Origin of the sequence: Sulfuricurvum sp. (genome assembly GCF_031427015.1) — a bacterium.
GTDB lineage: Bacteria > Campylobacterota > Campylobacteria > Campylobacterales > Sulfurimonadaceae > Sulfuricurvum.
In genome coordinates, this window is sequence record NZ_JASJOW010000004.1 from 1 (window position 1) to 230,686 (window position 230,686).

Consider the following 230,686-nt stretch of genomic DNA (forward strand, 5'->3'; position numbering starts at 1 on the left):
CCCGCGACCTCCTGCGTGACAGGCAGGCATTCTAACCAACTGAACTACCGCTGCAGCCAAAAATTATGGTGGGAATTACAGGACTCGAACCTGTGACATCTACCTTGTAAGGGTAGCGCTCTACCAACTGAGCTAAACTCCCAAGAGTTTAAAAAATAATTTGAACAAGTGGCGACCCCTAAAGGATTTGAACCTCTGTTCCTACCATGAAGTGATAGTGTCCTTGGCCACTAGACGAAAGGGTCACTGAACCGTACATGGTGTCTCGTGATGGATTCGAACCATCGGCCCCCTCATTAAAAGTGAGATGCTCTACCGGCTGAGCTAACGAGACCTCTGCAATCTTCCAAATAAGGACGATTGTGAGGGCGAAATTATAGGGGAAAGATGTCGTTTTGTCAAGCTAATTTTACTTACGCGGCAAAAAATAGATCTCGATCGATGTTGAGGAGCATTTTCACCGCCATAAGGACGCTTTGCTCTTGGATATAGTTACGATCTCCCTCAAAATGAAAACGCTCGGTATGGACGGAGGTTTTGGAACGTGCGCTGATATAAACGGTTCCGACCGGTTTTGCATCGCTCCCTCCTGTGGGTCCCGCAACGCCGCTAATCGCCAATGCATAATCCGCAAAACTGACATTCATAGCCCCATCAGACATCTCTAATACAACTTCGGCGCTTACGGCACCATAGTGTTCCAGCGCTTCATCATCGACTGCAAGCCAATTGGCTTTTAGGGTATTGGAATAAGTGATTAAGGAGCCTTCAAAAATGTTTGAAGCACCGCTTTGAGAGGTAAAAAAATGGGCCAGTGAACCACCGCTGCAACTTTCGGCAAAAGAGAGTTTTTTATGGTGGTGAGATAGTTTCTCAATGATAAATGCTGCTATATTGGTAGCTGCAATCACTTTATGGTGCATTAAACCGCGTGCTGAAGCTATAAATTGCGAGAGATTTCCGTGTCGACGGGTATGAATTCGGATTTTAAGCCATCCCTCTACCAATTCACTGAATTCAAGTTTGACATCAAAATTTTGAGCTAACGGTTCGAGGAGGGTTTGGGCACTTAAAAGTTCCTCGTTAAAAAGATGGATGGTGGCAAACCGTGACTCATCATCGATAAGAATAGGGGGAAGTAGTTTACCCTCTGTTGCAAGAATAACATTGATTTCAGAACTGTTATGGGTAAGCAAATAACTGCCGTTTTCTAGGACACTGGCACGGGAGGGGATAAGCATCTGTTCTTTTAAAATTTGATTATCGGCCGTAACGGTACTGAGGAGTTTTCCGACAATTGTGAATGTATTTTTTGTAGTAATAATGATGAGCTTGGATTCATTTTTTAGAAGCCCTTCGAGATGGAGAAAAAGTCCTTTGTCGGATTCTTCAAAATAACTGATCGAATCGATCAAAGCAAGGCGATTTTTGATACTACGGAGGATATAGCGCTCATACGCTTCGTTCAAAATTAGCCGATTGCCTACGAAAATAACATCACGTCTCATGGTTTTCCCGTGTATAAATTTGGGATAGTATAGCACAGCGACAGCAAAATTTAATCACCTAAGAGATATAATGCACCACTTTTTCTATAAGGTAACAGATGGATTATAAAGAGACCCTCCTTCTACCTCAAACCGAGTTTCCGATGCGCGGAAATTTGGTTCAAAACGAGCCTATGCGTTATGCCGCATGGATTGCTAACGATGTCTATGGCAAGATGAAAGCTAATCGTAAAGGCTCAGAGAGTTTTACACTGCACGATGGACCTCCGTATGCCAACGGACACACCCATATCGGTCATGCGCTTAATAAAATACTTAAAGATATTATTGTCAAATACCATTATTTTAACGGCAAATCGGTACGTTTTACCCCCGGCTGGGATTGTCACGGATTGCCGATTGAGCAACAGGTTGAGAAAAAACTGGGCGGAAAACAGAAAAAAGAGGCTTTAAGCACCGCAGAAGTGCGCCAAATGTGCCGCGATCACGCGAGTGAATTTGTCGATATTCAACGCGAAGAGTTCAAAAAATTGGGTGTTATCGCCGATTGGGATAATCCGTATTTGACGATGGATTCCAAGTTTGAAGCGAATATTTATCGCACCCTTTGCGCCGTGGCGAAAAAAGGGTTGTTGATCGAGCGTTCCAAACCGGTTTACTGGAGCTGGGCGGAGCGTACCGCGCTTGCCGAAGCCGAAGTGGAGTATGAAGACAAAGAGGATTACTCCATTTATGTTGCGTTTGAACTCAGCGATGAGGCAAAAGTACGCGCAGGGATCGAGGGGAACGCCGCAATCGTCATCTGGACGACGACACCGTGGACATTGCCTGCCAATACGGGGATCTCTCTCAACCCTGATGAGATCTATGTTCGTACGTCAGACGGTTATATCGTGGCTGAAAAACGGTACAACGCATTGATCGAAGAGGGTGTTTTCAGCGGAACGGTCGTTCAAAAAATCGAAGCGAAAAAGTTCGAAAACCTCTATGCGATCAATCCTCTTAACGGCCGCGGTTCACACTTGGTTTTGGGTGAGCACGTTTTGATGGAGAACGGTTCAGGATGTGTTCATACTGCTCCGGGTCATGGGGAAGATGACTACCGTATCGGTCTTCGTTACAACCTCGAAGTGGTAATGCCGGTCGATGAGACGGGTTGTTATGATAACACCGTCGTCCGTGAAAAACTTCTTCCGAACCCTGAAGAGTTCGTCGGAACCCATATTTTCAAAGCGAACGAGCCGATTATCGCCCTTTTGGGTGACAAAGCGCTTAAAGTCTCTAAGTTTCGCCACTCTTATCCGCATTGTTGGAGAAGCCATACGCCGTTGATCTACCGTGCGACAAAGCAGTGGTTTATCAGTGTCGACGGAACCCCTGAAGGTGAAACAAAAACACTGCGTGAAATCGCTCAGTCCGAAGTAGCTAAAACGGCATTTTACCCCGAATCGGGACGTAACCGTTTAGGTTCGATGGTTGAAAACCGCCCCGACTGGTGTATCTCTCGTCAGCGTGACTGGGGAGTCCCTATCGCATTTTTCCGTGTCAAAGCGACGGGGGAAGTGATTTTGGATGAGAAAGTCCTCAACTTTATTGCGATGATTTTTGAGATGCACAGCACCGACGCATGGTACTCGATGAGTATCCAAGAACTCCTCTATCCGGGATCTGGGTACAAAGCGGACGAACTCGAAAAAGTTTCCGACATTCTCGACGTTTGGTTCGATAGCGGCTCAACCTGGAATGCGGTACTCAAATCGCGTAACTACGATGCGGGGGAATTTCCTGCCGATTTGTACATCGAAGGATCTGATCAGCATCGCGGATGGTTCCAAAGTTCACTCTTTTTGAGTACGGCAGTGGAACATATCGCTCCGTACAAAGCGCTTCTTACCCACGGTTTCACCGTCGATGAGAAGGGTGAGAAGATGTCAAAATCCAAAGGGAACGTCGTCGCCCCTGAATCGGTGCTCAAAGAGTACGGCTCGGAGATTTTGCGTCTGTGGGTAGCGATGAGCGATTATCAGGGAGATCTGAAAATCTCCGGCAATATCCTCAAACAAACAGCGGATCAATACCGTAAACTGCGCAATACCTTCCGTATTATACTCGCTAATCTTGATGGGCTCGAGACAATCGTCCCGTATAGCGAAATGGGCGAGATCGATAAATGGATTGTTGCTAAAGCCAAAGAGGTGTTTGATGAAACCCATCGTCTTTTCGGGGAGTACAACTTCGTTCACGGGATGAGCGGATTGAACTATTTCATCGTGAATGAACTCAGCGGGGTCTATATCGATATCACGAAAGACCGTATGTATTGTGACGGTGCCAATTCGGCCGAGCGTCGTTCAACGCAGAGTGCGATGGCGATTATCGCTAAATCGATGCTTGGGTTGATCGCTCCGATTTTGACCTATACCGCCGATGAGATTTTCGAAAATGCCCCCTCTATTTTAAAGGGTGATGCTAACGATATTTTCGATGTGACCTATGCCTCTATCGAAGCGGTTGAGAGTGGTTGGGATGACGCAACGATGAAAGTGATCCGTGAGAAATTTAATGAGATCGTGGACGGATTGAAAAAAGAGAAAGTGATCAAAAATACCCTTGAACTCGTTATCTCTACGACATCAACGGTTGCAAAATCGATGAAAAAAGCGGACATTGAAGAGTATTTGGTCATCTCTAAATGGTGTGCGTGTGAACTCAAAGATATTTTAGGGACATTTGAGATCGAGGGGGATACATTCAATATTGCCCTCGCATCCAAAGCGAAATGCCCGCGTTGTTGGAAATATCATAGTGAAGACGAAGAGGCACTCTGTCCGCGTTGTGCACAGGTAGTTGCAGAATGATCGATGTCACACAACCGGTTCCTATGGGTTTCATTATTGAAACTATCGGGGTTATTTTTACCGTAATCGCCGTAGGCATTATGATGGTAAGACAAGCAAAACGTAGAAAGGAAAGAGTATGATAACACTCAAAGAGGCGTTAAAGCTCTCGAAAGAAGAACTTAGTTCACTTAAAGAAGAACTCAAAGCCAAGATTGCCGCCAATCCTGAACTCAATGCCTATATCGATGTTCTCAACGTCGGTGAGGGGATTCCGATCGCTATTAAAGACAACATCCAAGTAACCGGATGGTCGGTGACGTCGGGGTCAAATATCCTCAAAGGGTACATTGCTCCCTACAATGCGACCGTTATTGAAAAATTGTTGGCCGCCAATATGTCACCGTTTGGACGTACTAACATGGATGAATTTGCGATGGGTTCAACGACCGAGAGCAGCTGCTACGGTAAAACCCTCAACCCACGCAATCATAATTGTGTTCCGGGAGGAAGTTCAGGCGGTTCGGCTGCGGCAGTGGCGGCAGGTTTAGCGGTTGCGGCTTTGGGAAGCGATACGGGCGGATCGATCCGTCAACCGGCAGCATTTTGCGGTATCGTCGGGATGAAACCGACCTATGGGCGTGTCAGTCGTTACGGATTGGGTGCCTATGCGAGTTCACTCGATCAGATCGGGCCGATGACCCAAAATGTTGAAGATGCGGCTATTTTGTACGACATTATCCAAGGTCATGATCCGAAAGATTCAACCTCTGCAGAGCGTAATGACGGAACGGTTAGCGATAAATTGAATGCTAATGTAAAACTAAAAATTGCTATCGTCCCTGAGTATGTCAAAGATGCTTCCGAAGATGTCCGAAAAGCGTATGCAAAAGCGGTCGAAGCGCTTAAAAACGGAGGACACACCATCGTCGAGAAAAGTCTGATGGATCCGAAATACGATATTTCAGCCTACTACATCACGGCAACGGCTGAAGCGACGACTAATCTCGCCCGTTATGACGGTATCCGCTATGGAAATCGTGTTGAGGGTGAGAATCTTAAAGACACTTTTCTTCAAACCCGTTCGCAAGGCTTCGGAGCCGAAGTACAACGCCGCATTATGCTCGGAAACTTTGTCCTCTCCTCAGGCTATTATGATGCCTATTATGTCAAAGCCCAAAAAGTGCGCTCGTTGATTCAAGAGGAGTATAATAAGATTTTCGAAGAGGTTGATCTTATATTAACCCCTGTGGCGCCTCGTACTGCGTATGAATTCGGTAGTTTAAGTGATCCGCTCGAAATGTATTTGAGTGATATTTATACTATTTCGGTTAATCTCGCAGGTCTTCCGGCGATATCGATTCCGGTGGATACGAGCGATAGCGGTATGCCGGTAGGTCTCCAACTCATAGCTGCTCCGTACGCGGAACAAACCCTTTTCAACGGGGCTCTTAGCCTCGAAACTCAACTACAAGGATAACCTCATGAATATTCGTAAACGCGCCCTCACTTTTGAAGATGTATTACTCATCCCGAAATACTCTGAAGTTCTCCCGAAAGAGGTGAGTTTGAAAACGATGTTGACTCGTAATATCCCCCTCAATATCCCGATGGTCTCTGCGGCGATGGACACGGTTACCGAATACCGTGCGGCGATTGCCATGGCACATTTGGGCGGTATCGGGATTATCCATAAAAATATGGATATTGAAACCCAAGTCAAACAGATTAAAAAAGTAAAAAAATCAGAAAGCGGTATCATTATCGATCCGATTTTTGTCCATCCCGATGCTACGCTTGAAGATGCAGAAGCATTGATGAACGAGTTTAAAATTTCCGGTGTTCCCGTCGTAGATACTCATAATAAATTACTAGGGATTTTGACCAACCGCGATATGCGCTTTGAAAAAGATTTGTCTAAATTAGCTATTGATGCGATGACTCCTATGCCGCTTATTACGGCTAAAGCAGGGATTACATTGGCAGACGCTGAACAAATGATGCATGTCAATAAAATCGAAAAACTCCCGATTATCGATGATGACGGGTGTCTTAAAGGTCTTGTGACGATCAAAGATATCAAAAAACGGATCGAATACCCTCACGCGAATAAAGATGATTTCGGTCGTCTTCGCGTCGGTGCGGCAATCGGTGTCGGACAATTGGATCGCGCACGCGCACTTGTGGATGCGGGTGTAGATGTATTGGTACTCGATTCGGCTCACGGCCACTCCAAAGGGATTTTGGACACCGTAAAAGCGATCAAAAAAGAGATGGTGGTCGATATTATTGCCGGAAACGTTGCGACGGGTGAAGCGACATTGGCACTCATCGAAGCGGGAGCTGACGGTGTCAAAGTGGGCATCGGACCGGGATCGATCTGTACAACTCGTATCGTAGCAGGTGTGGGTGTTCCTCAAATCTCAGCGATCGATGAGTGTGCGGCAGTGGGACGTAAACACGGAGTACCGATCATCGCCGATGGTGGTATCCGTTATTCAGGTGACATCGCGAAAGCTCTTGCCGTAGGTGCAAGCGTTATTATGGCGGGATCACTCCTCGCAGGAACCGAAGAATCACCGGGTGACACCATTATGTATCAAGGGCGTCAATACAAATCATACCGCGGTATGGGCTCCATCGGTGCTATGACCAAAGGCTCAACCGATCGTTATTTCCAAGAGGGGACAGCGGCGGATAAACTTGTCCCTGAGGGGATCGAGGGACGCGTTCCGTTTCGTGGAAGTATCGCTGCGGTCGTCCATCAAATGATGGGGGGACTACGCTCTTCTATGGGATATTGCGGTTCTGAGAGCATCGAAGCGTTCTGGGATAAGGCAGAGTTTGTTGAGATCACCAGTGCAGGGCTTAAAGAGTCTCATGTCCATGATGTTATCATTACTCAAGAAGCACCGAATTACCACGTATAAATAATCCTTATCAAACTAATGGCCATTAAGCCGTTAGGGAAACATGGGAAATATTGTGGGATGGCGATACAATTGCATCAAACAATTACAAAGGATGAAAATGCAACTTCAAACCGAAGCGTTACACGCGGGATACGATAAAGACTCCCAAAGTACGATGGCAGTTCCTATTTATCAAACGACGGCATACGAATTTCGTGATGTTGAACATGCGGCAAATTTGTTTGCTCTCAAGGAATTGGGAAATATCTATACACGTTTGAATAATCCGACAACGGATGTATTTGAAAAACGTTTTGCAACACTCGAAGGGGGCGCAGCAGGTCTAGCGACTTCGAGCGGAATGGCGGCAATTTTCTACGCCATTGCCAATGCAGCCGAAGCGGGAGATAATATCATTTGCGCTCGTCAACTCTACGGCGGAACCTTGACTCAAGCGTCGTATACGTTAAAACGTTTCGGTATTAGTGCTCGCTATTTTGATGTTCAAAATCCGAGCGAAATTGAAGCATTGATCGATGATAAAACCAAAGCGATCTTTTTTGAGACGTTGACCAATCCGAGTATCGATGTGGCCGATATTAGTGCCATTACGGCTATTGCAAAAAAATACGGTATTCTCACGATAGTTGATAATACGGTTGCCACTCCGGTGTTGTGCCGTCCGCTAGAGTACGGTGTTGATGTGGTTGTTCACAGTGCAAGTAAGTATACGACGGGGCAAGGTCTTGCTATCGGCGGGATTATGGTAGAACGTAATGGTTTGGTTGATTTTATCAAAGGAAATGCTCGTTATCCTCAGTTTAACGAAGCGGATGAGAGTTATCACGGTTTGGTCTATGTTGATGTTCCGTTACCGCTTTTTTGTCTTCGTGCTCGCTTATCGCTTTTACGTGATTTGGGTGCGGTCGTATCACCGTTTAACTCGTGGCTCTTTATTCAGGGGATCGAAACTCTCTCACTCCGTATGAGAGAACACTCTCGTAACGCTCAAGCGGTTGCGGAGTTTTTAGAGTCTCATCCGATGGTTAAAAAAGTGAACTATCCGGGACTAAAAAGCAATAGTAACTATGCGAATGCGCAAGCGTACTTCCAAAACGGTATGTCGAGCGGACTCCTTAGTTTTGAAGTAGAAAGTTTCGAGAAAGCGAAGCAGATTGTGGATGCGACAAAACTTTTTTCTCTTGTTGTCAATATCGGGGACTCTAAGTCGATTATTACCCATCCGGCGTCGACGACTCATCAACAGTTATCACAAGAAGAACTGGTTGCGTGCGGAGTACCGTCAGGACTTATTCGTCTAAGTATCGGTCTTGAAGCTGTAGAAGATTTGATAAACGACTTAAAACAGGCATTTGGCGCGTAAAGGGTTCCATGTTAAATCTGAAAATTCACAGTGAACATTTTACGAATCCGCTCTATTTGGAGAGCGGGCGTATCTTGGAGCCTTATGATATCATTTATGAGACGTACGGTGAACTCAATGAAGCGCGGGATAATGTAATCGTCATTTGTCATGCTCTTACGGGTTCTCATCATGCGGCTGGAACCTATGAGGGTGATAATAAGAGCGGATGGTGGGACGGATTGATAGGTCAGGGAAAAGCGGTCGATACCGACAAATTTTTCGTGATCTGTACCAATGTTTTGGGGAGTTGTTTCGGCTCTTCCGGACCGATGTCTCTACGCTATCCTTACAATGAACCCTATCGTTATAAGTTTCCCGTTATCACGATTTTAGATATGGTGAAAGCACAGCGAATTTTATTTGACCGTTTGGGGATACATCAAGTTCATGCTGTAATCGGCGGATCGATGGGGGGGATGCAGGCGCTTGCATTTGGAGTCTTTTTCCCTAATTTTGCCAAAAAGATCATCGCTATGGCAACAACGGCGGCGACACAGCCGTGGGCGATCGCGTTTAACAAAGTAGCCCAAGAAGCGATACTCAAAGACCCTGAGTTCAAAAACGGCTATTATGATCCCGAAGTGATTGCCCAAAACGGCCTTAGCGGGATGGCAATCGGACGCATGGCAGGGCATATTAGTTTCTTATCACATCAATCGATGGAGCGAAAATTCGGTCGAGAATATAAACGAACGGACGGTTTATACGAACTGTTCGGTAAATTTCAGGTTGAATCGTATCTGGAGTATAACGGTTATAATTTTACAAAATGGTTTGATCCGCTCTCTTATTTGTATATCACAAAAGCGATCAATATTTATGATCTTTCACGTGGATTTGATTCGATAGAAGAGGCTTTAGCTAAAATCAATGCGGAACTTTATCTGGTTGGATTTGAAAAAGACATTCTTTTTCTCCCTTCAGAGATGGAGGCTATCCATACCGCGATGAAAGCCATTGGAAAAACGAATAGTGATTATCTCGAAGTTAAGAGTGATTATGGTCATGATGCTTTTTTAGTAGAAATAGATAAAATAGAGAATTATGTTCGGGAGGCACTATGAAGAGCGATGAGAGTTTTGAGACAAAGATTACTAATGCCAAAGCAATTTTAGAGAAATTAATGGATCCCGCATTGCCGATGAATGAGAGTGTCAAAGCATATGAAGAGGGGATGAAAGAGCTTAAAGTTGCCGAAACCATGCTCCAAAATGCTCAACTACAGATTCAAATTATCAAAAATCAGGAGCAGTAATGCGTATTGCCATACTTCAACTCCCCTCAATCGGTATGGGGAGTAAAATCCTAGAAAATTATGCCCGTGTAGCAAGCCAAAAAGGGGTAAAACTTGTTTTAATGGGAGAGTATCTCCTCAACCCTTTTTTTAAAGAGTTGGTCCAAACTCCTGTAAGTATGATAGCTGAACAAAGTGCTCATCAGATTGAAACGCTTAAGGGATTGGCTCTCAAATACGATCTTACTTTTGTTGCTTCGATTGTTACCGTAAAGAAAAAAGAGTGTACGAAGATGATTGCAAAAATCAATGCCCGTAGCGTCACTTATTATCCGCAGCAGTTTCTGATCAATTATCCCCATTGGAATGAAGAGAAGTTTTTTAACAATCCTGTTGAAGCGGTAAAACCTCCGATGATTTTTGCCCTTGATGGGTTTAAATTTGCCGTTATGGGTGGTTTTGAGACCCATTTTGATCCTCTTTGGGAATCGGTGAGCACTAAAGCGGTTGATGTCGTTTTGGTTCCGAGTGCTTCAACATTTGAGTCACATAACCGTTGGCGTGAGCTTATTAAAACAAGAGCATTTACCCATAACTGTTATATTCTTCGTGCTAATCGTGTCGGTGAGTATTTTGATGAGAAACATGCATGGAAATTTTACGGTGATTCGATGGTTGTCTCTCCCGATGGAGAGATTGAAGCGGATCTCGGAAATACGGAAGAACTCTTAATTGTTGATTTAGATAGAAAAAGTCTCACGGAATCACGAAAAGGGTGGGGATTTAAAGAGGCATTGCGAAAGCGTAGATAAGGTGAAAAATTCATTTTTTTTCCTTATTCTTTTTTCACTAACGCTTCAAGCCTCTCTTTTAACCATACAAAATGAGGTTGTAAACCCGGTCGAGGGGTCAATATCGTATTGTGAAGATGTTAACGGAGATCTTAACTTCGAGCAACTCGAATCTGAGAAATTTACCCCTTATACTCAAGAACGCAGCGTCAATTTTGGATTTACAAAGTCAGTCTACTGGTTTAAAATCGATCTGCACAATCTCTCTTTTTTAGAGGATACTCATTGGTGGATGAAAATTGATTATCCCCTTTTAGAATCGATCGATATTTATCTCCTTAAACCAGATGGAACGCTCATTAAATATCAGCGTCTAGGGACGTCTCAGCCGTTTAGAGATCGGGATATCGGTTCACACTATTTTATCTCAGAGCTTCCTCTTAAGGGGGTTGTCGACTCAACGTTGTTACTGCGGGTAAAAACACAAAGTTCGATGCAACTTCCTATCTCCATTTTCTCTTCGGAAACATTACTGGAAGATTTGGAACAAAACAACTTTTTAGTCGGGATATATTACGGAATTTTCTTTATCGTTTTTCTTTATAACGCAGTATTATTTATTTATACACGAGATCTCAATTATCTTCGATACATTCTTTTTCTTGTCTCTTTTATTTTATGGCAACTCTCCTTTGACGGGTTGGGTATTAAATATTTTTGGGGTGATATACCGTGGTTGATTGAACACGGATCGTGTACCTTTATAGCCTTTACCGCATTTAGTGCCCTCTATTTTAGTCGCCACTTTTTAAATACCCCTTTATATACCCCAAAAGTAGATAATATTATTGTTGTCATGATGTTTATTACTCTTGTGATGACGGGGGTCTCTTCGATCCTTCCTTATGGTGAAGTGATCCCGATTAACGCCTCTTTGGCATCTATCATGCCTGTTGTTCTCTTGATAGCAGGTTTGTCGGTAATGCGCCATGAATACAGAGCCGCCCGTTTTTATGTGGCGGGATGGAGTTCTTTTTTAATTGCTACGATTGTGTTTGCTTTTAATAAATTTGATCTGATTCCAAGTTTTTACGGAATTAATAATGTACAGCAGATCGGATCGGCGATTGAGATGATTTTTCTCTCACTTGCATTGGCCGACAGAGTTTATCTTTTACAGCGTGAATACATTGAGAAACTCAATCACCTCAATGATACCCTGAGAGATAAAGTCAAAGGGGCGCTTAATGAAGCACGGATGAAGGATCGCCTTTTTGTTCAACAATCCAGACTTGCGGCAATGGGAGAGATGATTGAGCAAATTGCCCATCAATGGCGACAGCCGCTCAATACCCTTGCACTCATTAATCAAGATATGTACGTAAAGCATAAACTTGGAAAATGCGATGAAGCCTGTTTTGATAAGGGGCATGAGAGTATCGATGAACATCTCCAATATCTTTCCAAAACGATTGATGATTTTCGAAATTTTTACAAAAGTGATAAATCTAAAGCACCGGAAGATGTAGGGGATTTAGCGGTAGAAGCACTTAAGCTTAGCGATGTATTTCTAAAGTATGCAAAAATAAAAACACACCTCAATGTCGCAACCACGAAAAAAGTCAATATTGCTAAAAATGAGATGATTCAAGTACTGATGAATTTAATCAAAAATGCGCATGATGCAATTCTCGAAAAGAGAATGAGTGAAGGGGAAATTTCTATCCGTATTGAAGATTATGAGGAAAGCATTCGAATTAGTGTTGAAGATAATGCCGGAGGTATAGACCCGAATATCTTAGGGAAAGTATTTGATATTTACTTTACGACCAAAGATCCTGAGCATGGAAGCGGATTAGGGCTGCATATGTCAAAATACATTATTGAAGAGAGTTTTGGAGGGAAAATTTGGGTAGAGAATGTGAACGGAGGTGCCCGTTTTATAATTGAACTACCCTATGATAAAAGAAAAACCCTAGTGTCTGAGTCGGAATAAGGGTAATTTTTATCCAAACGATGATAAGCTAAAACAAATTTCCATAGGAGAAAGAGAAGATGATGCATTATTTCCATCGTCAAGTACAGTTATGGGGGGAAGAGACGCAACAAGCCCTGCAATCAAAGAAGATCGCTATTATCGGAAGTGGAGGGCTTGGAAGCTCATTAGCGTTCGCTCTGGGCGCATCAGGTATCGGTGAGATTCATATGATTGATTTCGATACGGTCAGCTTACATAATATACATCGTCAAATTGCTTTTAAAATGGGAGACGAGGGGAAGTTTAAAGCAGAAGTCGCGGCCGTGTTAATCGAAGAGCGGTGTCCGTATGTAAAAGCATATCCGCATGTCTGTCGATTTTCAGAATTTACTGAAAAAAATATTGATGTTGATTTGATTATTGATGCAACCGATAATTTACCTTCACGGGGAGAGATCAATACGTATGTAAAATCTAAAAATCTACCATGGATTTACGGATCGGTAGAGGCTTTTAACGGACAAGTCTGCTTTTTTGAAGAAGCCTCTTTTAACGAGCTTTTTAAAATCACCCAAAAAACGCCCGCCGGTATTGCCGCACCGATCGTAATGCACATAGCATCGTTGCAGGCGAATCTTGCTCTTCGCTATTTAGCGGGGCTGAGTGTCAAAAAAGATTATCTTTATTATCTGTTTTTCAGTGAAGAGGGAGAGTTGGTAACGCAAAAATTCGCGCTACCTAAGAGTGAGGGTTAAAGGGTAGAGATATATTTGGCGAGTGCATCGATTTGAGCGTCGCTAAGCCCTTTCGCTTGTCCTTGCATTAACCCCTTCATCTCTTTGCCGTATGTGCCGGCTTGATACCCTTTAAGGGCATCTTTAATTTGGGTATCTTTCCATCCGGCGATTATTTGAGATTTAGTAAGGGCAGACTTTTCAGCTTTACTGCCATGGCATGAAGCACACTTCTGTGCGAATAGAGCTGTTGCGTCTACGGTTGTTTCCGTTACCATAGCGGTAGCTTCTGCTGCAACGGTTGTAGGTGAAGCAGCTGTTTTATTTTCTTCTGAAACGGCGTTCTTCGTCTCTACTTCATTTGCGATTACAGTGTTTGATTCATTAGATTGGGGGGTTGACTCACTGCATCCGATTAAAAAAAGGGAACAGATAACAGAAAGAATGATTTTCATCAAGAATACTCCTAATTTAGATTAGGACAGTTTACGATAAGTTAGTTTGATTTTTGTTTTAAAAAAGAAGAAAAAGAGGAAAAAAGTTTCGCACCGGAGTGCGAAACACTCAAGCTAAGTAAAAACTTATTTAGCAGGAGTAGCTTCAGCAGCAGGAGCAGCTTCAGCAGCAGCAGCGTCAGCAGCAGGTGCAGCTTCTTCAGTAGTAACAGCAGCTTCTTCAGCAACAGGTGCAGCAGCTTCTTCAGCTACAGGTGCAACTTCTTCAGTAGCAGCAGGTGCTTCAGTTGTTGCAGACTCGCTGCATCCGATAAACATTGCAGCCAAAAGCAACGCAGAAATGATTTTCATCATGGTAAGGCTCCTTAAAAAAATATGGCGGAAGTATACCACTACTCCCCCTATACTTGTCAAGCTTTTTTAATGAATTTTGCAAATATTTTTTAGAATCCCACAAAATAGGGATTTGCAGAAGATCACAACTTTATCAAATTAGCTCTATTTTGGGGTAAATCAGTGACATGAGGGAAAGATTTTTTTTGTTTTTTCCCCTTTTTTACTCTTTGTTTACTAATGATTGTCTTTTTAGGGGCATTTAGGAGGGGAGAATTTATCTACTATTTGTAGCGTACAAATAGCAGATGGGAATAAAGTCCGATAAAAATTATCGTCCTGAGGGGAGAAGATCAGGAAGCGGCGGCGTCTGTTCATCTGACCATCCGCCCCCTAATGCTTTATAAAGAGATACGGTAGCAATCAGAGCATTTTGTTTGGCAATCAGGAATTGCTGAGATGCTTGCAACCATTGTTGTTGTACTAAAAGCATATCGCTGTAGGTAATGGTTCCTACCTGATAGCGTAGTTTACTTTGTGATAATGCTTTGTGAATAGCATCTGTACGGGCACGCTGATAGGTGATTTGCTCTTTCGCTTTAGTTGTTTGTCCAATGGCGTTATCCGTGTCGTTAAAAGCACTTACAATGGTTTTTTTATAAGTAGCAAGGCTCTGGTTCCGATCGGCCTCAGCTGTTTTGATTTCACCGGCTATTCGTCCGGCTGAAAAGATCGGTACACTGATTGAGGGGCCTATTTCCCAAATACGTGCCGGGTTTGAGACAAAGTCATTGAGTTCAAGACTTTGTACCCCTAACATCCCTGTTAGTTTTATACTGGGGAAATATGCGGCACGTGCAACACCGATCATGGCATTCGCCGCTATGAGATTTTGCTCTGCCGATGCGATATCGGGGCGTTTATTTAAGATGCTTGATGGGAGTGCCGCAGGTACTTCGGGAAGTGTAATTGCATTTAAAGATGCGGTACTAACCGGTGAGGGGTTACGGCCTAGGAGAAGGTTAAACGTTGCCTCTTCAGCAATCTTGGTCGCTTCAAGCTGGGATAGGGTTGCTTTAGCACTCTCAACTTCTGATAACGATTGCAGTAAAGTCGTCTCAGCGATAACACCGTGTTTGTACTTCATCTCATTCAATTGTACGATTTCATGGTTGAGTGCAACGTTCTCTTTTGCCAAATCGATTTGCCCCTGCAAAGAGGCGAGCTTAATGTACGATGCGGCAACACTTGAAGCCGTAGTAATTTTGAGGGTTTGCGAAGCATATTCGCTTGATAAAAGGGCTGCGCGGGCAGATTCGTTGGCACGACGTACCTTCCCGAATAAATCGATCTCATAACTTGCTAACGAGAGTGATCCCGCATAGGTAGAGGTTACCCCTTCGCGTAATTGATTCCCTCCGCTTGAAGCATTGTCAACCCCTTTGCGATCTAACGAAGCGTTAGCATTGATTTGAGGGTAGAGATACGATTTTGCCTGATCAAATTTGCCCAAAAGAGCATCGACGGAGGCACGCGATGCCAAAAGATCATAATTAGATACTAAAGCCTCTTCAACCGCACGATTAAGAGATTCATCATTGAAGTTTTTCCACCATTGCGTATCGATAGTCCCTTTTGCCGTTTGATTAACATCTTGATGTAGAAAATTTTGCGGTGAAGCCATCTCAGGCCGAACGTAATCTGGCCCGATGGCACATCCGCTTAGAATGAGCGCAGAGAGAAGCGCGAGGCTTAGAGTGGTGTTATGCATGATCGACTCCTTTGCGCGAACTGTATTTTTCCTGAGCCGTAGCGACCCAGTAGTAGAGGAACGGAATAAAGTAACGTTCGATAAATGTTGCCGCCAGCATCCCTCCGAACATAGCTACCCCAATCGAGAAGCGTCCCATTGCCCCCGCTCCTGAACTAAAGATAAGGGGGAGCATACCGGCGAGGAATGCGAATGAGGTCATCATCATCGGACGGTAACGCAGTCGTGCCGCTTCCATGGTAGCGTCATAGATATTTTTCCCCATTTGACGTTGCTCTTCGGCGAATTCGACGACTAAGATCGCATTTTTTGCCGAGAGGGCGATAAGGGTAAGCAATCCGATCTGGAAAAAGACGTTGTTGTTCAAAAACGGAATGACCCATACAATGGCGTAGGCTCCCATAATCCCATACGGAACGGCGAGCATAATCGATATCGGCAATGTCCATCGCTCATACAGTGCCGCTAAAATGAGGTATACCATTACAAGGGCAAACGCAATAATAAAGAGAGCTTTGGAACCGACCAATTTTTCTTGGAGATACAATCCGTCCCAATCGTAGTTCGCCGTAGCGGGTAAAGTATTGTCTCCCACTCTCTCAATAGTTTTAATAATATCCCCCGAACTGTATCCCGGAGCAGGGGAACCCATGATCGTCGTGCTCAAAACACCGTTAAAGTGTTCGATAGAGGAAGGGGCGCTTCCCATTTTAACCGTGACGACGCTTGAGAGCGGTACGAGCTGACCAGCAGATGAGCGAACCCATGCGCGTCCGATATCTTCGGGAGTAGAGCGGAACGGGGCATCCGATTGCATCTGTACCCAGTAAGTTTTACCGTTTTTGTCAAACTGGTTGACATACATCGTTCCGATGGTTGCCTGAAGGGTTTGATACACATCACTGATGGCGAGCCCCATCATTTTAGCTTTTTCCCGATCCACTTCGACTGTTAGGGTTGGATTGTTGATGTTCATGGTGCTGAACGGATTTTTAATACCCGGTTCATTTTTTAACTCGCCGATAAACGCATTGGTTGTTTGTGCGTGCTGTATATAGTTATTATCTCCCGGCTGTAAGAGTTTAAGGCTGAACATATCGGATGCGCCCATACCCCGGATTGGAGGAGGAGGCATCGCAAATACTTTTGCCTCTTTAATACTGCCGAGTTTTGGCCCTAAGGATTCGAGAATTCCGAATACTTTAAGCTCTTTCGTTGTTCGCTCATCCCATGATTTGAGACGGGTAAAGACGACGGCAGAGTTCGGTTCTTGGGAAAACGTTAGGACGTTAAGCCCTGTAATTGCCGTATATTTTGCAACCCCTTCTTGGGTACTTAATATTTTTTCAACTTCTTTTACCACTTCGAGGGTGCGGTTGGCCGTAGAGCCTTCGGGAAGGTTAATACTGGTAATAAAATATCCCTGATCTTCCATCGGCAAGAAAGCACTCGGGAGTGTTTTATGGAAAAAAGCGATAAATCCGTACGTCGTAAGATATATAATTAAGAAGATAAGCGAACGGCGGATCATATAGGCTGAACGACGGACGTATCCCTCGGTCATTTTTCCAAACATACGGTTGAACCAGCGGAAGAATGCGGCAGGCGCTTCGGTATGTTTTTTAAGGATCAACGCACCGATGGCCGGAGCAAACGTGAGAGCCATAAAACCGGAAAAAACAACCGAAATAGCAATGGTAGCGGCGAACTGTTTATACAGCTGCCCCGTCATCCCCCCCATAAAGGTTGCGGGGATAAAAACGGCACACATGACAAGGACGATGGCCACAACGGGACCGGAGATTTGAGTCATAGCTTTGATCGCCGCCTCACGCGGTGATAGATCTTCATTTTGAAGTATCCTCTCCATATTTTCAACGACGACAATCGCATCATCGACGACGATACCGATGGCAAGGACGAGACCGAAGAGGGTAAGGGTATTGATCGAATAGCCGAGCAAATACATCCCGATAAAAGCACCTGTCAAAGAGATCGGAATCGAGAGGATCGGAATCATCGCGGCACGGGTACTTTGCAAAAAGAGATAGATAACCAAACTGACGAGAATGATCGCCTCTATAAGGGTTGAAACAACCTCTTCGATAGAGATTTTAACGAAATCGGTCGTATCGTAAGGGATATCGTATTTAAGTCCTTGCGGAAATTTATGCGAGAGCTTTTCCATTTTTTCAGCAACGGCGACAGAGGTGTCCAAAGCATTGGCGTTGGTATCGGCAAAAATACCGATCATGGCCGCAGGTTTACCGTTCACCCGTCCAAAAAATTCGTAGTTTTGGCTTCCGAGTTCAACACGCGCAACATCTTTTAAACGGATCATGGAACCATCAGGCTTAGCTCGAACAATGATGTTTTGGAACTCTTCGGCGGTTGAAAAACGCCCTTTAGAGGTGAGCTGCATAGTCCACATCTGTGCATCGTCGGTAGGAGCTTGTCCTAAACGACCCGGAGAGACTTGTAGATTTTGATCTTTGATAGCCGCAGCAACTTCTGTTGAACTTACCCCGAGTGAAGCCATCTTATCAGGGTTGAGCCAGACACGCATCGCATAATCACGCTGACCGAAAATCTGCGCTCGTCCCGCACCCGGAATTTTTTTCACTTCATCGAGGAGGTTTGAGGAGATGTAGTTGCTGATTTGTGTCGCATCATAGCTCCCATCGGGGGAGGTGATCGCAACGATGAGAAGGATATCGGAAGTTTTTTTCTCGACCGTTACCCCAAGATCGCGCGTTGTCTGAGGAAGCTGAGCCAAAACGGAGTTGATACGATTTTGTACTTCGACGGCCGCCATATCCTGATTGACACCGATATTAAAGGTACATGTAATCGAACCGCTTCCCGGTAGGGCAGCAGCTTTAGAAGACATATACATCAATCCATCCGCCCCTGCAATCTGCGATTCGAGAGGGGTAAGGATATTGTTGGCAATTGTTTCGGCATCGGCACCCGGATATTTGGCGGTAACGACAACCGTCGGAGGGGTGAGGTTAGGGAGCTGTGAAATCGGGAGAGATTTAATCGCCGCAAACCCCAACAGCATGATAATAATACCGATAACGGCGGAGAGAACCGGACGGTTGATAAAAAATTTGCTAAACATTATTTTGTACCGTTTGGAATTACTTCAGAGCCGGGTCTGAGTTTCGGAAGAGAGTCGGCAGCAATTTTATCATTTGTGGTGATACCGCTTTCGATGAGGATATTTTCATCTACCCATTCTCCGGTAATGACTGGGCGAGGAGAGACGGTGTTGTTGGCTTCAACGACGTAAACGAATTTCCCTTTGTCTCCGGTCATAACTGTTTTTTGAGGGACATACAGAGCGTTACTCCACTCCATCCCTTTTACTTTTACCCGTACAAACTGCCCCGGAAGGAGTTTATGATCGCTGTTATCGACAAGTGCACGATAGGTAATGTTACCCGTGGTTGAATCGATAAAAGGTGCGATGAAATCGATTGAACCTTTGCGTAAGAGGGTTGAATTATCACTCAAGATCAGTTCAATCGTATATTTACCGTCTTTCGGTGCGATGAGTTTTCCTGAAGCAATGGCATTTTGGCGGGCAAGTTTTTGATTTTCGCTAAAAGTGAAGTTGACATAAATCGGATCGCTTTGATACATGGTCGTGAGTAATCCGGAAGCTCCTGCTACAACATACGTACCCACATCTACTTTTGAACGGTCGACAAACCCGCTGATCGGTGCTTTGATCGTTGTATAACTAAGGTTAAGTTTGGCTTGTTCCAAAGAAGCTTTAGCTCCGGCTACCGCTGCAGCGGTGTTACGTTCATTGGCCGTTGCAGTGTCGAGATCTTGCGCACTTGCGGCGTTAGCGCTTGCGAGCGGTTTGATTCGGTTGAGGGCTGCTTTGGCATTGGTGTGATTTGCTATTGCCAAATCATATGCCGCTTGGGCGTTTAAGAGAGAGTTTTTAAGATCACTCGGGTCAATGCTAAAGAGGGTAGAACCTTTCTCTACACGGCTTCCCTCCGTATAGGCGCGCTTTTGCAAATAGCCGCTGACACGTGCGTAGATTTGTACCGTGTTATAGGCTTGTGTTTGTCCTGTTGCTTCTAACACGGCAGGAAAATTACCGAGTTTTACTTGGGTTGTCGTAATGGGAACGGGCCCTTCAGGCGGTTTTTCCATCCCTGCGGCTTTGGGACGTTCGCATCCGCTGAGGGCAATGATTAGGGCACTTGATAAGGCAATAGTAGTGAGGCGATTCATTCGGAATCCTTTGCAGTATAGTTTAGAGTAAGGCACATTTGTTTTAAAACGCGTAGCGTGATGGCAAGTTCATCCGGGTCAATGCCCTCATGAAGACAGCGGGTCGCTTTTTCTAAAACGTCCATTGTCGGTTTTTCAAGAGCGATTCCCTGAGGGGTAAGGGTGACATGATTACATCGTTTATCTTCACACGCGGTTGAACGTTGGATGAGGGAACGTTTTTCCAACCCTGCGATTAGACGGGTAACAGAGGTTTTATCTTTACCGACGAAATCGGCAATGTTTTGTTGGGTAGAATTTCCCTCTTTCCATAATACGACCATCACTTTAAACTGCTCTATCGTCATATCAATCCCGTTTAGGGCGAGTTGACGCGTGAGATAGTTCCGTGCCGCCATGGCGGAGAGATTGGTAAGACACCCCAACGACTCTTGTGTCGGGCATTCACATCGATTCATAAAAGCTCCTAAATAGTTGACTATGCAACTAATTGAACGAATTCTATTTTAAATGGTCTTGGAAAGTCAAGGGTAAATTGTTAATAATGTTAATACTTAAGGAGATGATATGCGCTATAATCCGCGAATTTTTATTACAGAAGGGTTTTAGTGCATATGTTTCGATTGGTTTTAATGGTTGCGGTTTTGATGGGTTCGTTGTGGGCTACGGCAGTTGAAAAAAAAGTCCCTATTTTGTGTTATCACCGTTTCGGTACCGAGGTAGCCGATTCGATGACGATCAAAACCTCTGCGTTTGCGGAGCAGATGGAGTGGCTTAAAACAAACGGTTATACGGTTATACCTTTGGATACCGCTGCCAAATATCTTCGAGGCGAAGTGAAATCGATCCCTGCTAAATCAGTAGTGATAACCGTCGATGACGGACACAAAAGCGTTTACAGCGATATGGCACCGTTGGTCAAAAAATATAAAGTTCCAGTCACCCTTTTTATCTATCCGAGTGCGATTTCCAATGCTGCGTATGCTATGAATTGGGAACAACTTCGTGAGCTTGAGTCGACAAAACTATTTCGTGTAGAGTCGCATACGTATTGGCATCCGAATTTCAAAAAAGAGAAGAAAAAACTCTCATCCGAGGAATATGCGAAATTTGTCGATAAACAGCTCGGCGGTGCGAAGAAAAAACTCGAAGAGAGAATGGGACACGAGATTAAATATCTGGCATGGGTATTTGGAATTTATGATGATGGATTGCTTGTGGATGCTAAAAAATCGGGGTATGCGGCGGCGTTTACGATCGATCGACAACATGCCTCTTCCGGTGATAATGCGATGGCGTTAGGACGTTATATGGTGGTGAGCAAGCACGACATCAAAGCGTTTGAGGGGATGGTAAACGGGAGAGAAGATCGCCTCCCTCCCTCTAAAAAAGAGGTCGTGAAATATTGATTCAAATATAAAGCGGTAACAACCGATATTAATATTATAATTTTTTATAAAAGTTAGGATATTTACTATGAAAAACGACTCATTATATCAGGGCAGCGAACGAAAAAAAAGTAAGAGAAACAGTTCTTTGACGTGTGAGCGCCGCCGTGTGAGTTATATCAAACCGTTTATCTATTATTTTTTGCAAATTATTCTGCTTGTACCGATCTTCGGGATTCTTGAAATGGATTTAAACCCTTTGCAATGGTCGTCATTCAGCTATGCCGTAAGTGTGGTGTGGATGTTTTACATCACGGCCAAGCTGTTTCGGATTCTAGAGAGACAGAAGGATCCTTTGAGGGTATAAAACTTCAAAGGCAGCCATAATATGATCCGCTCCATTACTAATATACAGTTCCAAAACGCTATAATATAACAACACATTCCATTACAAAGACCGTCCTTTGCATTTTGAACCGTACCCATTTGAAAAACTCACTTCTCTTTTAGAGGGGATTATCCCTAACCGTGAGTATTCTCCGATTGCCCTGACCATCGGGGAACCGCAGTTTGAGACCCCTGCTTTTATCCAAAAATCGCTTGCCAAGCACTCCGAAGAGCTTCGCCGTTATCCGAAAACGGCAGGGGAAGCGTATCTAAACGACTCGATGCGCGGGTTTGTCGAGAGCCGTTTCGGGGTAAAACTCAAACCCAATGAGCTGGTGAGTTCGTTCGGGACCAGAGAAGTGCTCTTTAATTTTCCCCAATATTATCTGTTCGATAAAAAAGAGGCTGTGATGGCCTACACTAACCCGTTTTATCAGATTTATGAGGGTGCGGCAATAGCATCCCGCGCACGGGTGATCCATCTCAACCTCACCGAGCAAAACAACTTCAAACCGATCATCGATGAAGGGGAACTGTCCGTTTGCGATCTGGTCATCTTGAACTTCCCGAATAACCCGACGGCATCGGTACTCAGTCTCGAAGAGTTGGGTGCTTGGGTGAAACTTGCCCTCAAACACGATTTCTGCCTCATTAACGATGAGTGCTATAGCGAGATTTATACAGCCGAAAAAGTCCCCTCGCTCCTCGAAGCGTCACTCTATGTCGGCAATACGTCGTTTAAAAATGTCCTTGTCATCAATTCGATCTCCAAACGCTCTTCCGCACCGGGTCTGCGGAGCGGATTTATCGCGGGGGATGCGGAGATTTTAAAAGGGTATGCGCAGTATCGCACCTATGTCGGATGTGCTTCTCCTCTTCCTCTGCAAGCGGCGGCGGCAATGGCGTGGGCGGATGAGTATCATGTGGCAAAAGCGCGCGCGGTATATGCAGAGAATTTCAAAGCGGCGCAGGAAATTTTAGGGATTAAAACGTCCGATGCGACCTTTTATGTTTGGCTAAAAGTAGACAATGCACTTGAATTCACACAGCGTTTGTACCGCGACTACAATGTCAAGGTATTACCGGGAGAATTTTTAGCACGAGAGGATGCTCAGGGGGAAAATCCCGGCATCGGCTATATCCGTATCGCCCTCGTCGAAGAGACAACGCGAACGATTCAAGCACTTAATCGCCTAAAGGAGGCATTATCATGAACGAGTTAAAAGATAAAATTTTCCAAGCACAGAGCGAGGGGGATATCGCTTCTCTCTACGTCTTGGAATCTCAGGCACATGAAACATTCGATGAAGATACGTTGATGGCCTACTATGCCAATATCCTCGATCTCGCACTGGAGCGTCTCACCAATGCGTTAGAGAATCTCGAAAAACTTGATATGAATGAAGTGCAGGATTTCGCAACGCTCCGAGCTTTGTACGAATATGCGATAGAGCATTACAGTGCAGGATCAGCTACCGATGCGAGTGCCCTGTTTGAAGTGCTCGGCGGGATCAGTAACGATGAGGAATTCAGCATCGCGATGAGCGTTCACCGTGCAGGGTGTGACGCGAAAATTCCGTTTGATGATTTTATCGATGAGTATGTCGATATGGTGGCAACCCAAGAGGGCGGGAAATTTTATATCAGTACTTTCAAAAAGGAGATTGCGCAATGAAAATCCACTTTATCGGGATCGGCGGAATCGGCATTTCAGGACTCGCCAAATATATGCGTTTCAGCGGCCATGAGGTGAGCGGTTCGGATATGAAAGCGACCCATATTACCCAGCGTTTAATTGATCGCGGAATTACCGTTCATATCGGGCATGATGCGGCCAATATCCCGCAGGGGTGTGATCTCGTTATCCATTCGGCAATTATCCGTCCGACCAACTCTGAAATCGTAGAAGCCCACCGTCGCGGGATTGAAGTGCTTCATCGTCGCGATGCCTTGCTACGAATATTGAGTGAGAAAAAAGTTTATGCGGTGTGCGGAGCACACGGTAAAAGTACGACGACGGCGATTTTGGCGGCAATCATGGATGGCAGTGCGATCATCGGCGCAGAGTCCAAAGGATTCGGTTCCAACGTCCGCTATGACGGAAGTACGGATGTAATGCTTTTTGAAGCCGATGAGTCTGATGGAAGCTTTCTCAACTCTAACCCGTATTGCTCGATCGTCACCAATGCCGAACCGGAACATATGGAGTATTACAACTACAATATCGACGAGTTTCACAACGCGTATCTCCGTTTTATCGAAATGGCTCCGGTGCGGGTTATCAATGCCGAAGATCCGTTTATGGCAACACTCGAATGCGATGCATTGCGTCTCTATCCGAGTCAGGATATCACCAATATCACTTATACCCTCCTCGATGATGAACCCTATACACGCTTTCACCTCAAAGGATTCGGAGAGTTTGAGGTATGGGGATTCGGCGAACATATCGCCATGGATGCTTCATTGGCGATCATGGCGGCGGCACAGACGATGAGCATCGCTTCTATCCGTGTCCATCTCCTTAATTTCCGAGGAATCAAAAAACGGTTTGATGTGATTTTCAAAGGCTCGGATCGTGTCATTATCGATGATTACGCCCACCATCCGACCGAGATCAAAGCGACGATGCAGTCGCTCAAAACTTATGCGGAGCTCAAAGGGTTCAAGCGTATCATCGCGATCTGGCAGCCGCACAAATATTCCCGAACCATTGATAATCTCGATGCGTTTGTTGAGTGTTTCGAAGGGTGTGCCGAACTCGTTATTCTCCCTGTATGGGCGGCGAGCGAAGAACCTCGTGATATCGATTTTGAGGGGCGTTTTGAGCGTTATAATCTCACGATGAGCGACAAACTTCACCGTGCGGGTGATACCATCGAATCGATTATCGGTGATGCCGTCGTTCAAACTTACGATCACGATCTCATCGTCGGATTCGGGGCAGGGGATTTGACCTATCAGCTTAGAGGGACAAAATAGGTTATGGCGTATCTTCTTTGGTTCGGCATTGTCGCTCTTGGGTTTGCATTGATGCACTATTTTACGGAGCTAAGCGGAAAACAAAAAGGGATTATTTCCCTTATTCTGACATTGAGTGTCGCGGGAGCGATAGCGTACAATATCCAAAGTGACCGTGAACGCGATCATGTGAATGCCATTGTTCAAGACTATTATCAAGGAAAAAGTGTAATGTGTCAGGGAATAGAGGTGAACAGCTCGACGTTCGGCTACAGTGAAGGGACACAAAGTTTTATCGGCAATAAGGGAACTTCGCACTATCAGCAAATCATTAATGCCCGTGAGTGTCAATGAGTTCACTCTCTTCTACCCTCGCCGAGCTTTTCGGCAAGCTCGATCTTCTCCCTCATATTGCCTCATTAGAGCAGTTTTTCTCTCGTGAACAAAACATCGCGATGCAAGGGGATCAAGAGCGCCACTACCGCTATATCCAAGCCCTCGATGCGTTGGAGTTTAAAGCCCCGCCGAAAAGTGTAGCTTTTGAAAGCATTATTAACCACCTCAAAAAGCAGGGGGTTTTGCGCTTCGAAGAGATCCATGAACTCCTCAAAGTGGTTCGCTATTTTCGTCTTATGCGTAACCACAATTTCGCAGGCCTCATCGGTGAATGGATGGAGACGATTATCATCCCCGAACCGTTCTCTGAGATTGAGGAGTATTTCGATCATGAAGGGAACTTCATCGAGTCGCGTGATGAGGAACTCCATCGCATCGCGCAGCGGATCAAAGCGATCAAAACGGAGATCAACGAGTCGATAAAGCGGCTATTCCATACCCAAAAACTGACCCCCTATCTCGTCGATACCCAAATCCACTATATCAATGATGAAGAGACTCTTTTGGTACGCGGCGGGTTCAACCATGTCCTCAAAGGCTCCGTCGTTGGACGGACGGGGGCGGGATTTTTCTACGTTGCCCCCGATTCGGTGCTTCGCTCCAAAGAGCAGTTGCGCTATGTATTGCAAGAGCGTGAAACGAAACTCTACGAGTACGCCAAACGCTTTAGTGCCAAACTCTCGAACCTCGTCCCGTTTATTGGATTTATTGACCGCGAGTTCGACCGATACGATCATTACCAAGCGCGGGTGTTGTTCGCCCGAGCGCGAGATTTCGCGATCCTCAAACCCCAAAACAACACCGATATCGTCCTCGAAGAGTTCTCCCATCCCGCCATCCACAAACCCAAACCGATCAGTGTCGATTTCCGCTCCAACCTCTTGATGATTACGGGGGTGAATGCGGGGGGTAAAACGATGCTTCTAAAATCGCTCCTCTCGGCGAGTCTGATGGCGAAATATCTCATCCCGATGAAGATCAATCCCCACAAATCGCGGATCGGAAGTTTCAAACGGATCGAAGCGGTGATCGACGATCCCCAAAGCGTGAGCAACGATATCTCTACCTTTGCGGGGCGGATGGTGCAGTTTAGCCATCTCTTCGAGCATAAAAGTGCCCTCGTCGGGGTGGATGAGATCGAACTGGGAACCGACAGCGACGAAGCGGCGGCACTCTTTGCCATCGTCCTCGATGAGCTGATCAAACGGGAGCAGAAGATCATCGTCACCACCCATCACAAACGGCTCGCCGCATTGATGGCGGATCGTGACGATGTGGAGCTGATGGCGGCACTCTATGATGAAGAGCGCCGTCTCCCGACCTATGAGTTTTTGCAAGGGGTGATCGGCAAGAGCTACGCGTTTGAAACCGCCGCCCGATACGGGATCAACCCCGCCATCATCACCCGTGCCAAATCGCTCTACGGGGAAAACCACGAAAAACTGAGCGTCCTGATCGAGCGGGGGAGTGAACTGGAGCGTGAGCTAAAACGGAAAAACCGCGAAGTAGACGAACGACTCGAAACCCTCAAATCCCAAGAGCGTGATCTCAAAGAGGCGCGGGAGTATCTCAGAACCGAGTTGGAAGCCGAAAAAGCGAAACTTCGTACAGGCTATGACCTCGCTATCGCAGAGGCGAAAGAGGCGGCACGTGGTATGGATATGGCCTCTATCCACCGTCAGTTGAACAAGGCGCAGGCCAAACTTCCGAAACCTGAGCCGATCAAGATTGCCGAACCCGAACCGATCACCTACGTAGTGGGGCAGAGTGTGAAATACCGCACTCAGCGTGGAACCGTCGTGAGCGTCGGAGCCAAAGATGCGATGATCGAGGTTGAGGGGATGCGTTTACGGGTCAAACTCACCGATCTTAAACCCAGCGGCAACCTCCCGAAAAAGCCAAAAGTAACGGTAACGTCACAGATCGATCAAAAAAGCGGTCTCAAACTTGATCTTCACGGACTTCGAGGGGAAGAGGCGTGCGAGCGGATGGATAAATTTCTCTCTGATGCACTCTTGCAGGGGTTTGATGAGGTGATTATCTATCACGGGATCGGAACGGGGAAACTTTCGTATGCTGTCAAAGAGTTTTTAAAAGGCCATCCGAGTGTCAAAAGCTTTAGCGATGCTCCTCAGCATTTGGGGGGATTTGGGGCGAAGATCGTGAGACTCTAAGAAACTTAGGTAAAATATACGAATGTTACAAATTATATTAATATTCTTCATTTTTTTCGGCTCTGTTGTAAATGCTACTGATGTTTCTTCACCTCCTGAAGGATATACATGGATGCATATTGATGAGATTAATGCTAACTTCTTATTACCTAATGATTGGTATTATTTAAAGGAAAAACAAGGAAAAACACTAGCTATATTCTTATCAAAAGAGAAAATTTCTGAAGGAAATATCTTTGATACTGGTGTATCTATTAATGTTTTTAGAGGAAATCCATCTGCTCCAAGACAACTAAAAGAAATGATTGATGGATTGGCTCAAAAATTTGGAGCCACTGTGCTAGAAACATTTATTGACCCATTTATTCAGCTTAATACGCAATATGAGTCTGTCAGAAAAGAAGATGGCGTGCAAATGCGTATAGTGAATATTGTTCTAGTGAATATAAAAACAAAAACAAGTTACCTTATCATATATGAAAGTCCAGTGTCACTATGGGAGAAACACTGGCCTATTGGTAAAACTATAATCAATACTGTAGATATTAAATCGGATATTTGAGAAATAGCGAAATACGAAATAGGGGTCAGGTGATAACTATAACTAAATAGGTTACTTTTTAGTAGTAAAATAGACAACTATTCTAAAACTTTCTAAAAAACCTGTATAATATTCCGTAAGATTAAACGGGAGATTACGATGGTAGCCTACAAACCAAACGAACTGATGAGTTCGACCGATGTCGCCAAAAACTTCGGAGCGGTACTCTCGAAACTAGCCAACCACGAAGTCGATAAAATCGGCGTTCTCAAAAACAATAAACTCGATTTTGTCCTGATGCGTAACGATGAACTCGAAATCATGATCGAACAAGAGATTCAACAAAGACAGTTTGAAGCTGATAAGCGAATGGTAGCACGACAAGTTGAAGCACTACGGAGCGGAAAAGTTAAATGCTACTCTATAGATGAAGCAGAAAAAATGTTAGACGAAGCACTTGCACGTTATGAAGATTGAATTTGATCCCGAATTTATGGTTACTTTGATCAAACAGATCGAAACAATAGCGGAAGATAAACCGAGTGCGGCACGCGAATTTAAACAAATGTTGATAGCTCAATGCAAATCATTGGTCGATATGCCGTATCGTTGTCGAAAATCGATCTACTATGACGATGATAATGTTCGCGATTTAATCTTTAAAGGGTACGTGATTGTATATGTTATCCAAGACGATATGATCACTATCACCTCTTTAATCAATCAACAAAATTTTAAACCAAAAAGTATCTAATTATGACCCAAACCGAATACCAAAGTGCCGTACAACAACTTCAAAAATTCTCCTATCATTACTACGTCCTCGATGATCCGATCACGACCGATGAGGAGTACGATATTCTCTATCACCTCGTGGTAGCGTATGAGGCAGAACATCCCAATGAAATAATCCCCGATTCTCCGACACAGCGGGTAGGGGATGTCCCTCAGGATAAGTTTGACAAGGCACACCATCTCAGCCGTATGTGGAGCCTCGAAGACCTTTTCAACCGCGAGGAGTTGGAGACGTGGGTCAACCGTATCACGAAAGGATACGGGGATGTCCGTTTTTACTGCGAACCCAAATTTGACGGGGCGAGTCTCAATCTCATCTATGATAACGGTGCGTTAGTGCAAGCGATCACGCGCGGAGACGGTGTCGAGGGGGAGGATGTGACCCAAAATGCCAAAACGATCCAAAGTATTCCTCTGAGCATCGAGTACACGGGGCGGATCGAGATTCGCGGAGAAGTGGTAATCTTCAAAGAGGATTTCGAGAAAATCAACGAAGAGCGTTTACGCAACGGTGAATCGCTGTTTGCCAACCCGCGCAATGCGGCGGCGGGGAGCCTCCGTCAGCTCGACACCCGTATCACCGCGTCACGCCGCCTCGTCTTTATGCCCTATGGTATCGGAGCCAATACGCTGGAGATCAAAAATCTGAGCGAGCGGATGGAGTGGGTCTATGCTCTGGGGTTCCGAAATCCCCATATGACCCACTTGTGCGAGAGCGCGGATCAGATCGAAAATTTTTACCACGAAATGCGCGTTGAGCGGGATAATTTCGCGATGCTCCTCGATGGGATGGTAATCAAAGTGGATGCGATAGCCGTGCAGGATGAACTAGGCTACACGGTAAAAAATCCTCGATGGGCGGCGGCGTATAAATTTCCCGCTATCGAGAAACTGACAACACTGAAAGAGGTTATTCTTCAAGTCGGGCGGAGCGGCGTCGTCACTCCCGTCGCCATCGTTGAGCCTGTAGATATTGAGGGGGTGACGGTCGAGAGGTCGACGCTCCATAATTTCGATGAGATTGAGCGTAAAGATATCCGCATTGGGGATAAAGTGATAATACTCCGAAGCGGTGACGTTATCCCGAAAATCGTCAAGGTGATCGCGAGCGAGAGGGATGGGAGCGAGGAGATCATCCATCGACCGAAGCATTGTCCCGTCTGTCATTCGGAACTTCTCGATGAGGGGGCGTTGATCAAATGCCAGAATCTCTCGTGCGAAGCGCGGGTGGTGAACTCGATCATCTATTTTGCCTCGAAACAATGCCTCAATATCGATGGGTTAGGGGATAAAATCGTCGAAGCACTCCATAGCGCGGGGATGGTGCGCGAACTCTCTGATCTCTTCGCTCTCACGATGGAACAGCTCTTATCACTGGAAGGGTTCAAAGAGAAAAAGAGCCGTAATCTGATCGACGCCATTGCGGCGGTCAAGGGGTGCGATTGCTGGCGTTTTATCAATGCGCTGGGGATTGAGCATATCGGCGAAGTAGCCTCTAAAACATTGTGCGGTGCGTTCGGAACGGCGTTTGACAGTGCAAGCCGTGAAGCAATTTTGGCACTGGAGGGATTCGGGGGTGAGATGGTCGAATCGATCCTCGAATTTTCCCGTGTTAACAGCGAAAAAATCGAAAAACTCCGCACCCTTTTAAATCCCGTAGCCCCTATCAAAGTGGAAGCTCACGAGAACCCGTTTAAAGGGAAAAGCGTCGTGATCACGGGATCGATGTCGGTGCCGCGCGATAGTATCAAGGCGATATTGGAAGCATTAGGGGCGAAAGTTGCCTCGTCGGTGTCGAAAAAGACCGATTACGTCGTGTATGGCGAAGATGCGGGGAGCAAATATGATAAAGCGGTCGAACTGGGTGTAACGCTCCTCACTGAGAGCGAGTTTCGCTCCCTAACGTCGCTTTCCGATAGCGCTTCGGCGACGGAGGGGAGCGGTGTACATCCAAAAAATAGCCTTTTTGATTAAATAGGCGAGATACCCTTTCACCTTGATCCCTCCGGGGAGCAAGCCTGCTCCGTATTCCCCTCCAAGGGCGATCATCACCCCTTGGTTTTTAAATCGAAACGGACGTTTGGATTTCCCTTTGAGCGAACGGAGGATATTGGCGGCGACGTGCTCACCTCCTCGTTCAGCAAGTTGGGCTGTCGGAGGGATAAATCTATCGTTTTCATCGAGTGCTTGTGTGATATCGCCGATAGCATAAATGTTCGGATGATTGGGGATGTTGAGATGTTCATCGACGATCAAATGCCCCTTAGTATTCGTTTCAAACCCAATGTATTGGGTGAGGGTCGATGCGGCGATTCCCCCCGTAAAAATCATAAATTCAAAATCAAGTATTTTACCGTTGTCGAGAAGAATCTCATTTTTTCGTACTTCACTGATTCGGTTGTTATGCCACACGTGAACCCCGAGTTTCGTGAGCCGCTCATAGGCACTCTCTATTAAAAACGGATCCATACCGAACAATATTGTCTCATACGCATCGATAAGGTAAACATCGACTCCGCGACATCCGAAGTTGCCGTTTTGGTAAAAATGGTTGGCATACGCCGCCATCTCTGCGGCGATCTCTACCCCTGAGAGACCCGCTCCGCCGATAACGATGTTAAAAGGTTCGACGTCGCATCCGCGAGTTTGTGCTTCGATGCGGTTGAGAAGGGAGCGTTCAAACTGTTGTTTGAAATCGAGCGCGGCGGGGATACTTTTGACACCGTGAGTATTTTCACGAAGCCCTTTGATAAAGTCAGGGAAATAGGTGCGGCTTCCGGTGGCGATAATGAGGTGATCGTATTTGATATTTTGGGTAGCTGTTGAGACCGTAGTGGCGAGAGTATCGATACCGTTCACTTCCTCACAGATAAATTCGACCAATCCGAAACTTTTCGTGAGTGAGGGGAGGTCGATCATTATCTGTGACATATCGACTTTGTTGGCAATGAAATCATAGACTTCGGCTTGCATATAGTGATAAGGGTTTTTATCGATGAGGGTGATAGAAATATGGCTGTTATGTGCCAAATGTTCAATCGCGCGAATGCCTCCGTACCCCCCGCCGATGACGACCACATGAACTGATTGCATTTGAACCCTTGAGCTAAAACTGATCCGCAATGGTATCCTAAACAAAGTTATGCCACCATAACGAATTATAAAATAATGGATAAATATGAGACTTGATAGTTATTTGGTAGAGAATGGATTGGTTGAGAGCCGAAATAAAGCACAGCAACTGATAAAAGAGCACAGTGTAAGCGTAGAGGGTAAAATTGTCGATAAGGTTTCCTATGACGTTACGGAGGGGATGGTTGTCGAAGTCGCCGATACGGAACTCTACGTTAGCCGTGCCGCGATCAAACTCAAAGGATTTCTCCCCTATACCGAGTGGGATCTCAAAGGTCTTAACGCTTTAGATATCGGATCTTCTACGGGGGGGTTTACGCAGGTTCTTTTGGAAAACAGTGTTGCGAGTGTCACCTGTGTCGATGTCGGGAGCGATCAGCTTCACCCCTCATTGCGGGAAGATTCGCGCATCAGTGTTCATGAAAATACCGATATTCGCAATTTCACCTCAGAGCAACCATTTGATATTGTAACATGCGATGTCGCTTTTATTCCGTTGGAACTGATACTCGAATCGATTGATCGCCTCGCATCCAAATACATCGTTCTCCTCTTTAAACCGCAGTTTCAGGTGGGGCGTGAAGTGAAACGGGATAAAAACGGCGTCGTAAAAGACGATAAAGCGATAGGAAAAGCGATGATCCGTCTCGAAGATGCGTGTGCGTTGATCGGATGGAAACTCATCGCGAAAGAGGTTGCCCATATCGCAGGGAAAGAGGGAAATCAGGAGACATGTTATGGCTTTATCAAATAATTATAGAGAATAAATTTGTAGAGGATAAAATACAATGCAATCAAATTATATAGCTTATGATTATATAAAAAGTATGTCACGTATAGACACTATTTTAAATCAGCAAGATACCTCTTTTGAAGAAGTTAAAAGTTTCCCCTCTATTGACAAACTCACCTTTAGAAATGGTTTTTATGTATATGCCACAGCATTGTTTGTGGATATTCGAGATTCTTCAAAGCTTATTAATGCCCATAATAGACCTGCTTTAGCAAAAATATATCGTAGTTTTATTTCTGAAGTTATTGCCATTATGAACGGAAATCAAAATTGTAAATTTATCAATATTGATGGTGATTGCGTGAGTGGAGTCTATGAGACACCTCTAAAATCTGATGTAGATTCAGTATTTAATGATGTTTCTAAAATTAGTTCTTTGATTGATATTTTAAACTGTAAGTTAAAAAAGAAAAGAATTACCGAAATAAAAATAGGTATGGGACTTGATTATGGGCGGTTATTATTGATAAAAGCGGGGTTTTCGGGAAGTGGACTTAATGAAGTGGCGTGGATGGGGGATGCACTCAACACAGCAGCAAGGCTTTGCAAGAAAGCTAATAAAGAATATTCATATGAAATTTTAGTTTCCTCGTTAATTCACCAAAATTTAAACAACCATAATAAAAGTCTTTTACACAAAATTGAATCTCAAAATTATTATGGTGGCAACACAATAAATACAAAAATGAATGAATGGGTAAAGGAAAACTACATATGACAATACAAGAGAAACTCAAAAAATTTGGCTGGATAACTATTTTTAGCAGTGTTATTTTTATCGTAATTTATTTGTATTGTTCTGGGTATCCAAATGAACCAATAGGTTTACTGAAATTAACAGGAGCATTAAGTATATTTTCAACTATAGTATTTTATTTGGTTAATAATCATTTATGGAAGATGAAGTGGATTACTCCTTTTTTTGGTTCTATCCCAGATGTTAATGGAAAATGGTCAGCAGTTATCATCAATAAAGCAGATGGTAAAGAACAAAAAGCAGATATAAAAATTACGCAAACTTGGCTAAATATTCATGTTGTAACAAAAGTAGAAAGAGGAAATTCATCAACTGTATCTTCTGAAATTGTTAAGATAAATGAAACTTGGAGATTGTATTTCGTATGGAATGCTTCTTTTGATGGAGTAGTATTTGATGGAACAACAATAGTTTCAATTTTTGATGATGAATTAGATGGTCATTATTTTACAAACAGTAATATTGACTGTAAGAATTGTACTTCTGGGAGTTTTAAAGCAACTAAGATAGAGGCAATAATTAATGAGCAATAAAATTAATGCGATTGCCATCGGCGGATTCGACGGAATGCATGTTGGACACCAACAACTTTTTGATGCGTTAGGGAAAAACGGAGCGATTGTCGTTATCGAGACGGGGTACGCTAACCTCACCCCAGGAAGCGAGCGTGAGCACTACACCCATTATCCTATACTCTATTACTCACTTGAAGATATTCGTCATCTTGAGGGGGAAGCATTTGTAGCAATGCTACGAAAACGATTTCCTTATCTGAAAAAAATTGTAGTGGGGTACGATTTCCATTTTGGGAAAAACCGCCGCTATTCTCATGCCAATCTAGGGGAACTGTTTGAAGGTGAGATTCAAGTAATCGATCAAGTGTGTATCGATGGGGATTCAGTTCATTCGCATAAAATCCGTACCAAAATCCAAATCGGGGATCTCAGCGGAGCCAACCGCTTTTTGGGTCACAACTATACTATTAAAGGGAATGTGATCAAAGGGCAGGGGATCGGTAAAACCGATCTCGTTCCGACGATCAATCTTGAATGCCCAGGGTATCTGCTCCCCTATGAGGGGGTATATGCCGCATTAACCCGTTTAGATAATGAAGAGCATTTTCACCCCTCCGTCGTTTTTGTCGGGCACCGTGTCACAACAGACGGCACTTATGCGGTTGAGAGCCATATTTTAGGTGAGAGTATCGGAAGTTGTGAAAAAGCGACCCTCAGCTTTGTCAAATTTTTACGCAAGAATCAGAAGTTTGAATCACTTGAGAGCCTTAAAAAAGCGATTGGTGATGATATTTTAAACGCACGGCGTGAACTGGTTCACCTCAGTTTATAGGAATTTAATCTGCTTTAGGGTAAAATCCCGATAATTTTTCATGTAAAGGAACGCTACTTATGGGTGAGTTGTTTACCTTCTTCGGCCTTATCAGCCACGATCATTCGTTCATTTTCCTCACGCACATGTTGCTTACAGCGGCTATTGTTATCGTGATTGCGAAAATGGCAACCTCTAATCTCCGTCTTGTTCCAAGCGGAGCGCAAAACGTTATGGAAGCGTATCTTAGCGGCGTACTCGCAATGGGTGCAGACGTTATGGGTAAAGCGGAAGCGCGTCGTTACCTTCCTCTTGTCGCGACGATCGGTCTTTTCGTCGGTATCGCAAACGTTATCGGTGTTATTCCCGGTTTTGAAGCACCGAGTGCATTTTTGGATTTCACCCTTGCTTTAGCATTGGTTGTTTTCGTTTACTATAACTTCGAAGGTATTCGCCGTAACGGTATCATCAGCTACTTGAAACACTTTATGGGTCCTGTATGGTGGTTGGCGTGGTTGATGTTCCCGATCGAGATCGTTTCTCATATCTCTCGTATTATCTCTTTGAGCTTCCGATTATTCGGTAACGTCAAAGGGGATGACATGTTCTTGATGGTTATCTTGATGTTGGCTCCGTGGTTGCTTCCGATGATCCCTTTTGCATTGCTTACCTTTATGGCTTTCTTGCAAGCGTTCATTTTCATGATGCTCACCTACGTTTACCTCGGCGGTGCAGTTCTTCTTCACGACGACCACTAAGACCTTTTGATGAAGCGAAGTACGTTTGACGCGCTTTTAAGCTTCCTCGGAGGCGTCTCTTGGGCTTTCGTTATCGTCGGAGCCTGGGTCACTTTCCAATCTTTCGTTTTCCTCGGTATTGTCCCCGCGTTGATGTTTACGTTCCTCTTTATCTTTTTGGCGGTATTTTTGCTGTTGGTATTAGAGACGATGTCTATGGCGCGTGATCGTAACGATATTCTTGCAAAACAAAATGAACTCCTCGAAGAGATTCGAGATACAGTCAAAGCACCTTCCGAAAACTCTTCCCAAGAATAAATTTTAACGTATCTGCTACCGCATTTGTTTCGGTAGTCAAACTCTGATATAATTGCTCTATGGCTACTTTTGAATTTGAATACGACCCTAACAAAAGCAAAAGTAATAAAGATAAGCACGGCATTGGTTTCGAAGAGGCAAAAACTCTTTGGAACGATGAAAATGCTTTGGTCACATTGGCACATGTTGTCGATAGTGAAACACGTTATGCAATTATTTCCAAAATTCTTGGGAAATGTTACGTAGCAATTTTTAGTATCAGAGAAAATAAATATAGAATTATCAGTGTCAGACGATGCAGAAAAAACGAGGAGGATGGGTATGAAAGCTTTGACAGCGGAACAATTTGACGAAAAGTTCGATAACGGCGAAGATATTAGCATGTACCTCGATTTGACAAAAGCCGTCAGACTAAAAGATATCGATCAACTCTCAACCAAAACAAAAAAAGTAAATGTTGAGTTTCCTGAATGGTTGTTAGATACCTTGGATAGAGAAGCACATAAAATCGGTGTTTCGCGCCAATCGGTTATTAAATTGTGGGTAGCAGAACGACTTAAAGCGATTTGAAGGGAGGAAGAAAATGCAAACATTAATGCTTGAAGTCAACGAAACTTTTCTATCAAAATTTTTAACGATGTTAGATTCCCTTCCAAAAGATCAAGTTCGTGTTAAAGACGATAAACTATCAATAGAGATTAAGGATAGAATTTCCGCAATCGATGATGGCAAAGAGGCACTTATACCTCATAATCAGTTTTGGGAAACATTTGAAGATCGGGTAAAGCATTTTAAAAATGCGCATTGAGTATTCGCCCCGTTTTAATGATGAACTTTTTGCTATTTACCTCTTTATTGCAGAGGATATCATAACCCAAGCTGACCTATTTATCTCCAAACTCAAAACTTCTATCGAAAAAATCCCTTCCATGCCGTATCGTCACAGACAATCATTAAAGTCAGATGATAAAGAGGTTCGAGATTTGATTTATGAGGGGTATATAATTGTATATCGTATTGTTAAAAGCGATAAGCGGATAGATATCTTAGGTATTTTTGGCGAGAATGAGTGGGATTTATAGGAGTTAAAATGATTTTTTACCGAATGATAGCCATATTATCAATTCTATTTTTTACGGTATATGCAGATGAAAATTTAAGTGAAATTGATGCCAAAATTCAAGAATGTAAAAATGATAAGAATGGAAAATCTTGTTATGAGTTAGGGCAATATTATTCGAAAAATAATGAAGAAAATAGTTCAAATCAAACGTTGTACTATTATGGACAAGGATGTAAATATAACAATCAAGAAAGTTGTGTTGAAGAAGTTGATTATGGGATAAAGAAACATATTTTTTCAAAGCATTTTATACAAAAAATTGTGTCTGTAGGTGATTTGTATTTTAAAAATAATGAATATAAAAAAGCTTTTGAATATTACAATAACGCTGCACACTACAATGACAGTGAATCTCTTTATAAACAATCACTTATATCCATAAAATTTGATACTAAAATGAGTAATGCTGAAAGGTATTATTTACAGTATATTCGAAGTGTGATATCACATATTAATTTTTATTCAGAACATAAAATACTTAAACGGCTCAGAAAAACAGGTACTATAGAATTAAAATTTGTACTTTTACAAGATGGTTCAATTAGTGAATTAATGATTACGAAACCTTCACAGGATGTTGACTTAAATAAATGCGTATATGCTTCGATACAAAAACTACCAAAGTTTTATCCTATCCCCTTTGAATTTCAAAAAGAAAAAATAATCATTTTTGTACCTATTGTTTTAAGTTTGAGTTAATGAAACACTACCTCATCACAGACCCTTCATTTTATGGCAGTAGTGCCGATTCGCTCGAATCGTCTTTGGAGGCGGTATTCTCCAAAAATATTCCCGATTTTATCCTTTATCGAGATAAATCCACGTCTGAATATCCACAGCTTGCATCTGCTTTTGTCAAGATATGTCGTCGATACACGATCGCAAACGTACTCTTACACGGAGACTATCCTCTCGCAAAGTCTTTAGGAGCCGATGGGGTTCATCTCACCTCCATGCAGTTTAATGCGATCACAGAGGCAAAAAAACTGGGGTTATATGTTGTTATCAGCACCCATACTTATGATGAAGCACTCAAAGCGCAGGAATTAGGTGCCGATGCGATCACCTATAGCCCGATTTTTTTCTCCCCTGCCAAAGGTGAACCCAAGGGTTTAGAGGATTTAAAAGAAATAGTGGATAAAATAAGAGTACCTATTTTTGCGTTGGGCGGGATTACGACCCAAGAGCAGATAAAAGCGGTTGAAGAGTGCGGTACCTATGGTTTTGCCTCTATCCGCTATTTTATATAAATCAAGGATTTTCTCAAATGTTTGAAACCATTATCGGTTTGGAAGTTCACGTCCAGCTCAATACCCAATCAAAACTTTTTTGCTCATGCCCTACCAGCTTTAACCATACCCAAAACACCAATACGTGTCCGACGTGTTTAGCCCTTCCGGGTGCATTGCCTGTACTCAACAAAGAGGCGGTTCGTAAAGCGGGGATGTTCGGTACGGCGGTAGGGGCGACGATCAACCGTACTTCATTCTTTGACCGTAAAAGCTATTTTTATCCCGATAGCCCGAGTGCGTACCAAATTACTCAGCTCTATACCCCAATCGTCGAACACGGGAAACTAACTATCGATTTCGAAGACGGGAGCCATAAGACGATCCGTATAAACCGTGCCCATATCGAAGCCGATGCAGGGAAAAATATCCATGACGGCGCTATCTCAAAAGTGGATTTGAACCGTGCAGGGACACCGCTACTTGAGATCGTATCCGAACCCGATATGCGCTCTGCCGAAGATGCGATTTTGTATCTCAAAAAACTCCACTCGATCGTCCGTTACATCGATATCTCTGATGCCAACATGCAAGAGGGATCGTTCCGCGTTGACGTTAACGTCTCTATCCGACCTCGCGGTGATGAGAAACTCTATACCCGTGTCGAGATCAAAAACATCAACAGCTTCCGCTTTATTCAACGTGCGATTGAACTTGAAGTAGCGCGTCAACGTGAGGCATGGGAAGACGGCACCTATGAGAGCGAGATCGTTCAAGAGACCCGTTTGTTTGACCAAGTGAAACAAGAGACCCGCTCAATGCGCGGTAAAGAGGAAGCGGCGGATTATCGTTATTTCCCTGAACCCGATTTGCTCAAAGTGATCGTGGATGATGCGATGTATGCCGATGTTTGCAATATCCCAGAACTCCCCGATGCGAAAAAAGAGCGTTTCGTCAAAGAGTTTGGAATCAACGACTATAACGCGGCGGTTATTACGGCAGAACTCGAAACCGCGCACTATTTTGAAGCGATGTTAGAGCAGGGGATTAGTGCGAAAAATGCGGTAACGTGGCTTACGGTCGAACTCCAAGGGCGTTTAAGCGGCGGTATGAGCCCCTCAACCTCGCCGATCAGTGCGGTAATGCTCGGAACTCTGGTTAAACGGATCGAAGAGAGTGTTATCAGCGGTAAAGCGGCGAAAGAGGTTCTCGATTACCTTCTTGAGAACGGTGGGGATATCGATACGGTTATCGAAAAGCTTGGGCTCAAACAAGTGAGTGACACGGGTGCTCTTGAAGCATTGATCGATGAAATCTTAGCCGCTAATACCGATAAAGTTGCCGAGTATAAATCAGGGAAAGACAAACTTTTCGGATTCTTTGTCGGTCAAGCGATGAAAGCGTCCAAAGGATCAGCTAACCCGAATACGCTGAACGATATTCTCCAAGCAAAATTAGCGCAGTAAGAGCCATTTATGATTGGCCGATGGATTGTAGGGATCGCTTTTTTTCTTCACGCCTCCCCGCGCTATCGCCATAGCAAAAAGTTTTTTCATAATCTTCTCGAAAACCCTTCATATCCGTATAAAAAGTTTTTTGATTACACGATGATGGTGTTGATCGCCATGAGTGTCTATATCCTGATTCTCCATGTCAAACATGACGTGAATCCGCAATGGCTTTTTTTTAATAATTATGTCGTCTCTCTTATCTTTTTGGTTGAGTACCTTTTACGATTGTGGGTTTACAGCGATACGTCAAAGGTTATTATAGAAGAGTACGAACATGATCTGTTTTTGCAAAGGCCGTTTCGTTGGGTGAGTACGTTACGCCTCATCGGTGTAAAGAAACTGGAGTACGTCGTATCTCCATCCGCCATTATCGATATACTGGCGATTATGCCGTTTTTCCATGAAATGAGGTTGTTACGGGTATTTATCCTCTTTCGGGTCTTTAAGCTGTTTCGGTATGCAAAAAGTTTGACCCAGTTTCTCTCGATCCTCTCATCGAAAAAGTTTGAGCTTTTTACCCTTGCTGTTTTTGCGACGGTCATTATCATCGTCTCTTCGGTTTTGATCTATGTGATGGAAGCGAACAATCCCGCTTCGCCGATCAACACCCTTTTTGATGCACTTTATTGGTCGGTCGTAACGATTTTTACGGTCGGATACGGCGATTTGGTACCGGTCACGACGGAGGGGAGAACGGTTGCGATGGCGATTATCGTAGCGGGGATCGCCGTTATTTCATTTGCAACCTCGATAGTCGTTTCAGCATTTACCGAAAAACTCGATGAGATCAAAGAGGATAAACTCATCGAAGATGTCTCAAAAATAGATCGTTTTTATTTGATCTGCGGGTATACTCCTCTGGCGTATCAGATTGCATCTCGATTTAAAAAAAGCGGCAAGAAAGCGGTTATTTTAGAAAAAGATTCTGAAAAAGTGGCGCAGGCACAAAAAGAGGGTTTTTTAGCGCTGGCGTTTGATTCGGGATCGCTTCACTCTTATCATGCGTTACGAATCGATTTTGAAAAGCAGGTTATTTCGGTTATTTTATTGCAAGAGAGCGACGTTTATAATATTTATACGGCACTCACCATCCGAGAACTCTCTAAAAACGTATCGCTGCTGTCAATACTGGTGCACAACGAAAATCGCCGTAAACTCTCACTTGCCGGAATCGATGAGATTGTTTATACTCAGGAGCTCATCGGACTGATCAGTAAAGAGGTGAGCGGAAGACCCGTGGCTTTTGAAGTGATTCATGCCCTTCGTTCTGAAAATAACGGTGTTTTTATGGATGAAATCGGATTAGACTCGGTAATGGCAAAGCGATTTTTCGATACCTGTCGTTTGCCTCTCTTTCACAAACGACTGATTGTGCTAGGGGTGTATAAAACGAAAGAAAAAATGTTCTTCTTTAATCCTCCCGAAAATATTGTGATTCATGAACGAGATGTGGCAATTGTCATCGGTACAAGAGCGCTCATCGATGAATTTAAAACATTGTTACACAAAAAAGGAAGACGATGAAGTATCGCAGTGCTATTGTGTTTGGTTTTAACGAATATGCCAAACAAATTGCTTTACAAATTGTTCACGAATACGATTCTTTTGTTGTTTTTGCAATGAATGAAAATGAACGTCAAGCGGCTGAGACAGCAGGGTTTGAGACGGAGCATTTTGATTTAGGGGAAGATTGGAAAAGTATTGAAGAGCGTTTCAATACAAATGATTTAATTGTATTTTGCGCACTGGATAATGATGCAGAGAATGTGTTTTTGACCATATCATTGCGCTCCACTTTTGAAGAACTCCCGATTATTGCCCTTGCGGGGGATCAGGAGAGTGCGGCTAAGATGAAAAGTGCGGGAGCCAATAAAGTGATGTCGATTCTTCAAATTACGGCGAATGTCATTACTGAAATGTTAGAAAAACCGACCGTCACCGAAGTGCTTCACGATATTTTGTACGAAAATTCATCCTTGAAAATTGCGCAGATAACGGTTCCTAGGGGATCTTTCTTGGTCGGGAAACATCTCTATGATATCGATTGGGCAGGGGAGTATGATGTATTAGTATTAGCGATCGTTGATCATGAGCTTTCCGCTACGTTCAGCTTTACGGCACGCGGGCATAATCACCACATTGATCCTGAGGATATTCTTGTGGTTGTCGGGTATGAAGATAAAATTGCGGCACTTACGATGCTGATGGGGGTCGAAAATGTCTAAAATAGGGGTGATCGGAGCGGGAAAATGGGGTGAAGCCCTCGCGTTTGCAATGTCTGAGAAAAATGAGGTGATTATCACCTCACGCACTCCGCGAGATTGGGATAATTTTAAATCGCTCGAAGAGGTACTGCGATGTGAGTATCTTATTATCACTCTCCCTGCACAGCAGATTGCACTATGGCTGAGCGAGAATTTTGTTTATAGCGGACAAAAAGTGCTTGTTGCGGCAAAAGGGATCGAAGCTTCAAGCGGCCGTTTTTTGAATGAAATCTATGGCGAATATGTGCCCGAAGAAAATATCGCCTTTTTATCGGGTCCTTCGTTTGCGAGTGAAGTAATGCGCTCTCTTCCTACGGCACTTGTGGTAAATTCCGTATCTGTAGAGACGGCGAGTGCGTTCGCTAATCTTTTCCCATCATTCATTCGTACTTATACGAGTAAAGATGTTATCGGGGCCGAGATTACGGGAGCCTATAAAAATGTGATCGCTATTGCAGCGGGGATTTGCGAAGGGCTCTCGTTAGGGCATAATGCCGCAGCAAGTTTGATCGCACGCGGTCTTGTCGAGATGGAGCGCTTCGGCAGGGCTTACGGTGCAACACAAGAGAGCTTTTTAGGGCTTAGCGGTGCGGGAGACCTTTTTTTGACGGCCAGCTCTTCTATGTCACGTAACTATCGGGTAGGACTTGGGTTAGCGAGCGGAAAATCCAAAGAAGCGGTATGTCAAGAGATCGGTGAAGTGAGCGAGGGGATAGGAACGGCGTATGCTCTGCATGAAATAGCCGTTGCACATGGTATCTATTTACCGATTGCGGCAGAAGTGTATGCTATTTTAGAGGGGAAATCGCCGCGTCAAAGTTTAAAAGATTTAATCGAAAGGTAAAGTATTAACATGTTAGTTCATATCGTTATGTTTGAATTTAAAGAAGAGAATAAAGAGGCCAATATGGCACAGGTAAAAATGATGTTGGAATCACTTCCTGCGAAGATAGAGACACTTCGTTCTATGGAAGTAGGGATCGATATCAGTCGTAGTGAGCGATCATTCGATATGGTACTTATTTCGACATTTGATGATCAAGCAGGATTGGAGGCGTATGCTCCCCATCCCAAGCATCAAGAGGTTGTCAATGTGATTAAAGAGGTGACGACCCTCTCAAAAGTCGTTGATTACATACAATAAGGGAAAGCGTGAACGAAGAATTACCAGTAGAAGAAAATACAAATGAGCCGTTTTATAAAAAATATAAAATTCACCTCTCCGTTGCGGCAGCTATACTCGTTGTCGGAGTAACCGCGTTAACCCATTATAAAAATGAACAAGTTAAAGAAGAGTTGGTAAAAGCAATCAACGAGTATCAAGAAGGTTTGGTTCTTATCGGCGGAGAGATGAGCTATAAAAGTATCGATTGCGGCGGAATTATTACCACCGATTGTGAGATTGAAACGATTAAATTTTCGATCATGGGGCAAGAACAACTTAGCATCGGGTCTCTTCGTTTGGGGAATATAGAAGAACTATCGGAATTCAAAGCCTTTGGAAAAGGGGGAGCGGTGAAAGCTTCAGTCGATATTGAAGCTGATGAAGTGGCTCTTCCGAAAGCGATGATCGCACAGCTGATCGCCCAAAATGTGAGTAATGCGTTTCAGCAAAATACACTCGGCAAACTTAGCTCGATCAATCTTGCGCTTAAAGGGGAGGTTGAGGGAAATGCTATGAATATCAAGCATCTTGAAGTTGACTCTTTTCGTATTGACAATGCCATTATGCCGCTTGAATTTTCGATGAGTGCACGGGATGTTTCGAGTCAAGCACCCGATTCGATGATTTTGGAAGAGTTTAGTCTTACTTTGGAAAACCGTGCCATATCGGATGTCACGTATGAGTCGGTCAAAAGCTTTACCGATACCCTCCAAAAGGAGGATAAAGCTATTTTCTTAAAAGAATTTGCCCTTACTCCTGCGGATATGAATGACAGAAAAAAAGCATCGTCCGCTATTAATGCAGCGATTGCCAAACGATTTGAATCGGATTTGCCGAATACTCCGGGAGTCGTTGAAAAAGATTTGATTCGCGCTATGATCCAAATGCTCAAAGGGGAGATCGAAGAGATTACTCTCGAAGGTAAGAATAAAAATAATTTAACTATGGTTCAAATCCAAAATGCATTGCAGCAATCCTCTGCGATGAAGGATATCGAAGCGCGAAAATTTATGGAAGATAAGTTTAAAATTGAGGTTGAGGCGGATTAACCGACTATTGTTTTTAGCGTCTTCTTTTCATATGTTAACTCTTTTGTAACACTATTGACTTATAATAGTTCAAATCGAAAAAGGAGTATGACATGAAAGTATTACTAAATGTGTTGTCGGCTACGGCTTTACTCTCGAGTGTTGTATGTGCAGAAATGCCGTCTGTGAACCAAGAACGTGTGGAAACCCAAAGTGAAATCCAAAACCGTTTTAAAGCTATGAAAACGGATGAACTCCTCGAAAGACGGGGTACGATGAGTACTCAGCAAGAGAAAGAACAACTTCACAATGAGCTTATGAATCGTCAGCAAACGATGACGAAAGAGCAAAAAGAGAAGTTTATGAATAAGCCGGAGAACCGTACTCCGAAAATGCAAAACAAAGGCTCAGGCAAAGGAATGATGCAAGGAAACGGTATGGGTTCAGGTATGGGTGGAGGCAAAGGGGGGCGTTAAGCCTCCTTTTTAAGCGCTTCAATCTCTTCCGCTTTCTCTTCGATAGTTAGTAATTCATCCACTTTTTCTTCATAAAGTACTTTTGTTTTCTCCAACTCTTCTGCCAAAACGCTAATCCCTATTTTTTCGTATTTTTTCGGATCGGCGAGAGAAGCGTTTAGTTCATCGATCTTGGCTTCCAGTACCTCAATCTCGGCGGGTAGTTTTTCAAGAGCACGTTGTTCGTTGAAGGTGAGTTTGAATACTTTCGGTTTTTCGCTTTGTACTACTGCCATGCTGGTCGCAGATTTGGCAAATTCAGCTTCCATAGCGTCCATTTCATGGAGTTCTTTTTCATCTTCGAGATATTCGCTGTAAGGTTTATAGCTCTCGTCGATGGTACCGTCCCCTTTGAAAATAAAGAGTTTTTTAGCGATCTTATCGACGAAATATCTATCATGACTTACGAGGATCACGGCACCCGGAAAGTTTTGGAGTTTCTCTTCGAGAATGTTGATGGTAGGGATATCGAGATCGTTGGTCGGCTCATCCAGAATCAGACAATCGACTTTTTTCGTAAACAGCAGGGCGAGGGCGACACGGTTTTTCTCTCCGCCGCTGAGAACGCCCACTTTTTTATCGAGAAACTCTCGAGGGAAAAGGAAATTTTTGAGATAGCCGTAGACGTGATAGTCTTGCCCCTGTGCATCGACTCGATCTCCGCCGTGAGGACAGAAGGTTTCGATGAGGTTGAGATTATCATCCAGCATCTCGCGGTGCTGATCGAAATAGCCGATAGTGAGTTCACCCATCTTGATAATGCCGTTTGTCGGTTTAAGACGTCCTAGAAGGGCTTTAAGGAGGGTTGATTTACCGCTTCCGTTAGGCCCGACAACAGCGATGACGTCTTTTTGCAAAATTCGGGTTGAAAAATCTTTGATAAGTGTTTTATCTCCGAGTTTAAGCCCCAAATGCTCGATCTCAAAAAGCATCTTTTGACGGTTTACCCCTTCGCCTCGGTTGAAGTGTTTTGCTTCACGTTCCAATTCGAGTTTCATTTTACGAATTTTTGCCGGGTTGTGTTTGGCATCTTCACGCAGTTGCAATACCCGCTGCTTACGTCCTTCATTTCGTTTTAGCCGTGCTTTTACTCCTCGTCGGAGCCATTCATTTTCACTTTTTAAGAGTTTGAGGAGATTGTCGTGTTGTTGCGCCATGGTGCGAAGCAGTTCCTGCTTTTGTTCGAGGTAGTTACTGTAGCCGCCGTTGAACTCCCTCAGCGAGCAATCTTCGACCTCAATGGTTTTGGTGGCGATTTGGTCAATAAAATAACGGTCATGCGAGATAAAGAGCAACGTAAATCGCTCTTTGAGGATCAGCTCTTCGAGAAACTCGACCATGTAGACATCGAGATGGTTGGTCGGCTCATCCAGGAGGAGGATATCGGGTTTTAGGAGGAGTAACGAAGCCAGCGCGACACGGCGCTGTTCCCCGCCGCTGAGAAGATTTACCTTTTTATCCTCATACTCTTTGAGCATGAAATGGTGCATTACCCGCTCGATTTTATCATCGAGATTCCATGCGTTATGATGATCGAGAAAAGTGGTGAGACGGGATTGCTCATGTAAGAGTGTTTCATTGTCAAATTCTCTAGCGAGGAGGGTAGAAATCTCATCAAATCGTATTTTTGCCGTCCGTAGCTCCCCAAGACCCGCTTCGATCGCTTCGCGGACGTTATGGCTAGGATCAAACGCGGGGACTTGGGAGAGCATTTTGATCTCGATACCTTGACGGTTGATCCGCTCCCCTTCATCGGCATCCAGTGAACCGTGGACAATTTTCATCAGAGTCGATTTACCGCTTCCGTTTTTTCCGACGATAACAACGCGTTCACCCTCATCGATGTGGAAGTTGATGTTCTCTAAAATTTTTTGGGCTTCATAGTGTTTAGAGACATTGAGAAGATCGACGAGTGCCATATAAGTTATTCCTTAGGAAGTGTAAAACACGTTGTTCGTGATAAAAACCACGTTGCGATAGCATAATCGGTATAGGGAGTTTCACGTTGTGCGGGAGGGATGGAGCTGTTACGGAGTTTACTTCGGATTATTCCGAAGACAATAAATCCTAATAACATCGTTCCCAGTGCAATAAACCAATCACTTTGCCACCATATGAGTAGCGCGATCAGATAGTTTCCATAACTAAGCGCGTATCCTATCATCCGTGCTAAAAGTCGACACTTCCGTGTGGGTAATGTCGGGGTAGGGTTGATATGAAAGGGTTTCGGCTCATTATTCATGTCGGCAATTATAGCGGATGGGAACTTGTAGAGGTTTAAGGGTGAGGAGATTATACTACCCAGAAACGATCGGGATAGGATTTTTAGATGAAGAAAATTTTTATTGGCTTGGGGATAACAGCATCTTTTCTTTTTGGTGCTGAAACAATCAAAGCTGTTTTTGATTGTGCCGCCAAGGATCCGAGATTCATTGCGTCACGTATGTTTTTGATCGAAGAGAGTGCCAAAGAGTTAAAGGCTAAAAACATCCCGTATACTTTTGTCCTGACAATTCATTCGGGGTGTACACCAATCATCACCGAAGAGATTGGCGATGATGAGGTGAAAAAAGGAATTTCACAGCGGCTGAAAATTTTGCATCATCAATACGGTGTTAAGATTCAAGCCTGTGAAATTGCGATGGAACGATTTGGAATCGAAAAATCAGATTTACCCGAATATGTCGGAAGTGTTCATAATTCGATCACACGAGTTATTGAATTACAAAACAGCGGATATGCATTTATCCCGTATCATTAAGGAGTACAACATGAATGTATTATTACAAATCGATTTTCCTTATGAGGGACCGTTTGGAGAAGAGATGACAGAGGCGTTCGCACCGCTTGCCGAGTCAATTAGGCAAGAACCGGGGCTGATTTGGAAGATATGGACAGAGAACCGTGAGACGAAAGAGTCAGGGGGAATTTATCTGTTCGAGGATACGGCATCGGCTGAAGCTTATTTGACAATGCATATAGCACGATTGGAAAGTTTCGGTATTCGAGGAATACGGTCTAAACTTTTTGCAGTGAATACGCCACTCTCTCGTTTAACCGGGGCAATGGTTTAACAAGCGAAAATCAATACTCGACAAATGTGAGAGAGAGGACGTCATTTTTATAGTTATCTTGAGTTTTATACTCTCGATAACCGTTTGAGAGAGCAATTCCTACAAGGTATTTTTTATCCTCAAAAACACTAAAGCAGTGAGTTGACTCTTGTCCGTTAAAGCGTAAAATCTCATTTTCAAGCGGAAGTTGTTGTAACAATTGCATGTTTGGATGCGTCGTTGCTATAACTACCCCTTTACGATCGATGAAGCAGGAAAAACCGTTTTTAGAACTTGAAAAACTATCTTCAAGCATAGCGTTAAATTGTGGAAACGCATCAAAAACAATCCCGATACCCCCTAATGTTTTACCGTTATAGCGAATAGTCGCACTGTATATATAGGTCGGCGTATCATTATAAAACGAACTTTTTTCAAAAGGGCTGACAAAATAATTTTGGGTATTTTGATTGGAAAGAGTTTTTGAAACGTACTCTCCGAAAACTTTTTTTCCGATGATACTCTGATCGGATGAAGCGGCGATAATCGTTGAGTCGGTATTGAAGATAAAGATATTGGTGTACACCGTATAGAGGCTGTTGATGTATTGCAGTACATCGGTGATACGTTTAATATCAGGAGTCTCTTGAGAGAGTTCCTCTTCAAATGTAGGGGTCATAGCCCACCATCGGCAATCGTTGGCACGTTCATACAAGTTTCGATCCATGATGTTAATAGCCAGCTTTGCAGAAGCTTGAACATCAAAAACCAACCCTTCCATAATTGTATTTTCAAGATTGGTAACGGACTCTTTAATGGTTTGTAAAATTGAGGCACTAATATCGCGTAGATTATCCAAAACAGGGGTTAATACATAAACCCTCTCTTTTGCCGCAATAAGCTCTCCGTTGATAATGACATCGCTAAGATCCTCGATAACATCATCCGCTTTCATAATAATGGATCGAATATTATCATTCAAGGTACATTTAATGGTGGTTGATGTGGTTGTTGGGAGGTTTTGGGAATGGCTTAGTCTGTTATTGTAAGCGATGCTATTCCATTGTGCGCCGTGGTATCCTTCGTACCCTTTTGTCTTAGCCGAAACAAAAAGAGAACCATTTTTATAAACATAAGGTTCATTAGGATCTATTCGAATTATCTCATGTGCCGAAGTGAGTTTATGATCGGATGTGGCTATAACCTCTTTACCGTTTGTAAAGAGGATATGTTCGTTTGGATTGAGTAAAGAGGAGAAGATATGAGACATTTCATCATCAAAACGAAAACACAAGATCAATACGCCCAATGTTTGAGTATTTTCTACAATTCTTTGGGCAAATAAAAGTGTTTTCTCTTGAGAGACAAACAAATCGGTAGGTGCATATCGTTCAATATAACCATCACATTGAAGTGCTTCAGCGATAATAGGATCATTGGAATGGGTAAGAGGATTTTGTTCGTTGATATTGAGATGAATTTCCCCTTTTGCATCGGTGATAATAATCTCATTATAGACACTGTACTTCATTGTATATTCGATAAGACGTTGACGGAGTTGCTCAGGATTTTCATGGCATTTTAGATAGGTAATAATAGACTCGTCCGTTGCTAAAAATCCCACATCGGCCGTACGTTCAAACAGATTACGGATTAGAATATCGATACTGACTTGCGCTTTTGAACGTAATTCTTCGGTATGCTTTTTTAAGTTTTCATCAATAAGAAGCGGGATAAGCTCTTCTTGGAGATTGCTAAAGGTTTCAATCGTTTTTTCGGTAAAGGAGAAGAGGTTTGCCGCTTTTTCAATAGCACATATCTTTCCCGTAAGGATGATTTTTTTTAAAAATCGATTTTGTCCGTCAAACAATTGCACACTTTTTTGTATAAAGGGAAAAAGTTGTGAAATACTAGACGGTTGCATATTTTTGTAAACCTGTTTCAATGTTAAGATATGTTTTTATGTATGTAATCATATCTGAGTTTAACGGAGAATATTAAAATTAGAACACCCAATAATTGTTTAAAAAATATACAGTAGTCATCGTTTGATTGATTATAAAATAAAATTATCCATTGCTAAGGAGAGAAAATAGACAAAAAGCCTTTGTTTCTGCTCTTTCGTGAGAGATTAAAAGAGCAGTATGAAGCAGTTATTGAAGTGTGTGCTAAGTTGTAAACGATAGAATGGCTCAACAATTAAAAGGGCAAAAGTGGAAAAAATTATAATCAATAAAAAATATTTCGGCTCCATCGATTTGCCTTCTACCGATGCGGCACGCCGTGTTTTTGTTAGTGTTACAAAAGCCTATGCCGCTCGAAAACCGATGAATATCCATCTCCTTTTTTCTCCCGGAAAATTAAAGGCTCTTCAGTATTATCAAGTGGGCGGAGCATGGCAGGAACTTTTGGATTTGGAGCTTTACATTGAACTTGGTAAGGTATTACGTTTTGACACCGTAGATGCCGAAAAACTAAAAAATTCGATTGAGCTCACCAATGATATTGCTCACAACCATTTTAATATTACCAAACGGCTGACATTGTGCAATAAAAAAGTTAAATCAATTTCCAAGGCCGTTTATATTTTTTGGGATATTGAGAATTTTTCCAATATCGGTTCGGTATTTACCGATTTAATCGAAAAATATGAAGTTCCCGATCATCATATTTATATGGCGGCTAACCCTGATTCTCTTTATTTGTTTAAAGATGAATGGGAAGCTAATTTGTACGATTACGGCAAGTCTCTTAAATCGTTTCAATTTACGAAATGCGATCACGGTAAAAACGTTGCCGATACGGTATTGTTAGAAAATTTTTTAGCGTTGGCCCCCTCTCATGCCGATATTTATTTGATGACATTTGATCGGGAGTTGAAAGAGCGTTTCGAAAGTGCATGTGATCCGAGCAATAATCTTTATATTCTTGAAAAATAAAGCCGACAGTTCGAAAGTAATCCTACCGAGAGTGTGAATGCTGGAAGGCTTCAAATTCTGCTGAGGGAATCGGTTGACTAAAATAGTATCCTTGAACTTCGTCACAACCGTTTTGACGGAGAAATTCTAATTGTTCAAGGGTCTCGACCCCTTCGGCAATCGTTTGCATGTTGAGGTTATGAGCCATGTTGATGATAGTATTAACAATGGTTTTATCATCAGAATTCTCACTTATATCACGAATAAACGATTGATCTATTTTGAGTTTATAAACCTTGAATTTTTTTAGATAATTGAGCGAAGAATAGCCGGTTCCGAAATCATCGATCGACATCCGTATGCCGTGTTTATGGAGGGCATTCATAATTTCAATGGCTTCGAGAGGGTTTTCCATCGCGATACTTTCAGTCAGTTCGAGTTCGAGGAATTCCGGGCTGATTTGAATCTCTTCGAGGATATTTAAAACGAGCGCAATGAATTTAGGGTCGCGAAACTGGATGGCTGAGAGGTTGACTGCCATAATAAAAGGTTCCATGCCGCTCTCTATCCACTCTTTGAGCTGTTGTAGGGCACGGCGCAGTACCCATTCTCCGATAGCAATAATTTGACCGCTATTTTCTGCAACGGGGATAAATTCCACGGGAGAGATTGCCCCTAACGTAGGGTGTTTCCAACGCAACAAAGCTTCGGCACCGATGAGCCGTTCGGGATGAATGGCGATTTGAGGTTGATAATAGAGCTCTAGTTCATTTCTCTCCAGCGCATGACGAAGACCGTTTTCCAGTTCAAAATTTCGTGAAAAACGGGTTTGAATTTCAGAGGTAAAAAAACGATAGCAGTTTCGACCGTCGTATTTGGCACGGTACATTGCCGCATCAGCTGATTGGAATAACCCCTGAACATCTCTTCCGTCAATCGGATAGAGTGCAATGCCGATCGATGCGGTGATGATAAGTTCATGCTGATCTTTACGGAACGTTTGTGAGATGGCAGTGAGTAGTTTTTCAGCGATATGGGCTGCCCCTTCGGCATCTGTGCCCGGCAAAAGAATAACAAATTCATCTCCGCCTTGTCGTGAAAGTGTGTCTCCTTCCCGCATTACCGAGTGTATCCGAGATGCAATTTCAATGAGAAAAGCGTCACCGATATTGTGTCCGAGCGTGTCATTTATATTTTTAAAATGGTCTAAATCCAAAAATATCAAGGCAAGAGGGACATTTGTTCGTGCCGCAATATTGATGGCATTTTGAACCCTGTCATTGAGTAAGGTACGATTCGGTAACCCTGTGAGTATATCAAAATGAGCAAGCCAATGGGCTTTCTCTTCGGCTGATTTACGTTTGATCTCACGATCATAATTTTCAATTCCATAGCTTACGTCCATAATCATTTCGATCAGTAATGCTTGAATCGAAGCATCGAAAGCGTTGAGGATATCAGAATAGATCGTTAGGACGCCGATAACATTTCCGTATTGCAGAATAGGGAGTGCCGCTGAGGCTTTCCATCCTACTGCGGCTCCTCGTTCATGCCATGGAGCGGTTAAGGGGTCATTCATGAAGTCTTGACACCAAAAAGGGCGATTTTCACGCATAGCGATTGCTGTAGGGCCTTTTCCGTAAGGGTCGTTTTCATTGACAGAGATTATGATCCCCTCAAGATAATTGACCCCTGCACCGTAGAATGCGGTAGGGGTGACGATGCCGGTGTCTGGATTCACCAGCCCGATCCACGCCATTTCCATTCCTCCTACGGAGACGATACTTTTACATATTTCGATAAACAGTTCATTGGCGGTAGATGAGTGGACAATAGCATGATTGGCTTGACTGAGAGCGGCATGGATTTGAGAGAGCCGCTTGATATGAAGCTCATCATTATGCCGCTGGGTGATGTCTCGCGAAATCCCTAATACACCCACTAGTGTGTGATTTTCGTCATACATCGGAGTTTTTATGGTTTCTAAAAGAGCTTTATGTCCATCCTCGGCAAACGTTACCCACTCCTCATTGACGGTCGGTTTATCCGCATACATGGATAAATGGTCATGTTCACGGAAAAAGTCGGCAAGTTCGGCATCCACAAAATCATAATCGGTTTTTCCGACGATTTCTTCCTCTTTTGAACCGAAAAAACGTTCAAACATCGGATTACAAAGAAGGTATACCCCCTCTTTATTTTTAAGCCATATTAGATCAGGAATTGTATCAAGGAGGGCATGAAGCTGATTTTTTGTTTTTAAAATTTCAGAGGTTCTCTCTTCGACATGCCTTTCGAGAAGAGAACGGTGATGGCGAAGTTCGACGTATTGTTTGGCAATGTAGCCCATCAAAAGACTGACTAAAAACCCAAGGGCAGATTGCAAAGCTAAAAACCAGTGATCATGCCATCCATTAGTCGGTGCAATACTCAGTGTCCAATTGGCATTTGGAAGTTTTATGATTGTTTCCATCGGGTGATCAAGGGATTTAATACTTGAAGCGGCAATGGTTTGTAATTTTTTGGTTTTAGGATGGAGACGAGTTAGGGTATATTGATATCCGTTGTGAGAGAGGGTTTGTAGGGTATTGATTTGGAGAATTTCGGGAAAGGGGATGACGATAAGGACAAATCCCCAAAATTTTTTATCGGCGCCTCTAAAAATAGGCATACGTCCGACAAGCCCCTCTCCCCCTTGCACTAAATGCAATGGTCCCGCGAGGGTCAGTTTTCCACTTTCGCGAGCCATGAATGCTTCGGCTTGTTGTTGTGAATCGGTGAACAGATTAAACCCAATGGCTTTTTCGTTGCCGCGAAGGGGGACGGCGCGAGTAATGATACCTTTGGGTGCAAGGGCTATTTCAGAAATCAGGGGATAATGGGCAATAAGTTTTTCGGCAATAAATTCAAAATTATTGATACTTCCGTCTTCAAGAACGGTGGAAGCGATGGGATAGCAAAGCGCCATGATCTGATCGATATTTTTATGTAAATAGAATACATTTTTATCGGAGATCGCTTTGATTTCATGCTTTGTTTTCTCGATATGCATATCATCAAAATGCAAAATTACCCCTGCTGATATAAGCGCGGTAATACAGAAAACAACTATCCCTATGCTCCATTCATTGATACGGTCGCTATGTGTTTGAGACAAAGAAGAGGAAGAGACCGTAGCCATATAAAACCTTACACGTATACCCTCAAAATCATAGGGCAATAATTAAACATTATAACACGTTAGTTTACACCGTTGCATCTAAAATTTTACCTCCGATTGCGGTGATTTTCTCATCGATTTTTGCAAGGGCTTTTTCAAGGGTCTCATAGGAAATATCGGGAAGTTTTCCTCCCCACATTTTTTCAGCTTCATTGAATCCGTTGATAATCCCCTCACGACCCGCTTTGAGCCGTTCGAGATCATCACCTCCCCCGCTCAATACAAAGTTGGCTAAACGATCGGATGTCTGAGTAACGCCGAAATATCCCTCTTCGCTTACTAATACTTTGGCCTCGTCGGGAGTCATATCGGCAATCGGTTTACCGGTATAGCCGATCGCTTCGAAATCGATGGAGCTAAGGATATCTTTCACTTTCGCAAGATCAAACGGAGCGCTTTGGGCTTGAAGATTGTTCGAAGAATAACTCTCAATTTTAAGAGAGTATTCGACCAAATAGGCTTGGGAGAGAGTTTTGCCCGAAATCTCACCGCTTTGTATTTTGGATTTGAAATCCTGAGTCTCTTTTTCGCTTAATGCCATGCCGCTTTGAGTGTAGGGATTAGTCGATGTTCCGGTTCCGATTTGCATCATAACTCCTTTTCATCTGTGTAAAGTAATATCGACATTTTATTCATACCGTAAAGCATCGATAGGATTAAGTCGGGCTGCTTTACGTGCGGGGAAATAGCCGAAAACAACGCCTACCAAAGTTGAGAATAAAAAGGCAATAAGGACAATGGAGGTGTTAAATACCAGAGGAAGATCAAAAAAGAGACTGATTCCGATCCCGAAACTGAGCCCTAAGATGACCCCGATCACCCCTCCTAGTGAGGAGAGGACGATTGCTTCAACCAAAAATTGGAGTAATACTTCACGCTCCAGTGCTCCGATGGCGAGGCGGATTCCGATCTCTCTCGTTCGCTCGGTGACGGAGACCAGCATGATATTCATAATCCCAATTCCCCCGACGAGGAGGCTGATGGTCGCGACGGCACCCAAAAGAAGGGTAAGCATTTTTGTGGTAGAAGTGAGGGTTTGTACCATTTCACGCATATCGCGGACGCTAAAATCGTCTTCTTCTCCCATTTTAATACGGCGGCGTTCTTGGAAGAGGGCGGTGAGTGAGGCTTTGACATTTTCGATCACGGCAGGCGATGAGGCGGAGACGAGAATCATCGATATCTCTTGGTTTCCGCTAACGCGCCGCTGGAGAAGTCGAATCGGAACAACGATGATATCATCTTGATCCATCCCGAACATTGAAGCGCCTTTAGAGTTAAGCAGACCGATCACTTGGCACGAAAAACTGCCTAACCGGATCGAAGCACCGATAGGATCTTGCTCGCCAAAAAGTTCTTTATGTACCGTCTCTCCAATAACACAAACCGATTTTCCCGCTTGCAACTCTGCGGGTGTAAATATCCGCCCCGATGCAAAAACCCAATCTTTAACGGTGAAATAGTCATTATCGCTTCCATCGATTGTGGTAGAGTAGTTTTGATTTCCATAGACGGCTTGTACCCCTTTAGAACCTATCGGAGCGACGCCTCGAATATCACCGATTTCCCTGTGAATCGCTTGCACATCATCATGGGTAAAACGTTTCGCCGTAGTATCTTCACTACGCGGTCCTTTACGATCTTGCCCGGGACGGAGAATCAGCATGTTCGTTCCCAATTTGGAGATACTGTTGGAGACATATGCGGTGGTGGCATCTCCTAACATCACCATCGCAATAACCGATGCTACCCCGATCACAATCCCCAGAGTTGTTAGAATCGAACGCATGGCGCTACGGCGTATCTCTCGCAGTGCTAAAATAAAGGCATTCCAAATCATCGATGAGCTACCTGATCGATTAAACCGTCACGAAAATGGATCGTCCGCTCTGCATACGACGCCATATCATCTTCATGGGTTACCATGATGATCGTAATCCCTTTATCGCGATTAAACGATTGTAAGAGTTCCATCACCTCAATACTTTTGGCACTGTCGAGATTTCCGGTCGGTTCGTCCGCGAGGAGGACAAGAGGGTCGGTAACGATAGCACGGGCGATGGCAACACGTTGCTGTTGCCCGCCGGAGAGCTCACCCGGGGTATGGTGTGCGACGTGCTCCAATCCGACACTTTTGAGTGCTTCAAGTGCTTTTTCTCTCCGAACGTGGGCAGGAAATCCACGGTAAAGAAGAGGAAGTTCGACATTTTCGACGGCAGAAGTCTTCCCGAGAAGATTGAACCCTTGAAAAATAAATCCGATGTAATGGCGTCGTAATAGGGCACGCTGATCCCGTGAAAGAGTACCGACATCAACTGCCTGAAAAAGATATTCACCTTGCGTTGGAGTATCAAGGCATCCGATGATATTCATGGCCGTTGATTTCCCTGAACCGCTGGGCCCCATAATAGCGACAAACTCCCCGCTCTTAATTTCTATATCAACACCGCGCAGGGCATATGCGGTTGCTTCTCCCTTACCGTAGGATTTTGTAACGTTGCTAAAACGGATGAGCGAAGCCATCGTTAATGTTCTTCTATGCCGATGATGATGGCATCGGTAGTGTTAAGTTTCGGAGCGTGTATTACGGTTGATATTCCATCACTTTTTCCTATCTCTACTTCTATTCTAACCGGTTTTTTATCCCGAAGTACCCATAGCCCTTTTCCGTTTGTGTTGAGAGAAGAGGGAGATTTTTCAGGCGTACCTTTTTCGGTTGGCGGAATAAAGCGCAAAGCGGCATTAGGAACAGTCAGGACGTTGGAGAGAACTCCCGTAATAATCTGAGCCGTTGCGGTCATTCCCGGTCGAAGATTGAGATCGGGATTTGGTACTTCGACGACGGCATCATAGGTGACAACGCCGTTGACCATCTGAGAGTTCAGACGAAGTTGGGTAATGATTCCATGAAACTGGCGGTTTGGATAGGCATCGACATTAAACGTTACTTTCTGATTCTCTTTGACTTCGCCGATATCCGCTTCATCAACACTAACGATCACTTTCATCGTATCCAGACTTTTAGCCATCGTAAATAAAACCGGTGTTTGCATAGAAGCGACAACGGTTTGCCCCGGTTCGACTTTACGCTCTAATACGATTCCATCAACCGGTGAGACAACGACGGCTTTACGCAGATTATCTTCATCCGCTTCCAACTCGGCACTCGCCTGTGCTGATTGAGCATAAGCGGCATCAAGTCCTGCTTTGGCTGAGAGTAGGGCATTATCGGCTTCATCTACCTCTTTCTTGGAGGGGTAGTTTCCTCCGGTTGAGGTGTACATTTTATGAGAGCGTTCCCATTCGTTTTGAGCGTTTGCAAGCGTTGCTTTAGCGGCGGAAATATTGGCCTTATATCGAAGTAAAGCGGCTTTTGAACTGGTCACTTTAGAGGTGAGTTTCGTCGTATCCAACCGCGCCATAAGCTGACCCGTCTTAACATGATCATTGTAATCGACGAGTACGTCCGTGATAGTTCCGGAGACTTCGATCCCCACCTCAATAGTATTGGTCGGTTCCAGATTCCCTGTTGCCGATACGGTGGTGGTCAGTTCTTTTATTTTCGCGGAGGTTGTTAGGTATTCGATTTTTTCGCTCTGAGTACTTTTCATCCAGAACCAACCGCCTGCAATCAAAAGGGTAATGGGGAGAGCGATTAGGATGTATTTTCTAAGAGAAGACGGTTTCGGAGTATTAAGCCCGAGTGTTTGTTCTATAGAATCGGTAGAGGGGTTCATAAAAGTTCCTTCGAGGGGTTAAGGGCAAAATGGAGTTGTGCAAGGAGGATTTGGATATTGATCTCATTGATTTTGATCTCTAACTCTTCGATTGCTTTTGTGTTTTGGAGCGTTTGGAGATCATAACCCGTCTTCGTTCCGACATTGACCCCCGCTTGGATGGCTTGCAGGAGATCATCATAAAGGGTGAGGTTTTGAGACGTGATGGTATTGTATTCTCGATAACTTTCGATTTTTTCAATGATTTGGGTATAGGTTGCCTCCAATTCTCTATGTTTGTCGGCGGCATTGGCACTCTCTTTTAGGTATGTTGCTTGTGCTTCTTGGATGGTAGCCGATGCGTTATAGGCTAAAGGCAATGTGAGCTGAATCCCCGTCGTGTAATAGTTCCCGTTATAACTTCCGCTCAGTTCTTTGGGATCGTATTTGCGGTAACCGATATCCGCATTGAGAGAGAGGGTGGGAAGATATTGGCTAGAGGTTACATCGGCGAGATTTTTGAGAACGTTTGTCTGGGAACGGACGTATCGCAAATCGAGCTGATGTGCTAAAAATTGCTCTTTTTCGATGAGGTCAAAACGGGGAAGGGTAAAATCTTCCGGAGTCATATTGCTGATTTTTGCAATTTCAAACCGTTGTTCGGCGAGAGAGTATTTGAGAGAGGCGATGGTTTTTAGTTCACCGCTTTTTTCCATTAAAGCATTATTTAATTCCGTAATATCAACTTTTCCGGCGTCATAAAGCTGCCGTTTGATAAAGACTTCGATCTCTTTATTATTGAGACGTTTTTGGCTTTGTTCTCGTAAAATGAGATTCTTTTTAAAATTCAATAACGCGATAAAAAGGTCTTGATTATACGTAGCAATTTGTTTTTGAAGTGCTAACGTCTCGCTCTCTTTTTTTGCATCGGCATACGCGATTTGATAGGTTATACCGCCGGATCGGAAAATATCTTGGGAAAGGGAAGCTGAGACAGATTGTGTGTCACTATGGTAGTCGCCTTGCGCACTTTTATCGTAACTGTAGGTGCTATTGAGATTGATAGGGGCTATCCAGTTGTATCGGAGTTTTTCATGTTCAGACTCATAAATAGATTGCTGTTGACGTAATAGCTCACGTTTCTCTTCAGAGAGGAGGGAATCGTTGCCTAAAAGGTTGATAATAAGAATAAATGGGAGTGTCACTACGTATCGTTTTTTCATACCATCATAGTATTCCATTTTTGGTAACAATAGAGTAAATGGTGTCAATGAAATATAAACGGCGAAAAAAAGTTAACAAAGGAAAAAAATTATCCTTTAAGTCGAAAGGCTTTATGATTGACAAAATTATTTTAAAAGGAAAATTATGAAAATTCTAGTAACCTTAATCGGTGCCGCCGCAACCCTGTTGGCAATTGATCCAATTGTTACCTCACAGTGGCTCAATGAACACAAAAATGAGAGTAATCTCCGAATCATCGAAGTCTCAGAAGGTGATCTTTATAGCTTGGAGCATATCCCTAATGCGGCACATACGACGATTGGAAAATGGCGATATGACAACGGTACTTTCCTCTCTATCCGTCCGGTAGCGGAGATCGAAAAGGAGATAAGTCGTTTAGGGATTGATGAGACAAGCGAGGTCGTCCTTTATGCACCGATTAACGATCCTAAAGACGTATTGAAAACCAGCTATATCTACTGGGCATTGAACTATCACGGCATTAAGAATGTTGCACTCTTAGACGGTGGATTAAAAACATGGAAAAACACTAAGCTGGAATTGACACAAGCAGAATCTTCGATCAAACCGACTACGTTTAAAGCCAAAATCGACTCTGCTAAAATTGCTGACATCACCTACGTGAAAAATCATCTCGGTAAACTCCCGATGATTGATGCTCGCCCGTCTGATATGTATTTAGGGGTTACTCCGACTCCGACGGTAAAACGCAACGGTCATATTAAAGGGGGGATGAGTTACTCATGGAACTATTCGGTGGACAAAGAGTATATGTTAAAACCCAAAGCGATGTTAGAGAGTGTTTTTAAAGAGGGGTACGGCTTGGATAAGAATAAAGAGGTTCTGGTCTATTGTACGGGAGGGTTAGAGACGTCGTTTAACTATTTCGTCCTCAGCGGCGTTTTGGGGTATAAAAATGTCCGTCTCTACGATGCATCAATGAAAGAGTGGGGGAACCGTGAGGATACCCCAATGAGTCAATATCGATACGAAATGTTTAAAAAGTAAATTTACTTTTTTAGAGGGAGTGGGTTACAGAGATATTTTTTATCTTTGGCGACCCGCGCGCATTTCTCACAGATAAATTTCGGTTTACTCACAATCTTGAGTATTTTTTTGAAATGGATATCTAATTCATTTTTTTTGAGTTTGCAGAGCTCTTTCATACTTCGCTCCTTATCCCCGAAGGGGGAAGTTAATTCAAACACTCACGTTTAAAATATTCTCGTCCTACTTTACACAGAGGGCACGCAACCGGCGGTTTTTTCCCTCGGTGAATATGTCCGCACACTTCGCAGACCCAAATTTCATCTTCTTCGCTGGCAAAGAATCCATCGGCGATCAATGCCTCTTTGAGTGCGGCGTATTCACGTTCGTGTTCTACTTCGACTTTGCCGATAGCGGTAAATAATCGTGCTAGATCATTATGCCCCTCAGCTTTAGCAATTTCTGAAAATCCGGGATACATGACGGTATGTTCATAGTTCTCTCCACCCATCGCAGTATCGAGATTTGCAGCGGTTGCATCCACTTCACAGCCGTGAATGAGTTTATGGTACGCTTTGTACTGCGCGCGGGCGTGGTACATCTCATTAAATGCCGCTTCGCGAAAATGGCGCTCTACCGCATGCCACCCCTCATCACGGGCGATATCGGCAAATAACTCATATTTGTTGCGTGCCATACTTTCCCCGCCGAACGCTTTCATTAGATTGACGGCAGTAAGCGATTCAGTAGTCATCTCCATCTCTTTTCCACAGCAGACGAGGGTTCCTCCTCCGACGTTTTGGACTTCGACTTCGTTTCCGCAGGTGTTACAGCGGTAAGTTTCGTATTGACGCATCGTTACTCCTTGATTTGCATAGTATTCGTAAATGGTAGCACAAAAAGGAGAATAATATAGAAAAGATATATTTGATATCATTTATCAATATCATAAAACTTTAAGGGTAAGAGGGATAGTATTCTGATATAAATTATCAATAAAGGATTTTCTGATGTCAGTACTTGTTATCGGCGGAGATAAAATCACACGTCTTCAATCGCTTTTAGCCACACTCGGTGCGACCAAAACTCACCATTGGGATAGTCGCCGTAACTCAACTTCTCACAAACAACTTCCCCAAAATACCGATATGATTATCATGATGACGGACTTTTTGAAACATAATTCTATGGATCATTTTAAACGTCAAGCCAAAAAATGCGATATTCCGTTTATTTGCGTCAAGGGGATGAGCGGATGCAGTGAGTGTCAAATCACGCAAATGGTTGAGGGTATTCGTCAAAATAAATGTAACAGCGTATCGTGTAACGGAGGTTGCAAGTAAAGCGTTTTGTGCTATACTTTTTCTACGCAAGCCAACGCAACTGCAATTAGCCAGCAAAATATCCAATAGGAGCTGACTATGTTAAAACCTAACATCCTCAAATTACTCAATGAACAAATCGCTCTCGAAGATTACTCTGCCAACCTCTATCTTGCTATGAGTTCATGGTGCGGCCATCAAAAACTAAGCGGATCGGCAAAATTTCTCGAAGCGCACAGTGACGATGAACATGCTCATATGCGTAAACTTTTTACGTATGTTAACGAAACGGGTGCTATGGCACGTATCGGCGCATTAGACGAGCCACCGTATGAGTTTGGATCAATCAAAGATGTGTTTGAAAAAACATTTGAACATGAAAAATTCATCACGGCAAAAATTAACGCTCTTGTTGAAGCGTGTTTGGCGGAAAAAGATTATTCAACGTTCAACTTTCTTCAATGGTATGTTGCTGAGCAGCATGAAGAGGAACATTTGTTCCGTTCGATTCTTGATATGATGGATATTGTCGGACTGGATGGTCGCGGATTGTATCTCGTCGATAAAGAGATCGGAAAAATGTCTCAAAAAGTCGCATAACTTCGATTTTCGGGATTCTTTCCCGAACCACAGTTTTATAGCTTTCATTAATCTCTTCGCCTCTGTACTATATCATCAAGGTTATTCGGCAATTTCATTCTCAATTGTAACCTTTCTATCTCCTTTAATTATAATAATGCTTATCACTATTGACAATTAGAGTCTATTTCGGTTAAAATGATATTAGTTATCAATAAAAAGGAGCGAAGCCATGCGAAAGATCGGATTTACACTCTCGAATCATCGGATAAAAGAGGTTTTACCTCACAGCTACCATATTCATTCTCTAAGCAATCGTAGAAAAATGTTTCTATCGATGCTAAATACGATGTTGCCGAAAGAGGCACATTTCAATTTAAGTCGTTGTAAAAAGGTAAAGCAAGATGTCTATACCCTGCTACGCGATAAGGTAATGTCATTTTTACCGATGCACCGTTTGCGGCCGGAGACTACTCAACCTGTTGTAACGATTCTCATTCATGAGAGCGGAGTGATCAACCGATTTCTTCAACGTATCGATACTCCCTTAGGGTATTATCTTTCTTCGTCCGGTTATAAAGGGATTGTGTGTTCAACCTCCGGATTTGATCATCCTGCTGCGGCTTTGGCTTCGTTGATGATGCACGGGGGTAAAATTGAAATGATGCTCGATCTGGATGAACTTTTTACCCAGACGGTTTTTAAAAGGATTAAGCCTCAAGAAGGGACGATTGTTACGAGAAATGAGAGTTTTATTCATATCTCTTCAGGGGGTCAGGTGACACGTCTGCACCCAAGATGGAAGAGGATGAACTCAGATTCTCTCAACCTTCGTAAGGGACACATTAATACGGCATTCGAGGAGTTAAACCGTGATCCTATCGATGCGTATTATCTTGTATATCCAAAAATGGATGATTTCACTCAGCATATCGTCGTTCAAAATCGTGACGAAAATGCACTCAAAATCATCCCCTATTCATTTACATTTTGCACAAAGGAAAAACATGTCTAAAATCGCTCTTGTTTACGGAAGCTCTACCGGAAATACCGAAAAAATAGCTCGACAAATCCAAAATTTTTTGGCTGATCACGAAGTTGATCTCTACAATGTTCAAGAATGCGGGGTCGATTTTTATTCTGATTACGACAATATCATTTTTGGTGTTTCAACATGGGGTGAGGGCGACCTCCAAGATGACTGGGACAGTTATGAGAAAAAATTCGCTCAAATTGATCTCAGTGGCAAAACGGTTGCCCTTTTCGGTCTTGGGGATCAGGAAGAGTATTCGGATAATTATCTCGATGCGATGGGAAGCGTGTATGACATCGTGATTAAAAACGGTGCGTCGGTTATCGGTGCATGGGAGAATACGGGATATGATTTTGATGAATCCACGGCACTTAGAGACGGTGTTTTTGTAGGTCTTGCTTTGGATGAAGATAATCAAAGCAAACTAACCGATGCGCGTGTAACACAGTGGCTTGGGGAAATTCTCCCTTCATTTAAATAATTTGTAGTGATTAGAGCGCCTATTAATAATAACAGTTATCACTATTGACAAATAAGTCTAAAAACGCAATAATTGCGAATAATTATCATAAAGGAATATCTTATGAAATCCAAACAAGCACCAAAATGCTTAGCAGATAGTTCAATACATCGTCTCATACGGAGCGGACGCGCGTGTTAGAAGATAAAGTAATTGTTTCGTCATCATCATCTGAGTATAATGGCGTCGTTATAGAGTCTAAAGAGCTTTTTAAAAATGAAAATGCGATTCGCATCGTTCATGGTAATGAAACCTATACCTTGAGAATCACCAAAGGCAATAAGCTCATTCTCACTAAATAAAATCGGTGCATTCCGCACCGTCTCTTCAAGGAAATATGTGCTACGACGTCCCCTCATCTTTTTTACCTGTACCCTCTCTCTCGCCTGTGCGCAGGAAATACTTCAGCTTGATAAAATCGAAGTGGAAGATCACTATAGTGTAATCGAAGAACGTAAAGATAACTCGATTGCCAAACGGATCATACAAGGCGAAGAACTCACCCAATACGGTGATATGAATGCCCTTGAGATGCTCAAACGTACCCCCGGGGTAACCATCAGTGAAGGAAAAGGGAAAAAAGGTGCCCTGGGGAAAGGGTATACCAAAGTCTTGATTGACGGCGAAGAGGTATCAACTACATCCCGACGCGGAGGGAACCCGTTAGAACAGATATCCCCGGATATGATAGAACGGGTTGAAGTGATGAGTAACGGTTCTGCTGAATACAGTGCTGAAGCGATGGGAGGAATTGTAAACATCGTCCTTAAAAAACCCAAATCAGACGGGAAAACAATCGCCAAACTCACGGGAGGAGCTTATAATGAAGAACCGATGGGTTCCTTATATGTTCAAAATGAGGGGAAATCCAGAGAGATTTTCTATTTGATTAATGCAACGCTCTCCGATAATTCACAAGCGGATGATGGGGAAACCCGTATAACTTCTTTGGGGGGATACAGTACGGAGATGAATGAAAACCGAGGACGATACCGAGGGATCAACCTAAATACTAAAATACTGTATGCCCCGACGACCAAATCAAAATACACATTTGACGGCTCATTAGGGGTGAATGATAGCAATAAAGATTCTGTTGAAAATCGCTACAGCAACGGCTCATCCGTTGCTGATCGTACTATCCAAACTCATGATGAGGGAGATGGGTTAACACTCTTTATGAAACTAAAAGGGGAACATCATCTCTCCGGAACGGAATTGGTTGAGTGGAAGTTGAAATGGCATGAAAATGACCAAGAGGGGGATCAAACCACTCTTCAAGGCGCTACAAAATCAGATCAGAAAGATGAAAATTCTTTTCGTGTTTTCGGTGTGGACGGGAGTTATTCGCGTGTACAGGGAGATCACTTTATCAAAGCCGGAGCAGATATCAAACGCTTAACGCAGCATGATGATGTGACGAAGCTGACCAATGGAACACTCACTTCTATGGAAGAGAGCTCTTTGCGCGAAAACAAAGGGGCATTCTATATCCAAGATGAGATTACGGTGAGTGATGCCATGCTCATTACTCCGGGTATTCGATATGAAGTAACGCAGCGCCAGTTTGAAACAGATAAGACGATTGATTATTGGGCTCCGTCAATCCATGCCCTCTATCGCCTATCACCGGAGGATAACCTCCGCGCAAGTATCTCCAAAACGGTCAAGCTCCCCCGTTTAGCAGAGCTTTCCTCGACGGTTGACAGTTCACTAGTTCAAAATGACCTTAATCATCCCGATGTTACCGGTAACCCCAACCTCAAAGAGGAGGAAGCGCTGAGCTATGAACTGCGCTATGAGCACTTTTTTGAGGACAAAGGGATTATGAGTGTCGGAGGGTTTTACCGCGCAATCGATGATAAAATAGAGAAGCTGACAACATGGAACGGTACCCGATATGTAGAACGTCCTGAAAATTCGGGTAAAGGGAAACTTGCAAGCTTAGAATTTGAACTCAAAAAATCGCTCGACACCTACGTGAGCGGTTTGGGAATATTCGGTAATGCTACATTTCAACACTCCTCACTCGTTACCGATGGGATAAAGCGGACGATCAAAGGGACAAGCGATTATCTTTACAATATTGGAATCGATCACAGGCTCCAAACCTATCGCCTCACCTACGGCGCCGCATACCGTTATGTAGGGGGATATGATGACCCCATCGATGCAAGCGGGGTTGCTGAATCTCAAGAAGGATACGGAACGTTGGATCTGTATGCAACCAAACGACTGGATGATACCTACAAAGTGGGGCTAAATCTTAAAAATATCACCTCTTCTACCATTACTACTACCTCAAAACGCTATGTTTCAGGGGTTCTTAACGAAACACAAGTTGATCAAGAGAACTCCAAATTTCATTTTCTCGTTACCCTTGAGGGTCGCTGGTAAAATTTCTCCTTTTCGGAAGGGAATTCCTTCCACTTATTAATCTAATCTTAATGTTTACAATTTATTTACTTAATAATGCTTATCGATATTGACAAAAAAAGCGATATTAGTTAAAGTTCTGCAAGTGAAAGTTATTATCATTAACTTTTTCAATATTATATTTAGCCAGCCAACGCTTTTAATTCTTCATTCAAGCCTGTAGCCAGCCACTTCCAAAACTTAAGGAGTGCCTATGGCGTATCACAATCGTTTTTTAAATTCACAAATGCTTCCTATCGGAGCGATGCTCCTTAGTATGAGTGCCAGCTCGCTGCTGGCTTCATCTTCTGATTCTAATGCTACGATCAAAGTTATCGATATCCAAGATATGGTCGAAATCGAACTTCCCCGTTATCAACCGGGAATTTCAAAAACAGCTAAGACAGGTCAGTTGGCTCATGATGTACCTCAGGCGATTACGGTAGTAACGAAAGAGTTATTACACGATAAATCGGAGTTCACCCTCAAAGAGGCATTGAGTAATGTATCCGGACTCACTTTTAACGCTGCAGAGGGTGGGCGCATCGGCGACAATATGAACTTAAGAGGTTTCTATACTTTTGGTGATTTATATCTTGACGGTATTCGTGACGTAGCTCAGTATAATCGTGATACTTTTAATTTAGAGCAAGTTGATGTTCTGCGCGGCGGAGCTGCAATGTTGTTTGGTCGTGGTCAAGCGGGTGGTGTTATTAATCAGGTAAGCAAGGATGCGGAAGCAGAAGATTTTGCCAATCTCTCAATAACGGCGGGTACTGAAGATTATAAACGTGCATCTGCAGATATTAATATGATGATCAACGATACTACGGCAATTCGTTTAAATGCAATGGGAATGGATTCAGGAAGTACGCGTAATGATGTTTATAATGAAACCGTAGGTATAGCACCAACTATTACATTCGGGTTGAATACCGATAACGAATTCAGTCTATCTCACTATTATCTTAAAACCCATATTACACCCGATTACGGTGTCCCGTTTGACAGTGCTACCAAAAGACCTGCAGATGTAGGGAATGAAGTATACTATGGATTTACCGATGATTACGAAGATAACCGTGTCAATATCACAACAGCCAGTTATACCCATAAATTTTCGAAAGAAATACAACTCCGGTCTGTTGTTCGTCATGCCGATTATCTCCGTGATAACTGGGCTACTGCACCGGGTGGATACGATACAACCAGTGGAGCGGATGATTCGATTACGAGAGGGACTAAAGGAAACGGTGCAAAAGAGAAAACCGATACTTGGCAAAATGACTTTACGGCTAAATTTGAAGCACTCGGATTAGAGCATGAAGTATTGGTTGGATCAGAGTTTTTACGTGAAGAACAAGTTCGATGGGGACATGACGGATTATCCGCGTATTATCCAAACATATCATTAGCCAATGGCCCTGCAAATGGACTTCCTGGGGCTCCTACGAATGGACAACGTGCATTGGCAAGTAATGGTATTTGGTATCAGTATGCGACAACCGGAACACGATGGGCGGCTTCAATGCCTACCACTGCGGAATGGGCGAGTTCAACTCTACCTGATGCGTATAAATCAGTTTATGGGAATAAACAAAGAAATATTAGTGGCGGATACAAAGGGCATACTTGGGCAGTGTATGCGCAAGATATTATTGAAGTCGCTCCTAACTGGAAAGTCATGGGAGGCTTTCGTAAAGACTGGTTAAACATGGACTATTACACTGGAGCGGATATGGTTCAAAACGGTGTACTTCATTTTAATGAGATGAGCTATCGCGCCGGATTATCGTATCAGCCGAATAAACAACAGCACTATTATCTTGCTTGGAACAATTCTTTTAATACGACGGGAGATCTTTACTCTTTTTCAAATGCCTATGACCCGGAGCGAAGTGAGACGTATGAACTCGGTGCAAAATTTGAGCTGTTTGAAGGTGATCTCTCATTACGAACCGCAATATATCGTACGATAAAAGAGTGGGAACGCAACACGGATGTGGCGAGCGCATCATCTGCTCCAATTCTCTCAAAAGAGCGTCATACTGACGGAATTGAGGTTGAAGTTGCGGGTCGTATTACGGAGAACTGGGATGTATTTGCCGGATTGGCTTTGATGGATCCGGAAGTCGATGATGTTGCTCCGGGTAAAGATGATATGTATATCGGTCAAAAACCACCAAATGCTACAGATTACACGTTTAATTTATGGACAACTTATAAACTTGGCAATGGTTGGAAAGTCGGCGGCGGCTTGGAAGGTAAGGGTGATCGTGCTGTTTACAGTTATGCTAACGAGAGTGCATCGAATGTATTCAATCCGAATACCGCACCGTCTTATATCCGTTATGACGCAATGATTGCCTATGTTCAAAAGAACTATGCAGTGCAGTTGAATGTTAAAAACCTTTTAGATACGACCTATTATGAGTCAGCGTATATTAACGGAGGATTTGTAGTCCCTGGAACCGGACGTACGGCTCAGGTTACATTGGATTATAAATTCTTTTAAATTTTCACTCCCTTTATGGGAGTTTTTATATTAGAGCATAGGGGTGCTTTAATATCAAAACTTAGGCAAAGGAAACAACTATGTTACTCCATATACCCAACGTGTTAACTCAAGATCAGGTCGTACAGTGTCGAGAGATACTTACCTCTTCCACTTGGGTTGATGGAAATGTTACCAGTGGCACACAGGCGGCAAAAGCGAAAAACAATCTCCAGCTTCCGGAAGAATCTGAGGCGGCTATAGCATTGCAAAAAATAATTTTGGATGCTCTTAGTAATAACGCATTGTTTTTTACGGCGGCATTGCCTAAAAAGATATTTCCCCCTTTATTCAACTGCTATACGGGTGAATTTAATACGTTCGGCAATCATGTAGATAATGCCGTGCGTACTATGCGCGGCGGTGGTAAACGGGTACGGAGTGATTTCTCTTTTACCCTCTTTTTTTCTGATCCTGAGGAGTATGACGGAGGAGAACTGGTTATTGAAGATACGTTTGGATCTCAAATTGTCAAACTTCCGGCGGGGGATTTAGTTCTGTATCCCTCATCAAGCGTTCATCGAGTCGAACCGGTAACGCGGGGGGCGAGAATTTCATGCTTTACTTGGTTAGAAAGCATGGTACGTGAGACAGATCGGCGTCGTTTATTATTCGATTTGGATATGTCGATCATGGCATTTCGTGAGAGATTAGGGGATGATGAGGATACGGTAAAACTGACCAGTATCTATCATAATCTTCTACGAACATGGGCCGATACCTAATAAACAAAACACACAAAGGAGAGAAAAATGGAAGAGTTAAAGTTAGTGGTCGATTATGCGACGTTAGGTATTTTAGGAATTATGAGTGTTATTGCGTTTGCGTACGGCATTGAGCGGTTTTTTTATTATCGCGAAGTGAAGATAGAACACTATCAAACTAAAAATCAGGCGGAGGCGGAACTGACTAAAAATCTTACGGCTATTTCCGTAATCGGTTCAAACGCACCTTATGTAGGATTACTCGGAACAGTCGCCGGAATTATGGTTGTTTTTTACGAGATTGGACAAAGCGGTGGAATGGAACCCTCAGCCGTTGTGATCGGTTTGTCATTGGCTTTAAAAGCAACAGCGTTAGGATTGTTAGTTGCAATACCGTCGATGATGATTTACAGTGCATGTTTGCGTAAAGTCGATCTACTGATAGGAGTGTGGGAAGATGCGAGCGCTTAAAAGGGTAGAGGGGATTAACGTTGTCCCGTTAATTGATGTCGTATTGGTACTATTGGCTATCGTGTTGACGATTTCAACATTTGTAGCTTCAGGTGCGATCAAGCTTGATCTTCCAAAAGCTGCAAGTGCCAAAGAGACACCGCCGCAGAAAATCGAAATCGCGATCAATGAAAATGGATCAATGTTCTGGAATGCTAAAGAGATGAGTAAAAGTGAATTGACTCAAGCAATTGCGACGCTTGGAAATGATGCAAGTGTTAGTGTATTGGGGGATAAAAAAGCATTTTTCAACGATTTTATCTTTATTCTTGATCAACTCAAACTTCAAAATATTGAAAAAATTTCGATTGTGACGAAGAGAGAACCATGAAAAACTCTCGTTCATTTGGACTTTCAATACTATTGCATGCCGGAATTATTACGGGAGCGATTGCCCTCTCAAATATTCCAAAAGAGAAGGAAGAGGATATAGTTTTAGAACTCTCATTGAGCTCACCGGTAAATGAAAATCAACCCCAATCCGTAAATCAACCTTCTGCTTTAAAAAAGAGTAGCGCTGCTAAACAGACAACGACACAATCGGCATCAAAAATTATTGAAAATGTTGAAACTGAACCCTTAATTGAAAAACGTGACTTGGTTCAAACCGTAAATAATGAGAGTGCGTTAAATCCTAAAACGGTGGAAACAGTACCCATTAACACATCGACCTCATCTCAACCGACAGTTATGGCGTCATTGCCGACACCTTTATCGGAACCGATAAATATTGAAGAGCAATATTTGGAGGATCATCTCTCAACGATTCGAAATATCTTAGTAAAATACCGTAAATATCCCTCACAGGCGGTACGTTTAAAACAAGAGGGGGGAGTGAAAGTAACATTTCGTCTCAAGCAAAATGGAGAAGTTGAAGATGTCAGAATTGTTGGAAGTTCCGGATATGATATTTTGGATGAGGATGCAATAGCTTTAATCCAAAAAAGTGCAGAGTATTTCCCAAAACCTCCTAAAGCAGTACGAATTACAGTCCCTTTGAATTATGCATTAAAAAACAGAGCTTAAACTGACGATAAAATAAAATAATAAATAAACTTAAAACGTCAAGGTAGCGGAGATTCATTAACCGTTTATTTGGTAATATGGTTACTATATTCGAATACCAAATTGAAGGAGAATTTCCATGCAAGACAATGAACCGACACTAAGTTCTATCGAGGACTATAATACCCTTAAGGGATCAAAGAAACGGGTTGTATGGGCAGTTATAATCAGCGGTTTACTCATTGGTTCAATTTTTGTTGCGGCAAAATTGTATTACGGAAGTGTGGATGATACCCTTCCCGTCAGTGAAAGTATCGGGAAAGTTCCAGTTAAATAATGGTAAAATTTCCGTTTTTTAATCAAGGAATTTTATGATTACGACCCTTATTGGAGTTTATTCGCTTTATATACTTATCCGTTTATATGTCAGTATTATGCAAATCGGTTATATCAATCGGATCAAACGCAACGGTGCCGTACTCATGGGTGAGCGTGAATATCTTGATGCTGCCAATTATGCTGTTGCTAAAGAGAAGCTGGGGATGATGGAAACGTTTGTCGAATACGGACTTTTTCTCCTCTGGATCGGCGGAATGATGGCATGGCTTGACTCTGCTTTAATTTCCCAAGCTCCACTAACGCAAACGATTATTGCCGTGATGGGGCTTATTGTCATCAATGGTCTTGTTATGCTGCCGTTTGGATGGATTGCAAAATTCAAAATCGATGCCAAGTACGGATTTAACCGTTCATCTACAGGGCAGTTTGTCAAAGATACTCTTGTCAGTACTCTTTTAACCCTTGTTATCGGTAGTTTTATGGTTTGGATCGTTTCGATGATTATAACTTCCAGTACGTTATGGTGGTTGTGGAGCTTTGCGTTTATTATGGCCGTTGTTATTGCTATCAATATGTTCTTCCCGACCATTCGTGCCCTCTTTTTTGACAAAGTGACACCGTTGGAAAATGAGGAGTTACGCGAAAAAATCGAAGAGTTGATGGCAAAAACGGGGTTTGTCAGCAGCGGTGTATTTATAAGCGATGCGAGTAAACGTGATGCACGGCTGAATGCCTATTTTGGAGGACTTGGGAAGTCAAAACGGGTAATATTGTTTGACACCTTGATCCAAAAACTTTCCCCAAGTGAACTTGTCGCCGTATTGGGGCACGAACTTGGCCATTTCGCACACGGTGATCTGTACAAAAATATTGCGATGGTAGGGGTGATGCTGTTTGGAATGTTTGCCCTTTTCGGAAATCTTCCTGAGACACTGTATATGGAGTTAGGGGTAGCGCAAAGCCCTCATATCATTATGATGCTCTTTCTCCTCCTTTTACCGGTTGTAAGTTTTGTAATGATGCCGTTGATGGGGATTATGAGCCGCCATAACGAGTATGAAGCCGATCGTAGCGGAGCGGAACTCGGCGGTGCCGAACATCTCGTTAATGCATTGAAAAAATTGGTGGCAGAGAATAAAAGCTTTCCTCTTTCTCACCCACTGTACCGTTTTTTTCATACGACCCATCCTCCGGTTGTGGATCGACTTCGCGTACTTGGATACGATATCCGTATTAACGATCACGAGGGATATGCCGATCCATGTCCAAAAGATTAAAAGAACTGCATGAGCATATCACGGAGTGTTTGCGTGATGTGGTCGAATCTCCCCGCCGTGAGGCGGAACTTCTTCTTATAGCCTATTTAGATAAAGATCAGCTCTATTTTATCACCCATCAAGACGATTTGATCGATGAAAATGATCCGAAGCTTTTGGAATGGATAACGAAGCGAAGTGCGAATGTGCCGCTGGAATATCTCACTAACCGAGTCAGTTTTTACAGTCGTGAATTTTACATCAATGAGGGGGCTTTGATCCCTCGTCCGGAAACGGAACGTTTAATTGATGAAGTCTTAGCGAACGTTTCGGTCGATGATGCGATGAGCGTTGTCGAAGTGGGGGTAGGGAGCGGAATTATTTCGATACTCCTTGCATTGCATTTGCCAAATGCCCGTTTTATTGCCGTTGATATTTCACCGCGTGCACTGGCTGTTGCTCGGCGTAATATCGAGATATTCGGTTTAAACGATCGGATTGAACTTCGGGAGGGAGATTTGCTCTCGTGCGTGAATGAGAAAATCGATTTATTGGTCTCCAATCCTCCCTATATCGCTCACGAGGCGCCATTAGAAAAAAATCTCTCCTATGAGCCGCAAAATGCCCTTTTTGGAGGGGAAATCGGTGATGAGATTATTCAGCGCTTATTGGATGAAGTCTATTTGCGCCGTATTCCGACCTTTGTGTGTGAGATGGGTTATGATCAACGTGAAAAAGTGCAAGAGTATCTTAAAAATTTTGCGCTACAATCTTTGGATTTTTATACCGATTACGCCTCGTTTGATCGAGGATTTGTATTAAAGGCTGTTCATGAATAAAAAAGCTTTAGTAGATGTTATCTATTTATTATTGATTGCAATGAGTGCAGGGGCTGTTTTAGTTCTAGGCGTGTTTGTTGCCGCCGTTGTCTTCCACTCTGAAATCTATCTGACACTGCCTCTTTTATCCCGTTATGAAGAGGGAAAAATTATGGGAGAAATCTTTCATCGCTTTAGTTATTGGGGCTATTTTATGGCAGGGGTTATTGCCCTCTATGAAGTTTCTCGCTATAAAGTGATGCAAATAGACAAAATAGCTATTCTAAGTGCATTAGGTTCGATCGGAACACTCCTTTTATTTAGTGCTGTTTATACTCCTAAGATTTTGGAATATCAAGCGCGCGGAGAAGCGGCAATCGATGAATCATTTGAAGCATTGCACAAAGCAAGCGAGATCGATTTTAAAATTCTTCTCATAATGCTATTGATTCTATTTACCCGACGAGCTTATTTAATGGTAGTGAAAAAATGATACGCTTTGAGAATGTCACTAAAAGTTTTGGTAAGCGCGAGATTCTGCGCGGGATAAATTTGGAGATCGAAAAAGGGAAAACAACGGTCATTTTCGGTGTCTCCGGCGGTGGAAAATCGACGATTATCAAACATATCGTCGGACTTTTGAAACCTGATGCGGGGAGTATCACCGTCGATGGAATACGGGTGGATAACGCCGATGAAACGACCCTGCGCTCCATCCGCACAAAGGTCGGATTCTTGTTTCAAAGCGGGGCACTTTTTGATAGTATGAATATCCGTGATAACGTCGCATTTCCGATGCGTGAGCATCAAAATCTTTCTCTAAAAGAGCTGGAATATAAAATCGATGAAAAGCTCACGATGGTAGGGCTTGATCCCTCAATCGTAAAATCTCTCTACCCTGAAGAACTCAGCGGCGGGATGCGTAAGCGGGTAGGGCTAGCGCGTACTCTCGCATTGGAGCCGGAAGTTATTTTATACGATGAGCCGACTTCGGGGCTTGATCCCGTAACGAGCGATTTTATCACCCAAATGATCTGCCGGCTTCGTGAAGAGATCGGTATGACCTCTATTCTCATCAGTCATGATATCGCCGAGAGTTTTAAAGCAGGGGATAATTATGCGATGCTCTTTGATGGTGTAATTGTTGAATCGGGAGATAAAGAGTCGTTTCGCAATTCAACCAATGCTGTCGTTCAACAATTCATCCATGCGCGCGCTGAAGGGCCGATTGCGTTTCATTAACGCCCCCCAAACTTCTTCGTCCACCACTCCTGCGGAGTAAGGGTCTTCTCCCTCAGATGCTCTTCATCAAAATTAAATTCATATTTGGAACAATAATCGAGTAAAACAGCATACGCTTCATTGATCTGGGTACTCATCGCGTGAGCCGTATCGGTATCATCAGGGTGTTTGTCAGGGTGCCATTGTTGCATCATATTTTTATAGCGGGTTTTGATGTCAGAGAGGGTAGCTTTGTCGCTCAGACCAAGGAGCGTTTTGGCCTTTATGAGCGTGTCAAATGAGAGCATGGAAAGAGAGACTAGTCTCTTTGTTGACGCATAAACGTCGGTACGTCTAGGAAGTCTTCGGTATAGTCACCGTTAGCAACCATAGCCGGGCGGATAACAACGCGCGGTTTTGCAACAGTAGCCGCTGCAGTAGCCGCTTCTTTGTTTTCAAATTCACAGTTATTGATTCCCATGGCCGCTTTTTTCTCGAATCCGGTTGCTACGAGGGTAATACGGATGAAATCTTTTGCCAATGATTCATCGGTAGTCGTACCGAAGATAACATCAGCCGATTCATCAACGCTGTTATGAACAACGTCCATTGCCGCAGAGAGTTCCATAAACGGAAACTCAGGGTGCATACTGAAGTGAACCAATACACCGAGTGCGCCGTTAACGGACATATTGTCAAGTAACGGAGACTCGATAGCATTTTTGATCGCTTCGTAGGCCGCATTTTCACCTTTGTATTCGCCCACACCCATAAGTGCCAAACCACGGTGGCTCATAACGGTTTGCAAGTCGGCAAAGTCAAGATTGATGTCGTTGTCGCCGCTGGCAAGGATAACACCCGATGTTCCGCTAACGGCGCGAGCAAGTACGCTGTCAACAATTTTAAAGCTCTCTTTGATACCGAGTTTCGGATCGATGATAGAGAGGAGCTTGTCGTTCGGGATAACGACGATACAATCGGATTCGTTTTTCAACTCTTGAAGACCGTCTTCAGCCAACTTGAGACGTTTTTTGCCTTCGAACGAGAAAGGTTTTGTAACAACGGCGATGGTCAATGCCCCGACATCTTTGGCACATTTAGCGATGATCGGTGCAGCACCCGTACCGGTTCCGCCGCCAAGACCTGCTGCTACGAAAACGATATCCGCACCCGCAAGGACTCGTGCTAAATCTTCATAGCTCTCTAGTGCCGATTCTTTACCGACTTCGGGTTTCATCCCTGCACCCAAACCTTTGGTAAGTTTTGCACCGAGTTGGATTTTAGTCGCGGCTGAACCTTGTTCTAAAACTTGAGCATCGGTATTGGCGATGATCAGTTCAATTCCCGGAATTTGCTCTTTAAGCATATACCCGATCATGTTACCGCCGCCGCCGCCGACTCCGACTGCTACGATACGTGCTCCGGTGAGTGTTGTTGATTCTTCAATTGAAAATGGTTCCATGCTTGCTCCTTGACGTGATTAAAATAGTTGAGTTGCCCAATTCCAAAACTTGGAAATAGGGTTGGGTTGATCGTTTTGACCTGACTTATTGGAGCCGATATTGACCATCTTTGCAGCTTCCGTATGTTTCTCTTCCTTGACCGGCGGAGTTGGTGCCGTCGGTGTAGGAATAGGGGAGGTTGGTGTAATAGGCTCAAATTTCGGCGCTTCATCCGGAAACGCTCCGGTATGTGTTGCGGTCGCCTCTTCGCTGGCATGACGCATACGACGATTAACGTCTATTTCATATGGGGTATAGCCGTCCGCCATATATTTTATCAATCCGACAGCTCCCGAATACGAAGGATCTCGAAGGGTATCAAAAAGACCGCCGACATCGGTAGGTTTTGCGAGACGTACCGGCATGTTATCGAGTATCGCAACGGCGAGTTCACGCAACCCTTCGATTTTGGTAAATCCACCGGTGAGAACAACTCCGGCTCCCATATGCTCTTTAAGGCCGCTTTTTTCAATCGACTGGGCAATAATCATTAACGTCTCTTCGACACGAGCATAAATAACGTTGTGGACTACTTCGAGTGAAACTTCATGACTTGAGGTTTCATCACCGATGACAGGCAGTTCAATCAAATCATTACTCGGCGCATAGAGTGAACCGTAACTGATTTTGACACTGTCTGCCGTATGCAAAGGGGTATGCAATGCCATAGAGAGGTCATTGGTAATATGATTGGAACCGACACCTAAAAAGTCGTTATATCGGATAGCATGACCCGAGTGAATTACGATATTACTAGTATTCCCACCCATATCGACAACGGCGGCACCTAGTTCTTTTTCATCAGAGTTTAGAACGGCGATAGCCGAGGCATAACCGCTGAGTACAACACTCTCGACATCGACACCGGCGGCTTTGACCGCTTTGCGTAAGTTGTTTAGATTTGACTTTTGAGTTGTGATAATATGGGTTTCAACTTCCAAACGCGCCGCATTCATTCCGAGAGGATCTTCAATAAAGTCTTGATCGTCTACTTTAAAGTTGTACGGGAGGGCATGTAAGACTTCAAATTCATTGGGGATGTTTGCATTGTAGAGGGAGGTATGCATAACACGTTGAATTTCATTGAGAGTAATCTCTTTATTTGGGATATTGACGATACCGCTGGAATTGAGGCTTTTCGTGTAGGCACCCGAAATAGTGACGATTGCACTGCGAAGTTCAGTTCCCGCTACTCGTTTGGCATCATTGAGGGCGCTTTTAATGGATTTGGATGCAAGCTCAATGTTGGTGATACTCCCTTTTCGAAGCCCTTGTGCTTTTGAGATACCGGCTCCGATTATTTGTGCATTATTATCATCATCGATTTCCGCGATGAGCGCACAAACTTTAGTTGAGCCGATATCAATGGCTAAAACGGTTCGTTTCAAATCAAATCCCCTCTACATAGATTTCAACTGGGTATTTGCTCTCAAGCGCTTTAATTAGCCCTTGATCCAACAAACTCCCTTTGAGCTTAAGTACGGCATTTCCATCCGCTAATGTTTTATCTTGAAGCAACTTTTGTTCCAAAACGTTATAAATAATAACATTTCCGCTCTCCAAAGTAATAAAACCTTGTTTTTGTTTGGAAGCAAATAATTTTGTTAAAAATTCTGACCCTTCAGGCGTACTCAAACCTGCTATTTTAGCACCGTCATTACGGGTAAGGAAATCAGAAGATGTGCCGCTGAATGTTTTATAGCTGTTTTGGGCTAACTCTTGAAGTTTGGTTTTTTTCGCTTCCGCCGTATAGAGTGCAATAACATCTGTTTTTGCTTCTTCATACGTTTTGACACGTTCAGGATTTGATTTTTCGAGTTTTACGATGATGTAATCATTTCCGATTTTACGCGGCTTGAGGAACGGTTTTTGATCATTCAGACTCATGATCTCTTTGGTAAGTTCAGGGGAAAAGGTTGATGATGAAATAGTGATCGTTGTTTTCTTCGGTACAACCCCTGATTGAAGCGCACCTTTTTTATAATCGATATAAAGACGAAGTGCTTCTTTCTCCGTTGCTTTATCATTTAAGGCTGTAATAATAGTTGTTTGTGCTTCGCTGAGTGTCAGAATTTTGCCGGTAGCATCTTTGAGCATTTGGCGGTTCATCTCATAATAATCGTTAATTTCATTAGCCGTAGGTGATACGCTAATCGGTGTCTGCGTTACATAACTGATATCGTAACTCGGAGAAGTTTTAAATTCACCGGAGCGTTTTTCCCAGAGTGTTTTGAGCTCTGCTTCATTTGGAACTAAAGAGATCATAGCGGGAGTGAGAACTTTATAGCTAATTTTATCGGATACACCCAATGCGCCCATGATCGCTTTCTCTTCAATCGCTTTATTTCCTGAAGCCAAAAGATAAAGCGTTTTTTGGATTAAAAGCTCTTTTCTCATCGACTCTTCATACTCTTTGATCGTTAAATGATTTTGTTTTAATACCTCAGCATAAAGTGTTTTATCAAAATTTCCCTCTTTCGCAAAGGCAGGTTGAGATTTGATAATTGTCAAAAGCTCTTTATCGGAGATGATGAGTCCATAGCTTTTGGCAAGATTGAGAATTAATGCTTGATTTACCAATTGGCGGAGCGCTTGACGTTGAAGTCCAAATTGCTGTGCCTGTTTTTCATCAAGCTTTCCTTGGAAAAGTTGATTGTATTGGTTAAAAAGATTAGAATAACTTTGTTGCAGTTCGGCAGAGGTAATCGAAATTTCGCCAACTTTAGCGACGGAACCGGCTTTGTCACCATAGCTATATTGTCCCCATCCGACGAATCCCGCACCGATAAAAGCGATCGTGGAGATCCAAATCGTAACGACCAAGTATTTGCGGTGGCGTTGCATCCAAGTAATCATATTAAACGATCCTATTGTAAAATTCAGATATTCTATTCACATTAGCATTAAACTTCGATGAAAATAATACGCAACTAACAGATGTTATCAGAAAATAATGTAAATTTAGAGGTTTTTTATGAATAATAGAGAAATATCGTCGCGAGATCTAAACGTTTTATGGCATCCGTGTACTCAGATGAAAGATCATGAGACGATTCCGATTGTCCCGATAGCTAAAGGGGACGGTGTCTATTTGGAAGATTTTGAGGGAAATCGTACGATTGATGCGATTAGCAGTTGGTGGGTTAATCTGTTCGGTCATTGTAACCCTTACATCAATGCAAAAGTAATAGAACAGCTCTCAACACTCGAACATGTTATTTTGGCAGGATTTACCCATGAGGGAATTGTCCGATTATCAGAACGGTTGGTAAAACTCTCTCCTGAGGGGCTAACGCGTTGTTTTTATGCCGATAACGGTTCCAGCGCGATAGAAGTAGCCCTGAAAATGTCCTATCATTCCCATAAAAATAAAGCTCAGGAGAGGGGTTTATTCGTCTCTCTTTCTGAGAGCTATCACGGAGAGACCTTAGGGGCACTTTCGGTTGGAGACGTGGCACTTTATAAGGAGACCTACGAGCCGCTGCTCATTCAATCGCTACAAACGCCGTCACCTAAAAATCAGAGTATTGAAGCGGCTTTGGATGCAGCCAAATCGTTCGAGAGGTTACTCCAAAAACGAGGTCACGAGATAGCGGCATTGATCGTTGAACCGTTAGTGCAGGGAGCGGGTGGGATGAAGATGTATCATCCGATCTTTTTGAGTGAGACGAAACGGTTGTGTGAACATTACGGAGTCCATTTTATTGCCGATGAAATTTTGGTCGGTTTTGGTCGGACGGGGAGTATGTTTGCATGTGAGCAAGCAGATATAACACCCGATTTTTTAATCCTCTCAAAAGGGCTGACCGGGGGATATTTGCCTCTGTCGGTTGTTTTAACGACTGAGGCGGTATACGGGTCATTTTATTGCGACTACAATCCGGCACGTTCCTTTTTACACTCACACAGTTATACGGGTAATGCGCTTGCCTGTGCCGCTGCCAATGCTACTTTGGATATTTTTGAATCGGATGATGTTATTAAAAATAACCGTGTTACGATGGATCTGATAGCGCAAGAATTAAAACGGTTTGAGAAGTTTTTGAAAGTCAAAGAGGTACGCCAGTGCGGGATGATCGCGGCGATTGAGCTGGAGGGGTTTGAGCCGTCCGAACGTATAGGGTTAAAAATCCATCAACATTGTATGAAAAACGGGGTGTTGATACGACCGTTAGGGAGTGTTATCTATGTAATGACTCCGTACGTGATTACGTCTGATGAGCTGAAAACGGTATTTAGCGCAATTGAAAAGGCGATAGAATCAATCGATATCTAATCGAGCCTGAGAATGATCGAGCATTAAAATGCGGCAGCTCCGCTCCAAAATAGAGAGTTGTCGTACCATCGAGTGGATATCGCGGCTAAATGCATAAACCCCATACCCTCGGATTACCATGATTGCGGTATTGTTTTGTTGAAAGTATTGCGGAATTTCACTCACTGCCCGCTCATACCAGTCATCAAACTTTTTGGGATCGTAAATGGTGATTTTGCCGAATTCTTTAAATCCGAAATAATCTTTTGGGATAATTATCGAGTGGTTGAGTGAAAAAGCGGTTGTAAACGGGGGCATTGTAAACGTAATGTATTTTGCATCGGAGATTTGGCGATAAATTCCCTGATGGATTGATGCATCGATGCTGGCATCTTTCCAGCGATAGTCTTTATTGTAAAACAGATCGATGAGACTCTCTTCGCGGATGGAGTCAAAAATAGCACTTTTCGTATTGATTGTGAAGAGATTGGTATCAAGTTTAGCCGATAAAGAGCCGTGATAAATGCCGAAAAAATCTTTTCGAAACATTGAAAGAGCGAAAGTGGCAAGCTGATGTTTGACGTATTGTTTATCCATAAAAAGGATTTTAACATACTTTTAATCAATATGTTAGTGAGTATTAGTTATTATAATGGTACAAAAAAGCAAAGGTTGCCGTGTGCAAGAAATACCCCATATCCCTGTCCTTTATCGTGAAGTGGTTGAAGCTTTCGCGCCATGTAAAGAGGGTATTGTTATCGATTGCACTATGGGATACGGTGGGCACACCTCGCTGTTGTTGGAGAATAATCCTTCGTTAGTATTGATCGGAATAGATCAAGATCCTACCGCCATTGCTTTCTCTTCGAAACGTCTTGAATCTTACGGGAACCGTGTAGCCATACGACGTGGACGTTTTTCAGAGGTTGCCTCCGATCTTATTACCGAAAAAGGGGAAAAGATTTGCGGGATTTTAGCCGATATAGGGGTTTCATCACTGCAACTGGATCAGCGCGAACGGGGATTTTCATACGAGAGTGATACACTTGATATGCGGATGAATCCGGATGCGCTTTTAAGTGCTTCAGAGGTTGTCAATGAGTATTCACAGAGCGCATTAGAGACCATTTTGCGTGAATACGGCGAAGTGAGCAATGCTCGGAAAGTGGCGGAGACGATTGTTCAGCGCCGTCCGTTTGCTTCGGCAAAAGAGCTCTCGAACGCAATTTTTCATTTGATGCCGAAGGGAAAAAAGATCCATCCCTCGACGCTCGTGATGCAGGCGATTCGGATCGAAGTAAACGATGAGTTAGGCGAATTGACCCGGTTGCTTGATGCGATAGAAACATCAACGATCAAGTCTCTTCGTGTTGCAATTATTACGTTCCACTCCCTCGAAGATCGGATTGTAAAAAACCGTTTTACCAAATGGGGAAAAAACTGTATCTGTCCCGATGATGCGATGCGTTGTACCTGCGGCAATAAAAATGCTATCGGCAAAGTGATTACGAAAAAACCGTTGAGTGCTCAGGACGATGAGCTTCGCGCCAACTCCCGGAGCCGAAGTGCAAAATTACGAATTTTTGAAATACGAAGAGATTGATACACTATGAGCGATAAACTCGATATCTTAGAAGAGACACAGCATATTATCAGCCCTGATGATTCGATGGGGCCAATTTTTCTGCGGAATGTCTTTGTCGGAATTTTTTTGGTTTTGATGATCGTATTTCCAAAAATATTTATCAACACCCAAATTTATTTTAAAAGCCGTGATATTTCTACCCTCAGTCATGAACATGATGCCCTGCAAGAAGAGAACCGGCTCATTAAAGCAAAAGTCGAGTCCATGAAATACAAAAGTCAGGTGTTAGATACCCTTTTCTAGGAGTAACCATTATGCTACGCCGCTTCCTCGAGTTTGCTCTCGATAAACCTTTATTGAATCATCTTTTTTTATTTTTCATCGCGTTAGTCTCTATTTTCGCCTACATTAATATCTCCAAAGAGATATTTCCGCCGATGCAAATGGATAAGATCACGATAAACGGAGCCTATGCCGGTACGAGTGCGGATGTTCTGGATAAAATGGTCGTGCAGTCGCTCGAAGACGATCTCAAAAATGTAAATGAACTCGACACGGTGACTTCTACGATCAAAAACGGTGTCTTTAGTATTATCGCAGATATTAAACCCGGTTCCAATAACAATAAAGTGCTTAACGATGTTAAAGACATTATTGCCCTTACCAAGCGGGATCTTCCCGCCGACATGAATGAACCGACGGCAAAAATCCAAGAAGAGACGATTCCTTTGGTTTTGATCGCTATTGCCGGAGATGTTAAAACCGAGGAGTTATTGGCACGTGCCGAAGAGCTTAAAAGTGATCTCTCAGAACTTAAGGATTTGAGTGAAATTACCGTTCGCGGAGATGCTGATGATGAATTAGTCATTCGTTTGGATGAGCAAAAGATCGAAGCGTACGGTTTAAGTCAAAGCGGTGTCGTTGCCGCTTTGAGCAATTTGAGCTCTATTTTTCCGATCGGAACCATCAAAGAGGCAAAAAATCACCTTTATATCAGTACTTATAACGGTGAAAAAGAGCCTGAAGCGATTCGTGACACTTTGATCAGTGTCGGGAACGCTCAAGTGCGATTAGGTGATATTGCTACGATCAGTTTTGAGTTGAGTGATGGCTCAGAACTATCGCATTTCAACGGAATGCGCAATATTTCGCTTAATATCACTAAAGCCAAAAGTGGTAACGCCATCGAAATTGTGAAACAGATTCGTGAAAAGTTAGCCCATTATGATGAAAAATATCCTCATTTGGAGTTTGAGATTTATACCGATACCTCAGTATGGATCAAAAACCGTCTGAATACCGTTTTTTCGAACATTGTTTTTGGTTTAGTGTTAGTCTTTTTTGCCATGCTTATCTTTGTAAATCGTGGAATTGCTTTAGTCGTTGTGATGGGGATACCCGTAAGCTTTATGATCGGGCTCATCGCGACGCAAATGATCGGTTACAGTCTTAATATGCTTTCGCTTTTAGGGGCTTTGATTGCAACAGGGATGTTAGTCGATGAAGCGATTGTTGTCGGTGAAAATATCTATCGTCATATGGAATCGGGGCTGAGTCGGCGGGAAGCGACAATCAAAGGGGCAATGGAGATGTTTCCTGCCGTAACGGCGGCAACGATGACTACTATTTTTGCCTTTTTACCGCTGCTGATGATGAGCGGCGAGATGGGAACATTTATTAAAATTCTCCCTATTATGATTTCAATATTGCTGTTTAGTTCATTATTTGAAGCCTTTTATTTTCTTCCGCTTCACGCGCACGATTTTTTACGGGTTAGGAAAGAAGATCACCTCTCTCACATGATCTGGGACAAGGCATATAATTGGTTTGCAAGTGGATTAAAACTTGTATTTATTCGTCCTAAACTAACGTTAGCTCTCATTGTTATGGTGATTGTTATAGCTGAAATTTTGTTTGTAAAATATACAAAATTTCAGCTTTTTCCAAAATTTGACGTTACGCAAGTGTATGTGACCGGAAAAGTCGATATTAATAACGATCTTGAAGCAACTGAAGCGATGGTAGCCTCTATTGAAAAAGATCTTATTGCTAAACTTCCTAAAGAAGAGGTTGCTTCAGTGACCTCGGTGATAGGGATGCGGCTCGATTCAAAAAACAAGGCTGAACTCGGAGATAATCTTTTCCATATTTTTATCGATCTGCATGAACGTGCTCCGGTCAATTTTTTCGACCGTTATATTAACCCCTATCTTAGTCTTGAATACGACGATTCCGGGATGAGCCGAGGGCGTGACGCTGATCTTATCGGAGATGAAGTTTCTAAAATTATTCATCCTTATGTCATCCAGAAAATTGGGGATAAACCTCTTTTTGATGAGCTTATTACGACGATTCCGGGGACAGGGGTCATTGCCCATGATGTTGAAATTACGTTGGCAGGGAAAAATGAGGCTGAGCTAGTAGCGGGGATTTGGAAGCTTGAAACCAAACTAAAAACAATACAAGGGGTTCATAGTATCGGAGATAATGCAGATGCGGGGGAGCGGGAAGTAAAACTGCGGGTTAACGGTTACGGAAAACAGCTCGGTTTGGACGAGGGGGCTTTAAATGTACAGTTACGTTCGTATTATCTCAAAGCGGAATATTCTAAAATGTTTAATGAAAACGGACTGATCCGCATCCGCATTGAAGGGAAAGAGAAAGATGCCCTATCCTCGCTGGAAAATTTTCCTATTATGGTCGGAACCGAACAAGTCGCTCTTAAAGAGGTGTGTGATTTTATCTACACAAGAGGCTATGTTACCCTCAACAAAGAGGACGGGAAACGGATACGTAGCGTATTTGCTTCGATCGATAAAGATATAGTAACCTCTAGTGACGTCATGATGTTATTGGCACCGAGTATTGAAGCGTTAAAAAGCGAGGGGTATAAGGTCAATGTTAAAGGGGAAGAGCAGGAGAATGCGAAAACCAAACGGGAGATGTCTCAAGCCGCAATGATGGCGATAGTACTTATTTTTATCGCATTAGTATGGCTATTTGACTCATTTGTGAAGTCATTGATTGTTTTGAGTGTTATTCCTCTCTCCCTTTTAGGGGTATATGCGGGACATTGGATTATGGGGCTGAATATGACGATGCCGGGACTCATCGGAACCGTAGGACTAGTAGGAGTAGTCGTGAATGACGGATTGCTGATGGTGCAATTTATCCAAAGAGCACGGGATAAAGGTGAACTTATTGAGCTTGCCAAAACGCGTCTTCGACCGATATTGATGACGTCGATTACGACGGTTCTTGGACTTTCGAGCTTGATCTTTTTTGCCAGCGGTCAAGCACAAATTTTACAACCGATGGCGATATCGCTGGGATTTGGATTGGCATGGGCAACACTCCTGAATCTGATCTATGTTCCGCTCCTTTACAGTGTTATTTATCGAATCAAATAAGAATTGTGGTGGTATAATCGCCGACTTAAATTGATACTTTGGAGATACAATGTATAATCTGTTTGAAGACGAAGACGATATTTTCCAAGGTTCGCCGAAAAGTAAGTTCTTAGATATCGTTTTTAACGCAAATCGCGATTTGGTTCATAATGAATTGGAGCGTTTGATGACACGTATGGCGGCTATGGAGCTTTTGTTGCAAGAAGCTCACGGAGAAGAGGGGATTGATCGTGTGATTCAGAACGTTCAGTTCGAACGTGCGGACGAGATCGATATGATGGCAAAAAATCTTTACATCATTTCGGTCGGAAACGTATTGACTCAAAACGAGTAGTCTTGAAATCTTTTTTCGTACTCTTGATTGTAAGCGGGCTATCCTTTTTGGATGCTGCGCCGTGGCGAGAAGCGAAAAGTTTTATTCTCAAAAAAGATGAGCTGGTCAAAGTCCTCGTTAAGAGTGAAGGGCAAGAGCGGATATTGAATTTTCGATGGACGCTTTATACGGATAAGGCTTTGATTGTTCATGAGAGTTTTGATCGGTATGTAGGACAGCATGTTCTCTACGTCGGACATACCAATCAAAGCTTTCGAAAAGTCCTCTTAAGCGCCAACCGAACGCAAAGAGACGTTCCGTACGTGATTGTTGTTTTTAAAAAATTCGATGAGGCTAACGCAACGGCACAAATGGATCTTTTGTTGGTTGATAAAGAGAATCGAATCGTGTTGGATTATTTAACAAAGAAGTGATTAATTTGGTATGTTGAAAACTGTAGAAACCCTTATTAGCAAACTGATCGATGAGGTCAATTATCCTTACGCCACAGAACTGTTCCAAAAACTCTCAGGAGGGAAACGGTTACGGGCAAGACTCATTTTAACCATTGCACCCGAAGCCTCTGCCGCACCGTTACTCGGTGCTATTGTAGAGCTGATTCATGCGGCAAGTTTACTTCATGATGATGTAATCGATGAAGCACAGCTTCGTCGAGGTGTTCCCTCGGTGAATGCGACACAGGGATCTAAAACAGCCATTATGCTTGGCGATATTCTCTACTCAAAAGCATTTAGTGAATTGACGGCATTTGATCCTGCTATCTCCCGCGCCGTTGCCGAATCGGTTACCCGTCTTTCCGTCGGAGAGATGATGGATGTTGCAATGGCGGAGAGCTTTAACACCGACCGTGATCTTTATCTCAAAATGCTCTATCTCAAAACGGCAACGCTGATCGAGGCCTGCGCTTACAGTGCGGCAGTGTTGGCTGGGAAAGATGCTCAGGCACATCTTACCTATGGCAAAAACTTGGGATTGGCGTTTCAAATCGTGGATGATATTCTCGACATTACCGCAGATGAGGCCACCCTCGGGAAACCCTCTCTGAATGATTTTTCTGAAGGAAAAGTGACATTGCCGTACATTGATCTGTATGAGCGGTTGAATGAACAAGAACAACAACGCTTAATCGCCAGTCATGGAAAAGTTTTAGATAATGAGGAAAAAAGGTGGATTCGTTCAAAAATGGATGAGTTCAAAATTATTGAGAGTTCTTACACTCATGCAAGAGCTCTGTGTGACGAAGCGATTGAAGCCATCGGGGAAGATGTTGCGTTACGTGCTATCATCGAATCTGTGATTCAAAGAAGTCATTAATGCACTATTTGATTGTTAGTTTTTCGCATAAAAACTCGACACTGGCAATACGAGAAAAACTTGCTTTTGTTGATGATATAGCCCGCTTAAACGGGATGCGTAAACTCAATTCAAATCCTCATATCAGTGAATCGATGATCCTCTCCACGTGCAATCGCGTTGAGATTATATGCAGTTGCAACGAAACGGAATTGGCGATAGAAGCGGTTTTTTCCCTTTTAGCAAACCATTCAGGCCTCACCCCTCATGAGTTGCATGAACGTGCCGATGTATTTGACGATGAGGGGGGAATTCACCACCTTTTCAGTGTGGCAAGTTCACTTGATTCGATGGTCGTCGGGGAGACTCAGATTGCCGGTCAACTCAAAGATGCGTATAAACTCTCTGTTGATAACGGCTTCTCGGCACAGAAAATCGGTCGCGCAATGAGTTATGCGTTTAAATGCGCCGCCGAAGTGCGTAATGCAACCAATATTTCGTCAAAACCGGTTTCGATTGCTAGTGTCGCCGTCGCGAAAGTAAAAGAGTCGCTCGGGGATGTGAGCGGGAAAAAAGCACTCGTTATCGGTTCAGGAGAGATGTCGGTGATTACCTGTAAGCATCTAAGTGCTCAAGGGGTTGATGTGACGGTGATGAACCGTACCTTTGAAAAAGCCGAAGCGATAGCGTTAGAGTGCAATGCACGTGTTCGATCGTATGAAGAGATCGCCTATGCCATCAATGAATATGAGTTGTTATTTACGGCAACGGGATCATTAACTCCGATCATTACCGAAGAGATGATTAAGCCTTGTGGTTTTGAGCGTTACTGGTTTGACATGGCGGTTCCGCGCGATATCGAATGTGATCCCGAGCTTTGGTCTATTCGTCTTTTCTACGTTGATGATCTCAAAGAGATCGTAAGTGAAAATATTGCACTCCGTGAAGATGAAGCAAAACTTTCCTACGTTATTATTCGCCGACACGTTGTAGGTTTTTTCGAGTGGCTCAAAACGCTCTCTGTCGAGCCGCTGATTAAAAATATGTATCTTCGTGCTTCGGATGCGGCATTGAGAGAATCAATGCGTGTCATGGATAGCGGCTACATTCCTAGAGAGTACGAACATGCCGTACATAAAGCAACGCTTCAAGCCTTGAAACGATTCTTGCACCCTTTTGCCGAACGGATGCGTGACGGTTCCGATCCGATGCGGGTTGATGCCCTGATCGAGTCAATGAGCTTTTTAATGAATCAAGAAGAGGGGGATGATCTCTCTCAAAACTCCTGTACCTATTACCCTAAAGGAAAATAATGCGTTTTAGCAAAGCCTATATCCCAACCACTAAAGAATCTCCGAAAGATGCACAGCTTCCTAGCCACATTTATCTCTCCCGTGCAGGGTTTGTGACTCAGGTAGCGGCCGGATTGTATAATTTTTTACCGTTGGGAAAACGGGTGCTTCGTAAAATCGAAACTATTATCAATGAAGAGATGGCGGCGTGTGATGCGCAAGAGGTCGATTTAAGCTTTGTTACTCCTGCTGAGTTGTGGCAAGAGAGCGGACGGATTGAAAAGTTCGGTAAAGAGCTTCTCCGTTTCCGTGACCGTAAAGAGAACCTTTTTGTACTTGGACCGACCCACGAAGAGATGATGGTGAATATCGTCCGTAATCGAGTTAATAGTTATAAACAACTTCCGATTAATTTGTATCAGATCAAAACCAAATTTCGTGACGAGGCACGTCCGAGATTCGGGCTTATGCGCGGACGTGAATTCGTGATGAAAGACGGTTACAGTTTCCACTCGACGACTGAAGATTTGGATCGTGAATTTGATGCGATGGAAGCGGCATACAAACGGATATTGGAGCGTTTGGGATTGCAGTTTCGTATCGTTGAAGCTGACAGCGGTGCGATCGGCGGGACGGGATCAAAAGAGTTGATGGTGTTAGCCGGAAGCGGTGAAGACACCCTTGCCGTGTGCGATACATGTGAATACGGTGCCAATGTCGAAGCGGCACGCCGAGCACCTCGAAGTACTTTTCCTGAAGCGCCGAGTGCCGATTTTGCCCGTTTTAAAACCCCTGATATCAAATCCATTGACGATTTGAGTAATTTTTTTCATGTTGATCCGTACTATACCCTTAAAGCCGTAGTTCAACGTGCTGTGTATGCCGAGAGCAGTGAATTGGTTTGTTTCTTTATTCGTGGATGCGATGAACTTCAAGAGGTCAAGGCGCGCAATAGCGTCGGTGCGATCGATTTGGTCGATGCAACCGAAGCGGAACTCACTGAAATCGGTTTGGTTCCGGGATTTATCGGGCCGCTCGATCAAGATAAAATCCGTATTGTTATGGATAACGATACGCACGGTGCCACTACAATGATTTGCGGTGCGAATGAAGCGGATTACCATTTTGTCGGAGTTGATCTCTCAGTAATGAATGAAGCCCAATTTGCCGATTTGGTGAGTGTTCAGGAGGGGGATGGATGTCCTCACTGCGGGGGGAAAATACTCCACACCAAAGGGATTGAAGTAGGGCATATTTTCAAACTCGGTACGGTCTACTCCGCACCGCTTAAAGCCGAATTTTTGGATGAAAACGGACGTGCTCAGCCGTTTATCATGGGAACCTACGGGATGGGAGTCAGTCGTCTTGTTGCAGCCGTTATTGAGCAGCATCATGATGAAAAAGGGTGCATTTGGACCCATGCTACGGCTCCGTATCTTGTCAACGTTATGGTTTCCAATATCAAAGAAGAGTCCCATATGGCATACGCAGAAGAGTTATATGCGACGTTACAAAAACGTGGTATAGAAGCAATGCTTGATGATCGTAAAGAGCGATTTGGGTTTAAAATGTCGGATGCGGAGTTGATCGGGTTTCCCTTTACGATCATTGTCGGAAAAGAGTTGGAAAACGGTTTGGTACAAATTATGATTCGTAGCACACGTGAAATTATAACCGTCAACGCAACGGATGTTCTTAGTAAAATTGAGGAACTTCGACAATGATCTATTTTTTGATCTACCTGTTTGCAGAAGTCTTTCTTACTATAGAGATTGCTTCAAAAATAGGCGGATTAGCCACTTTCTTAGAGATTCTCGGAAGCGGATTTCTCGGAATTTTTATTTTAATGAATTTCCGTCACGCGCTGAGTGAGAATCTTGATGCTCTCCGAACACGACAGATCGATATGCAAGGATTTTCGAATCGAAATATCATGGGACTGTTGGGGGCGATTCTTCTTATTTTACCGGGATTTTTATCTGATTTGATTGGTATTTTGATGCAGTTTTCTCTTTTAGGAACATTGATCATTAACCGTTTTACGCGAAAATACCCTACAGATAATAACTATACTCAAACTACACGAAAGGATGATCATGTCATTGATGCTGAAATTATCGAGCACACTACTTCTCTCCGCTAGCCTAATGGCGGCAACGGATGCTGAAGTTGTTACCTTTTTGAAAAAAGGGATCGGCAATAATCCGAATATTACCAATTTACAAATTGAGGTGAGCGGCAAGAAGAATCTCCCTACAATGAGCGGATGGCAAGCTTATTTTATGAGCATTGAAGCCGATGTGAAACAAGGGGGAGAGACCCGTCATATTAACCAAAACGGAACCTATTTTGTCAGCGGCAGTGTGATCGCCCCTGAGTTGATCAACTTAAAAACGGGTGAACGGTATAATGATACGGTTGCTCCGGATTTTAATAATGCATTTTATACCAAATCCAATCGTATCAGCGGTGAAGCGGATGCCACGTATAAAGTGGCTATTTTTTCCGATCCTCTTTGCCCGTTTTGCCGACGTTATGTCCCTGAAGCAATCTCGTATATGGCAAAGTATCCTAAAACCTTTGCCCTGTATTACTACCATTTTCCTCTAAGCGGTCTACACCCCGCTGCGGTAACTTTGACCAAAGCAGCCATTGCCGCTGAGGAAGAGGGTGTCGATAATACTGTTTTGCGCCTATACAAAGTGGATATTAATCCGAATGAAAAAGATGATCAAAAAATTCTTAATGCTTTTAATAAAACGTTCGGAACTAAAATTGATATCAACGATATTCGTCGCCCTTCCGTTATGAAACAATTTGATTATGATCAAAAGGTAGCGCAGTCAATGATGGTCGTAGGGACGCCGACTGTCTTTTTTAACGGACAAAAAGACGCTTCAAAAAACAAATATAAAGAGATTAAGGTTAAGTAATTCATGAAAAAACTCACCATCGCAACACGCGGAAGCAAACTTGCCCTCTGGCAATCCAACCATATTAAATCGGTTATTGAATCACAATTTAGCGATGTTGAAGTGGAGCTAAAAATTATCATTACTTCTGGGGATAAGATTTTGGATGTCCCTTTAGCTAAAATCGGTGGTAAAGGGCTGTTTCTCAAAGAGATCGAGGAGTCGATGCTACGCGGTGAAGCGCAAATGGCGGTTCATTCGCTCAAAGACGTTCCGACCGTTATGCCGGAGGGGTTATTGCTCTCGGCGATTACCCTGCGAGAAGATGTACGCGATGCGATGCTGAGTGAAAAATATCCGGATATTATGTCGCTTCCTCAAGGGGCGGTTGTCGGTACCTCTTCACTACGCCGTCGTATGCAGCTGGTAAAACAACGTCCAGATTTAGTGATTAAAGATTTACGCGGTAATGTGGATACCCGTATCCGAAAACTGAAAGAGGGGGAATTTGATGCCATTATCCTCGCTGCCGCAGGGATAAATCGTTTAGGTTTTCGCGATTTGGTAGAATATTTTTACCCGATCTCTTTGGATGAGATGCTTCCGGCTATGGGGCAGGGAGCATTAGGAATCGAAACCGTGAATGAGCCGTGGGTATTGGAAATAGCCGCCTTTTTGGAAGATGCCGATAGCCGCATCGAGACATCGATTGAGCGGGAATTTGTCGATAGGTTGCAAGGCGGCTGTCAGGTTCCGATCGGTGTAAGTGCTCGGGTTCAGGAAAACGGGGATGTAGTTGTACGATCAACGCTTGGGATGCCGGACGGCTCCGAGGTAATGGGAGATACGATTACGGTTACAAAACAACAAACAAAAGGTGTCGGCGAAGCTATGGCAGAGCGTTTGATCGCACAAGGGGCAATTGAATTATTGCAACGTGCCGAAACTATGGCGAATAAGGGTTAATCTGTGACATTAGAAAAAACAATCGATCTGCTTCATGAAAAAGGGGAATTGCGTATTATCGATACCCCTTTGGATATTAAACTCGAAATTCCCCACTTGGCGTATGCCGAAGTAAAAAAAGAGCATGGGGGAAAAGCGCTTCTTTTTACCCATCCCGTCGATAAAGCTACGGGACAAAAGTTTGAGACACCTGTGGTTATGAATCTTTTCGGATCCTTCCGCCGTACTGAGCTCTTATTCGGGCGTGATGTAGAAGGGGTGGCGAGTGAGATCGAAAAGCTACTCCATATGAAACCGCCTCAAAGTTTCAAAGAGAAAATCGGCATGCTCGGTGATTTGTTTGCGATGAAAGATATCTTTCCTAAGAAACTTAAAACACGCGGAAGCTGTCAAGAGATTGTTCATCAGGGTGAGGAGGTAAATTTATACGATTTGCCGATTCTTACCACATGGGAAGAAGACGGCGGACCGTTTATTACTATGGGGCAAGTTTATACTCAGAGTTTAGACGGTGAAATGGTAAATTTGGGAATGTACCGTTTGCAGGTTTATGACAAAAATCATTTGGGGATGCACTGGCAAATCCATAAAGATTCTTCCCACTTTTTCGATCAATACAGCAGGGCAGGTAAAAAGATGCCTGTTTCCATTGCCATCGGTGGGGATCCCCTCTATACATGGTGTGCGACGGCACCCCTTCCTTACGGTGTTAACGAACTTCTTTTGTACGGTTTAATCAAAAAAGAGTCTCCGAAGTTGGTGGAATCGTTAACGACCCCACTTTTTATCCCGGAAGATGTTGATTTTGTCATCGAGGGGTGGGTTGATACTGAGAAACTTCGAATAGAGGGACCATTTGGGGATCATACCGGTTATTATACGTTGAAAGAACACTATCCGGAATTGGAAGTGAGTGCGATAACGAGCTGCAAAAAGCCTTATTATTTAGCAACCGTTGTCGGTAAACCCCCTTTGGAAGACAAATATATGGGATGGGCGACGGAACGGGTCTTTTTACCGCTTCTTAAAACCAATGCAGCTGATTTGATTGATTATCATATGCCGGAAAACGGAGTATTTCACAATCTTATTTTGGCAAAAATGAAACCGTTATACAAAGGGCATGCAAAGCAATTTATGCATATCTTTTGGGGATCGGGACAAATGAGTTTTGTAAAACACGCTCTATTTTTCGGTGAAGATGCCCCAAAACTTACCAATTATGAAGCACTCATTGCCTACGCTCTAAACCGTTTTATCCCTAAATGTCTTTTTGTTTCGGAAGGGATCACCGATGCTTTGGATCATTCAAGCCCTGAATCATTAGTCGGCGGCAAACTGGGGATTGATTTTACCGCGTCGTATTCTCCCGTTGCTCCGGAGTCGATAGAGAGTTCGGTAATGGTCGAAAAATTGCGCGCAATCTTACCCGAAGTAGTCGGAGCAACTCAATATATGCGCCATACGGCCAACCCGATTACCGTTGTCAGTGTTCAAAAAAACCGTTCTTTAAAAGAGTGTTTTAACGCTTTAGAAAAATTAAGCTCATTTTTGCGTATCGTCATATTTGTAGATGAAGCAAAAAATGATATTCACAATCCGTATATGCTCCTTTGGCGTGTAAGTAATAACATTGATGCCTCACGTGATTTATACTATTCAGACTCTATTGTGGCGATTGACGGAACCATGAAAACTGAAGTTGACGGATTTGAACGAGAATGGCCGGGAGATGTCGAATGTACCCCTTCGGTAGTGGAACGACTAAAAGCACTTTCGCTTTGGGATTTGGATCCGAAATTAGAAAAAAAATATCAGGTATAACCCTTTATCTCCCCTAATTTAGGGGAATATGCTTAAGCAATTTGTTAGAAGCACTAATGTAATATTTATCTTATAGACAGATTATATAAAGAGGGAAAATAAAGTCCGATGCGTACGTTTAATGCGACTGTAGCAGTGACACTTTTGGTCGGCTCTACTTTTCTTAATGCAGCGACCTACAAAGGGCAAAAAATTTATATAGATACCTGCAAAGCATGCCACGGCGGCGGTCAATCATTAGCCGGATCGAAAAAACAGCGCGTATGGGAAAAACTGATGGAAAATAATGGCGAAGCACTGGCCAATATCCATCTCTCCTCCAAAAAAGCACAAGGGTCTTGGGAATATTTTAAAGATCGCAGATACACAAAAAATGCACACCATCTCGAAGACTTTTTAGTTCGGTACGGATCCGACAGCGGTAATGTACCTGCTTGTGATTAAATTAATTAACCCCCCGCTACTTTAACGGGTGACGTTCCTCTAAACCAAACTTCGCTAAAATACGCCACTTTTATTATTATTCGGAGATACCATGGAAAAGATGTGGTCAGGACGTTTCACACAGGATGCGTCAACCCTTTTGGAAAAATTTAATGCTTCAATCATGTTTGATCAAAAACTTTACCGTGAAGATATCGAAGGCTCAGTCACACACGCTAAAATGCTAGCCCATCAAGGGATTTTAACGGAAGAAGAGTGCACCTCGATCGAAGCGGGAATGGGACAAGTGTTGCGTGAAATAGAATCCGGTGCATTTGAATGGAAGATCGGGGATGAAGATCTCCATATGGCGATTGAAAAACGGCTTACCGCTATTATCGGAGAAGCGGGGAAAAAACTTCATACCGCACGCAGCCGTAACGATCAAGTAGCCCTTGATTTTCGCCGCTATGTACTCCGTAAAAATCGTGAGATTGTTGAACAGATAAAAGCATTGATGGAAGTGGTTGTAGATATTGCACGAGATCATACCACGACGTTGCTTCCGGGAATGACCCATTTGCAGCACGCTCAGCCGATTAATTTTGCCTTTCACCTACTTGCGTATGCTTCAATGTTCAAACGTGATATTGAGCGCTTTGAGAGCTCTGTTGAACGTAATAATATCTCTCCGATCGGATGTGCCGCATTGGCAGGAACTCCGCACAATATAAACCGTGAAATGACCGCTCAAATGCTCGGATTTGATTCGGTAAGTATTAACTGTCTCGATACGGTGAGCGATCGTGATTTTGCACTCGAAATTTTATTTAATATTTCAACGTTAATGATGCATATCTCCCGTTTAGCCGAAGAGATTATCCTCTGGTCGAGCTATGAATTTCGTTTTGTCGAACTCTCCGATGAATATTCGACAGGTTCATCGATTATGCCGCAAAAGAAAAATCCCGATGTCCCTGAACTTCTTCGCGGTAAAACGGGTCGAGTTTTCGGTAATTTGATGGGACTTTTGACCGTAATGAAAGGGTTGCCGTTAGCCTATAACAAAGATACCCAAGAAGATAAAGAGGGGGTATTTGACAGTGTTGAAACGGCCGAAATCTCTCTTGAAATCTTACGAGCGGCACTTAAGACCATGACGATTAAGCCTCAGAATATGCTACGGGCATGCAAACTCGGGCATCTCAGTGCCACGGATTTAGCCGATTATCTCGTCGAACATTGCGGTGTTCCGTTTCGTGAAGCGCACCATATTACCGGACGCGCCGTTGCCCGTGCCGAAGTGCTCGGGATTGATTTGAGCGATATTGATTATGCAGAACTTCGTGCCATTGATGAGCGAATTCAAGAAGACGTGATGGCTTATTTGGCAATCGAGCACTCTATGAATGCCCGAATATCACAAGGCGGTACGGCTGAAATCCGTACATTGGAGCAAATTATTTATTTTGACCATTATCTTAAGGATGTGAAATGAAAATTATAGTTAGTCACCAGAGTGAGATGAAATTTGAGGCGAAAACCGAAAAAAGCAGTTTCATTATCGATTGTCCGCAAATCTCTCCGATTGAGTATTTTTTAAGCGGGATTATCACGTGCAGTGCGACGGACGTGATCATGTTGCCTAAACAACAAGGGTATGAGGTAAAAAATCTCGAAGTAAGCGGTGAAGTGGTTCGTAATGAGGATGCTCCGCGTAAATTTAATACGCTGCATCTCGAATACCGTTTTGAATCGAATGCGGATGATACATTGGCGGCGCGTTGGGTAATGGCGAGTTTAGAGACCTATTGTTCGACAATCAATACGATCCGTGATACGACGGCAATTACCTATACGATTGTCCATAACGGCAAGGTGATTCGTGAAAACGAAGGGATGATAAGCGGCGGTGGAAGTGCTGTCGATTTCGGGGCATTGCAAGGGTGTAATGCCTAAGGATTAAAAGAAATCCTTAGGATCAGCATCGGCAAAATGGCCCCATTTGAGCTTCGCTCCGCCGAGGATATGAAAATGGAGATGTCCTACCTCTTGACCACCGTTTTCTCCAATATTACTGATAATTCGGTATCCGCTCTCGTCAATTCCGCATGCTTTTGCTACCTCTTGCATAAACGTTGCCATTCTCCCCATAACATCCCCGGGAATATCGTTAAAACTTTGATAATGGGCTTTCGGAATCGCTAAAACGTGAACGGGAGCTTTCGGATTGATATCATGAAACGCATAAAATTCTTCATTTTCAGCAACGGTATTTGAGGGAATTTCTTTGTTAATAATTTTACAGAAAATGCACATACGAAACCTCTTTTTTAATGCTATTGTAGCACATGGTTTGTCCCTTGAAGCTAATTATAAAAGAGTTTTGACTACAATATACTCTAAATTGAAAGCACTTTCAGAAATAATGTTAACATGTTTTAAAGCTTTCAGAAAACCATCAATGGAGACTCTATTTTGCAAGAGTGGTATGACGCTATAAAATCGGCCGATACGATTGATAAAATCGAAGAGATACGGATCGCCGTTTTCGGAAAAAAAGGGATAATGAACGCAGAGTTTGCCCGTATGAAAGATGTTCCCGATGCGGAAAAAGGGGCATTTGCAAAAGAGCTCAATATCCACAAAGAGGGATTGAATGCTTTATTGCTCGATCGCAAACTTTTTTTAGCGATGGAACATTTACAAGAGACGATGAAATCAGAAGCGATTGATGTCAGTTTGTATTCGCCCAGCAGTGAGCGCGGATCGCTTCACCCCGTTATGGAGACGATGGATCGAATCGTAGAATACTTTGTCGCCATGAATTTTTCGGTACAAACGGGACCGATGGTAGAAGATGATTTTCACAATTTTGAAGCGTTAAATCTCCCTAAATACCATCCTGCCCGTGATATGCAGGATACTTTTTATTTCAAAGACTCGATGCTGTTGCGTACCCATACCTCTCCGGTACAGATCCGAACGATGCTCTTAACGAAACCTCCGATTCGGATGATCGCTCCGGGTGCGGTATTTCGACGTGACTATGATATTACCCATACACCGATGTTTCATCAGGTTGAGGGGTTGGTGGTTGAAGAGGCGGGGAAAGTCTCTTTTGCCAACTTAAAATTTATCCTCGAAGATTTTCTGAAAACGATGTTCGGAGATGTCGAAGTCCGTTTTCGACCGAGCTTTTTCCCGTTTACGGAGCCATCAGCCGAAGTCGATATCAGCTGTATTTTCTGCGGCGGGGACGGGTGCCGTGTTTGTTCGAAAACCGGATGGCTCGAAGTCCTCGGATGCGGGATTGTTGATCCGAATGTTTTTAAAGCGGTCGGCTATGAGAATGTCAGCGGTTACGCCTTCGGTTTAGGGGTTGAGCGGTTTGCGATGCTCATCCACCGAATCGGTGATTTACGCTCTTTGTTTGAGGGAGATACGAGATTATTGGAGCAGTTTAGATGATCGTAACAAAAAATTGGTTAAACGAATGGATCGATCTTAGTGAAGTAAGCACGGAGCAGTTGCTTAAAACATTAAATTCGATTGGTTTGGAAGTAGATCGGCATGATGTCATCCGTGTGGCTGAGGGTGTTGTAATCGGTTATGTCGAAGCATGTGAAAAACATCCTGATGCCGATAAACTCAATGTATGTCAAGTCAATATCGGGAATGAAGTACGTCAAATCGTATGCGGGGCTTCGAATGTTCGTGAGGGGATTTATATTGCCTTGGCTACGGTAGGTGCAGAACTTCCGGGCGGTCTTACAATCAAAGAGGCAAAACTCCGAGGTGTTGATTCTCACGGTATGATTTGTTCATCAAAAGAGATCGGGTTGCCAAGCACAGGTGAGGGGATTATGATCCTCGATGAAAGCATCGGTGAATTGGTACGTGGAAAAAATCTTAATGAATATGCTGTTTTTAATGATGATATTATTGAAATTGAGCTCACCGCCAATCGCGGCGATTGTTTAAGTATTCACGGTATTGCACGTGATCTACGTGCCGCATTGGCACGTCCTCTTCGAGAAAAAAATGTTAAAGATGAGCAAGAGGGGCGTTTGGGCATCGGGCGGATCTTACAGTTGCAACATACTGAAACATTCAGTAGTGATCTTTTGTTCGGTGCGGTAGAGGTTAAAGAGCTGCGTGTCCCTTTAATTATTGCGCTTCGTTTGGCCATTATTGAGCAAGTGTACACCACCGCAGTCGATGCGTTGTTATTTTATGCGACGCAAAGTACCGGAGTTATTCTACGAGCCTATCCGTTTAATAAATTCGGTGACGGTGAGAATAAAGGGATAATTACCCTTGAAAATGATGAAAACGGATATGCCTCTTTATACGGGAAAGAGAAAGTCTCTGTTATCGGTGTTTCTCAAGAAAAAGAGTCTCATTTTACCGCACTTGAAGGACTGGCTATCATAGAAGCGAGCTACATCGCTCCCGATGTGATCGCTAAAAAAATGGGAGAGAAAAAAATTCCGAGCTGTCCTCATTATTACCGTACATCACGCGGAAGTGAACCGAAAATAGAGATCGGTATCCGCTATGCGGCAGAATTATTTGAAAAGTATTCCCCTTCACAAGTTTACGGCGGAAATATTGAGCTAAGCACAACGTATGAACCTCGAATTATCAGTATGGACGAAGCGGAGTTTGAATCGTTTATCGGTCTTAAGATTGATAAAACCCGTATAACTCAAATCTTTAAAAATCTAGGGATGGATTTGGGTAAAACCAAAGGGTCTAATTTTGCGATTTCCGTCCCTAAATTTCGCCACGATATTGTGAATAAACAAGATATTGTTGAAGAGATTGTTCGTATTGTCGGAATTGATAATATCCCCTCAAAACCGCTCGTTTTTGCGGAAGCGAATCAAATGAGCAAGGATTTATCCGAATATAAAAAGAGCCGTATGTACCGACATCGCGCGGCTCAAAGCGGATTTTACGAAGCTGTTCATTTCGTTTTTAACGAACGTGTACAGGTTGAGAAATTTGGATTTGGGTGTACGGATGTTTCTAAAGAGCTTTTAAACCCGATCACGGCAACATTTGACACGCTTCGTCCGACATTATTGGTAGGACTTTTGAATTCCGCCTCCGCCAATGTGAAAGTGAATCAAAAGAAAATTGCTCTGTTTGAAACAGGGATGGTTTTTGATACGAATCGTAATGAATCTAAACGCTTTGGATTTATTGTTTCAGGTCCGCTAGAGGGTGATAAAATTGCGAATGCAGGCAAACCTTCGGTTATCGATTTTAGTACTTTTACACAATTGATAGCGGATATAGTCGGATCATTTGAATTGGTACAGCATACGCCGTTGCATTCTTTGGCTCACCCTTATGTATGTGCAAAAGTGATGATTAACGGTGAGGAGGCAGGGGAAATTTTCCGTCTTCATCCGTCGGTAGAAGAGGAATTTGATCTCTCTCAAACATTTATGTGTGAACTTAAAACCGATTCCCTTCCGTATGGGCTCGTTGAAGCTCAACCCTATTCAAAATATCAGGCATCATTTAGAGATTTGAGTATTTTGATTGCTAAATCGGTGACGTATGAGAGTATTAAAGCGGTTGTTGAAAAACATGCATCGGTACAAATTAGACGGTTCTATCCGGTAGATCGTTATGTTTCGGAGAGTTTGGGTGATCAAATGAGCTTAACCCTCCGTTTTGTCCTCCAATCCGATGAAAAAACACTTGAGGAAGAGGATATCAATGCCGCGATGGAGTGGATACTCAGCGGTCTTCGTGATGAGTTGGGGGCAGGTTTGCGATGATGTCTGCCAAGGTTTATCCCGCAAAAGCGTTCGGGTTTAAAAGTGATTCAATAGCGCCGGATAAATCGATCTCTCATCGCTCGGCTATGTTCGCGATTTTGGCGGAAGGCGAGAGCCGAATTGAGAATTTTCTCCGTGCCGAAGATACCCTTAATACCCTTAACATTGTAGGCCATTTAGGTGCTGAAATTACGGATGACGGTTCGGTTATCACGATTCGTTCACATGGAATACAAGAGAGCTCCGAAATTCTCGATTGCGGTAATTCGGGGACGGGGATGAGACTGTTTTGCGGACTTCTTAGTTCAGCAGAGGGGCACTTTATCCTCACGGGAGATGAATACCTTAAACGTCGACCGATGAAACGGGTAACTCAACCTTTGCGCTCTATCGGAGCCAAACTCGATGGACGTAATAACGGTGACCTTGCCCCTTTATCGATTCGGGGAGCATCGCTAAAAGCGTTCGACTATACCTCTCCTATCGCTTCGGCACAGGTCAAAAGTGCGATGATGCTTGCCGCTCTTCGCTCAAACGGCGTGTGTACATTTAAAGAACCGGAACTTAGCCGTGACCATACGGAACGGATGTTGCGCGGAATGGGTGCCCGTGTTGAGATTAACGGATTAGAAACGAAGATTTGGCCGTTGGAGAAACCTCTTCAACCTCTTCATATTCGTGTTCCCGCTGATCCCTCTAGCGCTTTTTTCTTTGCGGTAGCGGCGGCGATTACTCCGGAGTCTTCGGCCATTATCGAAGGGGTTACCCTTAATCCGACCCGTATCGAAGCGTTTAAAGTATTGGAACGGATGGGGGCTAAAATCACCTATTCATTAGAAGATGAGCGGTATGAACCGATCGGTACTATTACCGTCGAGTATGCTCCTCTAAAAGCGGTCACGGTAGAAGAGAATATCGCGTGGCTCATTGATGAACTTCCGGCACTCTCCATCGCTATGGCGTGTGCTGAGGGGAAAAGCGTTATTAAAAATGCCGAAGAGTTACGGGTCAAAGAGTCCGACCGTATTAAAACGGTTGTTGATAATCTGAATCTTTGCGGGATTGAGACTGAAGAGTATTCGGATGGTTATGCGGTAAAGGGCGGAGAGTTAAAATCGGCTGTAGTGAACAGTTACGGAGACCATCGCATCGCAATGAGTTTTTTAATAGCAGGACTTAAATGCGGCATGAAAGTGGAAGATGTCGAGTGTATCAACACCTCATTTCCTAACTTTTTTGAACTTTTGGGAATGTGCGGCAAGGTTGAGAAATGAAAATCGAGTTGGCGGAGAGTTACGGGTTTTGTTTTGGAGTGAAGCGGGCGATTAAAATCGCCGAAGATAATCGAAACTCGGCGACGTACGGACCGCTTATCCATAATGCCAATGAGATTGATCGATTAAAAAACGATTTTAATGTTGCTTTGAGTGAAAATCTCGATACCTTCAAAGCGGGTGATATTGCCGTTATTCGTACGCACGGTATCCCCAAACAAGAGTTGACCTTATTGCATGAGCGTAAAGTCAATGTTGTGGATGCGACTTGTCCGTATGTGACCAAACCGCAACAAATTTGTGAAGAGATGAGCTCTCAAGGGTATGATATCGTCATTTTCGGCGATGAGACCCACCCTGAAATTAAAGGGGTAAAAAGCTATGCCAAAGAGCATGTTTATGTTGTCAACAGCCCCGATGAGATTGATCTTTTGCGGTTGCGGGAAAAAGTAGCGACGGTAGCACAAACCACCCGTAAGGTAGAAGAGTATCAGCAAATCGTCGGAAAATTGATGGCAACGCATAAAGAGGTACGGGTTTTTAATACGATTTGCAATGCAACGTTCGATAACCAAGATGCCGTACGAAAATTGGCACAGCAAGCCGATGTGATGATTGTTATCGGCGGTAAAAACTCTTCAAACACCAAACAACTTCATTCGATTGCTAAAGAGTATTGTCCGGACAGTTATCATATTGAGAGCCAAGAAGATTTGCAAGCCGAATGGTTTTCGGGTAAAAATTTTTGCGGTATCAGTGCAGGAGCCTCTACCCCTGATTGGATCATTAATGATGTTATTACAGCGATCAAGAGGATAGCGAACTGATTCGTCGTCTAAGACCACCCCCCACTTTTCTCCTTCTCTATGCTTTATTTTTTTCATTGTGCGGAGGGGATGAATTTTTAAATGCTATGGAAAATAGCACAATATCGGGCTATGGGAAAATGATGTACATCCACGATGATCGGCTTGCTCCGAAGCTCGATCAGTCTACCTTCGGCATTGGAGGGAAGCTTGCAGTCGAATCGGGTGATTGGTATGGGTTAAAAGTAAAAGCCGCTTATTACGTGACTAACGATTTAGGCCTTCGAAGTTCAAATCCGAAAAAAACCGATGCCTATATTTTCGATGTGGATAAGAGACCTTATTCAATACTTGGTGAAGCCTCTCTCGAATATAAAAATGGTGTTTCTACACTCTTATTCGGCCGACAGGAGATTGATACCCCTATTGTTTCTACGTATGACTATCGTATTATCCCCAACCTTTTCGAAGCGTATACTTATACCAACACGGCTATTCCCAATACAGCTATCACTTTGTCTTATATAACTAAAATGTCGGGTCTTGATGGATTAGTGAGTTTTAAACATTTTGAGAGCATGTCACAGCAAACGTATACCTCTTTGGCTATGAGTGACTTGAATACGGTAGATTCAAATGACGGCGACACGTTAGATATTTCAAAAATATCCGGTGATCAAGGGGTTTTGATGAGCGGAATCACATATGAAAACAGTGTCAAAATACAAGGGTGGAATTATTACTGCAATGATGTTCTCAATGAGTTTTATGTTGATCTGGCCTATCCTTATACTATCAATAGTGATTTAGATGCGATATTTGAAATCCAAGGATATGCCGTAAGAGAAATAGGGCGTTTTCAAAACTTTCTTCAAAATTTCGGTTTGAATGGATCGTATGAATTGTTTGGAAGCAAAATATCTTTGGAGAATAAAAATTTAGGGCTTACCACTTCGGTAGCCTATAATTTTTTCACGGGAGACGCAAAAACGGTTACCGCATTTGGAAACTGGGGAGGATATCCCGAGTATGTAGCCGTTCCGTATATGTTTGCGCAGGATACTTCGGTCTCCGCTCTCGCCAAAAGTCAAATGGGAAAAATAAATCTTAAGGTTGATTTAGCGAAAGTCGGATTAGCAAATCATACGATGATTGCCGGATATTCGATCATTGATTTAGATGAGCAGATTATGCCTCAAAGTGATATTAAACTCATTAATCTCATCTACAAAGCAAAAGTCAATAATGCTTTAAACCTGAAAGGGCAGTATGAGATACGCAGTAGCGATAACTATCGCTATGCAAACGATATGCTCACCCTCTCTTTGACGTACAAATTTTAACTGAGGCAAATGTATGAAATATAGATTGATACTTTTTTTCACAACGGTGTTATATGCTAATGTAAATGCTTCAGATACGAAGATATCGCTTACAGCCGCAGAACAAAATTATCTCAAAGAGAAGCAAGAGATTACGATGTGTGTCGATCCTGATTGGGAACCGTTTGAGGTTATCGATAAAAATGGAGAGCACGTTGGAATTGCCGCTGATCTGATTCAGTTGGCAGCTAAACGTGCGGGGATAAAGATCAAACTAATTCCAACCATGACATGGGATGATACCCTTACCCTTTCCAAATCTAAAAAATGCGACATTCTCAGTTTCGTCAATCAAACGCCTGAACGGGAAAAATGGCTTATTTTTACCCAGCCGCTCCTTATTGATCCAAATATTTTGATTACACGAGAAGAGCATCCCTTTATCGCCGATTTAAATGGGCTGGATAGAGAGAGTGTCGTCCTTCCGTCGGGAACTGCAGTATTGGAGAGGATGAGCAAAGATTTTAAAAATCTTAAATTTATTTCGGTTGTTTCTGAAGCTGATGCGATGGAGATGGTCTCCGAAAGAAAAGCGGATATGACGGTTAGGTCATTGATCGTCGCTGCGTATGTGATTAAAAAAGAGGGGTGGTTTAATCTCAAAATCTCAGGTCAACCGCAAGGATATGAGAACAAACTACGTATCGGCGTACTCCAAGAGGAGAAAATTTTGCGGGATATTTTAGACAAAGGAATTAGCACTATCACCCCGATTGAGCGTGAAGCGATTATCAACAAACATACGGGGCTTGTTGTTAAAGAGGGAGTTGATACCAAGACGGTGACCCTGATTGTTTTAGGATTATTGGGGGTGGTTGGATTGATTGCTCTATGGAATTATCTGCTTCGAAAAAAAGTGCGTTTGGAGGTGATAAAAAATCTTCAGATTAAAGATCAACTCTATCAGAAAGCAAAACAGGCTGAAATCGGTAACTTGATCGCTAATATTTCACATCAGTGGCGAGAACCCCTCTCGAAACTCAGCTCCGTTAACCTCCTTACCATTGCCAAGATCAGAACAGGGCAATCGATAGAAAATGAGTGGCTTTTAGAACAGTCTCAAAAAGTTGAAAATACGATTGAGTTCATGTCACACACTATGCAGAACTTTTTGGAATTTTACAAACAAAGCAGTGTAAAAAGCGATTTTTCTGCGCTTGAATCGATACAAAACTCTATCTCCATCATTGAAACAAAAATTCTCGATTTCGGTATTCACGTGATGATAGAAGGTGAGGATGTCGTACTGTATGGGGTAAAAAACGAGTGGATGCAGATTTGGCTTAACCTTTTAAACAATACTATTCAGGTTTTTTCAGAGCGAAATATTGAAAATCCGACGATACGTATCGAAATGAACCAAAATCAAATTATATTTTGTGATAACGGCGGTGGAATGGACTCTTCAGTAGAACATAGCGGACTTGGGCACCAGATGTGTAATGAGATTGCAAGTAAATATGGAGCTCGTTTGGAGTTGAATAACATAGATGGCGGTTTATGCATAACAGTTTTTTTGCGATCTGTTTGCGATATAGATAGGTAATAATAGTGAATATTATTTGAATTAGGGATCAACGTTATGGCAACAGGATTAGAGTGGAGCGAAGAATATCGACTCGGAATTTGCGGGATAGATCGTCAGCATGAACATCTTTTTGAGATTGTGGGACGGATTGCGGCACTCGATGCGCTCACTTCGAGTAAAGAGGAACTTGGTACGATTTTAGGAGAATTGAGCCGCTATATGAGTGAACATTTTAAAGATGAAGAAGCTTATATGCGTCGAATCGGCTTTCCTGAATACGAGGAGCACCGAAAGCTCCACCTTGAAATTATTGAGTTTGTTAATACTTCGGTGACTTCCTCACCGACACTGGCGATGATTCGGAGTAAACTCAAATTTATTATCAAAAAAGCACTGATCGATCATATTGTGATCGAAGATATGAAGTATAAACTTTATGGTGCGACCCTAAAAGAAGAATGTCTTGATGATTGTACGGTTGAACTTAGTTAGAGTTTGAACCGATACCCCAAATCCGGAATGGTATAGATAAACGTTTTTCCAAAACGTCTCCGAATCCGGAGGATAAAATTGGTTATGGCCGAATCGCTCATCTCCTCAAATTCCCATACCGCTGCGTGTATCATCTCTTTTGTAATGATTCGATCACGGTTGTGAGCGATTAGTTCTATAAAGAGAGCCTCTTTTTTATTAAGGACAAAAGCCACTCCCTCTTTTTCGAGTGTTTTTGTCTCGATATTGAAAACCCAGTTCTCTTTTAGTGTGATTTGTGGGTTTTGTGTGAGAAAGATTGCCTCACTGCACAGTCGTAATGCATTTATCAATTCATCATATTTGATCGGTTTAAGGAGATATGCTGTTAGTTTTAGCGGAATAGCCTGAAATAAAAAATCTTCATCTTTATGTCCTGATAAAACGATGATTGGAGTATGTATGTTGTTTGCACGAAAATTTTGGATGAAATCAAGTCCGTTCTCTTTTTTGAGCTTGATATCACTGATAATAATATCGATCGGGAAGTTTCGCACTATCGTTTCACCTTCTTCAATCGTAGAAGCATGGTAAACATTTTTTACAAAAACATCAAACAGTACGATGGTATTTTTTGCAAATTCGATATTGTCCTCTAAAAAAAGGATCGATTTATCTTTGAGTCGTTCGAGAAGTTCTGCCATGCACCTATCCAAAGTATAACAATTATTATTGCAACACTTTAGCACATTCATATCGTATTCATATCGCAAAAATTTAGAAAATAATGCGATATGAATGCGATTTCAAAATGAGATAATAATCGTATCGATATTTTCCAAAAGGATGAATGATGAAGTATATCCCCGATTTCAGTACCCGCTTTCGGATTCTCAAAGGGGGAAAAGTTTCTCTTGTCGTTTCGGTACTTGTAGCCGGAAGTACGATGAGTTTCGCTGCTCCTACCGGAGGGACGGTAACGACCGGTTCAGCGTCTATCGCCCAAAGCGGATCTGTCACAACCATCAATCAATCCACGCACAACGCTTCCATTAACTGGAATAGTTTTAGCATCGCTCCGAGTGAAACGGTGAACTTTATACAGCCCTCATCTTCATCAATTACTCTTAACCGTGTAATAGGAACAACACCCTCATTGATCCAAGGGGCAATGAACGCGAACGGTCAAGTATTTCTTCTCAACCCTAACGGAGTATTGTTCGCTAACGGGTCGCAGATTAATGTCGGAGGGCTCGTCGCTTCAACATTGAATATCACCGATCAAAACTTCCAAGCAGGTAACTACGTCTTCGAAGGGAACTCCCAAAATTCTATTATCAATATGGGGACCATCACAGCTAGTAATGGTGGCTATGTTTCAATGATCGGCAAACACGTAGCCAATGAGGGAACCATTATTGCCACCATGGGAAACGTTCAAATGGCATCAGGTGAGAAAATCACCCTCAACCTAAACGGTAATTCTCTCGTTAAACTCACGATTGACCAAGGAACTTTCAATGCCCTTGTCGAGAATAAAGGGCTTATCAAAGCCGATGGGGGTCAAGTCCATCTCACTACTCAAGCACTTAATTCTATCCTTGACGGTATGGTAAATAATACAGGGATTATTGAAGCGCAAAGTATCGATGATCTTAAAGGGGAAGTGATCCTTTTCGCTCACGGCGGAACGGCGAATATCGGCGGAACCATTGATGCAAGCGGCGGATTTGTAGAGACGTCGGGGAAAGAGTTTAATTTTATATCAGGTTCAGATATTCAAGCGGCGCAATGGTTGATCGATCCGGTCAATATTATCATTGATGCAGGACTGGCATCGGCTATCGGAACGGCTTTGAATACAGGTGATGTTACCATTACGACGGATGGTAGTAATACACCTGATACCCTCAGCGGGCAAAGTGCCGGTAGTGGAGATATCACCGTCAACAGTGCAATTACTAAAAATTCAGGAACGAAAACCAAACTAACTCTCGCGGCTGAAAGAGATATTTCAATCAATGCGGCTATTTCCGGTTCTAGCGGCAGCCCTCTCGATATTGTACTGGCTTCTCGATACCACGGAGGAACTTTAGGTGGTGTATATGTTGGTGCTAATTTAAAAAGTTATGGTGGAGATATTACCATAGGAGGAGGAAACATCAATGCAGGTGATTTTGCAATTGCACACTCCTCTACGCCATACGGTGATAATATAGCGGGTGTCTTTATCGGTCAAGCAATTATAGACTCAACAGGCGATGGTAGTGGCAGTGCAAATAACACTCTGCCAACGGCTACAACGGGTGGTAATATTACTATAAGAGGCAAAGGCGACACAAATAACGCACATCAGTTTAACAATGGAGTTTATTTTTATATTAACAAAACAATAGGTGTTGTAACAGGAGGAAATGGCGCCATCTATATTGAGGGGCATGGGGGTAAGGCTAATGCCCATTTTTGGGATGTCGGCGCTGTAGGTGTAAACTGGGAATCCTCTAATACGTATATTAAAGCCAATAGTGGGGATGTCACGATTAAAGGTTATGCCGGTACTGTAGCCGATAGGTATGGGATTTCATCAGGAAATACTTTTATCGGCACGGGTGGATATCTTGATATTGAGGGTGATTCGTATATGCTAAGAGGAGGCACGTTAAGTCTTAATGTTGGCGGTAGTGGTGATATCAAAGCACCACTCCTTGGTTCTGGAACATACACCCTAGCAAAAACCGGTGCAGGAGTACTAAATATTTCTAGTGATGCAGAAACTTGGCATAACAACAAACCATCAGGTACGACAGATACCTTAAGCGTTGGAACTTTTACTGATACAACCAATTCAGTCAATTTAGTAAACCTAACTCGGTCTCAAGCTTTGTATGCATATAGCACAGTTCCAACTACGAATACAGTTACACAATCAGCTGCTACTCCATTAGGTTCACCCACACCTACACCGGTAACTCAAACCCAAACGACGAATACAGCCGTTCAAAACCAAATCAATAACGTAGTCACGACGATTGTAAACTCGACTACGGTTACACCGATCGTCATGGCTCCGGTAGTACCACAGCAACAAATGCAGACACAGGCACAGAACAACGCATTGCTTCAAACGATCATACCGCAAGGTTCAACTAACGGCGGATCATTCGGACTTGTAGGGTCAACGGACGGTATATCAGCGGTACAAACGGTAAGCATGGAACAGTTACAAAAAGCTTCCGATGGACAAGGTGTCAATGAAATACGTGTGCCGCTAGCGAACAACAGTATGGTCGAATTGGTTAACGGCGGGGTGAATCTTCCATCGGGTGTGAGTCAAGAGTTTTATGTTGTCGATAATACCGCTAATTCAAAAATAAAGAACTAAGGACTAATTCATGACTAAAAAAATAGTAACTCTTTCCCTCCTTACTTCAGTAACCTTGATGGCAGCGACTCCTACTACCGGGGATATCCTACGCCAAACAGAACAGCCCAAAGTTCCTGAAATTCAAAAGAGACTCCCAAGTGTTGGAGCAGGGGAGTATAAAGCCCCATTGTCTGCTAAAGATGACATCAAGACCTATGTAAAATCTTTCAAATTCAGCGGTAATACCGCTTTTTCATCGGATGTTCTCTCTCGCCTCGTCCAACCCTACGAGAACAAAGAACTCGGAATCAACGGTCTTAAAGAGGTCGCATCCATCATTACCAAATACTACCGTGATAACGGCTACTTCGTTGCCCGTGCCTATATTCCCGCTCAAAGTATGGAGAACGGTATTGTTGAGATCGCTGTTATCGAAGGAATCTATGGTTCATTTGATATGAAAAACAGCTCTTTAGTTGATACGGCAGAAGTTCAAGGATTTATGGATCACCTTAAAGGTGGGGAGTTGGTCTCTACGATGAGCCTAGAGCGCCAAATGCTTCTTATCAACGATCTCAGTGGTGCTCAGGTGACCAACGCCGAAGTCTATCCCGGAGCAGTAGTAGGAACGAGCGACTTTCGTATCACCGTATCTCCAACCCCTAAATACAACGGTTACGCCATAGCGGATAACTACGGTTCCCGTTATACGGGAGAGAATCGCCTGAGTGCAGGAGGTTACATAAATAGTCTTACCGGTATCGGCGATATCCTGAGCGTTAGCGGGCTTATATCCAATACCGCCGATCTGAAAAACATTCGATTAGGATACGACCGCCCGCTAGGATACAACGGTCTAAAAGGGGGAATTAGTTTCAGTATTACCGATTATACTCTTGATGAGATCAGTAATTACGAAGCATTTGGACGTACCAATAGTTATAATGCTTATGTGAGCTATCCAACGATCAAGACAAGAGCGCACACTCAAATACTCGAAGCATCCTATGATCATAAAGTGATGCACGACAGCAGCGGAACCCCAGGAAGTGTCGATGAAGCAAAAAAACAGCTTGACACGCTCACCCTAAAAGCAAGCGATAAACGTAATACATCTCTCATGAACTTCCCCGGAAATCTCTACGCATCAGCAGGATACACTCTTGGTCATCTGGGACTTAAAAATGATAATGCCATCACCAACGATGCAAGTCTTAAAGCAGGGGGAAATTACACTAAATTAGCCCTCAATCTAATGCACAATCAATATTTGCTCGAGAACACAACCCTTCAAACTACGCTCAAAGCTCAAAAAAGTTTCGGACATAATCTTGATTCATCTGAAGATCTCTCCGTAGGAGGATCGAATGGTGTAAGAGCTTACGAAGATGCAGAACTTAGCGGCGACCAAGGATATGCGCTCTCTTTGGAACTGCTTTATAATCTCCCTAAAGTAGCTCAAGTAAGTCATAATACTAGTATTTTTTTAGATCACGCACGTATCTGGAAAAACACCACTATTTTTAATACCGAAGATAATATCCGTAATCTAAGTGCTATCGGTCTCGGATACGGTATGAGTTATCAAAACTTCGATCTTAAAGCGACTCTCGCACACGGTTTTGGAAGCGAACGAAGACCGACTTCTGAATCTGAATTTCAGACTCATTCTAACAAATTCCTTATTCAAGGGATGGTAAGATTTTAATAGCTTCTTTGGAGAATTTCTCCAAAGATTTTTAACTTAAAAACTTATTTTTTCGTACTAAAATATTTTTTATTTTTTTATAATCGCTAATATCACAGGTTATATTTATCGATAATAAATCAAAATCCAAGCATTTTTTCGCTATAATCAGCCAATTTTTAGTTACAAGGGATAGGCATGGCTTTCGATAACGAATCGTTCGAAGAAGAAAATTTTGCTGAGATGTTAGAGGCATCTTTCAAAGAGCAAGAATCTACACGCATTACAGAAGGTGAAGTAGTAGAAATTCAAGAGAGTGACAACCGCGCGTTGGTAGGCGTCGGCGAAAAACTCGAAGGGATTCTTTCACTGGATGAAATTCGTGACGCTGAGGGAAAACTTCTTTTTAACGTCGGCGATAAAATTATGGTTATGGTAATGGGTCACTACAATGAGCGCCCAAAAATTTCGTACAAAAAAGTGCTTGAGCAAGAGAAAACGCTCGCATTTATCAATGCACACAAAGAAGATTTCGAATCCATCGTGATCGAAGCATTGGTGACGAAGAAAAACAAAGGGGGCTACCTTTTGGAAGCGGACGATGTCCATTTCTTCCTTCCACGCTCACTTGCCGCATTCAAAGAGACCGATCAAGTCGTCGGTAAAACGATCAAAGCGCAAGTCGTTAAAGTTGACGCAGCTGAAGCGTCAATCGTCGTATCTCGTCGCAAACTTTTCAATGATGAGCGTAAACGTAAAAAAGAAGTTATCGATGCATTGATGGAAGAGGATAAAGTTATCCAAGGTACCGTCAAAAAAATCACCAGCTACGGTATGTTCGTAGATGTCGGCGGGATTGACGGGTTGGTTCATTACAATGAAATCAGCTACAAAGGGCCGGTTAATCCGTCAAAACTTTATAAAGAGGGTGATGTCGTTAACGTAAAAGCGATCGCGTACGATAAAGACAAACGTCACCTTTCACTCTCAATCAAAGCGGTACAATCCGATCCGTGGCAAGAAGTTGAAGAGGCGTTGGAAGAGGGTGATACTATCACCGTTACCGTCAGCAATATCGAACCGTACGGTATCTTCGTAGATCTCGGAAACGACATTGAAGGGTTCCTTCATATCTCTGAAATCACTTGGGATAAAAATATCAAACATCCGAAAGATTACCTCACTGTCGGTCAAGAGATCGATGTTGAAGTTATCGAAATCAACTCTAAAACTCATAAATTACGTGTGTCGTACAAACGTCTTCAACCGAAACCTTTTGAAGAGTTCACCAAAAAATTCAGAGAGGGTGATACTGTTACCGGTACCGTAACTTCTTTAACCGATTTCGGTGCATTCGTAAAAGTCGGCGGAGTTGAGGGATTATTGCACAATCAAGATCTTTCATGGGATAAAAACGTCAAATGTAAAGATACCCTTACTATCGGTGAAGAGATCGAAGTGAAAATTGCAAAAATCAATGCGGACGATGAAAAAATTTCTTTGAATCGCAAATCACTCGAAGAGAGCCCGATCGATCAATTTGCAACTACCCATAAAATGAATGAAGTGGTTAAAGCTACCGTTCGTGACGTGAAAGACTTCGGTGTATTTGTTTCATTGGAGGGAGGTGTAGATGCCCTTATCCGTAATGAAGACCTTTACCCTTTAATACCTGAAGAGCTTGAAATCGGTCAAGTGATCGAAGCGGCAATTTTGGTTATTGATGCGAAACGTGATCGTATTCGTCTTTCAGTAAAAAAACTTGAACGTATTAAAGATCAAAAAATGTTGGACGAAATCAATGACAATGACGCTCACAGTCTTGGTGATTTGATTAAAGACCAATTGAAATAAATTCAATGCGACGTGCTGCTTTTTGGCTGTTTCCCCTTATAGCCTTTGCGGTAGCACTTTTCATCGTCTTGTTTTTGGTACAGATTAACCCTTCCGCACCAAAAATTAATTCCGGTGAAAATGAGAATAATGAGATCTCCTCTGAGGGTCTCGAAGAAAAAATTGGAAGTTGGATTAGCCATTTTTCCAGTACGAAAGAGAGTGGATATTTTTATCCCGTTAACGAAATCACTTTGAAGCTTGATATGGGTGGAGAAAATACGGCTTTAGAACTCTACAGACTCACCGTAAAGCCAAAAAATTCGGATGAACTTTTACAGGCAAAAGAAGAGCTGAAAAAAAGTACGCTCCCCTATGTAATGCAAAACCAAGAGGATACGATGATCCTTACGATTGATTCGACCGATCAATTTCAACTGCAATCTCTTGTAACAAAACTAAAAACCTACCAAATCACGGCGACATTATCGCCGTACACAGAGGAAAAATAATGGAAAAATTTAAAATTGTCGTATGTGATCATATTCATGAAGAGGGACTTAATATTCTTCGTCGTGATGAGCGGATCGAGATGATTTTTGCGGCTGATATGGATAAAACAGCGCTTTTAGATGTTATCAAAGATGCCGATGTCGCTATTACCCGTAGTTCTACCGATGTAGACGATAAATTTATCAATGCGGTTAAAGGGAAAATGAAAGCGATTGTTCGTGCCGGTGTCGGTGTCGATAACGTCGATATTCCGGGATGTTCGAAAGAGGGGATTATCGTGATGAACGTCCCTACCGCCAATACTATTGCCGCGGTTGAACTCACGATGACTCACATGCTCTCATGTATGCGTATGTTCCCGTACTCTCACGATCATTTGAAAAATCAACGTATTTGGAAACGTGAAAAATGGTACGGTTATGAGCTTAAAGGGAAAAAACTCGGTGTTATCGGATTCGGTAACATCGGAAGCCGTGTCGGTATCCGATCGAAAGCGTTTGAGATGGACGTTATCGCGTATGACCCGTATATCCATCCCTCAAAAGCGACCGATGTCGGTGTAAAATATACGACTAATTTCGACGATATTTTAGCGTGTGACATTATCACGATCCACACTCCGAAGAACAAAGAGACTGTCGGTATGATCGGTGCGGATGAAATCGCAAAAATGAAAGACGGTGTGGTGCTTATCAACTGTGCGCGCGGCGGATTGTACGATGAGGAAGCTCTTTATGACGGTCTTAAATCGGGCAAAATCCGTTTTGCGGGGATTGATGTATTCAACAAAGAACCGGCAATTGACCATAAACTTCTTGATTTGGATAACATCTGTGTTTCTCCCCATTTGGGTGCCAATACGTATGAATCACAATACAACATTGGGGTAGAAGCAGCTCAACAAGCGATCGAAGCGGCCAAAGGGATCGCGTATCCTCATGCAATGAATTTGCCGATCGATGAGACAAAAATCCCTGCATTTGTTAAACCGTTCTTGGAAATGGGACAAAAAATCGGCTTTTTGGCATCTCAAATCAATAAAGCGCCTATCGTTTCGATCAAAGTCAGCGGACGCGGCGATATTGCCGAGTATGTCACTTCTTTGGCAACGTTCGTAACCGTCGGTGCTTTAGCGGATATTTCAGGAGATACGATCAACTACGTTAATGCCGATTTCGTCGCTTCTGAGCGCGGGATTAAAGTAGAGACCGAATCACTTCCGGGAAGCCCTGTTTATAAAAACCTTGTAACGGTTCGTGTGACAACGGACAAAGATGTTATCGAGATCAGTGCAACGATGTTCGGTGATGACGTTCAACGTATCGTAGATATCAACGGTTTCGGTGTCGATGTTGAACCGAAAGGGAACATGATCCTTTTCAAAAATACCGACGTTCCGGGGGTTATCGGTCAAGTGGGTACACTCCTTGCCGCACATGAAGTAAACATCGCCGATTTCCGTTTGGGTCGTAATAAAAGCGGTGAAGCTCTTGCCGTTATTATCGTTGATTCTGCGGTTAATGATAAAACGATCAAAGAACTCTCAGCTCTTAACGCGTGTATCAGCGTCTCTTACGCGCGCATCTAATCTACTCCCGTCATTCCCGACTTTGATCGGGAATCCATCTTTTCGCATATATATTTTCAGTTTGCTATTTAATATCTTCAATGATCGAAAAAATGCTACAATAAATCTTATTTTATAATTGATTTTATAATAAAAATTAAACTTAAAAAGTATTTTGTTTTAGTTTTTATTTAAGGAAATGAGAGTCTAAATATAATGGCATACTATACACATTTACCAGATGATTTATTGCAACAAATCGCATCAAATAAATGTGTACTATTTGTAGGTTCAGGTATTTCAAAAAAATGTATAACAACTGGAAGAAGGCCACTTCCAAATTGGTTGGAATTTTTAGATGGTTTTATTGATTGGTCAAACGATAAAAAAAGTTTTGACCAAAATTATTTAACTGAATTAAAAAAGTTATTAAATGAAAGTAAATATCTTATAGTAGCAGAATCTTTGATGCAGCGAGTTGAAGAAAATGAGTTTGCAAATTATTTGAATGAAGTCTTTAATGCAAAAAATATTGTGCCTTCACGAGTACATAAACTCATATCATTACTTCCATTTAGAGGCATTTTAACTACTAATTATGATAATTTGATTGAATTGTCAATATCTGATTTTAGACGCGAAATGCCTAGCGTGTATCTGAATGAAGATATTTTGAATGGAAGAAATCTTTTAGATGATGAATTCTTTATTTTTAAAATGCATGGAGACCTTAAAAAACCCAAATCTATCGTTTTAAGTTATAGCTCTTACAATCAGGTTATGTTTAATTCTAAAACGTATCAAAAAGTTTTAGAAAAAATATTTTCAGAATATACAGTTTTATTCATTGGATATGGAAATGGAGATAAAAATATTGAATATCTTTTAGATAGGATGTCTGCAAAAAAACAAATACGCACGCATTATATTCTTACAAAAGAAAATACTTTTACAAATATTGAAAAAGAACACTACATCAATACAAGACAATTAGAAATAATTGAGTATGTTGATTATTTTAAATTACATAATCACATAGATACTTTTTTTGAAGATATTACAAAAAAAATAAATGAATCAAAGGCTTTAAATATTGAATTGCCAAAATCTTTAAGAACATTAATGTATGTATTCTATGATATTAATGATACTGAAGATGGACACTTTTTATGGAACTATATTTTCAAAGAAGGTGCCGTTACTTTATCTGAAATTCCACAAATTAAACAACATGAATATTTTTTAGAAAAACAAGATAAAGAGCTTTTGAATGTACATTTTATGTTATTGTTTTTTGGAAATTTAGATTTTAGAAATTCCAATAATTATGTCAAAAAAGTAAATAGATTATTGAAAAGTAAAGAACAGCATAAATGTGAATTTATTTTAATTTCTCTTGATAAAAATAAGGAAATAATAGAATCAAAATATAAAGGAAGAACAATTTTTTATTTAAAAGATAATTTTATAGATTCTGATTTAGAGAATTTAAAATCTTATGTATTGCAGAGGATTTAATCTATAAACACTAATATAAAATCTAATTCACAAGAACAATTTTTTTTAAACCTTGTATATAATAGATTTTATGTTAAAACGAAATATCTCTGTGATATTTTCAATGAAAGTGAACTTGACGAAAAAAGCAATGTGCTAATTTTCACATACCACTAAACACGGTGCAATAGATAGATCAAACGGTAAAAATGCTAAAACAAGGTAAAAAATAGCCCCCCTTCGTTATAATCGATTACTTAATTTTATACGGAGTTTGGATGAGTACGGAAGAGATCGGGGCACTTTTACAGGACAAAAGCAAGCTCCTCTCCGAAATCTATTTCGAACTCCAAGCCGCGTGTGAAGCCAAATATGGCCCCGATACTCTCGTGATCATCGAAGTGGGATCATTCTTCGAAGTTTACGAAGTCAACAATGAAGAGATGAAGATCGGTAAGGCCAAAGAAGTCGCCGAATTCCTCAACATCCAACTCACCCGCAAAAATAAAACAATCCTCGAAAACTCGATCCAAAATCCTCTCCTCGCAGGGGTTCCTACCGTCTCCATCGAGCGTTATCTCAGCCGTTTGGTGCAGTCGAAAAAATACACTATCGTCCTCGTCCGTCAGCAGGGGGAAGTCCCCCATATCCGCCGTTATATCTCGAACATCATCTCTCCGGGGACGAATTTCGACTACATCGCCGAAGCGAGCGAGAACTATATCGCTTCGTTGCTCATCGATCAAAATAACGGGGTCTATTCCATCGGTTACTCCGCCATCGACGTAGGGACGGGGAAAACGCTTATCAACGAGATCCACGGAACCCGCGAAGACAAGACCTATGCTCTGGATGAAGTGTTTACCCTGTTGCAGAGCTATCAAACCTCCGAAGTGGTGGTAACATTTTGTGCGGGGGATATCGACCGTGACGAAGTGAATCGCTATCTGGAGATCAAGAACCATCACCGAACTTCGATGAATGAGAAGCGTTTGCGGATCGATTACCAAAATGAGCTGTTTGAGCGGATTTATCAGATACGTTCCCTCCTCAGCCCTATCGAGTATCTCGATTTGGAGCGGTTCCCTTATGCCTCCGAGTCGCTCTGCATCCTCATCAACGTCATTATCGACCACGATGCCCTAATTATCGAGAAGATGAACCGCCCGACGTTTTTGGGAACCAATCGCTATATGTATCTTGGGAATAATGCGGCGGAGCAGCTGGGGATCATTTCGCGCGATCATGATGAGATGACCCTCCTCAAACTCATCGATAAAACTTCTACGGCAATGGGGAAACGGCTGTTACGTGAACGGCTCCTTAACCCGATTTGCGATACGAAACTCCTCGAAGAGCGGTACGATTTGATCGATAAAATGGGGGATCATATCGCGCCGTTGGAGACGAAGCTCAAAGAGGTCTACGATCTGGAGCGGATACTTCGCCGTTTGAAACTTGGGAAACTTCACCCGTTTGAACTCGCCTATTTTTATGCGTCGCTTAGTGCGGCGGAATCGTTGTTCGAGGATGCCGACCGTCTCAAAATTGCGTATGATAAATCAAGTGCGCAGGAGTGTGCTCATTGTGCCTCGGAGCTTCGTCGTATCTTTAATATCGAAGCGTGCGCCAAATTCCGACGCGATCAGGTGGATCAGAATCTCTTTAATGAGGGGATAGACCCCTCCATCGATGCACTGGAACAGTTACAGAGCAATAACCTCTCGAAACTGACCGCGATTATCAGCCATATCGACACCTTTTTCGAGTCGGGGGGATCGTATGCCTCTATCGGATGGCTGGAGAGCGAGGGGTATCATCTGTTGATGACCCGTAACCGCTATGTGAGCGTCGAAGAGGCTCTCCATAACAGCTTTTTTACGTTGGAGGGTCAGCACTACTTTTTCCGTGATTTTCAGGTTCGCAAACTCAAAACGGCGGTCAAACTCTCTTCGACGTTGCTGGATGAACTCTCTATCGAAAATGCGGGGGCAAAATCGCGGATGATCGCGCAGGTCAAAGAGCGTTACCGCGAACAGCTCGAAGCCATCGAGCGACGATTCTCCCATGCAATAGAACATCTGATCTCGTTTCTTGCGGTAGTGGATGTGAGTCTCAGCGGTGCAAAGTGTGCGAAGCAATATAGATATGTACGACCGATGATCATCCCCTCTGAAAAAGCGTTTATCGAGACGGTGGGATTGCGCCATCCTCTCATCGAATCGCGTGAAGAGAACGGCATCTTTATTCCGAACGATCTTTTTTTAGGAGCGGTTGATCAGCATACCTATGAGGAACATCCGACGATTGAAAAGGGTGAGGATGTCAAAGGGGTGCTTTTGTACGGCATCAACTCCAGTGGAAAGTCGTCACTCATGAAAAGTATCGGACTCTCGGTCGTGATGGCGCAGGGGGGATTTTTCGTTCCGTGCGCCATGATGCGGTTTTCCCCCGTCGATAAACTCCTCACCCGCATCGTCTCAAAAGATAACCTTTACAAAGGGCTATCGACTTTTGCCGTTGAGATGCTGGAGTTGCGGAATATCTTTAATCGAGCGACGGAAAATACCCTCATCTTAGGAGATGAGATCAGCCACGGAACCGAGACTGAATCGGCTCTCGCCATCGTCGCGAGTGCGATCCTCAAACTTCGCGAGATCGGGAGTATGTTTATCTTCGCCACCCATCTGCATCAGCTCTCATCCCTCGCCGAAATCCAAAAGGCAAAAGAGATCGTATTGCTCCATCTGGGGGTCTATTACGACGAGGCGAGCGATAAACTGGTGTATGATCGAAAGCTCAAAAGCGGGAGCGGTTCGACACTGTACGGGTTGGAGTTTGCTAAATCGCTCCACATGGATGAGACTTTTTTGAAAAAGGCGTATGAGATCCGAGGGCGGATCACTGACAAAACGCATGAAGCCTCGATGCTGAAACGGGAGAAAAAGAGCCGTTACAACAACAAACTCTTCCTTACCAAATGCGCGTTGTGCGACGAAGCGGTTGACGAGGTACATCATATCGTCCCGCAAGCGAACGCCGATGATGGCGGTTCTATCGGTCACTATGGAATGAATCACCGCTACAATTTGATCCCTCTTTGTTCAAAGCACCATAGGCTTGTGCATGAGGGGAAAATTGCGATTCATGGGTTTGTGATGAGCGAGGACGGTTTACGGCTCAGTTACAGCGAGAACCCTCAGTAGCTCACGCCATCACTTTGTGAAGCGGGCGAGAGTAGGGCTGGATAAGCTGGGCGTAGATTTTCGGTATGTCGAGGACGGAGATCATCTCGTTGGCAAAATCTTCAGGATTATCCGGAATAATAACGGCTTTCGTCAGGGAGTTCTCATTTTTCAATACGTTGCTGTACTGGCTGATGGAGCGGAGCGGAATTTCAGGACTGCTGTAGATGGAATCGACGGCGAGTCCGAGATAAACTACCTGTTTTTCGATTACTGCTTTGACGAGGATAACGGTATCGTGCTCTTTATCGTAGGTTTTCTCCATTCCGAGCAGTTTAGCCAATGAAATAACGCTTACCATCCGTTTATCATAGCTAATGACCCCAAGATTGTATTCGCTGGCGTGCAATATAGAGGTAAGCTCTTGGTGGGCAAGTGAACAGACGACATTTTTAGATTCGACCGCAAAGAGTGATCCGCCGACGAAAAAGGTTGAAATTTCAGATGTCTCTTCGGTACCGTTTGGTTTTGGATAGGTGTAAATACGTTGCAAAGGTGTTTCGGTTTCAAGCGCTTGCACTTCGCCGATAGGGCGGTAGAGGATAGCAATAATATCGTTATCGTAGCCGTCACTTTGCTTGTATTCGCGGTAACCGTTGGAACACGTAGCACCGAGTGCATAGTAGATGTTGTTAAAAGAGAGAATCTGCGCATCGCTTTGTCCGGGGGAAAGTTCCAAAAGCGATTCCGGGAGATTAAGTATCTCTCCTGCACTGATTTCAGAGGTCGTAGATGAGACGACACGACCGCTACGATCGATAAAGAGGGCAAACATCCCCTCCGAGATTGCATGATGTTCATCTTTAGGGAGGGTATCGTACAACATCGCTTCAAATTGAGATTCTGCATCAAAGACAATCCCAATCCCACCGACATTTTCTTCGCTACTGTTGCGAATACAAGCATTATAGATATAAGTGGAGCGATTGGTGTAATAAGGGCTCGGTTCAAACGTTGAGACAACGTAATCTTGAGTGGTTTTCAGATCAAGAGTCTCCATCGCCCATGAATATCCGATTCTTTTTCCGATAAGAGAGTGATCATCGGGAGTTGAGACAGAGACAATAACTCCATCCCGATCGTAGATGAACATGGTGCTGTAAACCGTATAGAGATCATTGATGTAGGCTAAGATAGCATTCATTTTCTCTCGATTTTCTTCGCTCAATGAGGGATGGGATAGACACTCTCGAAACGTTGTCGTTAATGCCCACCATCGGCAATCATTTGCCCGCTCGTAGAGATTACGATCCATAATATCAATCGCAAGTGAGGATTGGAATTTTAAATCTTCAAGATACTGGATAAGCATAGCGCTGTTAAGATTGGCAACCGTATGGTCAAAAACACGCTTCGTCTCTTCACCTGTTTTGGATATTTCAGAGAGGAGTGCTTTGGTAAAAGGACTTTCGTGCCCCACTGCATTAGCGATTTGGACATTACCGTTCCAAACCGTAATATCGAGTTCACTTTGAATTTTTTTCGCTTTTTCTAGGATATCTTTGAGCTCTTGCGGATAGTAGGCTTGAGCGTTTGCGACCGCATCAAAGATCTCATTTTTTAAGAATGAGGGGCGAAGGGAGGAGCGAAAGGCTAAATGGAGCGGAACCATTGCATGACCGATCCATCCTGAGCCTTTATATCCTTGGTATCCGGTCGTTTTTACCGCCTGATAGAGATATTCGAAACCGGCATAATAGGTTTGATGATCTTCGTTATTGCGAGGGGTTAAATAGGAACCTATCGGTACATGATGCTCACTTGCAGAGGCGATAACCGTACCGGATGAATCGAGCAGTTCAAGCGCGATATAGGGGTTCTCTTTCGTTAGTTTTCGGAAAATACTTTGTAACTCATTTTCGAAACGAAAGAGCAGACACAATACCCCCAAAGGCTCTTCGCTATCAGGACTGCTGACACGATACGAGTAGATAAGGGAAGGTTTATTATGGTTTAGATCACTCGGGCGAAAGGTTTCGACATACCCTTGATGGGTTCGCAACGACTCTTGGAGCAAAGTATCTTTTGAGAGGGTAATCGGATTGGTCGTGTCGAGCTGTACGAGTACTTTTCCCTTGGTATCGAGTAAAATGATATTTTCATAGACGCTGTATTTGGCAACGTATTCTCGAAAGCGTGCCGTAAGTGCCTCTTTTTTCTTCATTTTTATCTCTCGCATCTCTTCTGAAACCGACATATCGGTTGTGTGCAAAAAGTAGAGGTATTCACGAATATCGTCATCGGTTGCGAGAAATCCGATGTCGGCGGTACGTTCGAAGAGGTTTCGGATCAAAATATCAATGGCGGTTTGTGCTTTGGATTCAAGTTCATTGAGACTTTTATGAAAGGTCTCTTCAATAAGGCGTAAGAGCGGCTCATCGAGCAAGTCTTCAAATGCTTTTCGGGTTTCACTCGTATCCATCCCGATATTGGACATAGAGCCAAGGAGGGTTAGTAAATCCCACTTAGCCGACAAAGTACTCATGTTTTTTTCAAAATTCTGTACATCGCTCATATAGCGGATTAAATGGTTGCGTTGCATAAGGGTTCCTATAAAAGAGAGGATTGGGTCAAATAACGATGACAGTATAAAGAGGTATGAAAAGAAATCAGAAGATAGAGTGATCAAAAAATAATCATTTTTTCTTTGATTACAATTGAATTACAGCGGCGTTAAAATCGGAATTATTTATCTGAAATAGAAGATGTCGCTTGAGGGCTACGAAGAGCAACTCAGCTTGAGATTTTTGTATTTATTCGGGGTAGGTAAACTGTAGTGTTCCCACTCAGGATGTTCGTCATAGGGAGTTTGTGCCAACACTAAGAGGGCGTTTACAAGGGTGAAATCCCCCTGTTCCGCTGTATCAATAGCTTCTTGGAGGATATGATTTTTTAAAACGTATTTAGGATTGGTACGCAACATTCTTTTATGGCGATCTTCGGTAGAGGAAATGTTTATTTTAAGACGCTCATCGTAGCGATTCAGCCATTCATTCAGTTGATTGGGTGCGAGCGATAATGCCAATAGTGATTCACGATTTTGCTCATAGCGGCTGAGAGCTCGGAAAAAAGGGGTCATATCGATATATCCGTGTTCCATAACGTTAAACAAAGAGCGAAAGAGATCGCTATCACTCTCATGCGGTGTATCAAGTCCGAGTTTGGCACGTAACAGTTCCATGAGATGCGTCGTGAAATAGGTAGAATACTTTTCGAGCTCATTTTTTAGTTTTTCTTCACGGATGAGTGGGGAGAGAGCAAGTGCAAGGCGTTCTAGATTCCATAATCCGATTGAGGGTTGATTGTCGTAGCTGTATCTCCCGTGCGTATCGGTATGATTGCAGATATATCCGCTCTCAAAGGTGTCCATAAAGGCAAAGGGACCGTAATCGATGGTGATTCCGATAGCGGACATGTTATCGGTGTTCATCACCCCGTGGTTAAAACCGACCGATTGCCATTGTGCCATCAGTGTCGCTGTCCGTTTTACAATCTCGGCAAACATTTCAAGATATGGTTCCTCTTTCTCTAGCAAATGGGGGAAAGATTCACGGAGTAAAAAATCGGCAAGGGCTTCGAGCTCTTTATGGCGCTTACCGTGAAAAAAATATTCAAAACTTCCGAATCGTATCCATGAGGGGGCAAGGCGTAAAACAACGGCACCTCTCTCCCATCGCTCTCTTGCGACTTTCTCATCGGAGGTTATAAGGGCGAATGCACGGCTGGTAGGAATACTCAAGGCATGCATAGCTTCACTCATTAAGTATTCACGAATGGAAGAGCGCAAGACTGCACGTCCGTCGCCTTGTCGGGAGTAGAGGGTTTGTCCTGAACCTTTGAGTTGGAGGTTCCAACCGTAGGCACTTCCTAAATTAATCGCTCGACCATCACCGAGTCTCGGGACAAAGTAGCCAAACTGATGTCCTGCATAGCACATCGCGTAGGGGCGTGAACCCCTCAACGTCAAAGTACCGTTTAGGAGTGCTTCTATCTCCTTTGTATCGGGCTGATCGGGACTGAGTTCCAATAATCGAAAAGCATCCGGATTGTAACTGACAAGCATCGGATTTTTAAGCGGAGTAGGGTGTACTTCTTGATAGAAAATCGGATCAAGCGATAAATAAGGGGTGGCGAGAGTTAAGTCGGTTAATTTCATACCAGAGTTTTACCGCAAAAAGCTAAAGCAATCGGCGGTATGGGAAAGAAGATTTATTTTTTTAGGATTTCAGTAGAAATTTCTTTTCATTATCTTCGAGGTATAAACTAATAGAGGTCACTTTCCCCTCAGGAGAAATAGCGGTTTCTTTGCGCGTTTTCGGATCCATAAAAATAATACGGTTATGCCCGTTATAGATTCCGTTGTGCGTTATCACGGCATGGAGATCCGCTTCATAGAGTTTATCTAACTCTTCTTGTGCGGATTGAACGGACTCTTCCAACTCTTTAACCAGTTCTAAATTTTTTTGAAGGGTTTCGGCTTCTATTTTGTATTGCTGCAGTCTAACCATGTCGGCTTTAGCCGGAAGCTCACCGCTTTTTTGCTTCGTTCGTATCCGCTCTTGGATTTGATCGATACGGCTAAATTTCTCTTTGAAAGCAAGTTTACGGGCTATAAACTCTTTACTTTGCGTTTGAATACGGGAGTTCTTATCACGGATTGAAATCTCTAAATCAGACATTTTTTGGTGATAACTCTCAATCGCATGAGGATCAATAATAAGATTATTCCCTTCCCCTTCAATATTCTCGATAGTAATCGATTCGAGTGCGATAACACGAGCATTGGAATAGAGGGTTTCAATGTAAATTTCACGTGCGATAATCTCTCCCCCCACCATTTTTTTTATGCGGATAATATCGGCTTCGACTTTTCCCGCTTCTAAAATATTGATGTTGGCTTCTCTTGCTTTCAGATTACCGCGATGGAGATGAATATTGGCAATCTCAGAAACATTGATTTGTGAATTTTTATGGGTTTGCGCTCCGATATTGAGTTCACAGGCCTGAATTTTAGCATTTCCCCCTACGGTTCCGCTGACATCGAGTTTTTGAACATCAATGTTTATCCCCATGCCGATAGAATCTTCACTCGAAACATTTTTATTGATTTTTAGGGAAACATCTTTGTCCAGTCCGGTTTCGATTGATCCGGTTCTTTTGAAACTTGCAGACTCGATCTGAAGCTCCTGCGAAATGAAAAATATCCCATTTTTACGTTCTACAAATCCTGAAACGTGGGCATAAAATCGGATACTCTCTTCATCTTGTTCACTTTTTATCGTTTCGGGATCAATCACGATATAGGTTGCGTATTTGGTGATCGGATCGGGAACGGCAATATGGTCACCCGTACAAGCACGTCCGTCTCGCCCATGTTTTGGGAGAATATATTCAAGAATTAAATCTCCGGGATGTACCCCTTCAATAAGGCTGTTACCTTTATTCATCTCTTTGTAGTGAAAAATAACTTTATCATGAATTGGAGGGATAGGGAGAAAGAAATCTCCGATAGGGAGTCGGTAAAGTAGGTTAAGCGGACCCTCTTTTTGAATTTTGATGAGAAGTCGGGTAATTTCTTTCTCCAAATTTTGATCATACAAACCGATAAGGAGTCCGTTTCGAAGTAGTTTGCGAATAATGGCCTCTTTGATCCACTCTTGCACCCCTTTTTTCAGAGGAATCGTGGATGCGGGATCGATGATCGCGATGACTTTACTTTTGGTTTTATCGGTTGCAATGGTAAAACGTAAATCAAGATAGGGATGCGGCTCTTGCAAGCGGATATGAATCTGATACTCTTGACGCAGTAAAAAGTGGGGAGAACGTATCTCTAACTCGGTCGTTTGAGAGAGAAGATCATCTTGCGTTAGAAGTTGCCACTCATCATCTACACTCCCTTGAAAAAAGGTTTCATAGGAGAGAAGGTCGAAATCCAGTTTTTCCACCGGAATTCTCTGCTCAATGGCAGTCTTCTTTAAGTCTAACACAACATTTGCAGATAAGAGAGTGACCGGAACAAAAGTTGACATCAGATTTTATGGCTCCATTATTGATACCGCTTTACGCTCATGAAAATTGAAATGACGTTCTAAATCAGAGTTATGAATTAGAACCGGAACAACGATGAGCGATGCAATGACAGCTGCTATTGTACCGAAAATTAGTGATACTCCAAGCCCTCCGAACACGGCATCACTCGCTAAGAGGGTAGAAGCGAGGATAATCGCCGCTGCGGTGAGGAAAATCGGCTTGGCACGAGTGGCGGTAGCATAAGCGATTGCCTCTTGTTTATGCATCCCTTTATCGACCATCAATGATTTTGTAAAATCAATAAGGAGCAGTGAGTTACGGGAACTGATGCCGATGAGGGCAATAAACCCGATAAGCGATGTCGCGGTGAGGAAAAAGGTATCGGCGGTAAAAATATCCATAATCAAATGACCGAAAATAACTCCGATAATGGAGAGGAAACTTCCTAACAATACGATACCGCTGAGGATAAAACTTTTATAATAAATCACCATCAATAAGAAAATAAGGACGAGTGCCGCGATAAATGCACCGCCGAGATCGACAAACGTATCAAGGGTTACTTCCATCTCTCCATCCCATAAAAGCTCATAGCGCTCCGCAGTTTTTTTATCGATCAGTTCAAGATTGAAAAGACCGATTTTATGGATCTCATATTCATCGCCGAAAGTATCGAGGATAACATTACGGGCATCCATTAGCGGATAGACTTGTGAAACCATATCGGTTTCCGCTAGAACATTGGTCATTTGATGGAGATTTTTAGAAAGTATCATCGGATTTGATTTAACCGCGACGATCTCTACCACTTCCGTGATCGGTACCATCATCCCCATTTGATTCAAAAGCGTGAGGGAGGAGAGTTTCATCTCGATGGCGAGTTTGTCACGGGACGCGAATTTTTTCCCTTCCGGTGTTAATGTGAGAAAAATCGGAATCTGCTCGGTTGCTTTTTGCGAATTTTTGACCGCTATTCCCATCCCCTCAAACGCGAGATAAAGAACATCATTGACATGTTTTACATCCAATGCGGAACGGCTGATTTTATCGGTATTGACCCGTACTTCAAATTTATCGTAAATTTCGTCTTGCATGATATCAATATCGACAAGCCCTTCGGTTTTTTGAAAAACTCCTTCGATACGGGTGCTTAGGTGGCGAACTCCGCTGGCATTGTTACCGTAGACTTCGGCAACAATGGCTGCCATAGTCGGAGGACCTGCCGGCGGTTCGACAAATTTAATATTGGTTTGGGGATAAAGATTGCCGCACTCTTTTTGAATCACAGGACGAAGCCGCTGAACCATCATATACGAAGGCTCGTCACGATCGTGTTTTTTGGTCAAATTGACTACGATTTCCGCAACATTTTCATTGTTTTTAAAGTGGCTTCCTTTGATAAGTCCGGCGAAGTCAAGAGGTGAACCCGCTCCCAGAAAGACCTCGGCATCAAGAGCTTCACTCTCGTGTTGCAAAATACCGACCGCACATTCGCTCACTCGGCGTGTTTGCTCAATCGAACTTCCGTTCGCTAAATCGATATAAATGCTGTAAGTGTCATTATTTTTTCCGGGGAGCATTTTAGCCAAAACCAGTTCAGTCGGGATGAGGGCAACCGCGAGGATAAAGGCGATAAGTGTTCCCCAAAGCACTTTCTTTTTTTTCGAAGGTGAACTCAGTAGGTTAAATAAATAAGTTTCAAATTTTTGGTACATTAGTGAGAATCTCCGTGGTGTTCGGGTTTTTTGAGTAACCGTACTGCCAAATACGGGGTAAAAATGTAGGCAACAAAGAGTGATGCGACGAGGGCAACAGGAACGTTCGCCGGAATCGGTTTCATAAATTGTCCCATCATCTGACCGACGAATGCCATCGGTACCATAGTGAGGATAATGGCAAGTGTTGCGATGTTGGTCGGTGCCCCGATTTCGTCGGTTGCTTCGATCATCAGCTCATCCGCATCCATCTCTGCGGCACCCGGAGCATGGAAATGGCGATGGATATTTTCAATAACGATGATGGCGGCATCAACAAGGAGCCCCAAGCTGAGGAGGAAGGCAAAGAGGGTAATACGATTAACGGTTTGTCCTGTTAAGTATGCGATAAAGAGGGTAATAGCTAAAATTGCCGGAACGGTGAAGGTAACAATGAGTGACTCTCTCCAGCCGAGGACAAATGCTAACAAAATCGCGATAATGACGATGGAGAGAATAAGATGAAATACCAATTCATTAACGGCTTCATTGGCACGTTCACCGTCATTTCGGGTAATGACATAACTGATTCCCTGTGCGGCCATTTGCTCTTTATATTTTTCGAGTTCTGTTTTCACCGCTTCGGCAATGATAACGGCATTCGTCCCTTGGAGTTTTGAGACGGTAAGGGTGATTTGATCTTTGAGCGGCGAGAATTTTCCGTTTTCTCCCTTTACCGTAACGAGTGCCGATTTAAAATTTTGGATATCGCTTCCCGCACTAATAGTGGCAACATCGCGCAAATAGATCGCGGAACCGCCATATTGGGCAACGATGATATTTCCGACATCTTCAACACTCTCTATTGCGTTGCGAACACCGATCATAACGATTTCATTGCTTTGCGTTTTTCCTTTGATCTCAGGGACGTTATAAGCGAGGGATTGGGTAGCCTGAACAATTTGTCCGAGGGAGAGATTGTAGCCTGAGAGACGGTTCATATCGACCAATACGTTGTATTGGTGTTTTTTAGCCCCCTTAATATCGGTGACGGCAACGTTTGGAAGACCGTTGATATGGTGTTGAATCTCTTTGACGTGATCGTAAAGGAGCGTCGGATCCATTTTTGGATTATTGGAATAAAAAGCGACGGAGACAATCGGAATATCGATATCGATATCAAGCGGTTTAATGATCGGCTGCATCGCCCCTTTTGGGAGGATGCTCATATTTTGCATGATTTTGTCGTAGATTTTGAGGTTGGAATCCTCTTTGGCTTCCCCGATAAAAAAGGCGGCATTGATGACGGCCACATTATCCATGGCCATCCCATGAATATGTTCGATCCCTTTGACCTCTTTAAGTTTACGTTCGAGCGGTTTTACAATAACGTTTTGGACTTCGCTGGCAGTCGCACCGGGGAGGGCGATGATCACGGTAGAACCGCTGACGACCATTTGAGGGTTCTCTTCACGGGGCATGAGCATGAGAGCCATATACCCTATAACAAGGAGAAAAATTCCTAGAATCGGGGTGAGAGGATTACGCAAAAATCCTTTGGCGAGCTTTCCGGCAGAATCGGTGGGCTGATAGGAGAGAGGGGCGTGCATTAGGACTCCTATTCGATTTCAATAGTGGCGTACATACCCGGATAAACGGTTTGTTTAGCACTGAACGAGACTTTGATTTTAAAGGTATGGGTCATGGAATTGGAACTTGGGATAATCGCACTGACGCGGCCGATTCCGGTATAACCGACTGAGGGGACAGAAACTTTCACTTTTTTCCCGACAGGGACGAGTTTGAGATTGTTTTCTGCCACTTCGACTTCGATTTTGAGGGCATTCAAATCCGATAAAACAATCGCCGGCATTCCCGGCATTGCCATTTCGCCCACTTTGATGTTTTTAGCGACGACGACACCGCTATTAGGCGCGGTAATACGGAGATAGTTGTATTGATTATCGACCTCTTTGAGACGTGCTTTGGCCTGATTGACTTGGCGCTCGCCGATATGAATCATATTTTGGAGGTTCTTTTTGGCAAGCTCAAGATTTTCGACTTCGTAGCGAGAGACCATATCTTGGGCTAAGAGTCTTTTGTTACGCTCTAAGTTCAGTTCGAGATTGGCGTATTGATTTTGGTACATTTGAAGTGAGAGTTCTGCTTGGGCGATTCCCATTTCGACTTGAGTTTTAGCCGAATCGATCTCTTTGGAATCGATGGTATAGAGAAGCTGCCCTTTAGAGACGCGTGAGCCTTCCGAAACATTGACGCTGGTTACAAATCCCATATTACGGCTGGTGATCATCTTTTGATTATCGCTGATAATACTTCCTGATAGGGTAAGACCTGCGGCACTAAGGGTTGAAGCGAGGGCGAGAGAAGTAATCCAAAATTTCATTATTTGACTCCGTTACTAAGTTTTTCGAGGGCAAAAATGCGCTCGTTACGTTGATTTTTGACCATTTGAAGGTTGAGAACTTTTTCAATTTGTTGCGATTGTTTAATAATAACATCACTCATCGATGCGAGATGCTCGTGATAACGACCTTCGTAATTTTTATAGATTTGATCTGCTAACGCCAACTCTTTTTCTAAACTGTTCACTTGAGAATTTAAGCTCTCGATTTCAGTTCGGATTTTATCGTATTGAAGGGCGATCCCTTTTTTAGCGAGTTCGACTTGGGTGGTTGTTTTGATCTTTTCGATACGGGCTTTTTCGAGAGAGTTTTTATCGACTCCTCCGTTAAAGAGGTTCCAGCTGAGTTTTGCACCGATGGTGTAGGCTTTATGATCGTTAAAATCGCCTAAAAAGGTATCATCCGCGCTGCTGGCTTCGGCAAAAGCACCGATTTGGGGGAGAAAAGGGGCATAAGCGAGATCGACCATTCTTTCACGAATCTCTAAACCTTGTGATGCTTTTTTAAGATCGGTATTGTTTGCCAAAACATCCTCTTCACTGATGGCTGAGGCAGGATAGTCGTTTGAGGGAAGTTCGATTTCTGTGACCGGTGTATTGAGCAAGAAACTGAGATAGTGGTAGAGAAGCTTTTTATTCGCTTCCATCTCGGTTAGGCTTCGCTCGACATTCGATTTACGGGCTTCGACTTCGAGGAGATCGACTTTTTTTGCATACCCCTCTTGAACCATCATTTGTGTGGTTCGCTCTAACGTTGAGATGTTTTTATGGATGGTTTTCATGTGGTTGATCGAACTTTGAAGCAATGCCATGTCGTAATAACTTTTACGCAACTCATACCGTTTTTCAGTTTTCATCTGCTCAGAATCGAGTTTTTTAATCTCTTCCATTTTTTCGGCAATATCACCGTAAGCGCTTAATTTTCCGCCGGTGAAGATAGGGAGCATGTAAGTGAGTTTGGTTTGGTAATAATTTTGGTAAAGAGGATAATTGAGGTCTTTTGGTTGTACTCTAAGAATATTGGGATTGCTATTATCAAATTGAGCAAATCCAAAATCTCCGAAATCGGCTTCGCGAGAACTGAGTTTAAAACCGAAGACGTTTCCGGCTTCGTTGGAACGCATAACGTTTTGGGTCAAGTCTAAAGAACCGAAGTTGTACCCTTTAGCGATGGAAGTATCGCTTGAAGCGCTTTGTACGTCGAGGGCGGAACTTTTGATTTCAAGGTTATTGTTTTCCAAAATTTCCAATGCCGCAGGGAGTGATAAACCTGCTCCCATGAGGTGACATGAACCGATGAGAAGCGATGCACTGAAAATACGCGAAAGGGTATTCATAAACAGATTTCCTTAATGATGTATTTGTGATTATAATCTATTGTATAAGGAATATTATACACATTAACGGATTTATTAGAGCTAAAAACCCGCAAAAGTAAATCAAAATCAAGGGTAGAGTCGTACGATAAGTTACATCGGGTTTGAAATTCGGCGCAGTTTCGGGTAAAATTCGCCCAATACAAGATCAGAAAAAGGTTTTTCATGGCAACAATCGGTATGGGCGATATCAAAAAAGGTGTACGTTTGGAGATTACGGGGGTTCCGTATAAAGTAGTTGAATTCCAACACGTTAAACCGGGTAAAGGGGCGGCATTCGTCCGTTGTAAAGTAAAGAGCTTTTTGAACGGCAAAGTGATCGAGAAAACGATTCATGCGGGCGATAAATTTGAAGTACCGAATCTTGTTCACACAACAATGCAGTTTTTGTATGATGATGGTGAAATGCTCCAATTCATGGATAACGAGAGTTATGAGCAATTAGGGCTTTCGTATGAACAATGTGAAGATGCGATGAAATGGATCAAAGACGGTACCAGCGTTCAAATGATCTTCCACAACGGCAATGCAATCAGCGTTGAAGCTCCTGAAATTATGGAACTTAAAATTGTTGAAACTCCACCGAACTTCAAAGGGGATACTTCAAGCGGTTCTAAAAAACCGGCTACTTTGGAAACGGGTGCGGTGGTTCAAGTTCCTTATCACGTATTAGAGGGTGATATCATCCGCGTTAACACCGTCGAGGGTGAATACATGGAGAAAGTAAAATAAGGTATCATTAGCGTCTATGATTTTATAAAAGGAGTCGCTTATGCCACGTGTTTTAGTCCCTATTGCAGAGGGTTTTGAAGAGATTGAAGCCATAAGTATCGTAGATGTCTTGCGTCGTGCGGGCATTGAAGTCATTATGGGGACATTGAATGAAAATCTCCTCGTAAAAGGGGCGCACGGCATTAGCGTTCAAGCTGACTGCCCTATAAAAAATTATAGTGTTGATGATTTTGATATGATCGTCCTCCCCGGCGGTTGGGGCGGGACAAAAGCTTTGGCTTCAGATTCAACTCTCCAAACTTTTCTACAATCCATGGATGCACAGGGGAAAAATATCGGTGCAATTTGCGCTGCTCCGTATGCCCTTTACACCGCAGGAGTTCTCAAAGAGGGATACACGTGTTATCCGAGCGTCGAAGAGCAGATCGAGACGGCAGGATATCGCGGTGATGCCGATGCTGTGGTGGAGAGTGGAAATATCATGACCTCACGCGGTCCGGGAACGGCGATTTGCTTTGGTTTGGCTATTGTCAAAAAACTTGTCGGTGATGAGAGCTATGCTTCTCTACGAAGCGGATTGTTGGCCGATTATTGTGCATCGCTTTAACATTTTTTTACCCCTTTTTCTCTCTCCTTTAGCATGGGGAGAGATCCATTTATCTCCCCGCGAAACGTATACCCAAGAACAAGCGCACGAATATTGTCGAACGTTAGGTTCCTCATGGCGGCAAATGTCGATACAAGAGCTTTTCGATCTCCCCTCCAATGCACCGTTTGCAGAGGGTTCTAGTTATTGGTCATCGAATCGGGGCCCCTCGGACAGTACGGAAATCGGAACGGGAAGTGAAGGCGATGGGGGAATCATCGCAATGGTCGGATACAGCTATTATCCAAAAGAGCGCAACATTACCCTCTCTCCCCCAACGAAACGAATTGCCGCGGCGTGTATCAATACTTCTGAAAAGAAGCAACCTCGAAGTTATCATGTTACCTCAAATGGGACAGAAGATAGAGCTTCAGGAATTCTTTGGCATTCGCTTGATGCAACCGATAAGCGTGCCAAATATACTTTTGAACAAGCTAAAGATCAGTGTGAAAACTTGGCTCTTAATGGGCGTACATGGAGATTACCGAGTCTTGAAGAGTTATACGGCATTGTCGATTATTCTTATTTTCGCCCCAGTGTCGATATGAAGTATTTCGGGGCGATGATGCATCGCTACTATTGGAGTAGTGAGAGTCTCAATGCAACAGAGGGGTATGTCGTCGGTTTCAAACTGGGTTCTGTGGCAACGGTTAATAAAACGGAATCAGCGTATGCACGGTGTGTAAGTGATTTGAATTAGATGAAAATTCTAATAGATGCCGATGCTTTCCCCAATTCTCTAAAAGAGATACTCTTGCGTGCGGTTCTAAAACGTCAGATTCCCACCATTTTTATTGCCAATAAGAAAATCGCTATTCCCGACGTTTCTCATATTTCGATGGAAGTGGTGGCACAAGGCCCCGATGAAGCCGATCACCGTATTGCAGAATTATGTGAGCCGTGTGATTTGGTCATAACCGCCGATATTCCGTTAGCGGATCGTATTGTGAGTAAAGGAGCCGTCGGGCTTGATCCTCGCGGAACGATTTACGATGAGAACAACATCAAACACCTCCTCGCAATGCGCAATCTGATGGAAGAACTCCGTAATAACGGAGAGATTACGGGCGGTCCTTCTGCCATTGGGGAAAAAACGGTGCGGGCATTTGCGGACGGACTTAATAAACTCCTCTCAAAGCGATTGTAAAAGCTCCCCTTTACCCTTTAGGCATTATAATCTTTTTACTTTTTTTCAAGGCATTTTTTTATGAGTACGATCCCCCCGTTTACCCACCTTCATCTCCATACAGAATACTCTTTACTTGATGGTGCAAACAAAATTTCCGCGTTAGCCTCTCGTGTCAAAGAGCTGGGGATGACCTCGGTGGCGATGAGCGATCACGGGAATATGTTCGGGGCGATCGATTTTTATCAGCAGATGCGCGGAGCGGGGCTTAAACCGATTATCGGGATGGAAGCCTACATCCATAACGGGGAAGAGTTAGGGGACAAAACAATCAAACAACGTTTTCACGTTTGTTTGTTTGCCAAAAACGAAGCGGGTTATAAAAACCTCATGTACCTCTCTTCCCAAGCCTATATTAACGGATTTTACTATTTCCCCCGCATTAACAAACAGCTACTGCGTGAAAACTCTGAGGGGATCATTTGCACCTCCGCATGTTTGCAAGGGGAGGTGAACTGGCATCTCAACACCAACAGTGAGCGTAACGTCAAAAACGGAGCGTTAGGGTACGACGAAGCCAAACGGATCGCGTTAGAGTACAAAGAGATTTTCGGGGATGATTTCTACATGGAGATCATGCGCCACGGGATAGCCGATCAACTTTTTATCGACGAGCAGGTGATCCGCATTTCTCAAGAGACGAATATCAAACTCATTGCCACCAACGATACCCACTACACCTATGCGGATGATGCACAGTATCATGAAGCGTTTATGTGCATCGGGATGAATAAACTCTACGATGACCCTAAGCGTATGCGCCACTCCGTACATGAGTTTTACATCAAATCCCCTGAGCAGATGGCGCGGCTCTTTGCCGATATCCCTGAAGCGCTCTATAACACCCAAGAGATCGTCGATAAGTGCCAGCTCGAACTCAAACTCGGAAATCCGACCCCACCGAACTTTAAATTTACGACCGAATATGCCCTCGAAGAGGGGCTAAATATCGAAGAGGATTCGGAGTATTTTATCCACCGTTGCCGAATCGGTTTGGAACTACGTCTCGAACATGTCCCCTCAGAGCGTCATCAGGAGTATCGAGATCGCTTAGAATTCGAGATGCAGGTGATTAATCAGATGAAATTCCCCGGCTATATGCTTATCGTTTGGGATTTCGTCCGTGAAGCAAAACGGATGGGGATCGCCGTAGGGCCGGGGCGGGGATCGGCGGCGGGAAGTCTCGTCGCGTATAGTCTTGAGATAACCGATATCGATCCGATGAAATACGATCTCCTTTTCGAGCGTTTTCTCAATCCGGAACGGGTATCGATGCCCGATATCGATATGGACTTTATGCAGGCACGCCGCGGCGAGATTATTGATTACGTCGTTCGCAAATACGGGCGGGAACAGGTGGCACAGATTATCACCTTCGGTTCGCTGCTCGCCAAAGGGGTTATTCGCGACGTTGCACGCGTTTTAGAGATGCCGCTATCTCAAGCCGACATGATGGCAAAACTGATCCCCGATGAGTTGGGGATCACCCTCAACGGTAAAACCAAAGGGGGCGAGTTCAAACCCGGAGCTTTTCAAAAAGAGCCGAAAATTTCTGAACTGATTGAATCCGATGCTCAAGCGGCGCGGGTTTGGGAGTTCAGTAAAAAACTTGAAGGGCTTAAACGCAATGCGGGGATGCATGCGGCGGGGGTCGTTATCTCTAATGAGCCTCTCTGGAAGAAAACCCCGATCTACAAACCCTCGGGGGAGGAGACGTTCGTCACCCAGTATTCGCTCAACTACCTCGAAGATATCGACCTGATCAAATTCGACTTCTTGGGACTTAAAACCCTCGACGTTATCGATAACGCGATCAAGCTAATCCGCAAGCGCTACGATGTAGAGGTAAACTGGCATAAAATCGATGAGAATGACCCGAAAGTCTACGAGATTATCCAAAGCGGTGACACGATCGGGATGTTCCAGATCGAGAGTTCGGGGATGCAGGATTTGAACAAACGGCTTAAACCTTCCTCATTTGAAGACTTGATTGCGGTACTCGCCCTCTATCGTCCCGGACCGATGGAATCGGGGATGTTAGATGATTTTATCGAGCGTAAACACGGTCGTCAAGAGATTAGCTATACCTTTGATTCTATGGAGCCGATTCTCAAACCGACCTATGGGGTCATCGTTTATCAAGAGCAAGTTATGCAGATCGTACAAACGGTCGGGGGAATGAGTCTCGGCGGGGCGGACATCGTTCGCCGTGCGATGGGAAAAAAGAAAATCGAAGAGATGCAAAAGTACAACAAAGAGTTCAGTGAAGGGGCTGCCAATCAGGGATTGGATTACAAAAAAGCCTCTGAACTCTTTGACCTGATCGAAAAATTTGCCGGATACGGGTTCAACAAATCCCACTCGGCGGCGTATGCGATGGTCACCTTCCAAACCGCGTGGCTCAAAACCTATTATCCGCAAGAGTTTATGGCGGCATTGCTCACCTCGGAGAAAGACAACACCGACAAGGTGGTCAAATACATCGACGAAGCCAAACGGATGAAAATCTTCCTCGGTGCTCCCGATATCAACCACTCACAGCTCGAATTCTCCGCGATTAACAAAGACGGTCAAGATCAAATCCTCTTCGGTCTTGGGGCGATCAAAGGGGTCGGCGAAGCGGCGGTCGAGTCGATCCTCGAAGCACGGAATGAGGGGGAGTTTAAAGATATCCAAGACTTTATCAACCGTATCGAACCCCAAAAAGTGAATAAGCGGGTGATTGAGTGTATCATTAAAGCGGGAGGATTGGATCATTTCGGCTATTCTCGCCGGGCCCTCTTCGATCAGGTCGAAACCCTTGTCGAAACGGCAAAAAAAGGCTCATCTTTGAAAAAAGATGCCCAATTCAGCCTATTCGGAGACGATGAAGAGGTGACGGCGGTCGAATTGAGTCTCGAAAGCAAGGATGAGTTTGATCTCAAAACTCTCCTCGATTTCGAGAAAGACACCCTCGGCTTTTACGTCTCCGGTCACCCTCTCGATAACTTCCGTGAGCAGATCGATGCGATCAACTATACCCTCTCTAGTGAGGTTGAGAACATCGAGGATGGATCGACGGCCATTTTCATCGGGAAGGTCGAAGAGATCACGAAAAAGATGTCGAAAAAAGGGTCACAGTTCGGTCTTGTAAGTCTCATGGACTTCCACGGCAATATCGAAGTGATGCTTTTTTCGGACAAAGTGGATCAGCTTGAAGCGATGGATTTGGATGAGCCGATTGCGTTCAAGGTCAAAGTGACCCATACCGAGATGTTCACCCGTATCAGCGTCAGTAAAATCATGACGTTAGCCGAAGCGAAAAAAGAGGCGAAAAAGGTAGAGACCAAAATCGTCGAAAACCTCCCGCCGCAGGAGCCGTTGCAACTGCGCATCCGCCTCAGCGACAACCTCGAAGCATTAGAGAAACTCTATACCCTCATCCGTCGTCATCCGGGACGCCGTGAGATCCGCCTCACCATCGTCTCGAAACTCGCCGATGTTGTGATCGATTCGGCAATACGGGTGGATAACAAGGTGATTGAAGAGTTAAGCGCCTTAGAAGATGTGGATGTGATCTAATCCCGTCATTCCTACGAAGGTGGAATATTGGATTATGATTGAATTAACTGCTCAAAATTTGATTGAATTTTTGAATAAATTTCTTTTTTCAGTTCAATATTATTTTGGATACTGATTTGAGGCATCCATTGTTGAATAAGACTGATAATTTCTTTAGGATCGTTGTAATACATATTTATCAGAATTGAGTCATCAGAATTTTCTATGAGAAAATCAAAATTTTCTTTTTGTAAAAGTCCTTCTCTTTTGAAGAAATTAGCACAATATTTCATTAGTTTTAGCGTTACAAATCGATCTTTCTCATAAAGCCCATACGCATTACCCATTTTATCTATTTTGAAGTGAGTATCTTTAATGTATTCATGAGGATCTATTTTCGCCATTCCATTAAAGCCTAATGACCGAAATTCACCAACATCTTTTTTATTAATTTCATCATAAGAACAGTATAAATAATATGTAAAACCAGTTGAAATAATTGTGTGAGGTCTAATGTATTTGATTTCATTCGGTTTTGCATTACCAGTGTAATTGATTTGAAGAATACAGTTATGATTAATAGCGATATCACATGAAATAATTTTTTGTGCTAGATTGGATAAAGATGATGTATCAATCATTGGGTAATTCGTAATGTTCGATTTGTTGATTTTCTTTCCAATATCAATAAAGTCATTTTTTATAATATTGTTTCCAATGCTATTTTCGAATAATTTGAAAAATGACTCGTATGAAATATATTTTGGCAATAAATTGACAAATCTATAACCTGATAATTTTTTGTCATAAACAATATCATCTTGATAATTATTAATCGTGTTTTCAATTGTTTTAGTACTAACTTCGAATAATGAAGCGAAATATTCTTTTGAACGAGGTAATGTGTAGAGTTCATGATATATTCTTTTTATTCTATTTTCCATGAGTAACTCCTTTTTAGAAATATATAAATTGTAGCAGAAATAGCCTTTAAAAATAAAATAAAATATTTAATATTTCTGAAATATATATATTATTTAGAAAAATATACGGCTTTATTTTTTAATTTTATTGAATTAAATAGAAATTTATACAATAAAATTTCTAATATATGTAATAATTTTAGAAATTGATGTATAATTTTGCTAACCGGGTTTTTATTCGGCCAAAATTTAATATTGGAGTTACAATTGAGTAACCAAGAAAATAGTAGGGATACAATCCCTGGTCAAGAAAAAGAGTTTACTATTATCATAGATGCTAATAGTTTCATATACACTGAGAAAAAAATCTCATATGAAAAAGTAGTTGAATTGGCAGGAGTACCAGTAGGTGAAAACACTATGGCAACTGTAGCTTATGAGCGTGGTGAACACGGCAAAAGTGGCAATTTAGTAATAGGTAAACCAGTAAAAGTAAAAGAAGGGATGCTTTTTCATGTCGAATCTACAAATCGATCATAGTCCAGATCTTAAACGACTTAGGGATGAAGGTTATACTGTATATATAAAAGGCGGTATATTAGTTGTGGAAGATATTCCATATGTAAATAATAAATGTGAAATTGCTATCGGAACCTTGATATCAACATTGACTCTTCTTGGCGGGCGAGCAAAGTATGATCAAGATCACAAAGCATATTTCATTGGTGATGCACCATGCCATAAAGATGGCAAAGAAATTAGTGAAATTATACATACCAAAGGTACACAAAATCACGGGAACGACATCATATCAAAAATGATGTTCTCTAGCAAGCCTGAAGGCAACTATAGAGATTATCATCATAAGATGACAGCATATGTGGCAATGATATCGTCTCCTGCTCAATCTTTAGATTCGACAGCAACTTCTAAACAGCATAAAGTATTCCAAGAAGTGGATAATGACAGCGCTTTTAATTATCATGATGCTAATTCTAGTCGTTCATCAATCTCACATATTACAGATAAACTAAAGCCTTACAAAATTGGAATTATAGGGCTTGGTGGTACGGGGTCTTATATTTTAGACTTTGTAGCTAAGACACCTGTTCAGCAAATCCATATTTTTGATGGGGATGAATTCTATTCTCATAATGCATTTCGAACACCTGGGGCACCAACAATTGAAGAACTAAATTCCAGTATGAAAAAAGTTACTTATCTTAACGGGATATATTCTAAAATGCATCGAGGTATAACTGCTCATCCTATCTTTATGGATGAAGAACATCTTTCCTTGCTTGATGGTTTAGATTTTATTTTTGTTGCTGTTGATGATGGTAGTATCAAAAAAGCTATCTTTGCACATTTAGATGAAAAAGGGATTGAATATATTGATGTAGGGATGGGAGTGAGTGTTAAAGACGATAAACTCTCAGGCATGTTACGTACAACATCCTTTATAACACCAAGGAGTAAGCATCTTCAAAGTACTCTTAATTATAGTAAATCAGAAGATAATGTTTATGGAAGTAATATTCAAATTGCTGAATTAAACTCTATAAATGCATCGCTTGCTGTTATGGCATGGAAGCAATCTGCAGGATTTTATCAGGTACTTGTCGATGTTGATCAAACATTGTTTACTCTTTCTACAATGAACCTAATTCGGACAGAAAATGCAGCATGAGTTTGTAACCCTTATGCCTAAAAAGTTAGAGGAAGGTGTCTTATATATTTCAATAGAGTATAAAACCGCAACACATTTATGTGCTTGCGGTTGCAGAAGTAAAGTTGTCACATCTATTACGCCGACAGGTTGGACATTGTCCTACAATGGGGATAGTGTGTCACTTAACCCTTCCATTGGTAGTTGGAGTTTATCGTGTCAATCACACTACTGGATCAAAAATGGACAAGTCATTTGGGCGGAGTCGTGGACAAAAGAGCAGATAGATGCTGTTAAACATAAAGATATGGTGGACAAAGCTAAATATTTTAATAATAAAATAGATTTAGTAGAGTCTCAAAATAAGAGTCCAAAATTTAGAACAAAAGTTTGGTCAAAAATAAAAAGCTTGTTTTCTTAAAAAAACAAAGCTTTATTACCAAGAAGGAAGAAATCAAATGGCAACAAATAAGAAAGTAACGAGTGCAACTGCGGCAAAAAATGCTTCTAAAACATTAGCGAGTACAAGTACTGGCTCGAAATCAAAAACTGCTGCGGCAAGTGCTTTGTCTCAAGTAAAAGCTCCAAACAAGCAAACATCAGCAAAGGCGGCTAGTGCGGCGTCAAAGGTTCTTCAAGATGGTAGAACCAGTCAGCAATCGAAGTCTGCAGCTGGGAGTGCGTTAGCGCAGGCTAGAAAAAAGTAAATTTTGCTTCCAAGTAAAAACTTGGGAGTATAAGTTAGTTTTATATTTATTTTGACAGGTTTTGAACGAGGAAAATATTCAGAAAGAGGTTTGTAATGGAGAATAATCTTACGTTGAAAGATGCGAAAAGATCAACAAAAGTTGTATTTTATATTTTTGACAAAATTTTGATCGTTTTATTATTTATGGGAGTTAATTATTATGTTGAAAAAGAGAAGTATTTAGATTCTATTTATAGGGAAGATGCAGATAAAGCTATGAAACAATATGAAAAACTATGGTCTTTAATAGTGAAATATGAATCAATAAAAGAACAAAATATTCAGTATAAAAAAGAATATTACATTTGTCCTGAAAAGAAAAAAGAATTACTTAAAAAAGTTGAAGCAAATGAAAAATCTGCTGATTATGTTTTAGGAGAATATCATCAGTGTAGTAAAGAATCAATGAACTATTTGGATGTAAATATTATTGGAAGAATGAATCTATATGTACAACTATTAGATCCTTATTATGACATTGAAAATAGCTTTTTTGAAGATGATATGTCTGAAGTGCAGAGAAAAAGTACAGCAACTTTATTCACAAATATGAAAAAAGTTTTAGAAGAATTAAAAGCACCACTAAAACAAACAAATATAAGAATGTATATAAATAGTTTATATAAACTTTAATCAGGTTTCAGATGATTACGAATAAAATTTGACAAAACGTACGCTTTTAGGTACGATTTGTGTATAAGGAGCTATTATGACCAAAGTAATTACAGCCAGTCAAGCCCGATCCGACATTTATAATCTCATCGATGAGACGGCACAGAGCCACGAACCGATTATCATCACAGGCAAACGCCACAACGCCGTTATGGTCTCCCAAGAGGATTGGAAGGCGATAGAAGAGACGTTGTACCTCACCTCTATCCCTAATATGGCACAATCGATTATCGAAGCGATGAACGCACGTGATAGCGAATTTAGCGAATCGGTCGAATGGTAGAATACACGATCCTCTATAGCAAAGAGGCGCAGAAAGATGCCAAAAATCTCTCTGCCGCTGGGTTGGCTGATAAAGCAAAAGAGTTGATCGAGATCGTCAAATGTAATCCGTTTCAAACCCCTCCCAGTTATGAAAAGCTCGTCGGTAATCTCAGCGGAGCCTATTCTCGACGAATCAATATCAAGCACCGTTTGGTCTATCAGGTGATCGAAGAGAGCAAAACGGTGAGAATATTGCGGATGTGGAGCCATTATGGGGAATAATAAATTATTTAGGAAAAACTATGCGCGAATTTAACGAAGAGATGATCAGTTTTATCGATGCCTCCCCAACCCCGTTTCATGCGGTCGATTGGATGGCGAAAACGCTAGAGTGTCGAGGATTTATCAGACTGGAAGAAGACCAGACTTGGAAGCTGGAAGAGGGGAAAGACTATTATGTTACCCGTAACGATTCCTCCATTGTCGCCTTTACCTATCCTCCGTGCAATGAAAAAGGGTATACCATCGTAGGTGCCCATACCGACTCTCCCCATCTGCGTCTCAAACCTAATCCTCTGACGACCTCTGCGGGGGTAAAACGGCTCGGAGTCGAACCCTACGGCGGAGTGTTGCTAAACCCGTGGTTTGATCGTGATTTGGCATTGGCGGGTCGCGTCGTCTATCTTGACGGTGAAGTGCGTAAAGAGGCACTGATCAATATTAATCTCCCTATCGCGATAATCCCCTCACTTGCCATCCATCTCGACCGTGATGCCAACAGTTCCCGCTCCATCAATGCCCAGAGTGATATCGTCCCCATCATTGCAACGGGAGATGTTGATTTTGAAAGCTTTATCCTCTCACAGATCCAAGAAAACAGCAGTGAACTAACCCTTTTGGCGCACGAACTCAGTTTTTATGATACTCAAAAAGCCTCATTCGTCGGGATCAACAGCGAGTTTATTTCCTCGGCGCGTTTGGATAATCTCTTAAGCTGTTATGTGGGACTTCAGGCGTTGTTAGAGACCTCGTATCCGATGATGCTTGCGTGTATGGATCACGAAGAGGTGGGAAGTGATTCCCACGTTGGGGCAGGGGGGACATTTGTGGAAGAGACCCTTCGTCGCATTGCGGGAGAGAACTTTACGATGCTGATGCGCCGTTCGCTTATGGTATCGTGTGATAATGCTCATGCCCAACATCCGAATTTCCCGAACAAACATGAGTCTGAACATGCACCGCTGCTCAATGCGGGGGTAGCGATCAAGATTAATGCCAACCAACGTTACGCGACGAGTGCACGAACCCAAGGGAGATTTCTCCAGTGTGCAAAAGCGTTGCATATTCCGACTCAAACCTTTGTAACGCGCAGTGACATGGGATGCGGCAGTACAATAGGCCCTATCAGTGCAACCCGTTTGGGAATCGAGACCCTTGATGTCGGTGTCCCGACTTTGGGGATGCATTCGATTCGTGAACTCTCAGGTACCAGTGATGCTTACGGGCTTTATCGCATCTTGATGCATTTGGGTGATTTCTAATGACCGAAACGATCTCTGCCGCAGAGCTTAAGGCTCTTATCGATCAAACCTATAAAGTTGAAGAAGAGTATGTAGCGCTGCGCCAGTCGTATGAATATCTTCAAAGTACGATTGAGCAAGTTATCGAGTTTCTTCCCAATGCGATTTGGATTGTGGAAACTGATGGCTCCATCTTTTTGCAAAATTCGCAAGGTAAGGCATTAGGCAAACTTTTCGATACCTTGCATTTGGATGAGGAAGATTACGAGATGACGTTTAAAGAGCGCTCGTATCTAATCAAATCCGCACAACATAATGAGAAGCGTTTGTTAAGTGCCACCGATATTACGGAGCAAAAACGGAAAGAAAACCTTGCTACCATGGGGCAGATGGCGGCACATCTCTCTCATGAAATCCGAAATCCGATCGGTTCCATCGCCCTCTTGGCATCAACATTGATGAAACGGGTTAAAGAAGAGAACAAACCGATCGTGACGGAGATCCAAAAGTCGCTTTATCGGATTGAGCGGATTATTAAAGCGACCTTGATGTTTTCCAAAGGGGTGAGTGCTCAAAAAAATGCGCTCAGGTGGTTTCAAATCCGTGAAGCGCTTACGAGCGCTATCGGTTATTACAGCTACGCTAAGCCTATCGAGTTTAAATTTCCCGAAGAGGATTTCGAACTTTTCGGGGATTTGGATCTTTTAACGATGTTATTTACCAATTTTGTTTTTAATGCGATTGATGCGATTGAACTCGATGAAGAGGAAGAGGGAAAAATCGAAATAGAGCACTCCAAAGAGGGGGAATATCATATCTTTGAGATCTACGACAGCGGAATTCCTATCGAGAATAAAAAGTGGCTATTTGAAGCTTTTAAGAGTACGAAAGAGCGGGGTAACGGTTTAGGGTTGGTTCTCTCAAAAAACATTGTCGAATCTCACGGCGGCGAGATTGTTTTGTGCGAGGGAGAGCGCAAAGGGTTCCGTTTTAGCCTCTCTTCTTAGAGCGGTTTAGGTTCACCGAGATAATACCCTTGCAGGTAATCAACCCCTAATTCGATACATTTGTTATATACCGCTTCGGAGTGGACGAACTCCGCTACCGTTTTTAGTCCTAAGTGTTTTGAGAACTCGGTAATAGCCGTAAGAATGGTTTGGGCGTTGGTATCGGTATCGACGTTACGGATCAATGAACCGTCAATTTTCAAAATATCGACATCCAGCTTGATGATGTGGGCGAAGTTGGAATAACCGGTACCGAAATCATCGATCGCAATACGGCATCCGAATCGTTTTACTTCGCTAATAAAGGCAGAAACTTCCGGATAGTTTTCAATCCCCTCACTCTCCAACAACTCAAAAATAATACGATGGGTATGGGCTGAAGCATGGAGTTTTTGAATTAAAAACTCTTTGGTCGGTTTATCAAAAATATCATCTATCGAAAGATTCATTGAAAAAGTATACGGTGTTGTTTCCAACATAGTAAATATTTCCTCAATGACAAATTGAGAGAGAAGCGGATAGAGACGTGATTGGCGTGCCGCAGGGAGAAAAAAGCCCGGAGAGACGATTTCTCCGTTATTATCAATCATTCGGATGAGCGCTTCATGCTCGACAATCTCACCATTTTTGGCATCAAATATCGGCTGATAATAGAGGCAAAACTGTTTCTCTTCAATCGCCTCTTTGAGTTTTTTACTCCAGAGAATATTGTGCTGGTACTCTTGTCTGATTTGCATGGTTTCATCGTAGAGCTGATAACTAAGACGTCTTTTTTTCGCCGATTTTAATGCCATATCGGCGTTGGCGAGAAGATCAATGGCATGGACATGGCGGCTTCGTGCGATATCCATCCCCATTGTTAAGGTCACGTAAATACTCGCTCCGTGAAGATTATAATATTGTGATTGCAGATGATGGACAATCGAGAGGCGAGCCGCTTCAAGATTTGCCGAACTCATGGATTCACTCAGGGCAATGGCGTATTCATCCGAAGGCATTTTATAAAGCTGCATCGGTAAATCACGAATAGCTTCTTGGATCGATTGGGTTAATGCCAAAATAGTTTCATCGCCTATCGCATGACCGTAAAAGTCGTTAATCTCTTTAAAATTGTCAATATTGAGGAGTATTAGCGCATAAAAACGGGTAGCGTGAATATCTCGAATCAGAGCATTTCGGTTCGGAAGCGAGGTGAGGTTATCGGTATGGAGCTGATGTTCGAGTTTTTGATTCAGCTCGCGAGTAATCTCCGTATCACGTTCAATACGACGAATCAGAATATTAAATCCATAGTGGAGAATAATACCGACAACGGTGACTAAGAAGAGGCTGATAGCGATGAGATTTCGTATCTCTCTTTCGTATTCAGCGACATCTTCGGTAATATCAAAAGCGCAGGTCATCATCGCAATGATCTCATTTTGATAGTTGGTTAACGGGCGCGATGCGATGACGTAATCATTGCTAGCGATGCTATAGCGGTTACTCTCGTTAAACGTAAATGTGGCGGGAAGTTGATTAAAGAGGGGATCGTTTGAAGAGACGATGGAGTAACCTTGATAAACGATATGATTGGAATCGGGGAGTAGATTTTTTAGCTTTTTAGTATCAAAAGCGATGGCACTTTTAATCCCCGAATGGGCATCCAATCTTTTTTGAACACGATCTATTTTGGCAACGGTTTGGATAATACCGATAAAAGATTCATTTTTAAAGATAGGGATGATCGTAACTACGGAAACATCGTAAATCGTCACATCCAACGTGGTGACGCTTTGTCGTGTGGTGATCGCATGAGCCAAAACGGGACGTTTATGTAAAATATTATCCCCAAATTTTTTCGGTTCTTGAAGACGGAGAAAATGGACGCCGTCCGCTCCGATAAATCCGCTCATATCAACGTCTCCGCGTTGTTTGGCTTCTTCAAAATAGGGGAGCGTAAGGCGGTAAAGTTTTTCTCGATCCTGTGCGGCAAACGCATCGACGATATCGCGGTTGCCCGCAATTTTGCAGGCAAGTTCACTAAGCCCTTTTTGGGTATCGAGTATCGCTAAATCAAAAGAGTTGCGCAAAAGGGCTCTGTGTGCGGATGTTTTTTCATTTAAAACATGTTTTTTATCTTGGATGATAGTAACTATAAAAATAATAATAAGAAGTATGACAAGAGCAATGGAATAAAGAGTAGCCCGTTGTTTGATTTTATTCACTCTTTACCTTTTTGCGATATAAATGAGATATTATTATAACATAGGAAAAAGGGAGTTATGACGAAAAAACAGTTAAATTTACAATGAATTTACTGTTTTGGGAAAAGAATGGAACCTAAACGGACGAGGGTTGAACCGCATTCGATAGCAAGTTCGAAATCACTGCTCATCCCCATGGAACAGACCGTGGCATTCGGGAGGGTATCATAAATACGACGGGTGGTTTCAAAACTTTTTTTAATAAGTAAAGGATCCTCGACATGCGCTCCGATAGACATTACCCCTTGTAAATGCAAATGAGGGCACTCTTCTTTTATTTGAGCATATTTTTCATTGATCTCTTCGGGGAAAAACCCGCTTTTAGACTCTTCATAGGCGGAATTAATCTGCACCAAAGCACGCATACTCATATTTTCACGCCCGAGACGCTCATTCAACGCATGGGCAAGTTCTAATGAGTCAATGGAGTGAATCAAACTCGGTTGTACGCCTAAAAGATGGTTAATCTTGTTTTTTTGCAAGGTACCTATGAAATGCCACTCAATCGGTAGCTCTTGGAGCGCTTCACTTTTGGTAATCAAATCTTGTACTTTATTCTCTCCAAAGGCACGCTGTCCTATCGCATAGAGCGATTTGATCGCTTCGGCATCCACGTATTTACTGGCGGCGACAATTTTAACGATGTGGTGGTCATTCACCCGTAAACGGGCTTTTTCGACCCGTTCGATAATACGGTCAAAATGGAGCTTTTGTTCTAAAGGTGTCATTGCATTAACCTTGTAATGTCGTTATAGAGTCCCAAACTCATTAATCCGAGCAGTAAAACCCACCCGCCGATGGTGAGTTGGGTAATGACGGCTTCACTTGGCGGACGTCGTCGGATCATCTCATAAAGATTGAACATAATATGTCCTCCATCAAGGGCAGGAATCGGGAGAAGATTCAATACACCGAGATTGACGGAGATAAGGGCTGCGAAGAAAAAGAGGCTCATCCATCCGTACGATGTTGCATCTGCCGTGATCTGAACAATACTGACCACACCGCCGACCTCTTTGGCAGGGACAACTCCTGTGAGAAGTTTTTGGACGCTTTGGAAGATAAGCAACGAAGAGTTATAGGTCTCTTCACTTGCATATTTGAGAGCACCGATGGCATTGAGTTCCATAGTGTGGGTAACGCCCGCAGGGGCAATCCCTACCATCCGACGTTGAATATTTTCTTTAAAAATATTTTGCGTTTCGGATATTTTTGGAGTAACACTGAGAAGATGGAGATTGTTCTTGCGTTCAACGTGTAGGGTTAACGTTCCGACAGAGGATTTGATTGCGTCGGAGAGTTCGTTCCATTCTCGGATTTTCTCCCCGTTAACGCTGAGGATGATATCCCCTTTTTGGAGTCCTGCTAAGGCTGCGGGAGAATCTTTTACCACATTTCCGATAACCGGAGAGAGCGCTTGCGGCCCCCCTAGTGCGATAGCGTAAAACAAAACCCATGCTAACGCGAAGTTGGCAAGGGGCCCTGCGAGGAGGATAATGATCCGTTGCCACGGCTTTTTTGAGTTGTAACTGTCATTATCGCGGCTTAGTGCAGTGGGATCAAGATCGTCTTGTCCTTTCATTTTGACATAGCCGCCCAACGGGATGGCGGAGATTTGCCATTGCGTTCCGATCCACTGAAACGAGAGAAGTTTTTTACCGAAACCGATACTGAAAACTTCAACATAGACACCGAAAAATCGGGCGGCACTGTAATGTCCGAGTTCATGAATGAAGATAAGTACCGATAAGACGGCGAGGGCGACGATCCAGCTCACGATTATCCTTTTGCTTTATAGGCTTTACTAAAGCCGATCACGTATTCGGCTCCCGAATAGAGGGTAAGGGCAACAGCGATCCAAAGGAGAAGATTTGCGAGCGGCCAATGCATCAGCAAAAATCCGATAGCGATCATCTGGGCGACCGTTTTCACTTTACCCGCCATTGAAGCACTCACATCGATCCCCTCGGAGAGGGAGAGGGTACGAAGTCCTGTGATAAAGAGTTCGCGGACAATAATGATATAGATTGCCCATGCCGAAGCGGCACCGCTCACCATAAGCCCTAAAAAGGCGGCTAACGTGAGCATCTTGTCGGCAAGGGGATCTAGAATCTGTCCGACGATGGTGATTTGATCGAGTTCACGCGCGATATAACCGTCGAAAAAGTCGGTAACGCTGGCGATAACAAAGAGTAAAGCAGCGGCGTAGTAGCTCCAGCTGATATCCCATCCCGCATCGGTGAAGAGCTGAGGATTGAGAATGATCCAAAACATCACCGGAGCGATAAGGAGGCGCGAGAGGGCGAGAAGATTGGGAAGATTAAACACCAAGTTAGCCTTTTAGGTTCTGGTTTTTTAAGCGCGGTAAACTGCGCGTGAGCTCTCTGCTGAAGAGAACCCAGTGTTAACGTAGGCTAGCGGGCTTTGCCCGTAGCCGTATTCATGATTATTGAAATGTTGTCCCGCCATCAACAACGATTGTTTGACCCGTAAGCCATGAAGAGCCTTCTCCGCAGAGGAAGAGACATGCACCCGTCAAATCTTCGGCTTCCCCCATACGGCTAAGCGGCGAGCGTTTGACCACTTCCCCTTTTACCTCTTCGTAGTTCGGGAACGCTTTAAGAGCATCGGTATCGATAGGGCCGCCGCTGACGGCATTGACACGGATTCCTAATCCGCCGAGCTCTGCCGCCGCGTAACGTACCATCGCTTCAACCGCCGCTTTATTCGTTCCGTGACCGGCGTAGTTCGGAGTATACACGAGGTTTCCGGTAGAGCTCATGGAGATAATCGAACCACCGCCTACTTTTTCCATCCGTTTTGCCGCTTCTTGCGCACCGACAACGAAAGCATTGACTGTAGCGGTATAGATGTTGTTCAACCCTTTGGGTTTGAGACGCATAAAGGGACCGAATCCGCCGACAACCGCACGACCTGAGATGATCGCATTGGAGATAAAATAATCAAGACGATCGAAATCTTCGTCAAATTTTGCATAAACCTCTTTGTACTCATCCGGCTCTAAAATATTAAGAGCGTATCCGCGACATTTAACACCGTATTGTTTTTCAACATCATTGACGATCTCTTGAGCGATTTCCGCGTTAGAGTTATACGTAAATGCGACATTGACGCCCTTTGATGCGAATGCATAAACGATTGCTTTTCCGATACCGCGGGTTCCGCCGCTGATGAGTAGAGTTTTACCTTGCATAGTCAATTAGATTCCTTTTATAGTGTAGTTTTTCATAACGCTTTCGAGCCGTTTCATATTCTCGCTACTTGGCATAACGAGAGGAAGACGGTATTCAAGGGTATCAATAAGTCCTGCGATGTACATTGCCGCTTTAATCATAACCGGATTGGATTCGAGAAAGAGCGCTTTATTGATCGGAAACAGGTGATCATTCAATGCTTTGGATCCTGCTAAATCACCGCTAAGCGCTTTGGCAACCAAATCACTTTTTAGATCGGGGAGGAGGTTGGAAGTTACCGAAGTAATCCCTGCACCGCCGCAGGCGAGGATCGCGTAATCGATTGCGTCATCCCCGCTGAAAACTTTAAGCTCCGGTCTGCGGGAGAGGAGTTCGATGGTGCGTTCGATGCTCCCCGTCGCCTCTTTGATCCCGTAGATATTTTTCACATCATCAAAAAGACGGATAACGGTATCGGCAGAGATGTCGACGACCGTTCGCCCCGGAACGTTGTAAAGCATAAACGGCATTTCAGGGACGGACTCGGCAATGGCTTTGTAATGTTGATAGAGTCCCTCTTGGGAGGGTTTGTTGTAGTACGGTGCTACGGAGAAGATAGCATCCACGCCACATTTTTGCGCCGTTAGAGCCGCTTCGATCGCCTCTGCGGTGGAGTTGCTTCCCGCACCTGCGAGAACTTTGGTTGAAGTCCCTTTACACACGGCAACGGCGATTTCCATACAGATACGATCTTCATCATAGGTAAGGGTTGCGCTCTCTCCCGTCGTCCCTACCGGACAAACGGCGTTGATTCCGTTATTGATTTGTCTTTGAATGAGATCCGCGTATTTTTGCTCATCCAATTTCCCGTTTTTAAACGGGGTGATGAGGGCGGTCGTTGAGCCTGTTACTAGATTCATTTTTGTCCTTTGCGTAGGATTATCGTGGTTGATTTTTCAGGTTTGAGATACTCTTTTGCCACTTTTTGGATCTCAGAAGGTTGGAGTGCATCGATAGCACTTTCATAGTGAAGCAAAGGGGCTATATCTCCGCGAGCAAGGTAGCTTCCGAATAAATCGGCGACCGAGGTGGAACTCTCCAAAGAGTAAATAAAATCAGATTTCGTATTGATTTTGACTTTATCGAGTTCCGCTTTTTCGACAGGAGCGTTTTGAAGTGAGTGAATGACGTCCCATATCTCTTTCTCAACGCTTTCGGCTTTGACTCCGTTATTACAGACCGCTAAAAATAAAAAGACGCCCGGATCGATATTTTCCATATTGTAGGCATAGATTTGATTGACAAGCTGTTTTTCATCGACTAAAAGACGGTTCAGTCGTGAACTTTTACCTGCGCTGAGCATTTCACTCAGAGCGGAGAGCTTAGGCTGATCGGGATGTTGAAAGTTGGGGATAGGGAAAGAGATAGCGAGCATCTCCACTTCACTCTCTTTGTTGACGATAACACGACGGGCGCCGTCTTGTTCGGGTTCAACACTGTTTTTCGTAGGGATATCAAGCGTATTGGAAACGGAGCCAAAATGTTTTTCAGCTTCTTTAAAAACGGTATCGCTTTGGATATCTCCCGTCACGATGAGAATAGCGTTTTTCGGTTGATAGTAGGTTTGATGGAAACTGCGGATATCCTCTAGCGTCCACGTCTGAATGTCGTTCATAAATCCGATCGGCGTCCAGTGGTAGGGGTGATAAACGTAGGCACTGTTAAAAAGGCGAAAATAGAGATATCCCATCGGATTGTTATCGGTTCGCCAGCGACGCTCTTCGGCAACGACGTTACGCTCAGGTTGGAACTCTTCGTCTTTGAGGTTGAGATGCTGCATCAGTTCCGAAAAGAGTGAGAGCGATTTACCGAGATTCTCACTGCTTGATTTAATGTAATAATGGGTGAAGTCAAATCCGGTTGAGGCGTTATTCATACCGCCGATGCTTTTGACCTCTTCATCAAATTCACCCGCTTTGAGGTTTTTTGTCGATTTGAAGTTCATGTGCTCCAACATATGAGCGATTCCGCTTTTACCCATTACTTCATTGCGGCTTCCCACCTGATAAAAAATATCGGTAGAGATAACCTGTGAGCCGTTATCCATAGGGATGGCAACGACTTGCAACCCGTTAGAGAGGGTTCTGGTTTCGTAGTGGGGAAGTGATGAGGCCATAAGGGTTCCTAGAGACAAAATTGTTGCAATGAGGATTTTCATCGCCGATCTGCGCCGATCGCTTCGGTAATCGAGCTATAGCCATCGGATGCCAAAAGATCGACAAGACCGCTGTTAATCTCTTCGATCACTTCGGGACCTTTGTAAATCAGCGAGGTGTAGATTTGTACGAGTGAAGCACCTGCGCGGATACGACGGTATGCCTCCTCAGGCGTACTGATCCCGCCGACGCTGATAAGGGTTGCTTTACCGTAGAGCTCACGCGCAATCGCATCGAAGATATAAAAACTTCGTTCGCGTAATACTTCACCGCTCAGCCCTCCGATATCTTCAGGCTCGGAGACAAGAGAATAATCGACGGTCGTGTTGGTGGCGATGATACCGTCTGCTCCGCTCGCAACCGCGTGGACACAAAGGGCTACCGCTTGATCTTCAGACATATCGGGGGCGATTTTGAGCAAAATCGGTTTATCTGTGAGGGCTTTGGCCTCGGAGAAGAGTTGGCTGATAAACGCTTCATTTTGTAAATCGCGCAATCCCGGAGTATTCGGCGATGAGATATTGATAACCATGTAATCCGCGTACTCGTGGAGCGCTTTGATGAGGGTGGTGTAGTCTTTGATCGCTTTATCATCAGGAGTGATTTTATTTTTTCCGATGTTAACACCGATAGGGGTGCTGAACGGATAGATATTTTTGAGACGGTGGCTGATACGGAAGAGTCCGTCGTTATTAAATCCCATCGCATTTTGGAGTGATTCTTCTTCGATGTGTCTCCAAAGTCTCGGGCGGGGATTCCCCTCTTGCGGTTTCGGGGTGAGGGTTCCGATCTCGCTAAACCCGAATCCTAAAGACATCACGCCATGCAACATCGTCGCATTTTTATCGAATCCTGCAGCTAAACCGACGGGATTGAGAAACGTGCGACCAAAAAGCTCTTGGGTAAGAGAAGGGTGGGTTACGAAATGTTTCGCCATCCAGCCGTTGAAGAGCGGAGGACAAAAACTCGCGGAGCTTAGGAGTGCGGCGGCAACGGTATGGGCGTTTTCAGGTTGAAGTTTAAAAAGCCAAGGTTTTAAAGATTCGTAATCAAACATAAGTGACCCGCCTAATAGAGATTAAAGTTGTCGCGATTATACTCAAAAAAGGATTAATAGGTAATTATTCACCCATTTTCCCTGCAAGACGACGATAATTTTCGGAAGTTTCAAGGAGTTCTTGATGGGTTCCGCGGGCGATAATCTCCCCCTCTTCAAAATACAAAATCAGATCGGCATGGGTAATGGTACTGAGACGGTGGGCAATAATAAGAGTGATTTTATCTTGAGCGTACGATTGTAGCGCGGTTTGAATCCGTTTTTCACTTTCATTATCGAGTGCACTGGTCGCTTCATCCATAATGAGGAGTGACGCGTGTTTATAGATGGCACGGGCGATGGCGATACGTTGACGCTGACCGCCGGAGAGGTTCGAGCCGAACTCTTGCATGAGGGTATAAATTCCCTCAGGAAGGGTGGAGGCAAATTCGAGCGCGTCCGCTTTTTGCAGAGCCTCTTTTACCCGTTCTTCATCGATTTGCGCTCCATAGGCGACGTTGGCGGCTAGGGTGTCTTGGAGAATATAGACCCGCTGGGATACGGCGGCAATTTGATTGCGCAAAGAGTTTTGGGTGTAGGATTTTAGGTTATGGTTATTGAGGGTAACGGTACCCTCCGATGGGTCATAAAAGCGTAGCAGTAGGTTGACTAATGAGCTTTTACCTCCACCGCTTTGTCCGACGAGGGCGATGGTTTCCCCTGCATTGATAGTGAGGTTCAGATGCGAGAGAGCGGTTTTTTCTCCGAATTTTAGGGTTACATCGTCAAATGTGACGTGGGTAATCGGTTCATCAAGGAGGATAGTGCCGTCTTTGACCTCATTTTCGATGTCAAAAATATGAAATACCCGCTCACTGGCGGCCTGCGCGTCTTGGATTTTACTGTAGATGGCACTCACCCGACGAAGGGGCTGAAATACCAGTCCGACGGCGGTTAAGAATGCGGTAAATTCTCCGACGCTCATGGCACCTGAGTAAACCTGTTGCCCTCCGACAAAAATAACGGCCGCGAGTCCCGTCGCGGCAATAATCTCCATCAAAGGTGAGACCAGTTCGCTTGTGTAGGTCGCTTTCATATTAAGTTTGAAAAACTGCTCATTTTCATTTTTAAACCGTGTTACTTCATACGCTTCGGTCGCATTGGCTTTGATAATTTCACTGTTGTTAAACACTTCACTCAAACGGGTCATCAAATCGGCATTTTTTTCCTGAGATCGGTGTGAGAGCCGTTTAAGACGTCGGGTAATTTTAATAAGCGGGAAGATGATGAGCGGCATCACAAACAGTGCCCAGAAGGCGAGCGTCGCATTGAGATAAATCACATATCCGATAAGAGCAACCACCGTGAGACTCTCACGAACCAGTTCGGGCATCATGGTAGAGACAAAATACTGAATACGGGCGATATCGTTGGTGATTCGGGAGATGAGTTCTCCGCTGCGATTGGTGTAGAGAAACTGCATATCCATATGGACGATTTTATCGAGCAGGTTTTCACGAAGACGGGAGACGATGTGCATACCGATATAGGTGTTATACACCGCTTGTAAATAACGCCCTAGCGATTTGATGACATAAATCCCTACCAACAAAGCGGGGATGATATAGAGCATATCTGCTTCTTTTTTAATGAACATATTGTCCATCAACGGCTGCATGATTTGAGCCGTCCCTGCAGTTGCCGTTACGGTGAGGAGTATCCCGATAAGTACCATGATGTATTGGAATTTATATCCCCGAATGTAGGGCCAGTACCGTTTGTAAATTTCACTGAATTTCAATCGCGACTCTCCCAAAAAGTTCCCACAGGCGTATCCATGATCGAGACCCCTAAAGCACTAAGCTCATCGCGAATCGCATCGGACGTTGCAAAATCTTTCGCTTTTTTGGCCTCACTCCGTTTTTCGATCAAATCATCGATTTTTGCTTTTGCCGCATCATCCAATCCGAATTGGAAATACTCATACGGATTTTGTCCTCCGAAACCCAATACCGTTTCAACGGTCGTGAGTGCGGAGAGGAGAGCTTGGCGATAACTTTTATCTTTGGGATTGGTATCGAGTGCGTCATTGGCTGAACTGATCAACTCATCGATCAGTGCATAGGCACGTGAGACGTTTAGATCATCCCCCAGCGCTTCAAGAAGATTTTTTTTGAATTCGGTATCGATAGTTTCGGCACTCAGTCCGAAGAGCCTTTTTTTGAGGCGATAGAGACGATCAAGACGCCGTTTAGAGGCGATCAAATCCTCTTCGTTGAAGTTGAAATCTCCCCGATAATGGGTGCTGAGGAGGTAGAAGCGCAATACTTCGCCGTCATAGCTTTTGAGGGCGTCTTTGAGGAAAAAACTGTTCCCCAAACTTTTGGACATTTTCTCACCGTCAATCGTGACAAATCCGTTGTGCATCCAGTACCGTGCGAGTTCATGGTTCGTCGCACAGCGGGTTTGTGCCGCTTCGTTTTCGTGGTGGGGGAAGAGGAGATCTGCTCCGCCGCCGTGGATGTCGATGGCATAGTCGCCGACATGGGGACTTACGTAGCGCTCGATCATCGCCGAACACTCCAAATGCCACCCCGGACGACCGCGACCAAACGGTGAATCAAAGGCGACCCCCTCATCGTGTACCGCTTTCCAGAGGGCGAAATCGGCTTCATTGCGTTTTTCGGAGACTCTCTCGACACGGCTGACGTTCTCCATACTTTGACGGTTAGAGAGGGAGAGGTAGTTTTTATCGCTTTGGGTATCGAAATAGATATCGCCGTTGCTGATGGTATAGGCGTGCTTTTTGTCGAGGAGGCGTTGGATCATCTCGCTCATCGCGTCGATCGATTCGGTCGCTTTAGGCTCTAGTGTCGGTTTAGCTACACCGATCGCTTCCATATCTCTATGATAGGCTGCCGTATAACGTTCAGCGATTTCGGTTGTGCTGATCCCTAGTTCTCGCGCTTTATTGATAATCTTATCGTCGATATCGGTGATGTTGCGGGCGAAGAGTACCTCATACCCCTCGGCTTCCAAAACACGGCGAAGCAGATCAAACACCAAAGCACTTTTGGCATGTCCCAAATGGGCATCGTCATAGACGGTGGGGCCGCAGACGTAGAGGGAGACTTTCCCCTCTTGGAGTGGTATAAAAGGTAGTTTTGTTTTTTGGACGCTGTCGTATATGGTCATGGGTTTCCTGCTAATTTATCGTATCCATTGTATCAAAAAGGTGTTTAAACTATAAAAAGCCACTCCGAAACCGAGAGTTCCGAGGATAAAGTAGAGGCTGAAACGGGTTTTTAAAAGGTCAAAAAAGATCTTCCATCCCACCGCTTGGATGGTGAGGATGAATTGCACTGCACCGCCGATACTCCCCGCCAATGCCAAACCTGCCGCCCCCATCGACTGCATCAAAATGACCGAGAAAATCAGATTGATCACGAGCGAGATAACGGCGATCTTCGCCGCTTTGAGGTGTTTATGTTGGGCGTAGAGGTACATCGAAAAGAGTTTCGCCAACCCAAAAGGGATCAGCCCCACCATGTACATTTGGAGTACTCTTGCGGTATTGAGGGTATCTTCGATATCAAACGCTCCCCGCTCAAACAACAGCCAAATGATCGGTTCCGCGAGTAAAATTCCCCCTAAAACGGAGAGTCCTAGCAGAGCATTGAGAAGCCAAAACGATTTGTGAAGGTTCTCGAATGCGAGGTCGTTATTGTTGTTATTGATCGCTTTAGCGATTCTAGGAAACAGCGCCGTGGTGATGGCGAGGGCGATGATCGCGAAGGGGAGCTGAAAAATACGGTTGGCGTAAAAGAGATACGACACCGATCCCGCCGCCAAAAACGAGGCGAGTGAGGTGTCGATAAACGAGGCGATTTGCGCCGTAGAGTTCCCCACAACCGAGGGGATAAAGAGCGATTTAAACTTGGACTCTTCTTCTTTGACATCTTTTGTTTTACGGTATTTCCATCCGCCGATTAACACTTTCATCAACCCTTGCTTGCGGATTGCATAGAGGTGGGTAGCCACTTGGAGAAGCCCTCCGATAAGTATGGAGAAACTGAGGGCATAGACGATGGTTTGCGGGTCGGAGTTGGTAAAGAGGATCAGGGAGACGATCATCGCGATATTGAGCCAGACGGTCGAAAAAGCGGTGGTGAAAAAGTGCTCTTTGTGTTGGAGCAGTGAGCCTAAAAAGGTGACGATAAAGATGAGATCCAAATACCAAAAATTGATCGCGGTCAGCGGAGCGGTTTTGGAGATGAGATCATGTCCCCAGTCCCACGCCAACATTTTGGTGAAAAACCCCGGGAAGAGGGTGACGAGAAACGAGAGGAAAACGATAAACACCATGAAACGGATAAATATCGCTACGGCAAAGACACTTTTTTGGTTTGAGGCGATGTACGAGGGCATAAAACTTTGGGTAAATGAACCCTCCGCGAAGATACGGCGAAAGAGATTCGGGAATTTGAACGCCATTAAAAAGATATCGCTCCACATGTTCGCACCCAACACCGACGTCATTAGTATATCACGCCCTAGTCCCGTAACACGGGAGATGAGGATACCAAAAGAGTTGGAGAATATCGATTTAAACATAGTTTATATCAAGCCCTGAAATAGATTTGATGCAATTTTAGCTGATATGGGATTAAAAGTTATCTCAGTGTCATACAGGCAAAAAAAGTTTTCAAAATTAAACACTTTTAGTACTTATTTTTGAATATAACGTATACAATACTTTTATTTATGTACTATAGAGACCATTTACGAGGGTATAGCTTCAATCTGCATTCCCACTAGCAAGTGGAAATGAGAGAAAAATGTTCCAATATATTTGGGAGAAAAGATAATAGATATGGCATATTTATATTTTGATGAGTCTATGCGTGAAAAAGGTGAATTTATTGTTGGGGCGCTGGTTGTATCCGATGCTGATATTTCATCTGAGATAAGAGAACAATGGTCTTTGATGGGATTACATCCTAGTGATGAGTATAAAAGTTGTTCAATTAAAAATGATAATATACATCAACAAAATAAAAGGCTTGTAATTAACAACTATTTGCATGAATCACAATTAGCGATGCTTGTTGCTCCACTGAAAGATCGAAGGAATTTAGGTAAGTATTGTGTTGAACTGGTTATTCAACTGGTAACTACAGAGTGTTTAGTTGGGAGCGAACATTTTTTGTTTTTGGATGACAATATAAAGGTCAGTGAATCGGATCGTGATAGATTAAAAAACTTAAATATTGAATGCTATTCTAAATGTGATTCTGCAAAAATTGCTGGCATTCAAGTTGCTGACCATGCAGCGCATTTATTAGGTAGTATTCTACTTCAAGCTATGGGAATTTTCAATAAACAGGTTAAAGCAGGAGAAAACTCAGGATATGACCCAGATACTTTAATTGATTTGGATTTTGAGTTATGGGCTAATATGCGTTATTCCTTTATAGGAAAGAATGAATATATTGAAGGTCATTCCTCTTTATTTGAAGAAAACAGTAATCCTTTTTTTAAAATTGAAGGTTACGGTTTATTTGTGGCTCCCACATGTCCTGAAGAACTTGTGAAGAGTACATTAAATAGCTTTGGGATAAATTATCTTGGTTGTATACATTAAACAAAGCGTAATGTTAAGTAACAGGTTACTTTAATATTTCCCCGTTCGTGGTGAGCTTGTCGAACCATGAACTTCTACCCTTCGACAGGCTCAGGGGGAACGGAAATTCATACTTAAAATAAATTTTACGTAATTTTAACCGATATGTGATTAGAATAGGGCAATTATGTAAAGGATCGGACATGGGACTGTTAACCAATGCGGATGAAAATGTGCCAGCGGTAGCGCGTATTACCCCTATAATCGTGCGTACGCCGAATGTTGCCAAAGAAATTCTGCAAGTGTCACAGACCTATAAAGTCCCTGTTAGTTCTCTCGATTTTCATTTACTGGGGACGGAAACCTTTACTAAAATGGCGGCTGAGGGTTCTTCGGACGATTGGGTAGAACTCTCCTCCGATGAACTTAAAGAGCTAAAAGAAGAACAATTTTTAAACCCTAAATTCGAACTCAAACAAATCCATGAAATCGAGATTTTTTCGATTATGGAACCCCACGCTCTTGATTCGATAGATATGAGCATCGGGGGAAACGCGACGCTGTGCAAAATTTATTTGACGATTAAAGCCGGAAGCGTAGCCCGCTATTATGAGACGTTTCAAGAAGACTTTATCCATTGGGTAAATAAAAAAAAGCTTCGAGCCAACTTGATGCTCGGCCTTTTCGATTCGATGATGCTTCAAAATATTGAGGAGCTTTTAGCCAAAATCCGTATTGAGGGAAAATACCGCTTTGAGACACAAGAGCGGTATCTGATAGCGCAAGCGTATGAGCCGATAGAGACGGTGAACGATAAGCTGATTCTCCATTATGAGACCAAACGACAAAATATGGATGAACACGGTCGTGTCGATTACGCTAAACGCGGATACGTAATGAGTGCGGTTAAAGATGAACTTTTGATAGAGTACATTAAACCGCGCAAAGGGGAGAACGGTCGTAACTGCCGCGGAGAGTTTATTCTTCCCAAAGAGCCGATTGTACGGTTTGAACCGACCTTTACGACAGGCGAAAAAATCACGGTTATCGATACCCCGCAAAGTATCGAATACCGAGCCGGAGCGGGGGGATATGTCACCTTTGAGGGGGGTGTCTACAACATCCAGAGCGAAGTGGAAGTGACCGAGATCAGTTTTAAAACCACCGGATCGATCGACACACAGCTCGATGCCGATGTCTCCATCAACGTCAAAGAAAAAGATTCGATGAAAGACGCCATCGGGCAGGGGATGGAGGTAACGGTTCACGCCATCAATATCGAGGGAAATATCGGTCCGAATGCGAAAGTAACCGCAAAAAAAGCGAGTGTGGACGGTCAAGTACACCAAAGCGCTATTATCCGAGCCGATGAGCTGACGATCAATGTTCATAAAGGGACGGCGTATGGCAAAGATGTCCATATCACCCGCTTGGAGCACGGCATTGTTGAGGCGGATCGTGTCACCGTAGCCCAAGCGACGGGTGGCAAAATTCGGGCTCGTGAGGTTGTGATCGAAGTGTTGGGATCGCATGTCAAAATAGCCGCTTCCCATCTGATTGAGATACGAAAAATTCAGGGGGGAGAGAATCAACTGATCATCGACCCTATGATTAATGAATCGGATGAAAGTCTCCATGAGCGTTCCGATCAAATGGCTCAAGTGAAACAAACGATCCGTGAGATTCAGCGGGAACTTGAGGGGTATGAGCATACATGGCGCGAAAATGCTCCGGGAATGGAAGATTTGAAACGCAAGCTTCTCCATTATAAGAGCAACGGGATTGCCATGCCTCCGGCCTTCGTCCAAAAATATCAGCAAAATCAGCTGTTTAAAGAAAAACTTGAATCGCTTCGCAATGAACTGAGTACCAAAGAGGATCAGTATGCTTGGCTGGCGCAAAAACATACGGCACTTCAAGCCGAGATTTTTGAAGCCCGAATTATTAATCATGAGCGTTGGCATAATCGCAATGAGATTATTTTCAAACTGATCGATCCTCCTATCGAGGTTTTTTATGTCCCCGCCGATAATTCGGAAGAGAGAATATTAGGATTGCATCAAGATGAAGACGGAGAATTTTCTATTAAGGTGTTAGCGAAATGATTGTCGGCTTAGAAGGAATTATTGAATACAAAGAACCGACGCTAATCCATCTCAATGTCAATAGTGTTATTTATGAGGTATTTATCTCACTGCATACTTTTAGTGCCATTAGTGCCGAGAGAGCATGGTTGCATATATCCCACATCATCCGAGAAGACGCGCAGCAACTTTACGGATTCGGGCAAAAAAGTGAAAAAATTCTTTTTGAGGGGATGCTCAAAATCAACGGAATAGGGCCGAAAGCGGCGCTTGCTATTTGTTCGACCTTTACGCCGGAGCAGTTTGCGGGTATTATTTCATCTAAAGATATCAATGCGTTGAAAAAAGTTCCGGGAATCGGACCTAAAAGTGCAAGCCGTATTATGGTGGAATTGGCAGGGTTTGATGCGATTTTGTTAAGCTCAGGCCCTTTGGTGAATTCTGCTACGTCTGAGGCTTCGATGGCTTTGGAGTCTCTCGGATTTAAAAAAGAGCAGATTGCCAAAGCCCTTAATATGTCACACGCAACCGATACCGCGGCATTGGTTAAAGACGCATTGAAACAACTTCAAAAACTTTAAAAGGATACTCATTGAAATTAGCCATTTTATTCGGCGGAGCGAGCTATGAGCACGAAATCAGCATTGTTAGCGCCATTACGGTCAAAGAAAAACTAAGCCGATTTGAACTCAGCTTTATTTTTTGCGATCAAGACCATAAATTTTATTTAATCGACGGCGCGAAGATGAAGGCGGTCACGTTTTCACGAGGGGAACACCGTAAAATGGCTCAAATCTTTTTAACGAACGGCGGATTTGAACAACGCGGACTATTCGGAAGTAAAAAACATGAGATGCCGGTTTTGAACCTGATCCACGGCGGAGACGGTGAAGACGGTTCTATCGCGTCGCTTTTCGATTTTTTCAATATCTCTTTTATCGGCCCTCGCAAAGAGGCTTCGATGCTCAGTTTTGACAAACATTACACCAAATGGCTTGCCAACGCTTTAGGGGTAAAAACATTACCGTATGAAATCGTGCATAAAAGTAAAAAACCTACCATTACGACACCGTATCCTTTTATCGTGAAACCGGCCCGTTTGGGAAGTTCCATCGGGGTGAGTATCGTTCGTAATGCGGATGAGCTTGATTATGCTTTGGATGTCGCTTTTGAATTTGATGAGGTTCTTTTGATCGAGCCGTTCATTTCGGGAGTCAAAGAGTACAATCTTGCAGGGTTTTCCGCACGCGGCGAAATCACCTATTCGATTGTTGAAGAGCCTCAAAAAGCGGAGTTCCTCGATTTTGAGAAAAAATATCTTGATTTTTCCCGTTCGGCTAAAGTTGCGGAAGCTTCTGTCGGCGAAGCTTTGGTGCAGCAATTGAAAGATGCGTTTAAAACGATCTACTTACCTTTGTTTGAGGGGGCTTTGATCCGTTGTGATTTCTTTGAAATCGAAGGCGAAGTCTATCTTAATGAAGTTAACCCGATTCCGGGATCAATGGCAAACTACCTTTTTGAAGATTTCAGCGGTTCCATTCAAAAACTTCTCGGATCATTACCCGATAAAAAAGCGATTCGGGTCAATTACGACTACATCCACTCTATTTCTCAAGCCAAAGGGAAATAAGCGTGGCAGTTAAGTCGGTTCAATACAAACAACACACTTTTTCAATCAGCTATGAGATTTTAAATCCCACCGCCCATTACGATATTATTTTTCTTCACGGATGGGGTTCTCATAAAAACCTTATGAAACACGCTTTCGGCGCCCATCTACAACAATTTCGCCATATCTACATCGATATGCCTGGATTCGGTAACAGTACGTGCAATATGAGCCTGACGACCGAAGATTATGCGACGATTTTAGAATCTTTTATCTCGATGATTGAAGCGGATAAAATGATTATTCTCGGCCATTCGTTCGGCGGTAAAGTGGCAACGCTTTTGAACCCTGATTTCTTGGTTCTCGTCGGTTCTGCGGGGATTTTAGTTCCTAAACCTCTAAAAATTCGTGCCAAAATCGCCCTTTTTAAACTTCTAAAATTTAGCGGTCTTACCTCATTGCGCCGCTTTTTTGTGGCTCCGGACGCGCAAGGACTTAGTCAGCCGATGTATGAGACGTTTAAAAGTGTCGTTAACGAAGATTTTACGCAGAAGTTTCATGCGTATAAAGGAAAAGCGCTTTTGTGTTTCGGAGCTCAGGATACGGCTACGCCGATGTGGACCGCATACACAATAGCCGAGTTGATGGATAATGCACGTGTCGTCGAATTTGACGGTGATCACTATTTCTTTTTGGAACAGGGTGCATCGGTTGCGAAAGAGATTGAAAAAACGGTTTTAAAAAGTTTGGAACACTAAGGGATTAAAGTATGGAATTGACACAAATGGTTTTATTTCTAGCCAACTTCATTTTTGTTATGAGCTTGGGATGGTATTTGATTACCAATCTTCAATGGTACGATTACCGTATCGAGCGGGTGGTATTACGTCACCATAAAACGTGGTGGCATATGGCCTATTTTATCGTTCCGTTCATCCTCTATTACGCTTCGGGATGTTACGCTATTTTTGTGGTAGCGATCTACATGCCGCTTTTGTATCTGTGGCACGTTCGTCTCGATAAAAAATTGGTATTAACATGGCGTGTAAAGCGATTTTTGATCCTCCTGACATCGCTTACGTTACTTATTAATGTATTGGTTGCCTTCAAAGGGTTTGGGAATGCTTTCAGTGTTATTTTTCCTCTCATTTTAACCTATCTCCTCTCGTGGGGAATCGAGCGGTTTTTATTTTTAGCGTACAAAAAACAAGCGAAACAAAAAATTGCTTCGATGGGGGATCTTACGATTATCTGTGTCACCGGAAGCTACGGTAAAACATCCATGAAAAATTTTATCGCGCAGGTTTTGGGTCAAAAATTTAACGTTTATGCAACTCCGCGCAGCGTCAATACTCTCGGGGGGATTATCCGTGACGTCAACGAATCGCTTCCCGCACATACCCAAGTCTATATCTGCGAAGCGGGCGCGCGTGAAGTCGGGGATATTTACGCTATCGCACAGCTGCTCCATCCGCAAATCGTCGTCGTAGGGAAAGTGGGGCCTCAACATCTGGAGTATTTTAAAACGTTAGAGCGGATCCAACGGACTAAACTGGAGATTATCCATTCCGATCGCTTAAAGCGGGCGTTTATCCACACCTCTGTGACCGATGAGCCGCATGAGAAAGTGACTTTTTTCGGGGATGATATCCATAATTTGGCGGCGACGTTAGAGGGGATCGATTTTGATGTGAGTGTAAACGGAGAAGAGCGTCATTTTCACACCTCTGTTCTCGGCGGCTTCCAGAGCATTAATATTAATGCGGCGATTTTGATCGCGCAGGAGATGGGGATGAGCTCTGATGAGATCGTGAGCGCGGTCGAGAAACTCAAAAGTGTCGAGCACCGTCTTGAGCGTATCGATGCGGGGGGAAAAATTATCCTTGATGACGGTTACAACGGCAACATTGAGGGAATGTTGGAGGGGGTACGTTTGTGTTCCCTTCACGGCGGGCGCAAAGTGATCGTCACTCCGGGGCTTGTAGAGAGTACTGATGAGTTGAACTCTGAACTGATCCGCGCGATCAACGGCGTTTTTGATATTGCGATTATCACGGGTCAGCTCAACGCGGTGCAGTTTGATAAAGAGTTGAACGTCCCTCAGAAAATTATGTTGAGCGATAAATCGCAAATGGTCAAGACTCTTGGAGAGGTAACAAAAGCAGGAGACATAATTCTCTTTGCCAACGACGCACCCAACTTTATTTAGAACGATAAAGGAATAAAATCCCTTTATCTACGCTTGCCGCTATGGCACTAAAGCTTGCCTCGTTCGAGGCAGATGGGAGATAGCTAATGGAAAATATTTTATACGCCCCGTGGCGAACCGAATATGTCAGCGGTGAAAAGATAGAGGGATGTGTCTTTTGTCACATCACGGAGCATCCTGATTTGGATGAAGCGCATCACGTCCTTTACCGTGACGAACGTTGCTTTATCGTCATGAACCGTTATCCCTACACCCCCGGTCATTTTATGATTATCCCTCACCACCATACCGATGCCCTCGAATCGCTTGATTCCCAGACGTGGCTCCATATGAGCGGCTTAGCTCAGAGAGGGGTGCGTCTTTTGAAAGAGCATTTCGGTGCACAGGGTGTTAATATCGGGATGAATTTGGGTCGTGCCGGAGGTGCGGGGATTGCGGAGCATATCCATATGCATATCGTCCCACGATGGAGCGGAGATACGAATTTTATCACTTCAATCGCCGAAACAAGGGTTTACTCGACCGATTTTGATAAAATTTATAGTAGACTCAAAGCGGTATCCGCCGAATATTTTGGCGAGTGACTTTAGCTATAATTTGAGAACGATTTTTGCTTGATTATTACAAGCGCAATTGTGTAAACTTTTTTATCATCTAAAGTAATATTTATTTTCTTTGTAAGTTATAATGATCTGTTTGATTGCCAATAAAGGGAGCTCTTATATGACGTATCAAAAATCTTTATTTTCAAAAGCAGCTTTTTTAACTTTTTTGTGCACGATTCCTACACTGGATGCATTGACGTTGAACGAAGGGGTTGATGAAGTTCTCTCTACGCATCCCGTCGTTTTGGAACGTTTGCACAATTATCGTGCGACCTTGGAAGATTTACGCATCAGCGAAGCGCAATACCTTCCTACTCTTGATTACAGTGCTTCTATGGCCCGTGAGAAGACTAAATCACCGACAACTCAAAACGTAACACGATCCTTAAACAGTTATGAACACTCATTACAATTGACCCAAAATCTTTTTAACGGGTTTGGAACCCTTTATGAAGCAGATTATCAAAAAGCCCGTATTTTAGCCGCCGCAAACCACTACATTGAAAATGCGAACGATATGGCATTTAATTTTGTGAATATGTATATCAATGTAATTAAAAACCGGGACTTACTCTCTATTGCAATAGCAAATGTGCAGTTTAATGAAGAGATTTACGATAAAGTTACCAAACTTTATACGGCGGGAATAACAACCCGTTCAGAATCGGAAAAAGCGGATACCTCGTTATCTTTGGCTAAATCAAACTATGTCGTGGCTAAAAATAATCTGGATGATGCGTTGTTTAATCTCGAACGGATATTAGGACGTCATGTCGATGCCGAAGAGTTGCGAGAGGGGAATTTTTCAGGCGAGCTCCCGATGACGCTTGAAGAGATGAAAACGTATGCCCGAGCCCATAACCCTTCGGTATTGGTCAGTGAATACAATATAAAAGCGGCGAAAGCGCAGCATGGCGCATCGTATAAAAATTATTATCCTAAAATTGACGCGTATGCACGTCAAAGTTGGGCCAGTGACGTCGGTGGGGTGGTAGGCGATGATGATAGAACCGCCTTCGGATTGACTCTCAGTTACAATCTCTATCGCGGAGGAGCCGATGAGGCCGATGCACAGAAAAATCTGAGCAAAGTTTACCAAGAGGGGCAAAATAAGCGGGAAATGGTCCGTAAACTGGATGAACAAGGGCAATTGTCATGGACGGCGAAAACCTATATATCAGAGCAATTAGTCCATCTTAAACATTATGAAACGACCAGTGCAAAAACCCTTGAACTCTATCAAAAAGAGTATGATTTGGGTCGTCGGACGTTGCTTGATCTTTTAGTCGCACAAAATGACCATATCGCCGCACAATCGCAGATCGTCCGTGCTGAAAACGATCTCTTATTCGCACATTATCGAATTTTGGATGCGATGGGATCAATGGTTCAAAATATTCTGGGATCTAAAGCGTTGTCATACTCTGAGAATGCCGGATTAACCGTGTTGGACAGCGATTTGAATAAAGATGATAAAGTTGAAAATCTGATTTTTGCGGATCGTCAAGAGGGACAATATATGCGAGATAGTAAATAGGTATTGGTATACAATACGTTGGACTTTATGATGAAGGTTTGTCAAAGATGAGTGAGGAATTAGAAGGACGAATGGCTGATCCCGAAGGTGCTGTATTCGGCGTTGACCCGTTGTTGCAATGTTTGGTGTTATTTACTCAGATCTATCATAAACCTTTTACCGCGGAAGCGTTGATGGCAGGTTTGCCTACCGCGCCGTGGGGCGGTGCACTTCGTCTTTACAGTTTGAAATCGTCTAAAGGTCTTTTTGCCCGTGCCGCAAGTCGTGCCGGGCTCAAAAGCACATTAATTCATCGAAAACTCTCCGATATCTCCCCTTTGCAGCTCCCGATGATCTTGTTACTCGAAAACTCGCACGCGTGTATCCTCGATTCGATCTCTGCGGATAAAAAAACATGTAAAATCATCCTTCCGGCTGAAGAGGCACTCGAAGAGAGTGTCCCCATGGAAATGTTGAGCGGTGAGTATACGGGATTTGCATTTTTGATTAAAAAACCGTTTGTCTATAATGAGAGTGATACGCTGACCCTTAATGTAAAACATAAACATTGGTTTTGGGATACGTTGAAACTCTCTAAAAACATTTATCGCGATGTTATTTATGCAACCGTATTGGTCAATCTTTTTGTTTTGGCCAGTCCTCTTTTTACGATGAGTGTGTATGACCGTGTCATTCCTAACAACGCCACAGAGACATTGTGGGTATTTGCTATCGGCGTATTAGTCGTCTATGTTCTGGATACCTTCTTAAAATTTACGCGGGCGATGCTTTTGGAAAGTGCGGGGAAGAAAAGCGACATCATTATGTCCTCTATTATTTTTGAAAAAGTGCTTGATCTCAAAATGGCATCGCATCCTAAATCGGTCGGTTCCTTTGCCAGCAATTTAAAAGATTTTGACTCGATACGCTCGTTTTTAACCAATGCTACGTTAACCGCTTTGGTCGATTTCCCTTTTGCCGTTCTCTTTTTATTGGTGATCGGATATATCGGGGGATGGATGGTGGTGGTTCCTATCGTCATGATGTTTCTGATATTGGGGTATGCCCTTTTTATGCGTAATACCCTTCGAGAGAGTATCGAAGAGACCCATAAATCCTCAGCCGCTAAAAGTTCAATTTTGATCGAAGCGTTACAAAATATCGAAACCCTTAAAACTCTCGGAGCATCCGGACAAGTTCAATGGGCGTGGGAAGAAGCGACGGGTGAAATTGCCCAAAAAAGTTTGAAATCACGACTAATTTCTACCTCTATCTCTACGGTAACCGGCTTTTTGACACAATTGACAACGGTGCTATTGGTGATTGTCGGGGTTTATATGATTGGTGAGCATGAATTGACCATGGGGGGACTGATCGCTATCATCATTATCGCAGGACGTACGGTTGCTCCGATGGGACAGGCCGCCGCTTTGATCTCAAACTATTCGGATGCAAAAACCGCGTACGATGCGATTGAGGGGATTATTTCTCAGCCGTCTGAACGTCCACACGGGAAAAAATTTATTACCCGACCGGAACTCAAGGGGGAAATTGAGTTTAAAAATGTCAGTTTCGCTTACGATGAATCGGATCACAGCGCACTGAAAAATATCTCTTTTACGATTAAACCGGGTGAAAAAGTGGCTATTATCGGTCGGATCGGATCGGGGAAAAGTACGGTTTCCAAACTCTTGCTTCATCTGTATGAACCGAGTGAAGGGTCGATTTTACTCGACGGTATTGATATTAAACAGATTGACCCCGCTGATTTACGCAAGAATATTTCGTATGTTTCACAAGATATTACGTTATTCAAAGGGTCTGTCAAAGATAACATTGCCTATCGCTCAACACGTGCGAGTGATGAACAGATGATTCGTGCCTCCATGATTTCCGGAGCCGATGAGTTTATCCGTAAACATCCGAAAGGGTACGAAATGGCCATAGGGGAACGGGGAATGGGGCTTTCCGGAGGGCAACGCCAAAGTATCGGAATCGCGCGGGCATTGTTGTTTGAATCCCCTATCGTCATTATGGACGAGCCGACGAATGCGATGGATCAGTTGAGTGAAAATCGTCTTATGACGAATTTGAAGAGTTATCTTGAGGATAAAACGGCGATTTTGATTACCCAAAAAAATACGGTTTTACCGTTGGTGGATCGGGTTATCGTGATGAATGAAGGTAAAATCCATCTCGACGGCCCACGAGATCAAGTAATCGCTAAACTTTCAGGAGGTGTAGAATGAGTCAGAAGCCGCGATTCTCATTTGATGCCAATGACTATCAGTTTATGCGCAGTCTCTCAGCCGCAGTATTGGAAGATACCCCATCACGTCTTCGTTCAGTCCTTTTGTTTTGGATCGTAACGGTTCTTTTTATTTTCTTATGGGCGGCTCTGGCTCCGATCGATGAAATCGTTAGAGGAGACGGCAAAGTTATTCCCGGCGGCGAGAATCAGATGATTCAGCATCTTGAGGGGGGGATTGTCAGTGCCATTATGGTTAAAGAGGGGCAAAAAGTAAATGCCGGCGATACATTGCTACGCGTTGATAATGTTAAATCCTCGTCTACTTATGAGAGTTCTCAATACAAATCGGCAGAGCTTCGAGCAAAAATTGTCCGTTTGCGTGCCGAAACCACAGGGAGCGCTTTTTCTCCTACACCGGAAGATTTGGCAAAAATACCGATGCAAATTATGCAAGAACGGAGTGTTTATACCTCGAATCAGGAAAGACTTCGTTCTCAAATATCGGCATTGAATGATCAACTTACCCAAAAGCAGAATGATAAAATAGAAGCACAAGGGCGCATTATGGAGCAAAAACGGGCTCTTGCTTTGATTAAAGAAGAGGTCGCTATTTCTGAACCGATGGTTGCACAGGGGATTAAACCGCGCGTAGAATTTTTGAAATTGCAACGTGAATTGAGTGATGTCAGTGAACGCTACAATGCGGTTCTCTCTTCAATTCCGAGACTCAATGCCGCAATCAACGAGATGAGTAGCAAGATTCGAGAAACTCGATCTGAATTTACGATGAAAGCGCAAATGGAGCTAAATGAAGCGGAGACGGAGTATAAACGGATCGGTGCGGAGAGTTCGGCACTGGCGGATCAAGTTACCCGAACCGTTATTAATTCACCTATCAACGGTATTGTCCAAAAACTTTATGTCAATACGGTCGGGGGAGTTATCAAGCCGGGAGATAATCTGATCGAGATTGTTCCGACAGAGGGGGGATTACTGGCGGAAGCAAAAGTGAAGCCTGCCGATATCGCATTTATCTACCCGGGACAAGAGGCTATCGTTAAAGTTACGGCATATGATTTCTCACTATACGGTTCTTTGCATGGAAAAGTCGTCACGATCAGCCCTGATACGGTGACGGATAAAAATGATGATGTCTATTATGTCGTGAAAGTTCAAACCGATAAAAAATATTTGGGTACCAAAGAGAAACCGCTTAAAATCATCCCCGGCATGATGATCAATGTTGATGTTATTACCGGCAAGAAAACCGTTTTAGAGTACATATTAAAACCGATATTAAAAGCCAAACAATATACGTTTACGGAGCGGTAAATTGAGATTGTATTTACTCTCCGATGATAGTGCATTGCGTGATCGATGGATGAGTAGTTTAATGATATTAAAACCGACAGTCTCTTCAATGATTTCATCGGATATCGAGCGAGAAGCGATTCTTTTTGTCCATGATACAATGATTGTACCGATGAGTGAAACGGAGATAAAAGATCTTTTTGGACGTCGTGTCATGGTATTTTCGATGACACCTGATTTTTCTGAAGCACAACACTTTTTACAACGTGGAGCCATGGGGTATGGCAATGCGATGATGCATGAGTCCCATTTGCATTCAGCGTATCAAGCACTTGAAGAGGGAAAAGTATGGCTTCATCCCGATTTTATCACGTTGATGATTTCCCAAATCCAAGATCGTAACAGTTCAAAAGAAAAATCATTAGCCGTATTGGAAGTTTTAAGCCCTAGAGAACGTGAGGTGGCCCTTATGCTAGGTGATGGAGCTACACACCAAGAAATTGCCGATACGTTGGAGATTACGGTTCGAACAATCAAAGCGCATGCGAGTGCAATTTATCAAAAACTCTCCGTCAAAGATCGTCTCGCCCTCTCTTTACTTCTTCATTCGTGATTTTCTCTCAAATTAGTACCTAAGTACAATAGTATTACTTTTTGATCTAAGCTAAAATGTAAAATATAAAAATTTCTCATTTTAGGGGATCGCTATGGCACGGGTAGTAGGATATGTAAAATCTTTAGAACAAGGTGTATTTTTTGTCAAAGATAAGCAAGGTAACATCCGAGAATTAAAAAAAGGTGAAGCGATCAAAGACGGTGAACAGGTTTCCGGTGCACCCAATAACCCTCAAAGTGCCAAAATTGTTATTGATATAACACTCGAAGGGAGCGGTGATATCGTCATTGCCGGTAATGGAGCCCTTAACATCGATTCTTCATTATTAAAAGGGCTATTTACCGATGAAGATGCGGTTGTTCATTTAGATTCTATTAAAGAGATATTGGCGCGTAATGAAATAAAAGCGGATGATGATGAAAAAAATGAAAAAGAGGATGAAACCTCAGCCGGCGATACGCTAAGCAGTCAAGAACAGCCTGGAAGTGTCGTATTTGAAGAGCGTAGCGGATCGCTCGAAAACCCAATCGATATGAATGAAGATACTACCACGGTGCTTGAAGAGGATGAAGATACTGGAGGATCAAATAATGGTTCCGGTGTTAATGAATTTCGTCCGGTTATTTTTGAAAATTCAGATGAAACACCTGCTCAAAATACCGATACGACCACCGTCAGCCTCAGTGCCGATAAATCGAGTATCACCGAAGCGGGCGGAGTGATCACCTACACCGCCACCCTCACGAACCCAAGCTCAGGGGTAACGACCGTCCACACGACCCTTGGGGATATTACGATCGCCAACGGTGCGACGAGCGGTACCTTGGCGTACAGTGTTGCGGCCAACGAAGACGTATACCTCGACGCAGGAAGTGTGAGCAACGCGATCACCGGCGCGACCAACGCTACCTTCGAGAACCTTTCGGCCAACACGACACCGGTCTCTACGAGTATTACCGATACGACCGGACCGGTGATTGCAAACCAAAGTTTCATTTATGGAGAAAACCAAACGGCAGGTGCAATCGTTGCTACAGTGGTGGCAAGCGATACCGTTGGAGTGAGCGGATTTACTTTCACGATGACAGGAACCAACACTTCGGCAGACGGTTTCTATCAAATTGATAATAGCGGTGTCATCACTCTAACCGTGGCGGGATCGGCTTCAGCCGTGAATGACTTCGAACAAGGAAGCAACAGCGGAAACTACGCTATTACCGTCAAAGATACTGCCGGCAACATGACCACTGCGACGATTACTCTCAATGAGAATAATATCAACGAAGCACCGATAGCCGTCGATGATGGCAATAGTATTAGCGGAACTCATTTTGGGTTAAGAGGTGAATATTTTGGAATTAATACCTCTGATTCGGGCGATAACGATAATTATTTGATTGATTCAATCGCCGATTTTAGAAGTATGATCAGTGATAAAACTCCGGATGCTACTTTTACTGGATCGAATATTTTTTATGGATATGGGACAGGGTCTGTTTCACTGAATCAAAATTTAGTTGAATTCTTAAATACGGACAGTGCCTCATTGGTATGGAATGACAGCAGTAACCATGCTGAAGGAGGGATTCATCTTTCAGGCTCAATTTACTTAGAGGCCGGAAGTTATAATTTTAAAGTTCTCGGTGATGATGGGTATGAGATTTTACTCAACGGTGTTCAAGTTGCAGCGGTTAATAAAAATCAATCGCCGACTGAAGACACTTTTTCATATACTATCCCTACTGACGGCTATTATGCTATAGATATGATTTGGTGGGATCAAGGCGGTGAATATGTTTTCCAACCTGTATTTTCTAAAGATGGCGGCGAGTACCACTATATTGATTCTAGTATTTTGATTCAAGATACGGATACAAGTTCTTTATTGGCAACATCCCAAGATACTCCACTGGTGATAGATACTGCAAAAGTATTAAGCAATGATAATGACAATGATTCGTCTAACCTTCGTGTTACAAGTGTAGGAAACGCTTCTCACGGTGTTGCTACATTGAATGCAGAGACCGGAGAGATAACTTTTACACCTGATGCAGGTTATGTGGGGCAAGCTTCATTTACCTATATGATGTCTGATGGCGATCCTCAAAATCCGTTGACCGACTCAGCAACGGTTACTTTATACGTACATGGTTCATCTGAAGTAGTGCCAAGTAATACCGATACGACGGCACCTACGCTAGAGATTACTTCTTCGAGCGATCTTCTTGAAGAGGGAGAGAGTGCAACCATTACCTTTACCTTTAGTGAAGCGGTAAACGGATTTACCAATGGTGATATTAGCGTCGCAGGGGGAAGTCTTAGTGGTCTTAGTACGGCGGATAACACTACGTGGAGTGCAACGTTTACAAAAGACAGCACCTCAACGGCTCCATCCATCAGTGTCGCTAACAGCAGTTATACCGATACGGCTGAAAACGACGGAATCGGTGATAGCTTGAGCTTGAGTACTTTCTTCCCTGGGGGTGAAAGCGGAAGCGGCAACGGAGATGATACGATACACGGAGGAGGAGCTGCTGATGTACTTGTCGGAGATGTCGGCGGTCTTGTTACAACGGTTCAGGAAGGTTCAAACTATAACATTGCATTGATTGTAGATACCTCGGGAAGTATGTCGAGCACTCAAATGACACTTATGAAAAATGCGTTGAATAATTTGATTTCTAACTTATCCGGACATGATGGAACGATTAATATCAGTTTGATCAGTTTTGCGACAACGGCTACTCTCAAAATGTCAATCGATGATTTCTCCACAAGCGATATATCATCATTGACAAATGCTATCAATAACCTCAGTGCCGTAGGCGGGACCAATTATGAAGATGCATTTGACGAAGCACAATCATGGCTTACTTCTTCGCCTCAGGATGATTTTGAAAATTTAGTCTTCTTTTTAACCGACGGAGATCCAACGTATTATAACAACAGTAACGGAAGTATCGGAGGTACAGGAAACACTACCGATACCGCGACACTACAAAATTCTATTGATGCCTTTACGGCACTCACGACAGCCGTCGAGGGGGTAGAAGTTCATGCCGTCGGTATGGGCTCGGGTGTGAATGAAACGTATTTGAATTTCTTTGATAATACGTCGACAGTGAGTGAGACTACGATTAATCTGGGGACAACAACGACAACTTTGGCCGATTTCTCATATTCTAATGATGCGTTAGATGACGTCAATCAATGGACGAAGTCAGGCGATAGTAATGGAAGTGTTCAAGTCAGTGACGGATATTTACGTATAAAAGATGCAAAATCGAATCAAACTAGTACCGTGGTAACGAGTGCCGCGATCACGGTAAGTGCCGATGAGAGTTCATTGAGTTTTGACTATAAAACAACGGAATGGAACAATGGGGACAATGCGAGTTGGAAATTACAAATCTTGCAAAACGGGGTTTGGAGTGATACGGCAAATGGCTCGACACTGAGTGAAACATGGTATTACTCTACGAAAATCACCACAACGACCCCTTTAGAGAGCGGAACGTATCGGATAGTATTTAATGTTAAAGATGGTTCAAACTCTGATAAAGCTGAGTTAAGAATTGATAATATACGTTTAACAACGCCGAATCTCATTACCGCATCGGTGGGTCAAGCTCACGTTATCTACACGGCGGCAGAACTGGAAGCGGCTTTGGTACAAGGATCCAGTACGATTGAACTTGCGGCGGTAGGTGCGGATACGGTTTATGGCGGAAACGGTGACGATGTTATTTTCGGAGATACCATTAATACCGATACTCTACCGTGGGGAGTTGATGGAAATCCGGCTAAACCGGCTGATCTTCATGACGGTTTAGGTCTTGATGGTCTTAAAACATTTTTGGAATTGAAAAACGGAACTGCTCCTACCGATGCAGAGCTTTACGATTACATCAAAACCAATCATGCTGCATTTAATGTAGAGAATGATGTACGCGGCGGTAATGATACTTTATCGGGAGAAGCCGGGAACGATGTCTTGTATGGTCAAGGGGGCAATGATACCCTTGATGGAGGTGCCGGCAGTGATATCATGTACGGCGGTACCGGAAATGACACCCTTATCTTTGATGGTGTTGACAGTGTGGTTGATGGTGGATCAGGGCTTGATACATTGGTACTGTCGATGAATACTTCCATTAATTTTGATTCATTGATCACTAATCCGGTGAGCAACATTGAAGTGATCGATTTAGCTCAAAACGGCGATCACCAAATGGTGAATATATCCTTGCAAGATGTCATTGATATGACCGATGGAAATAATGATTTGTATATTCTCGGCGATGCCGGTGACAAAGTAACGGTAGATACCACAACCTTAACCAAACAAGACGGAAGCGTGAGTGAAGTGGTGAACGGAAGCGAACATACCTTTGATGTTTATGTCAACGCTTCTGATCCGACCGTAACCCTCAAAATTGAGCAAACGATCACTGACACGATCTGATATTTGGCTAAAATTAGAGGATGAAAAGAACACTCACCTTTTTTCTCATTACGGCGGTACTCTCCGCCGTACTTTTCAGCTCTCCTGAATTTTCTATCACCAAAGCTTTTTTAGATAAAATTGAGCGCGAATATGGCCCTTTTGCCGCGCGGCGCGCTTATGCGCTGGTGCAAATGATGAATGAAGCAAGAGATGCTAATGAGCTTGAAAAGCTTGAAAAAGTGAATGATTTTTTTAATCAAACACCCTATGCCGCGGATAAAGAGACGTGGGGGGAGAGTGATTATTGGGCGACACGGTATGAGTTTATCGGAAAAGATAAAGCAGACTGTGAAGACTACGTCATCGCCAAATATTTTACCCTGAAAGAGTTAGGGGTTCCCCCCTCTAAACTTTTTATGACGTATGCCAAATCAATACGGTACAAAACGGCACATTTGGTGTTGACATACTACGAAACATCCCGTTCCGTCCCATTGGTTCTGGATAATTACAACTATAAAATTCTCCCCGCTTCGAAACGAAATGATTTGATACCGATTTACAGTTTTAGCGGAGATGAGTTGTTTAACGCCAAGCAGGCTCAGATCGGGAAAATGGTTCCGGCATCAACCCGCCAGAAACGTTCGTGGAATGAATTAGTAATAACAAGGTCAAAGGAATAAAAATGAGTTTATTTAAACAACTGGTGATGATGTTAAGCCTCTTTTTAGCGGTTATTTTGGTATCGGTTATGGTTCTTAATTTTCGATCGGCAACCGAATTTGCCCAAAACCAACTCTATAATGATGCTAAAAATACGGCCCATTCTCTGGGACTTTCACTTTCTAAAGTCGCTGACCCTTCAGATACTTCGAGCATGGAGACGATGATTAATGCTATTTATGACAGTGGATATTATCAGCGTATACGTTTAGCCGATGTTGAGGGAAAAGAGGTTTATGTGCGAGAGAGCGAAGTCCGTGTTAGCGATGTCCCTCAGTGGTTTATCGAGATGGTACCGATTTATAATGCGAGTGCATCGAGTGAAATTATGATCGGATGGAGCCGTTTCGGGACGCTTGAAGTGAGTGCCCATACCGGTAACACGTATCGACAGCTTTATTCGACCTTGATTGATCTGATCTATACTTTTATGATGATTGCTGCGGTAGTCTTTATTATGCTCTATTTCCTCCTTTCATTGAGTCTCAAATCGCTTAAACGGATCGGGGAACAAGCGAAAGCGATTATTGACAATGAGTTTATTGTTGAGAAAAAAATCCCTTTTACGACTGAACTTCGTTCGGTTACAACAGCGATGAATGCGATGGTTGAGAAAGTAAAAGATATTTTTGATCGGGAAAACGAGACGTTGCGTCGGTATCATGAACTGCTTTATAAAGATTCGGAAACCAAACTGCATAATCGACGTTATCTGACCGCCAAGCTTCCCGATTACATCCAATCGGATGCTTCGCTCTCTTCCGGTACCTATGTGATGGTGAGTTTGAATGAGATCGACCGACTCAAACGTGAAAAAGGGTATGAACGCTACAGTACGTTAATTAATACTCTTGCGGAAGAGCTTAATATTCAAATGGGTTCATTTCGTCATGCCCTGATCGCAAGACTTAATGAGTCCGATTTTTTTGTAGCGCTACCCGCGTGTGAAGTGGAGAGTGTTACGCATCAGGTTGAAAATCTGATGTCGAAGATGCGTCGTGTTATTGTGCAAATGGAGGGTGAAGTATCTAAATATTTGGTGATGGGATGTGGTATCGGAACGTACAGTGAGAGCGATACCCTTAAATCACTCTTTTCACGTGCCGACCATACGGTTACCCAAGCAAAACTTTGCGGACGTTTAGTAATTGATGCAAACCAAGAGAGTGACTCCATTTTGGTACTCGGGCGTGAAGAGTGGCGAAAAGAGTTGTTAAAAAGTTTGGATGAGTCTCGAATGCTCTTGGCATTTCAAAGTGTCGTTGAACAGCGTGTTGATCATTTGAGTGTGATACATGAAGAGATATTCTTACGGTTGCTTGATCGTGAGGGGACGATCCATTCGGCCGGATATTTCATTCCTATTGCGACCAGTTTGGGGCTTATCGATACGCTGGATCGTTATATGATTGAAAAAGTTTTTAAACATATTAAGGAACACAACCCCCTTACCCCCTTAGCCCTTAATCTTAGTGCTGATTTTGTTAAGAAATATGAGAATATTCAATGGTTACGAGAAGAGTTAGAGAGTTTTAGACGTCACAATGATCTGGTATTATGGTTTGAAGTGAGTAATACAACGGCACTCTATCAGCTCGAAGCGGTATCAACGATCAGTGCGATGGTGAAAATGTTCGGATACCATTTCGGAATTGACCATTTTACGATTCCCGAAGCAGGAGCCCATTACCTCCAAGCGATTCGTCCCGATTATGTAAAAGCGAATAATGCCTATTTGCAGGATATGATGTTTGATCAAGAGACGGGTAAAAGCAGGGAGAGTTTTAATAATGTGATCCGAAGTCTCGGTATCTCCATTATTGCCATTAATATTGAAGAAGCTGAGGATGTCGAACGTTTAAAACTCCTCGGAATTGAACAGTTCCAAGGTGCCCATATCGCTCCTGTAGCATTGTTGCAGTAGTCTTACCCTTTTTTACGGGTAAGCACGAAAGCAAAAGCGGCTATAACCGCCACTAAGATAAAAATATTGCCTTGCTCTTCCATCAAAATTCTCCTAATAGTTTTTTCATGATTTCAATATGATAACTCTCTTGATAATTAATAAACTCAAAAAATGCCGAGAGTTTTTCATCGGTGATTGAAGAGGAGAGGCGGCGGCACTCCTCTTTGGCATTTTCCTCTTCGATTATCCCTCCGCGGAGAAATTTTTCCATATCGGCAATTTCATAAGTACGGGAATGGAGTGTTCTAGGGAGTGAGAGTATTCCCATTTTTGTCATCATCTCCGCAAAGGAACGCAGATGAAAATGCGATTCATCCATCAAATCTTGAAAATGGCTCACTTGCGATGCTGTCGTGGCACGAATTTGCCGGTAAAAATAGACCATGATTAGCTCGTACTCTTTATAAAGCTCTTCAAATAAGAAGAGGGCAAGCGCATCCGTTTCGCTTACACTTAAAAGGGCATCCGGCCAATTCAGGGAGCGATTGAAAGCGCTCAGAATTTCATCTAACGATATTTTTTCGAGATAAGCGTTTAGGGTAGAGAGCATATAGCTTTCATCATGGCGCATTCGTTCAAAAAGAGGGGTCTCATCGTATAGAAGATGGAGCGATTTTATCTCGTTGATCGTTGTCCGGACAAGGGTGAAAAATGATTCGCTCTCTATACTAAAGAGGGTGTCTCGCCCATAGTTATACGAAACATTATTCTCATAAAGTGATCCGGCAACCCATTTGAGATGACGGAATTCAATTTGGGAGAATTCATACAGACGGTTTTTGATCGACGGATTATTGATGGCAAACGATAAAAAAGCGATTCTCAGCCACAGCTGATGTTTTCGTTGAAAAAGAGTCGCATCCATCATACTTCTACCTCACATTTCATACCGATTTCGATAGCGTGCAACTCTTCTGTGCTCCCGTGAGCTTTCTCGTTTTTGTGAATTTGAGCGGCTTCGAAAGCGGTTAGTACCATTTGTGCGCACGCTTGTTGTTTTACAGGTCCCTGTGCCACTTTTTCACGTAGTTTTACCGCCGCGCGTGCAGCATAGTCGAGAGATTCACCTTTAATCATTTCAGTAAACATTGATCCCAATACGACGGTATCGTGACATCCGTTGGTAGCGTATCCGACATTTTGGAGGATTTCATTTTCTGTTTGAATATAAAAAATGACAAACTCACCGCTTTGTTCAGAATGCCCGACTCCGACTCCGGTAGCGTTCTCAATCGGACCGTAGTTGCGCGGGTGCATGAGATGCTCGATAATCTCTTGATTTAGATTGTTTTCCATTTAATGATTATAACGTAGGTTGAACCTCTTTGTAAGAGTCCTCACCGTACAATCGCGTTATGAAAACCCTAACCCCTGAAACTCTCCGTTATTTACCCACTACCCGTGCCGAAATGGACGCACGGGGCTGGGATGCGTGCGATATCATCCTGATCTCGGGTGATGCCTATATCGATTCACCGTTTATCGGGGTTGCCGTGGTAGGACGGATATTGGAGCGGGAGGGGTATCGTGTCGGGATTATCGGACAGCCCGACATCACTACGGATGACGTGATGCGGTTGGGGGAACCGAAACTCTTTTGGGGGGTGAGCGGCGGGAGTGTCGATTCGATGGTCTCCAACTATACGGCGACGAAAAAATTCCGCAACAGCGACGACTATACCCCCGGCGGTGTTAATAACGCGCGACCCGATCGTGCGACGCTGGTCTATACGAACCTGATCCGCAAATATTTCAAAAACACCGTCCCTATCGTGTTGGGGGGGATCGAGGCGAGTTTGCGCCGCGTGAGCCATTATGACTACTGGACGAACAAACTGCGCAAACCGATCCTCTTTGATTCTAAAGCCGACTATCTGATTTACGGGATGGGGGAGGGGGCGATCATCGCTCTGCCCAAAGCGTTGGCCGCCGGAGAATCCCCTTATGACATTCGAGGGGTGTGTTATATTGCCAAAGAACCGCGTGAGGGGTATTTGACGTTGCCATCGCATGCCGAGTGTTTGGAAAACAAAGAGCGTTATATCGATCTCTTCGATATGTTTTACAACCATAACGATCCTATTTCGGCAAAGGGGCTATGTCAAGAGGTAGACGGACGCTACGCGATCCAAAACCCTCCTGCCGATTATCTGGATGAGAACGAGATGGACGCGGTGAGTGCCTTGCCCTTTACCCGTGAACTTCATCCCTACCATCGTCCCAAAGGTGCGGTGAAGTGTCTTGAGACGATTAAATTCTCCATTATGACCCATCAAGGGTGTTGGGGTGAGTGTAATTTCTGCGCCATCGGGGTTCATCAGGGGCGCACCATCCGCACCCGCAGTGAGGAATCCATCCTAAAAGAGGCGGTACAGTTTACCGAGTACAAAGATTTCAAAGGGATCATCAGTGACGTCGGAGGCCCGACGGCGAACATGTACGGCTACGAGTGCAATAAAAAGCTCAAACACGGTACGTGTGACCATCAGCGGTGTGTCGATGATACCCATCTGTGCAAATCGATGAAAGTCGATCACACCCGTGTACTCAATCTCCTCCGTCGTCTGCGTGAAGTGCGAGGGATCAAAAAAGCGTTTGTCGCTTCAGGGGTGCGGTATGATCTCATCAACGAAGATAAACGTCAGGGGTATGAGTATCTCAAAGAGATGGTGCGTCATCACATCTCGGGACAGATGAAGGTCGCCCCCGAACACACCTCGGAACACGTTCTCCATCTGATGAACAAACCGGGGAAACAGACTCTCGTTGATTTCAAAAAGCTTTATGATAAATTGAACAAAGAAGAGGGTAAAAAGCAGTTCTTGACCTACTATCTCATCGCCGCCCATCCGGGATGTACCGAGAAAGATATGCACGATCTTAAACGCTTTACGAGCGAAGAGCTGAAAATGAATCCAGAGCAGGCACAGGTTTTCACTCCGACACCGGGAACGTATTCTGCGGTAATGTACTACACCGAGATGGATCCGCTAACACGTAAAAAAATCTTCGTCGAAAAAGATACGGCACGCAAAGAGAAGCAAAAGCAGATAGTGGTTGCCAAAGACAATTTCAAAAGCGGGTTTGGGAGTTAAATCGCAACCCTAAAAAATAGTGGAACAATTTTTGCGCTCTTACCTCTCTTTTAGCTTCGGTAACTTACAATAAACACTTCAAACTTAACATTATGGAACTTTTATTTGCGAATCGATAAATTTTTAAACGCGGTCAATCTGACCAAACGCCGTGCCGTCGCTCAGGATATGATCGGTGAGGGTGTCGTCTATATTAACGGCAAAGCGGTTAAGCCCGCTAAAAATGTTGCCCTCGGCGATATCATTACCCTCGTCTATCTTGAGAAAGAGATGAAATACGAAGTTTTGGCTATTCCGAGTATCAAATCAACCCCGAAATCTCAACAACATCTCTATGTCAAGGAACTCTCATGAACGCTACCAAAGCCGATTTTGAAGCACTCTTTGAACATAAAATGAGCGATGAAGAGATGCGAGAGTTTTTACTCTCGTTATCCCTCAATGCGCAGACCTCTTCGGAGATGATCGCAACCGCCGCTGAGGTGATGCGCACGCACTCCATCATCCTCGAAGTCCCTTCTGAACTCAAACCTAAACTGATCGATGTCGTGGGGACGGGGGGAGATAAGAGCGGCAGTTTCAATGTCAGCTCCACCGTTGCCCTTGTTCTCGCCGCATCGGGTGCGTATGTTGCCAAACACGGTAATCGCTCCATCACCTCCAAATCGGGGAGTGCCGATGTCCTCGAATATCTGGGTGTCAAACTCGATCTCTCATTGGAACAGAGTTCGACGCTTCTTCAAGAGTGCGGATTTACCTTTTTGTTCGCCCAATACCACCATCCTGCGATGAAGTTCATTATGCCTATACGTCGCTCGATCCCTGAGAAAACCATCTTTAATATCCTCGGACCGCTCACTAATCCCGTGGGGCTCTCTAAAATCCTCCTCGGGGTGTTTGATGAGGTGTTTGTCCCTAAAATGGCGGAAGCGGCGCGTGAACTGGGGATGCAATCGGCGATTGTGGTGAGTTCACGTGAAAAGATGGATGAGATCAGTATCAGCGACATCACTTATGCAGGGCATCTGAAAAATAACAGCATAGAGTATTTCGAGATCGATCCGCAGATGCTGGGGATCAAAAAAGCGCCGTTTGAAGCGATCCTCGGCGGGGAAGCGGAACGAAATGCCGAGATACTCACCGATATTTTAAACAACCGCGCCACCGAAGCGCAACGGGATATGGTTTTGATTAATGCGGCGTATGCTCTCGTGGCTGAGGGGATGGCTAGAGATGCGCAAGAGGGGTTGGAAATCGCTCGTGATACCTTGCTCAGCGGCAAAGCATCCGAAAAACTCAAACAAATCGTATCGGTATCGTCTAAACTATGATGAAGTTATCGCAACCCGAATTAGCGCCATTGTGTGAACGTCTTATTCAAGAACTTCCGCAGGGGGGTGTTGTGATCTTGCAGGGGGATTTGGCGAGTGGTAAAACGACCTTTACCCAAGCCTTTGCTCACTACCTCGGATTGGAAGATGCCGTGACTTCACCTACTTTTTCACTTCAACAGGTGTATGGAGGTCGATTGTTTCATTATGATCTTTATAATTACGGCTTTGAGAAGTTTGTATCGTTAGGGATGATGGAAGAACTAGAGCGTACGGGGTATCATTTGATTGAGTGGGGAGATGAAACGTTGATCGAATGGCTCAAACGTGCGGGTATCGATACCGTTGTTTTAAAAATTACTAAATGCGATGAGCAATCGCGATGTTATGAGGTGCAACGTGCATGAATTAAAAATTGAAAACTTAGTCAAAACGATCAAAAATCACGAAATTGTTCGGGGTATCAGTATGGAACTCCGTACCGGAGAGGTTGTCGGACTTCTTGGGCCTAACGGTGCGGGTAAAACAACAACGTTTTACATGGTGTGCGGTTTGATCGAAGCTACAGGGGGTAAAGTCTACATCGACGGAGAGGATGTCTCCCATTTACCGCTGCACAAACGCTCACGTATGGGGATCGGTTATTTACCGCAGGAAGCTTCGATTTTCAAAGATTTAAGTGTTGAAGAAAATCTTATTATTGCTGCACAAGCCGGAGACCTTGACGCGGAAACGGCAGAAAAACGAATTGAAGAGTTGTTGGAAATGTTTAATATTGAGCCGATCCGAAACCGTCGCGGGATTAATCTTAGCGGAGGAGAGCGCCGTCGTGCCGAGATTGCACGTGCGTTAGTGAACAAGCCCCGATTTCTGCTGTTAGATGAGCCGTTTGCAGGGGTCGATCCGATCGCTGTTATGGATATCCAAAGTGTTATTTCGCAGTTAGTAGAGTACGGCATCGGTGTTTTAATTACCGACCATAATGTTCGTGAAACGTTAGCGGTATGTGATCGAGCTTACGTTATCAAAAGCGGTCAGCTTCTGGCTGCGGGAACGAGTGATGAGATTGCACATAATGCCGATGTGCGTCAACACTATCTCGGTGAATCGTTTAAGTTCTAATATTACATGCTACGAGTAAAAACAAACGTTGAGCTAAAAAATAAGCTTTCCAACACGCTGCGCAACTGGCTGCCGATTCTCCAATCGAGCCTGAGTGATTTGGGTGAAGCGATGGCTCCGTTTGTTGAGAGTAATCCTCTGATTGATATTAAATCGGGGTATGAAGAGTCGTTTGAATCGAGAATACCGAAAAAAATTCAATACGGCTATGTTCAAAACTCTCACAGTGAAGCGATTGAAGCCCTTACAGTTCAACACAAAAGTTTGTATGAAATTCTCGAAGAGCAGATTGACGGCTCCTTGTTTCCTACCCCGATATCCCAGCTTATTGCCAAACATATCATTGAAAATCTCGATGAGGGGGGATATTATGAGGGCGATGATACGACTTTTTGTAGTGCGCAAGGGATTGATTTAGAACAATTTGAAAAAATTCGGCTCCGTTTTATCCATGTTGAACCGGTTGGTATCGGCGCACGAAACGTTAGTGAATCGTTTTTGTTTCAGCTTGAATCCGCCTCGATCGGTGACGCCGGATATGCCCTTGCACGTGAAATGATCACCCATATGGATGAACTGGGGCGCTACCGAAAAGATGCCGCTTTCGAAGAAGCGATGCGGGTAATCGGAAGTTTTAAGAATCCTCCCGCAATCGATTATTTGGAAGACTCTCAGCAGGTGATTCCCGATCTGATGATTCATAATGATCCGGAAGACGGGATCGAAGTGAGACTCAATGATCAATATTATCCAAGCGTAACGATTGATGCCGCATACGGGGTTGATCATCCGTTTGTTCGTGAAAAACTCAAAGAGGCAAAAAGTCTTGTCGATGCTTTGGAAATGCGCAAAGCAACCCTCTACAAAGTGGGGTTGATGATCGTCGAATATCAATATGACTTTTTCACCGGGGGTGCGATCAAGCCGCTTACCCTGAAGACACTTGCCGATGAATTCGGACATAATCCCTCTACTATTTCACGTGCGATTGCCAATAAATACATCGCATGCGATCGAGGTGTTTATCCGATGAAAGATTTTTTCACAACGGCAATCGATGAAGATGTTTCCAACGCCGCGATCAAAGATTATGTGGCGGAATTGGTTAAAAACGAATCCCATAAAAAACCGCTCAGCGATATGAAACTTCTTGAAATGATCCAAGAGAAATTTAAAATCACAATGGTTCGCCGTACCATCGCAAAATACCGTAAACAGCTCAATATTGCAGGATCGAGTGAGCGTAAGCAGCTCTATCTTTTAGGACGCACTTGAGGGATGTCCGAGCCTATCTCGATGCAGAGGTAGAAGCACGTAACTGCAGTGATGAGTTATGTGAGGAGCGACCTGATCCTTTAATGGTCGCAAGGTGCACAAGAGATCAGCATCATGCTCTGACGTGTGCATTGTTTGCCTACGGGAACGTAAAGGCCATCGTCGCCTTTTTATCCTCATTGGATTCTGATTTGATCGATGCGGATGAAGCGCATTTGCGTTGTCGGTTAGAGGGGAAATATTACCGCTTTCAATCGACGGAAGATATCATTCAATGGTTTATAACCTTAAAAGCGCTGAAAACTTTAGGGGGAGCTGAACAGATTTTTTTGGAAGGATACGTTCGAGACGGGTTGCTAGAGGGGGTGAATTCACTGATTTCAACCTTATATGCGTGCAATCCTTACCGTTCAAAAGGGTATGAGTTTCTGATCACAAAACCGATCACTTCGATTGCCAAAGCCTCCGCTATGAAACGGTGGATGATGTACCTGCGATGGATGGTACGTGATAACGAACTCGATATGGGATTATGGAGCGGGGTACGTCAAAGCGATTTGATCATGCCGCTGGATACCCATACCTTTAGTGTTTCACGGCGTTTAGGACTTTTAAACCGCAATCAGTGCGATATGAGAGCGGCAATTGAGTTGACCGAAACGCTCAGGGGATTTGATCCTCACGATCCGCTGAAATACGATTTTGCCCTCTATCGGATCGGACAAGAGAAAATCCTTTAGAGAAAGGGAGATGATAGATTGTGGTACAATCTCATCCATCAATTTAGAACCATAAGAAGTTTACCCTTTAATGAAAAAAATTTTAATCGTCACTGACGGAGCTATCGGACAACACTTTATAGAACGTGTCATCGGTACGTATACGAGTGAAAACCTTTATTATATTATCCAAACGACCGAGAAAAACTTCGAAGGGTATAACCCCGCTCGCTATAAATTCTTTCAATTCGATCCTACCAGTTTTTATAAAATTGCCAACCTGCTAAAAATGGATTTTTGGCAAGTGGTTTTGGTTATGGAAAATCAGATCGATTTAGAAAATACCATTAAAAATATCCGTTTGTATAAACCCTCCATTCGGATTATTGCACTTGATTTATGGAATACGGTGAGTCCGTGCGATGATATCGAGTGGGTCAATATGCAAGAGCTTATTGCCGCAAATATGATCGATTATCTCCCCAATATCCCCGTTTTAGCTAAAAATATAGGGCTGGGTTCGGGTGAGATTATGGAGGTTTTGGTTCCGTTTGGAAGCTCATTCGTTTACCGCCATATCGGTTCTATTGAACAGAAAAACTGGAAAATCGCCGCTATCTACCGAAACCGTCAGCTTATTCTCCCTGCCGACAATAAAATGATTCAGCCGAATGATACGCTAGTATTGGTGGGTGATCCCGCCGTGTTACGTTCAATTTATCGAGCCATTAAACGGGAACTCGGGCAATTTCCCGCCCCTTTCGGGTCTAAGATTTACCTCTATATTGATATGCACAACGAAAAACCTTCTGCCATTATGGCCTTGGTCAGACGAAGTGTTTATATTCAGAAAAAGCTCCGTCAGCCGCTTATTATTAAAGTGATCAATCCGAGTGATATTGATGTATTGCGGATGATAAAAGCTTCTGCACAAGGCGATGTAATGGTTGATATCGATTATACAGCCGTACCGGATGAGGGGCTTATTCTTAATGATATCAAAAAATATCACATCGGTCTTTTTCTTGTTTCCCATACGGCTTTTTCGATTTCGTCGATCCGAAAAAAACTTTACGTCGGCAATGTACCGGTATTAAAACTCGCAGAACGATCTTTTTCTTCGTTACGGGAAAGCGTTGTCATTTTAAGTGAAGAGGGGCATATCGAAAATATTTCAACGACGATATTTGACGTCTCTTCCCAATTCGGGTTCAATTTAGAACTGATTAATTATACGAATGAAGAGGGGTCGCATAAGAACGAGGTGATTGACCATTTTAACAATCTCTCCGCTATTTTTTCAAAGTCTATTAATGTTTCGCTTCAAGATACCAATCCGATACGTGAGTTACGCGAAAGGGAAAATTTTCTTCATGTCCTGCCGTTTACATCCAAGATGTTTACAAACCCGTTTACCGCTTATTTTTCAACCGATCCTGAAGTACTTTACCGTAAGCTCGGACACTATCATCAGCTTTTTATCCCTACACAAATTTAACCCTTGACAAGAGGGTTTTAAGTCATCTTTTAGTAATATATATCTCATTCCGTAACAACTTAATTCATCAGGTTTTTCTATGACGATATCTATCAACCTTAAACGTGTAATTGACGACTCTTATCCCATCCATATCGGAGCGTTGCCCGAGATAAACTTTGAGGGGAAAGTCGTAGTTTTAACCAATCCGAAAGTGGCAGGTTTGCACTTGCAAACACTTCTGAACCGATTGCATGCTAAAGAAGTTTATATTGTGACGATTCCTGACGGTGAGCAGTACAAAACGTTAGAGACGATTGAATCGATTTTAGATCGGATGTTTGATCATCGACTGAACCGTAAATCGCTTCTGGTCGCATTTGGCGGCGGCGTGATCGGTGATATGGGAGGATTCGCGGCGAGTCTCTACAATCGCGGAATCGATTTCATCCAAATCCCCACAACTCTCCTTTCGCAAGTCGATGCGAGTGTCGGCGGAAAAACAGGGGTGAATAACCGATACGGCAAAAATCTAATCGGTGCTTTTCATCAACCGCGCGCGGTTTACATCGATCCGAGTTTTCTTAAAACCCTCCCATCCCGTGAATTTGGAGCAGGGGTCGCGGAGATTGTCAAAATGGCGGTGACCTTTAACGCACCGTTTTTTGAGTGGCTGGAACAGCATGATTTGCGTGAGGGAGATAATCTGCTCTACGCGATTGCTAAAGCGGTTGAGACCAAAGCAGGTGTGGTCGAAGAGGATGAAAAAGAGCAGGGGCTTCGTGCGGCGTTGAATTATGGACATACATTCGGTCATGTCATTGAAAACGAAACAAAATACGAAACCTATTTGCACGGCGAAAGTGTCGCAATCGGGATGGTTATGGCCAATGACTTAGCGCATGAAATCGGGTTGATGAGCCGTGAAGAAGTTGCACGGGTTAAAGCACTGTTAGGACGCTATGATCTCCCGCTTGAATATCCGATACAAGATGTTGAAAAGTTTTATGAAACCTTTTTCTTGGATAAAAAAAGTGCCGATAGTGCTATAACTTTTATTCTCCCTCGTGGAATCGGAGCGGTAGAGATTACCGATACGATAGAGGCATCAACGGTGAAAAAAATCTTGACAGCATTCAAAGGAACCCGCGCGTGAGATATTTTTCGTTTTTATTTACGTCATTATTTATAGCGGTTTTAACCCTTAATGCGGCAAAAAATGATGAGAATATTTTTCAAGAGCAATCGATAGAGCTCCCTAAAGAGGTCGAAATCGAAAATGCACAAGAAGAACTCTCTAAAATTCAAAAAGAGCTCTCAAAAGGGAACAGCATTTGGCTTAAAAGCTATAACTCCTATATGGCCTACCAAGAGTCTCGCAAAAATCTTCGAGAAGTAAAATATCGTATCGAACTGTTGCAAAATCGATCACCGAATGTAGAGCGCAAACTCGAAATCGAAGCTCTCCAAGCCAAACAAAAAATTCTGACCGAACAGGTTGATCTCTTAAAAGCTCAGGGGACATCACCGTTTGTATCATTGCTAAAACCGGATGAAGCGGGTGAGCTTCCGACGATTACGAATCCTTTCGATATCGTGACGGGATTATCCTACGTTAAACGTCTTAACAGCCAATATCATGATTATGTTTTACGTGAAGAGGAGTTGCAAGAGCTTATCACCCTCTTGGAACGGCAGATTGTTTTGTTTAAAACACTCACACGTCTGGATCCGAAATCAGATTATGATGTGGAACTTGAAGCGACGATGCTGCAAGTCGAAAAATTCAAATTGGCACTTGAGACGCTTGTCTCTACGGCAGACGTATATGAAAAACGGATTGAATCAACCGAAGCAAAAATCAACAAAGAGATTAAAGAACAGATTTATAAACTCCTGAATATCGGGATGATTGTTCTTGTTCTCTTTCTTATCTCCTTTTTATTTAAACGGGTCATCAAACGTTACATTATGGACAATGAACGTTTTTATATGGCCAACAAAATCGTGACCTTTATCAATGTGACGTTGATTATTTTGATTTTGCTTTTCAGCTATATCGATAACGTCGGCTATTTTGCCACCGTTCTCGGCTTTGCCTCTGCGGGTCTTGCGATCGCGATGCGTGACTGGTTTATGTCGTTGCTCGGCTGGCTTGTTATTGTGATCGGGGGAGCTATTCACGTCGGAGATCGTATTCGATTTATGAAAGACGGTATGGAATACGTCGGAGATGTTTTGGATATTTCGATGCAGCGTATTACGCTGATGGAGGATGTTACTTTAACTACCATTCAAACAAACCGCCGTGCGGGGCGCATTGTTTTTGTCCCTAACAACTACATTTTCACTTCGATGATTGCCAATTATTCGCACGGATCGCTTAAAACGGTTTGGGACGGGATCGATATTGTCATCACCTTTGATTCGAATCACAAAAAAGCGGCGCATTTGGTCAAAGAGATTTGCCGTAAGTATTCAAAAGGGTACACTGATATTACTCGTAAACAGATCAATAAACTGCGTGATCGTTACAGCCTTAAAAACAGTAACGTTGAGCCTCGAATTTTTACGTTTATCGAAACCAACGGATTAAAAATCAGTGCGTGGTACCTCACGAACGCCTACGCAACACTTACTTTGCGTAGCACGATCTCTGCCGACATTATCGATGCATTCAACGCCGAACACGACATTACAATCGCCTATCCGACCCAGACGTTTTATACGGCTCCGATACCGCCGAAATCTGCGCCTCCTATGGATGTGGAATGAAACCGAAAGTCTATTTTAAAACGTTCGGATGCCGTACAAACGTTTTTGATTCGCAAGTTATGATGTCTGCCTTGCGTGATTATGAGGTGACCGAGGATGAGGGGAGTGCCGATATCGTTGTGGTCAACTCCTGCACGGTGACCAACGGTGCCGATGTGAGTGTTCGCGGCTACATCAATCAGATGGATAAGCAGGGGAAAAAGCTTTTTTTGACGGGATGCGGCGCCCATACCAAAGGGGAATCCCTATTTGGTGCAGGAAAGATACAAGGGGTGTTCGGCCCTTCGGAAAAAATGAAAATCAATACGCTCCTCTCATCGGATAGCCGTTTTTATGAGATCGGTGATTTGAACTATATTGACGATGCGATTGTGGATGAATTTGTCGGGAAATCACGTGCCTTTATTAAAATCCAAGAGGGGTGTAATTTTCGTTGCAGTTATTGTATTATCCCCTTTGTACGTGGTGATGCACGAAGTATGGATGAAGCCAAGATTTTAGAGCAGGTATCACGCCTTGCAAGCAATGGTTTCGGAGAGTTTGTCCTCACGGGGACGAACGTCGGAAGTTACGGTCAGGGTGAGGGGCGAAGTATAGCGGAATTGATGAAAAAAATGTCGCTCATCCGTGGTGTTCGTCGTATTCGTGTAGGTTCGCTGGAACCGATACAGGTAAATGAATCGTTTCGGGAAATTTTGGATGAGCCGTGGTTAGAACGACATTTACATATCGCGATTCAACACAGTAGTGACTCGATGCTTCGCCTTATGAACCGTCGTAACCGTCATGCCGGTGATGTCGAGCTTTTCGGTATGCTGCATGAAAAAGGTTTTGCCCTCGGAACCGATTTTATTATCGGTCATCCGGGAGAGAGTGACGTGATTTGGAGTGAGGCGATGGAGAATATCCGTTCGCTTCATCTCACCCATATTCACCCTTTTACCTATTCCAAACGAGACGGAACTCCGAGTTCGGTGATGAAACCCGAAGTAAACGGAACACTCTCGGCACAAAGAATGGCCGAGCTTAATGCGCTGATTGGATCAAATAATAAGAAGTTCAGGGAAAAAAGAGCTACTTCTGCGTTGGAAGTGCTAGTAGAATCGGGTGAGGGGAATAATTATATCGGATACGATCAATTTTATAATAAAGTCTTGATCGAATCGAATGAAGATATCAGCGGTGACTGGATCACGCTGGAACACTATGAGGTACACGATGAATTTAACATGGCCAAATTTTAACCGAAATCAGCTCATCCTTATTATTTCGGGGGGGATTGTTTTACTTTTGCTTCTGTTTGCCCTTTTACGTGACAGCGGTGATACGATACCCCTTTCGGAAGCAACCAAACTGATTGAGAACGATCAAATCGAAAAAGCATTCAGTGACGACGGGTATACCTATTTTGCCACCAAAGAAAACGGCGTAGTGAAAATCGCGTCATCTCAGCTCCCCTCCGAACTGACTGCACACCTTATTATCGAGCCCAAAGGGGGGAACGGATGGTTATGGTTCTTCTTGTTTTTTGCTCTTATCGGCGGAACAGGATTTTGGGCATGGAAAAGTAAATTGGGATTTGAGGATGAAGCTCCCCTAGAAGTTCCGGTTGCTAAAGCAACCCCTGAACCTGAAGCACCGTCTTCCAACGTTACCCCTGTGAAATCAACCGTCCGTTTTAGTGATATCGGCGGTATCGGTGATGTCAAAGAGGAGCTTGAAGAGATTATCGACTTTTTGCGCAATCCGAAACGCTATTACAGCTTCGGTGCGAGAATGCCGCGGGGAGTATTGCTGATAGGACCTCCTGGGGTAGGGAAAACGATGATTGCCAAAGCGGTTGCCGCCGAAGCGGATGTTCCGTTTTTCTACCAAAGCGGTGCCTCGTTTGTACAGATTTATGTCGGAATGGGGGCAAAACGGGTGAGCGAGCTTTTCTCTGCCGCCAAGAAAAATGCCCCCTCTATCATCTTTATCGATGAGATCGATGCGGTAGGTAAAAAGCGTGAAGGGGGTCGTAACGACGAACGCGAAGGAACCCTCAATCAGCTTCTTACCGAAATGGACGGATTTGAAGAGACGAGCGGTATCGTTGTCATCGCCGCGACCAATAATATTGATGTTATGGATTCAGCGCTTCTTCGTGCGGGACGGTTTGACCGCCGTATTTTTGTTGAACTCCCTACCGCATCTGAGCGTGAAGCGATTTTACAAAAATATCTTCGCCATATTCCGAATGAGCTTTCGATTAACGAAATTGCCAAAATGACGGTCGGATTTAACGGGGCTTCGCTTGCGGCTTTGGTGAACGAAGCAGCACTTTTGTGTATGCGTCAAAACGAGATTCAGGTGAAGCAGGAACATTTCTTGGCGGTAAAAGACAAAGTGATGTTCGGTAAAAAGAAAATTGCGATGCTCAGTGACGAGCAACGCCGCTATCAAGTCCGTTATCAAGCGGGGAAAGTGTTTGCCGCGACGTGGTTTGATTTGCCGTATGAGAAGATCACCCTTACCAATGATGCGATCACCCCTCCGACGGCTGAACCGCAACTGCGCCATGAGATCGAAGCCCACATACGGGTTCATTTGGCAGGAATCGCATCATCACACCTTCGTTTCGGCGAACACGCCAGCAATGCATCGCATGATTTAGCGGTTGCCAAAGAATTGGTTCATGCCATGGTGTACGAATACGGGATGGGAAGTTCGATCCAGCCGACACCTGAAGATGAAACATCCCTTATGAACCGTTTGTATCAAGAGATCAGTGTATTATTAGAGAGAAATGAAAAAATTCTCGCCAAATTTGAAGCGGTTTTAGATGAGTATGAACATATTTCAAAAGCCCTTGCCAAAGCAACGATGAATGAGATTTTATAGCGGTTTTGCTCTGAGCGGAGATCAACATTTTTTTGATCCTTATTTAAAACACAGTGATTATACCGTTTCGGGATTTAGTTACGGTGCGATCAAAGCGGCACAATACGTAGCCGACTCACGTGAGCGTATCGATACTCTCCAACTTTTTTCCCCCGCTTTTTTCCAGACGAAAAAAGAGTCGTTCCGACGTCTTCAGATGGGGGGATATTTCAAAGATGCCGAACGCTATTTGGAAAACTTTTTAACAAGCTGCTTTGCTCCCTCACCCGTGGCTCCGCTTGCATTGGGAGAGAACAATGCAGAATCGTTGCAAGAACTTCTCTATTTTGAGTGGACACCGAGCTTAATGGAGCGTATTCGTGCTAAAGGGACACTTATTGAGGTCTATTTGGGACTTGATGATCAAGTGATCGATGTCGCAGGAGCGAGAGAATTTTTTCTCCCCTATGCGACGGTTACCTCGATAAAAAGAGCCAACCATTTTTTACAGGAGAATTTTTAATGATCAAAATAGGTGTTATTACCGCATCAGACCGTGCGAGTGCGGGGATTTACGAAGATATTTCAGGGGTAGCGATTCAAGAGACGATGAAAGACTATCTAAAATCAGAACATGAGATTGTGTACCGTTGTATCCCTGACAATCAGGACACTATTGAAGAGACGATGATGGAGCTGTGCGACCGTGAGGGGTGCTGTCTCGTGGTAACGACGGGGGGAACAGGGCCTGCAAAACGTGACGTGACCCCTGAAGCGACCGAAAACGTCTGTGAGAAGATGATGCCGGGGTTCGGTGAGTTAATGCGTCAGGTGAGCCTCCAATACGTCCCGACGGCGATCCTCTCACGACAGACGGCTGGGATTCGTGGTCGTAGCCTTATTATCAATCTTCCGGGGAAACCGAAATCGATCCGTGAGTGTCTGGACGCCGTATTTCCTGCCGTGCCGTATTGTATCGATTTGATCGAAGGGCCGTATTTGGAGTGTAACGAAGAGGTTATTAAAGCGTTTCGACCGAAGCAATCATAACGGCCGAATATAAGCTAATAAGCGATACTTACAAAAGGGGATAGAATGGATCCATTTATGCGTGAAGCGATTCTTGAAGCGGAAAAAGGGCTGGAAGAGGGTGGAATCCCTATCGGATCGGTACTGGTATATGAAGGTAAGATTATCGGAAGAGGTCATAACCGCCGAGTCCAAAAAGGGAGTGTTATTTTACACGGTGAAATGGATGCTCTTGAAAATGCGGGACGCTTAAGTGCTTCGATCTATAAAGAGTGCACACTCTATACGACCCTATCGCCGTGCCCGATGTGTTCCGGAGCGATTGCGCTGTATGGGATCGGGCATATCGTTATCGGTGAAAATCATAATTTTAAAGGGGAAGAGGAGATGCTTGTATCACGCGGTGTAACGCTTGATATTCTCAACGACCATCATTGTATGGATATGATGGGGCGCTTTATAGAAGAACATCCGAAACTTTGGAATGAAGATATCGGAGAATAATGCGCTATTTCATTTTTGTTTTTCTATTTCCCCTTCTGGTTGTTTCACAGCTCTTCGCCCAATCGAGCGTCTGGAAAATTAGTGACGGTCTCCATACGATGTATCTCGGCGGAACGATTCACGTTCTCCGCTCTTCTGATTTCCCTCTCCCGCGTGAGTTTGATGACGCATACTCAAAATCAGACTATGTTGTATTTGAGACCGATCTATCTCCCTCTCACACTCAAGAGTTACAGAGATTATTGATGCGAAAAATGCTCCTTCCCGCAGGACAAACCCTTGCGCAAAAACTTTCCGCTAAAACATATAATGCCCTTATCGTCTATCTCGATTCACAAGGGTACAATCGGGCTGCATTTGATCGCTTGGAGCCGTGGGCGGTTATGATGACCCTTACACAACTAAAACTCTCTTCAATCGGGATAGATCAAGGTGGAGTTGATAGTCATTACAGTAAACGGGCACTTCTCGATCAAATGCCTCAAAAATATTTGGAAAGTATCCAAGAACAAAGTGCGATTATTACTGAAATCGGTGAAGGTGAAGAGGATACGATGATTCTTCAAACACTTGAAGATATGGATGAGCTGAATACGATAATGACATGGATGGTACAAGATTGGCGGGAAGGTAAAACGGAGCGGCTGGAGCGCGAATTGGTTGTGGAGATGATGCAAGAATCGCCGAAAATGTATCATCGTATTTTGGTACAGCGTAACAATGCATGGATGCCCAAGCTCATGAATATGATACGAGAAGAGAAGAGGGGATTTGTCCTTGTGGGAGCGATGCATCTGCTGGGGCGTGATGGGTTATTGGAACAGTTTAGAAAAGCGGGATATCACGTTGAGATCGTAGCAGAAAGAGATAAAGAGATTCAATAGAGCCTAAGAATGCGACATCTCTGCCGCATTTTTTTACCAGTCACGTACGAGGTTATGGCAGCGCATACAGGCGCGTTGAATATCAAGATAAGCATTTTGTGCCGTATCGCGGCGGACGTTATCCATACTCGATTTAATAATATCGACGTTATCGGTGATCAGGTGTGCCGATGTTGTCGCAATTCTGGCTTTATGGGCCTTCTCTTTTGGGAGCATTTTACTCATCATTGCTTCATTTCCCAATAGTTTTTGACTCTCTACCCCGAGAGCTTCGGCGGCTTTAAGCGCTTTTTGTTTATCTCCTTCGATAAAACCTGCCTGCATAACCATCATGTAATTATTGAGTTTGTACATATTGTCTTTGAGATCGTATTCACCTGCAGAGAGTACCGAACTAAATGCCAAAGCCGCAACGGCACCGATTAAAAACTTTTTACCCATGGAAACTCCTTGTATGACGTTATTAATACTATAAGTTAATATTGATTAAATGAATATTAATTCATGTAATATTCAATTCTCTGCGGACGGCTAAACAAGAACCCTTGGAAGGAGTCGCATTCCATCTCACGCAAGAGATTAAACTGCTCGGGTGTCTCTACCCCCTCAGCAATCACTTCAAGTCCGAAAGTCTTTCCGATGGTAATAATGGTTTGAATAATAATTTGATCCGATACGCTATCGGGGAGTGCTTTTACGAAAGACTGATCGATTTTTAGTTCATCAATCGGAAGATTTTTGAGATACGATAAGCTGGAGTAGCCTGTTCCGAAATCATCGATAGAGAGGGTAAAGCCAATCTCTTTAAGGAGGATGATTTTTTCCATTGCTTTATGGATATCATGTACCAGTAATCCTTCGGTGAGTTCTAAACGTATTTTGGACGGATTGATCCGCATCTGATTGATTTGTCCCTTAAGTTTTGAAATATAGTTCTCTTCTTCAAACTGCTTCGGACTCACATTGACCGAAATACGCCATTTTTGTTTAATCGGATCATTTTCCCATCTCTTGAGTTGTTTGGTTGCTTCTTCAAAAATCCAATCCCCCAAGGAGATAATAATTCCGGAACTCTCTGCCAACGGTATAAATTTTGAGGGAGGGATTAACCCGCGCTCGGGGTGTTCCCATCGCATGAGGGCTTCAACCCCTTCGGTTACTCCTTGCACATTGACTTGTTCCTGATAAACGATATAGAGCTGATGAAGCGTCAGTGCAGCATTGAGATCATGTGTGAGACGGGCGTGTTCCGCCATGGTCTCTTGAAGGGATGCGTCATAAAAACGGGAGGTATTTCGTCCACTTTTTTTAGCCGCGTACATGGCACTGTCGGCATAAGTAAAGAGCTGATCAATACTGGACTCTTCACCGATAAATAAGACGATACCGATACTCGCACTAAGATAAAAAGATTGGTTATCGATGAGGAACGGCTCTTTGGCTATATCGAGAATTTTATGGGCAGCTGTCTGGACGGCGGTAGCCGCATCATGCTGATTTAATCCGATATTTTCAATTAAAATGACAAATTCATCCCCGCCGAAACGGGCAACGGTATCGGATTGGCGTAAGATGCTGAGTAGTCGTTTTCCCATTTGTTTCAGTACTTCATCTCCCGAAATATGCCCTTTGATATCGTTTATCCCTTTGAAATTATCCAAATCGATAAAAAGCAAACCGCCGTATTGTTGGGTACGAGAACTCGAGACCATAGCTTTTGTAAAACGTTCAATCAAAAGACGTCTGTTTGCCAGTTCGGTTAAAGGGTCATAAAAAGAGAGTTTCAAAATATTCTCTTTTTGGTAAAACGAGTTGATCGCAAATCCTAAATCCCCCGAAAGTTCATCAATCATAGCGGTCTCTTCGGCTGTAAATCCCCCTTCTTGCGCAGTGCAAATCATCATTACCCCAAACGATTCGATCGCAAAAGTGTCTTTTCGCAATGCTGCCGCATAAACAGAGGTAATACCGTATTTTTCCACTTTACGTCGGCACTCCTCAGAGATATCGGTCGTAAAATCGGTCAAAATAATAGAGGTATTTCGTTGTAGGGCTATTTGTTCAATAGGCACGATGGTTTGCTCCTCGTCGATACCGTACGAGGCTTTTACTTTGAGTTCTCCCCCTTCAATCAAAGAAATTTTAACACTTAAAAAAGATTGATTCTCCACTAAACATAATGCCGTTTTATCAATAAGTTCATCGAGGGTTTGTGACGTAATCAAAACTTGATTGCTGTCGGCAACCGTGCGAAGAATAGAATAAAGATGTTGCTGATAGGCATTGGATATTTTGAGTTCTTGTGTCGCTTTTTCCAGTTCGGACGTCCGTTTTTTAACCTCTATTTCAAGCTGTTTTTTGCCTTCAACATCACGTTTGGTCAGCTGACGTACTGCGTAGTGGATGAATCCTAAAAGAAAAAGGATAATCGCCCAGCTCAAAACGGCCTCTTTCCAAAAAATTGAAAGGGTTTCATCGGCGATAATTTGACGAGGAATTTTAATGCTGGTAACCCCTCGGATATCACCTATTTTATAGTCATATGCGGAGTTATAGCGTTGGGCTATATAGGGGAGAACTTCTTCTTTTTTTCCGTGGCACTGAATACAATAGGGCTCTATTTTTATCGGAGAACTGTAAAAGAAGTACTCTTGATTATTTTGCTTTATAAGGGAGATATTTTCTGTGAGTGTTGGATTTTGAGCAAAATAGCGTATGGCTTTTACTTCGAATTCATCGGCTCGATTGATAGGATTTCGAGGACGATCCGAGACATTGCGTATCGATATTCCATCATGGGATCGCTTTATAAATTCATCACTGATTTGTGCCGCCGCATGAGCGGGTAGAAATCCGACCGTAGAATCATTTAGGTCGAGTCCACTCTTTAAAAATTGATGATGATAGACATAGCGCATGGAGATAAAATAGGTTTGTAATGATTTTGCGCGGCTAAAAGCACGAGTTTCAACCATAGCCTGTGTTTGATAGTAAAGATAAAGGGTAATCAAGACGGTTGCCGTAATGATAAAGGCAGCTATGATCCAAAAAAGCTGTTTGGTAAGGTTTAGACTACGCATATTAGCCCTCTCCTTTAAAGCAAAATGGTTAAGGGATAAAGTATAGCATTTTTTTTACGATAGGGAGATGAAAAATTAATTTTTATTATATTTAAGTGAGATTTCCCCAAGCGGGGAAAGAGGAATTAAATGAAATCGACTTTGGTAACGTGGTGTTTAAGACCAAGCTCCTCAGAGGTACAACCGAGTGCAAGACCGACCATTTGTTGCATATGAAGAACCGGAAGGGAAACGTCACGACCGATAGCAACAGAAGCATGGTGTGTTTGGGTATCGAGTTTGAGATGACAAAGTGGACATGGCGTGACCATCCAATCCGCATTCGCATCCATCGCTCCGGCAACGGCATTACCCGTTAGGATCGCCGCTGTACGAGGTGCTTGAAGTTCGGCATGGAAACCGCAGCATTTGTTTTTCTCTTCATAATCGACATTGACACCGCCGCATGCGATGATAAGATCATCCAATGAAGTCGGTTTATATGGGTTCTCATGAGCTTTATGGGTTTCATTTTGAAGATCTGAGGGGCGAATATTATGACATCCGTAAAACGGTGCGATATTAAATTGGCTTAGAGGTTTAACGACCATCTCTTTGATCTTATCGAGACCGAAATCATCGATGATTGCGTAGAGGAAGTGGGTGATTTGGGAAGTCCCTTTGTACTCTAATCCTACTTCGGAGAGTTTAGCATTCACTTTTGCTTTTAGTTCTGCATTGTGGTCAAGGCGGTGTTTGGTCATTGCCGTATTGAGCTGACACGTATTACAGATAGTAACCATGGTTAGCCCATGCTTTTCCGCATATGCGATGTTACGTGCATTGAGTACGAGGGAGAGAAAGTCATCATAATCTTGCAGGTGTGATGCACCGCAACATGAGGCTTCCGTCAATTCTACAAGCTCAATCCCTAGTTTGTTTGCCACGGCGAGGGTTGACATCATTTGCTCAGGTGTACTCTCTTTTGCGGTACAACCGGTAAAAAGCGCGTATTTTAATTTTTCCATTGAGTACTCCCTAAAACTTTACTGTTGATGACGATTTGATTAGTTTTTTGATCTCATCTAATTTATCGGCTTTTGGCATATTCCATGGCAATACGATTTTACCTTTGGCGAACATTTTAAGTGCAACCGGAACGTGTTTTAGTACACCGATATTCCCCTCTGAGTAACGTACCAATTCACCCTCATCGAGTAAACCGTGTTTTTCAATCGAGTGGGCGAAACCGACGGCATGGCGAGTCGCGACGTTATTTTTTGCAATATTCGCTTCAAATACCATGTTGTGAAGTTTGGTGATTTTTTCGATCGGATTAACCTCTTTTGGACATACCTCGGCACACTCCATACATTTGACACAATCCCAAACCCCTTGAGCCTCTTGGTTGACAACATGCAAGCGCTCGATTGAAGCATCATCACGAACATCAGCAGAGAAACGGTACGCTGCGGCAAAAGCGGCAGGCCCGATAAACTCATCGTTGATCGCCAATGCCGGACATGAGTAGTGGCATGCTCCGCATTGGATACAGTAATCGGCTTCGAGAAGCTTTTCAGCATCGTGCGGGCTCACAAGGTGCTCTTGCGCAGGGTGCTCTTCAATATCACTTACTAGGTAGGGTTTAACTTGTGCGTGTTTGTCCCAGAAATCTTTTTTATCGATGATCAAGTCTTTGATCGCCCGTTTCGTACTAAGCGGCTCGATAACGATTTCATTTCCGAATGCTTCGACAAGATCAAATAGACGTGATTTACAGGCCAAAATCCCTTTGCCGTTGACTTTGATTGAACAGACACCGCAGATACCGTGTCGGCAGCTTCGACGATACGACAGCGTGCCGTCATGATCCCATTTGATACGGTTGAGAATATCAAGGACAACCTCTTCGTGGGTGACATCCAAAACATAGGTATTATAGTAAGGGAGGTAATCGGTCTCTTCATTGAAACGGAAAACTTTAAACGTTACTTGTTGCGATTTTATCGATTCCATACTCTCTCCCTTAATACGATCGTGCTTTGAGTTCATGGCGACCGAGGGTAACGTCCATGTAGTCAAGCTTGATTTCACCGTTTGCATCCATGTACGCCATGGTGTGTTTCAAGAATTTTTCATCATCACGTGTCGGGAAATCTTCACGGAAATGGGCTCCTCGGCTCTCTTTACGCTCCAGCGCACTTGCGACGATAAAGGCGGAATAATCGAGCATGTGACCGAATTCGATTGCTTCTTGAAGCTCGGTATTAAAAATTTTAGATTTATCGGCAATGCGGATATTGTTATAACGGTTGCGCAAATCTTTCAAAATTTCCATTTGTGCCTGTAGCGTTTGTGCGGTGCGGAAAACTCCCGCATTATCGGTCATGGATTGTTGAAGCTCTTCACGAAGTCCTGATACCGATTCTTGACCGTTGTTGGTCAATACCCAGTTCATTTCATTGATCATACGCTCTGCATCGGGCTCTGTCGCTTTATGCAAGGTGATAGTATCCACTTCATTTACCATCGTTTTACCGACGAAACGGCCAAATAACAATGCTTCGAGAACCGAGTTGGCACCGAGGCGGTTTGCCCCGTGGACGGATGAGCATGAACACTCACCCGCAGCGTAGAATCCTTCGACGAACTCGGAATTGTTTTTACGAACATGTCCGTGTTTATCCATCGGAATACCGCCCATAGAGTAGTGAGCCGTTGCCGAGATCAAGATCGGCTCTTTAATCATATCAAGACCGAGGAATGTGATCGCTAAATCGCGAAGTTCCGGAAGACGTTCCATGATTTTCTCTTTACCCAAATGGACGAGATCGATGTAAACGGCATCTTTGCGAGGGCCGACACCGCGCCCTTCACGAATCTCTTGGATGATCGCACGGGCTACAACGTCGCGAGATGCGAGCTCCATAGCATTCGGTGCGTATTTTTCCATAAAGCGCTCACCGAGTGAGTTAAGGAGTTTCCCCCCCTCACCGCGTGCCGCTTCAGAGATGAGGACACCGTTTCCTGAAAGTCCTGACGGATGGAATTGTACGAATTCCATATCTTCTAACGGAAGACCGTGACGGGCTACGAGTGAAAGGCCGTCACCCGTGTTTGCGTGAGCGTTTGAGTTAATTTTGAACGCACGGGCGTATCCGCCGGTGGCGAACATAACCGCTTTGGCATTGAAAATCGCTTTTTCTGAGTTACGGATGTTGTAGGCGCTGACACCGTACACTTTTCCTTCGTTATACAACAAGTCGGCGACATACCACTCATCCCAAAACTCGACACCCTCACGGAATGCTTGCTCATAAATGGTTTGAAGGAGGGTGAGCCCCGTACGGTCTTTTGCAAAACAGGCACGCGGTGAAGATTGTCCGCCGAAAGGGCGTTGAGCGATAGTTCCGTCTTCGTTACGGCTAAATGCCGCACCCATACGTTCTACCCAACGGATGGTTTCAGGTGCTTTTTCACACATAAACTGAACAACGTCCTGATCCGCAAGATAATCTGAACCTTTAACGGTATCGAACTCATGAAGTTCAACGCTATCAGCATCACTGAACGCTGCATTAATCCCCCCTTGCGCCGCACCGGAGTGACTACGCAAAGGGTGTAATTTTGTGACCACGGCAACTCTCTTACCGGCTTTTTGCAACTCGCGAGCTGCTGCACATCCGGCTAAACCAGCCCCGACGATAACCGCATCATAAGTATAAATGGGAATACTCATACGCCTTCCTTGTTGATAAAATCTGTGGATGATTATAGCGCGCCGCTCCTTGGGCAAGATTAAAAAGGATTATAGGAGTATGTTGGGATTGAAACTCTCGTTTCTTGTCCAAAATAGTAACAATTTGTAGATTATCAGCACTATATATGAGTGGAAAAGTTACAGTTTTGAGAATTCAAACGGTGTTTTTCTGCTTGTTTTGTTACAGTTTATCTGTAATGATTATAAAGGAAATCGCTCTTTTAACGGAACCATAATCTCATTTTGTTTATAATAAGGATATTTTTATGATGGATATAAAGCGTGAATGCAGAAAACTATTTTATTTCCACTTTTTGCGCTTTAGGGACCCCTATCGGGGATGACGGTGCCTTAGTAGAGGGGTGGGTTTACAGTAAAGACCTTTTTTTCGAAAATATCCATTTTAAAAGAAAGTGGCTCACCCCTTATCAAATCGGCTACAAAGCGATGATTATCAATATCTCCGATGCTGTTGCTATGAATGCGGTACCGAAGTATGCTTTAATAGGTGCGGCGATGCCGAAATCTATCTCATTGGAGCAGATGCGGGAGCTCTCTTCGGGGATTCAAGCGGCTGCATCTGAATATAAGATTGAGATTATCGGAGGGGATACGATCAGTAACTCCAAACTCGATCTCTCCATCACGATTCTCTCTCATACTAGTGCTCCGTTATTACGTCGGGGTCTTAAAAGAGGGGATATTATCGCGTATACGGGAGAGATCGGAAAATCAGCAAAACAGCTCCGTTATCTAATGTCGGGGGGGAAGATCCATACGAAAAGTCGTTTTGTCTCCCCGCAGCTGCGCCAATCTTTTGTGGGTCAATCCCGTCGTTATTTACGGTGCGGCATGGACATTTCCGACGGTCTTTTCAGTGATATGGAAAAATTGTGTAATGTCAATCGGATGGGAGTCCGATTTATTAAAAAAATTGCCAAATCAATCGGATGCAGCGGTGAGGAGTATGAGATGTTGATTGCGTTCTCCCCTCGTCAGCTCACTACTATTCGCCGTATTGCGGCCCGTAATCGAATCACCATCACCCCAGTGGCTTTTGCAATGCGCGGAAGCTATACAAATCGCTGTAAGCGCCATCATTTTTAGGAGTTTCATGGAACGTCAATATTACCTGCCTCATAGTCCAATCGAATTTCATTTTCGCCAATCTCCGCGCGATTTCGTAGTCGATGAAATACCGCTCTATCCTTTTAGCGGAGAAGGGGAGCATCTTGTTCTTCATGTACGTAAAAAAAATCTCTCTACGTGGCAGATGATCGATATTTTCAGTAATCATTTGGGAATCAAAGGGCGTGATATAGGTTATGCGGGACTCAAAGATAAAAATGCTCAAACGAAACAATATATATCGTTACCGCGCAAATTTGAGGCGGTATTAGAGAATTTTGAACATGAGGGGATTAAAATCCTCGAAAAAACCTATCACAATAATAAAATTCGTATCGGGCATCTCAAAGGAAACCGCTTTTTTATCCGTCTTAAAAAAGTGAATCCGACATCGGCTATGAAAATTCAAGAAGCCCTAAAAATGATCAAAAAACAGGGGATGCCGAATTATTTCGGATTTCAGCGTTTTGGGATTGACGGGGAAAACTATAAAAAAGGTCAAGCGATTTTGGGAGGAACCCTAAAAGAGCGCAATAAAAAGCTAGCCCAATTTTATGTCAATGCTTATCAAAGTTATCTTTTCAATGATTGGTTAAGCCGTCGTATTCAGATGTCTAAATTGGTTGAGAGTTTCGGAATCGATGAACTCAGTACCTTCCTCCCTCTTCCTAAAGAGGAGATTGAAGCGATGAAAGCTCAAAAACATCCGTTTAAATTGATACACGGGGATGTAATGATGCATTACCCTTATGGAAAACTTTTTCATTATGAGAGCAGTGAAGAAGTTGAACGCTTTAGCAAACGGGATATTTCGGTGAGCGGTCTTTTGAGCGGCAAACGGGCAACACGGGCTGTGGGATTGGCGGAGACGATTGAAAAAGAGTACGATAGTATTCATGAGGGGATCGACGGCGCGAGACGATACGGATGGATTTTCCCGGAAGAGATCGAGGGGGAATACAAAGAGAACGATGCATGGTTTGAACTTCATTTTACCCTTCCAAAAGGGTGTTATGCTACCGTATTGATTGAAGAGATTGCCAAAAGAGCGATTCAGACCGACGAAGAACAGGAGTAACTATGAAACAACACTTCACCTCTGCACTATCCCAGACTTTCGGACGCTTTGCTTCCAAAGTACACGGGAAAACATTTCAAAAGATGATTAATCGTACCTATGTACGCTCTATGGGCTTGGATATGTCCGATTTTAATGCACCTGAATCGTATCCGACACTGAATGCACTTTTTACAAGAAAATTTCGCCATAAGCGTACATTCTCAACGGATCAAAAAGATATGATCAGCCCGTGCGACTCTCTCATCACCGAATGTGGGATAATTAAAGAAGATTTAGCTTTACAGATCAAAGGGATGTCTTACAGCGTGGATGGAGTTTTAGGGGAGGGGATAACGGAAGAGTCGAAAAAAAATGTCCATAACGGTCTCTTTGTTAACTTTTATCTCTCTCCGCGGGATTATCATCGTTATCATGCTCCACTCGATATGCAAGTGCTTCATGCATACCATATTCCGGGGAAACTCTATCCGGTTAATATCCCCTCTCTCAAAAAACAGGTTAATCTCTTTATCGAAAATGAGCGGGTAGTTTTAGAGTGTTTAAGCAAGGAAGGAAAGCGTTTTTTCTTGATTTTAGTAGGGGCACTGAATGTGGGTGAGATGGAGGTTAGTTTTGAACCGCGTATCCGAACCAATACGACGATGACGCCGAGTTTTTACAGCTATAAAGATCTTTATTTGAGCAAAGGGGATGACTTCGGATGTTTCCGAATGGGATCTACCATCGTCATGTTGTGCGAAAAAGATATGGTAGAACTCACTATCTCAAGTGGAGATAATGTGCGATTCGCCCAAACGATAGGGCGTCTTACTTTCTAAAAAGTATTTCGAGCCGAACTTGCAGATGCCCTTCGTGCTCATAAATATCAATTTGACTGTCAATCGGAGGATGGAGCTTAACCAATGCCCCTTGAATCGAATGAAAGACATGGTTGAATTTTGGAAACATCGGTGCAATGATACGGTCGATATGCCCTTTTTGGATGATATGGGCTAACGACGTGATACCGCTGTAGTAGACCGTTTTATTGATAGAACGACGAATACGGTAATCGCGTAAGAGTTCGATATTTTTAACGAGAACATTGCTCTCTTCTTCGCACAATACCCGATTGCTGTGGGCATGTTCAAGCTCTTCTTCAATTTCCTGTTCGGCGATTTTTTGCCGATCTTGGATCTCTTGATCCAGGAGCGGATCGTTTAGGCGAATAAGGTTAATAATGCTATCCGTATCCAAAGGTTTTTTTGATGTGAGGTAAGTGTATCGCTCGCCGTCAACATAATCATGATTTAATGCCTGAATGAGTTCTGCAACAATACTGAGATAAATAAATTTATCTTCTTTATTGAGGTCAAAAGTGACCCCATGAGCCGATATGAGAGGCTTTGGGCCTGCATACTTCAAAGACATTAATAAACTCCCTATGTAAGTGTCGGTTCTAATTATACATTAATATGAGAATTTATTTCTGTACAGTTTATTTTTGTTATTGTAGTTTTACGTTGCTGTTTGCTTGAGAGACCATATTTTCTAATAAATTAAATAAGGTTTCACTGTTTTTTTCCATATCACTCATGCGGGAGAGAATTTGCTCTTTTTTGGAGGGTTCAAGACACGATTTGGATGGTATACATTTTGTGACATCTAAAATAAGATCATGCAATGCCGTATGGTATTTCTCAATCGATTTAAAGGCTTCGGTTTGAGCGAGATTCCCTTGTTGCGATACGTCATAATACCATTTTCCAAAACGGCAATCACGAGACGTTACAAAATGTTCCGACAAATCGTCTCGTTCATGGATAATAGCGGCATAAGTGGTGTGTTTCAGGATGATATGATCCACTTTCGTTAATGAAGTGTAGAGTGAATCGCTGATAAAGTTTGCCATGTCGGCTGAGTGATTCGTTTTCATTACAAAATCATTGAGGAGTACTTCAAACTGGTTTACATCGGATTGGGAGGTATTCGCAATGTTAGCAATCGTTTCGGAAGAGCTCTCGATTTCTCCTGCCTCTTGTTGAAGAGAGGAGAGCATCATAGTGATTTCTTGCGTCGCTTTTTGTGTTCTCTCCGCCAGTTTTCGCACTTCATCGGCAACGACGGCGAATCCTCGACCATGTTCTCCCGCACGTGCCGCTTCGATAGCCGCGTTGAGCGCTAAGAGGTTGGTTTGATCGGCAATATCTTTAATAAGATTGGCAATCGTATTGATCTCATTCATTCGGGTTCCGAGTGAAATAATGGCTTCGTTTGAATGGGTGATGAGTTCAATCAAGGTATCAAGACTGGTGACGATATGATGGATTGTTGATTGGCTTTGAACCACTTCGGAAGCCGTTGCCGAAATGCTCTCTTTGATATTAATCGCAAATTGACTGTTTTTTTGGATATCGTTTTGAATGGTTGCAAGCGCTTTAGCAATCCCTCCGCTAATTTTGTCAAACTCTTCCGCTAATTCAGAGCGTTTTCCTCCGACATAGGTGTTTGCATTGATCGTAATTGCTTCATTCAGTGCGATGCTGAGTGATTCAAAATCACCTTTGTATCCTGAATTAAAGACGATACGATCGGAAATCCCTTGAGAAGCCGTATCGAGTGATGATCGGACGTCACGCATCATTTGTTCGATTTGATCAAGCAGATCATTAGCTCCCCATGCAATTTTTTCTAAACGGCTATTTTTTGGAATATTGGTTATCCGTTCAGAGAGGATACCCCGTCCCGCTTTTTCAAGTACATCATTGAGCTTATTTAAAATATTCTCTTCACTTGCGGAGGTGATATGATTGTTTAAAAAACTCCCGATCAGGAGAGTCAAGCCAACAGCAAAAGCGGCGATGTAGTCTGCTTTAATCGATAAATATAGAGTAATCGCAAGGAGTGCAGCTACGAAAATAGCGGATCGCTTAGTGCTGAAGAGAGAGTATAAAACGGTCATAATCCATTCCTTTTTCTTTCAATACGGTATGTAAAAGTTTTTTGGACGCTTCAATACCGTTTCTGCTCTCCGTAAGACGCAGTTTTTCATATAAATCAGGGATAATTTTCATCGCTTTATCACTCGGTTTTCGACGGACTGAGTGGTAGTCTCTCACTTTCCCATGGGGATCTGTTGTTGTGGTAACATTTGCAAATACCCAATAATAGGAACCGTCTTTAGAGAGATTTTTGACATACGCAAAAATCTCTTCTTTTTTCTGTATCCGTTCCCAAAGGAGGGAGAAAACAACGGAGGGCATATCGGGATGGCGTAAAATCGAATGAGGTGCGCCGATTAGTTCGTGTTCATCATGCCCGGACATATCAATAAAAATTTGATTTCCGTAAATGATATTGCCGCGTGTATCGGTTTTGGAGACGATGAAATCTGAGGGTGATAGATGTTTTTGGACAGACGTCGGTGTAACGGTAGACATACTTGACTCCTCGCAAGGTTATAGTTGATAAAAATGTTATATATAATCTATTACGATAGTATTACTATAAGGTAAGCCGATATCTTTACATAAGAATTTGTAAAAATTAGGAAGAATAGAGACTTGATTGTAGAGTAACAGTATCTGTTTTTCGAAAATATAAAATAATTGTAGTATCATAAAAGATATACTGGAAAATGTCAAGATAAAAATCACAAAATAGCGGTATTTTTTGATAAAAATATAATTATTTGGTTAATTGTGTTGTTTTTGAGGATCATTTTGTGATAAACGCAGTTTTTGTAGAAACTGCCGTAAAAGATACAGCAGTTATAAAAAAATGCTATTTTAGGATTATACGTTAAATCTAAAGTGCATGATATCGCCATCAGCCACGATATATTCTTTACCTTCAAGACGCATTTTCCCCGCCTCTTTGGATTTTGCTTCACCGCCGCACGCTATGAAGTCCTCATAACCGATTACTTCGGCGCGGATAAACCCTTTTTCAAAATCGTTATGGATGACGGCCGCCGCTTTAGGGGCTGTCGTGTTTTTGTGGATCGTCCATGCACGAACCTCTTTGACACCCGCGGTAAAGTAGCTCATGAGGCCTAGTTTATCGAATCCTTTACGGATGATTTGCTCTAATCCCGATTCTTCGACACCCATGTCACGTAAGAACTCGTCACGCTCATCGTCTTCCATTCCGACAAGCTCTTCTTCGATCTTCGCGCACAGCTTGATCACTTCACAGCCATGTTTTGCGGCATGTTCGCGGAGACGCTGAACGTATTCGTTGTCTTCAGTGAGGCCGTCTTCATCGACGTTGGCACCGTACATGATCTCTTTTGCACTAAGAAGTCGAGTTTCACTCATCAGTTTTTCATACATTTCAGAATCGGCTTTCGGGAAATTGCGGGCGAGATTTCCCTCTGCCAAAAACTCCGCCAACTCTTCGGCAAATTCAGCCATAACCGCAGAATCTTTATCGTTTTTCGCCTGTTTTTTGAGTCGCTCAATACGGTTAGTCAACACTTCGATATCGGCAAAGATCAGTTCATTCTCGATGATCTCAACATCGAGAAGAGGATCGATACGCCCCTCGGTGTGGACGATATTATCATCTTCGAAACAACGGACGATTTGGAGGATTACTTCGGTTTCACGGATATTGGAGAGGAACTTGTTCCCTAACCCTTCACCTTTACTAGCTCCCTTAACGAGACCGGCGATATCGACGAAATCGAGGGTCGAGTGTTGGATACGCTCAGGGTTTACGATTTTAGCGAGTTCAGTCAAACGGATGTCAGGAACCGGCACGGTCGCTTTGTTCGGCTCGATCGTACAGAACGGATAGTTTGCCGCTTCGGCGTTTTGTGCTTTGGTGAGTGCATTAAAAGTAGTTGATTTTCCGACATTTGGTAGTCCTACGAGTCCGATTGATAAGCCCATTGAGTGTTTCCTTAGTATATTTCGATGCGTAAAGTATTGGCGCAATTATAATACAGAGTTGTTGAGTGCGGACTGAGGGGAGAGGGAAGCTTATCGAATGAGACGTTGAAATAAAATATCTTCTATATTTTGTCTGCTATCAAACAGAGCTGTCACAAAAACATAATCTTTATCGATTTTATAGATGAGTCTCCATCTCTCAATGATGAGTTCACGATAGGTAAAAAGTCCAATATCGGCGAGTTCAGGGACGATTCGCCCTCTTTGCGGAAAATGGTTGAGACTTTCGGCACGCTCTCGGATGGTGTGGAAAATTTCGCGGGCATTTTGTGGGGAGTCTTGAAAAATGTGTTCTACGAGAGCAGAGAGATCACCTTGTGCTGAGTCTGCCCAAAAAACACTGAAGTTCATTATGCTAATTTTTGCTCGATTTTATTAAAAAAGTTCTCTTGGGATTCAAAGCGATTGTTTTTAATATCATCTTCACTCTGTGCCATAAGTTTTAAGAGTGCTAAAGCATTTTGCATCTTCTGGTAACTTTCGATGTCTTGGATTACTGCTTTTGCTTCGCCGTTTTGTGTAATGATAAGGGGGCGATGCGAATCGTTTACGTACGAAAGCGCATCGGCGGTTTTGGATTTGAGATAGCTGATAGGGCGAATATCGGTGGCTAAATTCATAATAAATCCTTTTTGATAGTGAGATATAGTACTAAATTAAGTCTTAATTTAGACTGATTTGGAATGTATAGTAAATATTGCATTATTGTTGAGTGGGGAGTGAGGGGAGGAGAGAGTTTGGTAATGAAAAAGGTATGTTTTTTCTAACAATATGCAGAATAGCTTGAATTTATTTTATGTCCCATCCAACAACGAAGCCGTCTTCAAGAATAATTTTTAATGAGTATCGATTTTTTGCAGTTTGGTTGTATTTCCAAATTTCTTTGGTTTTTGTCTTTAGTACTTTTTGATCTATGTCCAATGGCTTTCCTAAAGAATCTCTTAGTTGTTCTTCTGTTTGACCTTGCCAATATTTCCCACTCATTATCATATCGACAAGTTCTTCATTTTGATACTTGAGCATTAAGTTTTCTCTACGTTTTTTTGTTGAGTAATAAATATAAAAGCTTAATCCAACGATAAAAAGAATAATCCAAAATAACCACATAAAGAGAAGCTCCTTTTATATTTAATAAACTCTACAAGGAAGAATTTTTAACTCAACAAACTATTTACACTGCTCCATCAACCAGTTGAGACTCATGCGAACTCCCGCACCCGTTCCGCCATAGGTATGAACATCCCATGCGCTTTCGGTGTAGGCGGAGCCTGCGATGTCGAAATGAACCCATTTTTGTTTCATATCCTCATCGATGAAGTTATCGAGGAAGAGGGCGGCGGTGATCGCTCCGCCGTAAGGTTTAGAGGAGACGTTGCAGACGTCAGCGAGGTCGCTTTTGATCAGCTTTTTGAGGTGGCGGTTGAAAGGGAGGTTTCCGCAGTATTCGCCGCTTTGTTCCGCTGCTGATAGCCACTCTTGTTTAAGTGGCTCATTGTGTCCCATAACCCCTGTCGTATAGGGTCCTAGAGCCACCATACACGCACCTGTGAGGGTCGCATAATCGAAGATATAGTCGCTTTTTACTTTTTCTTGGGCATAGCCGAGTACATCGGCAAGGACGAGACGCCCTTCGGCATCGGTGTTGCGCACTTCGATGGTTTTACCGTTTTTGGCACGGAGAACATCATCGGGTTTGTAAGCATTGCCGCCGATCATGTTCTCGACCGCTCCGACAAAAGCGTGTACTTCAATATCGAGTTTTAATTCACTGACCGCTTTGATAATTCCCATGACGGCACATCCGCCCGCTTTGTCCATTTTCATCGTGACCATAGAAGCAGCGGCTTTAAGACTGAGTCCGCCGCTGTCATAGGTGAGTCCTTTACCGACGAGAGTAATCACTTTGCGAGGATTTGAAGGTTTGTACGCGAGATGGATCAGACGGGGAGGGTTGATCGATGCGCGCCCAACGGCGAGCATTGCGTTCATCCCCTCACTCTCTAAACCGTTGACATCGAGAATCGTACATTCGAGATTATTGGAAGAGGCTAAAGAATCTGCCGTAACCGCCATTGCCTGAGGGGTCATATCGTAAGGGGTTTGATTGACCAAATCACGGACAAAATTAGTTGCTTTGGAAATGATGACGCTTTGATTAAATAAAGTTTCTAAAGCCGAAAAATTGCTTGCTGAGTCATTGGCAAACATTATCTCTTTGAGAGAGGTTTTTTTCGGATCGGATTTATACGATTCAAATTTATATCCCCCTAAAAGTACCCCTTCTACCAAAGCGCTTAAAAAAGTCTCTTTGGGAATAGCAACTTTGAGTGAGGTATAGGCGTAATTCATTGCGGTTTTAAGGGCGGATGACATGGTTGAGCGATAGCTTTCACTGCTCTCTTCACTGAGGGCGCAGACGAGTAGCCGATGCTCATGTAGGGTACATAGCTGTTCTGCTTCGGCTTTAAATCCTGCTTGTGTCAAGAGAACTTTGTGCGGGTGTGTTTCAAACTGTGCGGGCGTGACAAATTCTACTGTCAAATCAGCATTGAGTGAGGATAGTGATTGATTATAAAGGGCGACGTTCACGGCGTTTCTCCAAAAGATTTTTTTCAATGCGGTTAAACATAAAAGCGATACCGCTGACGATACTAAGGGCTAGCGGTATTGCAAAATACCAGTGCGCTTTGATCCATGCGAGCAGTTTGAGGAGCTCTTCCCCAAAATAATAGGCGGGAATGATGGTGAGTGCAGCCCAAAAAATCGCACTCACGAGATTAATAATGGCAAAGTCACGTGAGGAGTATTTGGTGAGTCCTATCGCCATGGGGATAACGGTTCGCATACCGTACATGTAGCGTTGGACAAAGATCAACGGCCATCCGTATTTTTTAAGCAGCAGATGGGCAATAGCGAACTTACGTCGCTGAGAGCGAAGCTTATTATGAATATAGGCTTTGTTAAAGCGTCCGATATAAAAATAGATTTGATCCCCTACGAATCCCCCCAAAGCACCGACGATAATCGCTAGGGGTAAAATCATATCCCCTGTATGGGACATAATCCCGGCCATAACAAGACCGAGTTCGCCCTCTAAAATACTCCATCCGAAAAGGACAATGTAACCATATTCTTTTAGCCACTCTAAAAATAGATGCTCCACCGCTGTCCCTTTAGTTATCGAAATTTAAAATTTGTTTGGCTTGCATCATATCTTTGTCTCCGCGACCGGAAAGGTTTACAATGATAAGTTTGTCTTTGATATTGGTCATTTTTTTTAAATAAGCGACGGCATGGGCAGTTTCAAATGCCGGAATAATTCCCTCCGCGCGGCTGAGCCACACGAAGGCATCCAAAGCTTCCTGATCGGTAATATTGTCATAAGTGACGTTATCGTTATCTTTATGGAACGCGTGTTCGGGCCCGATTCCTGGATAATCGAGACCTGCCGAGATCGAGTGGGCTTCGAGAATTTGTCCGTCGTCGTCTTGGAGGAGATAGCTCATTTGACCGTGCAATACTCCCGGACGCCCTTTGAGGAGGGAACAGCCGTGTTTGTCGGTCTCGACCCCTAATCCCCCTGCTTCGATCCCGATACAGCGTACCTTTTTGTCTTCGAGAAAGTGTTGAAACGTTCCGATGGCATTGGAGCCTCCGCCGATGCAGGCGATGACGTAATCGGGGAGGCGGTTCTCTTTTTCCAAGATTTGAGCACGCGCTTCACATCCGATGATCGCCTGAAAATCGCGTACCATCATAGGGTAGGGATGCGGTCCTGCAACGGTTCCGATAATATAGAAGGTATCCCGCGCGTGGGTGACCCAGTGACGGATTGCATCGTTCATGGCATCTTTGAGTGTTTTAGAGCCGCTCTCAACGGCGTGGACTTTAGCTCCGAGAAGTTTCATCCTGAAAACGTTTAGCTCTTGGCGTGCGACGTCTTTGGCACCCATAAATATTTCACATTCCAGTCCCAACAATGCGGCAATCGTAGCGGTTGCGACACCGTGTTGTCCTGCACCCGTTTCGGCGATCACTTTCTTTTTGCCTAAACGCTTTGCCATCAACCCTTGCGCGATAACGTTGTTAACTTTATGGGCTCCCGTATGGTTCAAATCTTCCCGCTTGAGGTAGATTTTGGCACCCAGCTCTTCGGAGAGGTTTGCGGCGTAGTACAGAGGGCTTGGACGACCGACGTAATCACGCAGATACCCGTCCACCTCGCTCCAGAAAGCTTTATCAAAACGGATCTCTTTGTAAGCCGCTTCAAGTTCTAAGAGTGCAGGCATTAGGGTTTCCGGAACATAACGCCCTCCGAAGATGCCGAAATGACCGTCAACCGGATCAAATTTTGAAGGGGAAGGGATATACATTAATCGACTCCGATCACGGTATAAACTTCAGTTGTCTCACGCAGCTTGGATTGTCCGCTCAAAAAGTCAAGACCCATAATAAAGCAAGCTTCGATACACTCGGCACCTACTTTATTGATAAGGTTGGCAGCGGCAAATGCCGTTCCTCCGGTTGCGATCAAATCATCGATAAGAAGTACGCGCGGTTTCTCCACTCCTTCAAAGGCATCAATATGGATTTCCACTTCATCCACGCCGTATTCGAGAGAGTATTTTTCCGATACGGTAGTGTAGGGGAGCTTCCCTTTTTTGCGAATAGGGACGAAACCGACGCCGAGCATTTGAGCCAGTGCCGCACCGAAGATAAAACCGCGCGCATCGATCCCTGCAATATGGGTCAAATCATAGGTACTGTAGCGATCATGCAAGTGACGCATTAAGACACCGAATGCTTCACCGTCGCTCAGAAGCGTTGTGATATCTTTAAAAACGATTCCCGGTTTCGGAAAATCGGGGATATCCCGAATAGCGTTGATTAAAATGGCTCTGTCATTTATACTGAGATTCATAAAGGTTTCCTTTTTTTAAATAAGTGCGTCGATACGCCCTTCAAGTTCTTTGATTTTGTTTTGGAGGCGGTCGGTTTCGGAACGGTGTTTTGAGTTACGTTGTTTGAGTGATTTTACCTCATTACGGAGATTGTTCAGCTCTTCACTGAGAATATCAACATTCCCTAATGCGCGTTGGAGTTGAATTTGATATTTTCGGATCAATACTTCAGCCTCTTTGAGGGTAAGCTTCATCATTTCACTGGTGCGCTGTTCTTTAACGGTGATGCTCCGAAAATAGAACATTTTGACTAAAAAGAAAAGAGCACCTAGCGTTACAATCGTAAGTAATGACCACTCTAAAAACATACCTTATCCTTTGATCGCCTCTATTTTTTCGACTCGACCGCAATGGCGACCCCCTTCGAATACCCCTGCAATCCATGCATCGAGGATCGATTCGGCAACCCCTTTACCCACGATACGTTCACCGAAACATAAAACATTCGCATCGTTATGACCGCGAGCAACGGTAGCGGTGTAGGCATCGTGGCACAGGGCTGCGCGGATACCATGATGTCGGTTTGCCGCCATAGACATACCGATCCCTGAACCGCAGATCAAAATTCCCTGTGCTGAAGAGTCGGAGAGGACATTTTCGCACACTTTGATAGCATAATCGGGATAATCGACACGATCTTTTGAAAAAGGGCCCAAGTCGATCACTTCATGCCCCTTTGAACGGAGAAGTTCGACGGTAAAATCTTTCAGTTCGATTCCTGCGTGATCGGTAGCAACGTAAAATTTCATAACTCTCCTTAGTTCAATAATAAATTTAAGACCGCTTGAATCGGCCAAATAACCAACGGAATTTTCAGCGGAGTAACCAATATGATGATGATAACAATCATTCCATAAGGTTCGGCTTTGGCGAAAAATTCGGCAACGGCATGAATACGATATTTTAATGAAAGGTAACTGATGAAATGGGCTCCGTCAAATCCCGGAATGGGGAGAAGGTTAAATACCGCGAGAACGACGTTGATCAAAAGAAGTTTCAGGATGAAGATATAGCCGAAAATATAGGCAAGGCTATCGGCCTCACTCGGTTGTGCCATTGAGAGAAGTACAATCGAAGAGAGGGTTGCCAAAAAGATATTGTAAGCAATCCCTGCGAGACTCACCTGCATCGCGGCGTTATAACCGCCGTTGCGGATAACGGTGTGAGTATTAATCGGCACCGGTTTAGCCCAGCCGAATAAAAATCCACTCTCAGCCCCTAGAAGCATCGGGATAAAATAGGTCATTAACGGAACGAGAATCGAGCCGAAGGGATCGATATGGATCAATGGATTGATACTGAGACGCCCTTGGCTTTTAGCAGTGGTGTCACCGTATTTATAGGCGACCCATCCGTGCATGATCTCATGCCCGATAATTGCAATTAGGAGCGCGATAATCGCGGCGGGGATTTCGAGCAGATTAATAGAGCTCATGGTCATTGGCATCTTCGCGGATACGCTCGGCGATAGCACGATTGAGTGGTTCTTGAAGCTCTAAATCACTCGGTGTTTTTCCGATACGATCCCAGCGTACTTCATAATTGCTGTCCATGCTGAAATAGACAAACCACGGTGTCCCCTCGATTAGACCGTAGGGGACGCTTCCCCAAAAACGGCTGTCGTTTGAGTGGTCACGGTTATCTCCCATCATAAAGTATTCCCCCTCAGGGACTTGGATCGGAGCAACATTGAAAAGCTCACTCGGGAAAATGCCGTTGTCAACCATTTTCTCATCGTTGTGGATTCCCGGATGCTCTTTGGTATACGGGTTTTTAACCCACAGTTTCCCCTCACGCTCGATCAACTCATAATCGGCGAAAGCCTTGCGAGCGTATTCATCCCCTTCTCTTGGGTGGAGGTAGAGGACTTTGTCTTGCAAAAAGAGCTCATCCCCCGGCAATGCGACACACCGTTTGACGTAGTGAAGCTGTGTGTTGTTCGGATAGCGGAAAATGACGATATCGCCCCGCGCAGGCTCATCGCCATCGAGGATATGTCCATCGGTTCCCGGAATCAAAGGGATTTCAAGAAACGGGATGTGGGGAGTGGAGATGCCGTAGGCGAATTTTTTTGCAAACAGATGATCCCCCACAAGGAGAGAATCTTTCATCGATCCGCTGGGGATACGAAACGCTTGAGCAATGAAGAAAATAACGAATAAAACGATGATGATGGTTCCCGTCCATGTATTGGAAAAACGGTAGGCACTGTGGGCGGCATTGAATATTTTTTTCTTCAAAGGTTATTTCTCTTCTTCTGCGTGAATTTTTGCGGCTTTAAGGGTGTTGGAGAGGAGCATAGCAATGGTCATAGGTCCTACTCCTCCCGGTACAGGGGTAATGTACGATGTTTTAGGGGCAACGGCATCATAATCGACGTCACCGACGAGGCGTCCATCGGGTGCGCGGTTAATACCGATATCGATAACGATAGCTTCCTCTTTGACCATATCTTCTTTAATCAGATTAATGACTCCCGCACCGACGAGGATAATGTCGGCGCTCAGGGTGTGCTTTTTCAAATCATCGGTGAAAATATGGCAAATCTCAACCGTAGCATGGGCGTTGAGCAAGAGAGAAGCCATCGGTTTTCCGACGATATTGGAAGCGCCGACGACACAGCAGTTTTTCCCTTTCGGATCGATGTCGTATTCCGCCAATAGTTCCATGACACCCAACGGCGTACACGGGACAAATCCGTCTAACCCTGTCGTGAGACGTCCGACGTTATAGGGGTGGAACCCGTCAACGTCTTTATTCGGGGCGACGATTTCGAGGATTTTGGTGGTGTCGATATGTTTAGGGAGGGGAAGCTGGATCAAAATCCCGTCGATGTTCGGATTGGTGTTCATCATTTCGATGGTTTTGACGATGGCGTCTTGGGAAATATCATCGGGCATTTCGTGGGTGACCGAGTAAAATCCGGCACGGTCACACGCTTTTTTCTTCATTCCGACGTAGGCTTGACTCGCAGGATCATGACCGACTAAAATCACCGCCAGTCCGGGAACTCTCCCGCTAGAGGCTTTGAGTTCTTTGGCACCGAGCGAGACTTTTTCTTCGATTTTTTGTGCGAGGGCTTTACCGTCAAGAATTTGCATTTAATCACCGTCAAATTGTTTTTGGGTATGATACCGCTAAAAGACTAATAATTGGTTAAAGGGATCAGGTGCGCGGGGTTTTTCTACTATTTTTGACATTCACACTCTCTCACGCAGAGTCGTTTATTACGAAAGAAGAGTATGCCGCAGGACTCTACCATAACCCCCGTGGAGTAGGGTGCCATTTGTGCCACGGAGAAAACGGAGAGGGGAAACTCATTGCCCGCTATCGGGATAAGGGTGAAAAAAAATCTTTTGTCGGAAAGCCGATCCGTAAACTTCCGTTTCGTGAATTTTATCTGAAACTCAACAGCCGTATCGTCGGAATGCCTCGCTATTATCTCACCGATACCGAAATCCAAACGCTCTATTATTATCTCCATCGGGAGGAGTTTAAACATGCCGCTCCGCAACCTCCAAAAGCTCAATGATCTCATTGAATCCGGCGATTTAGCTACCCTTAAAACACTCGCAGTACCTATTAGACGTGAGTTTAACCGCTCCCTCTCTTTTCGTTCAGCCATGATGATTTCGACGCATAACCTCAAACACATCGTGAAAATAGCGACGTTGGATGCGGAGTGTGTGATGCTGAACCTCGAAGACGGTGTCAGTCGTGAACAAAAGCCCTATGCGCTTGTACTCTGTGCGTTAGCGTTGGCTTCCAATCCGATAAGCGATAAAAAAATGGTGGTGCGTGTCAATCCTCTGGATGAGGGGGGAGCTGAGGAGATAGCGTTTCTCAACCCTTTTATGCCCGATGCGATCCGTGTACCGAAAATACGTTCCGTAGAAGATGTCCTCCGTGTTTTGAGCTTGGTGGATGAGTCTATCGAAGTTCATCTCTCTATCGAGACGAAAGAGGCGTGGCTAGCTCTGGAAAAGTTGGCGGTGGATTCACGGATAAAAGCTTTTTATCTCGGGGTACTCGATCTTTTCGCCGATTTGGGACTCTCGCAAAGTTTCCTCCTCCCTGATAATCCTACGGTTCAATACATGCTCTCTCATTTTTTAATGACCTCTCGTGCGTGCGGTGTCAAACCTGTTTCATTTGTCTATCAAGATTATAAAAATCACGACGGACTGCGTAACTGGCTGGAGCTGGAAAAGATGATGGGATTCGATGCCAAAGGGTGTATCGCTCCGGCTCAGGTTTCGCTTATCCATGAGATTTTCGGTCACGGGGAAGCGGAGATAGAGCGGTGCCGTGAGATTGTTAGACTCTTTGAAGAACACTCTGCTCAGGGGATTAGCGGATTTGTCGATGCGCGGTACGGATTTATCGATGAGCCGATTTATAAGGGTGCACTCTGTGTACTAAAAGAGTTGCATTAATTCTTTATTTGACAATAATATAAACCCGTATTCTTATATGGGTCGGCTGATCGGGTTTCGGATATTTAGGGTGGGCGAGGTTAATCGTCTGGAGTGTCAGCTCATCAAGCGGCGTTCCGATACGGTTTTTCTCTAAGGCGAGATCGCGAATACTGCCATCAGGGTTGAGGATGAACTCAACGACGTTATTGTCCATCGGATCGACGTCGGATCGCTCACGAAGCAACCTCGTTCCGACCACTTCATTTATCTTTCGTATCTTTTGAAGATTATCGATGATGAAGTGCTGTTCTCCTGCGGAGAGGTTAAAAAACTCCTCACCGTAATGATGAAGAACCGAAAAAGGGAGACTCTCTCGATCCGCCTCACTCAGGTATTTTAGTTCCATTAGGGGAGCTTGATTCTGGGGATTTGCACGTGCTGTCGGTCTCTTTTTAGCTTCTTGCTTATGCGGTTGGTGCGTGTCGGCGGGGAATGTGGAAGCGGAGGCTGTCTCCTCGGTTATTTCCAACTCTTCACTCACCAAAATACCGAATCTTTTTTCATGATGGATCGGAATCTCTTGCGAAGGGTTACGGGCGGTACTCCAGATTAAAGCGAGTAATAATCCATGCAGTGCAAGTGCGATCAACAATGCCCATGCGGATTGATTCGGTTTCATTTTCCGATTATAGCGATTATTGTTAATATCCCGTCAAGTTGTACCAGACACGGTAGCGTATAAGGGTTTTTTGCTGAGGTCGAGGGTATTTGGAATAGGCGAGTTCGATCACCTCTTTGGTGGTGTCATCGAGTATAGCGAGTTGGCTATTTTTGAGGAAGCGTATCTCTGAGATACTCCCATCGGGATGGAGATAAAACTCGATCATGTTGGTGTCATTGGCCCGAATAGAATCCGGAATACGGCTTCGTCCGTAGCGATCCAAAACCCCCTGCGTGATACGGCGCATCACCTCTTGGTTATCGAGGATATATTTTTGCTCCCCTTCGGAAAGTTCCGTGAACTTGTCACCGTAGAGACGTTGGATACTGTCGGCAACTCGGGTCGAGCTTCGGGTCGGTTTTTCGTCTGCCGAAGGATGGGCTTTTGAGAGGATATCGTATAACCCTTGTTCTTTTTTAGGTAGAGGCAATCGATCAATCGTCGTTACGGGTTTGGCAACGGTACGTTCATACGCCTTTCTAGGCTCAGGCAGGGGGTCTACAGTTGGAGGGGTCGGCTTACTCACGGGTGCGGGTGCCGTTGATTTAGGTTTTTGAGGCTTCGGTTTGGGCTGTGCGTCTTTGATCAGCTGTTCTCCGCGCGGTATGGAACGTTTTGGGGCAACTTTGGGGATATCGTTTTTGAGTACGGACTCTTTTTCGATCTCGGGACGCTCCTGTATCGAGAGGCGGAAACGCTCTTCTTTCGGTTCGGACGGTGGCGGCGGAGGCGGAGGGGTGGGTTTAAGCTGATCGAGTAAAATAAGCACGAGTATAATAATGATATGAACCAATAGAGCGATTATAAATGCGTAAAGGGAATAAGATTTGGTCCGTTTCATAACCGCGCATTCTACCTAGATTTTCCTAATGGAAGAAATCTCTTCGTGAAACAATGGAATTTTGTCGTCGCGTACAAAAAATGCATTCGGTATGAAAACCTCTTTACAAGGATGCAGATGCTCCCTGATATCGTCGAAATCAAACCCGACGTCTACTTTACCGGTGCGTTTGACCCTCGAATTCGTACTTTTGATATTATCATGAAAACGGCCAACGGCAGCTCCTATAACAGTTATATCGTCCGAGGGTCTGAGGGTGTCGCGGTGATGGATACCGTAAAAAAAGAGTTTAGTGACGATTTTTTTGCGAGGCTGGAGAGGGTATGCGGCTACGATGAAATCCGCTATATCGTTTTGCACCATCTCGAACCCGATCACTCCGGTGCGTTGATTGAACTGATGGCACGAGCCCCTAGGGCAAAGCTCATTATCTCAGGGCGTGCGGTGATGATGCTCAAAGGGATCGTGAAAACCGATATCGCTTATGAGATTGCAACGGCAGGGACAACCATCTCGCTAGGGGATAAAACGATTGAATTTATTATGACGCCGTTTCTCCATTGGCCTGATACCATGAGCAGTTATCTGCATGAAGAGAAGCTTCTCTTTAGCGGTGATGTGTTCGGAAGTCACTATTATGATGAGCGTCTTTTTGATGATTTGGTGGGGGATTTTTCGTATGCGTTTCATTACTATTATGACCACATCATGCGTCCGTTTAAACAGTATGTTCTTCAGGCGCTTAAACTGTATGAAAAGTTCGATATTGATCTGATTGCTCCGTTACACGGGCCGATACTGCGCAGTAATCCTCAAAGCTATATTGATAAATACGGACAATGGAGTTCACAAGCACGATTTCGTAAAAATGAGTTTAATACCAAAATGCTCTCCGTTTTTTATATCTCCAGTTATGACAATACCCACAAGATGGCAGAAATGATTACTCAAGGTGCCGATGAGGTCGAGGGGATACGGGCAAGTATGTACGATTTAGCATCCCTCGATGAATCGAACATGATTACGTTGCTCGAAGAGTCCGATGCTATTTTGATCGGATCACCTACGATCAACGGAGATGCGGTAAAACCTGCATGGGATTTACTCTCGTGTATGGCGTATTTGGAGCGGACTGGCAAGATCGGTGCAACGTTCGGTTCGTACGGATGGACGGGAGAAGCCCCCGAAATGCTCCATGAACGCCTTAAAGGGTTAAAGTTTCGTCTCCCCCTCAAACCTCTAAAGGTCAAGTTGATTCCGAGTAAAGAGGAACTCGAAGCCTGCGTAGCGTTTGGCCGCGAAGCGTCGGAGATTGCTATGGGGAAAATGGTGGAGATGGATTTATAGACTGAAAAATGCATCTCTAAAGGATAATCCTTCTTTAGGAGTGAGAAATGAGTGAATTGGATACTTTAGGCCGTGAGATCGAAGGGTATTTGAAAAAGTATGCGGTTGATGATGAAGCGCGGTATGTGATCGCCCCTCACATTGCTAAAAAATCGTTAGAGATGAACCATCTTTATCAGGATATGGGTTTTAAAAACCGCCTCGAGATGGGGCAATATATGGCACGTCATTTTCCTCGTCTCGCCGAGCTCAAACCTAAAGAGAAATTGTGGAAAAAATTTCTCTACGATGCGATCGGTAAAGTGGCTCCCGCATGTGCGACATGTAACGATCAAGAGCATTGCTTTACCTGTTTGATCGCGGAGGCGAGTGCGTGAAGACCCCATCGATTACGACGAGTGAACTCTATACCCATCTCGATACCCTCATCGGTGCCGATATTCCTCTCTTTATCCACGGCTCTCCGGGGATCGGGAAATCGTACATCGTAGCCGAAGTGGCAAAAAAACACGGCTTAGATCTCGTCGATGTCCGCCTCTCTCAGATGGATCCTGTCGATTTGCGCGGAGTCCCTGCGATACGTGATGAGCAGACGGTATGGATGCCGCCCGTATTTTTCCCTCGTGATAAAGATTCAAGCGGGATATTGTTTCTCGATGAACTCAACTCAGCCCCTCCCTCGGTGCAAGCGGCGATCTATCAGCTGGTACTGAATCGTAAAATGGGGGAATACGAACTCCCTCGCGGTTGGCGGATTATCTGTGCTGGGAACCGTATCAGCGACCGTGGTGTCGTGTTTCGTCTCCCGACACCGCTGGCGAATCGGATGGTGCACTTGAGCGTCGAAGCACGGTTTGAGGATTTTAAACTCTTTGCCATTCGGGAAGGGTTACACTCGTTTGTGATCGGATTTTTGAGCTTCCGCCCCGATTTGCTCACCTCGGAGCCGGTGAGTGAGGATGATAGCAATCCTGCATTTGCCACCCCGCGCAGTTACCATATGCTCTCTTCTATCCTCAAACATAATGAGAATACGGCGCATCTTGCCCCTATCATCTACGGGTTGATCGGATACGGAGCGGGGATCGAGTTTCTCTCGTATGTGAAAGTGTACGAAAAACTCCCCGACGTGCAGGCGATTTACCGCGGAGAGTACCCCGCTATCGATAAAAGCGAGCCGGCATTGCTCTACGCACTCGTTTCGGCGATGGTGGAACTCTATCGCGGCGGAGCGGAAGCCTCGAAACATCTTTTCGGTTTTTCCCAAAGCCTGCCGACCGAGTTCGGGGTGATGTTGATCAAAGATGCCATCGTAAAAGATGCCTCTATCGCGGAGTGTGCCGAGTTTGACGAGTGGATCGGACGCTATGGCGACTATATCCTTTAACGCTCAACTTGAAAAAATTAGGGTTCAATTTCTCTTTGACCATCCGTTTTTAAGCGTTTTAGCTCTCTCTATCCCCCATAAATACCAAAGCAACACTCACATGCTCTTCGAGACCGATGGGGTGAGTATCCGCGTCGATGAGACCAAAGGCTCTAGCTATGACGATGCGGCTCTCAAATACCTCTATGCTCACGTACTGCTCCATATCCTCCTCAAACACCCTTTTCGGATGAGTGGACGAGAAAAACCGACATGGAATCGCAGCTGTGACATTGTCATCGGACTGCTTCTGAGTGATTTTCAGCGTGTGGGGAGTGCGGATGAGGAGGCGATGGTGATCGAATCCTTTCGTGACAAAAGTGTAGAGGAGGTGTATCATGCACTCTACCGCGAAAGCGATGAGGGGGAAGGAACTCCGAATGAAGAGAATCCGACAGAGCAAAAGATGGACATTATAGAGCATGAGGGGGATACGAAAGTTGCCGAGGAAGAACTCGACGCACTGATCATCCAAGCGATGGGAGCGGCGCGGAAGCAGGGGAATATCCCCGCCTCGCTTTTAGAGATGTTCGATGAGATTACCAAACCCTCCATCGATCTGCATACGCTATTGCATGCTTATATGTCGGAGAGCTTTTTCGATAAAGAGTCCGATTTCTCCCACCCCAATCGCCGTTTTATCCATCAGGAGATTTATCTTCCCGGATACCGCTATGATCGTAACCGTTTAAGTCTCTTTATTTTTTTGGATCGTTCTATGAGCATTAGCGGTGAGGTATTTTCGCGCTTTTTAGGGATTATCGACTCGATAGTACGGATGAGCCACGATTTCGAGGTGAGTGTTATCCCTTTTGATGAGCGGGTCTATGCCGAAGAGAAAAAGAGCTACGACGCGCAATCTTTGTTACCCGATATAGGTTTTGCAAAAGGGAACGGCGGGACGCAATTCACCCCCGTATTAGAGTATCTAAACACCCATGCAGGGGAAAAGAATCTGGCGGTGATACTGAGTGATGGCTATTTTACGGTAGAGAAAGCGCCCGCGATGCAGACACTGTTTCTCCTCAGTGAGAAAAAAAATTTAAAAAGGTTTGAGCGTTATGGAGACGTCGTCTACTTTGACTTATCGTGAACATATCGAAGTCCTAAAGGATGATTTGGATTTCGAGGAGCAAGGCGATGCGATCTATTTAGATCATCCCGATGATGAAGCACGGCTATTGTGGGCGTTTCATAGACCCAGCGGCTCTCATCCACTCCAAGTGGGTGATCGCAACACCGAAGTGGCTATTATGGCGTTCAACCACTCACGATTAGGGGCTTATGAACGTTATACCAAACTCAATCCTTCTGTGATCGAAAATCCCGATCTGCGTCGCCATATCCGCAATCGTAGCCGAATGTTGTTTCGCTCTTTGGTTGATAACGATTTTACCGAATTGCTGGAGGTTTTAGCGTTTGCCCCTGTCTTTATCGATCTTGCGTGCGATCAGATGATCAACGGGCGTATCTGGAACGAAAATTACGCGACACCGCTTCGCGCATCGCAGTTTCTTTACCTTGCCGGAGATCATATATCCGATACGTTGTGCGAGGGGGTATTGCGACGATTAAAACCGCTGAAGCACTATGATTTTGATGAAGCAAAAGGGTTATTGTCCGAATTGTCAGGTCAAGCACAAAAGTTGCATGAAGCTATTAAAGCGCATTACATACAAGAGTTTGAAACGTGGTTAGCGCGTGAAAAACTCCATCCGCTTCAGAATATCGTACTGACAAAACAGATACATCAGTTAAAGGATAATCATGAATGAATCAACACTACGGGTCATGAATGCGATATTTTCGCTGAGTGACGAGATCGAATACAATATCTACGAGGCGGTTGATATCGCCGAGTACGCTCAGATGGATGCTGATGAAGTACATAAAATCATAAAAGAACTCTATGATGAGGGATATTTAGGTGAATGTATGACGGTAGAAGATGATGGATTCGATACCTTTTATCTGAACAAAAAAGGGCGTACGCTCATCGGGATGGAATGATGATAAAGTTAGTGGTCTTTTATGAAAAACCTTTTTGTGCCGCGAATGCCAAGCAAAAACAGATTCTCCGTCAGAGCGGATGTACCCTCATTGAACGCAATCTCCTCGAACACGGTTTGGATGCTGAAGCACTTAGAACTTTTATGGGGGATAAAAAAGTAGAGGAGTGGTTTAATCCTGCCGCCCCAGCGATCAAAAACGGTGAGATTTTTCCTGAAACACTGGATGAAGCTTCTGCGATGGAGTTACTGATGTCCAACCCTATTTTGATCCGCCGTCCGCTGATGGTGATCGGATCTGAAAAACTGTGCGGGTTTGATGCGGATAAAGTCTCTGAAGTGTTGGAGCGTTACGTCGAACCGATGCCGAAAATCAACTGCATGGAAAAAGGGTGTTTGGAGAAGAGGGCTGAATAACTCCCTCGTTTATTTTAACTATTTCATCGTGCCCTGAGCCTCTTTGAGCATAGTATCCATGATAGTAAATAATTCTTGAGAGGCATTTTCGACTTTTTGGAATCGGTCAATTATTATTGTTTTATTGTCCAATATCGCTTTTTCACTTTCGATCATTTCATCTATTTCATGAATATACGTATGGATTTTTTTGTGTGGTTCTAAAATAGTGTTATAGGATGGAAAGTGGCTAAATAGTATTTTTCCTTGTCCCGTATCGTACCATTTACCGAATCGACAATTATGATGGTCAACAACATTCCCGTCCATTTTTCGTGTATATACAGCGTTATAGGCATTCCCTTTGAAGAGTATATGGTCAATTTTTGCCAGAGTGATATAAGCAATCATTTCAATATTTCCCACAACTTTTGCGGTTTGGAGTGCATTCGTATTGAAGTCGGAGATAGAATCGGTAAAACTTTGAATCAGACTGGTTGATTTTGTAGCAATCGTATTCATGGTGTCTGAGCTGTCTTGAATCTCCGTAGTTTCCTGCTGAAGTGTTTGTATCGCGATGGATATTTCGTTAGTCGCTTTTTGTGTTTTTTCAGCCAATTTTCGTACTTCATCCGCAACGACGGCAAATCCTCTACCGTTTTCACCTGCGCGTGCCGCTTCGATAGCTGCATTGAGTGCTAATAAGTTTGTTTGATCGGCAATATCTTTAATCAGGTTGATGACGGAATTAATATCATTGGCTTTAGTGCTTAATACGTTGATAGTGTCATTGGAATTCTGGACTAATTCAATCAATTGAAAGAGGTTGTTTGTTACCTCACCAAGAGAACCGACGGTTTCTGTTGATTGTGTTGCCGTATTTTGGGAGAGTTTTGCGATATTGGATAGATTATCTAACGTATATAAAAGATCTTGCTGTATAACATCCAAACCACCGGTGGAACGGCTGATCTCAGCTAGTTTTCCGTCTAAATCAAAAAGTTTAAGCGAGTTGTGGTGATCTTTCATTTTTTCGACGTTTTGATTAATGTATTCAGCCGAGCGTTTAAAAGATCCTTTTAGACCGGATATTTGAACTTTTCGATGAAAACGGTCTTTGCTCAGTGCTTCAATGACGGAATAGGTATCATTCATGTAGACTTGAAGCTGGTCGATCATATTGTTGGTATTCCAGCAAAGTGATTTTAATTCACCTCCTTCATCAATGGAGATAATACGTGAATCCATATGCCCTTGTTCAATCTCTTTCATAACATCAGCTACTTTTTTGATGGTTGATTGAACTTTACGTATATGAATAAAGATAGCCCAAGCAATGGCAAAATTGATGAGATTCAGTAACCGAATCCAGTCAAATCCGATAGTCGCAAGTTCAAAAATGAGAGCAATTACAAAGACAATGATCGCGAGAAGATTTAAATGTTGTAATTTAGAGAGAGAGGACAAATTCATTGTAGGTGACCTTTCGTTTTTGTAACTCAGTATTCAGTAATGCTTCTCCTGATTGAACCCCTCCGCTGCGCTCTGCTTTTAGCAAAGCTTGATAAAGCGGTTTTATCGCATCTAAGGCTTGTATATCAGGTTTGCGCCGTACAGAATGGTAGGCAATGATCTTATTGTTATCATCTAAACTTGCAGTAATATGTGCAAATACCCAGTAAAAGTCTTGATTTCTGGTCCGATTGATAACATAGGCAAACACTTCTTCTTTTTGTTTAATGTTGTCCCATAAGTGTTTATAGACGGTTGCAGGCATATCAGGATGTCGTAATATATTATGCGGCTGATTGAGCAATTCAGATTCACTATAGCCTGATATCTGAACAAATAGTTCATTGCCGTATATTATTTTTCCGGATGTATCTGTTTTTGAGACAATAAATTGGTTGTCTAGAAAAAATACCTCTTTTCCAGCCATAGGGCTACTCCTCATGAATGTAAATTAATTTTGTATAGTGTCAAAAGTGAATGACTATTCATGTATGGTAGCATAGTGCTTTAATTAATATCAAGTAAATCTACTAATTTACTATGAATTTAACATTTGTGTAGCGTTAAGTAAACGAGTGCAGTGATAGTGAAGGAGATTGGCTATGAAAGAATGTCTGTTGTTTAGTATGAGAATAGATACTCATTTCCCTTATAAAAGGAAATGAACACTAGGCTTACACCGCTCCGAATGAAGCTTTTCCACCGCGTTGCAACGCTTTGATATCTTCATAGGTTTTCTCAGTCAAACGGAGATTACTGCGTAGAGTTTCTTTGACGATCGCATCGAGTTTCTCTTTGTCAGACATCTTTTTCAAATCGCCTTTTGAAAGATCGGCGATATCAAGCAAGTCGTTCCATACAGAACTTTCATCCAATGCAAAAGTATGGAATGTAATCCCCTCGTAAACGAATGAACCTTTTCCGATAATGTCAGAGACGAAAAGGAGGTATTTCCCCTCAGGAGTCAAGAACTCTTTATATTTTGCTACGAAACCTTCAAAAATGTCCAATGATGTGAGTTCACACGCCAAAAATTCGATTTTATCGGAGTTGGTAGCAAGGATAACTTGTTTAACGATCTCTTTTGGTGGGAGACTTTTATCCGGAGTAATTACTTTACCCTCAGTTACGACGAGGCATCCTCGGTAAGCGTATTTGTATGCATCGGTTGGTGCGTTGTAAACGATCATCCATTCGAGTTTGTTCTCAGCGATGTAGCTTTGGATAGACATGGGGATTCCTTCGTGATTTTATATACTTTACTCAATACAATTTTTGTTCTACCTCTTTCGTATGATAAATGCATCATGATCAACAGCAATATTGTTCAAAGGATTATATGATGAACCCTCAAAGTGCCAAACGCTCACTCGCCCATTTGTGCGAGCGGAAAGTCCCTGTTTTTTTATGGGGGCCTCCCGGGATCGGGAAATCTTCGATTGTAGCTCAAATAGCTGACGAAGCGGGTATCGGGTTTATCGATTTGCGGTTATCGCTTCTCGATCCGACGGATTTGCGCGGTATCCCGTTTTTTAACGCTAAAAACGATACGGCGATTTGGGCGCCTCCGGCATTTTTACCCGATGGGACGCAAGAGAGAGGGATACTTTTCCTCGATGAGCTTAACACGGCGGCACCGATGGTACAAGCCTCTGCGTATCAGCTCATTTTGGATCGTAAAATCGGAGAGTACCGTCTTCCTGAGGGGTGGGCGATAGTGGCGGCGGGGAACCGTGAGAGCGATCGCGGCGTCGTATTTCGGATGGCGGCACCTCTGGCGAATCGTTTTGTCCATTTAGAGATGGAGGCGAATGTCGAGGATTGGCGCAACTGGGCGATAGGCTCAGGGATTGATCCTACAATCATCGCGTATATCTCCCACCGTCCCGATGCGCTGTTCGTCTTTAATGCGGAAAGTAGATCGTTTGCAACACCGCGCACATGGCAATATGTGGATGATATCATGGCGTCCAACCCCGAAGCGGATTTGGTGATGGCGATGGTTTCGGGCGCGATAGGAGAGGAGTTGGCGGCATCGTATCTGGGGTTTCGCATGGTCGCCTCACAGCTCCCTGATCTGGATGCGATTATGGAGGGGACGTGCAGTGATGTACCGAGTGATCCCTCCGCACTTCATATCCTCAGCACGGCACTTACCATGCGGGTAAATGACTATACGGGGAACAAAAAACTAAACAATCTCATCACCTATACCCTCCTCCTCCCCGGAGAGTTTGCGGTGATGATTATCCAAGACCTCCGTGTACGGAAAATCGAACTTGACCATGTCGAGAGCTGGCCGTTGTGGATGCGCCAGTTCAACACACTCTTACGATAATGAAGAGTGAACAACTGCTCCTCAAAGCCAAAAGTCTCCTTACGGTGAAATATCCTTATTTCGGGATGCTCGCTTCACGGTTAAATTTTGAGCCGAGCGACGCTCTATCGGGATATGCGAGTAACGGGAAGCGGTTTATCTATAATGTGGAGTTTTTAGAGCGTCGAAGTGTGGAGGAGGTGATGTTTATCCTCACCAATGCGGTGATGCATCATGTCCTCTCCCATCAGCAACGCAAGCTTAATCGCAGAGGACGGTTATGGCAGTTAGCGACCGATTACGCCATTAACAATCTCCTCTCCAAAAGCGGTTTGCGTATTCCTGTGGGGGCAAACTACAATAAAGAGTATGAGCTAATGTACGCCGAAGAGATCTACGAGGCACTCAAAAATGATCTTAACCTCGGTGAGGGGGATGCCTTCGGCGAGAGCGGTGATACTCCGCCGGAAAGTTCCGTGATGGAACAGGATGATTCTCAAAGTTTTAGTAACATTGACGGCATTACGGATATTTTAGAGGTGGAAGATGAATCGCAGTGGCAATACGCCGCGTCGATTGCTCAGGAGGTAGCACAGCGCAAGGGGGCTATGCCGCTAGGGCTGGAGCGGTTGGGGAAAAAAGTGAAGCCTGCCGATGTGGATTGGCGGTTTGAACTCTACAATGCCGTCAATCGTCATATGCGTAACAACTACGCGTTTATGCCCCCGAATAAAAAGCATATCCACCGTGGTATCGCTCTTCCCTCGCTCACCAGTGATACCCTGAGTCTGTGTGTCGCGGTCGATACAAGCGGTTCGATTGATGATCAGCTATTGGGGGCATTTATGGAGGAGTTCAAAACGATCATGCAAAACTTCCCCTCGGTGAAGATTGAGCTGATTATCGCCGATGCAAAAGTACACGCGCACCATACCTTTATCAGCGGAGACAAGATGGATTTCCCTCTCAAAGGGGGAGGGGGGACGGATTATCGTCCGACGTTTGATTACGTCGAGGCGAATCTCCCCATGACGACGATGTTGCTCTATTTTACAGACGGTGAGGGCTCATACCCCCGAATCGGGCCGAATTATGAAGTGCTATGGGCGCTGTCGCGAAAAGCGAAGGTACCGTTTGGGAGAGCTTTGGTGATATTTAACTAAAATGGTCGGTGTAGTCGCAAGAGGCATCGATTTCAATACACTCTTGTACCGATTTTTTTAAATCTTCTCTATAGTCGATCAATATGGCTGAGTCGACATGACACGCGGCAGCGATAGCGGCTATTTCCTCTCTACTGATATCAGGATGACGCAACCGCTCGAAGTTATCGGGAGAGATCTCGATACGAACGGTTTCGTTTAGGTTGCAGAGGGTGAGGATCATCCTTATAAACCTTGGAGGGCTTCGTTGATTTGTTCCAGTGCGAGCGATTTGGCGTTTTCAACCTCTTTGTTATCCCACCAGTAATCGATGATCGCGTGTTCGATCTGCTCCAGCTGATCCATACGAAGATTAGCAAAGACTTCATAAGAGCTGATCTCCTCTTTACTGATCCCTTTGGTGAGGGCAAGTTTATTAAGGGTTTCGATGATGCTCTCTTCCAGGGGTTTCGGGCTGATCTCGGTACGCGCTTGATCGATCCACGCACGGATCTCCTCTTCGAGATAGTCATGTCCCCATACCTGATAACACAACACACGATTCGGACTATAGACGATTTTTTCCTCTTCTCCTAAAACATCACTCGTTTTTACCTCACCGTCATAGAGGTAGACTTCAATCCGTTCATTTTCTCGCAGGGTACACGCCCGCTCAAATGCGGCTCGCGCATGTTTCAACACTTCACTTCGTAGGTTTTCATTCATCGTTATTATCTCCTTGAGGTTTAATTCATATACGGTATATCGAGATGGGAATCTCGGTCGGATGCTTCGTAATCAAAGGTGTTCACCTCAACAATAGAGGCTAACTTTTTCTCCAATACGATTCGCTGCAACGGATGTAACAGTGTAGCATCAATACGGTGTTTAATCACACTTCGGTAATGCATCGTAATGATCGGATGCCAGCGGTGTTGATTCTCCGTAAGGCGTTCGATAAAGTTTTGGAGAGCTTCACGGTCATCACTCTCGATTCGGGGAAGTTTACGCATAACATTACGAACGAATTGTTTCGTAAAATAGGGTTCTCCAATTTTCAGTAACTCCGATGTCGCATCGATATCGGCAACGTTTTCACTGTAACTGTAGGCGTATCGAAAATGTTCACACACCGCTTCGATGTATTTCGGGTAATGTTGAAGCACCATAACCAAATGGGTCAAATCCTGATCGATCAGTACCTGAAAAAGGGTGATCGTATTTTTCCCCATGCTTGCCCAATGAGGTTCTCCGCTTTTGATATTGTCTTTCTCCAATATCCGTCGGTATTGCTCAATCTCTCCGATATCGGTGAGGAGACGTGCCGAAGAGGAGAAACTGCTCATGAGGCTCTTGAGGGTGCGTTATGGTAATCCCATAGCCGTTTATAATGACTGTCGAGTTCACTAAGTGTCGAATCGACGGTGATAAGCTCATTGGTGTGTTCAAACCGTTTGCTGTGCGCTTCATACCATTGTGCCATTTCGGTTTTAAGTGCATTACGTTTGGCGACGGTCTCAACGATGAGTCT

The 230,686-nt window shown here is 43.6% G+C and carries 222 protein-coding genes, 3 tRNA genes and 2 pseudogenes (1 of these 227 cut by a window edge); 147 read left to right on the forward strand and 80 right to left on the reverse strand.

From position 1 onward, the window contains the following. Positions 1-66: 66 nt before the first annotated feature. From RMO68_RS08525 to RMO68_RS08540, 4 genes are all read right to left on the reverse strand, one after another. A tRNA-Val gene (locus RMO68_RS08525) sits at positions 67-142 on the reverse strand. Between the two features lie 27 nt (positions 143-169). Further along, positions 170-245: transfer RNA gene (locus RMO68_RS08530), tRNA-Glu, on the reverse strand. 13 nt (positions 246-258) lie between these two features. Continuing rightward, a tRNA-Lys gene (locus RMO68_RS08535) sits at positions 259-334 on the reverse strand. A 79-nt stretch (positions 335-413) separates the two neighbouring features. Continuing rightward, the gene (locus RMO68_RS08540) at positions 414-1,508 is read right to left on the reverse strand and encodes a CinA family protein (RefSeq protein ID WP_310440317.1); all 1,095 of its coding nucleotides are present in this window, start codon (positions 1,506-1,508) and stop codon (positions 414-416) included. 98 nt (positions 1,509-1,606) lie between these two features. Here RMO68_RS08540 and ileS point away from each other — a divergent pair, with 98 nt between their 5' ends. The 9 genes from ileS (at position 1,607) to RMO68_RS08585 (ending at position 13,441) form a co-directional block, all read left to right on the forward strand. Next, complete coding sequence (gene ileS, locus RMO68_RS08545; protein WP_310440318.1) at positions 1,607-4,366, forward strand: isoleucine--tRNA ligase; 2,760 nt, start codon at positions 1,607-1,609, stop codon at positions 4,364-4,366. A 118-nt stretch (positions 4,367-4,484) separates the two neighbouring features. Further along, positions 4,485-5,825, forward strand: a complete 1,341-nt coding sequence (gene gatA, locus RMO68_RS08550; RefSeq protein WP_310440319.1) for an Asp-tRNA(Asn)/Glu-tRNA(Gln) amidotransferase subunit GatA — start codon at positions 4,485-4,487, stop codon at positions 5,823-5,825. A gap of 4 nt (positions 5,826-5,829) precedes the next feature. Beyond that, entirely contained in the window at positions 5,830-7,275 is a 1,446-nt protein-coding gene (gene guaB, locus RMO68_RS08555; protein ID WP_310440320.1) for an IMP dehydrogenase, read from the forward strand. 100 nt (positions 7,276-7,375) lie between these two features. After that, on the forward strand, positions 7,376-8,641 hold the full coding sequence (locus RMO68_RS08560) for an O-acetylhomoserine aminocarboxypropyltransferase/cysteine synthase family protein (RefSeq protein ID WP_310440321.1): 1,266 nt from the start codon (positions 7,376-7,378) through the stop codon (positions 8,639-8,641). An 8-nt stretch (positions 8,642-8,649) separates the two neighbouring features. Beyond that, a complete protein-coding gene (locus RMO68_RS08565) occupies positions 8,650-9,747 on the forward strand; it encodes a homoserine O-acetyltransferase (RefSeq protein WP_310440322.1) in 1,098 nt (365 codons plus the stop codon). Continuing rightward, positions 9,744-9,938, forward strand: coding sequence for an exodeoxyribonuclease VII small subunit (xseB, locus tag RMO68_RS08570; RefSeq protein WP_310440323.1), 195 nt, complete (start codon positions 9,744-9,746; stop codon positions 9,936-9,938). Before RMO68_RS08565 ends, xseB begins: the two co-directional genes overlap by 4 nt. After that, positions 9,938-10,729 carry a carbon-nitrogen hydrolase family protein gene (locus RMO68_RS08575; protein ID WP_310440324.1) on the forward strand — a complete coding sequence of 264 codons (792 nt, stop codon included), beginning with the start codon at positions 9,938-9,940 and terminating at the stop codon, positions 10,727-10,729. Before xseB ends, RMO68_RS08575 begins: the two co-directional genes overlap by 1 nt. Before the next feature lies 1 nt (position 10,730). After that, positions 10,731-12,704, forward strand: coding sequence for a sensor histidine kinase (locus RMO68_RS08580; RefSeq protein WP_310440325.1), 1,974 nt, complete (start codon positions 10,731-10,733; stop codon positions 12,702-12,704). Positions 12,705-12,763: 59 nt separating this feature from the next. Further along, positions 12,764-13,441, forward strand: coding sequence for a HesA/MoeB/ThiF family protein (locus RMO68_RS08585; RefSeq protein WP_310440326.1), 678 nt, complete (start codon positions 12,764-12,766; stop codon positions 13,439-13,441). On the opposite strand, the gene RMO68_RS08590 is transcribed toward RMO68_RS08585, so the two are convergent. From RMO68_RS08590 to RMO68_RS08615, 6 genes are all read right to left on the reverse strand, one after another. Then, a complete protein-coding gene (locus RMO68_RS08590; RefSeq protein ID WP_310440327.1) occupies positions 13,438-13,875 on the reverse strand; it encodes a c-type cytochrome in 438 nt (145 codons plus the stop codon). The two genes, RMO68_RS08585 and RMO68_RS08590, sit on opposite strands and share 4 nt — an antisense overlap. 126 nt (positions 13,876-14,001) lie before the next feature. Further along, complete coding sequence (locus RMO68_RS08595) at positions 14,002-14,229, reverse strand: hypothetical protein (RefSeq protein ID WP_310440329.1); 228 nt, start codon at positions 14,227-14,229, stop codon at positions 14,002-14,004. 310 nt (positions 14,230-14,539) lie between these two features. Then, positions 14,540-15,979, reverse strand: coding sequence for an efflux transporter outer membrane subunit (locus tag RMO68_RS08600; protein WP_310440330.1), 1,440 nt, complete (start codon positions 15,977-15,979; stop codon positions 14,540-14,542). Further along, entirely contained in the window at positions 15,972-19,103 is a 3,132-nt protein-coding gene (locus tag RMO68_RS08605) for a multidrug efflux RND transporter permease subunit (RefSeq protein WP_310440332.1), read from the reverse strand. The genes RMO68_RS08600 and RMO68_RS08605 overlap by 8 nt, the downstream gene beginning before the upstream one ends. After that, the gene (locus RMO68_RS08610) at positions 19,103-20,236 is read right to left on the reverse strand and encodes an efflux RND transporter periplasmic adaptor subunit (protein WP_310440333.1); all 1,134 of its coding nucleotides are present in this window, start codon (positions 20,234-20,236) and stop codon (positions 19,103-19,105) included. The genes RMO68_RS08605 and RMO68_RS08610 overlap by 1 nt, the downstream gene beginning before the upstream one ends. Beyond that, a complete protein-coding gene (locus tag RMO68_RS08615) occupies positions 20,233-20,694 on the reverse strand; it encodes a MarR family winged helix-turn-helix transcriptional regulator (RefSeq protein ID WP_310440334.1) in 462 nt (153 codons plus the stop codon). The genes RMO68_RS08610 and RMO68_RS08615 overlap by 4 nt, the downstream gene beginning before the upstream one ends. A 156-nt stretch (positions 20,695-20,850) precedes the next feature. Here RMO68_RS08615 and RMO68_RS08620 point away from each other — a divergent pair, with 156 nt between their 5' ends. The 11 genes from RMO68_RS08620 (at position 20,851) to ligA (ending at position 30,852) form a co-directional block, all read left to right on the forward strand. Continuing rightward, the gene (locus RMO68_RS08620; protein ID WP_310440335.1) at positions 20,851-21,645 is read left to right on the forward strand and encodes a polysaccharide deacetylase family protein; all 795 of its coding nucleotides are present in this window, start codon (positions 20,851-20,853) and stop codon (positions 21,643-21,645) included. A 67-nt stretch (positions 21,646-21,712) separates the two neighbouring features. Beyond that, positions 21,713-21,991, forward strand: a complete 279-nt coding sequence (locus RMO68_RS08625; protein ID WP_310440336.1) for a hypothetical protein — start codon at positions 21,713-21,715, stop codon at positions 21,989-21,991. 97 nt (positions 21,992-22,088) lie between these two features. After that, complete coding sequence (locus RMO68_RS08630; RefSeq protein ID WP_310440337.1) at positions 22,089-23,225, forward strand: succinyldiaminopimelate transaminase; 1,137 nt, start codon at positions 22,089-22,091, stop codon at positions 23,223-23,225. Further along, on the forward strand, positions 23,222-23,686 hold the full coding sequence (locus RMO68_RS08635; protein WP_310440338.1) for a hypothetical protein: 465 nt from the start codon (positions 23,222-23,224) through the stop codon (positions 23,684-23,686). The genes RMO68_RS08630 and RMO68_RS08635 overlap by 4 nt, the downstream gene beginning before the upstream one ends. Continuing rightward, positions 23,683-24,993: a UDP-N-acetylmuramate--L-alanine ligase gene (gene murC, locus RMO68_RS08640; protein WP_310440339.1), complete on the forward strand. Its 1,311-nt coding sequence runs from the start codon at positions 23,683-23,685 to the stop codon at positions 24,991-24,993. Before RMO68_RS08635 ends, murC begins: the two co-directional genes overlap by 4 nt. Before the next feature lie 3 nt (positions 24,994-24,996). After that, positions 24,997-25,326: a hypothetical protein gene (locus tag RMO68_RS08645; protein ID WP_310440340.1), complete on the forward strand. Its 330-nt coding sequence runs from the start codon at positions 24,997-24,999 to the stop codon at positions 25,324-25,326. Further along, positions 25,323-27,542 carry an endonuclease MutS2 gene (locus tag RMO68_RS08650; RefSeq protein ID WP_310440341.1) on the forward strand — a complete coding sequence of 740 codons (2,220 nt, stop codon included), beginning with the start codon at positions 25,323-25,325 and terminating at the stop codon, positions 27,540-27,542. Before RMO68_RS08645 ends, RMO68_RS08650 begins: the two co-directional genes overlap by 4 nt. Positions 27,543-27,564: 22 nt before the next feature. Next, the gene (locus tag RMO68_RS08655) at positions 27,565-28,104 is read left to right on the forward strand and encodes a hypothetical protein (RefSeq protein WP_310440342.1); all 540 of its coding nucleotides are present in this window, start codon (positions 27,565-27,567) and stop codon (positions 28,102-28,104) included. A gap of 138 nt (positions 28,105-28,242) precedes the next feature. Next, positions 28,243-28,560: a hypothetical protein gene (locus tag RMO68_RS08660; protein ID WP_310440343.1), complete on the forward strand. Its 318-nt coding sequence runs from the start codon at positions 28,243-28,245 to the stop codon at positions 28,558-28,560. Further along, a complete protein-coding gene (locus RMO68_RS08665; protein WP_310440344.1) occupies positions 28,550-28,837 on the forward strand; it encodes a type II toxin-antitoxin system RelE/ParE family toxin in 288 nt (95 codons plus the stop codon). Before RMO68_RS08660 ends, RMO68_RS08665 begins: the two co-directional genes overlap by 11 nt. A 2-nt stretch (positions 28,838-28,839) precedes the next feature. Continuing rightward, a complete protein-coding gene (ligA, locus tag RMO68_RS08670; protein WP_310440345.1) occupies positions 28,840-30,852 on the forward strand; it encodes an NAD-dependent DNA ligase LigA in 2,013 nt (670 codons plus the stop codon). Here ligA and RMO68_RS08675 read toward each other — a convergent pair. Further along, positions 30,778-31,971, reverse strand: a complete 1,194-nt coding sequence (locus RMO68_RS08675) for an NAD(P)/FAD-dependent oxidoreductase (RefSeq protein WP_310440346.1) — start codon at positions 31,969-31,971, stop codon at positions 30,778-30,780. The genes ligA and RMO68_RS08675 overlap by 75 nt on opposite strands. An 85-nt stretch (positions 31,972-32,056) precedes the next feature. Here RMO68_RS08675 and RMO68_RS08680 point away from each other — a divergent pair, with 85 nt between their 5' ends. The 19 genes from RMO68_RS08680 to RMO68_RS08770 all read left to right on the forward strand — a co-directional run bounded on the left by RMO68_RS08680 (position 32,057) and on the right by RMO68_RS08770 (position 44,737). Continuing rightward, positions 32,057-32,764, forward strand: a complete 708-nt coding sequence (locus tag RMO68_RS08680; protein ID WP_310440347.1) for a TlyA family RNA methyltransferase — start codon at positions 32,057-32,059, stop codon at positions 32,762-32,764. Positions 32,765-32,798: 34 nt separating this feature from the next. Then, positions 32,799-33,521 (forward strand): adenylate/guanylate cyclase domain-containing protein, encoded by a 723-nt coding sequence (locus RMO68_RS08685; protein ID WP_310440348.1) that lies wholly within the window; start codon positions 32,799-32,801, stop codon positions 33,519-33,521. Beyond that, a complete protein-coding gene (locus tag RMO68_RS08690) occupies positions 33,497-34,093 on the forward strand; it encodes a hypothetical protein (RefSeq protein ID WP_310440350.1) in 597 nt (198 codons plus the stop codon). The genes RMO68_RS08685 and RMO68_RS08690 overlap by 25 nt, the downstream gene beginning before the upstream one ends. Beyond that, positions 34,083-34,907 carry a bifunctional riboflavin kinase/FAD synthetase gene (locus RMO68_RS08695; protein WP_310440351.1) on the forward strand — a complete coding sequence of 275 codons (825 nt, stop codon included), beginning with the start codon at positions 34,083-34,085 and terminating at the stop codon, positions 34,905-34,907. Before RMO68_RS08690 ends, RMO68_RS08695 begins: the two co-directional genes overlap by 11 nt. Positions 34,908-34,966: 59 nt before the next feature. Beyond that, positions 34,967-35,644, forward strand: coding sequence for a F0F1 ATP synthase subunit A (locus RMO68_RS08700; RefSeq protein WP_310440352.1), 678 nt, complete (start codon positions 34,967-34,969; stop codon positions 35,642-35,644). Between the two features lie 9 nt (positions 35,645-35,653). Then, positions 35,654-35,941 (forward strand): hypothetical protein, encoded by a 288-nt coding sequence (locus RMO68_RS08705; RefSeq protein ID WP_310440353.1) that lies wholly within the window; start codon positions 35,654-35,656, stop codon positions 35,939-35,941. Between the two features lie 59 nt (positions 35,942-36,000). Continuing rightward, positions 36,001-36,291 carry a BrnT family toxin gene (locus tag RMO68_RS08710; protein ID WP_310440354.1) on the forward strand — a complete coding sequence of 97 codons (291 nt, stop codon included), beginning with the start codon at positions 36,001-36,003 and terminating at the stop codon, positions 36,289-36,291. Further along, positions 36,263-36,511, forward strand: coding sequence for a type II toxin-antitoxin system BrnA family antitoxin (brnA, locus tag RMO68_RS08715; RefSeq protein WP_310440355.1), 249 nt, complete (start codon positions 36,263-36,265; stop codon positions 36,509-36,511). Before RMO68_RS08710 ends, brnA begins: the two co-directional genes overlap by 29 nt. Positions 36,512-36,524: 13 nt before the next feature. Continuing rightward, positions 36,525-36,749 (forward strand): hypothetical protein, encoded by a 225-nt coding sequence (locus RMO68_RS08720; RefSeq protein WP_310440356.1) that lies wholly within the window; start codon positions 36,525-36,527, stop codon positions 36,747-36,749. Continuing rightward, positions 36,739-37,023 (forward strand): type II toxin-antitoxin system RelE/ParE family toxin, encoded by a 285-nt coding sequence (locus RMO68_RS08725; RefSeq protein ID WP_310440357.1) that lies wholly within the window; start codon positions 36,739-36,741, stop codon positions 37,021-37,023. The genes RMO68_RS08720 and RMO68_RS08725 overlap by 11 nt, the downstream gene beginning before the upstream one ends. A gap of 8 nt (positions 37,024-37,031) precedes the next feature. Then, positions 37,032-37,763: an energy transducer TonB gene (locus RMO68_RS08730; RefSeq protein ID WP_310440358.1), complete on the forward strand. Its 732-nt coding sequence runs from the start codon at positions 37,032-37,034 to the stop codon at positions 37,761-37,763. Then, complete coding sequence (locus tag RMO68_RS08735; RefSeq protein ID WP_310440359.1) at positions 37,763-38,314, forward strand: thiamine phosphate synthase; 552 nt, start codon at positions 37,763-37,765, stop codon at positions 38,312-38,314. The genes RMO68_RS08730 and RMO68_RS08735 overlap by 1 nt, the downstream gene beginning before the upstream one ends. Before the next feature lie 17 nt (positions 38,315-38,331). Continuing rightward, on the forward strand, positions 38,332-39,759 hold the full coding sequence (gene gatB, locus RMO68_RS08740) for an Asp-tRNA(Asn)/Glu-tRNA(Gln) amidotransferase subunit GatB (protein ID WP_310440360.1): 1,428 nt from the start codon (positions 38,332-38,334) through the stop codon (positions 39,757-39,759). Positions 39,760-39,768: 9 nt separating this feature from the next. Then, a complete protein-coding gene (locus RMO68_RS08745; protein ID WP_310440361.1) occupies positions 39,769-41,328 on the forward strand; it encodes an ion transporter in 1,560 nt (519 codons plus the stop codon). Then, complete coding sequence (locus RMO68_RS08750; protein ID WP_310440362.1) at positions 41,325-42,029, forward strand: NAD-binding protein; 705 nt, start codon at positions 41,325-41,327, stop codon at positions 42,027-42,029. Before RMO68_RS08745 ends, RMO68_RS08750 begins: the two co-directional genes overlap by 4 nt. Further along, a complete protein-coding gene (locus RMO68_RS08755; RefSeq protein WP_310440363.1) occupies positions 42,022-42,912 on the forward strand; it encodes an NAD(P)H-dependent glycerol-3-phosphate dehydrogenase in 891 nt (296 codons plus the stop codon). The genes RMO68_RS08750 and RMO68_RS08755 overlap by 8 nt, the downstream gene beginning before the upstream one ends. 9 nt (positions 42,913-42,921) lie before the next feature. After that, positions 42,922-43,212, forward strand: coding sequence for a Dabb family protein (locus RMO68_RS08760; RefSeq protein WP_310440364.1), 291 nt, complete (start codon positions 42,922-42,924; stop codon positions 43,210-43,212). Between the two features lie 8 nt (positions 43,213-43,220). After that, positions 43,221-44,282, forward strand: a complete 1,062-nt coding sequence (locus tag RMO68_RS08765) for a hypothetical protein (protein WP_310440365.1) — start codon at positions 43,221-43,223, stop codon at positions 44,280-44,282. Positions 44,283-44,374: 92 nt separating this feature from the next. Continuing rightward, positions 44,375-44,737 (forward strand): hypothetical protein, encoded by a 363-nt coding sequence (locus tag RMO68_RS08770; protein WP_310440366.1) that lies wholly within the window; start codon positions 44,375-44,377, stop codon positions 44,735-44,737. On the opposite strand, the gene abc-f is transcribed toward RMO68_RS08770, so the two are convergent. Both abc-f and RMO68_RS08780 read right to left on the reverse strand, forming a co-directional pair. Further along, entirely contained in the window at positions 44,734-46,695 is a 1,962-nt protein-coding gene (abc-f, locus tag RMO68_RS08775; RefSeq protein WP_310440367.1) for a ribosomal protection-like ABC-F family protein, read from the reverse strand. The two genes, RMO68_RS08770 and abc-f, sit on opposite strands and share 4 nt — an antisense overlap. A gap of 5 nt (positions 46,696-46,700) precedes the next feature. Then, the gene (locus tag RMO68_RS08780) at positions 46,701-47,018 is read right to left on the reverse strand and encodes a hypothetical protein (protein ID WP_310440368.1); all 318 of its coding nucleotides are present in this window, start codon (positions 47,016-47,018) and stop codon (positions 46,701-46,703) included. An 87-nt stretch (positions 47,019-47,105) separates the two neighbouring features. On the opposite strand from RMO68_RS08780, the gene RMO68_RS08785 reads away from it, so the two are divergent. Further along, positions 47,106-47,537 (forward strand): DsrE family protein, encoded by a 432-nt coding sequence (locus RMO68_RS08785; RefSeq protein ID WP_310440369.1) that lies wholly within the window; start codon positions 47,106-47,108, stop codon positions 47,535-47,537. Between the two features lie 10 nt (positions 47,538-47,547). Next, positions 47,548-47,850 (forward strand): monooxygenase, encoded by a 303-nt coding sequence (locus tag RMO68_RS08790; RefSeq protein ID WP_310440370.1) that lies wholly within the window; start codon positions 47,548-47,550, stop codon positions 47,848-47,850. Between the two features lie 10 nt (positions 47,851-47,860). On the opposite strand, the gene RMO68_RS08795 is transcribed toward RMO68_RS08790, so the two are convergent. Then, entirely contained in the window at positions 47,861-49,705 is a 1,845-nt protein-coding gene (locus RMO68_RS08795; protein WP_310440371.1) for a cache domain-containing protein, read from the reverse strand. A 337-nt stretch (positions 49,706-50,042) separates the two neighbouring features. On the opposite strand from RMO68_RS08795, the gene RMO68_RS08800 reads away from it, so the two are divergent. Beyond that, positions 50,043-50,768, forward strand: coding sequence for a hypothetical protein (locus tag RMO68_RS08800; protein ID WP_310440372.1), 726 nt, complete (start codon positions 50,043-50,045; stop codon positions 50,766-50,768). Between the two features lie 22 nt (positions 50,769-50,790). On the opposite strand, the gene RMO68_RS08805 is transcribed toward RMO68_RS08800, so the two are convergent. From RMO68_RS08805 to RMO68_RS08830, 6 genes are all read right to left on the reverse strand, one after another. Further along, positions 50,791-53,928, reverse strand: coding sequence for an EAL domain-containing protein (locus tag RMO68_RS08805; protein ID WP_310440373.1), 3,138 nt, complete (start codon positions 53,926-53,928; stop codon positions 50,791-50,793). Positions 53,929-53,992: 64 nt separating this feature from the next. After that, positions 53,993-54,556 carry a hydrogenase-4 component G gene (locus tag RMO68_RS08810; RefSeq protein ID WP_310440374.1) on the reverse strand — a complete coding sequence of 188 codons (564 nt, stop codon included), beginning with the start codon at positions 54,554-54,556 and terminating at the stop codon, positions 53,993-53,995. Between the two features lie 39 nt (positions 54,557-54,595). Further along, positions 54,596-55,807, reverse strand: coding sequence for an ABC transporter permease (locus RMO68_RS08815; protein ID WP_310440375.1), 1,212 nt, complete (start codon positions 55,805-55,807; stop codon positions 54,596-54,598). After that, positions 55,804-56,490 carry an ABC transporter ATP-binding protein gene (locus tag RMO68_RS08820; RefSeq protein ID WP_310440376.1) on the reverse strand — a complete coding sequence of 229 codons (687 nt, stop codon included), beginning with the start codon at positions 56,488-56,490 and terminating at the stop codon, positions 55,804-55,806. Before RMO68_RS08820 ends, RMO68_RS08815 begins: the two co-directional genes overlap by 4 nt. A 2-nt stretch (positions 56,491-56,492) precedes the next feature. Further along, positions 56,493-57,704, reverse strand: coding sequence for an efflux RND transporter periplasmic adaptor subunit (locus RMO68_RS08825; protein ID WP_310440377.1), 1,212 nt, complete (start codon positions 57,702-57,704; stop codon positions 56,493-56,495). After that, on the reverse strand, positions 57,701-58,906 hold the full coding sequence (locus tag RMO68_RS08830; RefSeq protein ID WP_310440378.1) for a TolC family protein: 1,206 nt from the start codon (positions 58,904-58,906) through the stop codon (positions 57,701-57,703). Before RMO68_RS08830 ends, RMO68_RS08825 begins: the two co-directional genes overlap by 4 nt. A 145-nt stretch (positions 58,907-59,051) precedes the next feature. On the opposite strand from RMO68_RS08830, the gene RMO68_RS08835 reads away from it, so the two are divergent. Further along, positions 59,052-59,936 carry a sulfurtransferase gene (locus tag RMO68_RS08835; RefSeq protein ID WP_310440379.1) on the forward strand — a complete coding sequence of 295 codons (885 nt, stop codon included), beginning with the start codon at positions 59,052-59,054 and terminating at the stop codon, positions 59,934-59,936. 2 nt (positions 59,937-59,938) lie between these two features. On the opposite strand, the gene RMO68_RS08840 is transcribed toward RMO68_RS08835, so the two are convergent. Together RMO68_RS08840 and RMO68_RS08845 are read right to left on the reverse strand one after the other, a co-directional pair. Next, entirely contained in the window at positions 59,939-60,094 is a 156-nt protein-coding gene (locus RMO68_RS08840) for a hypothetical protein (RefSeq protein WP_310440380.1), read from the reverse strand. A 29-nt stretch (positions 60,095-60,123) separates the two neighbouring features. Then, entirely contained in the window at positions 60,124-60,771 is a 648-nt protein-coding gene (locus RMO68_RS08845; protein ID WP_310440381.1) for a ferritin family protein, read from the reverse strand. A gap of 154 nt (positions 60,772-60,925) precedes the next feature. Between RMO68_RS08845 and RMO68_RS08850 the strand changes: the two genes are divergently transcribed. The 16 genes from RMO68_RS08850 (at position 60,926) to RMO68_RS08925 (ending at position 74,212) form a co-directional block, all read left to right on the forward strand. Continuing rightward, complete coding sequence (locus RMO68_RS08850) at positions 60,926-61,258, forward strand: DUF2325 domain-containing protein (protein ID WP_310440382.1); 333 nt, start codon at positions 60,926-60,928, stop codon at positions 61,256-61,258. Between the two features lie 78 nt (positions 61,259-61,336). After that, a complete protein-coding gene (ftnA, locus tag RMO68_RS08855; RefSeq protein WP_310440383.1) occupies positions 61,337-61,837 on the forward strand; it encodes a non-heme ferritin in 501 nt (166 codons plus the stop codon). Between the two features lie 211 nt (positions 61,838-62,048). Continuing rightward, on the forward strand, positions 62,049-62,831 hold the full coding sequence (locus RMO68_RS08860; protein ID WP_310440384.1) for a hypothetical protein: 783 nt from the start codon (positions 62,049-62,051) through the stop codon (positions 62,829-62,831). Then, positions 62,824-63,330: a flavodoxin gene (locus RMO68_RS08865; RefSeq protein ID WP_310440385.1), complete on the forward strand. Its 507-nt coding sequence runs from the start codon at positions 62,824-62,826 to the stop codon at positions 63,328-63,330. Before RMO68_RS08860 ends, RMO68_RS08865 begins: the two co-directional genes overlap by 8 nt. 173 nt (positions 63,331-63,503) lie before the next feature. Continuing rightward, positions 63,504-63,671 carry a hemin uptake protein HemP gene (gene hemP / locus RMO68_RS08870; protein WP_310440386.1) on the forward strand — a complete coding sequence of 56 codons (168 nt, stop codon included), beginning with the start codon at positions 63,504-63,506 and terminating at the stop codon, positions 63,669-63,671. A gap of 37 nt (positions 63,672-63,708) precedes the next feature. Beyond that, positions 63,709-65,766, forward strand: coding sequence for a TonB-dependent receptor plug domain-containing protein (locus tag RMO68_RS08875; protein ID WP_310440387.1), 2,058 nt, complete (start codon positions 63,709-63,711; stop codon positions 65,764-65,766). Between the two features lie 232 nt (positions 65,767-65,998). After that, complete coding sequence (locus tag RMO68_RS08880; RefSeq protein WP_310440388.1) at positions 65,999-68,299, forward strand: TonB-dependent siderophore receptor; 2,301 nt, start codon at positions 65,999-66,001, stop codon at positions 68,297-68,299. Positions 68,300-68,379: 80 nt separating this feature from the next. Next, a complete protein-coding gene (locus RMO68_RS08885; RefSeq protein ID WP_310440389.1) occupies positions 68,380-69,063 on the forward strand; it encodes a Fe2+-dependent dioxygenase in 684 nt (227 codons plus the stop codon). Positions 69,064-69,090: 27 nt separating this feature from the next. Further along, a complete protein-coding gene (exbB, locus tag RMO68_RS08890; protein ID WP_310440390.1) occupies positions 69,091-69,513 on the forward strand; it encodes a TonB-system energizer ExbB in 423 nt (140 codons plus the stop codon). Further along, positions 69,500-69,883 carry a biopolymer transporter ExbD gene (locus RMO68_RS08895; RefSeq protein WP_310440391.1) on the forward strand — a complete coding sequence of 128 codons (384 nt, stop codon included), beginning with the start codon at positions 69,500-69,502 and terminating at the stop codon, positions 69,881-69,883. Before exbB ends, RMO68_RS08895 begins: the two co-directional genes overlap by 14 nt. Further along, positions 69,880-70,578 (forward strand): TonB family protein, encoded by a 699-nt coding sequence (locus RMO68_RS08900; protein WP_310440392.1) that lies wholly within the window; start codon positions 69,880-69,882, stop codon positions 70,576-70,578. Before RMO68_RS08895 ends, RMO68_RS08900 begins: the two co-directional genes overlap by 4 nt. 118 nt (positions 70,579-70,696) lie before the next feature. Next, the gene (locus tag RMO68_RS08905; RefSeq protein WP_310440393.1) at positions 70,697-70,894 is read left to right on the forward strand and encodes a hypothetical protein; all 198 of its coding nucleotides are present in this window, start codon (positions 70,697-70,699) and stop codon (positions 70,892-70,894) included. Between the two features lie 34 nt (positions 70,895-70,928). After that, entirely contained in the window at positions 70,929-72,173 is a 1,245-nt protein-coding gene (locus RMO68_RS08910; protein WP_310440395.1) for a M48 family metallopeptidase, read from the forward strand. Beyond that, complete coding sequence (prmC, locus tag RMO68_RS08915) at positions 72,158-72,991, forward strand: peptide chain release factor N(5)-glutamine methyltransferase (RefSeq protein ID WP_310440396.1); 834 nt, start codon at positions 72,158-72,160, stop codon at positions 72,989-72,991. Before RMO68_RS08910 ends, prmC begins: the two co-directional genes overlap by 16 nt. Continuing rightward, positions 72,984-73,463 carry a DUF4149 domain-containing protein gene (locus tag RMO68_RS08920; RefSeq protein WP_310440397.1) on the forward strand — a complete coding sequence of 160 codons (480 nt, stop codon included), beginning with the start codon at positions 72,984-72,986 and terminating at the stop codon, positions 73,461-73,463. Before prmC ends, RMO68_RS08920 begins: the two co-directional genes overlap by 8 nt. After that, a complete protein-coding gene (locus RMO68_RS08925) occupies positions 73,460-74,212 on the forward strand; it encodes an ABC transporter ATP-binding protein (protein WP_310440398.1) in 753 nt (250 codons plus the stop codon). The genes RMO68_RS08920 and RMO68_RS08925 overlap by 4 nt, the downstream gene beginning before the upstream one ends. Here RMO68_RS08925 and RMO68_RS08930 read toward each other — a convergent pair. Genes RMO68_RS08930 through RMO68_RS08945 form a run of 4 tightly spaced genes read right to left on the reverse strand, consistent with a single transcriptional unit; the run spans position 74,209 to position 78,537 of the window. After that, positions 74,209-74,499, reverse strand: coding sequence for a J domain-containing protein (locus tag RMO68_RS08930; RefSeq protein WP_305532958.1), 291 nt, complete (start codon positions 74,497-74,499; stop codon positions 74,209-74,211). The genes RMO68_RS08925 and RMO68_RS08930 overlap by 4 nt on opposite strands. An 11-nt stretch (positions 74,500-74,510) precedes the next feature. Continuing rightward, positions 74,511-75,653 (reverse strand): cell division protein FtsZ, encoded by a 1,143-nt coding sequence (gene ftsZ / locus RMO68_RS08935; RefSeq protein WP_310440399.1) that lies wholly within the window; start codon positions 75,651-75,653, stop codon positions 74,511-74,513. A gap of 18 nt (positions 75,654-75,671) precedes the next feature. After that, complete coding sequence (ftsA, locus tag RMO68_RS08940) at positions 75,672-77,081, reverse strand: cell division protein FtsA (protein WP_310440400.1); 1,410 nt, start codon at positions 77,079-77,081, stop codon at positions 75,672-75,674. Position 77,082: 1 nt separating this feature from the next. Then, complete coding sequence (locus tag RMO68_RS08945) at positions 77,083-78,537, reverse strand: SurA N-terminal domain-containing protein (protein ID WP_310440401.1); 1,455 nt, start codon at positions 78,535-78,537, stop codon at positions 77,083-77,085. Positions 78,538-78,667: 130 nt separating this feature from the next. On the opposite strand from RMO68_RS08945, the gene RMO68_RS08950 reads away from it, so the two are divergent. Then, positions 78,668-79,969, forward strand: coding sequence for an adenosylmethionine--8-amino-7-oxononanoate transaminase (locus RMO68_RS08950; RefSeq protein WP_310440402.1), 1,302 nt, complete (start codon positions 78,668-78,670; stop codon positions 79,967-79,969). Here the strand turns inward: RMO68_RS08950 and RMO68_RS08955 are convergent. Further along, entirely contained in the window at positions 79,955-80,545 is a 591-nt protein-coding gene (locus tag RMO68_RS08955) for a class II aldolase and adducin N-terminal domain-containing protein (RefSeq protein WP_310440403.1), read from the reverse strand. The genes RMO68_RS08950 and RMO68_RS08955 overlap by 15 nt on opposite strands. Before the next feature lie 82 nt (positions 80,546-80,627). Here RMO68_RS08955 and rsmH point away from each other — a divergent pair, with 82 nt between their 5' ends. The 15 genes from rsmH to RMO68_RS09030 all read left to right on the forward strand — a co-directional run bounded on the left by rsmH (position 80,628) and on the right by RMO68_RS09030 (position 95,946). After that, a complete protein-coding gene (rsmH, locus tag RMO68_RS08960; RefSeq protein ID WP_310440404.1) occupies positions 80,628-81,551 on the forward strand; it encodes a 16S rRNA (cytosine(1402)-N(4))-methyltransferase RsmH in 924 nt (307 codons plus the stop codon). A 6-nt stretch (positions 81,552-81,557) separates the two neighbouring features. After that, on the forward strand, positions 81,558-81,836 hold the full coding sequence (locus tag RMO68_RS08965; RefSeq protein ID WP_310440405.1) for a hypothetical protein: 279 nt from the start codon (positions 81,558-81,560) through the stop codon (positions 81,834-81,836). 11 nt (positions 81,837-81,847) lie between these two features. Further along, a complete protein-coding gene (locus RMO68_RS08970) occupies positions 81,848-84,943 on the forward strand; it encodes an efflux RND transporter permease subunit (RefSeq protein WP_310440406.1) in 3,096 nt (1,031 codons plus the stop codon). A 49-nt stretch (positions 84,944-84,992) separates the two neighbouring features. Next, a complete protein-coding gene (locus RMO68_RS08975; RefSeq protein WP_310440407.1) occupies positions 84,993-85,277 on the forward strand; it encodes a DUF2018 family protein in 285 nt (94 codons plus the stop codon). A 2-nt stretch (positions 85,278-85,279) separates the two neighbouring features. Beyond that, complete coding sequence (locus RMO68_RS08980; protein ID WP_310440408.1) at positions 85,280-85,690, forward strand: hypothetical protein; 411 nt, start codon at positions 85,280-85,282, stop codon at positions 85,688-85,690. Positions 85,691-85,703: 13 nt separating this feature from the next. Next, positions 85,704-86,591 carry a polyprenyl synthetase family protein gene (locus RMO68_RS08985; protein WP_310440570.1) on the forward strand — a complete coding sequence of 296 codons (888 nt, stop codon included), beginning with the start codon at positions 85,704-85,706 and terminating at the stop codon, positions 86,589-86,591. After that, positions 86,591-87,883: a glutamyl-tRNA reductase gene (gene hemA, locus RMO68_RS08990; RefSeq protein ID WP_310440409.1), complete on the forward strand. Its 1,293-nt coding sequence runs from the start codon at positions 86,591-86,593 to the stop codon at positions 87,881-87,883. Before RMO68_RS08985 ends, hemA begins: the two co-directional genes overlap by 1 nt. After that, positions 87,883-89,586 (forward strand): proline--tRNA ligase, encoded by a 1,704-nt coding sequence (locus tag RMO68_RS08995; RefSeq protein ID WP_310440410.1) that lies wholly within the window; start codon positions 87,883-87,885, stop codon positions 89,584-89,586. Before hemA ends, RMO68_RS08995 begins: the two co-directional genes overlap by 1 nt. Beyond that, entirely contained in the window at positions 89,583-90,005 is a 423-nt protein-coding gene (locus RMO68_RS09000) for an FxsA family protein (protein ID WP_310440411.1), read from the forward strand. The genes RMO68_RS08995 and RMO68_RS09000 overlap by 4 nt, the downstream gene beginning before the upstream one ends. Continuing rightward, positions 89,959-90,795 (forward strand): DsbA family protein, encoded by an 837-nt coding sequence (locus RMO68_RS09005; protein ID WP_310440412.1) that lies wholly within the window; start codon positions 89,959-89,961, stop codon positions 90,793-90,795. The genes RMO68_RS09000 and RMO68_RS09005 overlap by 47 nt, the downstream gene beginning before the upstream one ends. A gap of 3 nt (positions 90,796-90,798) precedes the next feature. Then, positions 90,799-91,740, forward strand: coding sequence for a hydroxymethylbilane synthase (hemC, locus tag RMO68_RS09010; RefSeq protein ID WP_310440413.1), 942 nt, complete (start codon positions 90,799-90,801; stop codon positions 91,738-91,740). 3 nt (positions 91,741-91,743) lie between these two features. After that, positions 91,744-93,564 carry a menaquinone biosynthesis decarboxylase gene (locus RMO68_RS09015; protein ID WP_310440414.1) on the forward strand — a complete coding sequence of 607 codons (1,821 nt, stop codon included), beginning with the start codon at positions 91,744-91,746 and terminating at the stop codon, positions 93,562-93,564. A 108-nt stretch (positions 93,565-93,672) separates the two neighbouring features. After that, on the forward strand, positions 93,673-94,008 hold the full coding sequence (locus RMO68_RS09020; RefSeq protein WP_310440415.1) for a cytochrome C: 336 nt from the start codon (positions 93,673-93,675) through the stop codon (positions 94,006-94,008). Positions 94,009-94,099: 91 nt separating this feature from the next. Next, positions 94,100-95,485: an argininosuccinate lyase gene (argH, locus tag RMO68_RS09025; RefSeq protein ID WP_310440416.1), complete on the forward strand. Its 1,386-nt coding sequence runs from the start codon at positions 94,100-94,102 to the stop codon at positions 95,483-95,485. Then, positions 95,482-95,946 (forward strand): OsmC family protein, encoded by a 465-nt coding sequence (locus RMO68_RS09030; protein ID WP_310440417.1) that lies wholly within the window; start codon positions 95,482-95,484, stop codon positions 95,944-95,946. Before argH ends, RMO68_RS09030 begins: the two co-directional genes overlap by 4 nt. A 3-nt stretch (positions 95,947-95,949) precedes the next feature. Here RMO68_RS09030 and RMO68_RS09035 read toward each other — a convergent pair whose 3' ends face one another. Beyond that, on the reverse strand, positions 95,950-96,306 hold the full coding sequence (locus RMO68_RS09035; protein WP_310440418.1) for a histidine triad nucleotide-binding protein: 357 nt from the start codon (positions 96,304-96,306) through the stop codon (positions 95,950-95,952). A 159-nt stretch (positions 96,307-96,465) separates the two neighbouring features. Between RMO68_RS09035 and pheS the strand changes: the two genes are divergently transcribed. The 7 genes from pheS to RMO68_RS09070 all read left to right on the forward strand — a co-directional run bounded on the left by pheS (position 96,466) and on the right by RMO68_RS09070 (position 105,267). Beyond that, positions 96,466-97,458 (forward strand): phenylalanine--tRNA ligase subunit alpha, encoded by a 993-nt coding sequence (pheS, locus tag RMO68_RS09040; RefSeq protein WP_310440419.1) that lies wholly within the window; start codon positions 96,466-96,468, stop codon positions 97,456-97,458. After that, complete coding sequence (pheT, locus tag RMO68_RS09045; RefSeq protein WP_310440420.1) at positions 97,455-99,785, forward strand: phenylalanine--tRNA ligase subunit beta; 2,331 nt, start codon at positions 97,455-97,457, stop codon at positions 99,783-99,785. The genes pheS and pheT overlap by 4 nt, the downstream gene beginning before the upstream one ends. Continuing rightward, positions 99,782-101,059 (forward strand): 3-phosphoshikimate 1-carboxyvinyltransferase, encoded by a 1,278-nt coding sequence (gene aroA / locus RMO68_RS09050; RefSeq protein ID WP_310440421.1) that lies wholly within the window; start codon positions 99,782-99,784, stop codon positions 101,057-101,059. The genes pheT and aroA overlap by 4 nt, the downstream gene beginning before the upstream one ends. Further along, positions 101,056-101,886, forward strand: a complete 831-nt coding sequence (locus RMO68_RS09055) for a 4-hydroxy-3-methylbut-2-enyl diphosphate reductase (protein WP_310440422.1) — start codon at positions 101,056-101,058, stop codon at positions 101,884-101,886. The genes aroA and RMO68_RS09055 overlap by 4 nt, the downstream gene beginning before the upstream one ends. 122 nt (positions 101,887-102,008) lie before the next feature. Beyond that, the gene (locus RMO68_RS09060; RefSeq protein ID WP_310440423.1) at positions 102,009-103,208 is read left to right on the forward strand and encodes a hypothetical protein; all 1,200 of its coding nucleotides are present in this window, start codon (positions 102,009-102,011) and stop codon (positions 103,206-103,208) included. Between the two features lie 13 nt (positions 103,209-103,221). Beyond that, a complete protein-coding gene (locus RMO68_RS09065) occupies positions 103,222-104,793 on the forward strand; it encodes a transporter substrate-binding domain-containing protein (protein ID WP_310440424.1) in 1,572 nt (523 codons plus the stop codon). A gap of 36 nt (positions 104,794-104,829) precedes the next feature. Further along, a complete protein-coding gene (locus RMO68_RS09070; protein WP_310440425.1) occupies positions 104,830-105,267 on the forward strand; it encodes a hemerythrin family protein in 438 nt (145 codons plus the stop codon). Here the strand turns inward: RMO68_RS09070 and RMO68_RS09075 are convergent. Then, entirely contained in the window at positions 105,264-105,950 is a 687-nt protein-coding gene (locus RMO68_RS09075) for a response regulator transcription factor (protein ID WP_310440426.1), read from the reverse strand. The two genes, RMO68_RS09070 and RMO68_RS09075, sit on opposite strands and share 4 nt — an antisense overlap. A 149-nt stretch (positions 105,951-106,099) precedes the next feature. Between RMO68_RS09075 and RMO68_RS09080 the strand changes: the two genes are divergently transcribed. The 7 genes from RMO68_RS09080 (at position 106,100) to RMO68_RS09110 (ending at position 118,913) form a co-directional block, all read left to right on the forward strand. Continuing rightward, positions 106,100-108,628, forward strand: a complete 2,529-nt coding sequence (locus tag RMO68_RS09080; protein ID WP_310440427.1) for a filamentous hemagglutinin N-terminal domain-containing protein — start codon at positions 106,100-106,102, stop codon at positions 108,626-108,628. Between the two features lie 10 nt (positions 108,629-108,638). After that, entirely contained in the window at positions 108,639-110,318 is a 1,680-nt protein-coding gene (locus tag RMO68_RS09085) for a ShlB/FhaC/HecB family hemolysin secretion/activation protein (RefSeq protein WP_310440428.1), read from the forward strand. A gap of 177 nt (positions 110,319-110,495) precedes the next feature. Beyond that, positions 110,496-112,151 (forward strand): 30S ribosomal protein S1, encoded by a 1,656-nt coding sequence (locus tag RMO68_RS09090; protein WP_310440429.1) that lies wholly within the window; start codon positions 110,496-110,498, stop codon positions 112,149-112,151. 5 nt (positions 112,152-112,156) lie between these two features. Then, positions 112,157-112,642 carry a hypothetical protein gene (locus tag RMO68_RS09095; RefSeq protein WP_310440430.1) on the forward strand — a complete coding sequence of 162 codons (486 nt, stop codon included), beginning with the start codon at positions 112,157-112,159 and terminating at the stop codon, positions 112,640-112,642. Then, complete coding sequence (gene serA / locus RMO68_RS09100; protein ID WP_310440431.1) at positions 112,642-114,231, forward strand: phosphoglycerate dehydrogenase; 1,590 nt, start codon at positions 112,642-112,644, stop codon at positions 114,229-114,231. The genes RMO68_RS09095 and serA overlap by 1 nt, the downstream gene beginning before the upstream one ends. 195 nt (positions 114,232-114,426) lie before the next feature. After that, positions 114,427-115,728 carry an SIR2 family protein gene (locus RMO68_RS09105; RefSeq protein ID WP_310440432.1) on the forward strand — a complete coding sequence of 434 codons (1,302 nt, stop codon included), beginning with the start codon at positions 114,427-114,429 and terminating at the stop codon, positions 115,726-115,728. A gap of 257 nt (positions 115,729-115,985) precedes the next feature. Continuing rightward, the gene (locus tag RMO68_RS09110; protein WP_310440433.1) at positions 115,986-118,913 is read left to right on the forward strand and encodes a MutS-related protein; all 2,928 of its coding nucleotides are present in this window, start codon (positions 115,986-115,988) and stop codon (positions 118,911-118,913) included. A gap of 1 nt (position 118,914) precedes the next feature. On the opposite strand, the gene RMO68_RS09115 is transcribed toward RMO68_RS09110, so the two are convergent. The 6 genes and pseudogenes from RMO68_RS09115 to RMO68_RS09145 form a co-directional block, all read right to left on the reverse strand. Continuing rightward, positions 118,915-121,494, reverse strand: a complete 2,580-nt coding sequence (locus RMO68_RS09115; RefSeq protein WP_310440434.1) for a chemotaxis protein CheW — start codon at positions 121,492-121,494, stop codon at positions 118,915-118,917. 177 nt (positions 121,495-121,671) lie between these two features. Next, positions 121,672-123,108 carry a protein adenylyltransferase SelO gene (locus RMO68_RS09120; protein WP_310440435.1) on the reverse strand — a complete coding sequence of 479 codons (1,437 nt, stop codon included), beginning with the start codon at positions 123,106-123,108 and terminating at the stop codon, positions 121,672-121,674. Between the two features lie 61 nt (positions 123,109-123,169). Then, positions 123,170-124,981 (reverse strand): flagellar assembly protein A, encoded by a 1,812-nt coding sequence (locus RMO68_RS09125; protein WP_310440436.1) that lies wholly within the window; start codon positions 124,979-124,981, stop codon positions 123,170-123,172. A gap of 6 nt (positions 124,982-124,987) precedes the next feature. Next, a pseudogene (locus tag RMO68_RS11165) lies at positions 124,988-128,286 on the reverse strand (efflux RND transporter permease subunit). 8 nt (positions 128,287-128,294) lie between these two features. Next, on the reverse strand, positions 128,295-129,080 hold the full coding sequence (locus RMO68_RS09140; RefSeq protein ID WP_310440439.1) for an efflux RND transporter periplasmic adaptor subunit: 786 nt from the start codon (positions 129,078-129,080) through the stop codon (positions 128,295-128,297). Next, on the reverse strand, positions 129,080-130,435 hold the full coding sequence (locus RMO68_RS09145) for a TolC family protein (RefSeq protein WP_310440440.1): 1,356 nt from the start codon (positions 130,433-130,435) through the stop codon (positions 129,080-129,082). The genes RMO68_RS09140 and RMO68_RS09145 overlap by 1 nt, the downstream gene beginning before the upstream one ends. Before the next feature lie 204 nt (positions 130,436-130,639). Here RMO68_RS09145 and efp point away from each other — a divergent pair, with 204 nt between their 5' ends. Genes efp through dnaE form a run of 5 tightly spaced genes read left to right on the forward strand, consistent with a single transcriptional unit; the run spans position 130,640 to position 136,599 of the window. Continuing rightward, entirely contained in the window at positions 130,640-131,206 is a 567-nt protein-coding gene (efp, locus tag RMO68_RS09150; protein ID WP_310440442.1) for an elongation factor P, read from the forward strand. Positions 131,207-131,246: 40 nt separating this feature from the next. Continuing rightward, on the forward strand, positions 131,247-131,813 hold the full coding sequence (locus tag RMO68_RS09155; RefSeq protein WP_310440443.1) for a DJ-1 family glyoxalase III: 567 nt from the start codon (positions 131,247-131,249) through the stop codon (positions 131,811-131,813). Beyond that, the gene (locus tag RMO68_RS09160; RefSeq protein WP_310440444.1) at positions 131,755-132,552 is read left to right on the forward strand and encodes a DUF1566 domain-containing protein; all 798 of its coding nucleotides are present in this window, start codon (positions 131,755-131,757) and stop codon (positions 132,550-132,552) included. The genes RMO68_RS09155 and RMO68_RS09160 overlap by 59 nt, the downstream gene beginning before the upstream one ends. Next, positions 132,553-132,999 carry a YaiI/YqxD family protein gene (locus RMO68_RS09165; RefSeq protein WP_310440445.1) on the forward strand — a complete coding sequence of 149 codons (447 nt, stop codon included), beginning with the start codon at positions 132,553-132,555 and terminating at the stop codon, positions 132,997-132,999. Positions 133,000-133,059: 60 nt separating this feature from the next. Beyond that, positions 133,060-136,599: a DNA polymerase III subunit alpha gene (dnaE, locus tag RMO68_RS09170; protein WP_310440446.1), complete on the forward strand. Its 3,540-nt coding sequence runs from the start codon at positions 133,060-133,062 to the stop codon at positions 136,597-136,599. A gap of 32 nt (positions 136,600-136,631) precedes the next feature. Here dnaE and RMO68_RS09175 read toward each other — a convergent pair whose 3' ends face one another. Then, positions 136,632-137,522, reverse strand: a complete 891-nt coding sequence (locus RMO68_RS09175; RefSeq protein WP_310440447.1) for a WYL domain-containing protein — start codon at positions 137,520-137,522, stop codon at positions 136,632-136,634. 246 nt (positions 137,523-137,768) lie between these two features. Between RMO68_RS09175 and RMO68_RS09180 the strand changes: the two genes are divergently transcribed. The 9 genes from RMO68_RS09180 (at position 137,769) to RMO68_RS09220 (ending at position 143,381) form a co-directional block, all read left to right on the forward strand. Continuing rightward, positions 137,769-138,041, forward strand: a complete 273-nt coding sequence (locus tag RMO68_RS09180; RefSeq protein WP_310440448.1) for a multiubiquitin domain-containing protein — start codon at positions 137,769-137,771, stop codon at positions 138,039-138,041. Next, positions 138,016-139,191, forward strand: coding sequence for a ThiF family adenylyltransferase (locus RMO68_RS09185; RefSeq protein WP_310440449.1), 1,176 nt, complete (start codon positions 138,016-138,018; stop codon positions 139,189-139,191). Before RMO68_RS09180 ends, RMO68_RS09185 begins: the two co-directional genes overlap by 26 nt. Then, positions 139,181-139,591: a DUF6527 family protein gene (locus RMO68_RS09190; RefSeq protein WP_310440450.1), complete on the forward strand. Its 411-nt coding sequence runs from the start codon at positions 139,181-139,183 to the stop codon at positions 139,589-139,591. The genes RMO68_RS09185 and RMO68_RS09190 overlap by 11 nt, the downstream gene beginning before the upstream one ends. 37 nt (positions 139,592-139,628) lie before the next feature. Further along, positions 139,629-139,877, forward strand: a complete 249-nt coding sequence (locus RMO68_RS09195) for a hypothetical protein (RefSeq protein WP_310440451.1) — start codon at positions 139,629-139,631, stop codon at positions 139,875-139,877. A 113-nt stretch (positions 139,878-139,990) separates the two neighbouring features. Continuing rightward, positions 139,991-140,551: a hypothetical protein gene (locus RMO68_RS09200; RefSeq protein ID WP_310440452.1), complete on the forward strand. Its 561-nt coding sequence runs from the start codon at positions 139,991-139,993 to the stop codon at positions 140,549-140,551. A 76-nt stretch (positions 140,552-140,627) separates the two neighbouring features. Then, entirely contained in the window at positions 140,628-140,873 is a 246-nt protein-coding gene (locus RMO68_RS09205; protein ID WP_310440453.1) for a type II toxin-antitoxin system Phd/YefM family antitoxin, read from the forward strand. After that, a complete protein-coding gene (locus tag RMO68_RS09210) occupies positions 140,867-141,136 on the forward strand; it encodes a Txe/YoeB family addiction module toxin (protein ID WP_310440454.1) in 270 nt (89 codons plus the stop codon). The genes RMO68_RS09205 and RMO68_RS09210 overlap by 7 nt, the downstream gene beginning before the upstream one ends. Positions 141,137-141,156: 20 nt before the next feature. Beyond that, entirely contained in the window at positions 141,157-142,395 is a 1,239-nt protein-coding gene (locus tag RMO68_RS09215) for a M18 family aminopeptidase (protein WP_310440455.1), read from the forward strand. Beyond that, complete coding sequence (locus RMO68_RS09220) at positions 142,395-143,381, forward strand: HAMP domain-containing sensor histidine kinase (protein WP_310440456.1); 987 nt, start codon at positions 142,395-142,397, stop codon at positions 143,379-143,381. The genes RMO68_RS09215 and RMO68_RS09220 overlap by 1 nt, the downstream gene beginning before the upstream one ends. Here the strand turns inward: RMO68_RS09220 and RMO68_RS09225 are convergent. The 11 genes from RMO68_RS09225 to murJ form a co-directional block, all read right to left on the reverse strand. Next, positions 143,378-145,588: an EAL domain-containing protein gene (locus RMO68_RS09225; protein WP_310440457.1), complete on the reverse strand. Its 2,211-nt coding sequence runs from the start codon at positions 145,586-145,588 to the stop codon at positions 143,378-143,380. The two genes, RMO68_RS09220 and RMO68_RS09225, sit on opposite strands and share 4 nt — an antisense overlap. 89 nt (positions 145,589-145,677) lie before the next feature. After that, the gene (locus RMO68_RS09230; protein WP_310440458.1) at positions 145,678-146,355 is read right to left on the reverse strand and encodes a YggS family pyridoxal phosphate-dependent enzyme; all 678 of its coding nucleotides are present in this window, start codon (positions 146,353-146,355) and stop codon (positions 145,678-145,680) included. Further along, positions 146,352-147,404 (reverse strand): RIP metalloprotease RseP, encoded by a 1,053-nt coding sequence (gene rseP / locus RMO68_RS09235; RefSeq protein ID WP_310440459.1) that lies wholly within the window; start codon positions 147,402-147,404, stop codon positions 146,352-146,354. Before rseP ends, RMO68_RS09230 begins: the two co-directional genes overlap by 4 nt. A 2-nt stretch (positions 147,405-147,406) precedes the next feature. Beyond that, complete coding sequence (gene pgsA, locus RMO68_RS09240) at positions 147,407-147,955, reverse strand: CDP-diacylglycerol--glycerol-3-phosphate 3-phosphatidyltransferase (protein WP_310440460.1); 549 nt, start codon at positions 147,953-147,955, stop codon at positions 147,407-147,409. Positions 147,956-148,073: 118 nt separating this feature from the next. Continuing rightward, positions 148,074-148,841, reverse strand: coding sequence for an enoyl-ACP reductase (locus tag RMO68_RS09245; RefSeq protein WP_310440461.1), 768 nt, complete (start codon positions 148,839-148,841; stop codon positions 148,074-148,076). Positions 148,842-148,847: 6 nt separating this feature from the next. Beyond that, the gene (gene dapA / locus RMO68_RS09250; protein WP_310440462.1) at positions 148,848-149,741 is read right to left on the reverse strand and encodes a 4-hydroxy-tetrahydrodipicolinate synthase; all 894 of its coding nucleotides are present in this window, start codon (positions 149,739-149,741) and stop codon (positions 148,848-148,850) included. Then, the gene (locus RMO68_RS09255) at positions 149,738-151,039 is read right to left on the reverse strand and encodes a M16 family metallopeptidase (protein ID WP_409574824.1); all 1,302 of its coding nucleotides are present in this window, start codon (positions 151,037-151,039) and stop codon (positions 149,738-149,740) included. Before RMO68_RS09255 ends, dapA begins: the two co-directional genes overlap by 4 nt. Further along, positions 151,036-152,094, reverse strand: a complete 1,059-nt coding sequence (locus RMO68_RS09260) for a quinone-dependent dihydroorotate dehydrogenase (protein ID WP_310440464.1) — start codon at positions 152,092-152,094, stop codon at positions 151,036-151,038. The genes RMO68_RS09255 and RMO68_RS09260 overlap by 4 nt, the downstream gene beginning before the upstream one ends. A gap of 64 nt (positions 152,095-152,158) precedes the next feature. After that, positions 152,159-153,874 (reverse strand): ABC transporter ATP-binding protein, encoded by a 1,716-nt coding sequence (locus RMO68_RS09265; protein ID WP_310440465.1) that lies wholly within the window; start codon positions 153,872-153,874, stop codon positions 152,159-152,161. Beyond that, entirely contained in the window at positions 153,871-155,268 is a 1,398-nt protein-coding gene (gene cysS, locus RMO68_RS09270; RefSeq protein ID WP_310440466.1) for a cysteine--tRNA ligase, read from the reverse strand. The genes RMO68_RS09265 and cysS overlap by 4 nt, the downstream gene beginning before the upstream one ends. Before the next feature lie 15 nt (positions 155,269-155,283). Further along, positions 155,284-156,687, reverse strand: coding sequence for a murein biosynthesis integral membrane protein MurJ (gene murJ / locus RMO68_RS09275; protein WP_310440467.1), 1,404 nt, complete (start codon positions 156,685-156,687; stop codon positions 155,284-155,286). 259 nt (positions 156,688-156,946) lie between these two features. Here murJ and RMO68_RS09280 point away from each other — a divergent pair, with 259 nt between their 5' ends. The 14 genes from RMO68_RS09280 to RMO68_RS09345 all read left to right on the forward strand — a co-directional run bounded on the left by RMO68_RS09280 (position 156,947) and on the right by RMO68_RS09345 (position 176,991). After that, positions 156,947-157,717: a DUF3800 domain-containing protein gene (locus RMO68_RS09280; protein WP_310440468.1), complete on the forward strand. Its 771-nt coding sequence runs from the start codon at positions 156,947-156,949 to the stop codon at positions 157,715-157,717. Between the two features lie 182 nt (positions 157,718-157,899). Beyond that, on the forward strand, positions 157,900-159,801 hold the full coding sequence (locus RMO68_RS09285) for a flagellar assembly protein A (protein ID WP_310440469.1): 1,902 nt from the start codon (positions 157,900-157,902) through the stop codon (positions 159,799-159,801). Then, the gene (ruvA, locus tag RMO68_RS09290; RefSeq protein ID WP_310440470.1) at positions 159,798-160,361 is read left to right on the forward strand and encodes a Holliday junction branch migration protein RuvA; all 564 of its coding nucleotides are present in this window, start codon (positions 159,798-159,800) and stop codon (positions 160,359-160,361) included. The genes RMO68_RS09285 and ruvA overlap by 4 nt, the downstream gene beginning before the upstream one ends. Positions 160,362-160,372: 11 nt before the next feature. Further along, positions 160,373-161,410 (forward strand): D-alanine--D-alanine ligase, encoded by a 1,038-nt coding sequence (locus RMO68_RS09295; protein ID WP_310440471.1) that lies wholly within the window; start codon positions 160,373-160,375, stop codon positions 161,408-161,410. 2 nt (positions 161,411-161,412) lie between these two features. Continuing rightward, a complete protein-coding gene (locus RMO68_RS09300; RefSeq protein ID WP_310440472.1) occupies positions 161,413-162,147 on the forward strand; it encodes an alpha/beta hydrolase in 735 nt (244 codons plus the stop codon). 11 nt (positions 162,148-162,158) lie between these two features. Beyond that, positions 162,159-163,598, forward strand: coding sequence for a UDP-N-acetylmuramoyl-tripeptide--D-alanyl-D-alanine ligase (locus tag RMO68_RS09305; RefSeq protein ID WP_310440473.1), 1,440 nt, complete (start codon positions 162,159-162,161; stop codon positions 163,596-163,598). 86 nt (positions 163,599-163,684) lie between these two features. Further along, positions 163,685-164,182, forward strand: a complete 498-nt coding sequence (locus RMO68_RS09310) for an HIT domain-containing protein (protein WP_310440474.1) — start codon at positions 163,685-163,687, stop codon at positions 164,180-164,182. Positions 164,183-164,321: 139 nt separating this feature from the next. Beyond that, on the forward strand, positions 164,322-165,740 hold the full coding sequence (locus RMO68_RS09315; RefSeq protein WP_310440475.1) for a TolC family outer membrane protein: 1,419 nt from the start codon (positions 164,322-164,324) through the stop codon (positions 165,738-165,740). Positions 165,741-165,787: 47 nt separating this feature from the next. Further along, complete coding sequence (locus tag RMO68_RS09320) at positions 165,788-167,968, forward strand: type I secretion system permease/ATPase (protein WP_310440476.1); 2,181 nt, start codon at positions 165,788-165,790, stop codon at positions 167,966-167,968. Further along, the gene (locus RMO68_RS09325) at positions 167,965-169,302 is read left to right on the forward strand and encodes an HlyD family type I secretion periplasmic adaptor subunit (RefSeq protein WP_310440477.1); all 1,338 of its coding nucleotides are present in this window, start codon (positions 167,965-167,967) and stop codon (positions 169,300-169,302) included. The genes RMO68_RS09320 and RMO68_RS09325 overlap by 4 nt, the downstream gene beginning before the upstream one ends. A 1-nt stretch (position 169,303) precedes the next feature. Further along, positions 169,304-169,894 carry a response regulator transcription factor gene (locus tag RMO68_RS09330; RefSeq protein ID WP_310440478.1) on the forward strand — a complete coding sequence of 197 codons (591 nt, stop codon included), beginning with the start codon at positions 169,304-169,306 and terminating at the stop codon, positions 169,892-169,894. 94 nt (positions 169,895-169,988) lie between these two features. Continuing rightward, on the forward strand, positions 169,989-174,362 hold the full coding sequence (locus tag RMO68_RS09335) for an Ig-like domain-containing protein (protein ID WP_310440479.1): 4,374 nt from the start codon (positions 169,989-169,991) through the stop codon (positions 174,360-174,362). A 20-nt stretch (positions 174,363-174,382) separates the two neighbouring features. Further along, positions 174,383-175,027 (forward strand): transglutaminase-like cysteine peptidase, encoded by a 645-nt coding sequence (locus RMO68_RS09340; RefSeq protein ID WP_310440480.1) that lies wholly within the window; start codon positions 174,383-174,385, stop codon positions 175,025-175,027. 2 nt (positions 175,028-175,029) lie between these two features. Beyond that, positions 175,030-176,991 (forward strand): EAL domain-containing protein, encoded by a 1,962-nt coding sequence (locus tag RMO68_RS09345; protein ID WP_310440481.1) that lies wholly within the window; start codon positions 175,030-175,032, stop codon positions 176,989-176,991. A gap of 82 nt (positions 176,992-177,073) precedes the next feature. Here the strand turns inward: RMO68_RS09345 and RMO68_RS09350 are convergent, their stop codons facing one another. After that, positions 177,074-177,901: an iron-binding protein gene (locus RMO68_RS09350; protein WP_310440482.1), complete on the reverse strand. Its 828-nt coding sequence runs from the start codon at positions 177,899-177,901 to the stop codon at positions 177,074-177,076. Next, entirely contained in the window at positions 177,898-178,329 is a 432-nt protein-coding gene (locus RMO68_RS09355; protein ID WP_310440483.1) for an iron-sulfur cluster assembly scaffold protein, read from the reverse strand. The genes RMO68_RS09350 and RMO68_RS09355 overlap by 4 nt, the downstream gene beginning before the upstream one ends. A 59-nt stretch (positions 178,330-178,388) precedes the next feature. Between RMO68_RS09355 and RMO68_RS09360 the strand changes: the two genes are divergently transcribed. The 16 genes from RMO68_RS09360 to RMO68_RS09435 all read left to right on the forward strand — a co-directional run bounded on the left by RMO68_RS09360 (position 178,389) and on the right by RMO68_RS09435 (position 194,103). Then, on the forward strand, positions 178,389-180,128 hold the full coding sequence (locus RMO68_RS09360) for a YgiQ family radical SAM protein (RefSeq protein ID WP_310440484.1): 1,740 nt from the start codon (positions 178,389-178,391) through the stop codon (positions 180,126-180,128). A gap of 105 nt (positions 180,129-180,233) precedes the next feature. Then, the gene (locus RMO68_RS09365; protein WP_310440485.1) at positions 180,234-180,482 is read left to right on the forward strand and encodes an RNA-binding S4 domain-containing protein; all 249 of its coding nucleotides are present in this window, start codon (positions 180,234-180,236) and stop codon (positions 180,480-180,482) included. Further along, positions 180,479-181,459 carry an anthranilate phosphoribosyltransferase gene (gene trpD / locus RMO68_RS09370; RefSeq protein ID WP_310440486.1) on the forward strand — a complete coding sequence of 327 codons (981 nt, stop codon included), beginning with the start codon at positions 180,479-180,481 and terminating at the stop codon, positions 181,457-181,459. The genes RMO68_RS09365 and trpD overlap by 4 nt, the downstream gene beginning before the upstream one ends. Beyond that, positions 181,456-181,866: a tRNA (adenosine(37)-N6)-threonylcarbamoyltransferase complex ATPase subunit type 1 TsaE gene (gene tsaE, locus RMO68_RS09375; RefSeq protein ID WP_310440487.1), complete on the forward strand. Its 411-nt coding sequence runs from the start codon at positions 181,456-181,458 to the stop codon at positions 181,864-181,866. Before trpD ends, tsaE begins: the two co-directional genes overlap by 4 nt. Next, the gene (lptB, locus tag RMO68_RS09380) at positions 181,859-182,581 is read left to right on the forward strand and encodes an LPS export ABC transporter ATP-binding protein (RefSeq protein ID WP_310440488.1); all 723 of its coding nucleotides are present in this window, start codon (positions 181,859-181,861) and stop codon (positions 182,579-182,581) included. The genes tsaE and lptB overlap by 8 nt, the downstream gene beginning before the upstream one ends. Positions 182,582-182,587: 6 nt before the next feature. Further along, positions 182,588-183,856 carry an RNA polymerase factor sigma-54 gene (locus RMO68_RS09385; RefSeq protein WP_310440489.1) on the forward strand — a complete coding sequence of 423 codons (1,269 nt, stop codon included), beginning with the start codon at positions 182,588-182,590 and terminating at the stop codon, positions 183,854-183,856. Then, positions 183,853-184,596 (forward strand): TIGR02757 family protein, encoded by a 744-nt coding sequence (locus RMO68_RS09390; RefSeq protein WP_310440490.1) that lies wholly within the window; start codon positions 183,853-183,855, stop codon positions 184,594-184,596. Before RMO68_RS09385 ends, RMO68_RS09390 begins: the two co-directional genes overlap by 4 nt. Positions 184,597-184,666: 70 nt before the next feature. Further along, positions 184,667-186,073 (forward strand): COG3400 family protein, encoded by a 1,407-nt coding sequence (locus RMO68_RS09395; protein WP_310440491.1) that lies wholly within the window; start codon positions 184,667-184,669, stop codon positions 186,071-186,073. A 79-nt stretch (positions 186,074-186,152) separates the two neighbouring features. Further along, positions 186,153-187,208: a 3-dehydroquinate synthase gene (gene aroB, locus RMO68_RS09400; protein ID WP_310440492.1), complete on the forward strand. Its 1,056-nt coding sequence runs from the start codon at positions 186,153-186,155 to the stop codon at positions 187,206-187,208. Continuing rightward, positions 187,205-188,827: a mechanosensitive ion channel domain-containing protein gene (locus tag RMO68_RS09405; protein ID WP_310440493.1), complete on the forward strand. Its 1,623-nt coding sequence runs from the start codon at positions 187,205-187,207 to the stop codon at positions 188,825-188,827. Before aroB ends, RMO68_RS09405 begins: the two co-directional genes overlap by 4 nt. After that, complete coding sequence (mtaB, locus tag RMO68_RS09410) at positions 188,824-190,071, forward strand: tRNA (N(6)-L-threonylcarbamoyladenosine(37)-C(2))-methylthiotransferase MtaB (protein WP_310440494.1); 1,248 nt, start codon at positions 188,824-188,826, stop codon at positions 190,069-190,071. Before RMO68_RS09405 ends, mtaB begins: the two co-directional genes overlap by 4 nt. Continuing rightward, positions 190,046-191,707, forward strand: coding sequence for an AAA family ATPase (locus tag RMO68_RS09415; RefSeq protein ID WP_310440495.1), 1,662 nt, complete (start codon positions 190,046-190,048; stop codon positions 191,705-191,707). The genes mtaB and RMO68_RS09415 overlap by 26 nt, the downstream gene beginning before the upstream one ends. Continuing rightward, positions 191,694-192,209 carry a pimelyl-ACP methyl ester esterase BioV gene (gene bioV, locus RMO68_RS09420; protein WP_310440496.1) on the forward strand — a complete coding sequence of 172 codons (516 nt, stop codon included), beginning with the start codon at positions 191,694-191,696 and terminating at the stop codon, positions 192,207-192,209. The genes RMO68_RS09415 and bioV overlap by 14 nt, the downstream gene beginning before the upstream one ends. Further along, positions 192,209-192,736 carry a molybdopterin adenylyltransferase gene (mog, locus tag RMO68_RS09425; RefSeq protein WP_310440497.1) on the forward strand — a complete coding sequence of 176 codons (528 nt, stop codon included), beginning with the start codon at positions 192,209-192,211 and terminating at the stop codon, positions 192,734-192,736. Before bioV ends, mog begins: the two co-directional genes overlap by 1 nt. A gap of 45 nt (positions 192,737-192,781) precedes the next feature. Further along, the gene (locus RMO68_RS09430; protein WP_310440498.1) at positions 192,782-193,219 is read left to right on the forward strand and encodes a nucleoside deaminase; all 438 of its coding nucleotides are present in this window, start codon (positions 192,782-192,784) and stop codon (positions 193,217-193,219) included. After that, on the forward strand, positions 193,219-194,103 hold the full coding sequence (locus tag RMO68_RS09435; protein ID WP_310440499.1) for a TraB/GumN family protein: 885 nt from the start codon (positions 193,219-193,221) through the stop codon (positions 194,101-194,103). The genes RMO68_RS09430 and RMO68_RS09435 overlap by 1 nt, the downstream gene beginning before the upstream one ends. 33 nt (positions 194,104-194,136) lie before the next feature. Here the strand turns inward: RMO68_RS09435 and RMO68_RS09440 are convergent, their stop codons facing one another. The 5 genes from RMO68_RS09440 to RMO68_RS09460 all read right to left on the reverse strand — a co-directional run bounded on the left by RMO68_RS09440 (position 194,137) and on the right by RMO68_RS09460 (position 200,901). Then, a complete protein-coding gene (locus RMO68_RS09440; protein WP_310440500.1) occupies positions 194,137-194,544 on the reverse strand; it encodes a hypothetical protein in 408 nt (135 codons plus the stop codon). Between the two features lie 56 nt (positions 194,545-194,600). Further along, positions 194,601-197,183, reverse strand: coding sequence for an EAL domain-containing protein (locus tag RMO68_RS09445; RefSeq protein ID WP_310440501.1), 2,583 nt, complete (start codon positions 197,181-197,183; stop codon positions 194,601-194,603). Between the two features lie 125 nt (positions 197,184-197,308). After that, positions 197,309-198,190 carry a CoB--CoM heterodisulfide reductase iron-sulfur subunit B family protein gene (locus tag RMO68_RS09450; RefSeq protein WP_310440502.1) on the reverse strand — a complete coding sequence of 294 codons (882 nt, stop codon included), beginning with the start codon at positions 198,188-198,190 and terminating at the stop codon, positions 197,309-197,311. A 10-nt stretch (positions 198,191-198,200) separates the two neighbouring features. Beyond that, positions 198,201-199,178: a succinate dehydrogenase iron-sulfur subunit gene (locus tag RMO68_RS09455; RefSeq protein ID WP_310440503.1), complete on the reverse strand. Its 978-nt coding sequence runs from the start codon at positions 199,176-199,178 to the stop codon at positions 198,201-198,203. Between the two features lie 10 nt (positions 199,179-199,188). Next, positions 199,189-200,901 carry an FAD-dependent oxidoreductase gene (locus RMO68_RS09460; RefSeq protein ID WP_310440504.1) on the reverse strand — a complete coding sequence of 571 codons (1,713 nt, stop codon included), beginning with the start codon at positions 200,899-200,901 and terminating at the stop codon, positions 199,189-199,191. Between the two features lie 303 nt (positions 200,902-201,204). Here RMO68_RS09460 and RMO68_RS09465 point away from each other — a divergent pair, with 303 nt between their 5' ends. The 3 genes from RMO68_RS09465 to RMO68_RS09475 are packed head-to-tail and all read left to right on the forward strand — an operon-like array spanning position 201,205 to position 203,949. Further along, positions 201,205-202,029 carry a thiamine-phosphate kinase gene (locus RMO68_RS09465; RefSeq protein ID WP_310440505.1) on the forward strand — a complete coding sequence of 275 codons (825 nt, stop codon included), beginning with the start codon at positions 201,205-201,207 and terminating at the stop codon, positions 202,027-202,029. A gap of 7 nt (positions 202,030-202,036) precedes the next feature. Beyond that, positions 202,037-203,128, forward strand: coding sequence for a tRNA pseudouridine(13) synthase TruD (gene truD / locus RMO68_RS09470; RefSeq protein ID WP_310440506.1), 1,092 nt, complete (start codon positions 202,037-202,039; stop codon positions 203,126-203,128). 2 nt (positions 203,129-203,130) lie between these two features. After that, positions 203,131-203,949 (forward strand): phosphatidylserine decarboxylase, encoded by an 819-nt coding sequence (locus RMO68_RS09475; RefSeq protein ID WP_310440507.1) that lies wholly within the window; start codon positions 203,131-203,133, stop codon positions 203,947-203,949. On the opposite strand, the gene RMO68_RS09480 is transcribed toward RMO68_RS09475, so the two are convergent. The 17 genes and pseudogenes from RMO68_RS09480 to folD form a co-directional block, all read right to left on the reverse strand. After that, complete coding sequence (locus RMO68_RS09480) at positions 203,939-204,541, reverse strand: hypothetical protein (RefSeq protein ID WP_310440508.1); 603 nt, start codon at positions 204,539-204,541, stop codon at positions 203,939-203,941. The two genes, RMO68_RS09475 and RMO68_RS09480, sit on opposite strands and share 11 nt — an antisense overlap. A gap of 76 nt (positions 204,542-204,617) precedes the next feature. Continuing rightward, a complete protein-coding gene (locus RMO68_RS11170) occupies positions 204,618-205,046 on the reverse strand; it encodes a CZB domain-containing protein (RefSeq protein WP_409574825.1) in 429 nt (142 codons plus the stop codon). 12 nt (positions 205,047-205,058) lie between these two features. Further along, positions 205,059-205,328 (reverse strand): annotated as a pseudogene (locus tag RMO68_RS11175) (methyl-accepting chemotaxis protein); the annotation flags it as partial. A gap of 712 nt (positions 205,329-206,040) precedes the next feature. Continuing rightward, a complete protein-coding gene (locus tag RMO68_RS09490; RefSeq protein ID WP_310440510.1) occupies positions 206,041-206,550 on the reverse strand; it encodes a PAS domain-containing protein in 510 nt (169 codons plus the stop codon). A 354-nt stretch (positions 206,551-206,904) separates the two neighbouring features. Further along, positions 206,905-208,005: a redox-regulated ATPase YchF gene (ychF, locus tag RMO68_RS09495; RefSeq protein ID WP_310440511.1), complete on the reverse strand. Its 1,101-nt coding sequence runs from the start codon at positions 208,003-208,005 to the stop codon at positions 206,905-206,907. A 90-nt stretch (positions 208,006-208,095) separates the two neighbouring features. Further along, positions 208,096-208,416, reverse strand: coding sequence for a type II toxin-antitoxin system RelE/ParE family toxin (locus RMO68_RS09500; RefSeq protein WP_310440512.1), 321 nt, complete (start codon positions 208,414-208,416; stop codon positions 208,096-208,098). Continuing rightward, positions 208,416-208,685, reverse strand: a complete 270-nt coding sequence (locus tag RMO68_RS09505) for a type II toxin-antitoxin system Phd/YefM family antitoxin (protein WP_310440513.1) — start codon at positions 208,683-208,685, stop codon at positions 208,416-208,418. Before RMO68_RS09505 ends, RMO68_RS09500 begins: the two co-directional genes overlap by 1 nt. Positions 208,686-208,854: 169 nt before the next feature. Then, entirely contained in the window at positions 208,855-209,172 is a 318-nt protein-coding gene (locus RMO68_RS09510) for a hypothetical protein (RefSeq protein WP_310440514.1), read from the reverse strand. A 60-nt stretch (positions 209,173-209,232) separates the two neighbouring features. After that, positions 209,233-210,654, reverse strand: coding sequence for a leucyl aminopeptidase (locus tag RMO68_RS09515; RefSeq protein WP_310440515.1), 1,422 nt, complete (start codon positions 210,652-210,654; stop codon positions 209,233-209,235). Continuing rightward, positions 210,635-211,228, reverse strand: a complete 594-nt coding sequence (locus tag RMO68_RS09520; protein WP_310440516.1) for a DedA family protein — start codon at positions 211,226-211,228, stop codon at positions 210,635-210,637. Before RMO68_RS09520 ends, RMO68_RS09515 begins: the two co-directional genes overlap by 20 nt. Positions 211,229-211,238: 10 nt before the next feature. Continuing rightward, positions 211,239-212,438, reverse strand: a complete 1,200-nt coding sequence (gene trpB, locus RMO68_RS09525) for a tryptophan synthase subunit beta (protein WP_310440517.1) — start codon at positions 212,436-212,438, stop codon at positions 211,239-211,241. Continuing rightward, entirely contained in the window at positions 212,438-212,986 is a 549-nt protein-coding gene (locus tag RMO68_RS09530; RefSeq protein ID WP_310440518.1) for an adenine phosphoribosyltransferase, read from the reverse strand. Before RMO68_RS09530 ends, trpB begins: the two co-directional genes overlap by 1 nt. Positions 212,987-213,001: 15 nt before the next feature. Then, a complete protein-coding gene (locus RMO68_RS09535) occupies positions 213,002-213,334 on the reverse strand; it encodes a hypothetical protein (RefSeq protein WP_294894237.1) in 333 nt (110 codons plus the stop codon). Positions 213,335-213,337: 3 nt separating this feature from the next. Continuing rightward, a complete protein-coding gene (rpiB, locus tag RMO68_RS09540; protein ID WP_310440519.1) occupies positions 213,338-213,775 on the reverse strand; it encodes a ribose 5-phosphate isomerase B in 438 nt (145 codons plus the stop codon). 8 nt (positions 213,776-213,783) lie between these two features. Next, a complete protein-coding gene (locus tag RMO68_RS09545; protein ID WP_310440520.1) occupies positions 213,784-214,461 on the reverse strand; it encodes a site-2 protease family protein in 678 nt (225 codons plus the stop codon). After that, on the reverse strand, positions 214,448-215,266 hold the full coding sequence (lepB, locus tag RMO68_RS09550) for a signal peptidase I (RefSeq protein ID WP_310440521.1): 819 nt from the start codon (positions 215,264-215,266) through the stop codon (positions 214,448-214,450). Before lepB ends, RMO68_RS09545 begins: the two co-directional genes overlap by 14 nt. A 3-nt stretch (positions 215,267-215,269) precedes the next feature. Then, positions 215,270-216,127 (reverse strand): bifunctional methylenetetrahydrofolate dehydrogenase/methenyltetrahydrofolate cyclohydrolase FolD, encoded by an 858-nt coding sequence (folD, locus tag RMO68_RS09555; RefSeq protein WP_310440522.1) that lies wholly within the window; start codon positions 216,125-216,127, stop codon positions 215,270-215,272. A gap of 68 nt (positions 216,128-216,195) precedes the next feature. On the opposite strand from folD, the gene RMO68_RS09560 reads away from it, so the two are divergent. After that, the gene (locus tag RMO68_RS09560; RefSeq protein WP_310440523.1) at positions 216,196-216,558 is read left to right on the forward strand and encodes a cytochrome c; all 363 of its coding nucleotides are present in this window, start codon (positions 216,196-216,198) and stop codon (positions 216,556-216,558) included. Further along, positions 216,527-217,462, forward strand: a complete 936-nt coding sequence (locus tag RMO68_RS09565) for an HpcH/HpaI aldolase/citrate lyase family protein (protein ID WP_310440524.1) — start codon at positions 216,527-216,529, stop codon at positions 217,460-217,462. The genes RMO68_RS09560 and RMO68_RS09565 overlap by 32 nt, the downstream gene beginning before the upstream one ends. A gap of 4 nt (positions 217,463-217,466) precedes the next feature. Here the strand turns inward: RMO68_RS09565 and RMO68_RS09570 are convergent, their stop codons facing one another. After that, positions 217,467-218,123, reverse strand: coding sequence for an energy transducer TonB (locus RMO68_RS09570; RefSeq protein ID WP_310440525.1), 657 nt, complete (start codon positions 218,121-218,123; stop codon positions 217,467-217,469). 22 nt (positions 218,124-218,145) lie between these two features. After that, a complete protein-coding gene (locus RMO68_RS09575; protein ID WP_310440526.1) occupies positions 218,146-219,006 on the reverse strand; it encodes a TonB C-terminal domain-containing protein in 861 nt (286 codons plus the stop codon). A gap of 45 nt (positions 219,007-219,051) precedes the next feature. Between RMO68_RS09575 and RMO68_RS09580 the strand changes: the two genes are divergently transcribed. The 7 genes from RMO68_RS09580 to RMO68_RS09610 are packed head-to-tail and all read left to right on the forward strand — an operon-like array spanning position 219,052 to position 224,205. Next, a complete protein-coding gene (locus RMO68_RS09580; RefSeq protein WP_310440527.1) occupies positions 219,052-220,353 on the forward strand; it encodes an FprA family A-type flavoprotein in 1,302 nt (433 codons plus the stop codon). 47 nt (positions 220,354-220,400) lie between these two features. Beyond that, complete coding sequence (locus tag RMO68_RS09585; RefSeq protein WP_310440528.1) at positions 220,401-220,730, forward strand: nitrogen fixation protein NifQ; 330 nt, start codon at positions 220,401-220,403, stop codon at positions 220,728-220,730. Beyond that, the gene (locus RMO68_RS09590) at positions 220,727-221,740 is read left to right on the forward strand and encodes a MoxR family ATPase (RefSeq protein WP_310440529.1); all 1,014 of its coding nucleotides are present in this window, start codon (positions 220,727-220,729) and stop codon (positions 221,738-221,740) included. The genes RMO68_RS09585 and RMO68_RS09590 overlap by 4 nt, the downstream gene beginning before the upstream one ends. Further along, a complete protein-coding gene (locus RMO68_RS09595) occupies positions 221,721-222,872 on the forward strand; it encodes a DUF2201 family putative metallopeptidase (RefSeq protein WP_310440530.1) in 1,152 nt (383 codons plus the stop codon). Before RMO68_RS09590 ends, RMO68_RS09595 begins: the two co-directional genes overlap by 20 nt. Beyond that, on the forward strand, positions 222,841-223,554 hold the full coding sequence (locus tag RMO68_RS09600) for a hypothetical protein (protein ID WP_310440531.1): 714 nt from the start codon (positions 222,841-222,843) through the stop codon (positions 223,552-223,554). The genes RMO68_RS09595 and RMO68_RS09600 overlap by 32 nt, the downstream gene beginning before the upstream one ends. After that, on the forward strand, positions 223,547-223,789 hold the full coding sequence (locus tag RMO68_RS09605; RefSeq protein WP_310440532.1) for a hypothetical protein: 243 nt from the start codon (positions 223,547-223,549) through the stop codon (positions 223,787-223,789). The genes RMO68_RS09600 and RMO68_RS09605 overlap by 8 nt, the downstream gene beginning before the upstream one ends. Continuing rightward, entirely contained in the window at positions 223,789-224,205 is a 417-nt protein-coding gene (locus RMO68_RS09610) for an ArsC/Spx/MgsR family protein (RefSeq protein ID WP_310440533.1), read from the forward strand. The genes RMO68_RS09605 and RMO68_RS09610 overlap by 1 nt, the downstream gene beginning before the upstream one ends. An 18-nt stretch (positions 224,206-224,223) precedes the next feature. Here RMO68_RS09610 and RMO68_RS09615 read toward each other — a convergent pair whose 3' ends face one another. From RMO68_RS09615 to RMO68_RS09625, 3 genes are all read right to left on the reverse strand, one after another. Further along, positions 224,224-225,657 carry a methyl-accepting chemotaxis protein gene (locus tag RMO68_RS09615; protein WP_310440534.1) on the reverse strand — a complete coding sequence of 478 codons (1,434 nt, stop codon included), beginning with the start codon at positions 225,655-225,657 and terminating at the stop codon, positions 224,224-224,226. Next, positions 225,635-226,123 (reverse strand): PAS domain-containing protein, encoded by a 489-nt coding sequence (locus RMO68_RS09620; protein ID WP_310440535.1) that lies wholly within the window; start codon positions 226,121-226,123, stop codon positions 225,635-225,637. The genes RMO68_RS09615 and RMO68_RS09620 overlap by 23 nt, the downstream gene beginning before the upstream one ends. Before the next feature lie 247 nt (positions 226,124-226,370). After that, positions 226,371-226,928: a hypothetical protein gene (locus RMO68_RS09625; protein ID WP_310440536.1), complete on the reverse strand. Its 558-nt coding sequence runs from the start codon at positions 226,926-226,928 to the stop codon at positions 226,371-226,373. Positions 226,929-227,038: 110 nt separating this feature from the next. Between RMO68_RS09625 and RMO68_RS09630 the strand changes: the two genes are divergently transcribed. Both RMO68_RS09630 and RMO68_RS09635 read left to right on the forward strand, forming a co-directional pair. Then, on the forward strand, positions 227,039-228,034 hold the full coding sequence (locus RMO68_RS09630) for a MoxR family ATPase (protein WP_310440537.1): 996 nt from the start codon (positions 227,039-227,041) through the stop codon (positions 228,032-228,034). Further along, complete coding sequence (locus tag RMO68_RS09635) at positions 228,034-229,176, forward strand: DUF2201 family putative metallopeptidase (RefSeq protein WP_310440538.1); 1,143 nt, start codon at positions 228,034-228,036, stop codon at positions 229,174-229,176. Before RMO68_RS09630 ends, RMO68_RS09635 begins: the two co-directional genes overlap by 1 nt. On the opposite strand, the gene RMO68_RS09640 is transcribed toward RMO68_RS09635, so the two are convergent. The 4 genes in view from RMO68_RS09640 to RMO68_RS09655 are tightly spaced (at most 20 nt apart) and all read right to left on the reverse strand, a layout consistent with a single transcriptional unit that may run on beyond the window. Beyond that, positions 229,169-229,399, reverse strand: a complete 231-nt coding sequence (locus RMO68_RS09640) for a hypothetical protein (protein WP_310440539.1) — start codon at positions 229,397-229,399, stop codon at positions 229,169-229,171. The genes RMO68_RS09635 and RMO68_RS09640 overlap by 8 nt on opposite strands. 2 nt (positions 229,400-229,401) lie before the next feature. Next, positions 229,402-229,881, reverse strand: coding sequence for a hypothetical protein (locus tag RMO68_RS09645; RefSeq protein ID WP_310440540.1), 480 nt, complete (start codon positions 229,879-229,881; stop codon positions 229,402-229,404). Between the two features lie 20 nt (positions 229,882-229,901). Then, on the reverse strand, positions 229,902-230,501 hold the full coding sequence (locus tag RMO68_RS09650) for a hypothetical protein (RefSeq protein WP_310440541.1): 600 nt from the start codon (positions 230,499-230,501) through the stop codon (positions 229,902-229,904). Beyond that, on the reverse strand, positions 230,498-230,686 hold the 3' portion of the coding sequence (locus RMO68_RS09655) for a hypothetical protein (RefSeq protein WP_310440542.1). The gene runs 39 nt beyond the window's last position; 189 of the gene's 228 nt are visible here — the last part of the coding sequence; its start codon lies beyond the right edge, outside the window; it ends in the stop codon at positions 230,498-230,500. The genes RMO68_RS09650 and RMO68_RS09655 overlap by 4 nt, the downstream gene beginning before the upstream one ends.

Bases quoted from the DNA above. Each gene is read 5' to 3' on its own strand.
- RMO68_RS09490 (WP_310440510.1), bottom strand. From the start codon at position 206,550: ATGTCTACCGTTACACCGACGTCTGTCCAAAAACATCTATCACCCTCA.
- RMO68_RS09005 (WP_310440412.1), top strand. From the start codon at position 89,959: ATGTCATTGATGCTGAAATTATCGAGCACACTACTTCTCTCCGCTAGC.
- RMO68_RS08610 (WP_310440333.1), bottom strand. From the start codon at position 20,236: ATGAATCGCCTCACTACTATTGCCTTATCAAGTGCCCTAATCATTGCC.
- RMO68_RS08865 (WP_310440385.1), top strand. From the start codon at position 62,824: ATGTCTAAAATCGCTCTTGTTTACGGAAGCTCTACCGGAAATACCGAA.
- dapA (WP_310440462.1), bottom strand. From the start codon at position 149,741: ATGAATCTAGTAACAGGCTCAACGACCGCCCTCATCACCCCGTTTAAA.
- RMO68_RS09360 (WP_310440484.1), top strand. From the start codon at position 178,389: ATGAAAACCCTAACCCCTGAAACTCTCCGTTATTTACCCACTACCCGT.
- RMO68_RS09085 (WP_310440428.1), top strand. From the start codon at position 108,639: ATGACTAAAAAAATAGTAACTCTTTCCCTCCTTACTTCAGTAACCTTG.
- RMO68_RS09625 (WP_310440536.1), bottom strand. From the start codon at position 226,928: ATGTCTATCCAAAGCTACATCGCTGAGAACAAACTCGAATGGATGATC.
- RMO68_RS09035 (WP_310440418.1), bottom strand. From the start codon at position 96,306: ATGTGCATTTTCTGTAAAATTATTAACAAAGAAATTCCCTCAAATACC.
- trpD (WP_310440486.1), top strand. From the start codon at position 180,479: ATGAACGCTACCAAAGCCGATTTTGAAGCACTCTTTGAACATAAAATG.
- RMO68_RS08905 (WP_310440393.1), top strand. From the start codon at position 70,697: ATGCAAGACAATGAACCGACACTAAGTTCTATCGAGGACTATAATACC.
- RMO68_RS08820 (WP_310440376.1), bottom strand. From the start codon at position 56,490: ATGGCTTCGCTCATCCGTTTTAGCAACGTTACAAAATCCTACGGTAAG.
- RMO68_RS09630 (WP_310440537.1), top strand. From the start codon at position 227,039: ATGAACCCTCAAAGTGCCAAACGCTCACTCGCCCATTTGTGCGAGCGG.
- RMO68_RS08750 (WP_310440362.1), top strand. From the start codon at position 41,325: ATGAAGTATCGCAGTGCTATTGTGTTTGGTTTTAACGAATATGCCAAA.
- RMO68_RS08620 (WP_310440335.1), top strand. From the start codon at position 20,851: ATGTTTCGATTGGTTTTAATGGTTGCGGTTTTGATGGGTTCGTTGTGG.
- RMO68_RS09595 (WP_310440530.1), top strand. From the start codon at position 221,721: ATGGCGACTATATCCTTTAACGCTCAACTTGAAAAAATTAGGGTTCAA.
- RMO68_RS09505 (WP_310440513.1), bottom strand. From the start codon at position 208,685: ATGAATTTAGCCACCGATATTCGCCCTATCAGCTATCTCAAATCCAAA.
- RMO68_RS09340 (WP_310440480.1), top strand. From the start codon at position 174,383: ATGAAAAGAACACTCACCTTTTTTCTCATTACGGCGGTACTCTCCGCC.
- RMO68_RS08930 (WP_305532958.1), bottom strand. From the start codon at position 74,499: ATGCTCTCATTTGACACGCTCATAAAGGCCAAAACGCTCCTTGGTCTG.
- RMO68_RS08760 (WP_310440364.1), top strand. From the start codon at position 42,922: ATGTTAGTTCATATCGTTATGTTTGAATTTAAAGAAGAGAATAAAGAG.
- RMO68_RS08665 (WP_310440344.1), top strand. From the start codon at position 28,550: ATGAAGATTGAATTTGATCCCGAATTTATGGTTACTTTGATCAAACAG.
- exbB (WP_310440390.1), top strand. From the start codon at position 69,091: ATGGAAGAGTTAAAGTTAGTGGTCGATTATGCGACGTTAGGTATTTTA.
- RMO68_RS08605 (WP_310440332.1), bottom strand. From the start codon at position 19,103: ATGTTTAGCAAATTTTTTATCAACCGTCCGGTTCTCTCCGCCGTTATC.
- RMO68_RS09610 (WP_310440533.1), top strand. From the start codon at position 223,789: ATGATAAAGTTAGTGGTCTTTTATGAAAAACCTTTTTGTGCCGCGAAT.
- RMO68_RS08585 (WP_310440326.1), top strand. From the start codon at position 12,764: ATGATGCATTATTTCCATCGTCAAGTACAGTTATGGGGGGAAGAGACG.
- RMO68_RS09190 (WP_310440450.1), top strand. From the start codon at position 139,181: ATGCAGCATGAGTTTGTAACCCTTATGCCTAAAAAGTTAGAGGAAGGT.
- hemC (WP_310440413.1), top strand. From the start codon at position 90,799: ATGAAAAAACTCACCATCGCAACACGCGGAAGCAAACTTGCCCTCTGG.
- RMO68_RS08745 (WP_310440361.1), top strand. From the start codon at position 39,769: ATGATTGGCCGATGGATTGTAGGGATCGCTTTTTTTCTTCACGCCTCC.
- RMO68_RS09605 (WP_310440532.1), top strand. From the start codon at position 223,547: ATGAATGAATCAACACTACGGGTCATGAATGCGATATTTTCGCTGAGT.
- truD (WP_310440506.1), top strand. From the start codon at position 202,037: ATGGAACGTCAATATTACCTGCCTCATAGTCCAATCGAATTTCATTTT.
- RMO68_RS09020 (WP_310440415.1), top strand. From the start codon at position 93,673: ATGCGTACGTTTAATGCGACTGTAGCAGTGACACTTTTGGTCGGCTCT.
- pheT (WP_310440420.1), top strand. From the start codon at position 97,455: ATGATCGTAACAAAAAATTGGTTAAACGAATGGATCGATCTTAGTGAA.
- RMO68_RS09435 (WP_310440499.1), top strand. From the start codon at position 193,219: ATGCGCTATTTCATTTTTGTTTTTCTATTTCCCCTTCTGGTTGTTTCA.
- RMO68_RS09320 (WP_310440476.1), top strand. From the start codon at position 165,788: ATGAGTGAGGAATTAGAAGGACGAATGGCTGATCCCGAAGGTGCTGTA.
- RMO68_RS09620 (WP_310440535.1), bottom strand. From the start codon at position 226,123: ATGGCTGGAAAAGAGGTATTTTTTCTAGACAACCAATTTATTGTCTCA.
- RMO68_RS09535 (WP_294894237.1), bottom strand. From the start codon at position 213,334: ATGTTTTTAGAGTGGTCATTACTTACGATTGTAACGCTAGGTGCTCTT.
- RMO68_RS08625 (WP_310440336.1), top strand. From the start codon at position 21,713: ATGAAAAACGACTCATTATATCAGGGCAGCGAACGAAAAAAAAGTAAG.
- RMO68_RS09285 (WP_310440469.1), top strand. From the start codon at position 157,900: ATGGGACTGTTAACCAATGCGGATGAAAATGTGCCAGCGGTAGCGCGT.
- RMO68_RS08770 (WP_310440366.1), top strand. From the start codon at position 44,375: ATGAAAGTATTACTAAATGTGTTGTCGGCTACGGCTTTACTCTCGAGT.
- brnA (WP_310440355.1), top strand. From the start codon at position 36,263: ATGAAAGCTTTGACAGCGGAACAATTTGACGAAAAGTTCGATAACGGC.
- RMO68_RS08785 (WP_310440369.1), top strand. From the start codon at position 47,106: ATGAAGAAAATTTTTATTGGCTTGGGGATAACAGCATCTTTTCTTTTT.
- RMO68_RS08900 (WP_310440392.1), top strand. From the start codon at position 69,880: ATGAAAAACTCTCGTTCATTTGGACTTTCAATACTATTGCATGCCGGA.
- RMO68_RS09070 (WP_310440425.1), top strand. From the start codon at position 104,830: ATGGCAACAGGATTAGAGTGGAGCGAAGAATATCGACTCGGAATTTGC.
- RMO68_RS09570 (WP_310440525.1), bottom strand. From the start codon at position 218,123: ATGAAACCGAATCAATCCGCATGGGCATTGTTGATCGCACTTGCACTG.
- RMO68_RS08755 (WP_310440363.1), top strand. From the start codon at position 42,022: ATGTCTAAAATAGGGGTGATCGGAGCGGGAAAATGGGGTGAAGCCCTC.
- RMO68_RS09350 (WP_310440482.1), bottom strand. From the start codon at position 177,901: ATGATGGATGCGACTCTTTTTCAACGAAAACATCAGCTGTGGCTGAGA.
- RMO68_RS08680 (WP_310440347.1), top strand. From the start codon at position 32,057: ATGAGACTTGATAGTTATTTGGTAGAGAATGGATTGGTTGAGAGCCGA.
- RMO68_RS08895 (WP_310440391.1), top strand. From the start codon at position 69,500: ATGCGAGCGCTTAAAAGGGTAGAGGGGATTAACGTTGTCCCGTTAATT.
- gatB (WP_310440360.1), top strand. From the start codon at position 38,332: ATGTTTGAAACCATTATCGGTTTGGAAGTTCACGTCCAGCTCAATACC.
- RMO68_RS08885 (WP_310440389.1), top strand. From the start codon at position 68,380: ATGTTACTCCATATACCCAACGTGTTAACTCAAGATCAGGTCGTACAG.
- RMO68_RS08945 (WP_310440401.1), bottom strand. From the start codon at position 78,537: ATGCAACGCCACCGCAAATACTTGGTCGTTACGATTTGGATCTCCACG.
- RMO68_RS09095 (WP_310440430.1), top strand. From the start codon at position 112,157: ATGCGACGTGCTGCTTTTTGGCTGTTTCCCCTTATAGCCTTTGCGGTA.
- RMO68_RS09335 (WP_310440479.1), top strand. From the start codon at position 169,989: ATGGCACGGGTAGTAGGATATGTAAAATCTTTAGAACAAGGTGTATTT.
- RMO68_RS08780 (WP_310440368.1), bottom strand. From the start codon at position 47,018: ATGAATAATGAGCCGAAACCCTTTCATATCAACCCTACCCCGACATTA.
- RMO68_RS09160 (WP_310440444.1), top strand. From the start codon at position 131,755: ATGAGAGCTATGCTTCTCTACGAAGCGGATTGTTGGCCGATTATTGTG.
- RMO68_RS08910 (WP_310440395.1), top strand. From the start codon at position 70,929: ATGATTACGACCCTTATTGGAGTTTATTCGCTTTATATACTTATCCGT.
- argH (WP_310440416.1), top strand. From the start codon at position 94,100: ATGGAAAAGATGTGGTCAGGACGTTTCACACAGGATGCGTCAACCCTT.
- RMO68_RS09145 (WP_310440440.1), bottom strand. From the start codon at position 130,435: ATGAATACCCTTTCGCGTATTTTCAGTGCATCGCTTCTCATCGGTTCA.
- RMO68_RS09255 (WP_409574824.1), bottom strand. From the start codon at position 151,039: ATGAAAATCCTCATTGCAACAATTTTGTCTCTAGGAACCCTTATGGCC.
- RMO68_RS09430 (WP_310440498.1), top strand. From the start codon at position 192,782: ATGGATCCATTTATGCGTGAAGCGATTCTTGAAGCGGAAAAAGGGCTG.
- mtaB (WP_310440494.1), top strand. From the start codon at position 188,824: ATGAAACCGAAAGTCTATTTTAAAACGTTCGGATGCCGTACAAACGTT.
- gatA (WP_310440319.1), top strand. From the start codon at position 4,485: ATGATAACACTCAAAGAGGCGTTAAAGCTCTCGAAAGAAGAACTTAGT.
- RMO68_RS09455 (WP_310440503.1), bottom strand. From the start codon at position 199,178: ATGGAATCGATAAAATCGCAACAAGTAACGTTTAAAGTTTTCCGTTTC.
- abc-f (WP_310440367.1), bottom strand. From the start codon at position 46,695: ATGGCACTCGTCGATCTTCTCAATGTCTCTAAACACTATGAAGCCCAA.
- RMO68_RS08575 (WP_310440324.1), top strand. From the start codon at position 9,938: ATGCGTATTGCCATACTTCAACTCCCCTCAATCGGTATGGGGAGTAAA.
- RMO68_RS08660 (WP_310440343.1), top strand. From the start codon at position 28,243: ATGGTAGCCTACAAACCAAACGAACTGATGAGTTCGACCGATGTCGCC.
- RMO68_RS08880 (WP_310440388.1), top strand. From the start codon at position 65,999: ATGGCGTATCACAATCGTTTTTTAAATTCACAAATGCTTCCTATCGGA.
- RMO68_RS09110 (WP_310440433.1), top strand. From the start codon at position 115,986: ATGAGTACGGAAGAGATCGGGGCACTTTTACAGGACAAAAGCAAGCTC.
- RMO68_RS09305 (WP_310440473.1), top strand. From the start codon at position 162,159: ATGGAATTGACACAAATGGTTTTATTTCTAGCCAACTTCATTTTTGTT.
- rpiB (WP_310440519.1), bottom strand. From the start codon at position 213,775: ATGAAATTTTACGTTGCTACCGATCACGCAGGAATCGAACTGAAAGAT.
- RMO68_RS09450 (WP_310440502.1), bottom strand. From the start codon at position 198,190: ATGGAAAAATTAAAATACGCGCTTTTTACCGGTTGTACCGCAAAAGAG.
- RMO68_RS09615 (WP_310440534.1), bottom strand. From the start codon at position 225,657: ATGAATTTGTCCTCTCTCTCTAAATTACAACATTTAAATCTTCTCGCG.
- RMO68_RS09280 (WP_310440468.1), top strand. From the start codon at position 156,947: ATGGCATATTTATATTTTGATGAGTCTATGCGTGAAAAAGGTGAATTT.
- xseB (WP_310440323.1), top strand. From the start codon at position 9,744: ATGAAGAGCGATGAGAGTTTTGAGACAAAGATTACTAATGCCAAAGCA.
- RMO68_RS09445 (WP_310440501.1), bottom strand. From the start codon at position 197,183: ATGCGTAGTCTAAACCTTACCAAACAGCTTTTTTGGATCATAGCTGCC.
- RMO68_RS09195 (WP_310440451.1), top strand. From the start codon at position 139,629: ATGGCAACAAATAAGAAAGTAACGAGTGCAACTGCGGCAAAAAATGCT.
- RMO68_RS09480 (WP_310440508.1), bottom strand. From the start codon at position 204,541: ATGTCTTTGAAGTATGCAGGCCCAAAGCCTCTCATATCGGCTCATGGG.
- RMO68_RS08700 (WP_310440352.1), top strand. From the start codon at position 34,967: ATGGGTGAGTTGTTTACCTTCTTCGGCCTTATCAGCCACGATCATTCG.
- RMO68_RS08730 (WP_310440358.1), top strand. From the start codon at position 37,032: ATGATTTTTTACCGAATGATAGCCATATTATCAATTCTATTTTTTACG.
- RMO68_RS09460 (WP_310440504.1), bottom strand. From the start codon at position 200,901: ATGAGTATTCCCATTTATACTTATGATGCGGTTATCGTCGGGGCTGGT.
- RMO68_RS09155 (WP_310440443.1), top strand. From the start codon at position 131,247: ATGCCACGTGTTTTAGTCCCTATTGCAGAGGGTTTTGAAGAGATTGAA.
- RMO68_RS09245 (WP_310440461.1), bottom strand. From the start codon at position 148,841: ATGCAAGGTAAAACTCTACTCATCAGCGGCGGAACCCGCGGTATCGGA.
- ychF (WP_310440511.1), bottom strand. From the start codon at position 208,005: ATGGGCTTATCAATCGGACTCGTAGGACTACCAAATGTCGGAAAATCA.
- RMO68_RS08540 (WP_310440317.1), bottom strand. From the start codon at position 1,508: ATGAGACGTGATGTTATTTTCGTAGGCAATCGGCTAATTTTGAACGAA.
- RMO68_RS08815 (WP_310440375.1), bottom strand. From the start codon at position 55,807: ATGATTTGGAATGCCTTTATTTTAGCACTGCGAGAGATACGCCGTAGC.
- guaB (WP_310440320.1), top strand. From the start codon at position 5,830: ATGAATATTCGTAAACGCGCCCTCACTTTTGAAGATGTATTACTCATC.
- RMO68_RS09640 (WP_310440539.1), bottom strand. From the start codon at position 229,399: ATGATCCTCACCCTCTGCAACCTAAACGAAACCGTTCGTATCGAGATC.
- RMO68_RS08675 (WP_310440346.1), bottom strand. From the start codon at position 31,971: ATGCAATCAGTTCATGTGGTCGTCATCGGCGGGGGGTACGGAGGCATT.
- RMO68_RS08970 (WP_310440406.1), top strand. From the start codon at position 81,848: ATGCTACGCCGCTTCCTCGAGTTTGCTCTCGATAAACCTTTATTGAAT.
- RMO68_RS09125 (WP_310440436.1), bottom strand. From the start codon at position 124,981: ATGTCAACTTTTGTTCCGGTCACTCTCTTATCTGCAAATGTTGTGTTA.
- RMO68_RS08965 (WP_310440405.1), top strand. From the start codon at position 81,558: ATGAGCGATAAACTCGATATCTTAGAAGAGACACAGCATATTATCAGC.
- RMO68_RS08955 (WP_310440403.1), bottom strand. From the start codon at position 80,545: ATGGATAAACAATACGTCAAACATCAGCTTGCCACTTTCGCTCTTTCA.
- RMO68_RS08565 (WP_310440322.1), top strand. From the start codon at position 8,650: ATGTTAAATCTGAAAATTCACAGTGAACATTTTACGAATCCGCTCTAT.
- RMO68_RS08720 (WP_310440356.1), top strand. From the start codon at position 36,525: ATGCAAACATTAATGCTTGAAGTCAACGAAACTTTTCTATCAAAATTT.
- RMO68_RS09510 (WP_310440514.1), bottom strand. From the start codon at position 209,172: ATGTGGTTATTTTGGATTATTCTTTTTATCGTTGGATTAAGCTTTTAT.
- murJ (WP_310440467.1), bottom strand. From the start codon at position 156,687: ATGTTTAAATCGATATTCTCCAACTCTTTTGGTATCCTCATCTCCCGT.
- RMO68_RS09080 (WP_310440427.1), top strand. From the start codon at position 106,100: ATGAAGTATATCCCCGATTTCAGTACCCGCTTTCGGATTCTCAAAGGG.
- RMO68_RS09030 (WP_310440417.1), top strand. From the start codon at position 95,482: ATGAAAATTATAGTTAGTCACCAGAGTGAGATGAAATTTGAGGCGAAA.
- RMO68_RS09140 (WP_310440439.1), bottom strand. From the start codon at position 129,080: ATGAAATTTTGGATTACTTCTCTCGCCCTCGCTTCAACCCTTAGTGCC.
- RMO68_RS09210 (WP_310440454.1), top strand. From the start codon at position 140,867: ATGGTAGAATACACGATCCTCTATAGCAAAGAGGCGCAGAAAGATGCC.
- RMO68_RS09645 (WP_310440540.1), bottom strand. From the start codon at position 229,881: ATGAATGAAAACCTACGAAGTGAAGTGTTGAAACATGCGCGAGCCGCA.
- prmC (WP_310440396.1), top strand. From the start codon at position 72,158: ATGTCCAAAAGATTAAAAGAACTGCATGAGCATATCACGGAGTGTTTG.
- RMO68_RS09530 (WP_310440518.1), bottom strand. From the start codon at position 212,986: ATGAATCTCAGTATAAATGACAGAGCCATTTTAATCAACGCTATTCGG.
- RMO68_RS08725 (WP_310440357.1), top strand. From the start codon at position 36,739: ATGCGCATTGAGTATTCGCCCCGTTTTAATGATGAACTTTTTGCTATT.
- RMO68_RS11170 (WP_409574825.1), bottom strand. From the start codon at position 205,046: ATGAAAACGAATCACTCAGCCGACATGGCAAACTTTATCAGCGATTCA.
- RMO68_RS08860 (WP_310440384.1), top strand. From the start codon at position 62,049: ATGCGAAAGATCGGATTTACACTCTCGAATCATCGGATAAAAGAGGTT.
- ileS (WP_310440318.1), top strand. From the start codon at position 1,607: ATGGATTATAAAGAGACCCTCCTTCTACCTCAAACCGAGTTTCCGATG.
- RMO68_RS08590 (WP_310440327.1), bottom strand. From the start codon at position 13,875: ATGAAAATCATTCTTTCTGTTATCTGTTCCCTTTTTTTAATCGGATGC.
- bioV (WP_310440496.1), top strand. From the start codon at position 191,694: ATGAGATTTTATAGCGGTTTTGCTCTGAGCGGAGATCAACATTTTTTT.
- RMO68_RS08835 (WP_310440379.1), top strand. From the start codon at position 59,052: ATGAAAATTCTAGTAACCTTAATCGGTGCCGCCGCAACCCTGTTGGCA.
- RMO68_RS08645 (WP_310440340.1), top strand. From the start codon at position 24,997: ATGGCGTATCTTCTTTGGTTCGGCATTGTCGCTCTTGGGTTTGCATTG.
- efp (WP_310440442.1), top strand. From the start codon at position 130,640: ATGGCAACAATCGGTATGGGCGATATCAAAAAAGGTGTACGTTTGGAG.
- RMO68_RS09325 (WP_310440477.1), top strand. From the start codon at position 167,965: ATGAGTCAGAAGCCGCGATTCTCATTTGATGCCAATGACTATCAGTTT.
- RMO68_RS09105 (WP_310440432.1), top strand. From the start codon at position 114,427: ATGGCATACTATACACATTTACCAGATGATTTATTGCAACAAATCGCA.
- RMO68_RS08950 (WP_310440402.1), top strand. From the start codon at position 78,668: ATGAATAATAGAGAAATATCGTCGCGAGATCTAAACGTTTTATGGCAT.
- RMO68_RS09585 (WP_310440528.1), top strand. From the start codon at position 220,401: ATGAGTGAATTGGATACTTTAGGCCGTGAGATCGAAGGGTATTTGAAA.
- RMO68_RS08925 (WP_310440398.1), top strand. From the start codon at position 73,460: ATGATACGCTTTGAGAATGTCACTAAAAGTTTTGGTAAGCGCGAGATT.
- RMO68_RS09440 (WP_310440500.1), bottom strand. From the start codon at position 194,544: ATGGGTAAAAAGTTTTTAATCGGTGCCGTTGCGGCTTTGGCATTTAGT.
- RMO68_RS09310 (WP_310440474.1), top strand. From the start codon at position 163,685: ATGGAAAATATTTTATACGCCCCGTGGCGAACCGAATATGTCAGCGGT.
- RMO68_RS08830 (WP_310440378.1), bottom strand. From the start codon at position 58,906: ATGAAAAAACGATACGTAGTGACACTCCCATTTATTCTTATTATCAAC.
- RMO68_RS09060 (WP_310440423.1), top strand. From the start codon at position 102,009: ATGTACATCCACGATGATCGGCTTGCTCCGAAGCTCGATCAGTCTACC.
- murC (WP_310440339.1), top strand. From the start codon at position 23,683: ATGAAAATCCACTTTATCGGGATCGGCGGAATCGGCATTTCAGGACTC.
- RMO68_RS09115 (WP_310440434.1), bottom strand. From the start codon at position 121,494: ATGCAACGCAACCATTTAATCCGCTATATGAGCGATGTACAGAATTTT.
- RMO68_RS08695 (WP_310440351.1), top strand. From the start codon at position 34,083: ATGAGCAATAAAATTAATGCGATTGCCATCGGCGGATTCGACGGAATG.
- RMO68_RS09120 (WP_310440435.1), bottom strand. From the start codon at position 123,108: ATGAAATTAACCGACTTAACTCTCGCCACCCCTTATTTATCGCTTGAT.
- trpB (WP_310440517.1), bottom strand. From the start codon at position 212,438: ATGTATATCCCTTCCCCTTCAAAATTTGATCCGGTTGACGGTCATTTC.
- RMO68_RS09575 (WP_310440526.1), bottom strand. From the start codon at position 219,006: ATGAAACGGACCAAATCTTATTCCCTTTACGCATTTATAATCGCTCTA.
- RMO68_RS09500 (WP_310440512.1), bottom strand. From the start codon at position 208,416: ATGAACTTCAGTGTTTTTTGGGCAGACTCAGCACAAGGTGATCTCTCT.
- RMO68_RS08995 (WP_310440410.1), top strand. From the start codon at position 87,883: ATGCGTTTTAGCAAAGCCTATATCCCAACCACTAAAGAATCTCCGAAA.
- RMO68_RS09545 (WP_310440520.1), bottom strand. From the start codon at position 214,461: ATGAGCTCTATTAATCTGCTCGAAATCCCCGCCGCGATTATCGCGCTC.
- RMO68_RS09355 (WP_310440483.1), bottom strand. From the start codon at position 178,329: ATGGAAAACAATCTAAATCAAGAGATTATCGAGCATCTCATGCACCCG.
- RMO68_RS09215 (WP_310440455.1), top strand. From the start codon at position 141,157: ATGCGCGAATTTAACGAAGAGATGATCAGTTTTATCGATGCCTCCCCA.
- RMO68_RS09075 (WP_310440426.1), bottom strand. From the start codon at position 105,950: ATGGCAGAACTTCTCGAACGACTCAAAGATAAATCGATCCTTTTTTTA.
- RMO68_RS08615 (WP_310440334.1), bottom strand. From the start codon at position 20,694: ATGAATCGATGTGAATGCCCGACACAAGAGTCGTTGGGGTGTCTTACC.
- RMO68_RS09065 (WP_310440424.1), top strand. From the start codon at position 103,222: ATGAAATATAGATTGATACTTTTTTTCACAACGGTGTTATATGCTAAT.
- RMO68_RS08805 (WP_310440373.1), bottom strand. From the start codon at position 53,928: ATGGCTACGGTCTCTTCCTCTTCTTTGTCTCAAACACATAGCGACCGT.
- RMO68_RS09175 (WP_310440447.1), bottom strand. From the start codon at position 137,522: ATGGAAAATAGAATAAAAAGAATATATCATGAACTCTACACATTACCT.
- tsaE (WP_310440487.1), top strand. From the start codon at position 181,456: ATGATGAAGTTATCGCAACCCGAATTAGCGCCATTGTGTGAACGTCTT.
- ftsZ (WP_310440399.1), bottom strand. From the start codon at position 75,653: ATGGAACCATTTTCAATTGAAGAATCAACAACACTCACCGGAGCACGT.
- RMO68_RS08600 (WP_310440330.1), bottom strand. From the start codon at position 15,979: ATGCATAACACCACTCTAAGCCTCGCGCTTCTCTCTGCGCTCATTCTA.
- serA (WP_310440431.1), top strand. From the start codon at position 112,642: ATGGAAAAATTTAAAATTGTCGTATGTGATCATATTCATGAAGAGGGA.
- dnaE (WP_310440446.1), top strand. From the start codon at position 133,060: ATGAGTACGATCCCCCCGTTTACCCACCTTCATCTCCATACAGAATAC.
- RMO68_RS08825 (WP_310440377.1), bottom strand. From the start codon at position 57,704: ATGAACCCCTCTACCGATTCTATAGAACAAACACTCGGGCTTAATACT.
- RMO68_RS08650 (WP_310440341.1), top strand. From the start codon at position 25,323: ATGAGTTCACTCTCTTCTACCCTCGCCGAGCTTTTCGGCAAGCTCGAT.
- RMO68_RS09230 (WP_310440458.1), bottom strand. From the start codon at position 146,355: ATGACACCTTTAGAACAAAAGCTCCATTTTGACCGTATTATCGAACGG.
- RMO68_RS09415 (WP_310440495.1), top strand. From the start codon at position 190,046: ATGAATTTAACATGGCCAAATTTTAACCGAAATCAGCTCATCCTTATT.
- ligA (WP_310440345.1), top strand. From the start codon at position 28,840: ATGACCCAAACCGAATACCAAAGTGCCGTACAACAACTTCAAAAATTC.
- RMO68_RS08975 (WP_310440407.1), top strand. From the start codon at position 84,993: ATGTATAATCTGTTTGAAGACGAAGACGATATTTTCCAAGGTTCGCCG.
- RMO68_RS09475 (WP_310440507.1), top strand. From the start codon at position 203,131: ATGAAACAACACTTCACCTCTGCACTATCCCAGACTTTCGGACGCTTT.
- mog (WP_310440497.1), top strand. From the start codon at position 192,209: ATGATCAAAATAGGTGTTATTACCGCATCAGACCGTGCGAGTGCGGGG.
- RMO68_RS09000 (WP_310440411.1), top strand. From the start codon at position 89,583: ATGATCTATTTTTTGATCTACCTGTTTGCAGAAGTCTTTCTTACTATA.
- RMO68_RS08845 (WP_310440381.1), bottom strand. From the start codon at position 60,771: ATGCGTCAATACGAAACTTACCGCTGTAACACCTGCGGAAACGAAGTC.
- RMO68_RS08790 (WP_310440370.1), top strand. From the start codon at position 47,548: ATGAATGTATTATTACAAATCGATTTTCCTTATGAGGGACCGTTTGGA.
- RMO68_RS08560 (WP_310440321.1), top strand. From the start codon at position 7,376: ATGCAACTTCAAACCGAAGCGTTACACGCGGGATACGATAAAGACTCC.
- RMO68_RS09315 (WP_310440475.1), top strand. From the start codon at position 164,322: ATGACGTATCAAAAATCTTTATTTTCAAAAGCAGCTTTTTTAACTTTT.
- RMO68_RS09090 (WP_310440429.1), top strand. From the start codon at position 110,496: ATGGCTTTCGATAACGAATCGTTCGAAGAAGAAAATTTTGCTGAGATG.
- cysS (WP_310440466.1), bottom strand. From the start codon at position 155,268: ATGACCATATACGACAGCGTCCAAAAAACAAAACTACCTTTTATACCA.
- RMO68_RS09635 (WP_310440538.1), top strand. From the start codon at position 228,034: ATGAAGAGTGAACAACTGCTCCTCAAAGCCAAAAGTCTCCTTACGGTG.
- hemA (WP_310440409.1), top strand. From the start codon at position 86,591: ATGCACTATTTGATTGTTAGTTTTTCGCATAAAAACTCGACACTGGCA.
- RMO68_RS08705 (WP_310440353.1), top strand. From the start codon at position 35,654: ATGAAGCGAAGTACGTTTGACGCGCTTTTAAGCTTCCTCGGAGGCGTC.
- RMO68_RS08595 (WP_310440329.1), bottom strand. From the start codon at position 14,229: ATGATGAAAATCATTTCTGCGTTGCTTTTGGCTGCAATGTTTATCGGA.
- RMO68_RS08685 (WP_310440348.1), top strand. From the start codon at position 32,799: ATGCAATCAAATTATATAGCTTATGATTATATAAAAAGTATGTCACGT.
- RMO68_RS08635 (WP_310440338.1), top strand. From the start codon at position 23,222: ATGAACGAGTTAAAAGATAAAATTTTCCAAGCACAGAGCGAGGGGGAT.
- RMO68_RS09345 (WP_310440481.1), top strand. From the start codon at position 175,030: ATGAGTTTATTTAAACAACTGGTGATGATGTTAAGCCTCTTTTTAGCG.
- RMO68_RS09385 (WP_310440489.1), top strand. From the start codon at position 182,588: ATGCTACGAGTAAAAACAAACGTTGAGCTAAAAAATAAGCTTTCCAAC.
- RMO68_RS09600 (WP_310440531.1), top strand. From the start codon at position 222,841: ATGGAGACGTCGTCTACTTTGACTTATCGTGAACATATCGAAGTCCTA.
- RMO68_RS08850 (WP_310440382.1), top strand. From the start codon at position 60,926: ATGTCAGTACTTGTTATCGGCGGAGATAAAATCACACGTCTTCAATCG.
- RMO68_RS09565 (WP_310440524.1), top strand. From the start codon at position 216,527: ATGCCGCTCCGCAACCTCCAAAAGCTCAATGATCTCATTGAATCCGGC.
- RMO68_RS09055 (WP_310440422.1), top strand. From the start codon at position 101,056: ATGAAAATCGAGTTGGCGGAGAGTTACGGGTTTTGTTTTGGAGTGAAG.
- aroA (WP_310440421.1), top strand. From the start codon at position 99,782: ATGATGTCTGCCAAGGTTTATCCCGCAAAAGCGTTCGGGTTTAAAAGT.
- RMO68_RS09395 (WP_310440491.1), top strand. From the start codon at position 184,667: ATGAAAAAAATTTTAATCGTCACTGACGGAGCTATCGGACAACACTTT.
- RMO68_RS09165 (WP_310440445.1), top strand. From the start codon at position 132,553: ATGAAAATTCTAATAGATGCCGATGCTTTCCCCAATTCTCTAAAAGAG.
- RMO68_RS08840 (WP_310440380.1), bottom strand. From the start codon at position 60,094: ATGAAAGAGCTCTGCAAACTCAAAAAAAATGAATTAGATATCCATTTC.
- RMO68_RS08690 (WP_310440350.1), top strand. From the start codon at position 33,497: ATGGGTAAAGGAAAACTACATATGACAATACAAGAGAAACTCAAAAAA.
- RMO68_RS09650 (WP_310440541.1), bottom strand. From the start codon at position 230,501: ATGAGCAGTTTCTCCTCTTCGGCACGTCTCCTCACCGATATCGGAGAG.
- RMO68_RS09185 (WP_310440449.1), top strand. From the start codon at position 138,016: ATGTCGAATCTACAAATCGATCATAGTCCAGATCTTAAACGACTTAGG.
- RMO68_RS08920 (WP_310440397.1), top strand. From the start codon at position 72,984: ATGAATAAAAAAGCTTTAGTAGATGTTATCTATTTATTATTGATTGCA.
- RMO68_RS09260 (WP_310440464.1), bottom strand. From the start codon at position 152,094: ATGTTTGATTACGAATCTTTAAAACCTTGGCTTTTTAAACTTCAACCT.
- folD (WP_310440522.1), bottom strand. From the start codon at position 216,127: ATGCAAATTCTTGACGGTAAAGCCCTCGCACAAAAAATCGAAGAAAAA.
- RMO68_RS08810 (WP_310440374.1), bottom strand. From the start codon at position 54,556: ATGCAAATCGGAACCGGAACATCGACTAATCCCTACACTCAAAGCGGC.
- RMO68_RS08710 (WP_310440354.1), top strand. From the start codon at position 36,001: ATGGCTACTTTTGAATTTGAATACGACCCTAACAAAAGCAAAAGTAAT.
- ruvA (WP_310440470.1), top strand. From the start codon at position 159,798: ATGATTGTCGGCTTAGAAGGAATTATTGAATACAAAGAACCGACGCTA.
- ftnA (WP_310440383.1), top strand. From the start codon at position 61,337: ATGTTAAAACCTAACATCCTCAAATTACTCAATGAACAAATCGCTCTC.
- aroB (WP_310440492.1), top strand. From the start codon at position 186,153: ATGACGATATCTATCAACCTTAAACGTGTAATTGACGACTCTTATCCC.
- RMO68_RS09220 (WP_310440456.1), top strand. From the start codon at position 142,395: ATGACCGAAACGATCTCTGCCGCAGAGCTTAAGGCTCTTATCGATCAA.
- RMO68_RS09205 (WP_310440453.1), top strand. From the start codon at position 140,628: ATGACCAAAGTAATTACAGCCAGTCAAGCCCGATCCGACATTTATAAT.
- RMO68_RS08735 (WP_310440359.1), top strand. From the start codon at position 37,763: ATGAAACACTACCTCATCACAGACCCTTCATTTTATGGCAGTAGTGCC.
- RMO68_RS08655 (WP_310440342.1), top strand. From the start codon at position 27,565: ATGTTACAAATTATATTAATATTCTTCATTTTTTTCGGCTCTGTTGTA.